At 69.9% G+C, this 230,686-nt stretch carries 176 protein-coding genes, 27 tRNA genes and 5 pseudogenes (2 of these 208 only partly in view); 78 read left to right on the top strand and 130 right to left on the bottom strand.

Annotation, left to right across the window (positions count from 1 at the left end; all coding sequences use genetic code 11):
• From PCA76_RS20855 to PCA76_RS20865, 3 genes are all read left to right on the top strand, one after another.
• A protein-coding gene (locus PCA76_RS20855; protein ID WP_272612161.1) for a sensor histidine kinase crosses the window boundary here: on the top strand, positions 1-1,040 show its 3' portion. The gene continues 100 nt to the left of window position 1, outside the view; the window shows 1,040 of its 1,140 coding nt (coding positions 101-1,140); its start codon lies beyond the left edge, outside the window; it ends in the stop codon at positions 1,038-1,040.
• Positions 1,037-1,699, top strand: coding sequence for a response regulator (locus PCA76_RS20860; protein ID WP_272612162.1), 663 nt, complete (start codon positions 1,037-1,039; stop codon positions 1,697-1,699). The genes PCA76_RS20855 and PCA76_RS20860 overlap by 4 nt, the downstream gene beginning before the upstream one ends.
• A gap of 118 nt (positions 1,700-1,817) precedes the next feature.
• Positions 1,818-2,477, top strand: coding sequence for a DUF2306 domain-containing protein (locus PCA76_RS20865; RefSeq protein WP_272612163.1), 660 nt, complete (start codon positions 1,818-1,820; stop codon positions 2,475-2,477).
• Between the two features lie 33 nt (positions 2,478-2,510).
• Here the strand turns inward: PCA76_RS20865 and PCA76_RS20870 are convergent, their stop codons facing one another.
• Positions 2,511-2,981 (bottom strand): VTT domain-containing protein, encoded by a 471-nt coding sequence (locus PCA76_RS20870; RefSeq protein ID WP_272612164.1) that lies wholly within the window; start codon positions 2,979-2,981, stop codon positions 2,511-2,513.
• Positions 2,978-3,571: a CDP-alcohol phosphatidyltransferase family protein gene (locus PCA76_RS20875; RefSeq protein ID WP_272612165.1), complete on the bottom strand. Its 594-nt coding sequence runs from the start codon at positions 3,569-3,571 to the stop codon at positions 2,978-2,980. Before PCA76_RS20875 ends, PCA76_RS20870 begins: the two co-directional genes overlap by 4 nt.
• Positions 3,572-3,851: 280 nt before the next feature.
• On the opposite strand from PCA76_RS20875, the gene PCA76_RS20880 reads away from it, so the two are divergent.
• Entirely contained in the window at positions 3,852-4,817 is a 966-nt protein-coding gene (locus tag PCA76_RS20880) for a sensor histidine kinase (protein ID WP_272612166.1), read from the top strand.
• Between the two features lie 8 nt (positions 4,818-4,825).
• Positions 4,826-5,458, top strand: a complete 633-nt coding sequence (locus PCA76_RS20885; RefSeq protein WP_336298005.1) for a response regulator transcription factor — start codon at positions 4,826-4,828, stop codon at positions 5,456-5,458.
• Here PCA76_RS20885 and PCA76_RS20890 read toward each other — a convergent pair.
• Positions 5,453-6,304, bottom strand: coding sequence for an NAD(P)H-binding protein (locus PCA76_RS20890; protein ID WP_272612168.1), 852 nt, complete (start codon positions 6,302-6,304; stop codon positions 5,453-5,455). The genes PCA76_RS20885 and PCA76_RS20890 overlap by 6 nt on opposite strands.
• Before the next feature lie 72 nt (positions 6,305-6,376).
• On the opposite strand from PCA76_RS20890, the gene PCA76_RS20895 reads away from it, so the two are divergent.
• Positions 6,377-7,315, top strand: coding sequence for an AraC family transcriptional regulator (locus tag PCA76_RS20895; protein ID WP_272612169.1), 939 nt, complete (start codon positions 6,377-6,379; stop codon positions 7,313-7,315).
• Positions 7,316-7,410: 95 nt separating this feature from the next.
• On the opposite strand, the gene PCA76_RS20900 is transcribed toward PCA76_RS20895, so the two are convergent.
• Positions 7,411-8,136, bottom strand: coding sequence for a TetR/AcrR family transcriptional regulator (locus PCA76_RS20900; RefSeq protein WP_272612170.1), 726 nt, complete (start codon positions 8,134-8,136; stop codon positions 7,411-7,413).
• 28 nt (positions 8,137-8,164) lie between these two features.
• Here PCA76_RS20900 and PCA76_RS20905 point away from each other — a divergent pair, with 28 nt between their 5' ends.
• The 6 genes from PCA76_RS20905 (at position 8,165) to PCA76_RS20930 (ending at position 17,423) form a co-directional block, all read left to right on the top strand.
• Positions 8,165-9,289, top strand: coding sequence for an FAD-dependent oxidoreductase (locus PCA76_RS20905; RefSeq protein ID WP_272619495.1), 1,125 nt, complete (start codon positions 8,165-8,167; stop codon positions 9,287-9,289).
• Between the two features lie 122 nt (positions 9,290-9,411).
• On the top strand, positions 9,412-12,237 hold the full coding sequence (locus PCA76_RS20910) for an AfsR/SARP family transcriptional regulator (RefSeq protein ID WP_272612171.1): 2,826 nt from the start codon (positions 9,412-9,414) through the stop codon (positions 12,235-12,237).
• Positions 12,238-12,306: 69 nt separating this feature from the next.
• The gene (locus PCA76_RS20915) at positions 12,307-13,887 is read left to right on the top strand and encodes an alpha/beta hydrolase (protein WP_272612172.1); all 1,581 of its coding nucleotides are present in this window, start codon (positions 12,307-12,309) and stop codon (positions 13,885-13,887) included.
• A 278-nt stretch (positions 13,888-14,165) separates the two neighbouring features.
• Positions 14,166-15,026, top strand: coding sequence for a fructosamine kinase family protein (locus PCA76_RS20920; protein WP_272612173.1), 861 nt, complete (start codon positions 14,166-14,168; stop codon positions 15,024-15,026).
• Positions 15,027-15,178: 152 nt separating this feature from the next.
• On the top strand, positions 15,179-15,799 hold the full coding sequence (locus PCA76_RS20925) for a TetR/AcrR family transcriptional regulator (RefSeq protein WP_272612174.1): 621 nt from the start codon (positions 15,179-15,181) through the stop codon (positions 15,797-15,799).
• Between the two features lie 124 nt (positions 15,800-15,923).
• The gene (locus tag PCA76_RS20930) at positions 15,924-17,423 is read left to right on the top strand and encodes an FAD-dependent monooxygenase (protein WP_272612175.1); all 1,500 of its coding nucleotides are present in this window, start codon (positions 15,924-15,926) and stop codon (positions 17,421-17,423) included.
• Positions 17,424-17,525: 102 nt separating this feature from the next.
• On the opposite strand, the gene PCA76_RS20935 is transcribed toward PCA76_RS20930, so the two are convergent.
• The gene (locus tag PCA76_RS20935) at positions 17,526-18,200 is read right to left on the bottom strand and encodes a PhzF family phenazine biosynthesis protein (RefSeq protein ID WP_336298006.1); all 675 of its coding nucleotides are present in this window, start codon (positions 18,198-18,200) and stop codon (positions 17,526-17,528) included.
• 219 nt (positions 18,201-18,419) lie between these two features.
• Between PCA76_RS20935 and PCA76_RS20940 the strand changes: the two genes are divergently transcribed.
• Positions 18,420-20,267, top strand: coding sequence for a glycoside hydrolase family 15 protein (locus PCA76_RS20940; protein ID WP_272612177.1), 1,848 nt, complete (start codon positions 18,420-18,422; stop codon positions 20,265-20,267).
• 99 nt (positions 20,268-20,366) lie between these two features.
• Here the strand turns inward: PCA76_RS20940 and PCA76_RS20945 are convergent, their stop codons facing one another.
• The 5 genes from PCA76_RS20945 to PCA76_RS20965 form a co-directional block, all read right to left on the bottom strand.
• On the bottom strand, positions 20,367-22,499 hold the full coding sequence (locus tag PCA76_RS20945; protein ID WP_272612178.1) for a B12-binding domain-containing radical SAM protein: 2,133 nt from the start codon (positions 22,497-22,499) through the stop codon (positions 20,367-20,369).
• A 10-nt stretch (positions 22,500-22,509) separates the two neighbouring features.
• The gene (locus PCA76_RS20950; RefSeq protein WP_272612179.1) at positions 22,510-23,907 is read right to left on the bottom strand and encodes a TfuA-like protein; all 1,398 of its coding nucleotides are present in this window, start codon (positions 23,905-23,907) and stop codon (positions 22,510-22,512) included.
• Positions 23,900-25,066, bottom strand: coding sequence for a YcaO-like family protein (locus tag PCA76_RS20955; protein ID WP_272612180.1), 1,167 nt, complete (start codon positions 25,064-25,066; stop codon positions 23,900-23,902). Before PCA76_RS20955 ends, PCA76_RS20950 begins: the two co-directional genes overlap by 8 nt.
• Before the next feature lie 28 nt (positions 25,067-25,094).
• Positions 25,095-25,469 (bottom strand): hypothetical protein, encoded by a 375-nt coding sequence (locus tag PCA76_RS20960; RefSeq protein ID WP_272612181.1) that lies wholly within the window; start codon positions 25,467-25,469, stop codon positions 25,095-25,097.
• Between the two features lie 148 nt (positions 25,470-25,617).
• Positions 25,618-25,980: a hypothetical protein gene (locus PCA76_RS20965; RefSeq protein WP_272612182.1), complete on the bottom strand. Its 363-nt coding sequence runs from the start codon at positions 25,978-25,980 to the stop codon at positions 25,618-25,620.
• Positions 25,981-26,345: 365 nt separating this feature from the next.
• Between PCA76_RS20965 and PCA76_RS20970 the strand changes: the two genes are divergently transcribed.
• On the top strand, positions 26,346-27,092 hold the full coding sequence (locus tag PCA76_RS20970) for a MerR family transcriptional regulator (protein WP_272612184.1): 747 nt from the start codon (positions 26,346-26,348) through the stop codon (positions 27,090-27,092).
• 8 nt (positions 27,093-27,100) lie between these two features.
• Here PCA76_RS20970 and PCA76_RS20975 read toward each other — a convergent pair whose 3' ends face one another.
• The 8 genes from PCA76_RS20975 to PCA76_RS21010 all read right to left on the bottom strand — a co-directional run bounded on the left by PCA76_RS20975 (position 27,101) and on the right by PCA76_RS21010 (position 42,516).
• Complete coding sequence (locus PCA76_RS20975; protein WP_272612185.1) at positions 27,101-30,133, bottom strand: ATP-binding cassette domain-containing protein; 3,033 nt, start codon at positions 30,131-30,133, stop codon at positions 27,101-27,103.
• Positions 30,134-30,157: 24 nt separating this feature from the next.
• A complete protein-coding gene (locus PCA76_RS20980; protein WP_272612187.1) occupies positions 30,158-32,341 on the bottom strand; it encodes an NHLP family bacteriocin export ABC transporter peptidase/permease/ATPase subunit in 2,184 nt (727 codons plus the stop codon).
• A complete protein-coding gene (locus PCA76_RS20985) occupies positions 32,338-33,147 on the bottom strand; it encodes an HlyD family efflux transporter periplasmic adaptor subunit (RefSeq protein ID WP_272612188.1) in 810 nt (269 codons plus the stop codon). The genes PCA76_RS20980 and PCA76_RS20985 overlap by 4 nt, the downstream gene beginning before the upstream one ends.
• Positions 33,144-34,607, bottom strand: a complete 1,464-nt coding sequence (locus tag PCA76_RS20990; RefSeq protein ID WP_272612189.1) for a SagB family peptide dehydrogenase — start codon at positions 34,605-34,607, stop codon at positions 33,144-33,146. Before PCA76_RS20990 ends, PCA76_RS20985 begins: the two co-directional genes overlap by 4 nt.
• An 81-nt stretch (positions 34,608-34,688) precedes the next feature.
• Complete coding sequence (locus PCA76_RS20995) at positions 34,689-36,965, bottom strand: TOMM precursor leader peptide-binding protein (protein WP_272612190.1); 2,277 nt, start codon at positions 36,963-36,965, stop codon at positions 34,689-34,691.
• A 137-nt stretch (positions 36,966-37,102) separates the two neighbouring features.
• Entirely contained in the window at positions 37,103-38,128 is a 1,026-nt protein-coding gene (locus PCA76_RS21000) for a hypothetical protein (protein WP_272612191.1), read from the bottom strand.
• Between the two features lie 151 nt (positions 38,129-38,279).
• Positions 38,280-41,162 (bottom strand): ATP-binding protein, encoded by a 2,883-nt coding sequence (locus tag PCA76_RS21005; protein WP_272612192.1) that lies wholly within the window; start codon positions 41,160-41,162, stop codon positions 38,280-38,282.
• A gap of 688 nt (positions 41,163-41,850) precedes the next feature.
• Positions 41,851-42,516, bottom strand: coding sequence for a TetR/AcrR family transcriptional regulator (locus PCA76_RS21010; protein ID WP_272612193.1), 666 nt, complete (start codon positions 42,514-42,516; stop codon positions 41,851-41,853).
• 109 nt (positions 42,517-42,625) lie between these two features.
• Between PCA76_RS21010 and PCA76_RS21015 the strand changes: the two genes are divergently transcribed.
• Both PCA76_RS21015 and PCA76_RS21020 read left to right on the top strand, forming a co-directional pair.
• A complete protein-coding gene (locus PCA76_RS21015) occupies positions 42,626-43,573 on the top strand; it encodes an SDR family NAD(P)-dependent oxidoreductase (RefSeq protein ID WP_272612194.1) in 948 nt (315 codons plus the stop codon).
• Positions 43,574-43,790: 217 nt separating this feature from the next.
• Positions 43,791-44,654 carry an LLM class F420-dependent oxidoreductase gene (locus PCA76_RS21020; RefSeq protein ID WP_272612195.1) on the top strand — a complete coding sequence of 288 codons (864 nt, stop codon included), beginning with the start codon at positions 43,791-43,793 and terminating at the stop codon, positions 44,652-44,654.
• 106 nt (positions 44,655-44,760) lie between these two features.
• Here the strand turns inward: PCA76_RS21020 and PCA76_RS21025 are convergent, their stop codons facing one another.
• Together PCA76_RS21025 and PCA76_RS21030 are read right to left on the bottom strand one after the other, a co-directional pair.
• Entirely contained in the window at positions 44,761-45,981 is a 1,221-nt protein-coding gene (locus PCA76_RS21025) for an MFS transporter (RefSeq protein ID WP_272612196.1), read from the bottom strand.
• Positions 45,975-46,658, bottom strand: a complete 684-nt coding sequence (locus tag PCA76_RS21030; protein WP_272612197.1) for an SDR family NAD(P)-dependent oxidoreductase — start codon at positions 46,656-46,658, stop codon at positions 45,975-45,977. Before PCA76_RS21030 ends, PCA76_RS21025 begins: the two co-directional genes overlap by 7 nt.
• A 139-nt stretch (positions 46,659-46,797) precedes the next feature.
• Between PCA76_RS21030 and PCA76_RS21035 the strand changes: the two genes are divergently transcribed.
• Positions 46,798-47,655 carry a helix-turn-helix domain-containing protein gene (locus PCA76_RS21035; RefSeq protein WP_272612199.1) on the top strand — a complete coding sequence of 286 codons (858 nt, stop codon included), beginning with the start codon at positions 46,798-46,800 and terminating at the stop codon, positions 47,653-47,655.
• Positions 47,656-47,763: 108 nt separating this feature from the next.
• Here the strand turns inward: PCA76_RS21035 and PCA76_RS21040 are convergent, their stop codons facing one another.
• Entirely contained in the window at positions 47,764-48,948 is a 1,185-nt protein-coding gene (locus PCA76_RS21040; RefSeq protein ID WP_272612200.1) for a peptidase M23, read from the bottom strand.
• 288 nt (positions 48,949-49,236) lie between these two features.
• Here PCA76_RS21040 and PCA76_RS21045 point away from each other — a divergent pair, with 288 nt between their 5' ends.
• The 3 genes from PCA76_RS21045 to PCA76_RS21055 are packed head-to-tail and all read left to right on the top strand — an operon-like array spanning position 49,237 to position 53,281.
• A complete protein-coding gene (locus PCA76_RS21045; protein WP_272612201.1) occupies positions 49,237-50,136 on the top strand; it encodes an ABC transporter ATP-binding protein in 900 nt (299 codons plus the stop codon).
• On the top strand, positions 50,133-51,194 hold the full coding sequence (locus PCA76_RS21050) for an iron-siderophore ABC transporter substrate-binding protein (protein ID WP_272612202.1): 1,062 nt from the start codon (positions 50,133-50,135) through the stop codon (positions 51,192-51,194). The genes PCA76_RS21045 and PCA76_RS21050 overlap by 4 nt, the downstream gene beginning before the upstream one ends.
• Positions 51,191-53,281, top strand: coding sequence for an iron ABC transporter permease (locus tag PCA76_RS21055; RefSeq protein ID WP_272612203.1), 2,091 nt, complete (start codon positions 51,191-51,193; stop codon positions 53,279-53,281). The genes PCA76_RS21050 and PCA76_RS21055 overlap by 4 nt, the downstream gene beginning before the upstream one ends.
• Here PCA76_RS21055 and PCA76_RS21060 read toward each other — a convergent pair.
• The 3 genes from PCA76_RS21060 to PCA76_RS21070 form a co-directional block, all read right to left on the bottom strand.
• Positions 53,245-54,021, bottom strand: coding sequence for an alpha/beta fold hydrolase (locus PCA76_RS21060; protein ID WP_272612204.1), 777 nt, complete (start codon positions 54,019-54,021; stop codon positions 53,245-53,247). The genes PCA76_RS21055 and PCA76_RS21060 overlap by 37 nt on opposite strands.
• Before the next feature lie 146 nt (positions 54,022-54,167).
• Positions 54,168-55,187, bottom strand: coding sequence for a dioxygenase family protein (locus PCA76_RS21065; RefSeq protein ID WP_272612205.1), 1,020 nt, complete (start codon positions 55,185-55,187; stop codon positions 54,168-54,170).
• 183 nt (positions 55,188-55,370) lie between these two features.
• On the bottom strand, positions 55,371-56,324 hold the full coding sequence (locus PCA76_RS21070) for a GlxA family transcriptional regulator (RefSeq protein WP_272612206.1): 954 nt from the start codon (positions 56,322-56,324) through the stop codon (positions 55,371-55,373).
• A 122-nt stretch (positions 56,325-56,446) separates the two neighbouring features.
• On the opposite strand from PCA76_RS21070, the gene PCA76_RS21075 reads away from it, so the two are divergent.
• Together PCA76_RS21075 and PCA76_RS21080 are read left to right on the top strand one after the other, a co-directional pair.
• Positions 56,447-57,106, top strand: a complete 660-nt coding sequence (locus tag PCA76_RS21075; RefSeq protein WP_272612207.1) for a DJ-1/PfpI family protein — start codon at positions 56,447-56,449, stop codon at positions 57,104-57,106.
• A gap of 44 nt (positions 57,107-57,150) precedes the next feature.
• Positions 57,151-57,468 (top strand): hypothetical protein, encoded by a 318-nt coding sequence (locus PCA76_RS21080; protein ID WP_272612208.1) that lies wholly within the window; start codon positions 57,151-57,153, stop codon positions 57,466-57,468.
• Between the two features lie 82 nt (positions 57,469-57,550).
• On the opposite strand, the pseudogene PCA76_RS21085 reads toward PCA76_RS21080, so the two are convergent.
• Positions 57,551-58,149, bottom strand: a pseudogene (locus tag PCA76_RS21085) (transposase family protein); the annotation flags it as partial.
• A gap of 131 nt (positions 58,150-58,280) precedes the next feature.
• Between PCA76_RS21085 and PCA76_RS21090 the strand changes: the two are divergent.
• The 5 genes and pseudogenes from PCA76_RS21090 (at position 58,281) to PCA76_RS21110 (ending at position 60,975) form a co-directional block, all read left to right on the top strand.
• A complete protein-coding gene (locus tag PCA76_RS21090) occupies positions 58,281-58,457 on the top strand; it encodes a hypothetical protein (protein WP_272619816.1) in 177 nt (58 codons plus the stop codon).
• Between the two features lie 516 nt (positions 58,458-58,973).
• Positions 58,974-59,366 carry a hypothetical protein gene (locus PCA76_RS21095; RefSeq protein WP_272612209.1) on the top strand — a complete coding sequence of 131 codons (393 nt, stop codon included), beginning with the start codon at positions 58,974-58,976 and terminating at the stop codon, positions 59,364-59,366.
• Between the two features lie 7 nt (positions 59,367-59,373).
• Positions 59,374-59,827, top strand: a pseudogene (locus PCA76_RS21100) (hypothetical protein).
• Between the two features lie 39 nt (positions 59,828-59,866).
• Positions 59,867-60,295: a hypothetical protein gene (locus tag PCA76_RS21105; protein WP_272612210.1), complete on the top strand. Its 429-nt coding sequence runs from the start codon at positions 59,867-59,869 to the stop codon at positions 60,293-60,295.
• Positions 60,296-60,450: 155 nt separating this feature from the next.
• Positions 60,451-60,975, top strand: a complete 525-nt coding sequence (locus tag PCA76_RS21110; RefSeq protein ID WP_272612211.1) for a hypothetical protein — start codon at positions 60,451-60,453, stop codon at positions 60,973-60,975.
• 84 nt (positions 60,976-61,059) lie between these two features.
• Here the strand turns inward: PCA76_RS21110 and PCA76_RS21115 are convergent, their stop codons facing one another.
• Positions 61,060-61,977 carry an SDR family NAD(P)-dependent oxidoreductase gene (locus PCA76_RS21115; RefSeq protein WP_272612212.1) on the bottom strand — a complete coding sequence of 306 codons (918 nt, stop codon included), beginning with the start codon at positions 61,975-61,977 and terminating at the stop codon, positions 61,060-61,062.
• 57 nt (positions 61,978-62,034) lie between these two features.
• Here PCA76_RS21115 and PCA76_RS21120 point away from each other — a divergent pair, with 57 nt between their 5' ends.
• Complete coding sequence (locus PCA76_RS21120) at positions 62,035-62,478, top strand: MerR family transcriptional regulator (RefSeq protein WP_272619498.1); 444 nt, start codon at positions 62,035-62,037, stop codon at positions 62,476-62,478.
• Positions 62,479-62,676: 198 nt separating this feature from the next.
• Here PCA76_RS21120 and PCA76_RS32660 read toward each other — a convergent pair.
• From PCA76_RS32660 to PCA76_RS21135, 3 genes and pseudogenes are all read right to left on the bottom strand, one after another.
• Positions 62,677-63,567, bottom strand: a pseudogene (locus PCA76_RS32660) (FAD-dependent oxidoreductase); the annotation flags it as partial.
• Positions 63,450-63,695, bottom strand: a complete 246-nt coding sequence (locus PCA76_RS21130) for an FAD-dependent oxidoreductase (RefSeq protein ID WP_272612213.1) — start codon at positions 63,693-63,695, stop codon at positions 63,450-63,452. The gene PCA76_RS21130 and the pseudogene PCA76_RS32660, both read right to left, overlap by 118 nt.
• 1 nt (position 63,696) lies before the next feature.
• Positions 63,697-64,257 carry a hypothetical protein gene (locus PCA76_RS21135; protein WP_272612215.1) on the bottom strand — a complete coding sequence of 187 codons (561 nt, stop codon included), beginning with the start codon at positions 64,255-64,257 and terminating at the stop codon, positions 63,697-63,699.
• Between the two features lie 405 nt (positions 64,258-64,662).
• Here PCA76_RS21135 and PCA76_RS21140 point away from each other — a divergent pair, with 405 nt between their 5' ends.
• Both PCA76_RS21140 and PCA76_RS21145 read left to right on the top strand, forming a co-directional pair.
• The gene (locus PCA76_RS21140; RefSeq protein ID WP_272612216.1) at positions 64,663-65,271 is read left to right on the top strand and encodes a TetR/AcrR family transcriptional regulator; all 609 of its coding nucleotides are present in this window, start codon (positions 64,663-64,665) and stop codon (positions 65,269-65,271) included.
• Between the two features lie 164 nt (positions 65,272-65,435).
• Positions 65,436-65,588: a hypothetical protein gene (locus PCA76_RS21145; protein ID WP_272619818.1), complete on the top strand. Its 153-nt coding sequence runs from the start codon at positions 65,436-65,438 to the stop codon at positions 65,586-65,588.
• Between the two features lie 43 nt (positions 65,589-65,631).
• On the opposite strand, the gene PCA76_RS21150 is transcribed toward PCA76_RS21145, so the two are convergent.
• From PCA76_RS21150 to PCA76_RS21160, 3 genes are all read right to left on the bottom strand, one after another.
• Positions 65,632-66,036: a DNA polymerase ligase N-terminal domain-containing protein gene (locus tag PCA76_RS21150; RefSeq protein WP_272612217.1), complete on the bottom strand. Its 405-nt coding sequence runs from the start codon at positions 66,034-66,036 to the stop codon at positions 65,632-65,634.
• Between the two features lie 208 nt (positions 66,037-66,244).
• Positions 66,245-69,433 carry a penicillin acylase family protein gene (locus PCA76_RS21155; RefSeq protein WP_272612218.1) on the bottom strand — a complete coding sequence of 1,063 codons (3,189 nt, stop codon included), beginning with the start codon at positions 69,431-69,433 and terminating at the stop codon, positions 66,245-66,247.
• A 358-nt stretch (positions 69,434-69,791) separates the two neighbouring features.
• Positions 69,792-70,247 carry a hypothetical protein gene (locus tag PCA76_RS21160; protein WP_272612219.1) on the bottom strand — a complete coding sequence of 152 codons (456 nt, stop codon included), beginning with the start codon at positions 70,245-70,247 and terminating at the stop codon, positions 69,792-69,794.
• A gap of 199 nt (positions 70,248-70,446) precedes the next feature.
• Between PCA76_RS21160 and PCA76_RS21165 the strand changes: the two genes are divergently transcribed.
• Positions 70,447-70,569 (top strand): hypothetical protein, encoded by a 123-nt coding sequence (locus PCA76_RS21165; RefSeq protein ID WP_272612221.1) that lies wholly within the window; start codon positions 70,447-70,449, stop codon positions 70,567-70,569.
• A 67-nt stretch (positions 70,570-70,636) separates the two neighbouring features.
• On the opposite strand, the gene PCA76_RS21170 is transcribed toward PCA76_RS21165, so the two are convergent.
• Both PCA76_RS21170 and PCA76_RS21175 read right to left on the bottom strand, forming a co-directional pair.
• Positions 70,637-71,764 carry a M23 family metallopeptidase gene (locus tag PCA76_RS21170; RefSeq protein WP_272612222.1) on the bottom strand — a complete coding sequence of 376 codons (1,128 nt, stop codon included), beginning with the start codon at positions 71,762-71,764 and terminating at the stop codon, positions 70,637-70,639.
• Positions 71,765-71,777: 13 nt separating this feature from the next.
• Entirely contained in the window at positions 71,778-72,962 is a 1,185-nt protein-coding gene (locus PCA76_RS21175) for a S8 family peptidase (protein ID WP_272612223.1), read from the bottom strand.
• Between the two features lie 436 nt (positions 72,963-73,398).
• Here PCA76_RS21175 and PCA76_RS21180 point away from each other — a divergent pair, with 436 nt between their 5' ends.
• From PCA76_RS21180 to PCA76_RS21200, 5 genes are read left to right on the top strand one after another with little or no spacing between them, the layout of a single operon-like run.
• Complete coding sequence (locus PCA76_RS21180) at positions 73,399-73,617, top strand: MbtH family protein (protein WP_272612224.1); 219 nt, start codon at positions 73,399-73,401, stop codon at positions 73,615-73,617.
• Between the two features lie 13 nt (positions 73,618-73,630).
• Complete coding sequence (locus PCA76_RS21185; protein WP_272612225.1) at positions 73,631-75,454, top strand: non-ribosomal peptide synthetase; 1,824 nt, start codon at positions 73,631-73,633, stop codon at positions 75,452-75,454.
• Between the two features lie 2 nt (positions 75,455-75,456).
• Entirely contained in the window at positions 75,457-78,618 is a 3,162-nt protein-coding gene (locus PCA76_RS21190; RefSeq protein WP_272612226.1) for a non-ribosomal peptide synthetase, read from the top strand.
• Positions 78,615-79,868: a cytochrome P450 gene (locus tag PCA76_RS21195; RefSeq protein WP_272612227.1), complete on the top strand. Its 1,254-nt coding sequence runs from the start codon at positions 78,615-78,617 to the stop codon at positions 79,866-79,868. The genes PCA76_RS21190 and PCA76_RS21195 overlap by 4 nt, the downstream gene beginning before the upstream one ends.
• On the top strand, positions 79,861-81,264 hold the full coding sequence (locus tag PCA76_RS21200) for a condensation domain-containing protein (protein ID WP_272612228.1): 1,404 nt from the start codon (positions 79,861-79,863) through the stop codon (positions 81,262-81,264). The genes PCA76_RS21195 and PCA76_RS21200 overlap by 8 nt, the downstream gene beginning before the upstream one ends.
• Positions 81,265-81,279: 15 nt before the next feature.
• Here PCA76_RS21200 and PCA76_RS21205 read toward each other — a convergent pair whose 3' ends face one another.
• The 6 genes from PCA76_RS21205 to PCA76_RS21230 form a co-directional block, all read right to left on the bottom strand.
• A complete protein-coding gene (locus PCA76_RS21205; RefSeq protein ID WP_272612229.1) occupies positions 81,280-82,620 on the bottom strand; it encodes an MFS transporter in 1,341 nt (446 codons plus the stop codon).
• On the bottom strand, positions 82,621-84,618 hold the full coding sequence (locus PCA76_RS21210; protein WP_336298007.1) for a condensation domain-containing protein: 1,998 nt from the start codon (positions 84,616-84,618) through the stop codon (positions 82,621-82,623).
• Positions 84,534-90,380 (bottom strand): amino acid adenylation domain-containing protein, encoded by a 5,847-nt coding sequence (locus PCA76_RS21215; protein ID WP_336298008.1) that lies wholly within the window; start codon positions 90,378-90,380, stop codon positions 84,534-84,536. Before PCA76_RS21215 ends, PCA76_RS21210 begins: the two co-directional genes overlap by 85 nt.
• Entirely contained in the window at positions 90,361-93,003 is a 2,643-nt protein-coding gene (locus PCA76_RS21220) for a non-ribosomal peptide synthetase (RefSeq protein ID WP_272619502.1), read from the bottom strand. Before PCA76_RS21220 ends, PCA76_RS21215 begins: the two co-directional genes overlap by 20 nt.
• 28 nt (positions 93,004-93,031) lie before the next feature.
• Positions 93,032-93,751, bottom strand: a complete 720-nt coding sequence (locus PCA76_RS21225; protein WP_272612230.1) for an aspartate/glutamate racemase family protein — start codon at positions 93,749-93,751, stop codon at positions 93,032-93,034.
• Positions 93,752-93,943: 192 nt separating this feature from the next.
• Positions 93,944-94,669, bottom strand: a complete 726-nt coding sequence (locus tag PCA76_RS21230) for a PAS domain-containing protein (protein WP_272612231.1) — start codon at positions 94,667-94,669, stop codon at positions 93,944-93,946.
• A gap of 382 nt (positions 94,670-95,051) precedes the next feature.
• Here PCA76_RS21230 and PCA76_RS21235 point away from each other — a divergent pair, with 382 nt between their 5' ends.
• Positions 95,052-95,891 carry a thioesterase II family protein gene (locus PCA76_RS21235; RefSeq protein ID WP_272612232.1) on the top strand — a complete coding sequence of 280 codons (840 nt, stop codon included), beginning with the start codon at positions 95,052-95,054 and terminating at the stop codon, positions 95,889-95,891.
• A gap of 30 nt (positions 95,892-95,921) precedes the next feature.
• Here the strand turns inward: PCA76_RS21235 and PCA76_RS21240 are convergent, their stop codons facing one another.
• Positions 95,922-96,599, bottom strand: a complete 678-nt coding sequence (locus tag PCA76_RS21240) for a response regulator transcription factor (RefSeq protein WP_272612233.1) — start codon at positions 96,597-96,599, stop codon at positions 95,922-95,924.
• A gap of 1,686 nt (positions 96,600-98,285) precedes the next feature.
• Here PCA76_RS21240 and PCA76_RS21245 point away from each other — a divergent pair.
• Positions 98,286-98,843 (top strand): M23 family metallopeptidase, encoded by a 558-nt coding sequence (locus PCA76_RS21245; protein ID WP_272612234.1) that lies wholly within the window; start codon positions 98,286-98,288, stop codon positions 98,841-98,843.
• 77 nt (positions 98,844-98,920) lie between these two features.
• Here the strand turns inward: PCA76_RS21245 and PCA76_RS21250 are convergent, their stop codons facing one another.
• From PCA76_RS21250 to PCA76_RS21300, 11 genes are read right to left on the bottom strand one after another with little or no spacing between them, the layout of a single operon-like run.
• A complete protein-coding gene (locus tag PCA76_RS21250; protein ID WP_272612235.1) occupies positions 98,921-99,259 on the bottom strand; it encodes a hypothetical protein in 339 nt (112 codons plus the stop codon).
• Between the two features lie 23 nt (positions 99,260-99,282).
• Entirely contained in the window at positions 99,283-101,592 is a 2,310-nt protein-coding gene (locus PCA76_RS21255; protein ID WP_272612236.1) for an MMPL family transporter, read from the bottom strand.
• Between the two features lie 30 nt (positions 101,593-101,622).
• Complete coding sequence (locus PCA76_RS21260; protein ID WP_272612238.1) at positions 101,623-101,832, bottom strand: MbtH family protein; 210 nt, start codon at positions 101,830-101,832, stop codon at positions 101,623-101,625.
• Between the two features lie 33 nt (positions 101,833-101,865).
• On the bottom strand, positions 101,866-102,492 hold the full coding sequence (gene leuD / locus PCA76_RS21265) for a 3-isopropylmalate dehydratase small subunit (RefSeq protein ID WP_272612239.1): 627 nt from the start codon (positions 102,490-102,492) through the stop codon (positions 101,866-101,868).
• Positions 102,493-102,506: 14 nt separating this feature from the next.
• Positions 102,507-103,913, bottom strand: a complete 1,407-nt coding sequence (gene leuC / locus PCA76_RS21270; RefSeq protein ID WP_272612240.1) for a 3-isopropylmalate dehydratase large subunit — start codon at positions 103,911-103,913, stop codon at positions 102,507-102,509.
• Positions 103,914-103,944: 31 nt separating this feature from the next.
• A complete protein-coding gene (locus PCA76_RS21275; RefSeq protein ID WP_272612241.1) occupies positions 103,945-105,306 on the bottom strand; it encodes a hypothetical protein in 1,362 nt (453 codons plus the stop codon).
• Positions 105,307-105,360: 54 nt separating this feature from the next.
• Positions 105,361-106,806, bottom strand: coding sequence for a pyridoxal phosphate-dependent aminotransferase (locus PCA76_RS21280; RefSeq protein ID WP_272612242.1), 1,446 nt, complete (start codon positions 106,804-106,806; stop codon positions 105,361-105,363).
• Positions 106,803-107,933 (bottom strand): 3-isopropylmalate dehydrogenase, encoded by a 1,131-nt coding sequence (gene leuB, locus PCA76_RS21285; protein WP_272612243.1) that lies wholly within the window; start codon positions 107,931-107,933, stop codon positions 106,803-106,805. Before leuB ends, PCA76_RS21280 begins: the two co-directional genes overlap by 4 nt.
• A 26-nt stretch (positions 107,934-107,959) precedes the next feature.
• Positions 107,960-109,201 carry an enterochelin esterase gene (gene fes / locus PCA76_RS21290; protein WP_272612244.1) on the bottom strand — a complete coding sequence of 414 codons (1,242 nt, stop codon included), beginning with the start codon at positions 109,199-109,201 and terminating at the stop codon, positions 107,960-107,962.
• A 48-nt stretch (positions 109,202-109,249) separates the two neighbouring features.
• A complete protein-coding gene (locus PCA76_RS21295) occupies positions 109,250-118,795 on the bottom strand; it encodes a non-ribosomal peptide synthetase (RefSeq protein WP_272612245.1) in 9,546 nt (3,181 codons plus the stop codon).
• Positions 118,788-129,278: a non-ribosomal peptide synthetase gene (locus PCA76_RS21300; RefSeq protein WP_272612246.1), complete on the bottom strand. Its 10,491-nt coding sequence runs from the start codon at positions 129,276-129,278 to the stop codon at positions 118,788-118,790. The genes PCA76_RS21295 and PCA76_RS21300 overlap by 8 nt, the downstream gene beginning before the upstream one ends.
• A 419-nt stretch (positions 129,279-129,697) precedes the next feature.
• On the opposite strand from PCA76_RS21300, the gene PCA76_RS21305 reads away from it, so the two are divergent.
• The gene (locus PCA76_RS21305) at positions 129,698-130,753 is read left to right on the top strand and encodes a Glu/Leu/Phe/Val family dehydrogenase (protein ID WP_272612248.1); all 1,056 of its coding nucleotides are present in this window, start codon (positions 129,698-129,700) and stop codon (positions 130,751-130,753) included.
• A gap of 3 nt (positions 130,754-130,756) precedes the next feature.
• On the opposite strand, the gene PCA76_RS21310 is transcribed toward PCA76_RS21305, so the two are convergent.
• The 3 genes from PCA76_RS21310 to PCA76_RS21320 all read right to left on the bottom strand — a co-directional run bounded on the left by PCA76_RS21310 (position 130,757) and on the right by PCA76_RS21320 (position 132,978).
• Positions 130,757-131,104, bottom strand: a complete 348-nt coding sequence (locus tag PCA76_RS21310) for a MoaD/ThiS family protein (RefSeq protein WP_272612249.1) — start codon at positions 131,102-131,104, stop codon at positions 130,757-130,759.
• A 214-nt stretch (positions 131,105-131,318) separates the two neighbouring features.
• A complete protein-coding gene (locus tag PCA76_RS21315; RefSeq protein WP_272612250.1) occupies positions 131,319-132,056 on the bottom strand; it encodes an ABC transporter permease in 738 nt (245 codons plus the stop codon).
• Complete coding sequence (locus PCA76_RS21320) at positions 132,037-132,978, bottom strand: ABC transporter ATP-binding protein (RefSeq protein WP_272612251.1); 942 nt, start codon at positions 132,976-132,978, stop codon at positions 132,037-132,039. The genes PCA76_RS21315 and PCA76_RS21320 overlap by 20 nt, the downstream gene beginning before the upstream one ends.
• A 96-nt stretch (positions 132,979-133,074) precedes the next feature.
• Here PCA76_RS21320 and PCA76_RS21325 point away from each other — a divergent pair, with 96 nt between their 5' ends.
• The 3 genes from PCA76_RS21325 to PCA76_RS21335 all read left to right on the top strand — a co-directional run bounded on the left by PCA76_RS21325 (position 133,075) and on the right by PCA76_RS21335 (position 136,394).
• Positions 133,075-133,653, top strand: coding sequence for a TetR/AcrR family transcriptional regulator (locus PCA76_RS21325; RefSeq protein ID WP_272612252.1), 579 nt, complete (start codon positions 133,075-133,077; stop codon positions 133,651-133,653).
• 145 nt (positions 133,654-133,798) lie between these two features.
• A complete protein-coding gene (locus tag PCA76_RS21330) occupies positions 133,799-134,278 on the top strand; it encodes a hypothetical protein (RefSeq protein WP_272612253.1) in 480 nt (159 codons plus the stop codon).
• A 124-nt stretch (positions 134,279-134,402) separates the two neighbouring features.
• Positions 134,403-136,394, top strand: coding sequence for an acyl-CoA dehydrogenase family protein (locus tag PCA76_RS21335; protein ID WP_272612254.1), 1,992 nt, complete (start codon positions 134,403-134,405; stop codon positions 136,392-136,394).
• Positions 136,395-136,405: 11 nt separating this feature from the next.
• Here the strand turns inward: PCA76_RS21335 and PCA76_RS21340 are convergent, their stop codons facing one another.
• The 4 genes from PCA76_RS21340 to PCA76_RS21355 are packed head-to-tail and all read right to left on the bottom strand — an operon-like array spanning position 136,406 to position 141,934.
• On the bottom strand, positions 136,406-138,730 hold the full coding sequence (locus tag PCA76_RS21340; protein ID WP_272612255.1) for a beta-glucosidase family protein: 2,325 nt from the start codon (positions 138,728-138,730) through the stop codon (positions 136,406-136,408).
• A gap of 38 nt (positions 138,731-138,768) precedes the next feature.
• Positions 138,769-139,635, bottom strand: a complete 867-nt coding sequence (locus PCA76_RS21345; RefSeq protein WP_272612256.1) for a carbohydrate ABC transporter permease — start codon at positions 139,633-139,635, stop codon at positions 138,769-138,771.
• Entirely contained in the window at positions 139,632-140,630 is a 999-nt protein-coding gene (locus PCA76_RS21350) for a carbohydrate ABC transporter permease (RefSeq protein ID WP_272612257.1), read from the bottom strand. Before PCA76_RS21350 ends, PCA76_RS21345 begins: the two co-directional genes overlap by 4 nt.
• Positions 140,627-141,934: an ABC transporter substrate-binding protein gene (locus PCA76_RS21355; protein ID WP_272612258.1), complete on the bottom strand. Its 1,308-nt coding sequence runs from the start codon at positions 141,932-141,934 to the stop codon at positions 140,627-140,629. The genes PCA76_RS21350 and PCA76_RS21355 overlap by 4 nt, the downstream gene beginning before the upstream one ends.
• Positions 141,935-142,073: 139 nt before the next feature.
• Between PCA76_RS21355 and PCA76_RS21360 the strand changes: the two genes are divergently transcribed.
• A complete protein-coding gene (locus PCA76_RS21360) occupies positions 142,074-143,078 on the top strand; it encodes a LacI family DNA-binding transcriptional regulator (RefSeq protein ID WP_272612260.1) in 1,005 nt (334 codons plus the stop codon).
• A 268-nt stretch (positions 143,079-143,346) separates the two neighbouring features.
• Here the strand turns inward: PCA76_RS21360 and PCA76_RS21365 are convergent, their stop codons facing one another.
• Positions 143,347-143,754, bottom strand: coding sequence for a nitroreductase family deazaflavin-dependent oxidoreductase (locus PCA76_RS21365; RefSeq protein WP_272612261.1), 408 nt, complete (start codon positions 143,752-143,754; stop codon positions 143,347-143,349).
• Between the two features lie 257 nt (positions 143,755-144,011).
• On the opposite strand from PCA76_RS21365, the gene PCA76_RS21370 reads away from it, so the two are divergent.
• From PCA76_RS21370 to PCA76_RS21385, 4 genes are all read left to right on the top strand, one after another.
• Complete coding sequence (locus PCA76_RS21370) at positions 144,012-144,923, top strand: GNAT family N-acetyltransferase (RefSeq protein ID WP_272612262.1); 912 nt, start codon at positions 144,012-144,014, stop codon at positions 144,921-144,923.
• 76 nt (positions 144,924-144,999) lie between these two features.
• Positions 145,000-145,311 (top strand): hypothetical protein, encoded by a 312-nt coding sequence (locus PCA76_RS21375; protein ID WP_272612264.1) that lies wholly within the window; start codon positions 145,000-145,002, stop codon positions 145,309-145,311.
• Positions 145,312-146,111: 800 nt separating this feature from the next.
• On the top strand, positions 146,112-148,205 hold the full coding sequence (locus PCA76_RS21380; RefSeq protein WP_272612266.1) for a hypothetical protein: 2,094 nt from the start codon (positions 146,112-146,114) through the stop codon (positions 148,203-148,205).
• Positions 148,206-148,215: 10 nt separating this feature from the next.
• On the top strand, positions 148,216-150,477 hold the full coding sequence (locus tag PCA76_RS21385) for a hypothetical protein (protein ID WP_272612267.1): 2,262 nt from the start codon (positions 148,216-148,218) through the stop codon (positions 150,475-150,477).
• A 293-nt stretch (positions 150,478-150,770) separates the two neighbouring features.
• On the opposite strand, the gene PCA76_RS21390 is transcribed toward PCA76_RS21385, so the two are convergent.
• The gene (locus tag PCA76_RS21390) at positions 150,771-151,208 is read right to left on the bottom strand and encodes an ATP-binding protein (protein ID WP_272612268.1); all 438 of its coding nucleotides are present in this window, start codon (positions 151,206-151,208) and stop codon (positions 150,771-150,773) included.
• Between the two features lie 194 nt (positions 151,209-151,402).
• Between PCA76_RS21390 and PCA76_RS21395 the strand changes: the two genes are divergently transcribed.
• Both PCA76_RS21395 and PCA76_RS21400 read left to right on the top strand, forming a co-directional pair.
• Positions 151,403-152,623 (top strand): PP2C family protein-serine/threonine phosphatase, encoded by a 1,221-nt coding sequence (locus PCA76_RS21395; protein WP_272612269.1) that lies wholly within the window; start codon positions 151,403-151,405, stop codon positions 152,621-152,623.
• 282 nt (positions 152,624-152,905) lie between these two features.
• Positions 152,906-153,079, top strand: coding sequence for a hypothetical protein (locus tag PCA76_RS21400; RefSeq protein ID WP_272612270.1), 174 nt, complete (start codon positions 152,906-152,908; stop codon positions 153,077-153,079).
• A 111-nt stretch (positions 153,080-153,190) separates the two neighbouring features.
• Here the strand turns inward: PCA76_RS21400 and PCA76_RS21405 are convergent, their stop codons facing one another.
• Positions 153,191-153,337 carry a hypothetical protein gene (locus PCA76_RS21405; RefSeq protein WP_272612271.1) on the bottom strand — a complete coding sequence of 49 codons (147 nt, stop codon included), beginning with the start codon at positions 153,335-153,337 and terminating at the stop codon, positions 153,191-153,193.
• A 240-nt stretch (positions 153,338-153,577) separates the two neighbouring features.
• Between PCA76_RS21405 and PCA76_RS21410 the strand changes: the two genes are divergently transcribed.
• Together PCA76_RS21410 and PCA76_RS21415 are read left to right on the top strand one after the other, a co-directional pair.
• The gene (locus tag PCA76_RS21410) at positions 153,578-153,766 is read left to right on the top strand and encodes a hypothetical protein (protein ID WP_272612272.1); all 189 of its coding nucleotides are present in this window, start codon (positions 153,578-153,580) and stop codon (positions 153,764-153,766) included.
• Between the two features lie 133 nt (positions 153,767-153,899).
• Positions 153,900-154,103 carry a hypothetical protein gene (locus PCA76_RS21415; RefSeq protein ID WP_272612273.1) on the top strand — a complete coding sequence of 68 codons (204 nt, stop codon included), beginning with the start codon at positions 153,900-153,902 and terminating at the stop codon, positions 154,101-154,103.
• A gap of 3 nt (positions 154,104-154,106) precedes the next feature.
• Here PCA76_RS21415 and PCA76_RS21420 read toward each other — a convergent pair whose 3' ends face one another.
• Together PCA76_RS21420 and PCA76_RS21425 are read right to left on the bottom strand one after the other, a co-directional pair.
• Positions 154,107-154,979 carry a hypothetical protein gene (locus tag PCA76_RS21420; RefSeq protein WP_272612274.1) on the bottom strand — a complete coding sequence of 291 codons (873 nt, stop codon included), beginning with the start codon at positions 154,977-154,979 and terminating at the stop codon, positions 154,107-154,109.
• A 79-nt stretch (positions 154,980-155,058) separates the two neighbouring features.
• Positions 155,059-156,525, bottom strand: a complete 1,467-nt coding sequence (locus PCA76_RS21425) for a glycoside hydrolase family 76 protein (RefSeq protein WP_272612276.1) — start codon at positions 156,523-156,525, stop codon at positions 155,059-155,061.
• 1,028 nt (positions 156,526-157,553) lie between these two features.
• Here PCA76_RS21425 and PCA76_RS21430 point away from each other — a divergent pair.
• Entirely contained in the window at positions 157,554-157,967 is a 414-nt protein-coding gene (locus tag PCA76_RS21430; RefSeq protein ID WP_272612278.1) for an SgcJ/EcaC family oxidoreductase, read from the top strand.
• A gap of 180 nt (positions 157,968-158,147) precedes the next feature.
• On the opposite strand, the gene PCA76_RS21435 is transcribed toward PCA76_RS21430, so the two are convergent.
• The 3 genes from PCA76_RS21435 to PCA76_RS21445 form a co-directional block, all read right to left on the bottom strand.
• On the bottom strand, positions 158,148-159,761 hold the full coding sequence (locus tag PCA76_RS21435; protein WP_272612279.1) for a glycoside hydrolase family 27 protein: 1,614 nt from the start codon (positions 159,759-159,761) through the stop codon (positions 158,148-158,150).
• A 198-nt stretch (positions 159,762-159,959) separates the two neighbouring features.
• Positions 159,960-162,200, bottom strand: coding sequence for a glycoside hydrolase family 97 protein (locus tag PCA76_RS21440; protein WP_272612280.1), 2,241 nt, complete (start codon positions 162,198-162,200; stop codon positions 159,960-159,962).
• Positions 162,201-162,712: 512 nt separating this feature from the next.
• Positions 162,713-163,723, bottom strand: a complete 1,011-nt coding sequence (locus tag PCA76_RS21445; RefSeq protein ID WP_272612281.1) for a LacI family DNA-binding transcriptional regulator — start codon at positions 163,721-163,723, stop codon at positions 162,713-162,715.
• Between the two features lie 310 nt (positions 163,724-164,033).
• Here PCA76_RS21445 and PCA76_RS21450 point away from each other — a divergent pair, with 310 nt between their 5' ends.
• Positions 164,034-167,039, top strand: coding sequence for a TIM-barrel domain-containing protein (locus tag PCA76_RS21450; RefSeq protein ID WP_272612282.1), 3,006 nt, complete (start codon positions 164,034-164,036; stop codon positions 167,037-167,039).
• Between the two features lie 314 nt (positions 167,040-167,353).
• On the opposite strand, the gene PCA76_RS21455 is transcribed toward PCA76_RS21450, so the two are convergent.
• The 8 genes from PCA76_RS21455 to PCA76_RS21490 all read right to left on the bottom strand — a co-directional run bounded on the left by PCA76_RS21455 (position 167,354) and on the right by PCA76_RS21490 (position 177,373).
• Positions 167,354-169,453, bottom strand: a complete 2,100-nt coding sequence (locus tag PCA76_RS21455; protein ID WP_272612284.1) for a glycoside hydrolase family 2 protein — start codon at positions 169,451-169,453, stop codon at positions 167,354-167,356.
• Positions 169,454-169,526: 73 nt separating this feature from the next.
• A complete protein-coding gene (locus PCA76_RS21460; protein WP_272612285.1) occupies positions 169,527-170,930 on the bottom strand; it encodes a mannitol dehydrogenase family protein in 1,404 nt (467 codons plus the stop codon).
• 14 nt (positions 170,931-170,944) lie between these two features.
• Positions 170,945-172,153 carry a D-mannonate dehydratase ManD gene (manD, locus tag PCA76_RS21465; RefSeq protein ID WP_272612286.1) on the bottom strand — a complete coding sequence of 403 codons (1,209 nt, stop codon included), beginning with the start codon at positions 172,151-172,153 and terminating at the stop codon, positions 170,945-170,947.
• Positions 172,150-172,980: an ABC transporter permease gene (locus PCA76_RS21470; protein WP_272612287.1), complete on the bottom strand. Its 831-nt coding sequence runs from the start codon at positions 172,978-172,980 to the stop codon at positions 172,150-172,152. Before PCA76_RS21470 ends, manD begins: the two co-directional genes overlap by 4 nt.
• On the bottom strand, positions 172,977-173,870 hold the full coding sequence (locus tag PCA76_RS21475) for an ABC transporter permease (protein ID WP_272612288.1): 894 nt from the start codon (positions 173,868-173,870) through the stop codon (positions 172,977-172,979). The genes PCA76_RS21470 and PCA76_RS21475 overlap by 4 nt, the downstream gene beginning before the upstream one ends.
• Entirely contained in the window at positions 173,870-174,952 is a 1,083-nt protein-coding gene (locus PCA76_RS21480) for an ABC transporter ATP-binding protein (RefSeq protein ID WP_272612290.1), read from the bottom strand. Before PCA76_RS21480 ends, PCA76_RS21475 begins: the two co-directional genes overlap by 1 nt.
• Positions 174,949-176,025: an ABC transporter substrate-binding protein gene (locus tag PCA76_RS21485; protein WP_272612292.1), complete on the bottom strand. Its 1,077-nt coding sequence runs from the start codon at positions 176,023-176,025 to the stop codon at positions 174,949-174,951. Before PCA76_RS21485 ends, PCA76_RS21480 begins: the two co-directional genes overlap by 4 nt.
• 160 nt (positions 176,026-176,185) lie before the next feature.
• On the bottom strand, positions 176,186-177,373 hold the full coding sequence (locus PCA76_RS21490; protein WP_272612293.1) for a LacI family DNA-binding transcriptional regulator: 1,188 nt from the start codon (positions 177,371-177,373) through the stop codon (positions 176,186-176,188).
• Between PCA76_RS21490 and uxaC the strand changes: the two genes are divergently transcribed.
• Entirely contained in the window at positions 177,340-178,743 is a 1,404-nt protein-coding gene (gene uxaC / locus PCA76_RS21495) for a glucuronate isomerase (RefSeq protein ID WP_272612294.1), read from the top strand. The two genes, PCA76_RS21490 and uxaC, sit on opposite strands and share 34 nt — an antisense overlap.
• Positions 178,740-179,000: an ABC transporter permease subunit gene (locus tag PCA76_RS21500; RefSeq protein WP_272619504.1), complete on the top strand. Its 261-nt coding sequence runs from the start codon at positions 178,740-178,742 to the stop codon at positions 178,998-179,000. Before uxaC ends, PCA76_RS21500 begins: the two co-directional genes overlap by 4 nt.
• Positions 179,001-179,060: 60 nt before the next feature.
• Here PCA76_RS21500 and PCA76_RS21505 read toward each other — a convergent pair.
• The 31 genes and pseudogenes from PCA76_RS21505 to PCA76_RS21655 form a co-directional block, all read right to left on the bottom strand.
• Positions 179,061-179,131, bottom strand: a tRNA-Cys gene (locus tag PCA76_RS21505).
• A 9-nt stretch (positions 179,132-179,140) separates the two neighbouring features.
• A tRNA-Arg gene (locus tag PCA76_RS21510) sits at positions 179,141-179,213 on the bottom strand.
• Between the two features lie 5 nt (positions 179,214-179,218).
• Positions 179,219-179,302: transfer RNA gene (locus PCA76_RS21515), tRNA-Tyr, on the bottom strand.
• Between the two features lies 1 nt (position 179,303).
• Positions 179,304-179,378 (bottom strand) — tRNA-His (locus tag PCA76_RS21520).
• A gap of 20 nt (positions 179,379-179,398) precedes the next feature.
• Positions 179,399-179,470 (bottom strand) — tRNA-Val (locus PCA76_RS21525).
• Between the two features lie 5 nt (positions 179,471-179,475).
• A tRNA-Ser gene (locus PCA76_RS21530) sits at positions 179,476-179,562 on the bottom strand.
• A 4-nt stretch (positions 179,563-179,566) separates the two neighbouring features.
• Positions 179,567-179,640 (bottom strand) — tRNA-Asn (locus tag PCA76_RS21535).
• A 1-nt stretch (position 179,641) separates the two neighbouring features.
• Positions 179,642-179,714, bottom strand: a tRNA-Glu gene (locus PCA76_RS21540).
• A 6-nt stretch (positions 179,715-179,720) separates the two neighbouring features.
• Positions 179,721-179,792, bottom strand: a tRNA-Val gene (locus tag PCA76_RS21545).
• Positions 179,793-179,794: 2 nt separating this feature from the next.
• Positions 179,795-179,870, bottom strand: a tRNA-Met gene (locus tag PCA76_RS21550).
• A 2-nt stretch (positions 179,871-179,872) separates the two neighbouring features.
• A tRNA-Lys gene (locus tag PCA76_RS21555) sits at positions 179,873-179,944 on the bottom strand.
• Between the two features lie 9 nt (positions 179,945-179,953).
• Positions 179,954-180,026 (bottom strand) — tRNA-Arg (locus PCA76_RS21560).
• Between the two features lie 4 nt (positions 180,027-180,030).
• Positions 180,031-180,104 (bottom strand) — tRNA-Lys (locus PCA76_RS21565).
• Between the two features lies 1 nt (position 180,105).
• Positions 180,106-180,194: transfer RNA gene (locus PCA76_RS21570), tRNA-Ser, on the bottom strand.
• 5 nt (positions 180,195-180,199) lie between these two features.
• Positions 180,200-180,272 (bottom strand) — tRNA-Pro (locus tag PCA76_RS21575).
• Between the two features lie 5 nt (positions 180,273-180,277).
• Positions 180,278-180,350 (bottom strand) — tRNA-Arg (locus PCA76_RS21580).
• Between the two features lie 4 nt (positions 180,351-180,354).
• A tRNA-Ile gene (locus tag PCA76_RS21585) sits at positions 180,355-180,428 on the bottom strand.
• A gap of 1 nt (position 180,429) precedes the next feature.
• Positions 180,430-180,519: transfer RNA gene (locus PCA76_RS21590), tRNA-Ser, on the bottom strand.
• Position 180,520: 1 nt separating this feature from the next.
• A tRNA-Asp gene (locus PCA76_RS21595) sits at positions 180,521-180,596 on the bottom strand.
• Between the two features lie 25 nt (positions 180,597-180,621).
• Positions 180,622-180,694 (bottom strand) — tRNA-Ala (locus PCA76_RS21600).
• Between the two features lie 77 nt (positions 180,695-180,771).
• Positions 180,772-180,855 (bottom strand) — tRNA-Leu (locus PCA76_RS21605).
• 1 nt (position 180,856) lies between these two features.
• Positions 180,857-180,931: transfer RNA gene (locus PCA76_RS21610), tRNA-Met, on the bottom strand.
• Positions 180,932-181,133: 202 nt separating this feature from the next.
• Positions 181,134-181,212 (bottom strand) — tRNA-Thr (locus PCA76_RS21615).
• Between the two features lies 1 nt (position 181,213).
• Positions 181,214-181,289 (bottom strand) — tRNA-Leu (locus PCA76_RS21620).
• 131 nt (positions 181,290-181,420) lie between these two features.
• Positions 181,421-181,534, bottom strand: a pseudogene (locus PCA76_RS21625) (HNH endonuclease); the annotation flags it as partial.
• A gap of 33 nt (positions 181,535-181,567) precedes the next feature.
• Positions 181,568-181,643 (bottom strand) — tRNA-Gly (locus PCA76_RS21630).
• A gap of 1 nt (position 181,644) precedes the next feature.
• Positions 181,645-181,720 (bottom strand) — tRNA-Pro (locus PCA76_RS21635).
• Positions 181,721-181,830: 110 nt separating this feature from the next.
• A tRNA-Trp gene (locus PCA76_RS21640) sits at positions 181,831-181,903 on the bottom strand.
• Between the two features lie 73 nt (positions 181,904-181,976).
• The gene (locus PCA76_RS21645) at positions 181,977-182,108 is read right to left on the bottom strand and encodes a hypothetical protein (RefSeq protein ID WP_258395627.1); all 132 of its coding nucleotides are present in this window, start codon (positions 182,106-182,108) and stop codon (positions 181,977-181,979) included.
• Positions 182,109-182,229: 121 nt separating this feature from the next.
• Complete coding sequence (locus tag PCA76_RS21650) at positions 182,230-182,457, bottom strand: ferredoxin (protein ID WP_272612295.1); 228 nt, start codon at positions 182,455-182,457, stop codon at positions 182,230-182,232.
• A complete protein-coding gene (locus PCA76_RS21655; RefSeq protein WP_272612297.1) occupies positions 182,454-183,683 on the bottom strand; it encodes a cytochrome P450 in 1,230 nt (409 codons plus the stop codon). The genes PCA76_RS21650 and PCA76_RS21655 overlap by 4 nt, the downstream gene beginning before the upstream one ends.
• A gap of 359 nt (positions 183,684-184,042) precedes the next feature.
• On the opposite strand from PCA76_RS21655, the gene PCA76_RS21660 reads away from it, so the two are divergent.
• On the top strand, positions 184,043-186,319 hold the full coding sequence (locus PCA76_RS21660; RefSeq protein ID WP_272612298.1) for a glycoside hydrolase family 44 protein: 2,277 nt from the start codon (positions 184,043-184,045) through the stop codon (positions 186,317-186,319).
• A gap of 134 nt (positions 186,320-186,453) precedes the next feature.
• Here PCA76_RS21660 and PCA76_RS21665 read toward each other — a convergent pair whose 3' ends face one another.
• Entirely contained in the window at positions 186,454-187,158 is a 705-nt protein-coding gene (locus PCA76_RS21665) for an alpha/beta fold hydrolase (protein ID WP_336298009.1), read from the bottom strand.
• A gap of 175 nt (positions 187,159-187,333) precedes the next feature.
• On the bottom strand, positions 187,334-187,762 hold the full coding sequence (locus tag PCA76_RS21670) for a hypothetical protein (protein ID WP_272612299.1): 429 nt from the start codon (positions 187,760-187,762) through the stop codon (positions 187,334-187,336).
• A 388-nt stretch (positions 187,763-188,150) separates the two neighbouring features.
• Between PCA76_RS21670 and PCA76_RS21675 the strand changes: the two genes are divergently transcribed.
• On the top strand, positions 188,151-188,534 hold the full coding sequence (locus tag PCA76_RS21675; protein WP_272612300.1) for a hypothetical protein: 384 nt from the start codon (positions 188,151-188,153) through the stop codon (positions 188,532-188,534).
• 44 nt (positions 188,535-188,578) lie between these two features.
• Here the strand turns inward: PCA76_RS21675 and PCA76_RS21680 are convergent, their stop codons facing one another.
• Positions 188,579-188,719: a hypothetical protein gene (locus PCA76_RS21680; RefSeq protein WP_272612302.1), complete on the bottom strand. Its 141-nt coding sequence runs from the start codon at positions 188,717-188,719 to the stop codon at positions 188,579-188,581.
• A 32-nt stretch (positions 188,720-188,751) separates the two neighbouring features.
• Here PCA76_RS21680 and PCA76_RS21685 point away from each other — a divergent pair, with 32 nt between their 5' ends.
• Positions 188,752-189,276 (top strand): hypothetical protein, encoded by a 525-nt coding sequence (locus PCA76_RS21685; protein ID WP_272612303.1) that lies wholly within the window; start codon positions 188,752-188,754, stop codon positions 189,274-189,276.
• 71 nt (positions 189,277-189,347) lie between these two features.
• Here the strand turns inward: PCA76_RS21685 and PCA76_RS21690 are convergent, their stop codons facing one another.
• Together PCA76_RS21690 and PCA76_RS21695 are read right to left on the bottom strand one after the other, a co-directional pair.
• The gene (locus PCA76_RS21690) at positions 189,348-190,013 is read right to left on the bottom strand and encodes a Type 1 glutamine amidotransferase-like domain-containing protein (RefSeq protein ID WP_272612304.1); all 666 of its coding nucleotides are present in this window, start codon (positions 190,011-190,013) and stop codon (positions 189,348-189,350) included.
• Positions 190,014-190,394: 381 nt separating this feature from the next.
• Positions 190,395-191,132 (bottom strand): GntR family transcriptional regulator, encoded by a 738-nt coding sequence (locus PCA76_RS21695; protein WP_272612305.1) that lies wholly within the window; start codon positions 191,130-191,132, stop codon positions 190,395-190,397.
• Between the two features lie 156 nt (positions 191,133-191,288).
• On the opposite strand from PCA76_RS21695, the gene PCA76_RS21700 reads away from it, so the two are divergent.
• Genes PCA76_RS21700 through PCA76_RS21720 form a run of 5 tightly spaced genes read left to right on the top strand, consistent with a single transcriptional unit; the run spans position 191,289 to position 197,966 of the window.
• A complete protein-coding gene (locus PCA76_RS21700; protein ID WP_272612307.1) occupies positions 191,289-192,488 on the top strand; it encodes a CaiB/BaiF CoA transferase family protein in 1,200 nt (399 codons plus the stop codon).
• Positions 192,489-192,497: 9 nt separating this feature from the next.
• Entirely contained in the window at positions 192,498-194,573 is a 2,076-nt protein-coding gene (locus tag PCA76_RS21705; RefSeq protein WP_272612308.1) for a hydantoinase/oxoprolinase family protein, read from the top strand.
• Positions 194,574-194,575: 2 nt separating this feature from the next.
• Positions 194,576-196,447: a hydantoinase B/oxoprolinase family protein gene (locus PCA76_RS21710; protein WP_272612309.1), complete on the top strand. Its 1,872-nt coding sequence runs from the start codon at positions 194,576-194,578 to the stop codon at positions 196,445-196,447.
• Entirely contained in the window at positions 196,444-197,070 is a 627-nt protein-coding gene (locus PCA76_RS21715; RefSeq protein ID WP_272612310.1) for an isochorismatase family protein, read from the top strand. Before PCA76_RS21710 ends, PCA76_RS21715 begins: the two co-directional genes overlap by 4 nt.
• Complete coding sequence (locus PCA76_RS21720; protein ID WP_272612311.1) at positions 197,067-197,966, top strand: hydroxymethylglutaryl-CoA lyase; 900 nt, start codon at positions 197,067-197,069, stop codon at positions 197,964-197,966. The genes PCA76_RS21715 and PCA76_RS21720 overlap by 4 nt, the downstream gene beginning before the upstream one ends.
• 81 nt (positions 197,967-198,047) lie before the next feature.
• On the opposite strand, the gene PCA76_RS21725 is transcribed toward PCA76_RS21720, so the two are convergent.
• Positions 198,048-198,227: a hypothetical protein gene (locus PCA76_RS21725; RefSeq protein ID WP_272612312.1), complete on the bottom strand. Its 180-nt coding sequence runs from the start codon at positions 198,225-198,227 to the stop codon at positions 198,048-198,050.
• A gap of 88 nt (positions 198,228-198,315) precedes the next feature.
• A complete protein-coding gene (locus PCA76_RS21730) occupies positions 198,316-198,720 on the bottom strand; it encodes a nuclear transport factor 2 family protein (RefSeq protein ID WP_272612313.1) in 405 nt (134 codons plus the stop codon).
• Between the two features lie 64 nt (positions 198,721-198,784).
• Here PCA76_RS21730 and PCA76_RS21735 point away from each other — a divergent pair, with 64 nt between their 5' ends.
• Positions 198,785-199,321 (top strand): TetR/AcrR family transcriptional regulator, encoded by a 537-nt coding sequence (locus tag PCA76_RS21735; protein ID WP_272612314.1) that lies wholly within the window; start codon positions 198,785-198,787, stop codon positions 199,319-199,321.
• A gap of 269 nt (positions 199,322-199,590) precedes the next feature.
• A complete protein-coding gene (locus PCA76_RS21740; RefSeq protein WP_272612316.1) occupies positions 199,591-200,742 on the top strand; it encodes a glycoside hydrolase domain-containing protein in 1,152 nt (383 codons plus the stop codon).
• Between the two features lie 79 nt (positions 200,743-200,821).
• Here the strand turns inward: PCA76_RS21740 and PCA76_RS21745 are convergent, their stop codons facing one another.
• Positions 200,822-201,715: a LysR family transcriptional regulator gene (locus tag PCA76_RS21745; protein ID WP_272612317.1), complete on the bottom strand. Its 894-nt coding sequence runs from the start codon at positions 201,713-201,715 to the stop codon at positions 200,822-200,824.
• Between the two features lie 92 nt (positions 201,716-201,807).
• On the opposite strand from PCA76_RS21745, the gene PCA76_RS21750 reads away from it, so the two are divergent.
• Both PCA76_RS21750 and PCA76_RS21755 read left to right on the top strand, forming a co-directional pair.
• Positions 201,808-202,749 carry a DMT family transporter gene (locus tag PCA76_RS21750; RefSeq protein WP_272612318.1) on the top strand — a complete coding sequence of 314 codons (942 nt, stop codon included), beginning with the start codon at positions 201,808-201,810 and terminating at the stop codon, positions 202,747-202,749.
• A gap of 133 nt (positions 202,750-202,882) precedes the next feature.
• Positions 202,883-203,026, top strand: a pseudogene (locus tag PCA76_RS21755) (DUF4127 family protein); the annotation flags it as partial.
• 160 nt (positions 203,027-203,186) lie between these two features.
• Here PCA76_RS21755 and PCA76_RS21760 read toward each other — a convergent pair.
• The 13 genes from PCA76_RS21760 to PCA76_RS21820 are packed head-to-tail and all read right to left on the bottom strand — an operon-like array spanning position 203,187 to position 215,357.
• The gene (locus tag PCA76_RS21760; protein ID WP_272612319.1) at positions 203,187-204,344 is read right to left on the bottom strand and encodes an acyl-CoA dehydrogenase family protein; all 1,158 of its coding nucleotides are present in this window, start codon (positions 204,342-204,344) and stop codon (positions 203,187-203,189) included.
• A gap of 12 nt (positions 204,345-204,356) precedes the next feature.
• Complete coding sequence (locus PCA76_RS21765) at positions 204,357-204,734, bottom strand: Zn-ribbon domain-containing OB-fold protein (protein WP_272612321.1); 378 nt, start codon at positions 204,732-204,734, stop codon at positions 204,357-204,359.
• Positions 204,734-205,876 carry an acetyl-CoA acetyltransferase gene (locus tag PCA76_RS21770; protein ID WP_272612322.1) on the bottom strand — a complete coding sequence of 381 codons (1,143 nt, stop codon included), beginning with the start codon at positions 205,874-205,876 and terminating at the stop codon, positions 204,734-204,736. Before PCA76_RS21770 ends, PCA76_RS21765 begins: the two co-directional genes overlap by 1 nt.
• Entirely contained in the window at positions 205,873-206,316 is a 444-nt protein-coding gene (locus PCA76_RS21775; protein ID WP_272612323.1) for a MaoC family dehydratase, read from the bottom strand. Before PCA76_RS21775 ends, PCA76_RS21770 begins: the two co-directional genes overlap by 4 nt.
• Positions 206,313-206,813, bottom strand: coding sequence for an FAS1-like dehydratase domain-containing protein (locus tag PCA76_RS21780; RefSeq protein WP_272612324.1), 501 nt, complete (start codon positions 206,811-206,813; stop codon positions 206,313-206,315). The genes PCA76_RS21775 and PCA76_RS21780 overlap by 4 nt, the downstream gene beginning before the upstream one ends.
• Positions 206,810-208,036 carry a RidA family protein gene (locus PCA76_RS21785; RefSeq protein WP_272612325.1) on the bottom strand — a complete coding sequence of 409 codons (1,227 nt, stop codon included), beginning with the start codon at positions 208,034-208,036 and terminating at the stop codon, positions 206,810-206,812. The genes PCA76_RS21780 and PCA76_RS21785 overlap by 4 nt, the downstream gene beginning before the upstream one ends.
• Positions 208,033-209,403, bottom strand: a complete 1,371-nt coding sequence (locus PCA76_RS21790; RefSeq protein WP_272612326.1) for an MmgE/PrpD family protein — start codon at positions 209,401-209,403, stop codon at positions 208,033-208,035. Before PCA76_RS21790 ends, PCA76_RS21785 begins: the two co-directional genes overlap by 4 nt.
• Positions 209,404-209,422: 19 nt before the next feature.
• Positions 209,423-210,691: a CaiB/BaiF CoA transferase family protein gene (locus tag PCA76_RS21795; protein WP_272612327.1), complete on the bottom strand. Its 1,269-nt coding sequence runs from the start codon at positions 210,689-210,691 to the stop codon at positions 209,423-209,425.
• A complete protein-coding gene (locus PCA76_RS21800; RefSeq protein WP_272612328.1) occupies positions 210,688-211,722 on the bottom strand; it encodes an LLM class flavin-dependent oxidoreductase in 1,035 nt (344 codons plus the stop codon). Before PCA76_RS21800 ends, PCA76_RS21795 begins: the two co-directional genes overlap by 4 nt.
• Entirely contained in the window at positions 211,719-212,258 is a 540-nt protein-coding gene (locus PCA76_RS21805) for a MaoC family dehydratase (protein ID WP_272612329.1), read from the bottom strand. The genes PCA76_RS21800 and PCA76_RS21805 overlap by 4 nt, the downstream gene beginning before the upstream one ends.
• The gene (locus tag PCA76_RS21810; RefSeq protein WP_272612330.1) at positions 212,258-213,799 is read right to left on the bottom strand and encodes a class I adenylate-forming enzyme family protein; all 1,542 of its coding nucleotides are present in this window, start codon (positions 213,797-213,799) and stop codon (positions 212,258-212,260) included. Before PCA76_RS21810 ends, PCA76_RS21805 begins: the two co-directional genes overlap by 1 nt.
• Before the next feature lie 46 nt (positions 213,800-213,845).
• Complete coding sequence (locus tag PCA76_RS21815) at positions 213,846-214,643, bottom strand: SDR family oxidoreductase (RefSeq protein WP_272612331.1); 798 nt, start codon at positions 214,641-214,643, stop codon at positions 213,846-213,848.
• A gap of 39 nt (positions 214,644-214,682) precedes the next feature.
• Positions 214,683-215,357 carry an isochorismatase family protein gene (locus PCA76_RS21820; RefSeq protein ID WP_272612332.1) on the bottom strand — a complete coding sequence of 225 codons (675 nt, stop codon included), beginning with the start codon at positions 215,355-215,357 and terminating at the stop codon, positions 214,683-214,685.
• A 223-nt stretch (positions 215,358-215,580) separates the two neighbouring features.
• Between PCA76_RS21820 and PCA76_RS21825 the strand changes: the two genes are divergently transcribed.
• Complete coding sequence (locus tag PCA76_RS21825) at positions 215,581-216,447, top strand: DUF4437 domain-containing protein (RefSeq protein WP_272612333.1); 867 nt, start codon at positions 215,581-215,583, stop codon at positions 216,445-216,447.
• 63 nt (positions 216,448-216,510) lie between these two features.
• Here PCA76_RS21825 and PCA76_RS21830 read toward each other — a convergent pair whose 3' ends face one another.
• Positions 216,511-217,932 (bottom strand): dihydroorotase, encoded by a 1,422-nt coding sequence (locus PCA76_RS21830; protein ID WP_272612334.1) that lies wholly within the window; start codon positions 217,930-217,932, stop codon positions 216,511-216,513.
• A gap of 110 nt (positions 217,933-218,042) precedes the next feature.
• On the opposite strand from PCA76_RS21830, the gene PCA76_RS21835 reads away from it, so the two are divergent.
• The 3 genes from PCA76_RS21835 to PCA76_RS21845 are packed head-to-tail and all read left to right on the top strand — an operon-like array spanning position 218,043 to position 221,557.
• The gene (locus PCA76_RS21835; RefSeq protein ID WP_272612335.1) at positions 218,043-219,248 is read left to right on the top strand and encodes a CaiB/BaiF CoA transferase family protein; all 1,206 of its coding nucleotides are present in this window, start codon (positions 218,043-218,045) and stop codon (positions 219,246-219,248) included.
• The gene (locus PCA76_RS21840; protein ID WP_272612336.1) at positions 219,249-220,091 is read left to right on the top strand and encodes a cyclase family protein; all 843 of its coding nucleotides are present in this window, start codon (positions 219,249-219,251) and stop codon (positions 220,089-220,091) included.
• Positions 220,088-221,557: an MmgE/PrpD family protein gene (locus PCA76_RS21845; protein ID WP_272612337.1), complete on the top strand. Its 1,470-nt coding sequence runs from the start codon at positions 220,088-220,090 to the stop codon at positions 221,555-221,557. The genes PCA76_RS21840 and PCA76_RS21845 overlap by 4 nt, the downstream gene beginning before the upstream one ends.
• 73 nt (positions 221,558-221,630) lie before the next feature.
• Here PCA76_RS21845 and PCA76_RS21850 read toward each other — a convergent pair whose 3' ends face one another.
• Positions 221,631-222,518, bottom strand: a complete 888-nt coding sequence (locus PCA76_RS21850; RefSeq protein WP_272612338.1) for an HpcH/HpaI aldolase/citrate lyase family protein — start codon at positions 222,516-222,518, stop codon at positions 221,631-221,633.
• A gap of 56 nt (positions 222,519-222,574) precedes the next feature.
• Here PCA76_RS21850 and PCA76_RS21855 point away from each other — a divergent pair, with 56 nt between their 5' ends.
• Positions 222,575-223,282, top strand: coding sequence for a hypothetical protein (locus PCA76_RS21855; protein ID WP_272612339.1), 708 nt, complete (start codon positions 222,575-222,577; stop codon positions 223,280-223,282).
• Between the two features lie 14 nt (positions 223,283-223,296).
• Here PCA76_RS21855 and PCA76_RS21860 read toward each other — a convergent pair whose 3' ends face one another.
• Positions 223,297-224,118 (bottom strand): IclR family transcriptional regulator, encoded by an 822-nt coding sequence (locus tag PCA76_RS21860; protein ID WP_272612340.1) that lies wholly within the window; start codon positions 224,116-224,118, stop codon positions 223,297-223,299.
• Between the two features lie 192 nt (positions 224,119-224,310).
• On the opposite strand from PCA76_RS21860, the gene PCA76_RS21865 reads away from it, so the two are divergent.
• The 6 genes in view from PCA76_RS21865 to PCA76_RS21890 are tightly spaced (at most 5 nt apart) and all read left to right on the top strand, a layout consistent with a single transcriptional unit that may run on beyond the window.
• The gene (locus tag PCA76_RS21865; protein ID WP_272612341.1) at positions 224,311-225,264 is read left to right on the top strand and encodes a flavin reductase; all 954 of its coding nucleotides are present in this window, start codon (positions 224,311-224,313) and stop codon (positions 225,262-225,264) included.
• 5 nt (positions 225,265-225,269) lie between these two features.
• Positions 225,270-226,547 carry an acyl-CoA dehydrogenase family protein gene (locus PCA76_RS21870; protein WP_272612342.1) on the top strand — a complete coding sequence of 426 codons (1,278 nt, stop codon included), beginning with the start codon at positions 225,270-225,272 and terminating at the stop codon, positions 226,545-226,547.
• Positions 226,544-228,037 (top strand): aldehyde dehydrogenase family protein, encoded by a 1,494-nt coding sequence (locus PCA76_RS21875; RefSeq protein WP_272612343.1) that lies wholly within the window; start codon positions 226,544-226,546, stop codon positions 228,035-228,037. The genes PCA76_RS21870 and PCA76_RS21875 overlap by 4 nt, the downstream gene beginning before the upstream one ends.
• Positions 228,034-228,957 (top strand): isocitrate lyase/PEP mutase family protein, encoded by a 924-nt coding sequence (locus PCA76_RS21880; RefSeq protein WP_272612344.1) that lies wholly within the window; start codon positions 228,034-228,036, stop codon positions 228,955-228,957. The genes PCA76_RS21875 and PCA76_RS21880 overlap by 4 nt, the downstream gene beginning before the upstream one ends.
• Entirely contained in the window at positions 228,957-230,162 is a 1,206-nt protein-coding gene (locus tag PCA76_RS21885; protein WP_272612345.1) for an FAD-dependent oxidoreductase, read from the top strand. The genes PCA76_RS21880 and PCA76_RS21885 overlap by 1 nt, the downstream gene beginning before the upstream one ends.
• Positions 230,159-230,686 carry the beginning of an aldehyde dehydrogenase family protein gene (locus PCA76_RS21890; RefSeq protein WP_272612346.1) on the top strand. Its footprint extends 942 nt past the window's final position, so the window shows 528 of its 1,470 coding nt (coding positions 1-528); it begins with the start codon at positions 230,159-230,161; its stop codon lies off the right edge, out of view. Before PCA76_RS21885 ends, PCA76_RS21890 begins: the two co-directional genes overlap by 4 nt.

Raw genomic sequence — 230,686 nt, forward strand, 5'->3', positions numbered from 1 at the left:
CGATCGTGGTGGAAGGGATCCTCCGGCCCGATCTGCCGTGGCGGGTGGGCTGCGTCGTCGTCGCGCTCGCGCTGCTACCCACGCTCCTGTGGCGGCGTACGGCGCCGCTCGCGATGGTGGCGATCGCGTTCGGCTTCACGACGGTCGGCCCGTTCGTGCTGCCCGGGGATGCCTGCCAGATGTTCACGGCGAGCTTCTTGGTCCTACTGGTCAGCGCGCTGTTCCGCTGGGGCTCCGGCCGGGATGCCGTCATCGGTTCGTTCTTCGTGGTGGCCAAGGTCGCCGCCGCCGGCCTGGCCGGTTCGATCAACGGCGGCGAATTGGTCGCTGGCTTCGCGGTGATGTTCGCCGCCGCCACGCTGGGTACCGCGATCCGCTTCCGCGCCGCCGCCCGTCTGCGCGAACTCGATCAGGCGAAGCTGTTGGAACGTGAACGGCTGGCCCGCGACCTGCACGACACGGTGGCCCACCACGTGTCGGCGATGGCGATCCGCGCCCAGGCCGGCATCGCCGCCTCGGTGAGCCAGCCGGGCGCCGCCGTCGAGGCACTCCGCGCAATCGAGGCCGAGGCGTCCCGTGCGCTTGCCGAGATGCGCGCGATTGTCCGCGTCCTGCGCCGCAACCAGCCCGCCGACCTGGGGCCCAGCCCACGGGTCGCCGACATCGAGGGGCTCGCCGGCCGCTTCCGCACCGGGCCGGCCGTCGACGTGGATCTGCGTGGGGACTTCGGCGACCTTCCGCCCACGGTCGGCTCAGCGCTCTACCGCCTGGCTCAGGAATCGGTCACCAATGCCCGTCGCCACGCCCGCCACGCCACCCGCATCGAGGTCAGCGTCGCGGCCGACGACACCTCCGTACGCCTGCGGGTCAGCGACGATGGCGAGGCCGGCGCCGCCCGCCCGACCGGCTCGCCCAGTTTCGGCCTGATGGGGATGATGGAGCGCGCCGACCTGCTCGGCGGCACCTGCGAGGCCGGCCCCAATCCCGACCGTGGGTGGACCGTCACGGCCGTGCTCCCGCGCGAGGGGGTCGGCGCGTGACGATACGAGTGCTGGTGGCGGACGACCAGGAGATCGTCCGTACCGGCCTCACCATCATCTTGAACACTCAGCCCGGCATCGAGGTCGTCGGTGGGGCTGGCGACGGCCGTCAGGCGGTCGAACTCGCCCAGCGGCTCCGCCCTGACGTGTGTCTCTTCGACATTCGCATGCCAGGCATGGACGGCATCGAGGCCACCCGGGCGCTCGCCGGGCCATCGGTCCCGGAGCCACTCGCGGTGGTCGTCATCACGACCTTCGACCTCGACGAGTACGTGTACGCGGCACTGCGTGCCGGCGCCCGCGGCTTCCTGCTCAAGGAGGCTGGTCCCGACCTGCTCAGCCAGGCCGTGCACGCGGCCGCCAACGGGGACGCGCTGATCGCCCCGAGCGTCACCACGCGGCTGCTGAAGGCGTTCGCCGACGCGGGTCCGGCCGCGCCTCGCAAGCAGCCGATCGAGGCGCTCACCAACCGCGAGGAGCAGGTGCTGGTCGCCGTCGCGCGGGGACGCACCAACAAGGAGATCGCCGACGAGCTCTACATCACGTTGAGCACGGTCAAGTCGCACATCACCAGCCTGATGACCAAGCTCGGTGTGCGTAACCGGGTCGAGGTGGCGATGTGGGCGTACGAGACCAACCGCAGACGGGCGCGCTGGTGACGAGTGACGTCGACCGGTGACCGACATAAGTACGACGACGGCGTACGACCATGGTCCGGCCCGATTGCGGCCCATGTGCCGATGAGCAGGGGCGGGTGCGGCGTCCACCATCGATGGCATGACGATGCGCGAGTGGCGGCTACCGGCCGCGTTGATCCTGCTGGGCCTGATCCCGATGGTCGCTGGTGCGGGACGGCTTACCGAGCTGGGCACCGGACCGGAGGTCACCCCAGCGAACGCTCGCTTCGTCGCCGAGCCGCTGCCGGTGGTGCTGCACATCGTCGGCGCGGTGATCTACACGATTCTCGGCGCCTTCCAGTTCGTACCGAGCCTGCGCCGCCGCCGCTGGCACCGCCTCGCCGGCCGGGTGCTGGTTCCCTGCGGACTGACAGTCGCGCTCTCCGGCCTGTGGATGACCTTCGCGTACGACCTGCCGGCCCATGACAACGACGTGCTCGCCGGCATGCGGCTCATCTTCGGCTCGGCCATGGCCGGCTCGATCCTGCTCGGCCTCGCCGGAGCGCTACGCCGGCACTTCGCCGGGCATCGCAGGTGGATGGTGCGCGGCTACGCGATCGGCCTCGGTGCCGGCACCCAGGCGTTCACGCACGCGCCGTACCTCGTCGCGACCGGCGAACAGCCCGACGGGAACGTTCGGGCCGTGCTGGTGCTCGCCGGTTGGTTGATCAACCTCGCCGTGGCCGAGTGGTACCTGCGGCGTCCGGCCCGCACGACGCATCCTCAACCGGCGCGTCGGCCGCGTGCTGCTGCCCAATGACAGCGCTGTTGCGTGGTCGGATGCGGTCGGGCGTCACGCAAGGGCCGAGGGCAGGGCGAGGATGGCGAAACGGACTACGCGTCCGAGCAGGCATGCGATGGCGAACTCCCAGCGTCGCAGGCCGGCGGTTCCGGCGGCGCTGCTGACCAAGGCGAGTGGTGGGACGCCGACGGAGGCGGAGAGGAGCACCGTCGGCAGACCGGTGCGGCGGTGCGAGAGCCAGCGCCGGACGGGCTCGGCCCACCGGGCAGCCCGGGCAGCCATGCGCCCCGATTGGTTGCGGCGTGCGAGCCTCCGGGTCAACCGGCCAGTTCCTCGACGAGCGGCTTCGAACAGCAGCAGCTTCCCCGCGGTTTGCCCGACCGCCAGAGCGACCACGGCGATCACGGCGTACCCGCCCGGCTGCCCGGCGACCACGGCGTAGGCCTCCGCGTTGACGACCGGGACAAGGGCCGAAGCGAAGCCGTATCCGAGCGCGGCGGCGGCCTCCACGACACCGCTCACGCCCGGCCGTCCCGGTTCAGCAGTTTGGCCACCGCCACGGCGGACCACGCCTTAACCGAGAGGACGGCCAATGCCACAGTCACTGCCACCAGGTATTGGCCGAATGCCACGGCACCGATGACCCCAGCGGTGTTGACCGCCTTCGCCAGTGGCGACCAGTTCAGCGCCCACACGCGCCGGTCGACAACATAAAAGTAGTTTGGGCTGATCACCGGCCAGCACAGGAACACCAGCGACAGCATTGTGTCCAGGACCATGAACGATGGCAGAAACACCATGGCGACCAGCGAGACATCGGGCATCAAGGCGACCAGGCCCGTACAGAGCACGGCGGTGCATGCCCGGTCGCTCACGATGTCGAGGACGGCACCGGCCCGGGTCTCCTGGCCGAGCCACCGCGCAGCCAGGCCGTCGAGCATGTCACCGAGCCAGTAGATGCCGTACGCCACTGCGATCAGGGCGACAGAACCGGAGACGAGGGCGACGATGCCGAGTGTGACGGCGGCGAGCGTACGGATGATGGTGATGTAGTTGGGGACAGTGAGGAGCGGGCCGACCCGCAGGGCGGGCCGGGAGTCGACGAGAGTCACCCCTGCAGCGTGCGGTTCCGGGGCCGTTCGGCGGAACGTACCGGGGTGCCGACCTCGGCGCGGCTGCGGTACCGGGGTGCCGGTTGGGCTGGTACCTGGGTACCTGGCTGACCCAGGGCGGATCATCGAGACTGTGCAGGTGGTTACCGCAATCGGGCAATGGGTGCGCAGCTTCGAAGGAGTGCGCCGGCTCGCCTACGGCGCGACGGCTCTGATAGTCACAGCCGTGGTCGCGACGATCGACGAGAACGTACTCGTACCCTCAGGTTGGGTGTGGCTGGTGCTGCCCGCCGCCCTCACGGCCATGGCCCTACCTCCCCGCCGCCGGACATTGATCTTCGCGGCCTGCGCCGGGTTCGTGGCGATAGTGAGCACCGGTGAGTCGGTCCAGCTGGGCCTGGCGGCGGCCGGTCTCGTATTCGTCTCGACCTGCGAGGATCCTGCCCGCCGACCATGGCTCGGATGGGCGGCTGGTGTGGCCGGTGCCGCCGGTGCCCTCGCCATCGCCCTGCTGCACCATCGCGGGCTCTACGCACAGCCCTTCGTCTTCGTGGCGGCCGGCTATCTCCTTGCCGTCCTGATGCGCTCGTGGTCCCGCGGCAACGCCCTCACCCGGGAGACGACCGAGCTACGTGACCAGGCTGCCTGGCTCGAACAGCGCACCAACTTGGCCCGCGAATTGCACGACGTGGTCGGTCACCACGTCACCGCAATGGTGGTCCAGGCCGAGGCCGGCCAGTTCAGCAGCGACCCGGCAGTGGCGCTGCAGGCAATCGCGAACAGTGGTCGCACCGCCCTGCGCGAGCTCGACACGCTCGTCGTGCATCTCCGCAACCCGGACGCGCCGATAGTCGTGAGCGCCCCGCCGCGCCTGTCCGACATCGACGAACTGCTCGCCGAGCCGCTGCGCCAGCAGGGCGTAGCCGTGCACGTCCGTCTCGACGCCGAGCCGGGACTCGACGAGGTGGGGGTATTGGCGGCATACCGCATCGCTCAGGAGGCCATCACCAACATCGCCCGCCACGCGAACGCCACGACTGCCTGGGTTGAGCTGATCCGCGTCGACGGCCATGCCCGGCTGCGGGTGAGCGACAACGGGATCGGTCCGCCCCAGGCCGTAACGCGCGGCTCGGGACTGCTCGGCGTCGAGGAACGCGCGCGGGCGCTCGGCGGCAGCTCCCACGTGAACCGGCGCCCCAGCGGCGGTACGGTGCTGGAGGTCATCCTGCCGGTGGCGACGCCATGATCCGTGTCGTGATCGCGGACGACCAGCATCTGGTCCGCGACGGCTTCAGCCAGATTCTGCGTTCCCAGCCGGACATCCACGTCGCAGCCGAAGCCGCGGACGGACGGCAGCTTCTCGATGCCGTCCGCCTCGATCCCCGCATCGACGTCGCCCTCGTCGACATCCGCATGCCGGTACTGGACGGCCTACAAGCCACCCGGGAGCTGGCCGCGATTCCCCATGCCCCGGCCGTCATCATCGTCACCACCTTTGACGATGATGCGTACGTCCTGGACGCCATCGCCTCCGGGGCGCGGGGATTCCTCCTCAAACGCAGTAGTGCCCACGATCTGATGTCCGCCGTGCGCACAGTCGCGGCCGGCGGCGCAATCCTCTCGGCCGAGATCACCGGCGCCGTTCTCGAACGGGTACGGTCGACCGGCCCGGCCACCCGCGTGGATCTCGCCGCCTACCAGCTGACTGCGCGCGAGATCGACGTGCTCACGTTGATCGGCGCCGGGCTCAACAACGACGAGATCGCGCGAAATCTTCATCTATCAATGAGCACAGTCAAAACCCACGTCGCGAACGTGCTGGCAAAGACCGGCAGCCGCGACCGCGTGCGAGCCGCCATCCTGGCCATCCAGGCTGGCCTTTCATAGTGAATGGGGCGCCCTGTCCCAGACGCCCGTGGCGGCGGCGTCCCTGACGAAGTCGGCGAAATCCCGCGGCGGACGACCCAGGGCACGCTGCACCCCATCGGCCACCTGGGCGTTACGGCCGTCCAGCACGCTCGTGAACAGGTACGTCAGCAACTCGACGACCTCCACGGGCACACCCTCGACGGCCAACACCCCCGTGTACTCCTCAACGGAGACCGGAACGAAATCGATGCGCCGGCCCGCCGCCCGGGCGATCTCGCCGACCGCGTCGGCGAAGGTCAGCAGCCGCGGTCCGGTCAACTCGTAGAGCTGCCCCGCGTGTCCGCCCCCGGTCAGCGCCGCCACGGCGACGTCGGCGATGTCGTCGGCGTCCACGAACGGCTCGGGCACGGTCCCGACCGGGAGCACCACTTCGCCGCTCAATACCGGCTCCCGCAGATAATCCTCGCTGAAGTTCTGGCTGAACCAACTCGCCCGCAGGATCGTCCACTCGACCCCAGCGGACTGGATCAGCTTCTCGGCGGCCTGGGCCTCCTCCTCACCTCGACCCGACAGCAGCACCAGCCGGGCGACCCCGGAGGCCACCGCGAGATCGGCGAACGCGCCGACGGTCTCGGGAGCGCCCGGCACCGCGAGGTCCGGGTAGAAGGACACGTACACGGCGCCGACATCCCGGAGCACCGGCGCCCAGGTCGTCCGGTCCGTCCAGTCGAAGGGCCGCCCGGCGGACCGGGAACCGACCCGGACCGGCACTCCCCTGCCCCGCAGCCGCTCCACAACGCGACGGCCGGTCTTGCCCGTGCCACCCAGGACCAGGATCGTCTTCCGCTCTTGCTCGTTCGTCATAGGAACCATTCAAGGGCGGGCCGGTGAGACTGCACATAGCTAAGACGCGCGCTTTCATGTTCAATCGTCTACGTGGATGCTGTCTCCGGCCTGCTCGACGGACCTCGGGCGCAGGGCGCGTTCCTGCTCCGCTCGATCCTGACGCCGCCCTGGTCGATAGCCATCAAGGACGAGGCGCCGCTCACCCTGGTGGCCATCGTCCGGGGCGACGCCTGGATCGTCCCCGATGAGGGCGTAGCCGTGCGGCTCGGCCTCGGGGATGTAGCGATCATCCGGGGCACCAGCCCGTACAGCGTCGCCGACGACCCGGCCACGCCACCGCAGGTGATCATCCATGCAGGCCAGCGCTGCACCACGCCGGACGGCCAGGAACTGTTCGAGATGACCCAGCTGGGCGTACGGACCTGGGGCAATGGGCTGGACGGTCCGACGATCCTGCTCACCGGCACGTACACGATGCGGGGCGCGGTGGGTCAACGGCTGCTGGGCGCGCTGCCGCCGCTGGTGGTCGTCCCGCGCGAGTCCTGGGACTCCCCACTGGTTCCGCTGCTGGCCACCGAGATCGTGAAGGACGACCCCGGCCAGGAAGCCGTGCTCGACCGCCTACTCGACCTTCTGCTGATCGCCACGCTGCGCGAGTGGTTCGCCCACCCCGGGGCCAAGGCCCCTGCCTGGTACAAGGCACACAGCGACCCCGTGGTCGGCCGGGCCCTGCAGATGCTCCACAACAACCCCGCAGAACCCTGGACCGTGGCGTCACTGGCTGCCCAGACCGGGGTCTCCCGGGCCGCGCTGGCCCGCCGGTTCACCGCGCTGGTCGGCGAACCGCCCATGTCGTACCTCACCGAGTGGCGGCTGGCCCTCGCCGCCGACCTGCTCCGCGAGCGGGACGCCACCGTCAGTGCGGTTGCCCGCCAGGTTGGTTACGGCAGCCCCTTCGCCCTGAGCACCGCCTTCAAACGCCGCCGTGGGGTGAGCCCTCGGCAGCACCGGGTGGCCGCCGGTGAGTAGCCGCGTGACGGTCGCCGCGCCTCGTCAGCGGCAGACCCGGATGTCTGATCAAGGTGCATCGGCGTCCAGCCGGCCGCTGACAGCAGAGCAGTCGGTCACGTGCGGGGTCGGGTGGTGATGCCGTCCAGGACGGTGGTCAGGTTGTGGTTGAAGGTTTCCTCGGCATTGAGGTGGGCGCCGTCGATGACGAGCCGGGCGACGGTGGGATACCTGCCGGTTTCCAACATGCGTGTGAGGTAGGGGCCGAGGCTGGCCTGGAAGGCGGCTTCGTCGGTGCCGGTGGCACGGGCGGTGCGTCGCTCGGTGACCTCTCTGCGGACCGCTCCGATGATGAAGGCGTTGAGGGCGCCCAAAGCCCGCTGGAGATCGTCGATGCCGCGCACGCCGGGGGCCTGGCTCAGCGCCGCCGCGGTCGCTTCGCCCACGGCGAGCGCGTGAGGTCCCAAGTGTGGCCTTCCGCCGAGCAGGTCGGAAAACCACTCATGATCAAGGGCGGCATCGCGGGTCGCGCGGGCGATGGCCAGCACCGTCGAGCGCCACGCGGATTGCCGGCCGACCTCGGCGATCCGGGCATAGACGACGTCGACCATCAGATCGAGCAGTTCGGATCTGTTGATCACATAGTCGTAGAGCCGCATCGGACCGACACCGAGTTCTTTTGCGATCTTGCGCAACGACAGCCCGTCGAGGCCGTACGCGTCGGCAAGCCGGATCGCCGTAGTGGCGATCTTCTCGCGGCTCAACGGCACGGGCGCCGCCCGCGGCTGAGGTTCGGGCCGTTCCCAAACGGGCAAGTTATCGCTACCGTACGGTGTATCCACGAGGACAGCGTACGTTAACGGGGTGGGAATGCGAATTGCGATCGCTGGTGGCGGCCTTGGCGGCCTGACCCTGGCACGGGTCCTGCATCAGCACGGCATTGACGCGGTGGTGTACGAGCGCGAGGCAAGCCGATCCGCGCGGCCGCAGGGCGGCGCGCTCGACCTGCACCCGGAGTCCGGGCAACAGGCCCTGGCCGAGGCGGGTCTCGCCGGCCGGTTCCGGTCGGAGGCGCGGCCCGAGGGCGAGGAACATCGCATTCTCGACCCGACCGGGCGGACCCTGGTACACCACGAGCCGCAACCTGGCTCATTCTCCGGACGTCCCGAGATTGACCGGAGCGTACTGCGTGATCTTCTGCTCGATTCCCTTCCCGGCGACACGGTTGTCTGGCGGCGCCGGCTTGTCGCGGCGACCCCGCGACGTGACGGGGGATGGGAACTCACGTTCCACGGCGGCCACCGAGCCGGCTGCGACATCCTCATCGGCGCGGACGGCGCGCGCTCAGTCGTCCGGTCGTTGCTGACCGACGTCCAGCTGTCCTCTGTGGCCACCCTCGTCGAGCTGAACATCGAAGACGTCGACCGGCGCCATCCCGATCTCGCCGAGTTGGTCGGTCCCGGGAACCTGTGGTGCGTCGGCGTGAACCAGATCCTGGCAGCGCAACGCCTCGGCGACGGCAGCCTGCGTGTCGGGATCTCGCTGCGCGCAGACGATCGTTCCATCGACACATACCGTAGTAAGCACGCTCTGCTGGACATGTTCGGTGGCTGGGATCCACGCCTCACCGCACTCATCGAGGCCAGCGACAGCGCACCGGTGCCGCGCCTGATCGAAGCGATGCCCACCGGTACGCGCTGGGTCAGCCGACCGGGCATCACCCTCATCGGCGACGCCGCGCACCTCATGCCACCGGTCGGCGAGGGCGCCAACCAGGCCATGCTCGACGGGGCCGAACTCGCCGGCCGACTCGCCGCCGACCCCGCCGACCCGGACTCGGCAATCCGGACGTACGAGGAGGCGATGTTCAGCAGGATTCACCCGATCGCCGAAATGTCCGCACGAGTCCAAGCGATGATGCTGTCCCCAACCGCGGCCGAAGACATCGTCCGCTTCTTCACAGCCCAGCCCGCCGAACCGACGTTCGCAGACTGACAACCCCGCCCGCTGCAGTCGGGTGTCGGTAGCGTCGCGGTCAGCGTGGTGATCAGGGCGGCGAGAGGCCACCAGCCGTCCAGCCGATGAAGCAGGATGGGTCAGGCCCGTACGATGCGGTGATGGACCCTGCGGTGGGGCCGCCACCGATACGGTACCGACTGCTCGGGCCGGTCGAGGTGTGGTCTCTCGGCGGGGAACGGCTGGCCCTCGGCACGCCGATGCAGGTGCGCCTGCTGGCCATCCTGATGTCGCAGCCGGGCACCGGGTGGTCCATCGACCAACTCGTCGACGAGCTGTGGCAGGGACGCCCGCCGAAAACGGCGGCCGGCAACGTGAAGACCTATGTCTGGGCGTTGCGCCGGGCGTTGCGGTCCCCGGGCTCCCCCGACCCCGCCATCCTCGCCGGGGCCACCGGCTACCGTCTCGTCCTCGACGCTCAGGCGATCGACACCGTGGCCTTCGACGACCTGGCCCAGCGCGGATATCACGCGTTGCGACAGGGCCGCTGGTCGGATGCACTGCAGGCGTTCGAGGCGGCGCTGGCGCTGTGGCGTGGAGAGCCGTTTGGGGGCCTCCCCGGAAGCGGGGTGCTGCTCTCCGTCCGAACACGGCTCCAGGAGCAGCGGTCGAGTCTGCTGGAGGAAATCGCGGACATCCAACTGCGCGCCGGGCGGCACAACGAGCTGATTGAGCCGCTCCGGAGACAGATCGACGGAAATCCACTACGCGAGCGGCCGTGGGGGCAACTGATGATCGCCCTGGCCGGGGCCGGACGGCGCGCGGACGCCTTGGCGACGTACCGACAGCTACGCCGACTACTCAGCGACGAGGTGGGAGTCGAGCCCGCTCCCGATCTCCAACATTTGCATACACGGATCCTGCGGGCCGACCGGGAGCTGTTGACATCCGGGGCGCGGCCACCGGAGAAACCCGCGCCGCAGGTCCCCCGACAGTTGCCGGCCCCGCCGGCGCTGTTCACCGGCCGTACCCGTGAGCTGGCTCGGCTCACGACGCTGCTGCTCGGCGACGCCGGAGCGGCCGGCACCGTCGCCGTCACCGGTACCGGCGGCGTCGGGAAAACCTGGCTGGCGTTGCGTTGGGCGCACGACAACCTGCACCACTTCCCCGACGGGCAACTCCACGTCGACCTGGCCGGATTCGGTGCCGAGACACAGGAGGCGTCACCCTCAGCCGTCGTCGTACGCTCGCTTCTGCCCGCCCTGGGCGTCAAGCCCTTGGAGATACCCGCCGAACCGGCAGCCCAGTTCGCCCTGTACCGCAGCCTGACCGCGGACCGACGGCTGCTCGTCCTGCTCGACAACGCGCGCGACGCCCAACAGGTGCGGCCGCTGCTTCCCGGGTCGACCCGGTGTGGCGTGATCGTGACGAGTCGCCACACACTGCCCGGCCTGGTCACCGCCGAGGGTGCCCAGCCCGTCGCCCTGGATCTGCTCAGCACCGCCGAAGCGCGCCAGTTGCTCGTACGCCGGCTGGGTGTGCAGCGGGCCACCGCCCAGCCGGCGGCGGTGGACGAGTTGATCAGCCGTACCGCGCGGTTGCCCCTCGCCCTGTCCATCGTGGCCGCACGAGCCGCCGCTCGGCCCACGTTCCCGCTCCAGGCCATCGCGGACGAGCTGGCAGCGAGCCGGGGCGGGCTCGCCGCCCTGGCCACCGACGACGCCGCCACCGACCTGCGTACGGTGCTCTCCTGGTCGTACCGTCTGCTCAGTGCGGACGCGGCCCGGCTGTTCCGGCAGATCAGCCTGCACCCCGGAGCGGACGTCAGCGCGGCGGCGGCGGCCAGCCTCGCCGACGCGCCGCCGCACCTGGTCCGGCCGGCGCTTGACGAGTTGACCCGGGCGAACCTACTGGCCGAGCAGACCCCCAACCGCTTCCGCTGTCACGATCTGCTCCGCGCCTACGGGGAGGAGTTGACGGACCTACACGACTCCCCTGCCGACCGCAGGGCCATCCGGAAGCGCTTGCTCGACCATTATTTGTGTGTCGCCCGTGACGCGGTGAGGCTGGTCGACGCCGGTTGGCAGCCGCTCGATCCGCCGCCCCTGCCCGTCGCCGCGTCCACACCGGCGTTTGCCGACCACCGGTCCGCGCTGGCCTGGTTCGCCGTCGAACAGCGGGTGCTGCTGGCCGCCGTTCAGGAAGCCGTCGCGCACAGCTTCGACGCCCACGCCGGGCAGCTCGCCCAGGCCCTCACTCCCCTCCTCAGCAGGCTGTCACAGTGGCACGACCTGGCCGCCGTACAGGCCATCGCGATCACCGTCGCTCGACGCCGCGGTGATCCCTGTGCGGAGGCGTCGGCGCACCGGGACCTCGCGCTGGCACACATCCAGCTGCGCCGGTTCGGTGCGGCTCACCATCACCTTCGGCGCGCCCTGGCACGGTACGAGCAGGTCGGCGACCGCCCGGGGCTGGCCAGCGCACACCTGCACCTCGCCTGGCTGTCCGACATCGAGGGCCTCCCCGGGGCGGCACTGCCGCATGCCAGGGAGGCGCTGGCGCTGGCCAGCAGCACCGGCGACCGGCTCGGCGAGGCGGCGGCGCTCAACGCGCTCGGCTGGAGCCATGCTCGGCTGGACGAGCACGCCCGCGCCATCACCTACTGCAAGCAGGCGCTCGCGCTCTACGAGGAGGCCGAGGACCGGCTCGGCGCGGCCCACACCTGGGACAGTCTCGGTTTCGCCTATCACGGCCTCGGGACACATCCGACCGCGGCAGACTGCTACCAGCGCGCGCTCACGCTCTATTCCGACGTCCAGGACCAGTGCGGGAGGGCGGACACACTCGTCCGCCTCGGCGACACCCATCAGGCGGTGGGCAACCACGACACCTCGGTCGACATGTGGCGACAAGCGTTGGCGATCTTCGACCGGGTTGGTCATCCGCAGGCCGGAGAGCTGTCCGAGCGGCTGGCCGCCTATCACTGAACGCCCTCCGCCGACCGAGCCGGGAGCGGCATGGATCCGGCGTGGATCGGACGTCGGCAGGCTGGGCGAATGCTGACCACGAAGAGAACCACCCTCTGGCATCGCAGCGGGGTCGACCGTCGACGCCCGCCGCGCCTCCGCCGCCTCCTCCGCCTCCCGGCCATCGTCGCGGTCCTCGTCGCCCTGTCGCTCAACGCCCCACCGGCGTTCGCGGCGCCCGACGGCACCGGACCGGTCACCGGCTCGACGGCCGCCGGCGCCACCGGCGGGTGGAACGGCCGGATCGACTGGCGGGCGTGCCCGGAGCGGCCGGACGATCCAGGTACGCGTTGCGGCATCCTGCGCCTGCCGGTCGACTGGGCCCGACCGGGCGGGGAAACCTTCCAACTGGCCGTGGCGCGGCGCGCCGCCACCGACCCGGCCGCCCGCATCGGCGTCCTGGTCATCAATCCCGGTGGTCCCGGCCTGTCCGGGGTGGACGCCGCGCTGACCGCCGACAGTCAGGTCGGCCCGGAGGTGCTCCGCCGCTTCGACATCGTCGGCTTCGATCCCCGGGGTACGGTCCGCAGCACGCCTGTGCGCTGCTCATCCGCGCTGCTGGCCCGGCACCCCTCCCTGACGCCCGCCAATTCGGCAGAGTACGAGCGACTCCGTACCTACAACCGCCAGTTACGCGACAACTGCCGCGCTCACAGTGGCCCACTGTTCGACCACATCGACAGTGTGAGCGCCGCGCGTGACACGGACGCCGTCCGGGCGGCACTCGGCGAGCGGCAGCTCAGCTTCTACGAGTGGTCCTACGGCACACTGCTCGGGCAGTCCTACGCCGAACTGTTTCCCGACCGCGTCCGCGCACTGGTCATGGACAGCGTGATGGACCACAGCCAGGGGGTCAGGGAGTACTTCCGCAGCGGGGCGGCCAGTAACGAGGCCCTGTTCCACGAGTTCGTGACCTGGTGCGACGGGAACCAGAGCTGCGCCCTGCATGGGCGCGACGTGCCGGCGCTGTTCGACCGACTGATGCGCCGTGCCGACGCCGGCACGCTGGTCGATGCGGCCACCGGCACCCCGCTGAACTGGTTCGAGCTTGGTTTCGCGACGTTCGTCAACTTCTTCGACGCGACCTGGGCAGACCTCGCGAACATGCTGGTCGCGCTGGACCGGGGAGAGCCCGCTGCCCCTCCCATCGCGTCCCCGAAGACGCCCGTCCAGGACGGTGAGGACCTCACCGAGTACGCGCTACTCGCATTCTGCGAGGACTGGTCGCTGCCGGTCAACGGGTTCGCCGAGTGGAACCGGTATCTCACGGAGTCCCGCGCCACGGCACCCCACCTGCGGGCCTCCCCGCTGACCGTCCGCTTCGCCGCGATCTGCCTGGGCTGGACGGCGATCAACCCGCAACATCGGCTGCAGGTACGGACGAGTGTCCCGCTGCTGCTGCTCAACGGTCGATACGACCCGGCCACCCCGTACGACGGGGCGCTGCGGGTGGTGCGCCAGCTCGGAAGACAAGGCCACCTTCTCACCTACGAGGGCTCGGGGCACGGCAGCTACCCACGGACGGAGTGCACCCGGAGTTACGTCGAGCGGTACCTGATCGACAGAGCCACACCGCCGGTCGGCGCGAGCTGTCCGGGTGCCCCGGTCTGACGCACCGAAGCCGTCGCGGCGACGCCCCAGCTCACACGGTAGGTAGCCTGCTCGGTCCGACGGGGGTCGATCAGGTCTCCTACTCGACGGCTGGGGCGTCGACGTGCCCGGCTCGACGTGCCTCGCCGTCGAGCCGGGCACGGGTCTCCAGGGACCAGCCCACCACCTTCGTCAGCGATTCGCCCGCAGACCCACGACAGTCATCTGGCACATAAGCTTGCGCGAACGAGCACCCCGCACATGAGGAGTCCGTCCTGACGCGCTCGACGACGGTCCTGTTGGAACGCCTGCTCCGGGCCGGGATGCGCGAGGTCGTCACCGTGGAGCCGGTGACGGGTGGGGTCGCGGCGATCGCGGGCATCGCCACCCGCCGGGACGCACCGTCGGTGTTCGTCAAAGCCTTCGCCGAAGCCCCGGCCGACGACGTCTTCGTCGCGGAGGCCGCAGGGCTGGCCGCCCTACGCGAACTCGGCGGTGTGGCGACACCCGAGGTGATCCTGGCGGACCGGGAACTGCTCGTGTTGTCGGTGCTGCGGCCGAGGCCGCACAGCGAGATCTTCTGGGAGCAGTTCGCACACGTGCTCGCCCGCATGCACATGAGCACGACCCATCCTCTCTTCGGCTGGCACCACGACAACTGGCTGGGCCGCCGCCGCCAGATCAATACGTGGAATGACGATGGCTTCGCATTTTTCGCAGAGCACCGGCTGCTTCGGTGGCTCGGGCAGCCTCGCGTTGAGGCGGCCCTGGATGCCGGAGACCGGGAGGCGCTGGAGCGGTTGTGTCACCGGCTGCCCGACCTGCTGCCGGACCAGCCGGCATGCCTGACGCACGGCGACCTGTGGGTACAGAACATCCTGGCCACCCCGGACGGGCAACCCGCGCTGATCGATCCGGCCGTGTCGTACATGTGGGCCGAGGTCGACCTGGCCCATGTGTGGTCCACCTCGCCCCCGCCCGAGGCGCGACGACTGTTCGAGGTCTATGCGGACCTGACTTCGCTCGACGGTGACTGGCGGGCTCGCATGCCGATTGTCCAGCTCCGGCAACATCTCGCCGTGCTGGCCCAGTTCGACGACGACTGGGGCGCGGGTGACCAGATCCGTGCCGTCCTTGCCCCGTTCCGGACGCGATCCTGACCAAAGGTGGAAGATCGCGACCCGGCCATAGGACTCGGTCCGCGGTTCCCGGACGAAGGTGACACAGTCGGATAATCGTTCGCAACACGGTAGTCATGTTTTTGCGTAGCACGCATCTTTGCGTGACACGCAACTAGTGCTAGCGTGGTGGCATGACGGGGCTGCGGGAGCGCAAGAAGGCCGAGACGCGGGTGGCGCTCGGCTGGGCCGCGATCCACCTCGCCGCGGAGCGCGGCTACGAAAACGTCCGCGTCGAGGACATCGCCGAGGCGGCCGGTGTCTCCCCGCGCACCTTCAACAACTACTTCTCCAGTAAGGCGGAGGCGATTGCCTCCCGCCACCTCGACCGCAGCCTGCGCACCGCCGCCGCGCTGCGCGAACGCCCCGCCGACGAGCCGCTCTGGGCGGCGCTCACCCAGGCCGCGCTGGAGCAGTTCACGCCCGGCCCCGAGGTCGAGGCCATGCCCTCCCCCGCTCACGCCCAGTGGGTGGCCGGCGTACGCACCATGCTCGCCGAGCCCGCGCTCCAGGGCGAGCGGCTGCGCGCTGTCGCGGTCGCGGAGGCCGAACTCGCCGCCGCAGTCGCCGAGCGCACCGGCACCGACCTCGCCACCAACATGTATCCGAGGCTCGTCGCGGCCGCCGCCAGCGCCGCCGTCGCCGTCGCCATGCAGCACTATCTCGACAGCGCCGACCCGCCCACCCCGATCGAGCGCCTCATCACCGACGCCTTTACCCAGGTCGCCGCCGGCCTCCCGGCGCCGCCCCGCTGAAGCCCCGCCCCTCGCTCAAGGCACAGCCTCACCCACGTCCCCAGCCGTGTCACACCCCCACGGCGGGCCGGCCGCGTGCCGCGCCTGCCGGGGCGATGACGCACACCCCGAAGGGATCACGATCGTGATCGATGTCCTCATCGTCGGAGCCGGCCCCAACGGCCTCATGCTCGCCTGCGAACTGGCCCTCGCCGGCGTCCACCCCGTCGTCCTCGAACGCCACGCCGCGCCCTCCGGCGAGCCCCGCGCCAACGGCCTCGTCGGCCAGGTCGTTCGCCTGCTCGACCGGCGCGGCCTCTACGGGCGGCTCAGCGGCGAGAGCACCCCGCCGATCCCCCAACCAGCCTTCACCTTCGGCGCGTTCCCGCTGGATCTCACGATGCTCGCGGAGAACCCGCACTACGTGCTGGGCGTGCCGCAAGCCCAGCTCGAAGCCGCCCTCGCCGCCCGAGCCGCCGAGCTCGGAGTCGACCTGCGCCGCGGCCACGAGGTCGTCGACCTCCGCCAACTCCCCGACGCGGTCGAGGTCTGCCTTGCCGACGGTACGCAGCTCACCTCCCGTTTCCTCGTCGGCGCCGACGGCGGCCACAGCGCGGTGCGCCGCCTCGCCGGTATCGACTTCCCCGGCGTCACCACCGACCGGTCAATCTCCCGCACCGCCACCCTGACCGTCCCTGTGTCATCCCTCGACCCCGAGACCGGCGGCCTGCGCGCCCCCGGCTACGGCGTCGTCCCGCCGTTCCAGCACACCCGCACCGCGCGCGGCATGATCGTCTGGGCCCCGTTCCCCGGCCGCCCGGCGATCCTGAGCACGACGGAGTGGCCCGACGCGCCAACGAGCGACGAGACCCCGATGAACCTGGCGGAGCTACGTGCCAGCGTCGCCCGAGTGCTCGGCGCCGACATCCCCCTCGGCGCGCCTGACGGCCCTGGCCTGCTGCGGCGGCAGACCGGCCGCAACACCCGCATCGCCGCCCGCTACCGCGCCGGCCGGGTGCTGCTTGTCGGCGACGCCGCGCACGTGCACCCCGCGATCGGCGGCCCCGGCCTCAACCTGGGCCTGCAGGACGCCGTCAACCTGGGTTGGAAGCTCGCCGCCACGGTGCACGGCTGGGCACCGCACGGCCTGCTCGACACGTACGAAACCGAGCGCCGCCCCGTCGCCGAACGGGTCGTCATGTCCACCCAGGCACAGTCGGCGCTCATCGGTCCCGGCGACGAGATCACCGGCCTGCGGGAACTCTTCGCCGAACTGCTGCGCAAGCCGGAGGTGACAGGGCACATCGCGGCGCTGATGTCCGGCGCGGACATCCACTACCCCGCCGACCCCGCCGACCCGTTGGCCGGCCGCTGCGCCCCCGACGTGGTCGTGCACGGCGACCACGGCCCGATACGCCTCGCCGAGCTGACCCGCGCCGCCCGGCCGCTGCTGCTGGACTCCACGGGTGCCTACGCCGGTGTCGCCGCGCCCTGGCGAGACCGGGTCGACGTGGTCACCGGCCCACTGCAGGGCACGACCGCGACCGCGTTACTCGTGCGCCCCGACTGCTTCATCGCCTGGTCCGCCGGGACCGCCGGCACGCTGCGCGCCTCGCTCACCCACCACTTCGGCCTTCCACGATGACCAGGGTCTTGCGCAGGATCGGCCCGCTGGTGCGCTCGTCAACGGCCCGGTCGATGGCTCGGGCCACCGCAGGTGGAAGCGGGACGAGCGCGACCATGGCGACTAGAGGGAGCGGGTTTCCTCAAGGATGACCCGGCCGCCGACCTCGACGGTGTCGTTCGGACCTGGTCGAGTCAGGATCTGCGATCCCTTGCCCTGCATGATGTCCAGCGCCCGGTGCAGCTCGGCGGTGAGCACGATCGCGGACGCTCCGGTGGCTTCATCCTCGACGATGGCGTCGCCCCGGCGGGGAAATCCCCTGGTACGCACACGACCAGCGGCCCGGTCTTGCCACGCCCACGCGTACAGCCACCCGTCACCTGGCGGCGGACACGGCAGCGCGTCGACCTCCTCGGCTGAGGCGTACTGCTGCATGCGCCTGTCGGGCGCCCACTGCGCGCGACCCCTGATCCAGGTGAACTCGCCGTCCTGCCAGGTTGGCACCGAGCCCGCCGGCGGGTGTAGGAGTTCCGGCCGGGCTCGGAGCCGACTCAGCAACCAGGACGTGCCCACCAGGGGATGCCCGGCAAACGGCAGCCGCACGCTCGGCGTGTAGATATCGACGACCCCTGTGCCGGCATCATCGACGAAGACGGTCTCGCTGAAGCCCAGCCGCGCGGCCACGGCTTGGCGGTCCTGCCCAGCGGCCACGGCATGGCCGTCAAGAACAACGCCGAGCTGGTTTCCGTACTTACCGCCGGGACCACAGAACACGCGAAGTACATGGAGATCTGTCACAAGCGATGCTATCCACAGCAGGCTTGCTGAGCGGACACCGGCACCGTCCGCTCAGCGGCAGAAGCGCACGGTCAGCGGCTACCGCAGAACCCGTCGGGCGGGTCGGGGCGAGGCGAGGCGCGCGGGAGGCGCGGAAGGGTGGCTGACCGCAAATCACGTCTAACTCCACAATCCGTCCCTTAGGTTACTGCGGAAAGGCTGTCGAGACCGGGGGGCGACGTGGAGAGCTATCCGCCGATCGAGGATCACGGGCTCATCGGCGACCTACAGACCGCAGCGCTGGTGACCTGCGACGGGACGATCGACTGGTTCTGCGCGCCGCGCTTCGACTCGCCGAGCATTTTCGCCGCCCTGCTGGACCGCGAGCGGGGCGGCTACTTTCGCATCGCTCCGCATGACGTTCGGTACGTCACCAAGCAGCTCTACCTGCCCGGCACTCCGATTTTGATCACTCGGTTCATCAGCGCGGACGGCGTCGCAGAGGTGATGGACTTCATGCCGGTCACCGGCGATCGGGTCACTGACTCGCACCGCCTGGTCCGCGTGGTCAACATGGTCCGGGGGACCATGCGGTTCCGGGTGGAGTGCCGGCCCCGGTTCGACTACGCCCGGGAGAAGCACACGCTGGAGCGCCACCGCAACGGGTACGTCTTCCGCAGCCGGTCGGCGTCACTCACCTTCAACCCGGTCGGCCCGGTTCGACAGTTTACGACGCAAGACGGCGACATCCAGCTGGAGGACGACGACCTGGTCGCCTACGGCACTCTGAATGAGGGCGACACCGGCGGGGTGGTCCTGGAGACGGCCGGCACGGAGCCGCGGATCATCCCGCCGGAAGAGGTCCAGGGCATGTTCGAGTGGACCCGCGACTACTGGCGGCGCTGGCTCGATCGCTCCCGCTACACCGGGCGGTGGCGGGAGATGGTCGAGCGCTCGGCCATCACGCTGAAGCTCATGACGTACGCGCCGACCGGCGCGATGATCGCCGCGCCCACCACCGCTCTGCCCGAGCTGATCGGCGGCTCCCGCAACTGGGACTACCGCTACACCTGGGTACGCGACACGTCGTTCTCGGTGCACGCGCTGCTCGGCCTCGGCTTCACCGAGGAGGTCAGCCGGTACATGAACTGGCTCGACGAACGGATCCGCGAGGCCGGCGACCACCAGAACCCGCTGAAAATCATGTACCGGGTGGACGGCTCTTCCGACCTGCACGAGGAGATCCTCGACCACCTGGAGGGCTACCGCGGCTCCCAACCGGTGCGGATCGGCAACGGCGCCGCCGACCAGCTACAGCTCGACATCCACGGCGAGGCGCTCTTCGCCATGCACCTCGCCGACGAGCAGGGCATCCGCGTCTCGGACCAGGTGTGGAAGAGCACCGTCCGGCTCGTCGACTGGCTCTGCCACAACTGGGACCAGGCCGACGCCGGCATCTGGGAGAGCCGCCACAACCCCCGCAACTACACCTTCGGTCGGGTGATGTCCTGGGTCGCCCTGGACCGGGCCATCCGCCTGGCCACCCGCACCGGGCGCCCCGGAGACGTACCCTCCTGGGCCGATCAGCGTAACCGGATCTACAACCAGGTCATGGCCCGCGGCTACAACCGGGAACGCGGAAGCTTCGTGCAGGCGTACGACGAGAACATGCTCGACGCGGCGCTGCTCTCCATGCCGGCGTTCGGATTCGTAACGCCGAGCGACCCGCTCTGGCGCTCCACCTTGGAAGCGATCGAACGGGACCTGGTCTCCGACAGCCTGGTCCACCGGTACGACCCGGTCCACTCCCCCGACGGTCTTCCCGGGCACGAGGGCACCTTCAACATGTGCACGTTCTGGTACGTCGAGGCGCTGGCCCGCTCGGGTCGCCTGGACGACGCTCGGCTCACCTTCGAGAAGATGTTCACCTTCAGCAACCACCTCGGCCTCTACGCCGAGGAGATCGCCGCCACTGGTGAGCAGATCGGCAACTATCCTCAGGCGTTCAGCCACCTCTCCCTGATCAACTCGGCACTGGCGCTGAACGACCTGCTCGACGCCGAGGCCGACGCCCGGCGCCGCCGGTAGCGCAACGTCAGCCCGAAAGGGTCCAGCGAACTGGGGTTCTGAGAGGTCTCGTCATCCTTCCCGGGTTGGCCGTCCCGCCCGCCGCGCCCAGCAGCCGGGTCACGGTGCTGGCTCGGTCGGGACCGGGAGCCGGTGCCGGCGGATCAGCCGCTGCCCGATGAAGGTCCGCCAGACCCGGTCGGCGACGGTCGGTTCGACGATCCAGAGCCGACGCTGCGCCTCGGCGAGGGTGAGCGGCGCGGTGAAGAGATCCAGGAACAGCCGGCTGCTGCGGTTGAGCGCGAACACCTGACCGTCGACCCGACGGAACAGATGCCGGTCCGCCGGCAGGTCGCCGGGGACGCCGTCCTGCTCATCCGACCGGATCCGCCGGTACGCGTCCCAGACCTGCTCGTCGTCGCGGTCCACGAAGGAGCCGTTGGCGAGGAACTCGGTCTGGTCGTCGGTGTCGTGCCGGACCCGGTCGTGGGCGAGTACGCCGCGCACCGCGGTGCCGTAGCGGTCGTGGTAGAAGAACGTGTGCGGGGTGTCGGTGCTGCCCAGCCACGGACGGTGGTAGTGCCCGGGGTTCAGGCCGGCCTTGGCCTCGGCAACCTCGGCCTGCACCGCCTCGGTCACCGGCTCGTCGTACCGGAGCATCCGGACGATGTCCGAGCCTTCCACCGGCCGCACGTTGGTGATGCCGAACCGCTCCGGCTCCTTGGCGATGATGGCACCCGGGGTCAGCATGAAGTCGCCGAGCCCGCCGAGGGTCCACAGGTCCGGGTTGTCGCGCAGGAAGGTGATGCTGTCCAGCGCCTCCTCGCGGGTCTCGGTGGGGAAACCGGTGAAGCCCATCATCTGCACACCAATGTTGGCCTTGGTCATTGCGGTCATGGTGCGCCGTACCTGCTCCGGCTTGGTGCCCTTGTCGATCAGGTCGAGGATGCGCTGGTTACCGGACTCGAAGCCGACCGAGATGGCCACGCAGCCGCTGCGCCGCAACAGCTCGCAGCGCTCGTCGGACCAGTACTTCTCCAACCGGATCTCGGCTCCCCAGCGGAAGTCCAGCCCTCGCTCGACGACCTGCTCGGCGAAGCGCAGGATGGTCGCGGGAGCGAGCACGTCGACCGAGAAGTAGATGAACTTGGCGAACTTCGACAACTCGGTGACGTCCGCGATCATCGTGTCCACCGTGTCCTGCCGCCACGGGCTGGTGGGGCCGTCGGTGTTCAGGCCGTAGTCGCAGAACGTGCACTTGTTCCAGTAGCAGCCTCGCGTCGGCGAATAGTAGACGAACCGCTCCGGGCTGAGGTAGAGGTCCCAGGGCAGGCCGGAGAAGTCCGGGACCGGCACCTGCGCCAGGCGCTCGTAGCGCAGGGGCAGTTGACGCTGGCGGCCGTACTTCGGGTGCAGTCGGACGTTGGGGTGCCCGGCCGGCAGGGTGCCGGCCGCCACCGCGTCCAGGATCTCCGTGTACGCGCTCTCCCCCTCCCCGACCACGATCGCGTCGAAGTCGGCCAGCACCTGGAAGACGTACTCGGGTTTGCTGGCGCACTTCCAGACGTCGGAGATCTCCGTGCCACCCGCGATGAGGAAGACGTCCGGGCAGGCCCGCCGGACGAGTCGGGCGATCCAGAGCGCGAACGGGAGCTGCCACTGGTAGGTGGCGCTGATCCCGATCACCTGGTTCCCGCCAGCGGCCAGCCGGGGGATCAGCACGTCCTCGTAGTACGGCTGGAAGGGCCGGTTGAGCCGAGCGAGCAGCGCCTCGTCGGTCAGCGCGGCCACCGAGCCGATCGAGATCATCGGCGGTGGGTGGAGCCGGAAGCCGGCGTGGAACTGCCCGGGGAACCCGACCGTGCCGAGCGCGTCCATCCAGGAGATCACGCCCTCGACGGCGTCCTGGTAGTGCCGGTAGTCGTAGAACAGGGTCGGGTCCTGCAGCACCCCGATCGACCGGCGCAGCCGCTCCGGATCGGGGTCGGGGAGGCCGAGCTGATTCGCCCGGGCCATCAGCGCGTCCGGGCCGCTGAGGTCGTCGATCGAGAGCCGGGACAACTCCCGCCGCAGCCACTCGTACGCCGACGGGGTGTACGAGTGGTGGAACGCCTCGATGTTGGCGTCGATGATCTCCGCCGGCCGGTGCCCCTGGGCCCGGGCGTACGAGTCGAGGTAGTTCAGGGAGTGGTATCCCGAGGTGGGATCGGTCAGCGGGGGGTAGATCAGTGCCGCCTTCACCGTGCCGCTCATCGACTCCTCCTCAGCCGACCCGGGCCGCTGAACCGGCCAGGGTGTCCTCCTGCGCGCGCTCGGCCACCGCCGGCAGTCGCGGGGAGCCGAACGCCTTGATGTACGCCACCAACGGTTCGGCGGCGTACCGGAACGCCGCCAGGTCGACGAAGCCCCGGTCCCACGCCGCCGCTTCCAGCCCGTCGGCGGCACAGCCCCACAGCCGCGCGAAGCACTGGTCGACGACCTCGGTGCGGAAGTGCAGCCGACCACCCGGGCGGCGGAGCCCCGTCGTACGCGGGACGAGCGTCTCGTTCAGCGACGCCGCAGTCGCCGCGACCTGCCGCGCCGCGGCGAGCAACGCGGGGGTACGCAGCGGCGCAGCGACCATCCACAGCGCCAGGCTGCGGTACGGCGTGGTGCCGAACGCCCGCACCAACATCCGCAGCACCGCCTCGCGATCGTCGAGGCCCCGTTCCTGGTCGGTCAACCAGTCCCACCCGCTCGGCAGGGCACCGGTCAGCCCTCGCAGGCGGGCCACCTCGCGGGCGCGTTCCTCGACCATCGGGTCGGCGATGTCGACCTCGGCCAGTCCGGCCAGCACCCCCCGCCGGTGCCAGGCCGGCGCCTCGGGGTGCAGCAGCATCAGTACCGCGGCGGCTTCCCGGTCGCTGGCCCAGTGCCCGCCGACCGACTCCCCGGCGAACCGCGATCGCCAGCTGTCGAGGAAGCGGGTGTGCAGGTTGTCGATCGGCTGGTCGCCGGCGTGCGCCGGGCACAGCTCGGGCGCGTTGTCCGCCGCCATCGACAGCAGCAGCCGTGCGTCGGCGCCCTTGGTGTCGCTGGGGTCCCGCCGGTGCCAGGTCAAGAACCGGTCCACCACGGCCGCCGCCTCGGGTGGCGCGGTGCGCTCCAGCGCGCGGTACGACCGCCGGCGGAAGGGCAGTTCCCGGCCGATGTCCAGCAGCAGCACGGCCTCGGCGTCGCTGAGCACGCCGTCCGCGACGGCGCGGAGCAGCGCGACCCGGATGTTCACCAGCGGGTCGCTCAACGCGCGGTGGCCTTCCTCGGCGGGCCCGTGCACGACCGCCACCTCGTCGTCGCCCGTGACGACGCCGTCGCGGTAGAGCTGGAACACCTCGCCCACGCCACGCATGCCGAACGGCCACAACTCGGCGGCGCGCAGTGCGCCCATGCTGGCGGCGCCGGCCACGGTCACTCCACGGTCGAGCAGGTAGAGGATCTCCCGGTGGCGGACCGGCGGGTGTTGCAGAAAGAACCCGTCGATGACGAGGACCCGGTCGCCGGGTGCGACGTCCAGGCGGAGCAGGTCGCCGTGCGCGACGGGCGGCAGCACCACCGCGTCGGGCAGCAGCCGACCGACCTCGTCGGCCGGCAGGCTCGGACCGATGTACACGACGTCAGTCACGGGGCACTCCCGGTCGGACACTCAGGGCCCGCTCGTCGAACATCCGCAGGCCGGGGGCGAACACCTTGCTCACCGGAATGCCAATGTCGTCGTGCGTCAGGTCGACGCTGAACGGCTCGACGCCGGTGATCCGCTGCACCCGCGACGCCAGTTCGCGCAGCACCTGGGTCACGTCCCCCGCGGGCGGGGAATCCCGGCGGACCGGCCTGACGGGCCGGTCGACGGTGGGCGGCGGCACCGGCGGTGCGCCGATGTCGTGGTACGCGGTGGCGTCGATGTCGTCCCGCGCCCCGGAGACCATGACCAGCCGCGACTGCGCCGCCTCCGACATGGCCCGACCGACGGCGATCTCCGGATCCACGTGGCAGCCGAAGCCGCCGAAGGTGACCGGCAGGTCCTGGGACCAGATCGAGGCGGCGTAGCAGGGTATGCCGACCGCATTGGTGATGTCGCAGACCTCCACCCAGCAGCCGGCCCGCACCAGCGCCTCGTGCACGGTGCGGGTCATCGCGTTGGTGGCGGTGCCCGGGTCGGCGTAGATGCGGTCGGCCAACGGGGAGGTGCAGTACGGGGCGATGCAGTCGCGTTCGACGACCTCCAGCAGGGCGTGCAGGCTGGCCTCGGCGAAGGTGTTCCCGGTGGCCAGCCCGTTGCTGCTGGGGGTGAACAGGGCGCGGTCCCAGCCACGCCGGACGGTGAAGTCGAGTTCGATGGTGGCGCGGGGCACCAGGCAACCCGCACCGGTCACCAGCCCACGGCCGGCCACCCAGTCGAGCTCGACGGCAGGGGTCAGGGGCGACCGTTCCGCCAGGTGCAGCCACCGGACGTCGTACGGCAAATCGAGCGCCTCGGCCGGGGACCGGACGACGGTCCCCGGCCGGAGGTTCTCGGCATGCCAGGACTCGATGCTCTCCATTACCGCGCTGACCCGGGCCTGCGTCGCCGTGGCGCCGGTGCCGACGCTCACCGCCATGGTGGCTCCGACCGGCCGGTAGGCGACGTGCACCGGTAGGCCGATCTCGTCGAGCCGGGTGATGTCGGCGACGCGGGTGATCCGGAACCGGTCGAGCATTCCGCCGATCCGTTCCCAGGTCTGCTCCACGGTGGCCGTCCGGTAGGTGCCGGATCGGAACGCGATGGTTTCGGTCGTGTCAGTCATCGAGGCTCCCGGCGGGGGGGTGGGAAACTCAGAGGATGAGGACGGCGATGATGTTGACGTTGTTGTCGGCCACCGGGGCCACGCCACCGGCGACCGTCTCCAACTCGGCCTCGGTCAGCTCGTTGAGGTCGACCAGCGGCACCTCGGGCACGTGCAGCACGTGCAGGCCGGGCGTGCCGGCCCAGTCGGCGACGATCTGGTCCTTGGTGTAGAGCGTGGCGGGCTGGGCGCGGTCGACCTCGACCGTGGCGCCGGCTGCGACCGGCAGGCCGGCCGCCGTCGCGTAGGCGGTCGGGTCGGCGAGGAGGCGCTGCAGTTCCTCGTCGCTGCGCCACACTGCGGTGACCAGTTCCGAATACTTGGTCACGAACCTCGCGCCATATTCCTGTTCGTCGTTGCTCATCGTTCGGTCCTTTCCTCGGGATCGCTGCGAGACGGGCGGCTAATCGCTGTGGCGAGAACGCTAGGAAGATCGAGGTTCGACAATCAAGGATTTCGTCTGACTGCCATCAGAATCTGCCGCGCCGGCCGGCGGGCGGCAGACATCGGTGTCAGGTGCAGCAGCACGGGCAGCAGCAGGCACAGCTGGAGTCCAGGCCGGCCACGACGCTGTCCAGCTCGTCCTCGGCCAGCTCCGCCTGGGCCACGGGCAGCAGCGACGGCACGAAGAGCACGAAGGTGCCGGTGGTCGCCGCCAGCTGCCACGACTCAATCTGCACCTCGAGGTCCGGATCGGCGTCGGCGACGTCCCGGACCACCCGGACCTGCACATCCTCAGACAGTTGAAGCCCGTAGCCGGCAAGGAACCCCCGCGGGTCCCGGTCGAGCGTCTGCTCCTTGACCGGGTCGGCCCAGACGTCGGCGACCAGCCGGCTGTACGCGGCCACGAAGACCGCTCGATCGACAGGTGTCACACCCTGCTCCCTTCGATGGTCGGCCGCCGGCGGTGACACCAGGGCGGCGACAGGCAGCGCGGGAGGTTCCGGGCCGCCGGTTTCGCTTCATCGTGGGCCACCGGCGGATCCGGTCCGCGCAACGAGCGGGAATTTCATCGAATGTGGCCGCGAAAAGGTCGCGCTGCGGCGAAAGCCGGGTAATTGGGAATCAGCGGCTTACGGCGGATTGCGATTCTAATGATTGTCACCACTGTGGACAAGTAGTAATTCCTCGCCTGTCACGCGCCCGGTGCCCGCACATACGCTGCGATCGGCGGACCGCCCACCGTGACAGCGGTTCGACGGGGTGCCGTGTTCGTCACCGAGTGCTGCCGGAGGCCACCGTGACCATCGACGAGGTGACGACGACACCCGGCGGCCCGGCCGGGTACAGCGTGGAGGAACTCGCCCGCAAGGTCGGGATGTCGCCGCGCAACATCCGCGCCCACCAGGCCCGGCGGCTGCTGCCGCCGCCGGTGCGACACGGCCGGGCCGCGCTCTACGACGACTCCCACGTCCGCCGGCTGGACGCGATCCTCGCCCTGCAGCGGCAGGGCTTCAACCTGGTGTCCATCGAGGCGATGCTCGGGGTCCGGGCCAGTGACGAGGCGCCCGACGGACTGACCGCGATGCTGCAACGCCTGACCGCCGACCGTCCCGCGCTGGCCCACGCGCTGACCCGGCACGGCGTGATCGGACGGACCACCGACGGCACCGTCCGCACCGTCCGGCCACGCCCGCTGCGCGCCGCCCTGGACCTGCATCGGGTACGGGTGGGCACGGTGCCGGCACTGCAGACCCTCAGCGAGGTGCTGGACAGCCTCCGGCCGGTGGCCGACGAGCTGGTCGCCGCCGTCACCGCCCGGCTTCTGGCCCTCGCGCCGGAGCTGGTACGCAGCGGCGCCCGGTCGTCCTGGGCCGACCTCGACCGGGAAACCCTGCTGCTGACCCAGGGCGTGGTCAACGTGCTCACCGAGGCGTTCCGGCTCGCCGTGGAGAACCAGTCGGAGGCGCACGTCGCGGAGCTGCTGGAGAACCACCTCGACACGGACGTGTGCCTGGAGGACAGCACGGTCATCGACAACGGCTGACCGAACCGTCAGCTCGTCGCGGGCTGCCCGTCCGGCTGCCGGCTCTCCACCACGGCGTCTGACCGTTCCGGTTCGGCCAGCAGTTGCCGGCGTGCCAACCTGTGGAACAGCCCTTCGGGCTGGTCCATCAACTCGTCGAAGCTGCCCCGCTGGACGATCCGCCCCGCTTCGAGGACCACGATGGTGTCTGCCGCACGGACCGTGGACAACCGGTGGGCGATGACCACCCGGGTTGCGGCGAGGGCCGCGGTGCTCTGGGTGACCACCTCCTGGGTCCGGTTGTCCAGAGCGCTCGTCGCCTCGTCGAGGAAGATGATCCGGGGCCGGGGAGCCAGCGCGCGGGCGATCAGCACTCTCTGACGCTGCCCGACGGAGAGCGTTCCGCCGCCGAACGGCACCATCGTGCTCATCCCCATCGGCAGCGTCTCCAGGTCGTCGGCGAGGCCAGCCATCCGCGCCGCCTCCCAGACCTGGTCCAGTGGAAAGCTGCCGGCGCCACAGATGTTGTCCCGTACCGAGCCGGCGAAGAGCTGGCCGTCCTGCAGGACCACCCCGCACTGCCGGCGGACCGCGTGTACGTCGAGTTCGGAGAGGTCCTGGCCGTCGTAGAGCACTGCGCCCTGCTGCTGGCGTTCGAAACCGAGCAGCAAACGGAGCAGTGTGGATTTTCCGCAGCCACTCGGTCCGACGATGGCGACGAACTCGCCCGGGCGGACGTGCAGGTCGATGTCGACGAGCACCGGAGGCTCGTCCGGCTGGTAGGCGAAGGTGAGCCGGTGCAGCGCGACCTCGCCGCGCAACTCGCCCGGGTCCACCCGGTCCGGCCGCGCCTCGGGGTCGGCGCGCAGGATCTCCCGCAGGCTGCCCAGCCGGGGCACTGCCGCGATCACTTCGACCCCGGCCGACACCAGCACCAGCAGCGCGCCGAGCAGCATCGCGAAGCCGACGTTGAGAAGGAAGAAATCGGCCGGCGCAACCCGGCCGGCGAGCGGCCCCATCAGCACGACGAACAGGACCAGTTGACCGGCGACCGGCAGCACGGTGCCGAGGGCGACCAGGCCCGCCTGACTCTGCCGGACCCGTTGCAGCGCCGCCCGGGACGCCGCGGCCACCTCCGACCAGCGCGCGTGGGCCCGGGATTCGGCGGCCGCCAACTTGATCTTGACGATGCCGCCGAGCAACTGGTTGGTCATCGCCGCCGCCCGGTGCTCGGCCGGCAGCGCGGACCGTTGCTGACGGACGATCAGTACGGCGAACGCGCCGAAGGTCAGCATGGTGACGGCGACGATCCCCGCCCCCCACAGCCCCAGCACGGGCTCGACCACCAGGAGCATGCCGAGGGTCACCGCGACGGTCGCGGCCGCCGAGACGAGCTGCGGCAGCAGCGCGCTCAGCGCCTCACCGACAAACGAGATCCCCAACATCGAGTTGGCGATCTCACCGCTGCTGCGACCGGCGAAGAACCGGGCCGGCAGCCGCATGAGCCGGTCCCAGATCGCCAGCTGCGCACCGGACTGCATCCGGCCGTCCAACCGCAGCAGACGCAGGTTCTGCACCACACCGACCAGCCCCGCGACCACCGCGGCGCTGAGCATCAGCGCGAGGAAGCCGAACAGGCCGTTCACCTCGCCCTGCCGGGCCAGCTGGCCGAGCACCTCACCGGTGGCCAGCGGCACGCCCAGGCCCAGCAGCGCCACGCAGGCGGCGGCGAACAGCAGGCCCCGCACGTCGCCGGCCGCACCGACCAGCCCGGCTCGCAGCAGGTGGCGCATCCGAGCGGTCGGCGGCAGCGGCGCCTGCACCTCGGTCGCCTCGGCGGCGAACGTCGCGGCCACCGTCGCGTCGATCCGACCGTACGCCCGGGTGTCCGGGTCGACGTGGTGGTAGCGGCCTCGGCGGAACACCAGCGGCACCGCGACGGCGCGCTCCGGGTCACCGCCGGCCCGCCACCCCACCAGCGGCCCCAGGTCCCGCCGCCACCATCGGTCCGGCAGCTGCACCTCACGCAGGAACAGGCTGGACGCTCGGGACACCGCGTGCACCGCCGCCCGGTCGTCCAGTGGCGCGCGGCTGCGGTCGGCCGGCTCGTTGATCGGGCTGCCCATCCGCTCGGTGACCACCCGGACCACCGAGACCGCCCGCCCGTACCGGTCGAAGCCGGCCTCACCGTCCGGAATCGGCACCGCACCGCCCGCGCCGATCACCCCGATCGACCGGCGGGCCGCCGCAGCCAGCACCGCGGCGTCGGTCTGTCGGCGCCGCTCCACGGCGCTCAGCAAGGCCGCGTCGGCCTCCTCGATCCGGGTCTCCACCATCCGCAGCAGCCGGGCCACGTGCTGGTCCACCGCCGACCGGAGCTGACCGCTGACCAGCAGGTCCCAGCTGCCGTGGCTCTCCACCGCGCACGGCGACTCGGCCACCACCCAGTCCCGCTCGGCGACCAGCAGTAGCTCCCGCTCCCCCGACATCTCCGCCGGGCCACCGTCGTTGCGTCGCAGCTGTCCACCGGCGCTGCGCAGCCACCAGGCGCCGCCGGTGGAGGTGAGGGCGCTCCCCTGCGCCAGCGAAACGATCTCGCGTCCACGCAGGGTCGACGCCTCCCGGGGCGCCTGCCCGCGGCGCAGCGTGTCGGCGATGGTGACCAGCACCAGGTCCACCGCCGCGACCAGCTCCATCGCGGCGGTCCGCGCCCGCAGCGACGCCCCCTCGTCCGCCACCCGGCCGAGCCGGACGTGCCGCTCCAGCAGAGACAGGTGACGCCGGGACAGCCCGCACAACTCCGTGCCGGGCAGTGGCACGAGGATCAACTGCCACGCGCCTATCGCGGTGGACGTCGGCACCAGGCCACCCGCAGGCAGCCGAGCCACGTGATGACGACGCGAGGGGCTCATCCCGGCCCGGCGCACCGCGAACAGGTCGGCCTCGCCTCCGTTCACCAGCCAGCCAGCCACCGGGCCGTCCAGGCGGCAGACCTGGCGTACGCCCTCCGCGCAGAAGCCGATCAGGCCGCCGACCGGGGAATCCTCCACCGCGTCACTCATCAGCGTCTCCTCGGATCGTCGTGGTCAGTGGTCCCGGACCAGGCGCGCGTACGCCCCGTCCCGGGCGACCAGTTGCTCGTGGGTGCCACGCTCCACCTCTCGACCGCCGTCCAGCACGACGATCAGGTCGCAGTCGCGGACCGTGGACAGGCGGTGGGCCACGATCAGGCAGGTCGCCCCCCGCCGGCGCAGGTGCAGGTCGATCCGGCGTTCCGTCTCGGCGTCCAGCGCGCTGGTGGCTTCGTCCAGCACCAGCACCCGGGGGTTGCGGACGAGTGCGCGGGCGATCTCGAGCCGCTGCCGCTGTCCACCCGAGAAGTTGCGGGCGTTCTCCCGCACCGGGCTGCCCAGGCCGCCCGGACGAGCCGCGACCTCGTCGTAGAGGCACGCGTCGGTCAGCGCGGTGACGACGTCCTCGTCCACGACCGTGAGGTCCCACATGGTGACGTTGTCCCGGACCGTCCCCTCGAACAGCCGCTGGTCCTGGTCCACCATGGCGACGGTGGCCGCCCAGAGGCCGTCGTCGGCCGCCGGCCGCTCGTGGCCGTCCACGGTGACCCGGCCGGTCCACGGACGGTAGAGCCCGGCGACCAGTCGGCCCACCGTCGACTTGCCACTGCCCGACCGCCCGACGAGCGCCACCCGGGCACCCGGCGGCAGGTCCAGGCTGAAGTTCTCCAGCAATGGACGGCCCAGCGGGTTGTAGCCGAAGGTGACCTCCTCGATGCGCAGGTGCCCCTCCATCGGTGTCAACGGGCGGGCGGGTCGGTCCTCGGCCGACGGCAGTGGGTACCGCTCCACGTCGCGCAGCCGGTTGAGGTCGGCGCTCATGTCCTGCAGCCGCGAGCCCAGCGCGGTCAAATTGCCCAACGGCCGGTTCATCGCGGCGGCCAGGCTCTGCATGCCGACCAGCACGCCGACACTCATCGCCTCCGCCACGACCTGCCGGCTGCCCAACCCCAGCAGCACCGCGGTGGTCCCCGAGGCGAGGAACGCCGGCAGGACGGAGAGCACCGCGGTGGGCACTCCCAGCCGCTGCTGACGGGTGGCGACGGTCGCGTGGCGTGCCGCGAACCGGGCCACGGCGCGTTCCTCCTCGCCGCCGGCCTTCACCGTCTCGATCATCTGGACCGTGGTGTACACGGTGGTCACCAGCTTGCTGCGGTCCGCCTGGAGGCCGGCGACGGCGGTCGACCGGGTCGAGGCGACGTAGCGGAGCACGCTGACGTTCAACCCGGCGAGGACCACCGCGCACAGTCCGAGCAGCAGGTCGTACTGGCAGAGCAGTGCCCCGTACGCCAGCACCAGGCCGGTGTCCACCACGGTGGTGGCCGCCCGGCGGGTGAGCACCTCGGCGACCACCTCGTTGCCGCGGACCCGCTGGCTGAGGTCGGCGGCCTGCCGCTGGTCGAAGAAGGTCGGCGGCAGCCGCAGCAGATGTCGGAAGAACCGGGCGGCGCTGCCGAGGGCGAGCGCCGTCTCCGCGCGTACGGTCAGGCGTTGCTGGAGCAGGCTGGCCAGGAAGGTCAGCACGGTGGCCACCGCCACCGCCGCCACCAGGCCGGCGAACGCGGCCCGATCCTCCTGCAGCAGCACCCGGTCGACGAAGACCTGGGCCATCACCGGGATCGTCAGGCCGACCACGGCGATCAGCAGGCCGAGCAGCAGCATCTGCGCGATCGCCGAGCCCGGGCCGCGCCACCGCTCGGCCAGCGCCCGGACCAGCCGGTAGCGGGTGCCGCCCGGCCGGAACTCCGGGCCGGGCTCCATGGTGAGCACGATGCCGGTGAAGGCGCCGTCGAACTCCTCCCAGCTCACCGCGCGGGGACCGGTGGCTGGATCGTTGATGAAGACCTTGCGGCCGAGCCCTTCCAGCACCACGAAGTGCTCGAACCGCCAGAACAGCACCGCCGGCAGCGCCACGGTGGCCAGGCCGGCCAGGTCCATCTGGAAACCCTTTGCCACCATTCCGTACCGGCGGGCGCCCTTGAGCACGGTGGCCGCGGTGGAGCCGTCCCGGCTCACACCACACACCCGGCGCAACTCCTCCAGGGGCACGTGCCGACCGTGGTGCGCGAGCAGGATCCCCAGCGCGGCGGCACCGCACTCCACCGCCTCCATCTGGATCAGGGTGGGCGTGCGGACTCGTCGACGCCGGATCCTGGGGAGCTCCGGCACACCGCTGGCGGCCGTCGTCGGCGCGCTCATCGCCGCAGCAACCAGTCGATCGGGTGTTCCCGGTCCACGGTGAACCAGGCGGTGACCTCGCTGGCCGAGTTGAGCTGGAACGGCGGCGGGGACTTGGTCCAGCGCAGGCCCCCCGGGGCGGCCGGGTCGGGCTCCAGTGCGACCGTCACCCGGACCACGCTGCCGCGGGCGAGCAGCCGCCGGACGTCCGGCCCGGTGCCCAGGAAGGCGCGCAGCGAGGCCTCGGTCTCCGGGAAGGCGCCGACCGTGGTCACCTGGCCGGCCAGGGTGCCGAACACGTTGCGCGGCGCGGCCGCGGCGGCCACCTCGACGGACACGCCGGGTTGCAGCAGCGGCGCGGCGACGGCAGGGGCGTAGACGACGGCCTGCAACGCGTCCCCGGCGGTGTCGAGCCGTTCCAGGTCGGCCAGGTGCGTGCCCGGGGTGACGATCTCGCCCTCCGAGACCAGCCAGGCAACGACGTACGCGTCACCCGGCGCAGTCTCCACCCGTACCTTGCCGTCCGACGTGCGCAGGCTGTAGAGGGGGGTGCCCTTCGGCACCCGCTGGTGCGGTGACGCCCACACCTTGGTGACCTGACCGCCATCGAGCGCGTCGAGGGCCGAGATCCCGTTGGAGTGGATCAGCACCCCGGCCGCCTCGACGGTCCGGGGCACCACCGTGCGCACCGACCAGACACCTGCGGCGACCACGACGATGACCAGGGCGGTAGTGGCCAGCCAGTTCGGCACCGTGGTCAGCCGGACCGCCCGGTCCAGTTGCTCGGGCGCCTCCAACTGGCGCAGCGCCTGCCGCCGGAACTTCATGGCCGGCCCCCCGCTCCGGCCGGGCCGGCGGCGCACCGCGAGCCGAGCAGGAAGTCGGCCACGCTCGGCTCGACCAGCGGGTCGAGCCCGGACAACTCGGCGAAGGCCTGGGAGTCACCGGCGCCGAGGGCGCACGGCGCCAGCCCCATGGCGGTGGCGACGAGATACATCTGCTGGGTCAGCACACCCGCGTCCTTGAGAATCATGGCGTAGCTCATCCCTTCGTACTTCCACATCAGCCGCTGGACCCGGGCGGTGACCACCAGGACCGTCTGCGGCGGCCGAGGCATGGCGCCGGCCGCCCGGGCGTACGCCAGCAGCCGGTCGGCGGCCGGTCCCCAGCCGGCGACCGGCTCCAACCGGTGCCCGACCGCGTCGTAGTGGTAGAGCCCGGGGTCAAGCCCGGCGCAGCGCGCGACCAGTGGATAGATCTCCAGCTCGTAGACCCCGCCGCCGCCCGGGTAGGGCCGGTGGCCGACCTCCTGCCCGCCGGCCTCGCCGACGGCGATGGTGTGCTGCGACCGATGCAGGAATTCCGCCAGCCGCTCCAGGGGCAGCGGCGCCGCGTCGTCGTGTTCGCGCACGCTGCGCCGGTCCGCGACGACCTGACTGAACGCGGGATCCGCCTTGGCGATCGTCGCCAGGTCCGGCAGCGGCAACTCGACCGCCCGACCCCCGTCGTACTGGCGGCGCAGCGGTTGCGGGGCGAAGCGCTCCCGCATCCGGTAGGTGCCGCCCACCGGCAGCGCGTGTCGGCCGGCCCGGGAGCGGTGGTGCAGCCGCAGCTCCTCCGGTGACCAGTAGGCCAGCGGCGCGTCGTCGCACTCCGCCTCGAACTCGGCGTCGGTGACCAGGATCCGGGCGGTGGCCAACTCGTCGAGCACCCTTCCGGCGGCCTCCGGCGACACGCCGAGCGTGCGGGCCACCGTGTCGGGTCCGACGCCCGGCACGGCGGCGGCCAGCACCGCACCGAGGGCGGCGTCGGCGCAGCCGACGGCGAGGGTGCTCAGCGGCGATGCGGCCACCAGCATGCCCCGTTCGTGCGCAAGGGTGGCGAAACGGGAGAGCCGGTAGCGGACCCCGGGCGTGTGCAGGCGACTCTCCGGCAGACTGCCCCGACCCAGGCCGGTGGGCACCAGGTCCAGCAGCGCCCGGTCGTCGACCTGGACGCGTCGCTCCAGCCAGGAGTGGGCGAGCAACCGGCGCAGCAGCAACTGCGCGGGCAGCACCCGGCTCTCCCCCTCCAGGCCGCTGATCAGCCGGCCGACCTCGACGTCGCTGACCCAGTCGGCGGCGAGCCTCAGCAGCAGCGCCCGCCGGCCCATCCCCGGTTGCTCCAGGGTGAGCTGGAAGCGGGTCTGCCGCAGGGTCAGCGAGCCGTCCTCACCAAGTCGCAGTTCCGCGTCACGGCGCAGCCGGTACGACTCCTGAATCGGCGGACCGCCGACGGAGCCGCTCACGACGACCGCCGACCGACCGGGTCCACCACGGTGGTCATCCCCACATCCCTCCCACGTTCCCGGTAGGCCCGGGAGCGCCGGCTAGAAGAAGACGTTCAGCGGATTGGCCGACGTCTCGTCGACGGCCAGCGGGCCCCGGCCGAGGCGGGCCGGCACGTCCCACAGCCGACCGGGACCAAGCCGGCGCCAGAAGTGCCGCAGACCCGGCACGACGACTTTCACCACCGCCAGGTCGACATCCGGACGGGACTGGTCGACGACGATCACCTCCAGGCCGGCCCGCTCCGCCCGGCGTACGCAACGACGCACGTCATCCCCGACATCGCCGGTGGTCAGCGCCGGATGGTCCGCTGCGGTGCGCGGCGGCCGGGTGGGGTCCGGGGACAGCCAGGGCTGGTCGGCCACCCGCACGGTGCCGAACCAGCGCGCGGTGTCCGGATCGTCGACGCCGTACCGGTTGCGTGCGGAGGTGGGTCCGGGAACAGCGGGCAGGAACTGGTTCACCTCGGTGAGCGCCCGGGTCAGCGCGACCCGCGCGTCCAGGTGCGCGCCGAAGCCGACCAGGACGTCCTCCGGCCCTCGGTCGACCCGCCGGGACACCGCGGCGAACGCGGGTACGCCGAGGTCCGCGGTCAGGTCGAGGGCCCACAGCTCACGGCCCAGGGCGGTGGCGTGGTGGTCGACGCAGGCGGCGGTCCACGGGTCGGCGAACGAGGCGAGGTCCACCCCGGGCATCCGGGAGCGGTGGTACCACCACAGGGCCACGCTGTCCCGCTCCACGAGTTCGCAGAACCCCTGCAGGATCGCCTCGGACAGGTTGCCGCCCGCCGCGCAGCCGTTCGAGTCGGCCGAGCACACCCCCAGCCCGGTCAGCTCCGGATGCCCGTACCAACAGTGCGCGGCGGGCAGCTCACGCGGTGCCTGCCGGGTCAGCGACCAACCCGTGGTCCAGTCCAGCTCCACCTCGTCGGCCAGCGGGCGGGGAATGCGGTGCAGGTGGCCCAGGTCGCGGTTGAGCCGGTCCCGGTCGGCGTACTGGCGTTCCGAGAACAGCAACAACTCCCGCAGGTGTACCGCGCGGTCCGAACCGAGCTGCCGGTAGGTCGCCCGGTGCACCGGGCGGTCGCCGCGCCACACCCCGCAGTAGCGCTCCACCGCCTCCCCGATCGCGCTCATCCGGGCCTGTAGGTCGGTCCGGCCCTTGCCGCCGCTCTGCCCGCGCAGGTTGCGGCGCAACGCGGCGAGCTGGCGGGGCTGGGCAAAGTTGTGCCCGGCCGAGTAGGTGTGGGTGACGCCGTTGTCGGTCGCCTCCAGCGGGGTCAGCCGGCTCACCACGCCCAGATATCGGCTGACGTGGTGGACGAGCGCGGCGTACGCCTCGGCCGGTTCCCTGGTGCGGGAGTCCACGGCCCGACTGGGCTGGGCGCCACTCGGTGGCAGGTCGATCCGTGGCTCGGCCTTGCGGACGAGGTCCGGGTCGCCGCAGGCGGGGCACTGCGGCTGGCGTACCAGATGGTGGCTCTCCGTGCTCAGGTCCCGGGTGTCCAGCGCGACCATCCGGCCGGTGAGGCGGGGCGACGTGCCTCGTACGGCGAGCACGGCGAGCTCGGCGGCGAGCAGCCCGGCGGCCATGGTGGCCAGTCCGGGTAGGACCGCGCGGCCGGGCTGCGGCAGCGGACCGGCCAGGTCCTGCCCGTCGAGAAAGGCGTTCACCTGTTCGTTCTCCTGCCAGCGTTGCCGCAGGCAGGCCCAGCAGCCGGTCAGGCCCGGCACCAGGTGCGGGCCGAGGAAGACGACGTTGCCGTGTGGCCGGGCCAGGGTCCACGCGCGGCCGGCGGCCAGGTGGCGGTCGTTGATCAGCGCCAGCCGTGGGTCGAGCATCGACGACGGCAGCACCAGCACCTGGGCGGTGCCCGGATCGGGGTCCGTGGCGTCCGGCCCGACCACTGTCGCGGCGAGCCCGAGGGCGCGCAGCGCGTCGGCGGTCTCGGCCACCCGGGGTGCCCCGAGGTCCACGATGGTGACCGTTCCCCCGGCCATCCACCGCCGCCCGGCCTCGGGCGGGACACCCCGGGCGTCCCAGCCGGCGGCCTCGGCCGGCGAGGTGTGCGCCGGACCGGACACCAGCAGGCCGTGGTCGCGCAACCGGGCGAGGGCGGCGCCGACGGCGGCGACCGGGTGCCGGGTGGCCAGCCGGGCCACCACGTCGGCCAGCGGCGCCGCGCCGTCGAGCTGGTCGGCCAGGTCCGCGGCGACCGGGTCGTCGATGAGCAGGCTGCGGGTCTCCCCCAGCACCACGAGCGGACCGTCGGGCAGCCGCACCGGCACGTAGTCCGATCGGAAGCGCGGACGCCACATGGTTCCTCCCGAGCCTGGTGGCCGGACCGCGGCACCGCCGGCCCCGCCGGTGATCACGGCTACTGCAATCGTCGCGGTCCGGGGGTCCGATCCCGAGTGATGCCACCGGTTTCTGCCGTCGGCCGTCTCCGGCCCGGTCAGCCGGCGGTGACGGTCAGCGCGGTGTCGTTGAGCCCCAGCACCGATGTGCCGGTGGTCTGCGCCGGTACGAGCAGCAGGAAGGTCTCCACCCGGGTGACCCGGATCGACTTTCCGCTGATCGCCGTGCGATGACCGGTGGCGATCAGGTCGGGGCTCTGCGGCACCATCTGGACGGTGGCCGGACCGCCGGGAGCCGGACGCAGCGTGTCGGTGGCGTGGATCGTCAGAAAGGTCAGCGTGCCCGTCGGCACCGCGACCGCGCAGTCGGACCACTCCGCGCGGTCCATCGTCCGCTGCACCGCCGCGCCGACACCGGCGAGCTGCTGCCCGTAGACCTCCCAGCCGCCGGCGAACTGGCCGTCGAGCAGCGGGCTCGACACGACGAGGGAACGGTTGCTCGTCGTGGACCCGATGCTGCGGGCGAACACCTCGGCGGCGAGGGCCCGACGGCTGGTCTCGTCCAGGGCGGTGCCGCCCTCCGTGGCCGGCCGACCGTCGATGCTCCGGGCGACCACCAGCGAAGGTTGGGTGACCTGAACATTGTGGCTGAGCTTCCACTGGCCGTCGGCGCCGAGCACGAACTGGCTGACATCGGTGGGGGCCAACTCCGAGCCGGCCAGCCTGAGGGTGGCCGTGGCGAGGAGGCAGGCCGGGTCGCCGGGAGGCACCGCGAAGACCGGGTTGATGTGCTGGAACGACGGTTGCGGACGCTGGTTGTAGGCGGCCCGGCGGGCTGCGGCGATGCTGAGGTCCAGCGAGGGCGATACCTCCTGGGCCCGCAGCGCCTCGACGTCACCGGCCACCGAGGCTGCCGAGTCGGCCTGGTCGAAGGCGGTGAGCACCAGCGCGGCCCGGTCCCGACCGAAAGTGGCCGAACCGTGGGGCGCCGGGGTGGCCGCGTCCACCGGCTCGCCACCACAACCGGTCAGCGCGAGCAGCGCCACCGCGGCGGCGGCGAACGGCATCGCCGGCACCGGCGCGGCGAGGCTACGCGGGCTCCTGACGGATCTTTTGCCCAGCATCTCGTCCTCCATCCACCACCGGTCCACGGGAATCGCGCCCGATGCAGTCGAGTATGTGAGCGGCTGGCGGGCCAGGCCGGTGGCGGAGCGGCCTCGTGCTGCCCGGCCTGTCGGCGTTGCACCGAACGACGTCATCCGGCCTGGATGACGGTCACCGATCGGTGTCATCGAGCCGAGCGACCCAGGCGACCAGACCCGACCGGGAAGCGACGCCCGCCTTTCGGTAGATGCGGGTCAGGTGCGCCTCCACGGTGCGGGGGCTGATGTTCAGCTGCCGCCCGATCAGTCGACTGGTGGCCCCGGTAGCCGCCAGCCGCGCGATGTGCCATTCCCGGTCGGTCAGGGCGGCGACCTCGCGCGGGCCGATTGGACGGGCCAATCGCAGGCCGACCCGTTCCGTCCCGCACCACCCGGCCAGTTCCAGCGCCCGGCGGCGGGCCCGCGCCGCCGGGCCGGCCTGCTCCGCGGCTTCGGCCGCCCGGGCCAGGGAGGCCAGCGCAAGGCTGCGCCGTAGCACCATCCCGCCGGCGCGGAACAGGTCAGCCGCGTTCTCCAGGTGCAGCAGCGCCGCCGGGACGTCGCCGCGGGCGAGCAGCACCTCGCCGTACGCCGACTCGGCGAAGCCCCGCTGCCCGGGTAGACCGATCCGATCCGCCGCGGCCAGTGCCAACCGCGCCTGCCGCTCGGCGTCGGCCACCTCACCCGCGGCGAGCGCGGCGGCGCAGAGCAGCTCGTACCACATCGGACGAAAGGTGCTCTGGAAGCGGCTCAGGCCGCTGTCGCCCCCGGCTGAGCGCACCAGTTCGGTACAGGTCGCCGGATCACCGGACAGCAGCGCTGCGGTCGCCAGCGCGGTCGCGGCGGTGCGACCGCACCACGTGGCGAGGTCGGTGGCGATTCCGACGGCGCTGCGGGCCAGCGCCACCGCCCGGTCGTCGTCCCGGGGGCCGCCACGCCACGCCGTCGCCTCCGCCTCGAACGCCAGGGCGAAGCTCAGCAGGTGGCGACTGCCGATGCGCCGGGCGATGATGCCCGCCTCGGTGGCCAACCCGATGGCTGTGGTCAGCTGGCCGCCGTGGTAGGCCACCTGACCGCGTGCGAGCAGCAGCTGGCACAACCCGTCGTCGCGGTGCGCGGCGCGGACGAGCGTCAGCCCTCGGTCGAGGTGCCGCACCGCGTCGGCCTGCCGTTCGAGGTACAACTCGCTCAGGCCGAGCGCGGTGAGACAGTCGGGGTGGTCCCGCACATCCCGGTCCGGCAACGAGTCGACGATCCGGGCGCCGGCATCGAGCAGGCCCCGGGCGTCGTCGAGCGCGCCGTCGTGCGCGGCGGCCAGGCTTCGGACGGCCAGCAGGCCGGCCCGGTCCGCGCCGGAGCCGTCGAGATCTCCGGTCGGAGCGTCGGGCAGGGCGGCCACGGGGCGGCCGGCCAGGATGCCGGCGACGCCGATCTCGGTGGCGAGCTGGTAGCCGCTGGTGGGTCCGGCGCCGGCCGGCAGGGCGGCCAACTCGCGGCGGCTGATCTCGGCCGCCTCCGCGTAGTTGCCGAGCAGGCGTTCCACGCGCGCCCAGAGAGCCACCGCCTGGGCCCGTTGTCCCTTCGGGTCAGCGGGGAACAGCGGCACGATCTCCTGGAGCAGGGCCCTGCTTTCGGCCAGGTCGCCCGCCTCCCCGATGATCCGGGCCAGCGCGAGCGACACGTCTCGGCGACGCTGCGTCGAACCGGCCGTCGGCCGCAGCGCCCGCAGCGCCAGCCGCAGCCAGCGGATGGCCAGGTCCGGTGTCTCACGCCGGCTCTCCTGAGCGGCCCGGCAGAGCACGTCGACGCAGCGGTCGACCCAGCCGCCGTTCGGCAGGGCGAGCAGGCGCTCCGCGTAACGGGCCCGGTCGGCGGGTGGCGCGCCCAGATCGACCAGCGCGGTGAGCGCTCGCGCACACGCCTCCACCTGCCACGCCGGGTCGGTGTCCTGGGCGACCGCCATCCGCAGCAGCGGGTGCCGGAAGGCGAACCGTCCAGTGCCGGGGACGCGGCGGATCAGGTCGAGCCGGGCCAACCGCCAGCTGGCCTCGACCGCCAGTGTCGTCGGGACCTGCACGACGTCGGCGAGCAGGTCCGCGGCGAAGGGCGCATCGACGATCGCCCCGGCCCGCAGGCAGGCCAGCTCGACCGACGGCAGGTCCGTCCACTCGCGGCGCAGCACGGCCACCGCCGCATCAGACAGCCGGGTGCTCTGTGCTGCACGGATCTCCTCGGCGCTGTTCGAGGTGGGGTCGCCCGGCAGTGCCGCCAGGTAACCGGGGTTGCCGCCGGTCAGGTCGTACCGGGCGCGCAACTCCACCTGGTCGACGTGGGGGTGCAGAAGCGCGACCTCAGCGATGCTGAGAGGGCTGAGGTCGATCCGATCGTGTGAAGTCGGTTCTGCATCGGCGTGTTGTTCGTCGGGATCTGGTGGACCGAACGGCATCGGGGTCGCCATCTGCCGCGGGCGGTAGACGAGCACGAGCAGCAGCGGGGCGGGCACCGGATACCGCAGGAGGTGGGCGATCAGACCGGTGGAGGAGGCATCCGCCCAGTGCAGGTCGTCGAGGACCAGCACCAGACCGTCCCGGGCCGCCAGGCCGATCAGCCGGCGGGCCAACTGGTAGGTCCGGAACCGCCGGGCGTCCGACGCCCGCGCCGGCGCCGGTGGCACCGCGGCGGCGGATTCCGCCCAGGTCTCCCCGGTCGACCGCCCGGCACGCAGCCCACGTCGGAGTGGCTGCCCCTCCGTGAAGGCGTGTCGAAACACATGGAAGGGGACTCCTCGCTCATCCGGGGCGCAGGTCCCGACGGCCCAGGGGACGGTGGGGGCGCACCGCTCCAGGGCCTCGCGGACGAACCGGGTCTTGCCGATGCCCGGCTCCCCGACCACCTCGCAAACCATTTGCCGGCCACGGCCCAGCACGGTGGCCTGGGCTCTCCCGATACGCGCCAACTGTGGTCGCCGCCCGACGAAGCGCGGGCTCGTTGACGCACTTTCCAGCCCAGGTGTCATCACGCAGACCAGACGCCTTCCGACACACTCCAAGGGGAATTGATCGCACTATACCGGAGCACTGCCGAATGTCGAAGATACCGACGCGACCAGCTCTTATTCACCAGGCGGCGTCGGGACGCAGGTTCTTTCCGACATCGCGCCACAACCCGCAGAAATGGACGGGTCACCAGAAGGTTGGAACGATATCCCTGAAACCCAATAAATCACCCATCACCTACCGCACCAACGCATCCGACTACCAGGTCGAGGCCACCGCAGGACTTCTGAACCGTTCCAGCTGGACACCCGGAAAAACATTGGGGGCCGCGCCCGATCTGACATCGCCACGATCATGACCGCCTATACCGAACCACCCGAAGCGGTCATATTTCTACCTCGCCTTCGACCTTGACGCTCAGAGCTCGTGCCGCCCGCGAGGGTGTCGACAGCGACAAATGACTGGGACCTGGCCCACCACAATTGGCAATCGCGACAAAAAGCAGTGCCAGGCGGTGGATTGCACGAAGAGTCGGACCCGCCTATTCTTCGACGGCGACTTTACGCCGTGCGTCATTCACCAGAGCCCTGGCAGCAAGAGTCTTCTCACCCTGTTCGGGGCGGAACACCCACTCGGAGGAATAGCGGCTACCCTCCACCGTCCGAGCGCGAGAAACACAGAGGTTTGGCCTGTCCAGTGCAACGCAGGTCAGCGGCGGGGTAGGACGCCCAGGAGGGTTGCGGTCAGGGCCAGCTTCAAGTAGTCCTTCAGCTCCAAGTGGAAGCGGGCCAGGTCGGGCTCGGCCTGGTAGGCCGCCTGCAGACTGGGTGGGGGTGTGCTGTACGCCGACAGCGCGCCGGCCATGACCATGGTTTGCAGGCTGAACAGTGTTGCGTTCTCGCCCAGCTCCGGCAGGTACTTCTGGATCAGGGCGGTCATGGTTGTCAGGCGGTCCAGGGAGGCGCGCTTGTAGCGTGTCACGACCTCGACGGAGACGTTGTGTTCCAGGACGCTGCCCTGCGCGCCGAAGAGGTCGCACAGCACCACCCGGTCGGAGAGTGAGCGGCTGAGGATCTCGGCCACCGCCGCCGCCCGCTCGGCCATGGGCAGATTTTCGTCGACGCCGGCGGCCAACTCGCCTGCCAGTTCCGTCAACCACTCCTGCAGGAAGTGGTCCAGCAGTTCCAGCAGCACCGCCTCGCGAGACTCGAAGTAGCGCAGCACGTTCGGCTTCGCCAGGCCTACCCGGCGGCTGAGCTCGTTCAGGGTGACCGCGGCCACAGGCATCTCGTCGAGCATCGCCGACGCGACGTCGAGGATCGCCCGTCGGCGGATCTCCCGCTGCTCTTCGGTTCGCGCCCGCTGGAAAGTCACGTTCGCCAGCCTAACTTAGGTACCTGCGGTACGTTGACAACGTACCGAAAGTACTTTAACGTCGTCGGCACAAGATACCTTCGGTACGTTAGCTAGTAGGGAGCCTGACATGAGCGAGAAGTGGACGACGGCGAACATTCCGGACCAGCACGGGCGGGTGGCCGTGGTGACCGGGGCCAACACCGGCCTGGGGTACGAGACCGCCAAGGCGCTCGCCGAGCGCGGGGCGTCCGTGGTGCTCGCCGTACGCAACGTCGAAAAGGGCGAGCGGGCCGCGGCCCGCATGACCGGCGACGTGACCGTCCAGGCGCTGGACCTGACCTCGCTCGACTCCGTCCGGACCGCGGCGGCGGCGCTGCGGTCCCGGCTCGACCGGATCGACCTGCTGATCAACAACGCCGGCGTGATGTACACCCCGAAGCAGACCACCCGGGACGGCTTCGAGATGCAGTTCGGCACCAACCACCTCGGCCACTTCGCGCTCACCGGGCTGCTGCTGGACCTGATGCTGCCGGTGCCCGGCTCACGCGTGGTGACGGTCAGCAGCACCGGCCACCGCATCCGGGCCGCGATCCACTTCGACGACCTGCAGTGGGAGCGGTCGTACAGCCGGGCCGCCGCCTATGGCCAGTCCAAGCTGGCCAACCTGATGTTCACGTACGAGCTGCAGCGCCGGCTCGCCACGCACGGCACCACCGTAGCGTTGGCCGCGCATCCCGGCATGTCCAGTACCGAGCTCGCCCGCAACACCCCCGCGGCCCTCCGGCTTCCGCTCACCTGGCTCGCGCCGCTGATCACCCAGACGCCGGCGATGGGCGCGCTGCCGACCCTGCGCGCCGCCACCGACCCCGCCGCGCTCGGCGGCCAGTACTACGGTCCCGGCGGACGCAACGAGGTCAAGGGCCACCCCCGGCTGGTCACCTCCAGCCCGGATTCCTACGAGGTAGCCGTCCAGCAGCGGCTGTGGGCCGTCTCCGAGGACCTCACCGGCGTGAAGTTCCCCGTCGTTCGGTCCAAGCAGAACTCGTTTCCCTCCGGATCGGGCATCACGTTGTAGCCCGCGCTGGTAGGAGGCGCCGGCTCGTCGCGGCGCAAGCGGGTGGCGGTGTTGTGCGTCCCGCAAGAACTGCGAGAGCGCCTTCGGATCGTGGGCGTCGAAGGTAGACCCAGGGCAGGTGCTCGCCGACTCCCGCTACCCTCGCCCCGCCCATCGCGGGACCGGGCTGCGCCTCGGGCCGCCATGTCAAGACGGCTTTGACGCGTAGTGTTTCGGTATGGCACAACGACTCGTCAGCGTATGGCAACCGTTCTTCCTTGGTAGCGAGAGTCAGAGCGCGGCCATCGATGCGGCGACCGAGTTGGAGGAGCTCGGCTATGCACGGCTCTGGTTCTCGGGCGGTTTCGAGGAGAACGTCGCCCCACGCTTCCGGGAGATCCTGGACGGGACCAAGCGCATCGGGGTTGCGTCGGGGATTGTGAGCATCTGGCACTCGTCGCCCCCCGAGGTGGCGGCGTTCGCCCAGGACGCGGAGCGGGCCCATCCCGGCCGGTTCCTGCTCGGTCTCGGCGCCAGCCACGCGGTGCTGTTGGAAGGCAGCGGCACGACCTACCGCAAGCCGTATTCGAAGATGGTGGAGTACCTCGACGGTCTCGACGCGGCCGGGCTCCCGCCCGAGCGGCGGATCCTGGCCGCACTCGGCCCGCGGATGCTCGAGCTCTCCCGCGACCGTTCAGCCGGGGCGCACCCGTACTTCGTCCCTGCCGAGCACACCGCCGAGGCCCGGGCGGCACTTGGGCCTGACCGGCTGCTCGCTCCCGAGGTCGCGGTGGTCCTCGAAGCAGACGCCACCACCGCCCGCGTCACGGCCCGGCAGTACACGAGCGGATACCTCGCACTACCGAACTACACCAACAACCTGCGGCGATTCGGCTGGACCGACGAGGACTTCGCTGGAGGCGGCAGCGACCGCCTCGTCGACGCCCTGATCCCCTGGGGCACGGCCGAAGAGGTCGCGGCCGGGCTGGAGAAGCACTACCAGGCCGGCGCGGACGAGGTAGCGGTCCAGGTACTCAACGGCGGCGACGCCACGACATTCCCCGCCGACGCGTTCCGCGCTCTCGCCGCGGTCTTGACCTGACCTTTCTTGAAGGCCCGCGTCCGCGGCGGCGCGGGCCGTCGGCCTTACCAGCCTGCCCTGCGTCGCGGCGTGCCGCCTCAGCCACCCTGGCCTGATGGCGCGAACGTCAGCGCTGACGCCGCAGGGTCACAAGCACCGCGGCGCCAGCGACGGCCGCGACGCCACCGGCCGCCAACGGTGTCCTGGCCGAGACTCCGTCGACCAGTACGCCGCCGCCGGCCGCGCCGGCTGTTATCCCGATGTTGCACACCATCACGATGAGCCCACCCATCTGCTCCAGTCGTGTCGGTTCGCTCCGGGCACCCCAGCTCAGGACCGTGGTCGGCACACCGCCGAACCCGAAGCCCCACACCGCGATGGCGATGAGCAGGCCGACGAACGAGCCGCCGGTCAGGTACATGACGAGCATCCCTGTCCCCAGCACGGCAGGGAACAAGAACACGCCGACCCGCGGAGCGCGGTCGGCCAGAGGGCCGCTCAGGACCGTGCCCAGGAGGCTGGCGACGCCGAACACGAGTAGCAGCACGGCGAAGCCGCCGCTGTCGATGACGGAGAGGCCCTGCGCGGCGATCCGGACGTAGGTGAATCCGGTGAAGTGGCCGCTGAAGATCAGCAGGACTGCGAACAGGCCGGTCAGGACGACACCGGAGCGCAGGACCGATCCGAGTGCCCGAAGCCCGCTCGCCGCTCCGGGAGCGACGCTCGGCAGCGTCGTCGCCTGCACGATCAGGGCGAGCACCGCAACGCCGGCAGCGAGCAGGAAGACGCCCCGCCATCCCCACACCCCGCCCAGCCAGGCGCCGAGCGGAACGGCTGCGACGGTGGCGGCCGCGACGCCGGAGTTGATGATGGTCAGCGCTCGACCGACGTGGTCGGCGGGCACCAGTTGTGCGGCCATCGCGGTGGCCATGGCCCAGAACCCCCCGAGAGCGACACCCAGCAGAAGCCGCGCGGCCAGCAGAACGGAGAAGTTCGGGGCGAGCGCCACGATCAGGTTGGAGACGGCAGCGAGAAGGGTGAGGCCGATCATGACGTGGCGCCGGTCGGCGCGCGGTAGCACCACCGAGATGAGCAGAGCAGACAACGCCGCGGCGAACGCAGTGATGCTGACGGACTGTCCCGCCGTCCCCTCCGACACCCGCAGGTCGTCGGCGATGACCGGCAGCAGGCTCGCCGGCAGGAACTCCGACATGACGATCGCGAAGATCCCCAGACTCAGTGAGACGACGCCGGCCCAGGACGGAGCTGCCGTGGACTCGCCGCCCGCGCCCGTCGCCGGGCGCAGGCGTGCGTCCGCAGGCTTGAGCTGTTCGCGCAGGCTCACCACGGCAGGTGTCCTGCCTCGTCCTGGAAGGTGCCGGTCGGGCCGGTCGCGTCGAGGGTGGCCAGACGTACGACGACTCGGGCGCTCTCCTCGACTGGTCGTCCGATGCCGAAGGCGGCGGTCATGTCGGTGGCGGTGGCGCCCGGCTCAAGGGCGTTGAACTTGATGCCCGGATGGGACTTGGCGTACTGCACCGTCAGCATGGTGGCTGCGGCCTTGGACGCCGAGTACAGCGCGAGCGGCAGACCGAACTCCGGCCGCTCGGGGTTGTTCACCGCCCAGAACGATCCGGCGCTGCTGGAGATGGTGACGACGTTGGCGTTCGATGACTTGCGGAGCAGGGGCAGTGCCGCCTGCGTGACACGCACGATGCCGACCGCGTTCGTGTCGAAGGAACGCAGCGCCGAGGGGCCGTCGAGCGCGGTCTCCAGGACGCCGGCGTTGTGCACCAGGACGTCGAGACGGCCCTCGGCCGCGTCGATCGTCGCCAGTGCGCTGCTGACCGACGCGTCGTCGGTCACGTCGAGCTGGACGAACCGCGCACCGAGCTCGGCGGCGGCTTTTTTACCGCGTTCGGTGTCACGCGCGCCGATGTAGACCTCGTGCCCCAGCTCCCGCAGTTGCCTGGCGGTCTCGTAACCGATGCCCTTGTTGGCTCCGGTGATCAGTGTGACGGTCATGACTCCCCCTCGAGTTACGTGGCCCGAACGGGCCGTCGTGAACGCTAGGAGCGGCACGCCGAGTCACCCAGAGCCCTCTGCAGCCTGGGGTGCGACAGGACCCCCTCCGATCGCTGCGCACAGAGCTAGGGTCGCCCTCATGAGCGAGTCGACGAACGCCCTCGGGGCCTACCTGCGAGCCCGGCGCGAGCTGGTGACGACGCAGCAGGCAGGCATCCCCGACATCGGTGGGCGGCGTGTGCCAGGGCTGCGGCGGGAGGAGGTCGCCATGCTCGCCGGCATCAGCGCTGACTACTACCTGCGGCTCGAACGCGGCCGTGACCGCAACCCCTCCGTCCAGGTGCTCGAGTCGATCGCCCGCGTGCTGCAACTCGACGACGACCACTTCGCCCACCTGCTCACCCTGGTCGCGGAGGTTCCCCGGCGGCGCAGACGTCGACCGCGCAAGCAGACACCGCCGGCAGGAGCCTTGAAGCTCCTGGAGAGCCTCGTGCAGCCTGCCTTCATCGAAGACCGGTACTTCGACATCCTGGCCGTGAACCGCATGGCCACAGCGCTCTCACCCGGGCTTGCCGTCGGCGGCAACCAGTTGCGTGACCTGTTCCTGGACCCGGCCGAGCAGGCGCTGCATCCGGAGTGGGAGAACGTGACGGAATGCTTCACCGCGAACCTGCGGCAGGCCGTGGGAACCCAGGTCGACGATCCCCGCTTCATCGAACTCACCGGTGAGCTGTCGCTGGCGAGTCCGCGGTTCCGGCAGCTCTGGGCCCGGCACGAAGTGCGTGGACAGCGTGGGACGCCGCTTCGGCTCGACCACCCGCAGGTCGGCGAGATGACCCTCAACCGGGAGCGACTGACGATCAACGGCACCGAGGACCTGATGTTGGTCGTCTACCACCCGGACGCCGGCTCCAGCGATGCGGACAAGCTGGCTCTGCTTGCCTCTGCCGTCCTGCCCACCTCAGGTGCGAAGGACAAGGTCGTGAAGCACGCATGACGACTTTCGGGATCATCGGCGCCGGCGAGGTCGGTAGCCAGATCGCCCGTGCAGCAGACCGCGCCACGTCCTCACGGAGCGGTGACCGACGTGGGGCGGGGTGGCGCGTCAGCACCAGCCGTTGACCTGGCTGGCTGCCCCGGTGTAGTGGTATGCGTCGGGGATCCAGGTGCCGTCGGTGAGCCGGTTCCACAGTGCGGTGGTGCCCCAGCGGCCGGTGTGGGTGGTGCCGTTCGCCGAGCAGGCCACGGCCGCCGTGGCGCCGTCCGCGATCGAGCCGACGACACCGTACCCGGTGCCCGGCCCGGACCGCCGGCTGACCGACGTGCCGCCGTTGCTGTCGATGATGCCCTCGGTGAAGCCGAGCGCGCCGTAGTTGTAGAGTGCCCCGCCGACGTTGACGCGTTTCGAGCCGTGCAACGCGGAGCCCTCGTAGGCCGTGCTGCCCTCTCTCGGCACCCACTTGCCCAGGTTGTGGGTCGCGATCGCCACGTACGCGCTGTTCTGCCGGAACCCCAGGTGTACGTGCCGACTGCTGGCGGAGCCGCCGCAGGTGATGTCGGTGCCGGTGTTGCCGAGGTAGGCGCCCGCCCCGACGGACGTGCCGTCGACGTTGATGTTGTTCCAGAGGTGGTAGTAGTCCGTGGCGTAGCCCCGGTCGTGGATCACCCGGATCCAGCCCTTGCACATCGTGTACGCGGTGCCGGCGCGTGTGGTCAGCACCCGCTCGTCACCGCCGAACAGGTCGATCGAGCTGAACGGCCGCGGGGAGCCGGACCAGCCGTGTGGGCCACCTCTGAGAGTCCAGGACTGGCCGAGGGCGAACGGCAGGCGCATGCCGGTGCGGAAGTCCCCGTTGGCGGCCGTTGTGATGGGGGCGGTGAAGGCGTCCCTTTCCCGTTGAGCGACGACTGAGGCGGGCGCGGCCGCGGCCAGTTCGGCGAAGTTGGCCTCGCCCTCGAAGGCGACCTGCCAGCCGCCGCGCTGCTGGCGGGCGACGAAGATCCAACCGGACGGGTAGAGCCCTTCCTCCTGCGGGGCGACGAGCACGGCGGTGCCGAAGGCCCAGGCCCGGCTGTCCCGGCGGGTGACCGTCACCCGGGTGTCCGCCAAACCAGCGGTGCGGATTCCCTGGTCCGCCGCGACCGCGGCCTCCTCGAGCAGCTTGTGTCGTACGGCGGTGGTGACGTCGCTGGCCGGGGCGGCGTGGGCGCCGCTCGATACGGTGCTGGCCAGGGTGGCAACGAGCAGGATCGTCGTGGCTCTACCGAGCCAGCGTCGAGTACTGATCATGTCCTCTCCAGAGGGGTTGAGAGGCTGACATATATCCGAAGGACGATATACCGGGGATTGATACATGTCTATGGGAGCCTTCCGGCGAGTGACGAAGACGACTCCCGGGCTGCTCGCTAATGCCCTCGCAACGCGCTTGATGTCCGGAATCCCGTATCGCCTGTCCTGAGCTCAGGATTGCCCACAGCCTGATCATCACCTAGCCTCCGTTAGGCAAGGCAAACCTTACTTGGCGCCTCGACCCCGGGCGTGCCGCGCCTGCCACCCCCCGTGATTCGGAGCCGATCGATGTCCGTGACCATTGAGCCCCTCGCCGATCGGCGAGAGGCCGCCGGCTCGGCAGCGGCGGCCGTCTTGCGTGGTGAACAGCTGGTGCTGCGCTACGGAAAGACGGCGGTGGTCCACGGCGTCTCGGTGGTGCTGGCACCCGGTCGCGTGACGGCACTGGTCGGGCCGAACGGCAGCGGGAAGTCGACGCTGCTGCGAGCCCTCGCCCGGTTGCATCGCGTGGATGGCGGCGAGGTGATGCTCGGCCACCGTGACGGGCAACCGGAGCGCGCGGTGTCGCTGCTCAGCGTGCGTCAGTTCGCGCAGGAGGTCACGCTCTTCGCGCAGTCGCGTCAGGCCCCCCAGGGGCTCACGGTGCACGAGGTCGTCTCGTTCGGGCGCCATCCGCACCGGCGCCGCTTCGCCGGCCCGTCCGCGGCGGACCGGAAGGCGGTCGGCCGCGCCCTGGAGGTCACCGGCGTGCAGGACATGGCCGAGCGGCCGGTCGGCGAGCTCTCCGGCGGCGAGATGCAGCGCGTCTGGCTGGCCGCCTGCCTGGCGCAGGAGACCGGCGTCGTGCTCCTCGACGAGCCGACGAACCATCTGGACCTGCGCTACCAGATCGAGACCCTCGACCTGGTCCGGGACCTCGTCGAGGAGCACGGCATCGCCGTCGGCGTCGTGCTGCACGACCTCGACCACGCCGCGCGCGTCGCGGACACGGTGCTCCTCATGCACGCCGGGCGCATCCACGCCGCGGGCGACCCGCTCGAGGTACTCACCGCCGAGCACATCAGTGAGGTCTACGACCTGCGCGTGGAGGTCGAGGTCGACCCACGCACCGGCCGCCTTCGTATCGACCCGGTCGGGCGGCATCCCGCACGGAACCGGAACATCACATCAGGAGAAGAACTCGCATGATCCATGTCACCCGGCTCGCGGCCACCGCCGCGACGCTCGCCGCGATCGCCGTGACGGTCACGGCCTGCGGCACCACGAAGGTCGAGGAACCCGCCGCCGGCGGCCCGAGCGCCCCCTCGTCGCAGACCTGCGCCGACGACAAGACGACGACATCGACCGGCCCGGTGTCGCTGACCGACGGCGTCGGCCGCAAGATCGAGCTCGCCAAGCCCGCCCAGCGGATCGCGGTGCTGGAATGGCAGCAGACCGAGGACGTGCTCACGCTCTGCCTCACTCCCGTCGCGGTCGCCGACACGAAGGGATACGGCACCTACGTGAAGGCGGAGTCGCTTCCGGCGGGTGTCGTCGACACCGGCGAGCGCGGTGAGCCCGACCTCGACGCGCTGTACGCCACGAAGCCCGATCTGATCATCGTGGAGGCGTTCAAGGCCGACGATGAGCAGATCGCCAAGCTCGAGAAGCGCGGTGTCCCCGTGCTCGCCACGGTCGGGGCCAACGCCTCCGGCCAGATCGAGAACATGAAGAAGGTGTTCTCGATGATCGGTCAGGCCACCGGCCGCACCGAGCGCGCCGACCTGGTGCTGCGGCAGTTCGACGAACACCTCGCCACTGCCCGGAAGACGGCCGAGGCCGCGAACGTCAAGTCCAAGGACTTCCTGTTCTTCGACGGCTGGATCGAAGGCGGCAACGTCGTCATCCGCCCGTACGGCAAGGGTGCCCTCTTCACTGAACTCGGCGAGCAGCTCGGCCTTACTGGAGCCTGGACCGACAAGATCAACGCGGCCTACGGCAGCGGCGGCGTCGACCCCTCGTACGGTCTCGCGCAGACCGACATCGAGGGACTCACCGCCGTCGGGAGCGCGAGCCTGTTCTACTCCGACGACGAGACCCCGGACAGCTACGTCAAGGAACTGCGCAAGAGCTCGATCTGGACCGCGCTGCCGGCAGTGAAGGAGGGGCGGGCGTACGCCTTCCCCGCCGGCGTCTGGGGAGCCGGCGGCCCGAAGTCGACCGAGCAGGCAATCGACGCCTACGTGAAGATCCTGACCGGTAAGTGAGCGGCACCCTCGCGCCGCGGCCGCTGCCCCGTGTCGGGTTCGGCCGCGGCGCGAGCGGGGCGGCCGTCCTGGCCGTCCTGCTCGCCGTGGTCGTCGTGCTCGGGCTGTGGCACGTGACGCAGGGCACCTCCGGGGTCGGCTTCCGGGACCTGCTGCGCTATCTCCTCGGGGCGCGCGAGGACGTCGGCGGCGTACCGGTCACCGACGTGCTGACCGGGTCCCGCCTGCCCCGCATGCTCGCCGGGATCGCGGTCGGCGTGGCGCTCGGCGCGGCCGGGGCGCTGCTCCAGTCGGTCACCCGCAACGCGCTGGCCGCACCGGACACGCTCGCCGTCACCGCCGGGTCCTACTTCGCGCTCTGCGCGGTCGCCGCGTTCGGTCTCGCGGTGCCGCTGTGGGCCTCGGGCGCCGTGGCCTTCGGCGGTGGTCTGCTCGCTGCGGGAGTCGTGCTCGGCCTCGTCGGCACCACGTCGGGCAGCGGGTCGACGCGGCTGATCCTGGCCGGCTCGGCAGTCGCGATGGCCCTCGACGCGGCGACCGCCATGCTGCTGATCCTGTTCAAGGAGAGCACCACCGGGCTGTACGCCTGGGGCAGCGGCTCGCTCGCACAGCTGAACATCGACGCCGCCATGCGCGCCGTCCCGGTCATCGTCGTCGTACTTGCCGTCGCCGTGTTGCTGGCCCGGCGACTCGACGTGCTCGGCCTCGGCGACGACACGGCCGCCTCGCTCGGCGTGCCGATCCGCTCGACCCGGGTCATCGCGGTGCTCTGCGCCGTCCTGCTGACGAGCATCTCGGTGACGCTGGCTGGTCCCATCGCCTTCGTCGGCCTCGCCGCGCCGGTCGTGGTGCGCCTCGCGGCCAACCGCATCGGTGTGCTGAGCCGGCACGGCTTCCTGATCCCGGCCTGCGGGCTGGTCGGGGCACTTCTGGTGCTCCTCGCCGACGACGTGCTCCGGGCGGTTCTCGGCGCCCAGGCGGCCGCCTCGATTCCCACCGGAATCCCGACCTCGTTGCTCGGTGCCGTAGTCATCGTGATCCTCGCGCTCCGGCTTCGCGATGCGGGATCGGCGCGCTATGCGCCCCGGGCCCTCGTCGCCCTCCGCTCGCGCCGCCGCTTCCTCACCGTGGCGGTCGTCGCGGCCGGTCTGCTCGTCGCGGCGGTGCTGGTCGGCCTGCTCGCCGGCAGCCTGTGGCTACGCGTCGGCGACATCGTGCTCTGGCTCCAGGGCTCCGCGCCGGACCTGATCGGCCGGGCACTCGACGACCGCGCCCCACGGGTCGCGGCGGCCGTCGTCGCCGGTGCCGCACTCGCCCTGGCCGGAACCGTCGTGCAGGGCACGGTACGCAATCCGCTGGCCGAGCCGGGCGTACTCGGTATCACCGCCGGTGGCGGCCTCGGCGCGGTGATCGTGGTGACCTCGGGCGTATCCGGCGGGCGTCCCGTGCTCATCGTCACGGCCGTCGCGATGGGACTCGGCACCTTCGCGCTCATCGCCCTGCTGGCGTGGCGCGGAGGGCTCCTCCCCGACCGTTTCCTGCTCATCGGCATCGGCTGCGGCTACGCGCTCAGCGCCATCAGCACCTTCCTGCTCCTGCGTGCCGATCCGTGGGACACACCGCGGATCCTCACCTGGCTCTCGGGCACGACCTACGGCCGGTCCTTCGCCGACGTGCTGCCGGTCGCGCTCGTGCTCCTCCTCGCGACCCCCGCGGTGCTGGGAATGCGCCGCCAGCTCGACCTCCTGGCGATCGACGAGGACACCCCACGGATCTTCGGCGTCCGCCGAGACGGCGCGCGACTCCTACTGCTGACGATCGCGGCGGTCGTGGCGGCGGTGAGCGTGATCGCGGTCGGCGTGGTCGGCTTCGTCGGGCTCGTCGCTCCCCACATTGCCCGCGGCCTCGTCGGCGTTCGGCACGGGCGCATCATCCCGGTCGCCATGCTGCTCGGCGGCCTGCTCGTCTGCGTTGCCGACACCCTCGGCCGTACGCTCATCGCCCCCTCGCAGATCCCCGCCGGACTCATGATGGCCCTTGTCGGCGCACCCTATTTCGTCTGGCTGCTGCGTCGTTCACGTCCCTGATCGGCGGACTGCTCCACGAAGGTACGGATGAGCGCGCCGACCAACTCAGGACGCTCGGCGATGAGGTTATGCGTGGTACCCGGCACGATGCACAACTGCGCGCCGGGGATCGACGCGGCGATGAGAAGGCTGTGGCCGGGCGGGATCGTGTCACGATCGCCCGACATGACGAGCACCGGCGCCGCGATCCGGACGAGTTCGTCCGGCTCGATGTGCGGTTCGCTCCGCCAGAGGCGGAACAGCTTGGCGAGTACGACGTCCGCATGCCCCGGCCCGTCCGGCGACAGGCGTTCATAGTGCATCCGCTCGACGTCCGGCTTCTGCTCCTTTTCGAGCGCCTCGAGCACGGGGGCGGCTGAATCCGTGAACGCCGACGGATGAAGGTTGGCGCTGATGGCGGTCAGCGAGCGCACCCGCGCCGGGTGGTCGAGGGCGAGCAGCAGCCCGATGATCGCGCCGTCGCTGTAGCCGACGATGTGCGCCGATTCGAGGTCGACGGCATCGAGGTAGGCCAGCGTGTCGGCAACCCCGCGCGCGTACCCGTACTCCCCGTCGATGTCGGCCGACCGGCCGTGCCCGGGACGCTCGAAGGCGAACACCCGGTGATCCGGCAGGAGCGCGTCGGCCTGCGAACGCATCGACTCAAGGGAGCAGAAGCCGCCGTGCAGCAGAAGGACGGGATCGCCCTCGCCGGCGACTTCCGAATACAGGTCGACATCGCCGATCCGAAGGTAGCCCATCTGCTCCCGTCACCATTTCCCGAGTTCTGAATTCGGCACAGCTCAGCGCCTGCGCGGCGCCGCCCGCAGCGGCGTGGGCCAGGTGGAGTGGCGACCAGGCGCGGTGAACGCCGTGGTCAGAGTACGCCCGTCGTTGGTCCGATCCGTCAGGCTGTGCCGCTCGAGCGAGGCTGCACCGGCGGGCGCCCGCCGGGTTCTCCGGCTCCCCCGGGTCCTCCGGGTCCGCCGGGCTGCGGAGGCGTGCCGGACGGGCCGCCACCGCCGGGGCCGCCGCCACCGGTCGGGATGGTGGCCGTATCGACCCGCACGGCCAGGGAGACGGCGTAGCCGCGAGTGACGTCACCGGTCACGGTGCCAAGCTGCAGCGCTCCGCCGTCGTCACCGAAGACGTTGTCGTTCTGCAGGGAGACCTGTGCGAGGTTCCGGACCGACGCTTCGTAGCCCTTCTCGGCGTACACCTTGTCGCTGACATCCTTGGGCAGGGCAACCTGGGAGGTGGCGATGGCTTTCGTGGAATCGCTGATGCCGGCCTGGTCGGTGTAGACCTCGAAATGGATGTGCGGCCAGCGACCGGTGTAACAGGCCGGGAAGATGCTGGTGAACCGTACCTTCCCCTGGGCGTCGGCGATCTGCACGCCGCGGAGGTAGTTCTGGTCCTCGACACCCTCGGAATACAGCGAGTAGCGACCTTCACGGTCACAGTGCCAGACATAGACGGCCGCTCCAGCGAAGGCTCCGCCGCCATTCGCCAGGTCCTGGATCGTCAATTCGAGCGTCATGGGGACACCCTCGGCGGTGCCGTTCGTCTCGCCGAAGCTCGACCGGATGTCGCTGCGGACGACACCGCTCTGCTCCAGAACGTCGGGGCCGTTCGAGCCGTCACCCGGGTAGGGGCCGGCCGTCTCGTCGGGAATCTCACCGGTCGTGCCGCCTGCGGAAGCCGACGAGGACGCCGTCGACGAGGACGAACTACCGCCCGACCCGTTCCCGCACGCCGCGAGGCCGACAGTAACGGTGCCCAGGCCGAAGGCCCGCAGCAACTGCCGGCGGCCCATCAGGGTGCCGAGGTCGAAGCCGAGGCCCTGATCGACGACATCCTCCTCGGGCCGGTCCAGCGGGCGGCCCTCGTACATCGGTCCCGGCTTGCGCTCCTGGTCGTGCCGCATTCAGACCCCTCCGATCGCGGTTGGCGGTGTCCATCCGCGAGTTCGACGATGGCCCTGGATCCGGGGAGCCAGCTATGCCGAAGCTAGGAACGGGCTGTGAAGCCGCCACCAGGCGGGCATGGACAACAGTTGACGCCCGTTCAAGGCCATCGAGCACTGCTCATCAAACAGGACGCCGCTCGCTCACACCCCCAAAGGCTGCGGACGGAAAACCTTCCGGTACGCGCCCGGTGTGACGCCGAGGAGTTGTCCGAACTGGGAACGGAAGTTGCTCGTCGTAGGGAAGCCGGTCTGGGCAGCGATCCGATCGACGGTGTGGTCGGTAGTTTCAAGCAGGTCCTGCGCGTGACGGATGCGTACCCCCGAAACCCACTGCATAGGGCTTTGCCCTGTCTCGTCCTTGAATCGACGTGTCAGCGTGCGCACACTCAGGCCGGCTGCGGCGGCGATGTCCGCGAGGGTGAGGTCACGGTGCGCGTTTGCCTCAATCCAGGAGAGCGCTCGTTCCAGAGTCGATGTCCGGTAGGTGGCGCGGTTCCGAACGATGTACTGAGCCTGCCCTCCCGGCCGGTGCAGCGGCGCGACGGCAAGGCGGGCGGCGTCTGCCGCGACGGCCGTCCCGTAATCGCGCTGGACGATGTGCAGGCACAGGTCGAGACCGGAAGCGGCTCCGGCGGACGTCAGGATGCTCCCGTTGTCCGTGTAGAGCACGTCGGGGTTCATCCGGACAGCGGGATGCCTTCGCGCGAGCTCGTCCGCGGCGAGCCAGTGGGTCGTCGCGTCGCGGCCGTCGAGCAGGCCTGCCTCGGCCAGCGTGAACGCGCCGACGCAGATCGACGCGATTCGCGTGCCGCGCGCCGCTCCGGCCCGCAGTGCTTCGAGAACAGCGGGTGGCGACGGCTGCAACGGGTCGTTTCTGCCTGGCACGACGACGAGGTCCGCGCGCGCGACCGCGTCCAACTTCTCATCAACAGCCAAGCGCAGCGGACCGGCCTGGACGGACGGCTCGTGGCCGGCGACGACGAGCCGGTAGCCCGGACGGCCGTCCGGTAGGCGCACACGCCCGAAGGTTTCAATCGGAGTGGCCATATCGAAGGCAATCGCATCTGGGAGCGCAAGCACGACGACGGTGTGCATCCCCTGAGGATAGGGCACTCTGCGGGTGGCCAGATTCAGGCACTTTCTGTCTTGATAGTCATGGCCAGCCCCTGCAACGGAGCGCGAACATAGGAGGAAACCTCCATCGGAAGAGATCCTCCATGACTCAATCCCGCGTCCAGTTCGTGCTCTTCGACGGGTTCGATCCCCTGGACGTCATCGCCCCGTTCGAGGTGCTCACCGCCGGAAGCGACCTCCTCGGTGGCGCGTTCGCGGTTGAGCTCGTCAGCGCGAGTGGTCCCGGCGTGGTGCGATCCGGCAACCCACAGATCACCCTGACAGCCACCGCCACGCTCGACCCGGAGACACCCGGCTACGTGGTTGTCCCAGGGGCAGTCGGCCCCGTCCATGGAGACCCAGACGCCGGAGACGAGACCATCCCCGTACTCCTGGGCCGGTTCGCTTCGAGCGCCGCGATGCCCCTCATCCGCCGCGCGCTCGACAACCCGGACATCACCGTCGCGGCCTTCTGCGGGGGATCACTCGCACTCGCGATGGCCGGTCTCCTCGAAGGCCGCACCGCGACCACGCACCTGCTCGGCATCGACCTGCTCGATGCCACGGGAGTGAACGTCGTCCGCGCTCGCGTGGTGGACGACGGCAACCTCATCAGTGGCGGCGGTGTTACTTCGGGCCTCGACGTGGCCCTCTACCTGCTCGAGCGTGACTTCGGCTCCCAAACCGCGCACGCGGTCGAGGAGCTATTCGAGTACGAGCGTCGCGGAACCACCTGGAAGACCACGGGTCAGCCTGCGGTCTGATCCACCTACCCCGCCCCTCTGAAAGTGCAGGTCACTAAGCGCAGATGAACACCATCGTCGGAACCTGGCTGCTACGCATGAAGACGCCCGTCGGCACTATCGAGGCCGACTACCACTTCGAGGAACACGATGGCGTGATCCGCGCTAGCGCGACCGGCGCTGGCGAGACCACGACCCTCACTGACATCGTGGTCTACGACGACCCAACCGGGCAGCGGGTCACCTGGCGGCAGAGCATCACCAAGCCGCTGCGCCTCAACCTCGCCTATGACGTCATTGTCGACGGCGATGCGCTCTCCGGCGAGTCCCGCGCCGGGCGGCTGCCGCAGACGCGCGTGACCGGCGAGCGGAGCAGCACGTGAGTGCATTCCTGCTCTCGGTCCATGTGCTCGCGGCGATTCGCACATTGGGCCTTTCCGAGTAACGGTTGGTGGCGTTGTGTGATCACGTCGTGCGGCGGTGGTCGATGTGGAGCAGGACCAAGGCGGCAGCGGTGATCCGGCCAATGCTCCAGGGACACAGGGCTGACGTTGCGCAGCGCTTTAAAGGTCGTCTTGAGCAGGGAGTTCCCGCGTTCGCTGATGGCGCGGACCGCGTTGTGGGCCTTGTTGAACTGCTGCTGTACGTCGGTGCAGGCATGGTTGCGTGGCTTCTTGAACGCCACCGTGATGGTGTCGGCCTCGCCTTCGTAGCCGAGGTCACCGAGGACCCGTAGGCCGGCGTCGGTCCAGGTTCTCAGCAGTGGCAGGATGCCGTGCTCGCGCAGCGCGGTGGTGTCGTGTTCACCGCCGGGACGTGCTGTCGATGTTGCTGTGGGCGTAGCCGGCCATCTTCGCGGCCAGCAACACCGAGTGCAGGCCGGGCGCTTGGGCGGCGAGCACGGTAAGGCCCTCATGCAGGTACGCGTACCCCGTCGACCTGCTGATCGTGTTGTCGCTGGCGAGTTGCGAGATGCGGGTGCCGTCGATCAGCCAGCGGATCACCAGGACAGCCTGTTTGAAGCAGCCCAACGACCTGGTCCCGGCGCGGGTGCCGAGCCGTTGCCCCCGCCTCGGCGGCGCCCGACCAAGTCTCGATCCCGTACTTCCCGCCCGGGAACTGCCCGCAGGGCACGCTCTGCATCTGGCCCACCTGGGAGAACCTGGAGAACGGCCCCACGTCGCCGCCGTCCCTGGTGACCAGAACCGAGTGGACCGGCAACGTCGCCGCGTACGCCGTCTACAACTACACATCCCGCAACGCCGAGATCACCTGGGGCTACACGTATCTCGGGAAGCCGCTCACCGGCAAGCCCTGCGCCACCCCCGGGTGGGGGGAGACACGTACGTGCCGATGCGCGCGACGAAGGTGAGTTGGCAGACGACCACCTGCTGACCTCCAGCCGTCACCCGACCGGACGACCTGCTGGCCGTCGAGTGCGGCGGCGATCGTCCGCCGGGTCGGGGCTGCGTCCGTGCTGAGGATTACACCCATAAGCCCGATCGAAGAAGGTGAACCGTGCTGCTGAAAGCCATCGCCATCGCCGCCTCTGTCGCAGGGATCACGCAGGTCGTGCCCACGACCTCGACCCGTGCGTCTGCTCCGAGGTCGCCGGCCGGCCCGGACGGTGTCGGCCGTCGTTTCCACAGTGGCGCCGTCGGGTGAGAGCACGGTCGGCTCCACTGTGGGCGGTGATCAGATGCTGGCGGGCCGTGGTGCCATCCGACAGATACCACCCTGAAACTACCTCAATCGTCACCAGACTCAGGTGGACGCCAGCTTCCGAGTGACCCGCCGGACTACGTCGTTTCAGGTGCTTGACCTGTCAATTTTCCGCCGGTAGTTTAAATTCGTAACTACAAGCATCTATCTATAAAGCAGGTGAACCGTGCTGTTGAAATCCATCGCCATCGCCATCGCCGCGTCCGTCGCAGGCGTGCTGGCCACCGCCCCCGCCGCCTCAGCGGCAGCACCCGGAGTGTCGATACAAGGCTGGGGGTCCGGGAACTGCCCGCAGGGAATGCTCTGCATCTGGCCCAACTGGAATCACCCGCCGCAGGGTCCCGTGGAGACGCCGTCTCTGACGACCAACAGCGAGTGGACCGGCAGCATCCAGGGATTCAACTTCTACAACGGCACAGGCCGCGACGCCGTAATATCCGGGTTCACTTTCGGCTCGTCGATTCCCTTCAAGAACTGCGCTCCTGCCGGCGGGACCGGGGGCGACCTGTATATACCGGTCAACGTGACGAAGGTGACTTGGCAGCTGACCCCCTGCTGATCCTCCACTGGGCCTTTCCGGCCTCCTGCACGCCGACCGGCAACGGCTCGGCACCCGCGCCGGGACCCGGTCGTTGGGCTGCTTCAAACAGGCTGTCCTGGTGATCCGCTGGCTGATCGACGGCACCCGCATCTCGCAACTCGCCAGCGACAACACGATCAGCAGGTCGACGGGGTACGCGTACCTGCATGAGGGCCTTACCATGCTCGCCGCCCAAGCGCCCGGCCTGCACTCGGTGTTGCTGGCCGCGAAGATGGCCGGCTACGCCCACATCAACATCGACAGCACGCCCCCGGCCGTGAACACGACACCACCGCGCTGCGCGAGCACGGCATCCTGCCACTGCGCTCAAGACGACCTTTAAAGCGCTGCGCAACGTCAGCCTGTGTCCCTGGAGCATTGGCCGGATCACCGCTGCCGCCTTGGTCCTGCTCCACATCGACCACCGCCGCACGACGTGATCACACAACGCCACCAACCGTTACTCGGAAAGGCCCAATGTGAGAATCGCCGCGAGCATGTTCCCGCGCTCCGCGCGTCTCGCCCTCGCCGCGCCCGACGACCCGAGGAGGGCTGTCGCGGTGCACATCCTGCACCGAATCACACGCGTCTACACAGTAATCGGCGTGCTCGTTCCAGTGTTCGGCCTCGCTAAGGGCGCGAGCATCGGCGTGCTCGGCGACACCTGGCTGATCGTCTCGATGATCCTGACTGCGGCTGCGGTCGCGATGCCGATCGCGTTCATTCTGCCCGCTCAGAAACGCGTCGTCCGCGCCCTCGACACGGGCGCGAACGACGCCGGCGTCTCGGTGCCTGACGGGACCGCACGCCGACTCGGGATGCTGACGGGCGTGTTCAACCTGCTGTGGGCAATCGTCGTCGTCCTGATGATCTACCGTCCTGGCTCGACCGCGGGAGTCGGGCTGTGAGCCCGCGCCGTACGCCACCGGGTATGGCTGCCACAGGGCACCTCATCACGCGCTCCACGCCACATCGGCGGTGACTCCGGCCAAGCGGGGCATGCGTTGGACCGGATAGGTCGCGGGGGTTTCGCCGGCTGCCGCTTCCGGGTAGCGGATGGCTCATGAACCGCAATCTCGTGAAGGGTCTGCAGGTTGCGTGGGGGCTGCCGGAGTTCCGCAACGGGGTGCGACACCTCATCGATCTCGAGGAAGTGTCAGTGCTGCTCGCGACGCTGTCCGTCCCGGATCATGACCGCGAGGTTGAGCGCAGCCTGTTGAGCCTGCTGCGGTCCGGCCTGGACACGATCGAGATCCGAGAGGCGGTGTTGCTGCTACTGGAGGAGGACGAGGTGCGCCGGCCGCTCGTCGCGGCGGCGGTGGAACCGCTTGCGGACCGACCGGGTCAGGTTGCCGCCATCGCTTCGGCGGCCGAGGATCCTGCGGTGCGGCGTGAGGTACGGGCGGTGCTGGGCAACGCCACGGTGCGGGAGCTGATCTGGCAGGCGATTGAGAACCAGGTGAGCGACAACCGGTTCGGCTTGATCCGCCGGGCGGCGGTGCTGTTCGTGCGGCACCCGAGCGTCCGGCGCCTCGCGTGGGCCGTGCGCCGGCACGGCGTGTTGCGCGAACTACGCCGGAAGCGGTGAAGTCCGCATCGATGGGCGCGAGCCCAGCGCGCTCGGCGGCATGGTTGGGCGTTGCGCCAGTACGGGTGGCGGGACGTGTGGGGATCAGTCGATGAGATTGAGGCCCGTCAGGTCGGCCGATAGCGCCCAGAGGCGAGCTGCCTCCCTGCTGTCGGTGGGGCTGCCGTCGGTGAGGTGGCAGTCCACGCAGTAGCCGCCGCCGTTCGCGTCGAGGTGGGGCGACGTGGCGGCCCAGACTTGGGTCGCCGCGCCTTGCTCGACGGTCTTGAACAGGCCCGGCGTAGGAGTCCCGTCCGCGTCGATCCAGCCGGCGGCGGCCATCTCCTCGACTCCAAGGTGCCGTTGCAGGGGAGTGAGGATCCAGCCGGGGCTGACGGAGAAGGCGCGGACGCGGTGCGGTCTGCCGAGCAGGTCGAGGTGGCGGGCGAACAGGACGTTCGCGAGCTTGGACTGGGTGTAGGCCTCCCACTTGTCGTAGCCGCGCCCAAACTGCACGTCGTCCCACCGGATACGCCACGACGGGTTGCGGCCGGAGGCGACCGAGACGACCCGAGCCGTGCCGGGCGCGGTGAGCGCGGGCCACAGCAGGTTCGCCAGCGCGTAGTGACCGAGGTGGTTGATCGCGAACTGCGCTTCCCAGCCGGGTCCTACCCGTGTCTCCGGGCAGGCCATGATTCCGGCACTCGCGATCAGGATGTCGAGGGCGGAGTGGATGCGTAGGAACCGTTCGGTGAACGCGCGGACGGAGGCGAGGTCGGCGAGATCGAGCTGGTCGACCTCGACCCCGGCTACGCCGGCGAGCGCCTGCTTCGCTGCGTCCGGCCTGAGCGCTGGGACGACGACCCGAGCCCCGGCTTGGGTGAGCGCGAGGGTCGTGGCGAGACCGAGGCCGGAGTAGCCGCCCGTGACGACAGCGGTCTTGCCGGTGAGGTCGATTCCGGCGAGGACGTCTCCGGTCGTGCTGTGGGCGCCGAACGTGGTGTGGGTCGTGTCGCTGGTCATGCCGCGGACGCTAGGTGCTAGACCGAGGTCTAGGTCAACGGGGCTACGGTCGACGCTATGACGGACAGGGGCCTGAGCATCGGCCAGGTGGCGCAGCGCACCGGGTTGAGCGTGCACGCCCTGCGGCTCTACGAGCGTGAGGGTTTGTTAGCCAGCGAGGTGCAGCGCGACGGGTCCGGCAGGCGCGTCTACAGTGCCTGGGACGTCGAGTGGCTGGCGAACTGCGTGAAGTTCCGGGCCTCCGGGATGCCGCTCACGACGATCAGCCGCCTGGCCCAGCTCGTCCGCGAGGGCAGCGGCAACGAGGCCGAACGGCTCGAGCTGCTCCGCGAACACCAGCGCTACATCACCGAGCAGCTCGCGCAGCTGAGCGACTGCCTCGAACTCGTCAACGTCAAAGTGGCCAGCTACGAACAACACCTTGCCACCGGCGCCTCCGGAGATCCCTGGCAACAGCAACCCCGGCCCGCACCGAAAGAGCACAGACACCAGATGGGCTGAGCAGTGAGCCGTCGACCCCCGGCCCGGGGCGTTTGCCGACGGGCAGATGGCGCGATGGAGCCCAGGTAAGGTACCCGCGGTCACCATCAGCGGCCGTATGTCTCCAGCAGCCGCAGCCAAACCTCGCTGACGGTCGGGTACGATCACCTTCCGGTCCTCGTCGACGACCATGCGGGCGTGTCCCGTGTAGCCATCAGCGTGCAGAGAAGATCCGGCAACTGCGCCCAGGGCGTAGTCCACGACCCGGATCCGCAGTCCGGCTGCCGCAGCCGCGGCTGCGGTCAGCCCCACCGACGCGATCTCCGGGTCGGTGAAGACCACCTGCGGCACCGCACGGTCATCAGCGGTAGCCGCGTGCCGGCCCCACCGGCCGTCCTCGACCTTCTCGCCCTTCGCCCGGGCCACGATCACGTCGCCGACCGCGCGTGCCTGATACTTGCCCTGATGGGTCAGCAGAACCCGCCGATTCACATCACCAGCGGCATACAGCCACTCCCCGCCCCCGACGACGCGCAACGTGTCGTCGACCGCCAGCCAGGCACCCGGCGCCAGTCCGACGCTGTCCAGGCCGATGTCCTGGGTTTTCGGCGTACGGCCAATCGCCACCATTACCTCGTCGGCCTCGACCCGGTCACCGTCGGCGATCCCAATGTGGACGGTCCCGCTGTCGTCGCGGTTGACGGAAACGGCCCTCGCGCCGAGGCGTACCGACACACCGGCCTCGCGCAACGACTCCGTGACCAACTCAGCGGCGAAGGGCTCCACCGACGGCAGCACACCGTCGCGGGCCAGCACCGTCACCGACCCGGCCGAGGCGGCCTCCCGGCTGGACCACGGCGCCGCCTCCCGCAGACCCGGGATATCCGGCAGCAGAGCGCTGCTACCGGTCGCGACGACCACCGCGTGCCGCGCGGTCAACCTCGTCGTGACACCGTCGACGCCGGTCACCTCGACGACCCGGGCGGAACTGATCAGTCCCTGGCCGCTCCCGTCACCGCCTCCCGCGCACCCGGCAGTTGGCGGGCCGACCGCAACGCGGACGCGCTGCGCAGCAACGCTTTCGTCGGCATGCAGGCCCAGTACGAGCACTCCCCGCCGACCAGCTCCCGCTCGACAATGGCGGCGGTCAGGCCGCCCTGCACGACCCGGTCGGCGACGGTCTCCCCGACCGGACCCGCACCAATCACGATGACGTCGTACTCGATGGTGGGGGTCATGTCAGTTGCCCTTCGCGCTGCGGCCGAGGCGGATGGCGGCGATGAGGAAGAAGATGGCACCGGGGATGGCGTAGCCAGCCGCGTTGGTCAGCGACGGGTTGTCCGCGGAAGCAGCAGCGATGAAGGATCCACCGGCCAGAACCGAGATGCCTCCACTGATGATCATCGGCCACTGCCCGCCCATCCTGCGACGAGTGACACCCACGATCAGCTGCACCAGACCGGCCACGATCGCCCAGGCACCCCACACCCGCAGAACAGCGGGGATGCCAGACGCGCAGGCGACACCTATGCCGACGGCGGTGATCAGGCTGACCGCGATGTTCACGTACAGCAGAGCCGGCGAGCCGGTGGTCCGCGAGGAACGAAGGTCGTAAATGGCGGCGCCGACGTCGAACAACGGGTAGAGCACGAAGAGCACCACCGTGAGCGGGCCGATCTCCTTGGCGGTCGCGATCGTCACGAGTGCCCAGACGATGGCGAACGCGAAGCGGGTGAAGTACAGCCGCCGTAGTGCGGCAGCGGTCTGGGAGATACCGGGCGAAGCAGCAATGCTGGTCACGGTGTCCCTTTCAAGGGAGGCGCAGAGAGACCGAACGTTCTGTCACGACCCAGCATGGCAACCCCCGACTTGAGCTGTCAAGACCGAACGTTCTATCCGCAGGAGTGAGCAGTGGCACAGCAGGCGGCCGCTCAATGCGGGGGTCGCGGCTGCTCAAACGGCCGCCCCGGCCCGGCCCGGCAAAAGGACATCCAGCCGGTCGGCATCGACTGGCGCTTGAGTGCGGGCGCGGCTTGCCCGGCCGGCGTCGGGCGCCGCGCCACCTGCGCCTCGGCAACGATGGGGTACGCCCCGAGCTGATCATGACCGGCGCGGCCCGCTTGTGGCGGAGGCGGCCAGGCTCGGCTGCCGGACCCGAGGGCCGCTCGCATATCAGACCGAACGTTCTATCGCTAAGATGGTTGTATGGCGCGCATCGCAACCGACACCCGGCCCTCCGAGGCGCGACTCCGGCTCCTCACCACGGCAACCAGGATCTTCTACGCGGAGGGCATCCACTCCGTCGGCGTTGACCGGATCATCGCCGAGGCAAAAGTGACGCGGGCTACCTTTTACCGGCACTTCCCCAGCAAGGAAGACCTCATTCTGGCCTACCTGCGTGAAGTCCATCAGATGGATCGCGGCGCCGTCGACGCGGCCATCGCCAACAACCCGTCGCCGGTCGACCCCCTCCTGGCCATCGCTGGCTCCATCGCGCAGAACATCCAGTCCCCCGGGTTCCGCGGATGCGCCTTCCTGAACGCCGCGGCAGAGTATCCCGACACCGACCACCCCGTGCACCAGGAGATCATCTCCCACCGGCGATGGTTCCTGGACACCCTCACCATGCTGATGGCGCAGGTCCACGAAGAAACCGCAGATCCCGCCGCGCGCCACTTCGTCATGCTCCGCGACGGCGCCATGGCAGCCGGATGCCTTTTCGACCCCGCGTTGGTGTCGGAGACCTTCCTCCGCGGGATCGAAGGCCTCCTCCGGATCAATAGCGAGCGCCAGTCGACCGAGTCCGCACGCTAGTACTACAACAGCGTTCTCGGAACTCGCCTGGTCCGAAAGCGACCAGATCGTTTGCCATTCCGCTAACGCGGCTCCTGCCCAGGACCAGGGTCGACGAGCAGCTCGGGGTGCAGTCGGAATCTGACACGCCGGCTGGTGGGGTGACGGTGTCGGAAGGACCGCCGTTGGGGTACCTGCGGTACAACCTGTCCGATCGCGACGTTGAAGAGTTGCTGGTCGAACGCGGCGCGAAGATCGACCACGTCACCGTCTACCGCTGGGTGCAGCGGTTCACCCCACAGCGGGCCGACTACGAACGGACAGGACAGCGCAGGTGATCGTCGCCGGACACGCGTTCATGCAGAACCTCCGACACGGACACTACGAACTCGGCGTTGACGCCCCGCCCGCTCTGCGGGTCACCGCGCGCTCGTCCGGAGGCTGCTCTCTCGTCAGGTGGAGCAGCCACCCCTCGCCGGTGCGGATGAGCGCGTATCGCCGGCGGCCGGTGCGGCCGTGCAACGTGAACAGCATCCGACGCTCGGTGCGGTCGTGCTCCTCCCAGGTGCCGATGTCGGCGATCGACTTGTCGGCGTCCTCGTAGGTGAGGTGATCGAGGTGGTGGTCGGGCACGGCGATCGCGAGCCGGTTGTCGTTGGGACTGTCCGGCAGGCCGCGAGGAACCGCCCAGGAGCGCAGCACACCGCTCTCTTCGAGCCGCAGGTCGAAGTGCGGTCGTGGTTTGCGGTGCTGGTGCAAGACGAATGCAGGTGCCACTCTCACCATTGTCCGCGCCCGCCAGCCCCACCGCCTGCCTATGGACGCGCTACTTTCTGACCTCGTCCCGGATCTTGTCGCCACTGACATCGACGGAAATTGCCTCAGCCCGAGATGGCGGCGACGTGGATCGTCGTCACCGCCCGGCCTGCCGGCACGGCGCTGTGCACGCCCCGAAGGGGCCGGCGGGTGGTTCCCGCCGGCCCTCCGGCCGAGCTCACCGTCCGTAGAGCTCGAATTCGTAGAGCGAGAACCCGTACGAGGTGGCCCGGCTGACCCCGTACACCCGCACGTAGCGAGCGCTGACCGGGGCGAAGGTGGCGTTGTCGACGCCGCCGTTGCCAGTGGTGGTGCTGAACACCGGTTGCCAGGAGGTGCCGTCACCGGAGACCTCGATTCGGTACCCGCTGCCGTACGCGGACTCCCAGCGCAGTACCGCCCGGCTGACCGTCCGGGCCGCGCCGAGGTCAACCCGAAGCCACTGGTTGTCCTTGTAGCTGCTGGACCACCGGCTGCCGAGACTGCCGTCGACCGCCTTGTCCGGGGTGTTGCTGGTCAGGAACTGGGTGCTCGACGCGGTGGCCGGACGGCCCTGCGCCAGGTTGGTGACGTTGTCGCCGCGGCGCGCCGGAAACGAGACGACCTGCTGGTAGGTGGGACGGTTCTGCCAGGCGATCAGCGGGTGGGTGATGCCGCCGAGCCCGGACTGGGCGATGGAGTCGGCGCACCACTGGTCGCCGGCCCCGCAGGAGGTGTCACCCGGGTAGACCGTGGTGGCCGGCACCGCGGCGGCGCCGCCGAGCGTGTCGAGCAACGCCTGCCGGCACGCGCTGAGGTTGCCGTTGCCGCAGTACGCGCGCCCCGGCCCGCCGGCGACGGGGTCGTCGCCGAGCACGGTGCGCAGGTCCTTGTCGACGTAGCCCCACCAGCCGTACTGGAACGACGAACCCTTGTGCGCCTGCCCTTGCGCCGCCCAGCTCACGGTGCCGTCACGCCCGCCGTTCTGGCCGCCTGACGGCGCCTCGTTCACCTCGATGGCATCGACCAGGGCGCCATACAGGTCGGGCCCGAGACCGGGTCGGAACTGGGCTGCGGCCAGCAGCGGCCACCAGGCGTCGAAGATCCGGATAGCCTCGGCGTGCTGGTAGACCTTGGAGCCGGGTGACGTCTCCACCCGGCGGGAGCCGGCCTGCTGCCACGCCCGCAGTTTGCTCACGGCGGCGGCCAGCGCCGGGTCGGTGACCGGCGTGCTGTCGAGCACCCGCAGCAGTTCGCCGAGAACCTGCTGGCCACGCAGGTCGGTCACCGCCGCCTCGGCGGTGATCTTCACAATGTCGGCGCGGCCGAGCTTGCGCTGGGCGATGGCTGCGCGCACCGGACCGTCGAGCAGTTGACCCCGGTGCACCGCGCCGTAGCTGAAGTTGCCGTCGGCCGCGGCGAAGTCCTGCGCCTGCTTGTTGTTCCAGCTGACGTAGTAGTCCTGGTTGACTGACTGCGGGTGGGCCGACGCCGGGGTGTAGGTGGCGTCGTTGGTGTCCGGGTTCCAGCCCACCCACTCGTAGGCCGGCTCAGCCTTCGTCGGCAGGTTGGGGTCGGCGGTGGCGGGCCGGACCGGGTTCGAGCCGGAGTTGAAGTACGCCGCCTCGGTCGAGTTGACGTAGAACCAGTTGAACGCATACCCGACGTTGGCCGCGGACGCCTGGAACGCCGCCGCGCTGCCCATGGCCGACGGGTCGTTGTACGCCTGGAAGCCGATCGCCGATTCGGCCTCGTGCCGGTAGGTGGAGCGCAGCTTGGTGAACGCGGTCGGCTGCCCGTTTACCAGGCCCCGGTAGGACACCAGCCCGTACTTCGTGCGCAGTGCGCGCAGCGTGTACGAGCCGGCCGGGGTGGAGTCGGCGAGCGTCGGCGACCAGGAGTTGCGCCGCTCCAGCACCTCCATCGCCAGGCACTGCCCCCGGTGGAGGTAGCGGTTGGAGCGTAGCGTCGGGGCACTGCCGTCGGTGGTGCACAGCGGCACCGCGTACGTGTCGGTCAGATCCTGGGAGGCGGAGGTGGCGCTCCAGGCGTAGTCCTGACCGCGACCGAGCAGCACGTAGAGGTTCAGCCCGGCGAACGCGGCACCGCGCGCGCTGATCCCCGGCCCTTGAAGTTCCTGGAGCATGAGCAGCTGCGGGGCGAAGTAGCCGGTCTGCGGGCCGAACACGGCGACCGGGTTGCCGGTAGTGGTGTGCCTGCCGGAGACCACCACCGCGTTGGACATGCCGTGTGCGCGCAGGTTGGACAGCCCGCCGAGGAGTTCGTGGGTGGCTGTGCTGGCACCGGCGCGGGCGGCGGCCCCGCCGCTCTGTTCGTAGGCGAGGGGCTCAGCGATCACCGTGCCGGCGTCGGGGAGTACCGCGCTGGTCGCGCCCGGCGGTGTCGCGCCGTACGGAAAACTCTGCCCGTCGTGCAGCGTGAGCACGGTTTCCGGGTCGTTCTGCGAGCGGAACGCCTGCCAGACCCGGTCGCCCTCGGTGGTGCCGTACTTGGCCCGGGCGGCCACCCGGACCAGCGCGGACTGGATCTCGCTGCCACCGCCCCCGCCGAAGAGCCCGCCAACCACACCGGCGGTGGCGATCAAATCGGTCATGGTGAAGTGCGTCGGCTTGCCAGCGCCGGTCAGCACGTACTCGCCGGGGTAGTTGTCGTCGGCGATCGACTTGTCGATGTAGGCGTTGATGCCAGTGATGTAGTCGACCACGTCGGTGTAGAGCTGCTGGCCCCGCGTGCCCTTGAGGCGCAGCGCGTCGACCTGCGCCTGGAGGTCCGCCTCCGCGTAGGGCGAGTTGGCCCAGATGCTCTGCTCCAGCTCACGGTTGCCCGGCGCGCCACCGGCGAACGAGGTGAGCGTGCCGCGACCGGCGTGCCGCAGCAGGTCCATCACCCAGAGCCGGTCCTGGGCCCCGGCGTAGCCGGCGCCGAACATGGTGCCGGCGCGGGTGGTGCCGGTGACGTGCGGGACACCGGTGGCCTTGTCCCGCACGATGGTGACGTCCGCCCGCGGTGAAACGGTGCTCTCGACCTGCGCGGCGGGGACGCCGAACGAGGCGTCGTTGTAGAAGTGGGCGATCTGCTCGTCGGTCAGCCCGGCGTAGTTGTAGACCAGGTTCGCGTACTCGTCGAGTTGGTCGCTGGAGTGTGCCGGGCGGGTGCCGAGCGCCTGGTGGGCCAGGATGGCGACCAGCGTGGCGTTGCCGTTCTGCCCGGGAGGCAGGATGTCGGCGCACTGGCCGAGGCAGTAGTCGTCGGGGGTGAAGGTGGTGGCGGCGAGCGCCGGTGACGGCGGGGTGACCGTCAGGACGCTCGCGGTCAGGGCGGCGGCGGTGAGCGCCGCGAGCCGGGCACGAAGGGCGGGTCTAAGCATGGCGATCCTCCGGGGACGCGGAGTCGGGCCGTTCGGGTACGCCCGGCTGCTGGTGCCGACCTCTCGCCCTCCGTGCCCGGGCGTTCCGCCTGGAGGTGAGAATGACTCATGTCAATCTGTGGGCAATGATCGGCGCAGGACCGCCGTCCGGGATAGCCGTCGTTCACCACGCGCGAATGCCGACGTTTCGCCGTCTTTCGCCACCCGGAACGGGCACGGTGAGAGTGACGCCGTTGCCGCCCCGTACTGCTGTGCGGCGCGGACGTCACATCGGTGACGATCGCCTCTTGGCAGGTAGGAGTGCACTTCCGGGCGCGCGACGAGACTGGACCGGGTCGCGGCTGCCAGGTGCTAGTCGCTATCCAGCCGACCCAGTTCGGTAGTACGTGTCGAGGAAAGCTGCGTAGCGCCCGGCGTCGTAAGACTCCTCCACCCACGCGATCTCGTTGAGGAGCTCTCGGGCTTCGTCGGTGCACAAAGCCGCGAGGTACTCCTTGGTCCTGACCACGCCTGCCCCCAGCATCAATTCCGCGTCGACGGCACCGGTCGCGTCCATACTGGTGCCACGGGCACGGTGAACCAACAGTGCGTCCTCGACGGTGCCGGCGTGCCAGAGCTGGACGGCGCAGATCCGCATCAGCTGCGTGTTGCCGGGGACAGTGCCCATTCCAGCGTAGGTGTCCGCCTCGCGCTGGGTTTCGCGCACGAGGACCTCCCGAACGGTTGGGACCTGGTCAGCGCCGACACGCAAGCCGTAGGCCGCCAAGTGCTCTTCGGCGTCCCGCTCGTACTGGTCATAGATGTCCATCGCCACGCGCCCTGTGTAGCAGGAGCAGAGCACACCTTGATAGTTCAAACCAGGCCGCGCCTCCGCGCGGCACCGGCACGGTCATGTTCGCGGAGCATGGTCAGCAGCCCGGGAAAGCGTCGTTCCACGTCGTCGTAGCGCAGCTGGCCCGCAGGCGCGCGCCGCAGCCGTCGAGGACGTCGCCGCCGCGATCCGTGACGGCGCCTTGCCGGTCGGCGAGGAGCACGGCCTGCCCCTGCTCCGCTTCCCACTGCACCGCACCGCCGACGCTCACCGGGCGGTGGAGACCGGCGCGGTCGGCAAGGTGCTGGTGGACGTCACGCCCTGAAGTTCAGCCAGCTACCACCTCTCCGACTCGATCGGGTGCGGGTCCACTCACCGGCCATGAGAGCTCGTCACCCACCGGTGAGGGGAGGTAGCGGCTCTACCACCGCTTCCTCCTCGGGGACGGCGAGCTCCCGGACACGACCGCTGCCCGGGCCGGCGGGCCACTCACGGAAACGCCGGAACAGCATCGGCACCCCGCGAGCGACGGAGAGGTCTGCGCTGTCCATGGCCTGCATGTGCAGGTGTGGCTGAGTCGAGTTGCCGGAGTTGCCGCAGTCGGCGATGTGCTGGCCCTCGACCACCTGCTGCCCGACGGAGACGCGGATGGAGCCGGTCCTGAAGTGCGCCAAGGCCACAAAACCGCCGCCGCCGGGCAGCGCGATGACCAGGTGGTTGCCGGCGACGGCAGCCACTCCCCTGCGCAGCCGTCCGGACTGGCCCAGCATGTACGGCACCAGGGCGGTCTGCGACCGTCGTGCCTCGTGATCCGGCTCGCCGTCGTGCGCCGCGACGACCGTGCCGCCGACGGGTGCCAGGATCGGCCGGCCGAAGGCGTGGAAGATCTCCGGCGGCTCGGTGGTGAGAAGGCTTCGCCAGTCGCGGCTGTCCGACGTCCGCCAGTCGTCGTCCACCGCGACGAAGTCGATCGCGTAACGCCCGCCGAGCAGGTCGGTACCGTGGCTCGGCACCTGGCGGGCCGGGCTGTTCCTCGTCAGCCACAGTCCCGTGAACGGCAGTGAGATCTCCACCCCGCGGGCCCCGGGCCCCTGTACGGCCGGCCGGCTGAGCCGGCCGGCGGCGGTGCCACCAGCGGCGACGACGGTGGCGCCGATCGCGACGGTGCGTGCCACGAAGAGCCGACGGGAAGTGTCCACGTCCCCGGATCGACGCGGCGACCGGACGGCACGGCGCAGCAGGGGGCGGACCAACTCGCCCACCAGAAGCGCGAGGGTGAGGTAGAGCAGCATCGGCAGCCAGACGGCGGCCGACCAGTATGCGAGGCGGCGGACCTCGAAGGGCGGTTCCAAGGGTCCGGCCGCCAGCAGCAGGGCGGTGTTCGCCGCGAGCAGCCAGATGAGCACCGTGCCGATGCGCCGCCACGGGCCGCCCTCGCGGGAGACGTCCTTGACCAGACGCCGGTACAGATACCAGTGGGCGGCCGCGAGGACGGCCAGGATGATAGCGGCGATCAGCAACGAGAGTCCCGCCTCAGCGCACTGTCTGGAGCAGCTTGTTGGGCGTGGGGCCGGCCGGCACGCCGGACAGCGCGCCGGTCACGGCGGCCAGGTCCAGGGCGCGGCCCACCTGGTTCGGGGCGGCCTTGGGCCGCCCGCCGAGGTAGAGCGCCGCCGCGCCGGAGACGTGCGCGGCCGAGACGGAGGTGCCGGAGTCGGTGTTCGTGCCGCCGCCCGGCCAGTCGGAGGTGATCTCGACCCCGGGGGCGTACATGTCCAGGCCCTGGCCGTAGTTGCTGAACGACGCGACCTGGTCGGCGCAGTCGGAGGAGCCCACGGTGATCGCCTCGCGCACCCGGGCCGGCGAGGAGTTGTCGACGTCGTCGGAGCTCGCGCCCGCCGACAACACCCAGGTGACGCCCGACGCGATGGAGGCGCGCACCGCTTCGTCGAGCACCTCGCTGACCGGGGCGCCGATGATGAAGTTGGCCACCGATGGGCCTGCGGCGTGCTCGGTGATCCAGTCGATCCCGGCCACCACCCCGTCGAGGGTGCCGCCGCCCTGCGCGTCGAGCACCTTCACCGAGATCAGCCGTGCCTTCTTGGCGACGCCGTACCGGGTGCCGCCGACGATCCCGGCCATGAGGGTTCCGTTGCCCTGCTCGTCGCTGCCGTCACCGCCGAACGCGTCGAAGCCGGGCCGAACGCGCGGCGCGAGGTCGGGGTGCCCGTAGTCGATGCCGGTGTCGACCAGGTAGACGTCCACGCCGGCTCCCGCACCGGCCGGGTAGGTGTACCTGCCGTTCAGCGGCAGCGCGCGCTGGTCGATCCGGTCCAGGCCACAGGACGGGTTCCGCTGCGTGCGGGTGCGCGACCCCGGCCGCTGCACCCTGGTGTTCTGCTCCACCAACCGCACGGACGGATCCGCCGCCAGCCGCCGTGCCTGTTCCTCGGTGGCCTCGACCAGCACGCCGTCCAGCGCGCTCTCGTAGCTCTTACGCACCCGTACGCCGTACTTGCCGGCGACGTCGGGCCGGTCGCCGTCGGCGAAGAGCACCAGATAACTGCCGTTCACCGCCTGGGCGCTGCCCGAGTTGACGATGGACCCGACGGCCTCGGCCGGCCCGGGGACGGCCATGATGCCCATGCCGAGCGCGGTGCCGGCGGCCACCACGATGGCGCCGACTCTGCGGCGGACGGTCAGCGACGCTGCGGGCACGGTTCCTCCTGGAGGATGGGTCATCGTCTCGTCCACGCTAGTCGGCCCCGAGGCGGAGCCTTGACCGGCAGCGCACGCGCCCTGCCGAATGTGCGCACCCTGCGCGGATCGCACATGTTCCGTGCGCTGCCGATGCATAGCCACCCGCATTCCGCTCCTCATGTAAGGGACACCCGCAGGTGGCCCAACTGCTTGCGCACCACGGTCCCGCACAGCTCGTCATCGGCGCCGGTCATCACCTGCACGGATCCCCGGATCACGAGGGCCTTCGGTGTGCGGCCTCGAGTCGCAGTTTTCGCGACGGGGGTGGCTGTTGTCGATGTCCAGCCGCATGTTCCAGGTGTTGTTCTAGTACCTCCTCGAGCAGGCAGCCCGAGGTGTCGCTCCCACGGTCGAATAGGCCCGGAACACCCGCGGGCAACCCGACGGAGGAGAGATGCGCGACAACCAGGAGAGCCGCCCCTACAAGGTCGTGCTCAACCACGAGGAGCAGTACTCGATCTGGCCGGCCGGCCGCGAGAACGCCCCGGGCTGGCGCGACGAGGGCACCACGGGCACCCGCGAGGAGTGCCTGGCACACATCGAGGAGGTCTGGACCGACATGCGTCCGCTCAGCCTGCGCACCCGGATGGCGGAGCAGGCGGCGTCCCGCTGAGGGAGGAAAGCTGATGGAGAGCACATTGGCACATGAGGTGTTCGCGCGGTGGGCGCGCGAGCAACCGGACGCAGTCGCGGTCAAGACCAACGAACAAACCATGACGTACGCCGAAGTCGACGCCCAAGCCAACCGCCTCGCCGCCGCACTACGCTCCCACGCCGTCGGCCCAGAAATACGCGTCGCCATCTGCCTGCCACGAACCACCGAATGGATCGTCGCACTCCTCGCCGTCTTCAAATCAGGCGGCGCCTACGTACCCCTGGACCCCGAATACCCACCCGCACGCCTGGAATACATGCTCACCGACTCCGGCGCCGCCGCACTCATCGGCACCGGCCCCCTCAGCGAACACCTCGCACACACCTGCAACCTGCCACTGGTGCCCCCCGACGCCCACGACGACACCCCAACCACCAGCAACAACCCCCACCCACAAAACCTGGCCTACGTCATCTACACCTCCGGCTCCACCGGCCGCCCCAAAGGCGTCCAGATCAACCACGCCTCACTCGCCAACATGCTGGCGGGGCTGGCGCCCTCGCTGGAGGTCGGTCCGGGGCGGCGCACCCTGCAGTGCGTGTCGTTCAGCTTCGACATCTCCGTCTTCGACACCCTGGCGACCCTCACTAACGGCGGCACGCTCGTCATCGCCGCCAAGGAGGAGGTCTCCTCGCCGGACCGGCTGGCCGCCCGGCTGCGCGCCGATCGCATCCACATGGTGGCGCTGCCGCCCTCCGTGCTCGCGACCCTGGCCGGCCAGGAGTTCCCCGACCTGGCGGTGGTGGGTTCGGGCGGAGAGGCGTGCCCGCCCAAGCTCGCGGCCTCGTTCGCCGCCCGGCACCGCTTCGTCAACGGCTACGGCCCGACCGAGACGACGGTCGCGGCCTCCCTGTTCGAGGTCACACCGGATCACGGTGAGCTCGCCTCGGTGCCGATCGGGGTGCCCTTCGCGGGTGTGTCGCTGTACGTCGTGGACGACCCGGCGGGGACGATGACGCCGCCGGGCGAGACGGGCGAGATCTGCATCGGCGGCGCGGGTGTCGGCCGCGGCTACCTCGGCCGGCCGGCGCTGACCGCGGCGGCGTTCGTCCCGGACCCGTTCTCCGGCGTGCCGGGCGCCCGCATGTACCGCACGGGAGACCTGGGCAGATTCCTGCCGGGCGGCCCTCTGGAGTTTCAGGGACGCGCCGACGGCCAGGTCAAGATCCGCGGCCACCGGATCGAGCTCAACGAGATCAAGCAGGCACTGGAACGCCACCCTCAGGTGAGCCAGGCGGCCGTGGTGGTCGGTGAGACCGGTCTGCTGGGCCGGCAGATCCTCGCGTTCGTCCTGCCCGCTCGGGGGGAACACGCCGTCACCGGGGGCATGCTGCGCCGCCATCTCGCCGACGAACTGCCCGACTACATGATCCCCAACTCCATCGCGCTGCTGCGGGAGTTCCCGCTGACGCCGAACCACAAGGTTGACCACGAGGCCCTGCTGTCCCAGCGCGCCGCCCCGCGGCGACGCGATGTGGCGCCCGTCCCGCCGCGCACCGCCGTCGAGAAGGACCTGCTGCGGATCTGGCAGGAGGTGCTGGGGCAGCCGGAGATTGGGATCCGCGACGACTTCTTCGAGCTGGGCGGCCACTCCCTGCTCGCCGCCCAGGTGGTCGCCAAGGTCGAGAAGTTTCACGGCGTGCACCTGCGGCTCGAGACGCTGCTGGCGCACGGCCGGACGGTCGAGGGCCTGGCCGGGGCGGTGTCCCGGGCGGCGGCCGGCGGCGGGACGGCACGCCCGCCCATCACCCGTGTCTCGCGCCCTACCCGACGCCGACCTGATGTGAAGGAGTAGGCATGGAGCTCACCGAGGAGAAGTTCGTCGTACCGACGTCGTACTCCCAGCGGCGACTGTGGTTCCTCGAGCAGATGGAGGGCGGCGGGCACGCCTGGAACATCCAGGCGGTGCTGCGTCTGCGCGGCGCCCTCGACCCGGAGCTGCTGCAGGCCGCGGTGAACGCGGTCGTTCGCCGCCACGAGGCGCTGCGCACGACGTTCGCCGCGGAGGACGGCGATCCGGTCCAGGTGGTGTGGCCCTGGTCCGGAATCGAGCTGGAGACCGTGGCGTGCGACGGCGGCGGCGATCCGGCGGACGCCGCAGACGAGTGGCTGTCGCGGTCCTGGCAGCGGCCGTTCGACATCGAGTCCGGCCCGTTGTTCCGCGCCGCGCTGCTGCGGCTCGGCGAGGACGAGCACCGCCTGGCCCTGGGCCTGCACCATCTCATCGCCGACGGCTGGTCGCTCCAGGTCCTCTACCAGGAGGTGATCGAGAACTACCGGCGCCTGTGCGGCGGGGAGGATCCGCTCGGCGACGACCTGCCGATCCAATACCCGGACTTCGCCGTCTGGGAACGGGAGAACCTCACGCCGGAGACGCTCAGGCTGTCCCTGGACGTGTGGCGTCAGCGACTGAAGGGCGCCGGGGAGGCCACCGAGCTGCCCGCGGACCGGCCCCGCACCGCCGGCACGGCCGGCCAGGGTGCCCTGCTCCTCGCCACGCTGCCCGGAGACCTGGTCGACGACGTCCGCGCCTTCGCCGCCGAGCGCGGCGCCACGGTCTTCATGGTGCTGCTCGCGGCCTTCGACACGCTGCTGCACCGCCACTCCGGCCAGACCGACGTGATGGTCGGCGTTCCCGTGGCGGGCCGCGGCCAGCCCGGCCTCGACGAGCTGATCGGCTGCTTCGTCAACACCGTCGTCGTCCGCGGTGACCTTGACGGCGATCCCACGTTCGAGCAGCTGCTCGTGCAGGTCCGTGAGGTGTCGCTGGAGGCGATCCAGCACCAGGAGGTGCCGCTGGAGTGGCTCGTCAAGGAGCTGCGCCCGGACCGTGACGGAGGCCGGCAGACCTTTTTCCAGACGGTGCTGCACGTGGCGGAGGTGTCGCTGAACAGCATCCGCCTCGACGGGCTCACCGTCGACGTGGTGCGGATGGACACGCAGGCCCCGGGGGTCGATCTGGCGCTGACGCTCGTGCCCACCGACTCGGGCCTCGCCGCAGCCTGGGAGTACGACGCCACCCTCTTCGACGCCGAGGGCATCGAGCACCTGCACGCGCGTCTTCGGACGCTGCTGGAAGCGGCGGTGACGGAGCCCGGCCTGCGCGTGTCCCAACTGCCGATGCTCGGCGAGGCGGAGCGCGACGCGTTGGTCGCTCCCGGTCCGGCGGCCGATCCTGATCCGCCGCTGCTACATGAGGTGTTCGCGCGGTGGGCGCGCGAGCAACCGGACGCAGTCGCGGTCAAGACCAACGAACAAACCTTGACGTACGCCGAAGTCGACGCCCAAGCCAACCGCCTCGCCGCCGCACTACGCTCCCACGCCGTCGGCCCAGAAATACGCGTCGCCATCTGCCTGCCACGAACCACCGAATGGATCGTCGCACTCCTCGCCGTCTTCAAATCAGGCGGCGCCTACGTACCCCTGGACCCCGAATACCCACCCGCACGCCTGGAATACATGCTCACCGACTCCGGCGCCGCCGCACTCATCGGCACCGGCCCCCTCAGCGAACACCTCGCACACACCTGCAACCTGCCACTGGTGCCCCCCGACGCCCACGACAACGACACCCCAACCACCAGCAACAACCCCCACCCCCAAAACCTGGCCTACGTCATCTACACCTCCGGCTCCACCGGCCGCCCCAAAGGCGTCCAGATCAACCACGCCTCACTCGCCAACATGCTGGCGGCGCAACGCGCCCGCCTTCCGCACGGCGCCGACGACACCGTGCTGCAGTTCTGCTCGCCCAGCTTCGACGCCTCGATGTTCGAGATCGGGCTGGCCGTCGGGGCCGGCGCCAGCCTCGTACTCGGCACCCGGGACGACCTGGTCCCCGGTGAGCCGCTGGCGGCGCTGATGCGCCGGCACGAGGTCACATCCTGGACGGCGCCGCCGTCCGCCATCGCCGCGATGGGCGCCGCGCACGTTCCGAGCCTGCGGGTCGTGATCGGCGCCGGCGAGGTGCTCACGGCCGGCACCATCCGGCACTGGACGGGTCAGGCCCGATGCTTCAACCTGTACGGCCCCACCGAGGCGACCATCTGGGCCACCGGCCACGAGGTGCGGGCGTCTGACGGGGTCGGGGCGCTGCCGATCGGCGGCGCGATCCCCGGATACAGCGCGCTGGTGCTCGACGAGCATCTGTGCCCGGTGCCGGTCAACGTGGTGGGCGAGCTCCACGTGGGCGGCGTTGGGACGGCCCGCGGCTACCTCGGCCGGCCCGGCCTGACGGCGGAGCGCTTCCTACCCGATCCGTACTCGAAGGAACCCGGCAGACGCCTCTACCGGACCGGTGACCTGGCGCGCCGGCGGCCGGACGGAACGCTGGTGTTCGTCGGCCGGGCGGACGACCAGATCAAGGTCCGTGGCTTCCGGGTCGAGCCGGGCGAGATCGAGGCCGCGCTCACCGCGCATCCCGGCGTGCGCGAGTGCGCGATCGTGGCCCGCGCGGACGCGCACAGCGTGGTCGGGCTGACTGCCTGCGTCGTACGGGAATCGGACCAGCCTGCGGTGGACGACGCGGAGCTGCGGGATCACCTGGAGGGGCGGCTCCCCGCCCACTTCTGGCCGACGCGCTACCACTTCCTGGAGAGCCTGCCGTTCACCAGCAACGGCAAGGCGGACCGGGCCGCGCTGACCGCGCTGATCGACGACGCCGTCGAGCGGGCCCCGATTGAGGAGGCCGGCTATGTCGCGCCGCGCACCCCGCTGGAGGAGATCCTCGCGGAGATCTGGCAGGAGGTGCTGGACGTCCCGCGGATCGGCGTCCACGACCAGTTCTTCGAGAAGGGCGGGCACTCCCTGCTCGCGGCCCAGGTCATCGCCCGTGTCAAGGCCGCGACCGGCCTGGAGGTCTCGGTGCGGCTGCTCTTCGAGCACCGGGTGCTCGCCGACCTCGCCGAGGCGATCATGGAGCTTGCCCTCGCTGAGGAGCAGAGGGCTGGTGAGCGATGAGCACGGCGCCGGACCTCGCGGACCCCGTGGCCGTGGACGTCGCGGACCCGGTGCTGCACCGGGATGGCGTGCTGCCTCCGGTGTGGCGCTGGATGCGCCACCACGACCCGGTGAGGTGGACCGAGCGCTCCAACAAGGACGCTTTCTGGTCGGTCACCGCCCACGCCGAGGCCGTGCAGGTGCTGCGCGACAGCAAGAGGTTCTCCTCGGAGCGCGGCATCCGGCTGGGGGGTGACCCTCTGGCGGCCGCCGCCGCGTCCCGCAAGATGCTCATCGTCACCGACCCGCCCCGGCACGGCGACATTCGGCGCATCATCGGCGCCGCCTTCACCGCGCGCACCGTGCAGCGCCTGGAGCAGAACATGCGGGAGACGGTCACCGCCTGCCTGGACGAGGCCTTCGAACAGGGCGCCGGCGATTTCGTCCAGACCATCGCCCGGCTGCCCGTCTCCGTCATCTGCGACCTGCTCGGAGTTCCCCGGGAGGACTGGGGCTTCATGCTGGACCGCACCACCGTGGCCTTCGGCGCCGTCGACGAGCACGGCGGCCCCACGGCCGACGCCGCCGAGGCGCATACGGACATCCTTCTGTACTACCTGGAGCTGGTGAAACAGCGTCGGCGCAGTCCGCGCGAGGACGTCGTCACCGCCCTGACCCAGGGCGAGGTCGACGGCAGGCCGCTCACCGACGAGGAGATCCTCCTCAACTGCGACGGCCTGATCTCGGGCGGCAACGAGACGACGCGCCACGCCGCGGTGGGCGGTCTGCTCGCCCTCGCCGCGCATCCCGACCAGTGGCAGGCGCTGCGCGACGACCCCGGCCTCCTGCCCACCGCGGTCGAGGAGATCCTGCGGTGGACCACGCCGGGCGCGCACACCCTGCGCACTGCGGTCCGTGACACCGAGCTCGCCGGCAGGGCGATCGGGGCGGGACAGTTTGTCGTGGTGTGGGGGGCGGCGGTGAACAGGGACGAGTCGGTCTTCGACGAGCCGGACACGTTCCGCCTCGACCGCAAGCCCAACCGCCACCTCACCTTCGGCCACGGCGCCCACTACTGCCTCGGGGGCGCCCTGGCGACCAGTGAGCTGCGCGTGCTGTTCGGCGAGGTGGCGCGCCGCGTGGCCGCCATCGGGGTGCCCGGGCCGGTCCGCCGGGTGCGCTCCAACCACATCGCGGGGTTCGAGGAGGCCGTCCTCGCCCTGGAACCCGCGGCGGCGGCCGGGACGAACGGAGGTGGCCAGCATGGGTGACAGCCGTACGCCCGCAGTCTCCGCCGCGCGCATCGACTTCGAGCGAAAGCTGCTGGCTCGCGCCGCGAGGGGCAGGCAGGCCGTCGCGAAACGGCCCGACGTCATCCCGGCCAGCTTCGGGCAGGAGCGCATGTGGCTGTCCGACTGGCTGGATCCCGAGGCGTCCACGGAGAGCACCGTGTTCGTCATCGGTCTGCGGGGTGACCTCGACGTGACGGCGCTGCGGGGCGCCGTCACCGACCTGGCCCGCCGCCACGAGGTCCTGCGCACGGTGGTCGAACCAGGAAAGGGTGGTCTCGTCCAGCGGGTCCTGCCCTCGGCGGACGTCCCGCTGCCCGCCGTCGAGATGCCGGCCGACGCCGAGGCGGTAGAGACTTTCGCCCGCGAGCAGCTGGTGCGCAAGCTGGACCTGGCCAAGGAACCGCCGGTGTCGTGGTCGCTGCTGCGCCACGCCGAGGACGAGCACCACCTGGTGCTGCGGATGCATCACATTGCCGCCGACGGCTGGTCGGAAGGCGTACTCAATCGGGATCTTTCCCTGCTGTACCGGGCCCGGGCGACCGGGGAACCAGCCGGGTTGCCCGAGCTGCCTATCCAGTACGCGGACTTCGCGATCGGCCAGCGGGAGCGGCAGTCCGGCGCCGGGCTGGAGCGCGGCCTGTCCTACTGGCGGCGGCGGCTCGCGGGAGCGCCCACGACGGTTCCGCTGCCCTTCGACCGGATGCCCGGCGAGGACGACGCGCTGGACTCGGGCACCGCCTTCGCCAGGATCCCGGGAACCGTCGTGGACGACCTGGAGAAGGTGAGCGCCGTCGAGGGCGCGTCCGGATACATGGCGCTGCTCGCGGCCTTCGCGGTCACGCTGTGGCGCGGTTGCGGCCAGCAGGACCTGGTCATCGGATCACCGGTGGCCGGCCGCGAGCTGCCCGAGACCGAGCAGCTCATCGGCGTGTTCACCAACACCCTGCCGATGCGGGTCCTGGTGCGCCCCGAGGAGTCCTTCCAGCAGATGCTGCGCCGCGTCCGGGAAAACGCGCTGGACGACCTCGCCCACGGCGAGGTGCCCTTCCAGCGCCTGATCGACGCGACCAGGCCGGCCCGGGTGCCCGGCCGCCTGCCGCTGGTGCAGGTGATCCTCCAGTTGGACAACACCGGCTTCGCGGAGCCCGAGTTCTCTGGCGTCGAGGTCTCCTACCGGCAGCTGTTCGCGGAGAAGTCTGCGCTGGACCTGACCGTGAGCCTCGGGCGGCGCGGGCCGGACTACATCACGGTCTGGAAGTACCGCTCCGGTCTGCTGGAGGAATCCACCGTACGGCTGCTGCACGACCGCTTCGTCGCCGTCATGCGGCAGCTCGCGGCGCGGCCAGACGCACCACTCCTGGGAGCGGAAGGATAAGCGGGGCGGGAGGAATCAGGATGGCGTCGCCGCGACCGCGAGTCCCGGCGCCTCCTTTTCGTCGGCGTCCTTTTCGTCGGCGTCCGGCAGTTCCTGCTCCATCCGCCGCACCGCCCGGGGCACACACGTGATCGCGACCACGGCCAGCAGCAGCACCCCGGACAGCAGGAACACCATGCTGATCCCGCCGCCGGTGCCCGTTCCGGTGATCCGCCCGGCGCTGTCCGCCAGCGGCCCGTCCGCCAGAGGTGTGCCGACGTACTCGGTGAGCGGGCCGGCGACCGCGAACGCGATCGGGCCGGACGACCAGGCGAGCAGGCGGCGGATGGAGAAGACCCGGCCCTGCAACTCCACCGGGGTTTTCCGCTGCCAGAGAGTCGGCGTGACGGCGTTGGTCACGGCGTAGCCGCCCAGGATGCCGAACATGCAGATGGCCAACAGCCAGGGGGTGCCGTGGCTGGATCCGATGCCCAGCAGCAGGAAGCTGTGCAGGACGGCGACCGCGAGGATGGTACGGACCAGGTGCTTCGGCTGCCGGGTGAAACTCATGATGCCGCTGACGGCGATCATGCCGACCGCGCCGACGGCGTTGATGACGCCGAGGGCCGACGGCGGGTGCGAGCTGAGCACCAGCGGCGCGAGAAGGACGAGCGCCATCTCCATCATCAGGTTGTAGCCGGCGAAGAAGAGCAGCAGGCCGAGCAGGCCCCTGCGCTGCCTGATGAACTGCCAGCCCTGGGCCATCTCGGACAGCATCGGGCGGCGCTGCGCGTCCGCGGAACGGACCGGCGGGATCGCGGCCCGGAGGCGGTAGGACAGCAGCATGGTGCACGTCGCGACGAGGAACGTGGACAGGTCGACCAACAGCAGGCCGTTCAGGCCGAGCACGCCGTACAGCGCTCCGCCGAGGAGGTCACCGAAGACCATGCCGACGGCCTCGGCCATACCGACCCGGCCGTTGGCCTTGCTGAGCTGGTCCTTGGACACCAACTGCGACACGAGGCTGGCGAAGGCCGGCCACTGGAACGCTTTGAAGACCGAGCTGACCGCGACCATCACGTAGAGGTGCCACAGCTCCAGCCCGCCCGCGAGGCTGAGCGTCAGCAGTACCAGCGGCCCGAGAGCGGTGCCCAGGTCGCTGAGCAGCATCACCCGGCGCCGGTCGAAGCGGTCGATGATCACCCCGGCGAACGGCAACGTGAGCAGGCCGGGCAGCGAGCCCGCCAGGATGAGTGTGGCGAACGCCGTCGGCGACCCGGTATGGGCGAAGATCCACACACCGATGCCGAACGTCGTCATTGCCGAACCGATGAGCGAGATCGCCTGCCCCGACCAGATCAGGTTGAAGACGCGCACTCAGCGACCTCCGGGCGCATCGGGGGCACTGACCGCCTCGGCCAGCAGGGACAGGAAGCCGTTCAGCCGTTCCCGCACCGCCTCCCGCTCGAAGAGCTCGGTGCTGTATTCCAGCCAGCCGGCGAGCCCGCCAGCGGTCTCGTGGCAGCGCATGTGCAGCTCGTAGCGGCAGGTGCCGCGATCCAGCCGAAGCGGCGTGGCGGACAGCCCTGCCAGCCCTTCCCCGGCCGGCGGCAGGTTCTGCACGGCGAACATCGCCTGGCACAGCGGCGGACGGCTGCCGTCAGCCGCGGCGTGCGCGGCGACCACCTTCTCGTACGGCAGGCCGCGGTGCTCCCACACCTGCAGGAAGGTTTCCCGCACCCGCGCGACCAGTTCACGGAACGTCGGCTCCCCGGCGAGGTCGGCGGGCACCGGCACGATGTTCGCGAACGGACCGGCGACCTGCTCGGAGTCCGGGTCGGGCCGGTTGGCCACCGGGACGGCGACGAGGAAGCGCTCCGCGCCGCTGAGCCGGTGGAGCCAGCGCTCGAAGGCGGCCAGCAGCACCACGAAGGGGGTCGCGCCGGCCTCGTCCGCGAGCCGACGCACCCCGGCGGCCACGTCGGGATCGACGTCGAACGGCTCCACGGCGCCGGCCAGGGACCAGCGCTTCGGCCGCGGCCGGTCGGTGGCCAGCGGCAACAGCGCCGGCATGCCGTGCAGTCGGCTCCGCCAGAAGGCGGCGTCGGCCTCGCATGCCGGCGTGTCCAGCCGGGCGAGCTGCGCCGCGGCGTAGCCGTCGAAGCCGGGCACGGGCGGCAGCTGCGGCAGCCGGCCGGCGGCCAACTCGCCGTAGAGCGCGGCCAGGTCGCGCTGGAGCACCGAGAGCGTCCAGCCGTCGGCGACGATGTGGTGCACCGTCAAACCCAGCACGTGCTCCCGCTCGCCACAGCGGACGAGGACGGCGCGCGCGAGCGGCCCGCGCTCCAGGTCGAAGGGCGCTCGAAGCTCGGCGGTGGCACGCCGCGCCGCCTCCTGCCGCGGGTCGGCGGCGCCCGAGACGTCGTGCCGGACCAGCGGCAGCAGCACCCGAGGCTCCACGACGACGCCCGGCCCCTCCGCCACGCCGGGGAAACGGGTGCGCAACGCCGGGTGCCGGTCGGCCAGCGCATCCAGGGCGCGGGCGAGGGAGACCTCGTCGACGTGTCCCTCGACCCGCGCGTTGAAGCCGACGTTGTACGCGGCGGTGTCCGGTTGCTGCCGCCAGTGCCGCCAGATGGACTCCTGGCCGGGAGTAGGGCCGGCGCGGCCGGGCGCGGCCGGAACCACCGGGCCGGCCCCGCCCGCCACCGGTGCAGCGGCCTCGATCCAGTCGGCGAGCGCGGCCACCGTGCGCAGGTCGAGGATCTGCCGCAGTGGCACCTCACACCCCGTGGCCACGCGCAGCCGGGCCGCGAGCCGGGCCGCGAGCAGCGAGTGCCCGCCGCGGGCGAAGAAGTCGTCGTCCCGGCCCATCGCCCCGCCGCCAACGCGCTCGTCGCCGAGCACCTCCGCGAACACGTCGGCCACCACGGCCTCGGTGGGCGTGCGCGGTGGCGCTGAACGCACCGCCGGCTCGTCGAGCGCGGTCAGCGCCCGACGGTCCACTTTGTTGTTGGCGGTGCGCGGCAGCGCGGGCAGCACCCGGATGACGGCGGGCACCTGGTAGTCGGGCAGCAGGCCACGCAGCGCCGAGCGCACCGCATCGGCGTCCAGGGTGGCGGGTGCGACGCAGCCGACGAGCCGGACGGTGCCTGCCAGGCCCACGGGCCGCACGGGTACGACTGCCGCCTCCTCGACACCCGGCAGGGTGCGCAGCACGCTCTCGATCCCGGCCGGTTCCACACGGTGGCCGCGGATCTTGACCTGGTCGTCGCCGCGGCCGAGGAAGGTCAGCGTGCCGTCGGCCTCGCGGCGGGCGAGGTCGCCGGTGCGGTACACGCGGGCGCCCGGAACGCCGGAGAAGGGGTCGGGCACAAAGCTTCCCGCGGTGAGCGCCGGCTGGCCGTGATAGCCCTCGGCGAGCCGTCCACCCCCGATCCACAGCTCGCCGGGCACGCCCACGGGGGCGAGGTCGCCGTGCCGGTCGACGATCCACATCCGGGCACCGGCGACCGGGACGCCGAGCGGGGCGGGCCGCGGTCGCCCGGTGCCGCGGTGACGAGCGCGCTGGTGGTGGTCATGGTGGCCTCCGTCGGCCCGTACTGGTTGACAACCGTCGGCCGGCCGGCGAACGCCGCGCCGACGCGCGCGCAGTCGGCTAGGTCCAGGGCCTCCCCCGCGGTCAACAGCAGACGCAGCCGGCCGCCCGGCGACGGGTGGCGCTCCTCGGCCACGGTCAGCAGCGCGCGCAGTAGCGTCGGCACGACGCTCAGTATGCAGGTGACCTCGTGCCGGTCGATGGCGGTGACGAGTGCCCCCGGGTCGGCGGCGCGCTCGTCGTTCAGCAGGACCACCCGGGCCCCGGTCGTCAGCGGCCCGAGCAGGTCGCGCACGCAGGCGTCGAAGGCCAGCCCGGCGAGTTGCAGGACGGTGTCCTCGATACCGAGGCCGAAGCCACCCAGATAGTCGCGGAGATAGGCGGTCGCTGCGGCGTGCGGGGTGCGCACTCCTTTCGGCCGGCCGGTGGAGCCGGAGGTGTAGACGAGGTAGGCGAGGGCGGCCGGGTCGACCGCCGCGGCGGTGTCGGGAACGGCGGAGTCGTGCGCGGCGACTGCCGCCTCGTCGTCGGCGAGCACCACGGTGGGCAGACCGCTGCCCTCGCACGCCGCGGCCCAGGGGCGGTCGGTGACGACCAAGGCGGTGCCGCTGTCGGCCAGGACGCGGCGCAGCCGGGCCGGTGGGTTGCCGGGGTCGAGCGCGACGTACGCGGCGCCCGCCAGCAGCACGGCCAGCACCGCGACCGGCTGCTGCGCTCCCCGGCCGAGGCAGAGGCCCACCAGCGTGCCCGGCCGCACACCACACCCGGCCAGGTGCCGGGCGAGGCGGGCGGCCCGCTCGCCGAGTTCCCGGTACGTCCACTCCCCCTCGTCGGTGACCAGGGCCACGGCCTCCGGTGTGCGGGCGATCTGGTCGAGGACCAGGGTGTGCAGGCAGGCCGGGGCGGTGGCAGCGCCGGGCCGCAGCCCGCCCGGGGCGAGCTCCGCGCGCTCGGCGGGAGTGAGCATGCCGAGTTCGGCCAGCGGGGTGTCCGGGGCGCGCGTCGCCGCGCCGAGCAGGGCCAGCAGGTGGCCCGTCAGCCGCCGGACGCGGTCCGCGCCCAGCAGCGGCGTGCGATGCACGACCCCTCCGCCGAGGCCCTGCTCGCCGTCCTCGAACAGCACGTTCAGGTCGGCCTTGGAGTGCCGCAGGCCGAACGGCTCCGGCTCGAGGGTGACTCCACCGGCGAACGGGGCGGCGCCGGCCCGGAGCGGGTCCATCGACACGGCGTACCGGGTGAGCGCGCGGCCGTCGAGCCCGAGCGCGTCGACCACCTGGTCGAAGGGCAGCAGCCGGTGCTCCTGGGCGTCCAGGACGGCCGTCCGCGCCGCGCGCAGCAGCGTCCGGAAGCCGTCCTCGGACCGGACCGGGATCCGCAGGACGGCGGTGTCGAGGAGCAGGCCGACGATGCCGTCGAGGTCGGGACGGCCGCGGTCGGCGACGGGCATGGTCAGCACCACCTCGTCGGCGGCGCAGTGGCGGGCGAGCACGGCGGCGTACGCGGACAGCATCACCGTGAACGGCGTGCAGCCCTCGACCCGGGCCAGCTCCCGCACCCGGTCCGCCGTCGCGGGCGGCACCGCGAACGGCAGGGCGGCGCCCGCCGAGCCGTCGCGGGCATCGCGTGGGGCGTCGGTGGGCAGTTCGGGCGCCCCGTGCGCCCCCGCCAGGCGCTCGCGCCAGTGCGCCAGCTCCGCCGCCCGCACCTCGTCGGCGACCGGTCGGTTCCGCCAGCTCGCGTAGTCACCGGCACCGAGCCGGCCGGGCAGCTCGGCGGGCCGGCCGGCGAGGGCCGCGCGGTACGCCGTACTCAGGTCCTCGATCAGCAGCTGGATCGACCATCCGTCGGCGACGATGTGGTGCGGGGTCAGCGCCAGCACGAGCTCGTTGTCGCCGAGCGGCACCACGGCCGCGCGCACCAGCGGCCCGCTGGCCAGGTCGAAGCGGGCTTCGGACTCCTCCGCGAGCACCGCCTCGAGCGCACGGCGGCGCTCCTGTTCGCCGAGGTGACCGAGGTCGACGACGCGCTGCGGGAGCTCGACCGCATCGGCCACGACGCGCACGGGCTGCCCGTCGACCGAGGGGAAGCAGGTGCGCAGCGCCTCGTGCGCAGCGGGCAGCGCGCGCAGCGCCGTCTGCAGCGCGGCCACGTCGACGCCGCCGCGTAACCGGCAGACGACGGGCATGTTGTACGCGGGGTCGCCCGGCTCCAGTTGGTCGGCGAACCAGATCCGCGCCTCGGCCGCGGAGACGTCCGCGACACCCTCGCCGCGGGCGCGCACCGGCTCCGTCGGGGCGCTGTCCGGCGACGCGGGCAGCTCGGCGACGCGGGCGACGAACGCGGCGAGGGTGGGCGCCTCGAAGAACAGCCGCAGGGGCACCTGCCTGTTCACCCGCTCCCGCACGGCGAGCAGCGCCTCCATGGCGAGCAGGGAGTGGCCGCCGCGGGCGAAGAACCCGGCGTTCCGACCGATCTGGTCGGCACCGAGGACACGGGCCCAGATCTCCGCGACGGTTCGTTCGAGTTCACCCTCCGGCGGCTCGTACGCCTCGGCCGGGGTGGCCTCGGGCTCCGGGTCCGGCAGGCTCTTGCGATCCACTTTGCCGCTGGGCAGCAGCGGGAAGGCGGGAAGCACGGCGAAGGCGGCCGGGACCATGTAATCGGGCAGCCGGTCGGACAGCCACTCGCGCAGCGCTGCGGCCTCAGGTGTGCCGGCGGCACTCGGCAGCAGGTAGGCGACGAGGCGCACGCCGCCGGACCGGTCGTCCCGGGCCGCGACCACCGCCTGGCCGACCGCGGGGTGCTCGGCCAGGGTGGACTCGATCTCGCCGAGCTCGATCCGCATGCCGCGGATCTTGACCTGCCGGTCGGCGCGGCCGAGGTAGTCGAGCCGGCCATCGGGCAACCGGCGCACGAGGTCACCGGTGCGGTACAGCCGCCCGCCGGGCGGCCCGAAGGGGTCCGGCACGAACTGCTCGGCGGTCAAGCCGCGGCGCCCGAGGTAGCCACGGGCGAGCTGCACGCCGCCAACATACAGCGTTCCGGGCACACCGACGGGCTGCGGTGCGAACGCGTCGTCGAGCACGTGGCAGCGAACATTGTCGACAGGCGTGCCGATCGTCACCAGTGGCTCGTCCGGAAAGCATCGCGCGGCAGTGACGTTCACGGCTGTCTCGGTAGGACCGTAGGCGTTGTACAACTCGGCGTCGAACGCCGCGAGGCAGCGGGCGGCCAGCTCGGGTGGCAGCGGCTCCCCTGCGCTTTTGAGCACCCGCAGGGAGGGCACGGGCACGTCGCCGCCGTGTTCCAGCAACGCGGCCAGCATGGTCGGTACGAACCGCACGTAGGTGACCCGCTCGCCGGCCATCAGGGCGCGCAGGTACTCCGGGTCGCGGTGGCCGCCGGGCTCCGCGATCACCAGCCGGGCGCCGCCGGCGAGCGCGGCGAAGACCTCGACCACGGAGTCGTCGAAGGTGACGTTCGTCTTCAGCAGGACCGTCTCGCCGGGACCGATACCGAAACGGTCGGCCTGCCAGCGGATCTGGTTGTGCGCCGCCCGGTGCGTGACCATCACGCCCTTGGGGCGGCCGGTGGACCCGGAGGTGTAGAAGACGTACGCCAGTTGGTCCGGCCAGGCCGCGGGCAGCGTCCAGTCGCCAGGCCGGGCGGCGATGTCGGCGGCCTCGGGTGTGGCGTCGAGACACACCGGTGCGCAGCCGGCCGCCTCCGCCACGCCGGCCAGGGCGGTGTGTGTGACGACGAGCCGCACCGCCGCGTCCCGTAGCACGGCGGCCGTGCGCCCGGCCGGATGATCGGGGTCGAGCGGCAGGTAGGCGGCGCCGGACCGGACGATCCCCAGGATCGCCACCACCAGGTCGAAGGAGCGCTCCAGCAGCACCGCCACCGGCTCGTCGGGGACAGCGCCCAGCGCCCGCAGGTAGTGGGCCAGACGGTTCGCCCGCCGGTCGAGTTCCCGGTACGTCAGCTCCTTGCCGCCGTACACCAGGGCCACCGCGTCGCCGTCCCGCGCCGCCTGCTCGGCCACCATGGCCGCCAGGTCGACCGGCCCGGGGTGCTCGCGCACGGGTCCCTCGGCGTGCCGGGCGGCCAGCTCGCGCTCCTCGGCGCCGAGCAGCGGCAACCGCCCGATCTCCTGGCCGGGGTCGGCTACCGCGGCCCGGGCGAGGGTGACGAGATGCTCCAGGATCCGGGCGGCGCTCGCCTCGTCCCACAGCTCGCGGTCGTACTCCAGAGTCAGCTCGTACGAGTCGCCCTCCTCGGTGACCTCCAGGCTCAGGTCGAACTTCGCCGCGCCCGTCTCCGCGCACGGCACGTACACGGCCTTGGCGTCGCCGAGCGCCGATGCGCTCTGGTCGGCCACGTTCCAGACCAGCATCACCTGGAACAGCGGCGTGGCCGCGAGGTCCCGCGTCATCGGCAGCGACTGCACCACGTGCTCGAACGGCACGTCCTGGTGCGCGAACGCGGCGGCGGCGTCGCCCCGAGCCCGGTCGAGCAACTCGCGGAAGGACAGTCCGGGGCGGCAGTCGGCGCGCAGCACGACGGTGTTGACGAACAGGCCGATCAGCGGTTTCGTGCTCGGCTGCGTCCGGCCCGCCACGGGGACGCCGAGGAGGAAGTCGGACTGGCCGGAGTAGCGGTGCAGCAGGGTCTGTAAGCAGGCCAGCAGCACCATGAACGGCGTTGCCGCCGCGTCTCGGGCGAGCGCGCGGACGGACCCGGCCAGGTCGGCGTCGACGAAGCTGTGCACCAGGCCGCCCGGCCGGGTGCGACGCTGCGGCGGCCGCCGGTCGGCGGGCAGCTCCAGCGCGGGCGGCAGGTCGGCCAGCCGCTGCCGCCAGTACGCGAGTTGCTCGTCGTGGCCGCCGGCGGCCACGACCCGGCGTTCCCAGGCCGCGTAGTCGGCGTAGCGGACGGCGGGTGCGGCGGGCCGGGAAGCCCGGCCGAGCTCGGCGGCGTACCCCTGCGCCAGCTCCTGCCGCAGGATGTCCATCGACCAACCGTCGATGGCGATGTGGTGCGCCGTGAGCACCAGGTGGTGCAGGGTGTCGTCGGTGCGTGCCAGCAGCCCGCGCCACACCGGGCCGGTGCGCAGATCGAAGGTGCGCCTGAGCTCCGCCGCCTGCAGCGCCTCGACGGCGTCCGGGTCGTCGGAAAGTTCGGCGCGGCGCAGCACGAACGACGGCTCGTGCGGCACCATCGTCTCCGTGCCGTCCCGCCGCTCGTACACGCTGCGCAGCACCTCGTGGCGCTCCTCGATGCCGCGCAGCGCCCGTTGCAGCTCCTCGGCGTCGATCGGGCCCTCGAGCCGGAAGGTCATGATGAGGTGGTACGCGGAGGTCCCGGGCTCGAGTTCCTCGAGGAAGAGCATCCGCTCCTGGGCGGGGGCGCTGGGGCCGGGGCCGCTGGAGCGCTCGATGGCGGTGCGGGGGCCGCGGTCGCTGCGGGCCGCGGACAGGCGCTGGGTGATCAGGTCGCGAAGTTTGTCCGCGCGGTTGTCAGCCCCGCTGGCCGGCACTGTGACCCTCCTTCTCGCTCTCCTCGAGCGCCTCGATCTGCTCCAGGAGCGCCCGCTCGACCACGGCGGCGAAGCCGGCGAGGGTCGGGTGGTTCAGCATGGTCAACGGCGGCACGTCGATCTGCAGATCGCTCTTCAGACGCGCCAGCACCTGAGGAATGAGCATCGAGTGCCCGCCCAGGTCGAAGAAGGCGTCCTCGGCGCCGACCCGCTCGACCGCGAGCACCTCCGCCCAGAGCGCGGCGACGACCTCCTCGACCGGGGTACGCGGCGCGACGTACTCCGCGCGGCCGGCGTCCACGAAGTCCGGCGCCGGCAGAGCGGCCCGGTCCAGCTTCCCGTTGGCGGTGGCGGGCAGCGCGTCCAGCACGACGATCTGCGCGGGCACCATGTAGGGCGGCAGCCGGTCCGTCAGGCCGGCCCGCAGCTCGACGGGATCGAGCGCGCTTCCGGGGCGCGGCACGGCGTACGCGATCAGGTGCAGGTTCGGTGCGGCGCCGTGCACCGCGGCGACGGCGGAGGCCACCCCGGGCAGGGCTGCGAGGCTCACTTCGATCTCGCCGAGCTCGACCCGGAAGCCGCGGATCTTGACCTGGTGGTCCTGCCGGCCGAGGAACTCGATGGTGCCGTCCGGCCAGAAGCGGGCCCGGTCGCCGGTGCGGTACAGCCGCCCGCCGGGCTCCCGGCCGTACGGGTCGGGGACGAACTTGGCGGCGGTCAGCCGCGGATCGGCGTGGTAGCCGGTGGCCAGGCAGCGACCGCCGATGTAGAGGTCGCCCGGGGCACCCACCGGCGCCGGGCGCAGTCCGGCGTCGAGCACGTAGTAGCGGGCGTTGGCGATCGGACGGCCGTACGGGATGCTCGGCCAGGCCGGGTCGACCTTCGCCACCGGGAAGTGGTTGGACCAGATCGCCGCCTCGGTGGCACCGCCGAGCGCCACCACCTCCGGGTCGGCGAAGGCCGTGCGGGCGGCGTCCGGCAGGGTCAGGGGCACCCAGTCGCCGCTCAGGAAGACCAGCCGCAGCGAGTGCCCGGCGGGCGGCTCGCGCAGCGCGAAGAACGGCTCGAGCTGTTGCAGCGCAGCCGGTGCCGAATCCCAGAACGTCACCCGCTCGCGGTCGAGGATCGCCAGCAGCCGCTGCGGGTCGCGCAGCTCCTCGGTGGCGGCCACGCGAATGCTGCCGCCGGCGGCGAGCAGCCCGAAGATGTCGTAGACCGACAGGTCGAAGCTGAGCGAGGCGGTGAACAGGACCTGGTCGGTCGGGCCCATCCGGTATGTCTCGTTCACCCAGCGGACGAGGTTCACGGCGGGCGCGTGCGCCATCATGACGCCCTTGGGCCGGCCGGTGGACCCCGAGGTGAAGATGACGTACGCGGGATCGCCGGGGCATGCGCGCGCGGGCGCGGGCGCGCCGGGCGGTGGCTCGGCAAGCGCGTAGTCCACCGTGACGTCCGCCGGCCCCGTGCCAGCCTCCGGCCCCCGGCCATCGCCGCCCAGCCAGAGCACCGACCGCAGCGCGGGCAGCCCCTCGCAGCGCCGCAGCACCTCGGGCACAGCTCCGGGGTCGGTGAGGACGACCGGAGCGGCGAGCGTCGCCACCAGGTCGCGTACCCGTTCGGCGGGCAGGTCCGGGTCGATCGGCGCGTACGCGGCGCCTGCCTTCAGGACGCCGAGCACGGCGACCACGGTGCCCACGGTACGAGGCAGGCAGAGCGCCACCGTGTCGCCGCGGCCGACGCCCGCCGCGGCGAGCCGGGCGGCCAGCCGCCCGGCGGCGGCGGCGAGCTCCGCGTAGCTGAGGCTGTCCTGGCCCTGGACGACGGCGAGGGCGTCCGGGGTGCGGGCGGCCCGCAGCTCGAACAGCTCGTGCAGGCAGCGCGGCTCGCCGAGGTCGCGCTCGGTCGCGTTCCACTCCTCGACGACCTGTGCGAGCTCGGAGTTCGGCAGCGGGCTGAGGTCGCCCACCGGGTCGCTGGCGGAGGCGCCGGCGAGCGCGGAGAGCATCTGGTCGAGATGGGTGAGCAGGCGCCTGGCGTCGGCGTCGGCGAGGAGCCCGCCGGCGTGGTCGAGAAACAGCCCGGGCTCCGGGCCCAGCGCGGCGGTGACCTCGATGTCGAACACCGGCGTGCTGGCGGCGGGCGCCGAGCGCGTGCAGCGGACGATGGTGCCGAAGAGGGCGGTGCCGTCCGCAAGGTCGGCGCAGGCGGCCAACTCGGCGAGGGTCAGCCCGGCGTACGCGTCGCCGCGCTCGCAGTCCCTGCGGACGGCGTCGAGATACGAGCCGAGGCGCTGCAGCGGGTCCAGCCGCACGCGCAGCGGCCACAGCTCACCGCCGGGCTCGTCCGCGAACGCGCCGCAGACCACGTCCTGTTCGCCGGCGTGCGCGGTGAACACCAGCCCCCAGGCGGCGAGCACGAGGTGATCGGGCGGCAGGCCCGCCGCTGCGGCGGCACACTCGAGATCGGACACCCGCTGGGCCGTCCACCGCAGCCGGGCCCTGCCGCGCTCGCCTCCGTCCGGGGCGGCGACCCGCTCGACACCCAGCCGCGTCGGCTGGGTGACACCGGCGAGCTGCTCCCGCCAGTACCGCAGCGCCTCCTCCACATTTACCGAGGATTTCACCGAGCACTCCTCCGTTCCGTCGTCTCTGTCATTCGGCGAGCAGAGACTTCAGTTGTGTGGCGATGGTGAGCAGGGGGTCGATGATCCGGTGCTCGCCGCCGCGCAGCCTGCGCGTCAGCAGGTGGGCCTCGGTGCAACCCGCGATCAGCCCTCGGCAGCCGTGCTCGGCCGCGATCCGCAGGAAGCGGGTGGAGATCTCATCGGTGGCCGGCTCCGACTTGAGGCGATAGAGCAGCTGGTGCAGTGTTTCTTGAACCTCCGGCCCGGGGAGCACGACCCGGTGCGCCACGGTGGGCCAGCGGGTCGTCCGCTCGAAGACGCGGGCGTCGCGCGTGCCGTGGCTGGCGACCAGCAGAAGGCGCTCCCCCGCGCCGACGGCTTCGAGTTCGTCGAGGATCACGTCCACGAGCGAGATCAGCCGGGTGCGCCGGGCGGGCTCGAGCCGGTCCAGGAAGTGGTGGGCGGTCACGCAGGCGACCACGATCCGGGTGGCCCCTAGTTCCTCAAGACCGGCCAGGCGGCGCGCGAGCCGCGCCGTGAACTCCACCTCCCCGCCAGTGCGGATCACCTCGGTGCGGTCGGGAAAGGCCGGGTCCGAGTCGAGCAGGCAGCGAGGCAGGGTCTGTTCGGCGAACGAGCCCGACTGCTCGGCCGCTGCCTCGTACACGGTCTGGAGGAATCCGGCCGACGCGGACGGGCCCATCCCGCCGAGGACACCCAGGGCGCCGCTGTAGCCGTCAGCCGTCATGCGATCAGTAAAGCTGCGGAGAGCTAGGGACATTTCTAGTCGACCGTTTCACTAAGGGATCTTCCAGTGGACGGCTGTCGGGGTCGCGGCGGCGGCGTCACGTGCCGATACTGGGCCTACGCGATTGGCGTCGGTCATTCGAGGGCGTGGAGCGGAACAAGGGGCGGAGGGGCGGGCATTCGGGCGGGGCAGTCAGGATCGTATGCACTCAGGGAGCACTTTGGGCGGCCAGCAGCCCACGGTGAAAATCCCCATCGAGTAGGCCTTCGCGGCGAGCGCGGTGCGATTCGGCACCTTGAATTGCCGCAGAAGAGCGCTCACGTGATATTCGATCCCCTGGCGGCTCAGGAAGAGCTTGGCCGCGAGCCGCACGGTGGGATCGCCCGCCGCCACGCCTTCCAAAATCTTGGCGGTGAGGGCGGTCAGCTTTAGCTGCTCGCTGACCTCGGGTTGTGATTCCTCGATCCGCTCGGGCACGAACTGCACCACGATCATGCGGACCTTGCCGTTGTTGTCGTCCACCGGAAAGGCGGCCAGTTGCCCGGCGATGTCAGTCCTCGCGAAACGCACGGCGAGAGAGTGGCAGACGACGTGACTGCGCCGTCCCTGGACGAGTCGCTCGAACTGGCGCAGCAGGCCCTGCCGCACGCTGAGGTGGAGAAACGCCACGAAGCTGTGGTCCTTGATGGTCTCGCGTGGACGGCCACACTGCTCGCCGAACACGTCGTTCGACGCGCGCACCCGCAGCGCCGGGTCGAGGACCGCCAAGCCGATGCCCGACCTCTCGAACAAGGAGAGCACGACGTCGCCGTACTCCTCGCTGCTGATCTCCGAGGCCGGCAGCAACGGCGCGGTAGTGCGTGAATTACCCGGATAAGTGGAACAAGGCATTTCCATGACTGAATTGACCGCATACATGCAGTAAAAGCTCCCCCGTGTCGGTCTTGCATAGCGTCAGCAGACTGTTAACAACAGGTGCGAGTATCAATGTTCGGTTGACCAGGGCAACGCAGAACCGAACCGCCTTTATGGATAATGGACGAATTCGCGGCCGAGGATGACAATGCCCTTTGGTGCAGGTCATCGACACCGAGCCGTTCCTGCGATACGGGCCGAAGCTACAACCGGTTCGATGACGCCGTCAAGGCGTTCGATCGCCGATGAACACGACAGCCGACCGTAGCCGGATGGCGCGCGCCGTATGGCCCGGTTGAGGTGAACCACAGCCCTGTGCAACGGTCTTATGTCGAGGCTGTGCTCAATCCGAACTCGGCCATCCACGGCACGAAAGGTGCGAGCCTTGCGGGAGTCTGGCGATGATTCACCGGCCGTCGGGGAACCGGGAGCCGCCGGCTCCGCCGTGGTCGCGGCCGAGCCGGCACGCAGCGCGCTGCCGTGGCTCGGCACATCCGGCTGGACCCCCGCCCTGCGGCTGTTCTGCTTCCCGCACGCCGGTGGCGGCGCCGCCGTCTTCCGGCCCTGGGTTTCCGGCGATGGCCGGGCGCGGATCCAGATCTGCCCGGTACGGCCGCCCGGCCGCGAGACCCGGTGGGGCGAACCCGTACTCGGCCGCGTCGCCGATCTCGCCGAGGACTTCCTCCGTGCGGCAGCCCCGCTGCTGACGACGCCGTTCGCGTTGCTCGGCAACAGTCTCGGCTCGCTGGTCGCCTCCGAGGTCGCCCGGCAGGTGCACGAGCGCGGCCTGCCCGCACCCGTGCACCTGCTGGTCGCCGCCTCGGCGGCACCCGGCACGGACGCCCGCCGCGTCCAGCTGTCCGGCCTTTCCGACGCGAAGTTCGCCGGTGAGCTCCAGCGCCGTTACGGCGGCATCCCCGACACGATCCTGAACGATCCCGAGCACCTGGAGGCGTACCTGCCGACCCTGCACGGCGACGTGGTGGCGGGCGAGACTTATCGCCCCGACCCGGAGCCACGGCTCACCTGCCCGGTGACGGCCCTGGTCGGCGTCGCCGACTCCAGTGTGCCCGTGGGCAGTGTGGACGGCTGGCGGACGAGGACCACCGGCCCCTTCGCCCGTCACGTCCTGCCCGGCGGGCACTTCGCCGTCCTGGACCACCGCGAGTTCGTTCTCCGCATTCTCGAAGCCGACGCCCCGATCCGCCAGAACGCTCACCTCTGACCCGGCGCTACGCCCGTGCCGGCGGGCACGTTACGGCAGCAGACCCTCCTTGATCGCTACCGCGGCGGCGAGCGTCCGATTCGAGCAGTTGAGCTTGGACAAGATGTTCGCCACCAGGCGCTTGACGCCGTGCTGGCTGATCAGCATGCGGCGGGCGATCTGTTTGTTGCTGAGCCCGGCGGCGACCAGCACCAGAGTCTCACGTTCCCGCGGCGTCAGCTTCTGTGAGACTGGGCGCTCCGGTGGCGTCTCCCCACGCACACGCTCCAGCAGGCGGTTGGCGAGCATCGCAGGCATGGGCACCTCGCCGCAGGTGATCTGGCTCAGCGCCGCGGCGAGCGCATCCTCGGTCACGTCGTCCTTGATCAGAAACCCGTTGCTGGGGAACTCTGTGACGGTGTCGAGGCAGTCCACCTTGCGCTCGATCAGCACCAAGATCTTCGTGCCGCACCTGACCGCCGTGTCAGCGACCAGATTCACCCCCCTGCCTTTCAGGTCATGGCAAGCGATGACCAGGATGTCAACCGGACCATGTTCGCAGAACGGAACGTAGTCAGGATGGACGCTGACAAAGGTTTCGACGTCAGTGACTTCCGCCAGACTTCCCAACATGTCGCTGAGACCTCGGCGTGTCAACTCGTTGTCAGTGAGCACCAGAACCCTGTAACCGTCGCGATCCTGCTTATGTAGATCGACTAGCAGGTCCACGGTGACCGTTTCCTCCGAACATCGAAGAATGTCTTACTCGGCTTCACAATACGACACTGACACGCGGCCGATCAAGATGATCCGGTTGACTTGGGATGTCGTTTACATGTGTGAAGCAGAAAGTACGGGTGAGTTACGAAGAGCGAGTTTCAGCCCGATTTTGCAGGAATCGGAGCTCCTAAAAAAGTGCTTGACCGCAAAGACCGCCGTCGCAGTCCGAGCCCCGCGGCACGGCCGGCACCCCGGACCGACAAGATCAATATCTGCGGCACTTTGGGCGCCTACAACAACCGCCGCTCCGCGAACCGCCCGCAGCCGGATCATCCGAACCGTCGATGTCACCGCCGGAGGCCAGTTAACAAAAACCATCCAAATACCAGCGAGGCCGGAACTTCTCGGCCTTGGCCTTCGCCTTCGCGGCGCAGCCACGAAGGCGAAGAGGCGGTGGGAAGCGGCCTCTTCCACTCGCACCGCGCGCTGCCCGCACTGCGGACGATGTCGTGCCTGCTCGTGACCGGTGGACAGGTCCACCACCGGATGCAGTCGACCCCGACCCGGCCGCGGAACCGGCCGGTCCCTGGTCGGCCGGTAGAGCCGCGCTGGCGCAAACGCCGCCGGCACTCCGGCCTGTGCGCGGAAGTCGCTTACCCAGCAGGCCGCCCAGATCCCAGCTCGCGCCCGGGCTGACCACGGCTTCGTGAGGCGGCCGGGGCAGCAGTCGGCTCGGGACCACGGCGTGACGTGGCTGGTCGCCGCTTCGATACCGCCGCGGAGGTGCTGCCGCAGGCGCTGCTGGCCGCCGGCTCGCGCGGCTGTCCGACCGGGCCAACGCAGAGGTCCGCCGCCGAGTGGCGCTGACTCAGCGTGGGCCCGTGGTCGTGGTGGCCGCACCGCTTCTACGCTCGTTGCGCCGCCTCTGAACTGCCCGAACTGCATCGTCGCCATCCCCGATCGAGACCGGGTGGGCGCAGGTCCGTGCATTTCCGGCAACCAGAGTCACCATCGCTGACGCCCAAGGCACCAACCGTGTCATCAAGACCGTCGCCCGCGACGGCTACGGCTACCGCAACCCCGAGAGCCAACGGCTACACGCCCGCACCCATCACCCGACGCAACCGCGGACGCCTCAACCCCGCTCAACTTCGAAGCTCCTGAAAAATTGTTCCGGTATGGCGCGCGAGCCTGCCGCTTCTTGCCGGCAGCGGCGGCGAACGGAGCGGAGTTGGGACGAGACGGCGAGACCGGCAACGCCTTGACTTGTGCGCCGGACTGCCGGGAACACCCACCGCGAGCCTGCCCGGAGATGCTCCGAGGGCCGCCGCCACCGCCTGACGCACGGCTCCGACCAGCGGCATATCCACCCTGGCCGGAGCAGCCGGCAGAGCGGTGGCCCGCCCCTGCGACAGGGACCGCACGGCCCCGGGCACGCGTGGCACGGCACGTCGATCTGAATTCGCAGGTGAGTTTGCACGGACACACGAATCGGCGACAGCGCCTTCCGGTGCCAAAATGAGCACCGTTGCTTATACTTGCTCGATGAATGAGAGTCTTTCCGCGCCGCATGGGGCCAACGAGCTCGTCATTTCATTGCCATTTACCGGATTGTGGCTTGCCCGAAACAGTCCGGCACGACGCGTCCCGAGCCATGGGACAGATCTGCTGGGAGAACGGTATGCCATTGATTTTGTGGGCGTCGACGAGCGGCGCCGCACCTCCGCCATCCGTGATTGGCGAACGATACTGGCCACCGAGCCCCCGGACCGCTATTACGCGTTCGGACGGCCGATTCTGGCCCCGGCCGACGGCGTCGTCGTCGACGTGCACGACGGGGAGGCCGACCATGTCGGGCGCCGATCCCAGTTCGCGCTGGTGCCCTACGTGCTGGGCCAGGCGCAGCGCCTGCGGCAGGGTGTGGGCGCGGTCGCCGGCAACTACGTGACCATCGCGCTGCCCGGCAACAGGGCGTACGTCGCGCTGGCGCATCTGCGGGCCGGGTCCGTCCGCCCCGCGCTGGGCGACCCGGTACGCGCCGGGCAGCAGATCGCGGAGTGCGGCAACTCCGGCAACTCGACCCAGCCGCACGTGCACGTGCAGATCATGGACAACGCCGACATATCTGCGGCCCGTGGGGTGCCGATGGCCTTCCGGGAGTTCCGCGAACGACGCCGCGGCTCGGCTCGCTTCGAGGACCGGGCGACCGGGATCCCGGGCGAGGAGTCGATCGTGCAGCCGCTGGCTGGCTGACCCCTGACCGGCCGGTGCCGCGCCACGGACCCACCGTGAACGGTGAGTCGTGACGCGGCAGGGCGGGCCGCGCTCGGTCAGGCGACGTGCGCCTCCTCCAGCACGACGAGGCGGCCGGTGCCGCTGAGCGTCGCCACGTCGAGGTCGGCGATGCAGCGCACCGGCACGTAGTCGAGCGTGAGGGTTCCCTCGACGTGCACCCGGCCGGTCTCGGCGGCGAAGTCAGCGCCGCTCAGATCGGTGGCGTCCCGGTCCACCCGCACGCCGAGATCCGTGCCGCCGACGGTACCGGGGAACTTCACGAAGACGTGCCCGATGTCGGTGAGGCGCTGCTTGAGCTCCGCCGCCGAAGGGTCCGGGCCGCCGACCACGACGGGCAGCTCACCAGCGGAGAGCCGGCGAATGAGGTCGTTCACGACATGTACTCCATTCAGATTCGTCAGTGATTGGCAGGAATTGGTTCGCGGGACTCGTCCGCGTCCGGCATCTCCGTGACGACGTCCTGCCGCCGGCCGGGCCACCAGTTGCGGTCGCCGACCTTGACGGCGATCGCCGGGACGAGCAACGTGCGGATCACGAAGGTGTCCAGCAGGAGGCCGACCACGATCGCGAAGCCCATCTCGAGGTACGACTTGATCCCCGAGAAGAGCAGCGGCGTGAACGTGCCGGCCAGGATGATGCCGCACGAGGTGATCACGGAACCGGTGCGGGCGAGGGCGTTGCGGACCGCCTCGGTGTTCGACCGCCCGTGCGTGTGGTATTCCTCCTTCACCCGCGTCATCAGGAAGATGCTGTAGTCGATGCCCAGCGCCACCAGGATCACGAAGGCGGCGATCGGGGCGTCGATCCACAGTCCGTCGTAGCCGAGGACGTACTGGAAGAACGCCACCGTCAGGCTCATCGTCGCCGCGTAGGCCAGGACGATGGTCGCCACCATGTAGATCGGTGCCACGAGGCTGCGCAGCAGCACCGCGAGGACGAGGAAGATGCCGACGAGCACGATCAGGGCAATCACGACGGAGTCCCGCTTCTGCGTCGCCAGGTTGTCGCGGACCTCCGCGGTCACGCCACCGACGTACGTCCTCGCGTCCGCCAGGTTCGTGCCCTGCAGCGAGTCCCGCATAGTGCCACGGATGTCGGTGATGGTGTCGAGCGCCTGCTCCGAGTACGGGTCGTGGCTCAGCTCGGCGCTCATGTTGACGGTCGTGCCGTCGGCGGACACGTACTGGGCCACATTTTCCTGCGTCGGCACCGTCACCCGGCTCACCCCGGGCAGAGCCTGCAGGTCGCTGCCCAGCTTCGCGACCGTGGCGAGTTGGTCCTGGCCCCAGCCGCCCTGTCGCGACTCGACGACGATCGTGATCGCGTTCTCCGCCCCGGCCGCCTCGCCGAAGTTCTCCCGCAGCACGGTCAGACCCTGGTAGGAGTCGGTCGACGCGGGCAGCAGCGCCCGTAGCTCGTTGTTGTCGAAGCGGAACCCGGTCAGCAGGCCGAGGAAGGGCAGCAGCACCAGGACGGTGGCCACGATGAACCGGGTCGGCCGGCGGGTGACCGACGACGCGACCCGATCCCAGATGCCGTGCTTCGGGGTGCCGCCGCCGGTTCCCACGCCCAGGCGCCGCGCCCGCACCTTCGACGGAACGAACGGCCAGAACACCTTCTCCCCGAAGATCGCCATCGCCGCGGGGATGAGCGTCATGATGACCAGGAACTCGATGAACACCGCGATCGCCAGCGCCGGACCGATGCCCTTGAAGTTGACGTCCTGAGCGAACGCCATGCCGCCGAAGGCCACGATGACGGCGCAGACGCTGGCAAAGATGGCCTCGCCGCCGTACCCGATCGCGCCGCGCAGCGCCTCCCGTCTCGCCACACCGTTCAGCAGGCTGTCCCGGAAGCGGGAGAACATGAGCAACGAGTGGTCGGTGCCCAGCCCGAACAGGACGATGATGAGGAATACCAGCGCGTTCGGCGAGACGCTGAGCCCCGCGTCCGCCGCGAAGCCCAGCACCCCCTGCGAGATCGTCAGAGCCAGCCCCACCGAGAGCAGCGGGAGGATCGCGGCGATCGGCGACCGGTAGATGATCAGCAGCACGATCAGGACGAACGCGAGCGTCATCACCAGCGTGCGGTTGAGGCTCTCCTCCTGCAGCGTGATGGCGTCGCCCCAGATGGCGTTCCCACCAGTGAGATGCACGTCGAGACCGGACGGTGCCGCCGGGGCGCCACCACGCTCGGCGGCGTCGCCGGACAGATAGCCGCGGATCCGCGGCATGATCTCCTTGGTCTGCTCCAGCCAGGCGTTGTTGTCCTCGGTCGCGTACGCCATGTCGAGGTTCAGCGTTATCAGCGTGGCCTTGCGATCCTGGCTGATCAGCGTGCCGGCGTTCTGCGGATCCGAGTACGGCGACGCGGTCGACCGCAGCCGGATGTCGTCCTTGCGGCCAGCCAGGAACTGCTCCAGGGACCGCACGTAGGTCTCGTCGGCGGCGGTCAGGCCACTGTCTCGGAAGACAGTGACCGTGACCTGGTTGTTCGCCACTTCCTGCACCTGCGGGAACTTTTCCGCGATCAGTTCGCCAGCCTGGAACGCCTCCAGGCTCGACCGGGACCGGGCCTCCTGCTGGCTGGTGTTGGCCTCCTCCTGCAGATTGGGAGCCGCCTGCACCAGGACCGCCGCGAGGATGATCCAGAACGCCACGGACAGCCAGCGACCGGCGACGATGGCTCGGCTAGCCTTGAGAAACAACGTCTGCTCTTCTCTGTCGACTGCTGCGGGTCAGGCGTGGGTGGCCGTCGACTCGGCCATCCGCTGGCGCAGGCTCAGCGGACGCATGTCGGTCCACACCTCCTTGACATACGACATGCACTCCTCCTTGGTCCCGGAGACGCCGGTGTCCGTCCAGCCCGCGGGCACGTCGAGGAAGGCGGGCCAGAGCGAGTACTGCTCCTCGTGGTTGACGAGGACTTTCACGTTGCTGTCATCCATGGCGGTCGGCTCCTTGTCGGGTGAGAGGGATGGTCATGCCGGGGCGGGCAGGTCGAGGAACAGCCAGCTCGCCTCGCGGCGGCGCCGTTCCTCGTACGCGGCGATCTCGGCGCTGCGCGACAGCGTCCAGTCGATGCTGTCGAGGCCCTCCAGCAGCGCGGTCTTCCTGAACGGATCGACCTCGAACGGCAGGAGCTGCCCGTCTGGCGTCGTGACCGTCTGCGCGGACAGGTCGATGTGCACCTCCTGCCGCTGGTCGGTGAGCGCGGCCACGAGGTCGTCGACCGCCGCCGAGGGGAGCACGACGGGCAGGATGCTGCTGTTGAAGCAGTTGTTGTAGAAGATGTCGGCGAAGCTGGGCGCGATGATGCAGCGGAAGCCGAACTCGCGCAGCGACCACGGGGCGTGCTCACGGGAGGAGCCGCAGCCGAAGTTCAGCCCGGCCACGAGCACCGTCGCACCGGCGTACCGGGGCTGGTTCAGCACGAAGTCGGGGTTCGGGTCGCGGTCGTCGATGTAGCGCCAGTTGGCGAACAGGGCGTCGGCGAATCCGGAACGGCGAACCGTCTTGAGGAACCGGGCGGGCACGATGTCGTCGGTGTTGACGTTCGAGCGGGGCAGCGGTGCGGCCACACCGGTGTGGGTGATGAAGTTCTCCATGACGGACCTGCTCCCTATGCGTTACGGACGTCGACGAAGTGGCCCGCGATCGCCGCGCCGGCGGCCATCAGCGGACTGACCAGGTGGGTCCGGCCGCCCTTACCCTGGCGGCCCTCGAAGTTGCGGTTGCTGGTCGACGCGCAGCGTTCCCCCGCGGAGAGCCGGTCTCCGTTCATGGCGATGCACATGCTGCAGCCGGCCTCACGCCACTGGAAGCCCGCGTCCCGGAAGATCCCGGCCAGGCCCTCCTCCTCGGCCTGCCGGCTCACCTGCATCGAACCTGGCACGACGATCGCGCGGACGCCCGGCGCCACCTGGCGTCCCGCGACGTAGCCGGCCGCCGCGCGCAGGTCCTCGATGCGGGAGTTCGTGCATGAGCCGATGAACACCGTCTGAACCTCGATGTCCTCGACCTTCTGGCCGGGCGTGAGGCCCATGTACTCCAGGGCCCGCTCGTACGCCTTGCGGGTCGCGCTGTCGGCCTCCACCGCCGGGTCGGGCACCGTGCCCGTGACGTCCACGACCATGCCCGGGTCCGTGCCCCAGGTGATCTGCGGCGCGAGGTCGTCGACGTCGATGTCGAGCACGGCGTCGAAGTCTGCTCCCGGGTCACTGGCAAGTTCCCGCCAGTGCGCCGCAGCCTGCTCGAAGAGCTCGCCCTGCGGGGCGTGCCGGCGGCCCCGGACGTACTCGATGGTGACCTCGTCGGGAGCCACCATGCCGGCCCGCGCGCCCGCCTCGATCGCCATGTTGCACAGGGTCATGCGGCCCTCGACGGTCAGGGAGCGTACGGCCGGACCGCTGAACTCGATGACGTGGTTGGCCCCGACGTTCGTGCCGAACTTGCCGATGATCGCCAGCGCCAGGTCCTTGGCCGTGACCCCGGCTGCGAGCGTCCCCTCGACCCGGATGTTCATGGTGCGCGGCTTCTGCTGGAGCAGGCACTGGGTGGCCAGCACGTGCTCCACCTCGCTGGTGCCGATGCCCATGGCGAAGATGCCGAGCGCGCCGTGGGTGGAGGTGTGGGAGTCCCCGCAGACGACCGTCATGCCGGGCAGGGAGATCCCCAGCTCCGGGCCGATGACGTGGACGATGCCCTGGAACTCGTCGGTCATGTCGAACAACGTGACCCCGAACTCGCGGGCGTTGTCCTGCATCGTCTCGATGCACGTCACGCTCGCGGCGTCGATGACGTCCACCATGCGGCGGCCGGGCACGGTCGGCACGTTGTGGTCGAGCACGGCAACGGTGGCGCCGGTACGGCGTACGCCGATCCCGCGGTCGCGCAGACCCGAGAAGGCCTGCGGCGAGGTCGCCTCGTGGGTGAGGTGCCGGTCGATGTACAGGATCGGCACCTCGCCGGGCTCGTCCCGGACCACGTGGGCATCCCAGATCTTGTCGAACATGGTTCGTGGGCTCATGTGTCTTCTCCCCTATCAGGAGGCGGAGGGGTCAGGACTGCGCGAACATCTCTTCGAGTTCTTCGCCCTCGAGCTCGCGGCCGAGGTTCTTCGCGTGTTGGAGGATCTCGTCGATGCGCTCGGCGGTGAGCTTCCCCGGGTCGCGGCCGCTCTGCAGGCAGGCCAGTTTCACCGAACTCTGGCCGCTCCACTGGCTGACGCCGACCGAGTACGTGCCGCCGATGCTGGCCGGGTCGACCGCGGAGTACACGGTGCGGGCCATGGTGCGCAGCTGCTTCTCCCGCCGGAAGTCCTGTGCCTCGCGCGCACTTTCGGCCAACGCGTTGGCCTTGAGGATCGCGTCGGTGTGGATGCCGGAGCTGGTGTGGCTGTAACGCTTGCCGAGCACCCCGTGGTCAGGGGTGATCACGTCGACCATCTCCTGGTAGAAGGAGATCAGGCCGAGCAGCTCGGCCATGTTCCAGGACACCGGCAGCCCGCCTTCCTCGCGGATGGCCGCCAGGTTGAGGACGACCTCCTCCAGCGAGGCGTTGCCCGATCGCTCGCCGACGCCGCGCGACACGACGTGGATCCGGTTGGCGCCGGCCGCGACGGCCATCATGGCGTTGCTCAGGGCGTTGCCGGTGTCGCGGTGCCCGTGCCAGTCCAGCTTCATGCCGGAGGTGCCCATCTCGTCGAGCACCTCCCGGACCAGCCGGCAGAGCCGGTAGGCGCCGATCGGCCGGGCGACGCCGATGGTGTCGGCCACGGCCACGCGGTAGGCGCCGTTCTCGACCTGGACCCGGGTGATCGCGCGTACGTCCTCCGGCGACGTCTGGGTGGTGTGCTCCGTCCCGGCGATCACCGGGATGCCCAGGTCGGCGGTCCGCTTGATGTACGTCGCGAGCTTGCCGAGCACGAAGTCGAGGTCCCAGCCCTGCACCAGGCGGCGCGACGGCGCGCTGCCCATGAAGACCACGGACTCGAGTGCGGGGTGAATCTCCCGGCACTCGGCGGTCCACTTCAGGGACCCTTCCGTGCAGACTGACAGCACCGACGGCACGATGCGCGGGAACTGGTCTCGCATACCGGCGAGGAGTTCCTTCATCGTCGAGTCGAGCACGCCCGATCCGGTGTGGATGCCGACCGTGGCGGACCGGACGCCGAACGCGTCGAGCAGTTCGACATACTTCAGCATCGAGTCCACGTCCGGATACCGGCTGACGCCCTGCAGCCCGTCGCGCAGGCACTCGGACAGGATCTCGGCCTCGGCGGCCTGCTGCGCGGTCGGCTCGGTAGGCAGCGACTCAGGGAGCGGGGACAGCGGGCTCGGCTCACTGTTCCAGTTGAAGTCGACCGGCAGGTCATCGGCGGACAGCGCGGCGGCCGCCGGTCGGCTGATGGTGTGTGTCACGAGAACCTCCTGGGTGCGGGCTTCGGATTGGGAGATGCGGAAAGCGCCGGGTGATCAGTCGGTCGTTACCGGCAGGATTCCAACCGAGAAGCGGACGTACCGGTCTGAGTAGTTGAAGGTGGAGCCGGGGATGCCGGCGATGCCGGTCTTCTGGAAGACGGAGAAGCAGTCCTCTCCCGCGCGGAGCTCGCTCCAGTTGTAGATCGTCGCGTCGTCGTCGGCGAAGATCCGCTCGAAGAGGCCGAACTGCTGGTCGAGCTGGGCGAGCTGGGACCGCAGCCGGCTCCGGCGCAGGGCGTACAGGCTGCGGATCTTCGTGATCAGGTGTGGGTTCTCGCGGAAGAGCCGGTGATAGGCCATGAAGCGCAGCTGCCACTCGCCGGGCATCGAGGCGACGCTGTTGATCCAGCTGCCGGTCAGCCGGGCGGCGAGACCGGCGTCGCCGAACGTGACCCATCCGAACCGTTCGCCGGTGAGCGTGTGGGTCTTGGAGAGGCTGCTGACGTAGATCATCTGCCCGGTGATGTCGGTGGCCGAGGTGAGTGCTCGCATCCGGGCCTCGTCGTCGGCGGGAACGCCGGTGCCGATGTAGGCCAGATCGGCCATGAGATACACGGTTCGCCCGTGCTCACGCCACCGTCGCAGCACCGCCACCAGGTCGCGCAGTTCCTCCGGCTGGTATGCGAACGTCGACGGGTTGCTGGTGACGGTCAGGTAGACAAGGGTGACGTCGGCGTGCTCCCGCAGCGCCTGATCGAGCTGCTCGGCGGTGAGCTTGAAGTGGTCCTCGGCGCGGGTGCGGACGGGATGGACGCGGTAGCCGTTGGCCTCGGCCTGCGACTCCAAGACGTTGAACCCGGGAGCCGGCAGGAGCACGGCGCCGACGGCCCGCGAGCTCTTGCGGGCGACGGCGGCCAGGCCACGCAGCACCTTGTCCATGCAGTCGGTGGCGCCGAGGCCGAGGGCGACGTGGCCGGCATCGGCTTCGAGCCCCCACTGCCGCATGTCGTCGGCCAGCCATTCCCGCAGCACCGGGTTACCGACGCTGGCCAGGTCGTAGACGCGCGCGTCGAAACCGGCCCGCAGCACGACCCGCTCCATGGCCATCATCTGTTCGCGCAGCCACTGGTACACCCGGCCGGTGGCGACGTGGCCCTGGATGTCCTCGCCGGGAAGCGCGATGCCGAGTTCGTCGGCGAGCATTCGGTAGTCGCCCGGGCCGCCGTCCTCCCCCTCGCGCTCGGTGATGAGCCGGGTGTCGACGTCGCCGATGGTCCGGTTGACGATCTCCAGCCGGGTCGCGGCCGGGTCCAGGCCGCGCCGGGCGCACTCCTGCTCCAGGGACCGCACGAGCGACGCCATCATGCGGATCGGTGGCTCGTCGTTGTTCTGCAGTCGGGCCCGGTACCGGTGTACCAGTTCGGCGCGGACCTCCCGGACGAGCAGCCGTTGCTCCTGCAGGTGGATCGCGACGCCGGCCACGTCGGTTCGCAGAGTCATCGCCGGTGTCCCTCCGCCAGCGCGGCGACGATGTGTTTGCCCATTTCACGAGTGCCGACAGCCTTCGTGCCCGGCTCCTGGACGTCGACCGTGCGATAGCCCTCGGCGATGGCCTCCTCCACTGCCCGCTCCACCGCTTCGGCCTCCCGTGTCAGGCCGAGCGAGTGGCGCAGCAGGAGGGCGGCGGAGAGGACGGCGCCGACCGGGTTCGCGACGTCCTGTCCCGCGATGTCCGGGGCGGAGCCGTGGATCGGCTCGTACAGGCCGAAAATGCCGGCGGAGGTCCGTCGGACGCCGAGGCTCGCCGACGGGATCATGCCGATGGAGCTGGTCAGCATGGCGGCCTCGTCGGTGAGGATGTCGCCGAAGAGGTTCTCCGTCACGATGACGTCGAAGCGGGCAGGGTCCCGCAGCAGGTACATCGCGCAGGCGTCGACGAGCATGTGCTCCCAGGTCACCCCGGGGTGGTCCGCCGCGACGCGTTCGACCACCCGCCGCCAGAGGATCGACGAGCTCAGCACGTTGGCCTTGTCGACCGACGTGAGCGTTCCGCGACGGGTCGCGGCGATGTCGAAGGCGGCGCGCACCACCCGCTCGATCTCCTGCTCGGTGTAGCGGAGTGTGTCGATCGCGACCAAACCGTGCTCGGTGGTGCGGATTTCGCTCGGCTTGTCCGGAGTGGAGTCCAGGTGTCCGTAGTACAGTCCGGCCGAGAGTTCCCGGACGAAGATCAGGTCGGCGCCCGCGACGTACTCGGGCTTCACCGGTGACGCGTGGTGCAGACCCGGGACGGGCCGGATCGGCCGCAGGTTCGCGAAGAACTGGAAGTCCTTGCGCAGCCGGAACAACGCCTGTTCCGGCAGCACCCGGGCGTCCCGGCGCTCGCTCGGCGGCAGGCTGCCGATCGCGCCGAACAGGACGGCGTCGCTCTTCCCGCACAAGCTCATCGTCTCCTCGGAGATCGCCACCCCCTCGGCGGCGATGGCGGTGAGGCCGGCGAGCCGGCTGTGCAGCGTGAAGTCGTGCCCGAAGAGATCAGCGACGGTGAGCAGCACGTCGAGGGCCTGCTCGGTGACCTCCGGTCCCACGCCGTCGCCCGGAAGTACGGTGATTGTGTGCTGTGCCATTACTACTCATCCCCTTGTTCGAGAGGTCATCCGGCGGAGGTCAGTGCGAGCAGGCGCTGGACCAGGGTGCCGCGCCACGTGATCATGTCGTGGCCGCCCGAGTACTCGGAGTAGTCGACCTCGTAGCCCTTGCCGAGCAGCACGTCCCGCAGCCTGCGGTTGGTCTCGAGCTGGTCGAAATCGACGAGGGCCGCCTCCAGTGAGCCGACCTCGATGGAGAACCGGATGGGCAGCGGCGGCGAGTCGGCGAACTGCCGGGTCAACCACTCCATCTCGGTGTCCGGCGTCGCGCGCTCCGGCCACCAGAACGAGCCCGACTGCGAGATCACGTTGCCGAAGAGGTGCGGCAGCTTGTACGCCACGTACGCCGCGGCCAACCCGCCGAAGCACGACCCGGCCACGTACGTCTTCGCCGGGTCCGCCGTGACGTTGTAGTTGTCGTGCAGGAAGGGCATCAGTTCACGGTCGAGGAACTCGGCGAACGGCTCGTGGCAGGGCAACTCCCGGGCCCGGACCGCCTGGTCGGTGTTGCTGTGCATGACCAGGACGAACGGCGGGGTCCGCTTGGCGTAGAGCAGGTTGTCCAGGACGGTGGGCGTGGCGGCGAAGTTGAAGTACGCCCAGCCGTCGAAGAGCAGCAGCATGTGGTACGGCTCGCCGTCGGGGCGGTAGCCGGGCGGCGTGTGCACCGTGACGTGGTGCTTGGTCCCGAGGATCTCGCTGTCGAGGAGGTGCATGTGGTTGCTGCCCTTGGGCACGCCCCGTCGTGCGATGTTCCAGGGCTGCTTCGGCGCGTCGGGCAGTTCCAGCACCGAGACCCGCAGATCGTCCAGGATGGTGACTTCCTGGGGGTTCAGCGGATCGGCCCGGTACCCGGGAATGCGCGCCAGCACGTCCGCGTAGGTGTCGTAGGGCACCAGCGAGTCGTTGACCGACAGCAGGTACGTGGTGCGTAGGTCCGACGGCAGGATGTACGACGCGTACCAGAGGTCCGTCGACGGCACCCGCCGCATCAGGTAGTCGTCGAAGCCCGCCTGAGTCGGCGCGCTGTAGAACAGCACCAGCACGTTGCGGGTGTCGCCCGGATCGCGCCAGAGGAACGTGACGAGCGTCCGTGCCGGGTCGTCCTCGATCGGCTCCATGAGCGGGGAGGCGTCGGTGGCGACGGTCTTCCAGAACTCGTCGAGCGCCGTGTCGTCGCCGGCCGCGAGGCCCTGTTCGAGACGGGTGATGCGGTGATCGGTGTGTGTCCGGGTGGGAACGATCATTGGGACTCCTAGCGCCGGTCGGAGACGAGGGGTGGCGGAACGGCCGGGTCAGGGCAGCAGGAACAGCTCATCCGCATCCAGTTCCTCGCCCTCCGGGTCGGCCAGGCTCTCGTCGATGACCCGGGCGAGGGCGCCGAGGGTCCGGTTCTGGAAGACCATCGGGAGCATCAGCGACACGTCCCAGACGGCCTGGACCTCGGTGGCCAGGGACGCCACCAGCAACGAGTGGCCGCCCAGGGAGAAGAAGTCGTCATCGACGCCGACCCGGTCGACGTTCAGCAGCCTCGTCCAGATCGCCGCCAGGTCCTGCTCGGTGCCGGTGCGCGGCGCCACGAAGATCTCCCGCTGCTGCGCCTCGCGGACGATGTCGGCGAGTGACGGCAGGGCCTTGCGGTCGACCTTGCCATTGGCGGACAGCGGGAACTCCTCCAGCGCCACGAAGTGCGCCGGGATCATGTACTCGGGGAGTTGCTCGCTCAGGTGGTCACGCAGCTCCTCGACGGCGACCGTCCGGCCATCCACGGTGGTGTGGAAGGCCACGAGTCGTTTGTCGGTCGCGCTCGCCTCGTAGACCGTGATCAGGCAGGCCTGCAGTGCGGGATGCTGCGCCAGGACGGCTTCGATCTCGCCGACCTCGATCCGGTGCCCCCGGATCTTGATCTGGTTGTCCTTACGCCCGGCGTACTCGATGGCACCGTCCTCGCGGTAACGGGCGAGGTCACCGGTGGCATAGAGCCGGCCCGGCCCGAACGGGTTGGCCACGAAGCGTTCCGCGGTCAGGTCCGGGCGGCCGAGGTAGCCGCGGGCGAGCTGCACACCGCCGATGAAGAGCTCCCCGATCACACCGCCGGGCACCGGAACCATCGCCGAGTTGAGGACGTAGAGCTGGGTGTTGGCGACCGGCCGGCCGATCGGCACCGTGGTGGCACCCTCGACCCGGTGGCACTCCCAGTAGCTCACGTCTACCGACGCCTCGGTCGGCCCGTACAGATTGTGCAGGCGGACGCCGGGCACCAGGCCCAGGAAGCGGTCCTGCAGTTCCAGCGGAAGAGCCTCACCGCTGCAGACCACGTGCTCGAGGGTGCGGCAGCTGCCGGCCGCCGACGGGTGGTCGAGGAACGCCTGGAGCATCGACGGGACGAAGTGCAGCACCGTGATGCCCTGCCGCTCGATCGTCTCGGCCAGGTAGCCCGGGTCACGGTGCCCGCCGGGCAGTGCGACGTGCAGCTGGGCGCCGACGACGAGAGGCCAGAAGAACTCCCACACCGAGACGTCGAAGCTGTACGGCGTCTTCTGCAGAACCCGGTCGTGGTCGCCCAACCGGTAGGCGTCCTGCATCCACAGCAGGCGGTTGCTGATGCCGCGGTGCGACAGCATGGCGCCCTTCGGCTTCCCGGTCGAGCCCGAGGTGAAGATGACGTACGCCAGGTGGTCCGGGTGCACGTGGACGGCCGGCGGTTCGGTGCTCTCCCGCATCCAGGTGGCGCCGTTGCCGGAGAGGTCGAGGATCGGCACCCCGGACAGGTCGGCGGCCTCGACGACCTCGCGGGTGCGCGGCTGCACCAGGACGGCCTGCACCTCGGCGTCCCGTGTCATGAACGCGAGCCGCTCGGCCGGGTGGTCCGGGTCGAGCGGGACGTACGCCCCACCGGCCTTGAGGATGCCGTACAGGCCGATGACCATCTCAAGGGAGCGCTCGGCGCAGATGCCGACCCGCGACTCGGGGCCAACCCCGGCGCGGCGCAGCGCGTTGGCGAGCTGGTTGGCGCGCCGGTCCAGCTCGGCGTAGCTGAGCTGGCCGTCCTCGTACGTCAGGGCGATGCGGTCCGGGGTCCGTCGGACCTGCTCCTGGAAGAGTTCGGTCAGCGTCGCCGGGCGCAGCAGGTCGTCGCGCCCGGTGTCGTTCCACAGCTCCAGCCGCTGGTGGCGTTCCTCCGCACCGAGCAGCGCCAGGCCGGACACGGGAGCGTCCGGTGCCGTCAGCGCCTGACCGATCAGGTTCTCGAAGTGCTGGGCCATGGCGGCGATCGTGCGAGCCTCGAACAGGTCGGTGCTGTACTCGAAGGTGTACCGCAGTTCCCCGGCCGTCTCCTGCAGGCTCAGCCCCACGTCGAACTTGGCGACGCCCACGCCCTCGTTGGTGATTTCCCGAAGCCAGGCGGGCTCCGCCGGTTCGTCGGACAACTCCTTGAAGATCTTGTCCAGGCCGGTGAACATCACCTGGAAGACAGGGTTGTGGCTGGCGCTGCGCTCGGGCTTGAGTTCCTCGACGATCTTCTCGAACGGGATCTCCTGATGGCTCTGCGCATCCAGCAGCTTCCACCGGATCTGGTCCAGGACCTCGGCGAACGTCGGCTCACTGGTGAAGTCCACGCACAGGGCCACCGTGTTGACCAGGAAGCCGATCAGCGGCTCGGTTTCGATCCGGTTCCGGCTTGCGACGGGCACACCGATGACGACCTTGTCCTGCCCGCTGTACCGGGACAACAGCACCGCGAAAGCGCTGAGCACCGTGATGAACTCGGTCGTCTGGTTGTCGACGCTGACCTGCCGTACCTGGTGGCTCACCACGTCGGACAACGACCCGGAGTGGGTGGCGCCACGGAACTGCTGCACCGCCGGCCGCGGTCGGTCGAGCGGCAGGTTGATCAGCGTCGGGGCGTCGGCCAGCTGCTCCTTCCAGTAGTCCAGGTGCGGACGCAGCCGCTCCTCCTGGAGCCACTGCTGCTGCCAGGCCGCGTAGTCCGCGTACTGGACGGGCAGCTCCGGCAGCTGCGCCGGCTCGCCGGTCGCGGCGGCCTGGTAGAGCTGCCGCAACTCACGGTTGAACAGCCGGATCGAGTACCCGTCGACCACGGTGTGGTGGGCGCTGAACACCAGGACCGATTCGGTCGCGGTGAGGCGGACGGCCAGGACGCGCAGCAGCGGACCCTCGGCCAGGTCGAGCGGCTGGCCCCACCAGTCGAGGCCGAGCCGCTGCACCGCCTCCCGGGGACCTTCCTCGCCCGATGCCTCGGCCTCGGCCAGCTCGACTGCCGCCTCGTCGCCGATCACCTGCCAGACCCGACTGTCGTGCAGCCGGAACGTCGTACGCAGCGTCTCGTGCCGCATGATCAGCTCACGCAGAGCCGAGCGGAGGGTCTCCGTGTCCAGGGACTGCGGCCAGTGGAGCAGCCAGCCCACTGTGTAGAAGGCGCTGCCCGGGTTGAGCCGGTCCATGAACCAGAGCCTCTGCTGGTCGAAGGTGGTCGGCATCCACTCGTCACGCGGCACCGGCACCAGCGGTGCGGCCGGGTTCGCCTGCCGGCTCTCCCGCAGCCGTTCCAGTTCGGCCGCCACCCGGGCGATCGTCGGCTGGGCGAAGACCACCCGAACCGGCATCTCGATCCCGAAGGTGTGGCGGATGCGGGCGATCACCTGCACCGCGAGCAACGAGTGGCCGCCCAGGGCGAAGAAGTTGTCGAAGATGCCCACGGGTGTACGCCCCAGGACCTGCTCGAAGATCTGCACCAGCAGGGCCTCGGTCTTTGTCCGGGGCAGCGCGCCCTCCGCCACCGGCCCCGCCGACACCTCCTCCGGCATCGGCAGTGCGGCGCGGTTCAGCTTCCCGTTGCGGTTGAGCGGCAACTCGTCCAGGAAGACGAACGCCGACGGGATCATGTGCGCGGGCAGCTTGTCCGCGAGGTAGGCCCGTACCTCGTCAGCCTTGAGGAGCGCGCCCGCCACCGGGCTCGCATAGGCGACGAGTCGTTGGCTGGCGCCGTCGGGTAGGACCAGCACGGCGCAGGTGGTGACGTCACGGTGTTGCAACAGGGTGTTCTCGATCTCGCCGAGTTCGATCCGGAACCCACGGATCTTCACCTGATGATCAGCACGACCGATGAACTCGATACTGCCGTCGGGCAGATAACGGACCAGGTCACCACTGCGGTAGAGCCGCCCACCCGGCGTCCCGAACGGATCAGCGATGAACACCTCAGCGGTCAGATCAGGCCGGTTCAGATAACCACGAGTCAGACCCGCACCACCAATGTAGAGCTGCCCCGGAACACCAGTAGGCACAGGCTGCAGATTGGTATCCAGAACGTAAAGCTCAACATTGGTGATCGGCCGCCCCATATGCAACGTCGTCAGCCGCTCAGTGACCTGAGTACCAGTAGCGAAAACCGTCGTCTCGGTCGGCCCGTACACGTTGTAGAACGTTCGCCCCGGCGCCCACGCCCGCACCAGATCAGGACTGTAAGCCTCACCACCGACGAGCAGCGTCTTCAAATGAGGCAACGGCGGCTCCACCGGCAGCGTCGCCAACGCACCCGGAGTGAAATTCAAATTCTCGATCGCATGAGTCAACAACGCCTCATGCAGATCCGGGCCAATCATGTGCACACCTGGAGCAGGAATATGCACAGTCCCACCAGCCAACAACGGAGTAATGATCTCCCACACCGAAAAGTCGAAGCTGTAGGAAGCCACCTGCAAAACCCGCTGAGCACGAGCAACACCAGCCTGCTGCTGCTGCCACGGCATGACGTGATGCAAATTCCGGTGCGCAACCATCACACCCTTGGGCCGACCCGTCGAACCCGAGGTGTAAATAATGTAAGCCAAATTATCCGGACTCAAACCACTAACCGGAGCATCACAAGGCCCCTCACCCACCACGGTGTCCACCACCACCGTCTCCACCCCAAAACCAGCACCACTCACATCATCAGTCAGGACCAGACGCAACCCCGCATCCTCCACCAACAACGCAAGCCGATCAGCCGGATGACTCGGATCCAACGGAACATAAGCACCACCAGCCTTATTCACCGCCAGGATCGCAACAATCACCTCCAACGACCGCCGCACATGCAAACCCACCAGAACATCCGGACCCACACCCCGCGACTGCAAAAACACCGCAAGCTGATTCGCACGCCGATCCAACTCGCCATAACTCAGCTGCCGATCCCCCTGCACCACCGCGACCGCATCCGCAACCCGCCGGGCCCGCACCCCCACCAACTCATGCCAAAAACCAGAAAACCCCGGCACTGAAACCGACCGGCTCCACTCCCCCACCAACCGATCCCGCTCCACCCCCGGCAACATGGAGAGGACAGCGATCTGCTCCTGCGGCGCGTTGACCACCGAGTGGCAGAGCCGCCGGATGTGCGCGAGCATGCCCTCCACGACCGCGCGGTCGAAGCGCTGCGAGTCGTACAGGATGCTGATGCCGAGTTGCTTCCCCGGGTTGATCACCACGTTGAGCGGGAAGTGGGTGCGCTCCTCCGCGTCCACCACGTTGAAGCTCAGCGCGCTGTCCGGACGCGACTCGATCGGATAGTTCTCGAAGACGAAGAGCGTCTCGAAGAGCTGGCCGTCGGCCGCGATCTCGCTCCACTTCTGCACCTGCAGCAGCGGGCTGTACTCGTACTGCCGGGTCTGGGTGTTCTGCTCCTGCAGTTCCCGGCACCAGTCGAGCCAGCGGGCCCCGCCGGGCACCCGTACGCGGACCGGCAGCGTGTTGATGAACAGGCCCACCATCCGTTCGGCGCCCTCGAACTCCGGCGGGCGACCGGACACGACGGTGCCGAACACCACGTCGTCGTTGCGGCTGTACCGGCTGAGCAGCAGCGCCCAGCAGCTCTGCAGGACGGTGTTCAGGGTCAGATGATGTTGCTGCGCCATCACCTGCAACGCGGCGGACTCGTCCTCGTCCAGCGACACGGTGACCATCTCGGTGACGATCTCCGCGGGGGCGCCCTCCGGCCGGGGTTCCGGCTTCCTCTCGACGCTGAGCGCGGTGGCCTGCTCGACGCCCTCCAGGACGTCGCTCCAGTACCGTTCGGCCTCGGCCATGTCCTGTTCCTTCAGCCAGGAGACATAGTCGCGGTAGGGACGAACCGGGTGCAGGTCCGGCCGGCGGTCGTGGACGAGCGCGTCGTAGCACTCCACGACCTCGGCGAGCAGCAGGCTGTTGCTCCAGCCGTCGAGGATCGTGTGATGCGCGCTCAGCACGAGTTGGTGGCGGTGTTCGCCGGTGCGGGCGAGCAGGATGCGCCACTGCGGGTTCTCGTGCGGGTCGAAGCCGCGGATGCGGTCGCGCTGGAGGTGGTCGGCGAGGCGTTGCTGCTGGTCCTCGGCGGTTCCGGTGCGCCAGTCCTGTTCGGTGAGGGGTACGGGCACGTGCTGCCAGACGAGTTGCAGGGGGTCGTGGTCGGGAATGGACCAGAAGCTGGTGCGCAGGATGGGGTGGCGGCGCATGACCTCGGCCCAGCTCTGCCGGAACAGCTCGCCGTCGAGATCCTGATCGATCCCCAGGACGACCTGCACGTGGTAGAGGCCCTGCCCCTGGGCGTACTGGCTCTGAAACCGGAGGCCCTGTTGCAGGGGGGTCTGGGGATAGACGTCCTCGAGCGGGCGGGCCAGGCCGCTGTCGCGCCAGGCCGGGTGTTCGCGTAGCCCGTCGATCTCGCTCTGCGAGAGGCCACTGGCCGGCAGGTCGGACGGGCTGTAGTTGCTGACGTCGTCGCGGCGGGCGTCCTCGACGAGGCCGCGCAGGGCCTCCATCATGTCCCGCGCGATTCGCTCGATCGTCTCCGGCCGGTGCAGACCCTCGTGGTACGTCCACTGCAGCCGCAGCTCGCCGTCCTGGATCCGGCTCACGACGTCGATCAGATAGCGCCGCTCGTTTTCCGGCCCCACGTCGGCGCCGGTGGCCTCCGCTCCGGCCAGCGTCTCGTGCACCTCGCCCAGGTGGTTGAAGCTGATCTGGGCGGGGTTGGCGGTGAGGGCGGGGTGCGCGCGGGCGAGCAGTCCGTAGCCGATGCCGTTGCGGGGCCGCTGACGCAGGTGCTCCTTGGTGGTTCTCACATCGCCGGCGGGTAGCCGTAGTGGGCTGATCGTGGTGAACCAGCCGATGGTGCGGGTGAGGTCGATGTCGGGGTGCAGGTCCTCGCGGCCGTGGCCCTCGAGGTCGATACGGACGTGACTGCCGCCGGTCCACGCGGTGAGCGCGGTCGTGAGGGCGGCCAGCAGAGCGTCGTTGATGCGGGTCTGGAAGATGGCCGGTAGGTCATGCAGCAACGCGCGGGTGTCCTCGCCGCCGAGGGTGCTGTGGTGGGTGCGGCTACCGCCGACGGTGTTCGACGCGCCGTCGAGATCGACGGGCAACGGCGCGGTGGGCGCGACCTGCTCCACCCAGTAGGGCAACTCACTACGGGTGGTCTCCGAGTCGGCTTCCGCCCGCAGGTGCCGGGCCCAGTGCTGCCAGGACGTCGTCTTGGCCGCAAGAGAAGCCCCGGTGGCCAGAGCGGTCAGATCCTCCAGAAGGATCCGCCAGGACACGACGTCGATGACAAGGTGATGGGCCACGAGCAACAACCGGTCGGGACCGTCGTCGAGACCGGTGATCAGAACGGCTTTGAACAGCGGCGCCCGAGTGAGATCGAAACTGGTCTGGACCTCCTCGGCGATGCCAGCGAGGTCCGATCCACCCGCGGCAAGGTCGTAGACGTCCACCACAGTCGGCACGGCAGCGGCGATCTCCGCGTGCTCCCCGTCGGGGAAGAAGGCACGCAAACCATCGTGGTGCTCCACCAACTGCTCAAACACCCGCTGCCACCGCACCACCGGCAGACGAGCCGGGGCCGGCACCAACAACGCCTGGTTGAAGTGGTGCGGCTGGGCCAGATCCTGCGCGAAGAACCAACGCTGAATCGGAGTCAACTCGGTAGGCCCAGTCACCAGGCCCTGCTCAGCGATGACCCTCGTACTGTCATGACGAGTCACGACCGGCGCCAACTCGGCGATGCTCTGATGCTGGAACAACTGCTTCACCGTCAGATGCAACCCCACCTGCTTGGCCCGGAAAATCACCTGCAGACTGAGGATCGAATCACCACCGAGAGCGAAGAAATTGTCGTGCACACTCACCGGCCCACTCGCGCCGAGAACCGACTCCCAAATCTCCGCAAGCAACCGCTCAACATCGCTACGACCCGCGACATACTCAGCCTTCGCGGCACTCACACCCACATCCAGCGGCAACCCCGCCAACGCCCGCCGATCCACCTTCCCGTTCACGTCCAGCGGCAGGAGGTCGATGGGCACGAAGACGCTCGGCACCATGTAGCCGGGCAGCCCTTCACCCAGGAACAGCTGCAACGCCTCCGGGTCCACCGGCTCGCCGGCGACAACGTACGCGACCAGTCGTTTGACGCCCTCCTCCTCGTGCAGCAGCACAGCGGCGGCGCGTACATCGGGGTGTCGGGTCAGAGCATTCTCGATCTCGCCCAACTCCACCCGGAACCCGCGGATCTTCACCTGCGCGTCGATCCGCCCCAGGAACTCGATCGTGCCGTCGTTCAGGCGCCGGACACGGTCACCGGTGCGGTAGAGACGCCCGCCCGGCTGCCCGAACGGATCCGCGACGAACGCCTCGGCGGTCAGGTCGGACCGGCCCAGATAGCCGCGGGTCACCCCCTGCCCGCCCACGCACAGCTCACCGGGGACACCGACCGGCACCGGCTGCAGCCGGGAGTCGAGGACATAGAGCTGGGCGCCGGGGATGGCCCGGCCGATGTGGACTAGTTCCTGGTCCGCCGTGCACCGGGCGAGGGAGACGGCAACCGTCGTCTCCGTGGGGCCGTAACCGTTGAAGAATCCGCGGTCACCTGCCCAGACCCGCACCAGGTCCAGGGGGCAGGCCTCGCCGCCGACGCCAATGTTGCGCAGCGCGGGCAGATGCGCCGGCGGGAGCGTGGCCAGCGCCGAGGGCGTGATGCCGATGTTCTGGACGGCCTGCGCCACCAGGAAATCGGCGAGATCCGTTCCGATCATGCGCAGGTCGGCCGGCGGCAGGACGAGAGTGCCGCCGGACAACAACGCGGTGGAGATCTCCCAGACGGAGATGTCGAAGCTCAGCGACGTGCTCTGCAGGACCCGCTGCGGGTCGTCCCGGCCGTAGTTCTCCCGCTGCCACTCGACGAGGTAGCGGATGCCCCGGTGCGGGACCTGCACACCCTTGGGCTGCCCGGTGGAGCCGGAGGTGTAGATGACATAGGCCAGGTTGTCCGGGCTCACGCCGGCCCCGGGCGAGTCGTCGGGGAACTCGGCGAGCTTCGGCCACAGGGTTTCCAGGTCGAGCACCATGGCGTCGCAGTCGGGCAGCAGGCCCATCACGGACTGCTCGGTCAGCAGCACCCGCAGGCGGGCATCCGCGGCCATGTAGGCCAAGCGTTCACGCGGGTAGGTCGAATCGAGTGGAACATAGGCGCCGCCCGCCTTGAGGATCGCGAGGAGACCGACGACCATCTCCACCGACCGCGGCACGCACAGTCCAACCAGCGTCTCGGGGCCGACACCGTTCGCCCGCAGCAGGTGCGCCAGGCGGTTCGACCAGCGGTCGAGATCGGCGTAGCTCATCTGCGCGTCCCCGGCGACCAGCGCGACCCGGTCCGGGACTGCGCGCGCCTGTTCCTCGAAGAGTTCGTGGAAGCAGGCGGGTCGCTCCGCTTCCTGCTTGCGCTGCTGCAGGCGCAGGAGCAGCAGTTTCCGTTGCTCCGGAGAGAGCTGCGACAGTTGCTCAGGAAGGCGATCAGCCATCGGTCTCACTCTTCTCTGCGGCCGGCGTGGAGGCCTTGATCTGTGCCAGGAGCTCGCCCGCGGGCAACTCCTGGATCTCGGCGACTAGCTGTGCGAGCAGTTCCTGGTCGTCGGACTGGTCCCAGTGCAGAACCTGGCGCTGCTCCTGCTCGGTGAGCAGGGAGAACTGGGCCAGCGGCGCCTCCGGCGAGGCGGCCACCTGGGCGTACAGATGCTCCAGGTGGGAGAGCAGGCGCTCGACCGTCTCGCGGTCGAAGCGCCGCGGGTCGTACTGCGCGGTGATGTGCACCTGCCCGTCCTCAAGCGTGGCCACGACACCCAGTGGGTAGTGGATGCGCTCCTCGGAACGGGGCTTGCTGAGCCGCAGCGCCACATCGGGCACCTGTTCCACCGGGTAGTTCTCGAACACGCACAGGGTGTTGAACAGCGGGGCCACGGACGGGAGGCCGCTCCAGCGCTGCACCCGTTCCAGCGGGCTGTACTCGTACTGACGCATCTGGAGGTTCTGCTCCTGCAGACCACGCATCCACTCGCTCCACGGCATCGCACCGGGCAGGCGCACCCGCAGCGGCAGCGTGTTGATGAACAGGCCGGTCATGTGCTCGGCGCCGGCAAGCTCGGTGGGGCGGCCGGAGACCACCACACCGAAGACCACGTCGTCGGTGTCCTCGTACCGGCTGAGCATCAGCGCCCAGCAACCCTGAAAGATGGTGTTGAGGGTGATCCGGTGGTGGTGGGCGAGCTCCTGAAGGCGGTCGCTCTCCGCTCTGCCGAGCAGCCGGTCCACCTCTGCGTGGCTCGACCCCGGCACCCCGGCCGCCGCGACAGCCCCGCGACGTTCGATGCCCAGCGGGGCGGCCTCCTCGACACCGTCCAGCACCTCGCGCCAGTACCGCTCCGCCTGTGCCATGTCCTGGTCGGCGAACCAGGTGACGTAGTCGCGGTAGGGGCGAACCGGGTGCAGGTCCGGACGGCGATGGTGGACGAGCGCGTCGTAGACCTTCACCACCTCGGCGAGCAGCAGGGCGTAACTCCAGCCGTCGAGGATGGCGTGGTGCATGCTCAGCACGAGTTGGTGGCGGTGTTCGCCGGTGCGGGCGAGCAGGATGCGCCACTGCGGGTTCTCGTGCGGGTCGAAGCCGCGGATGCGGTCGCGCTGGAGGTGGTCGGCGAGGAGTTGCTGCTGGTCCTCGGCGGTTCCGGTGCGCCAGTCCTGTTCGGTGAGGGGTACGGGCACGTGCTGCCAGACGAGTTGCAGGGGGTCGTGGTCGGGAATGGACCAGAAGCTGGTGCGCAGGATGGGGTGGCGGCGCATGACCTCGGCCCAGCTCTGCCGGAACAGCTCCTTGTCGAGATCCTGATCGATCTCGTGCATCAGCTGTACGTGGTAGAGGCCCTGTCCCTGGGCGTACTGGCTCTGGAACCAGAGGCCCTGTTGCAGCGGGGTCTGCGGGTAGCAGTCCTCCAGGGGTCGGGCAAGGTCGCTGTCGTGCCAGGCCGGGTGTTCGCGTAGCGCGTCGATCTCGCTCTGGGAAAGGCCACTGGCCGGCAGGTCGGACGGGCTGTAGTTGCTGACGTCGTCGCGGCGGGCGTCCTCGACGAGGCCGCGCAGGGCGTCCATCATGTCCCGCGCGACCCGCTCGATCGTCTCCGGCCTGAACATCGCGGCGTCGTAGGTCCACTCCGTCCGCAGCTCGCCGTCCTGGATCCGGCTGACCACATCGATTCGGTACGCCCGGCGGTTGTCCGCGCCGATGTCCGCACCGACCGCCTCGTACGCCGCGGCGAAACTGCTCTGCCCGTCGAACGTCCCCAGGTGGTTGAAGCTGATCTGCGCGGCGTCGCCGGCGAGGGCGAGCAGTCCGTAGCCAATGCCGTTGCGGGGGCGACGATGCAGATGTTCCTTGACGCTCTTCAGGTGGTCGGCAGGCGTCCCGGCGGGCGCGGGTAGCCGTAGTGGGCTGATCGTGGTGAACCAGCCGATGGTGCGGGTGAGGTCGATGTCGGGGTGCAGGTCCTCGCGGCCGTGGCCCTCGAGGTCGATACGGACGTGACTGCCGCCGGTCCACGCGGTGAGCGCGGTCGTGAGGGCGGCCAGCAGAGCGTCGTTGATGCGGGTCTGGAAGATGGCCGGTAGGTCATGCAGCAACGCGCGGGTGTCCTCGCCGCCGAGGGTGCTGTGGTGGGTGCGGCTACCGCCGACGGTGTTCGACGCGCCGTCGAGATCGACGGGCAACGGCGCGGTGGGCGCGACCTGCTCCACCCAGTAGGGCAACTCACTACGGGTGGTCTCCGAGTCGGCTTCCGCCCGCAGGTGCCGGGCCCAGTGCTGCCAGGACGTCGTCTTGGCCGCAAGAGAAGCCCCGGTGGCCAGAGCGGTGAGATCCTCCAGAAGGATCCGCCAGGACACGACGTCGATGACAAGGTGATGGGCCACGAGCAACAACCGGTCGGGACCGTCGTCGAGACCGGTGATCAGAACGGCTTTGAACAGCGGCGCCCGAGTGAGATCGAAACTGGTCTGGACCTCCTCGGCGATGCCAGCCAGGTCCGATCCACCCGCGCCAAGGTCGTAGACGTCCACCACAGTCGGCACGGCAGCGGCGATCTCCGCGTGCTCCCCGTCGGGGAAGAAGGCACGCAAACCATCGTGGTGCTCCACCAACTGCTCAAACACCCGCTGCCACCGCACCACCGGCAGACCGGCCGGGACCGGCACCAACAACGCCTGGTTGAAGTGGTGCGGCTGAGCCAGATCCTGCGCGAAGAACCAACGCTGAATCGGAGTCAACTCGGTAGGCCCAGTCACCAGGCCCTGCTCAGCGATGACCCTCGTACTGTCATGACGAGTCACCACCGGCGCCAACTCGGCGATGCTCTGATACTGGAACAACTGCTTCACCGTCAGATGCAACCCCACCTGCTTGGCCCGGAAAATCACCTGCAGACTGAGGATCGAATCACCACCGAGAGCGAAGAAATTGTCGTGAACACTCACCGGCCCACTCGCGCCGAGCACCGACTCCCAAATCTCCGCAAGCAACCGCTCAACATCGCTACGACCCGCGACATACTCAGCCTTCGCGGCACCCACACCCACATCCAGCGGCAACCCCGCCAACGCCCGCCGATCCACCTTCCCGTTCACGTTCAACGGCAGGCTGTCCAGCACCGCGAACACGCCGGGCACCATGTAGCCGGGCAGCCGCTCGCCCAGGAATTTCTGCAGGTCGGCGATCGTCGAGGACCCCGTCAGCTCCAGATAGGCGACGAGTCGTTGGCTGGCGCCGTCGGGTAGGACCAGCACGGCGCAGGTGGTGACGTCGCGGTGTTGCAACAGGGTGTTCTCGATCTCGCCGAGTTCGATCCGGAACCCACGGATCTTCACCTGATGATCAGCACGACCAATGAACTCGATACTGCCGTCGGGCAGATAACGGACCAGGTCACCACTGCGGTAGAGCCGCCCACCCGGCGTCCCGAACGGATCAGCGATGAACACCTCAGCGGTCAGATCAGGCCGGTTCAGATAACCACGAGTCAGACCCGCACCACCAATGTAGAGCTGCCCCGGAACACCAGTAGGCACAGGCTGCAGATTGGTATCCAGAACGTAAAGCTCAACATTGGTGATCGGCCGCCCCATATGCAACGTCGTCAGCCGCTCAGTGACCTGAGTACCAGTAGCGAAAATCGTCGTCTCGGTCGGCCCGTACACGTTGTAGAACGTTCGCCCCGGCGCCCACGCCCGCACCAGATCAGGACTGTAAGCCTCACCACCGACAAGCAGCGTCTTCAAATGAGGCAACGGCGGCTCCACCGGCAGCGTCGCCAACGCACCCGGAGTGAAATTCAAATTCTCGATCGCATGAGTCAACAACGCCTCATGCAGATCCGGACCAATCATGTGCACACCTGGAGCAGGAATATGCACAGTCCCACCAGCCAACAACGGAGTAATGATCTCCCACACCGAAAAGTCGAAGCTGTAGGAAGCCACCTGCAAAACCCGCTGAGCACGAGCAACACCAGCCTGCTGCTGCTGCCACGGCATGACGTGATGCAAATTCCGGTGCGCAACCATCACACCCTTGGGCCGACCCGTCGAACCCGAGGTGTAAATAATGTAAGCCAAATTATCCGGACTCAAACCACTAACCGGAGCATCACAAGGCCCCTCACCCACCACGGTGTCCACCACCACCGTCTCCACCCCAAAACCAGCACCACTCACATCATCAGTCAGGACCAGACGCAACCCCGCATCCTCCACCAACAACGCAAGCCGATCAGCCGGATGACTCGGATCCAACGGAACATAAGCACCACCAGCCTTATTCACCGCCAGGATCGCAACAATCACCTCCAACGACCGCCGCACATGCAAACCCACCAGAACATCCGGACCCACACCCCGCGACTGCAAAAACACCGCAAGCTGATTCGCACGCCGATCCAACTCGCCATAACTCAGCTGCCGATCCCCCTGCACCACCGCGACCGCATCCGCAACCCGCTCGGCCCGCACCCCCACCAACTCATGCCAAAAACCAGAAAACCCCGGCACTGAAACCGACCGGCTCCACTCCCCCACCAACCGATCCCGCTCCACCCCCGGCAACATCGAGAGGCTCTTGACCCGCTCCTGCGGCCTGGCCGTCGCCGACTCCAGCAGCACCTGGAAGTGGTCGGCCATGCGCTCGACGGTGTGCTCCGCGAACAGGTCGGTGCTGTACTCGAAGCCCAGCCGGAGCCCCGCGTCGTCCTCCTGGATCATCAGCACCAGATCGAAGCGGGCCACCCGCAGGCTCATGCCCTCCTCGACCATCTGACGCATCCACGGCTTCACCTGGACCGCTTCGGGGAGGTGCTCCAGCAGCGGCAGGCTCTCGTCGGCCACCATCACCTGGAAGATCGGGTTGTGGCTGAGGGCGCGCTCCGGGCGCAGCGCCTCGACCACCCGGTCGAACGGCACCTCCTGATGGCTCTGCGCGCCGAACAGCTGCCGGCGGATCTGCAGCATCACCTCGGTGAAGGTGGGGTTGTCCCGCAGATCGACACGCAGCGCCACGGTGTTGACCAGGAAGCCGATCATCGGCTCCAGCTCCACCCGATGGCGGTTCGCGATCGGGGCGCCGATCACCACCACGTCCTGCCCGGAGTAGCGGGACAGCAGCACGGCGACGCCGGCCAGCATGGTGATGTAGTTGGTCACCTGGGTGTCACCGCTGATCCGCCGGACCTCACCGGTCAGGTCGGCGGATAGCTGACGCCGCAGGAAAGCCCCCTGGTAGCGCTGCACCTCCGGCCGTGGGAAGTCGGTGGGCAGGCTGAGCTGTTCGGGTGCGTCGGACAGTTGCTCGCGCCAGTAGTCGAGGTGGAAGGTCAGCCAGTCCTCGTCCAGCCAGTGCCGCTGCCAGGCGGCGTAGTCCGCGTACTGGACCGGCAGTTCGGGCAGGCCCGCGGGGACGTCGTCGGCCAGCGCCTGGCAGATCTGGAGGAAGTCCCGGCCGAACAGCCCGATTGAGTACCCGTCGAAGACGGCGTGGTGTGCACCGAAGGCCAGGATCTGCTCGGTCTCCGAGAGGACCACCAGCATCGTCCGCAGGAGCGGGCCGGACTCCAGGTCGAACGGCTCCGCCCACCACTGCCGGATCACCTCCTGGGCCTGCCGTTCCCGCTCGTCGGCATCCACTACGGACAGGTCGACGACCGGCAGGTCGAGGTCCCACTGCTCGGCGACGACCTGCAACACCTGTCCGTCGTGTTCCCGGAAGGTCGTCCGCAGGGTCTGGTGACGGCGCAGCATCTCGTGCAGACCGGACCTGATGACATCGCCGGGTATGGTCGCCGGCCACGGGATCAGCCAGTTGACGGTGTAGAAGTTGCTGTCCGGGTGCAGCCGATCCAGGAAGAACAGCCGCTGCTGCTCGAAGCTGGCCGGCGACGGTGCGCCGCCCGCTGCAGGGGTCAGCGGTGGCAACCGCAGGGGCTGCCGCTCGTCCTGCAGTCGCTGCAACTCGGGGGCGAGGCGCGCGATGGTGGTCAGGTCGAAGAAGCTGTGCACCGGGAGTTCGATGTCGAACACCTGCCGGACACGTGCCGCCAGTTGCACGGCCAGCAGCGAGTGACCGCCCAGGGCGAAGAAGTCGTCGTGGACCCCGATCGGGGCGCGCGCCATGACCTGCTCGTAGATCGACACCAGCAGGGCCTCGGTGGTGTTACGGGCGGGCAGGTGACCGGCGGACCCGGCCGCCCGTGCGGTACCCGCCAGCGGAAGTGCCTTGCGGTCGAGCTTCCCGCTCGCGGTGACCGGCAGGGCGTCCAGGACGGCCAACTCGGACGGCACCATGTAGTGCGGCAGCCGTTCCTGCAGGTACGCCGTGAGCCGCGGGATCAACCGGGCCTCGACCTCGGCCCGCAGCGGCTGCCCGGCGTAGCGCTGCCAGTCGTCGTCACCGCCGGCCTCGGCCCGGTCGACGAACTCCTCCTCGTTGACCTGACCGACGGCCGCGTCCGCGTCGGTGAGCAGCACGGTGTAGGCGCCGTCCACGCCGTGACCGGTCCAGTCGATCGTCGCGTGATAGCCGAGCTGGCCGGCTAGCTCCGCCAGATCCTCCGGGTCGACGCCGTCGGCGTCCGGCGCTCCGGCGCGCCACTCTCCGACGGTGTCCGGGCCGGTGTCCCCCTTGATCCATCGCAGGGCCGCCGTGGCCTCCGCGACACGGAGGTTGGGAATGTCGCGCAGGCGCAACCGGGCCGGGCGTTCGGCGGTGAGCATCTCGCGTAGCGCGGAGAGCGTGAGGCCGTTGGCCGGCCAGTCCCGCTCCGGTGCCGGCGGTGCCGGTGCCGCGGGTTCGCCGACGTGCAGCACGACCTGGTACCGGAACATCGTCAGCTCGTTGTGGTGGCGTCCGCGCTTCGGCCGGATTTCCACCCGGTTGACGCGGCCGGTGCGGGCTGCCCAGGCCCGAAAGAACGCTGGATCGAGCGTCAGCTCCTTCTCCTGCTGAACACGCTGGCGCACCATCTGCCGGACGGCGTGCCGATGCTGGGCCGGCTCTCCGGCACGGCTCAGCTCCACGCTGGCGTGGAACGCCTCCAGCAGCGGCAGGCTCCGCACGTCGCCGACGATGATGCGGCCGCCCTCGGCGACCCGGTCCAGTGCCCCGTCCAGGACGCGCAGCAGGTAGTGGACGTCGGGGAAGTACTGGATGACGGAGTTGATGAGGACGGTGTCGACCTCGCCGATCGGCAGGTCGCCGAGCGCGTGTGCCGGGCGCTGGAGCAGCGTGACGGTCTGCCGGTTGTGCGGCACCTCGTCCAGGCGGCGCTGTAGCGACTGGAGCACCGTCGACGAGAAGTCCGTGCCGCAGTAGCTGCGGCACTCCCGGGCGAGCGGGACCAGGAGAAGACCCGTGCCGCAGCCCACCTCGAGAATCGACTGCGGCCGGTACGCGCGTACCAGGTCGAGCGTGTCCTGCCGCCACGCCTCCATCTCGGCCAGCGGGATGGGCCGGCCGGTGTAGCTGCTGGTCCAGCCCGAGTAGTCGGCGCCGTCCTCGGTGGGCGTCGTGTCCAGCTCGTCGAAGCTGTCGTAGACCTGCTGCCAGTGGTCGAGCCGGTCGTCGTGCAGCGAGAGGTCGTCGTCCTGGACGGCGGCCTGCGCCTCCAGTGGATCCAGCACGAGGTAGGACGCGAGGGAGGCGCCGCCCGGCTGGTCGTCGCGGACCAGCGTGGCCGCGGTCCGTACCGCCGGGTGGCGGCTCAGCACGGCGTCGATCTCACCGAGCTCGATGCGGTAGCCCCGGATCTTGACCTGCGAGTCGGTCCGGCCCAGGAATTCCATGTTGCCGTCGGGCCGCCAGCGGGCCCGGTCACCGGTCTTGTAGATCCGTGCGCCCGGCTCGCCGTCGCACGGGGACGCGATGTACTTGCCGGCGGTGAGCTGCGGGTCCCCGGCGTAGCCGAGGCTCAGGCACGGGCCGCCGATGTAGAGGTCACCGGGCACGTCGACCGGGCAGGGTTGCAGGCTGCCGTCGAGAATGTAGTACCTGGCGTTCTGGATCGGCTTGCCGTACGGGATGCTCGTCCACGCCGGGTCGACCTGGCCGATCGGGAAGAAGTTCGACCACACGGTGGCCTCGGTGGCGCCGCCCAGGCCGACGACCTGCACCCGAGGGAACGCGGCCCGCAGGAGGTCCGGCGAGTTGACCGGGATCCAGTCGCCGCTCATGAAGATCAGGCGCAGCGCGGTCGACACGACGCTGTCCGCCGGGCCTCCGGCCGCAGGCAGGAACGGCACGAGCTGCATCAGGGCGGCGGGCGCCGAGTCCCAGAAGGTGATCCGCTCGGTCGACAGGATCTCCAGCAGCCGGGTCGGCTCCTGGATGTCGGCGCGGGAGGCCAGGCGGATCGAGCCGCCGGCCGCGAGGATGCCGAAGATGTCGTACACCGACAGGTCGAAGCTGAGCGACGTGATGAACAGGATGCGGTCGTCGGCGTTGACCTCGAAGGTCCTGTTGACCCACTCGATCAGGTTGATCACCGGCCGGTGCTCGACCATGACGCCCTTCGGCGTGCCGGTCGAGCCGGAGGTGAAGATGACGTACGCCAGGTCCTGCGAGGTTCCCCGCACGGGAAGGTCTTCCTGCGGCCGGAGTTCCAGGTCGGCCCGCGTGTGCAGCTGGTAGGGCGCGGCGTCCAACGTGTCCGGGCTCTCGGTGTCGGCCTCGTCCAGGCACACCAGGTGCGCGAGCCGGGGCAACGGGTCGGCGGTGCCGATCGCGGGGAGCAGCGCGTGCTGGGTCAGCACACAGGTGATGCCAAGCGAGTCGATGATCCAGTGCCACCGTCTGACCGGGGCGTTCGACTCGATCGGCACGTAGGTCCCACCGGCTTTGAGGATGCCGAGCAGGGCGGGAATCATCTCCGCGGAGCGCTCCATCAGCACCGCGACGAAGGAACCCGGCCCGATGCCGAGGCTCACGAGGTGGTGCGCGAGCCGGTTGGCCTGCCGGTTGATCTCCGCGTACGTCCATTCGTGGTCCTGAAAGAGCAGCGCCGTGGCGTCCGGCGTACGGCGTACCTGCTGCTCGAAAAGTTCGTGGATGCACGACTGCCCGGAGTACGGCGCCGCAGTGTCGTTCCACTCGCGCACGAGCCGGTGGTGTTCGTCCTCGGAGAGCGGGGACAACCGTCCCACCGGAGCGTCCGGCACGGACACCAACTCGCCGCAGATCCGACGCAGGTGCCCCACCATCGCTGCGGCGGCGCCACGGTCGTAGCGCCCAGTGTCGACGTGCAGGGTGACCGTGGTCTCGGCGCCCAGGGTGACGACGAGATGCAGCGGGTACGGAGCGCGGATCTCCTCCTGCCGCCCGGTCATCGTCAGCGCCGACCCAGAGGGCTCCCGGGGCTCCTCGTTCACGGAGACGACGCTGTCGAACAGGGCCTTGCCAGGGCCGATCCCGCTCCACTGCTGGATCATCAGCAGCGGGCTGTGGCCGTACTGCTCTATCTCGGCGTACCGCTGCTGCACGCCGCGCATCCACTCGCCCCATGGCGTGGACTCCGGAACCCGTACGCGCAGTGGCAGGGTGTTGATGAACAGGCCCGTCATGCCGTCGGCGCCGGGTACCTCGGCCGGACGCCCGGCGACGGTCGCGCCGGCGACGACGTCGGCGGACCCGGTGTACCGGCTCAGCAGCAGTGCCCAGCCACCCCGGAGCAGCGTGGCGAGCGAGACCCCGTGCCGCTCGCCGACGGCTGTCAGACGTGCCGTCTCGTCCTCGCTGAGCACCAGGCTCACCTGGTCGTACATGTCGAGCATGGCCGAGGGGGCCGGTTCCTCACCGGCGCGGGCCCTGCGTTCGAACGGCAGGGGCGCGGCCGGCTCCACCGCCGCCAGATCGGTACGCCAGAAGCGCTCAGCCTCGGCGAGGTCCCGATCACCCAGCCACCGCACGTAGTCCTCGTACGGCGTGACCGGCCGAAGGTCCGGGGTGGTGCCCGCGGTCAGATGCCCATAGTGTTCCGCGACCTCGCGGAGCACGATCGACTGGCTGATTCCGTCCAGGACGATGTAGTGCAGGCTCCAGATCAGGCGAGAACGCTCGTCGGCCAGGCGCGCGACATGCAGGCGCCACAGCGTCGGATCGGTGAGTGGGAAACCCTGGTCCAGGTCCTTCTGCCGGTACGACGCCGACCGGTTCCGCTGCTCGTCAGCGCTCAGCTCACGCCAGTCCTCGACGACGAGCGGCACGTCCACCCGCCGGTCGACCACCTGCTCCGGGGTCTGCCCCTGCAGGTTCCGGAAGCTCGTCCGCAGAGCGGAGTGCCGTTCCACGACCTGCTGCCAGCTCCGGCGGAACGCGTCGACGTCGAGGTCCTGCTCGATCAGCAGTTCGATCTGCACGTGGAACAGCCCGCGAGTCGTCCCGAAGGCGCTCTGGAACATCACCCCCCGTTGCGTGGGAGTCATCGGGTGACGTGCTGCAACAGTTTCCTGAGTCATTGCGGATCGGACACCTTTGCTGCCGTTTCACCTGCATCCACAGGCGCTCTGGGTGTGGTGCCGACGAATCGCTAATTAATTCTTCGGCAGCTCGGATCGTATGTGCAGGCGTTTTCCGCACGCCGTCTGTCCACACGGCACACAGCATTTCTCCTGCATTCCATCGCACGGCCGGCCGACGATGGATCGGAATTTCGCCAGAGAAATCGCGTCCCACTATATGGCGGAAGGGCTGACGTTTGGCACGGCCTCTGTGGCCATACCCGATCGGCGCGGTCTGGCCAGGGCCGGACGGCTACCAGTATCCGATTGGCTAGCTTGACGCTGGCTCCATGACATCGGGAACAGTGAGAAACTCACGCCGCACTAGACACGGGAAGTGAGTCATGGGCGTATTCGCCGACATGTCCGGACCGGACACGGGCCACGAGCAGCTGGTGTTCTGCCAGGACAAGCGCACCGGCCTGCGGGCCGTCATCGGGATCTACTCCACGGTGCTGGGCCCGGCACTGGGCGGCACCCGCTTCTACCCGTACGCCAGCGAGGACGACGCTGTCCGCGACGTGCTCGAACTCTCGCGCGCGATGGCCTACAAGAACGCGGTCGCCGGCCTGAACCTGGGCGGCGGCAAGGCGGTCATCTGGGGTGATCCTCAGGAGGTCAAGACCGAGGCCCTGATGCGGGCATACGGGCGGTTCGTCGACTCGCTGAACGGCCGCTACTACACCGCCTGCGACGTCGGCACGTACGTCGCCGACATGGACGTCGTCGCCCGCGAGACCCGCTTCGTCGCCGGCCGCAGTGTCGACCACGGCGGCGCTGGTGACTCCTCGATCCTCACCGCCTGGGGCGTGTTCCAGGGCATGCGGGCCGCAGCCGAGCACGTCTGGGGCACCACCTCGCTCGCCGGCCGCCGGATCGGCGTGGCGGGCCTCGGCAAGGTCGGCAAGCACCTGACGGCGCACCTGCTCGACGACGGCGCCGCCGTGGTCGCCACCGACGTCGACGAGCGTGCGCTGTCCTGGGCCCGCGCCACGTATCCGCAGGTCGATCTCGTCGACGACTCCACAACCCTGAGCAGATCCGACATCGACGTGTACGCCCCGTGCGCGCTCGGCGGTGCGCTGGACGACGAGACAGTGCCGGCGATGCGGGCCAAGGTGGTCGCCGGCGCGGCCAACAACCAGCTCGCCCACCCCGGTGTCGACAAACTGCTCGTCGACCACGGCATCCTCTACGCGCCCGACTACGTGGTCAACGCCGGCGGAGTCGTCCAGGTCGCCGACGAGATCGACGGGTTCGACTTCGAGCGGGCCAAGCGGCGGGTGACCCGGATCTTCGACACGACACAGCAGGTCATCCGGTTGGCTGAGACCGAGGGGGTCCCGCCCGGAGCGGCCGCTGCCTGGCTGGCCGAGCGCCGCATGGCCGCCGGCGCGTAGCGCTCAGTCCTTTTCGTGCGCCATCGTCTCCATGGCCCACAGGCCGTTGAGGGCCGCGGCGGCGGCGAGGCCCATCGCCCCGCCGGCCAGGGCCGGGCTGATCGTCACGGTGTCGCCGTCACGGATGGTGGCCTGCAGCCCGCCGAGGCCTCGGACGTCGTGGTCGTTGACGTACACGAGCACCAGGCGGCGGAGCGCGCCCGTCTCGGTGACCATGCGATCCCGGACGCCGGCGTAGCGGGCCTCCAGATCGCCCAGCAGATCGGCGAGGGTGCCCCCCGATCCCTCCACGGTCCTGGCGCCGCCGGTGCAGCCCCGCAGCATCGTGGGAATGTGAACCTCGACAGGCATGACAACGCTCCCCTGGAATTCTTTCGAAGGTTCCGCTGCTTTTTGCGCGCGGTTCGCACGGTATTTCCATTGCCATTACATCGTCCCATTGGTTCGGCCGGCGGAAACGCTAGCCATTCGGCTAGCCCGACCGGCGCTCCCTATTCAGCAAATTGCTGCGGACGGCCTCCTTCTCGGAGACCGCCCGCAGACATGTGGCAATTCCTTCAGTCGGTCACGGCCGACGGGTCATGATGCGCAGCGTGAGGGCAAGGCCTACAACACACCACACGGCGAGAACGAGGAACGGCGTGGCGCTGATCCCGTCTGCCGGCACCGTCAGCGTGCTGCGCACGGCTTCCGCCATGTACTGAAACGGCAGCGCCTGATGCACAGCCTGCAGCCAGCCGGGCAGCCGCTCGGCCGGGAAATTGATGGGCGAGAACATCAGCGCGATGAAGACGATCAACTGGGCCAACAGGCTGGCGAGCGCGGCCGGGGCGGCATAGGCGATCGCGTAGCCGATGGCTGTCGCGGTGAGGGCGACGAGCAGGATCGCCGGCACGACCGCCGGGCTGATGTTGAGATCGAGGTCGAAGCGCAGCGTCGCGGTCAGCAGCGCCAGCGCCAGGCCAGGCAGGGAGGTGGCCAGCCAGATGCTGACGTCAGCCGCCAGGATCGCCGATCGGGGCACGGGGAGTGTGCGGTTGTACTCGAAGGTCCCCTCGGTCTTCGCCGTGGCGATCATCTGCGGGGCGAGGACCATGCCGACGGTGATCAGGCCGAGCGTGGGAGCACCGGTCGACAGGTAGAGGGCGGTGGTCTTGTCCACCTCCGGCATGAGGAACGAGAAGCCGATCACGATCCCGACCGCGAGCATGGTCTGGATGATCAGCATCAGCGGGAGCATGAATTTGAGCCGGAGCATGCTCCAGCGCAGCAGCAGCAGGTAACTACGTAGCCATCGAAACATCGTCGGCCTCCTTTGCAGTGGTCGTCAGGCCGACGTAGATGTCTTCCAGGCTGATCGGATTGAGGGCGAACTGCACGACCTCCTCGGAGGCGAGCAGGTGCTGTGCCCACTCGATCGCCTGCTGCGCGGACACGGTGGCGACCGGTACGACCATGCGGTTCCCGGCCACAGTGGGAGGACCGGCCCAGCCGGGAAGGGCAGGCGGCTGGCCCTTGCTCAGCGTGAGGTCCAGCAGGAGGTCTCCGGAAGCGCGGACCCGCAGCTCGGCGGGGGTGCCAGTGGCCGCGATCCGTCCGTGGTTGAGGACTGTGATGCGGTCCACGCTGCGCTCCGCCTCGGCAACGTTGTGGGTGACCAGAATGATCGCGCAGCCGTCCGTCGCGAGCCGCCGGATCTCCCGCCACATCAGCCGTCGCCGCACCGGGTCGACGTCGTTGGTCGGCTCGTCCAGCATGACCAGGCGGCCCGGCTCGACGACGGCCATGGCGAACGCGGTCAGCCGCCGGACCCCACCGGACAGGCGCTCACCCGGCACGTCGGCCCACTCGCCGATGTTCAGGGCGGTGACGAGATGTTCCAGCCGTCGACGGACCTGCTGCCGGGAGCCGCCGCGGATCCGGCCCAGCGTGTCGATGGCCTGGCGCGGCGTGACCCCGTTCAACGGGGCATGAGCCTGAGGCTGCAGGGAGCACGACCGCCGGGCGAACGCCGGATCCTTGACGACGTCATGGCCGTCCAAAAGGATCTGCCCCTCGGTGGGCTTAACCAAGCCGGCGACCTGATTGACCAGAGTGGTCTTGCCGGATCCGTTGTGGCCCAGCAGGGCCAGTATCTCGCCCTCGGCGACCTGCAGCGACAGCCGGTCGTTGGCTTTAACCCCCCGTCTGTACACCTTGGTCAGACCGTCGATCTGCAGCAGCATCCCGTCTCCCTCAGATACTATCCGGTATTCGGATTCCTCCGAGTATCCTGATACTCGCCAAGATGTCAAGCTAACGAATATGCGAGGATCAAGGTCATGGCGCCACGACTGACCCGTACGCAGCAACAGCAGCGAACACGCCAACTCCTGATCAACGCGGCGGAGCGGCTGTTCGCCGAACGTGGAATCCACCAGACCTCACTCGACGACGTGGCCGCCGAGGCAGGGCTGACCAAGGGTGCGATCTATGCGAACTTCGACGGCAAGAGCGGGCTCGTGGACGCGATCCTGGCCGGTCGCAACGCCGACGGCCACGAGCCCGCCGCCGGGTCCGCGAGCGACGTGCTGCACCGGCTAGGCGAGAGCTTCGGGTCCAACATCCTGCTGCCCGAGCATCGCCGGTTCGCCATGGCCTTCCTCGAGTTCTGGCTGTACAGCATGCGGAACCCGACCTCCGGCGACACCGTTGCCCAATGGCTGCGCAGCGCGCGCGAGGCCAACCTCAAGCAGATAGCCGAGCAGACCGACGGCGAACCAGCAATGCCCCCCGAACAGCTGGCCGCCCTGCTCGTGGCCCTGGAGATCGGCGTGGGCCTGCAGCACCTCATCGACCCCGAGAACGTGCCGGCCGACCTGTACGCCGCCGGCCTGGCGGCGATCGCAAAGCCGAAATGAAAGATGATCCCGTCGGCGACGGACCGCTTGTAGCGGCACCCTGGGGCTTCTTGCCATCGTCTACGGCCTCACCGTCGCTGGCGAGCAGTCGTGGCAGAAACCGACCGCCCTGCTCTGCCTGCTGGCTGGTGCCGTACTCCTGGTCGTGTTCTGGGCCGTGGAGAAGCGCGTAAAGGAGCCGTTGGTTCCGTTCAGTGTCCTGACACGTCGCTCCGTCGGGTGGGGCAACTTCGCCGGCCTGATCGCCTTCGTCACCGAGACGTCGCTGGCGTTCCTCCTGGTTGCCACCCTTATCGCCGGCGTGGCCAACCTGGTCGCCATCGTCGGCTTCATGGTCACCGTGACCCCTGGCGTGCCGGACCAGGAACAAGGGCTCGCGACTGGACTGGCGACGATGAGCCAGCAGGTCGGCATCACCATGGATATCCCCATCATGTCGGCGATCGTCACCGCCACGGTCCACGCCGATGCAGGTCAGCCTTCGACCGGCATCCTGACCGGGCTCACCGCAGCGACCGGTGTGAACGCGGTCCTCTGCCACCTCACCGCGTTCCTCGCGCACACCTTCCTGCGCAAGCCGGGTACCTCCAACTACACGATCGAGCTTGCCGAGGTCGTCGCGTGAGGTGGGAGAGTTCGTCGATGGTGTCCCGTCTCACCATGATCTCGCTCGCCAGGTCACCGCAGCCCCCCGGTACCCTTGATCGGGTACAGACTGTACCCATATGTCCGCTAGCCGAGGGGTGACCATGCACGATCACGCGTCCGGCCACATCGACCTCGCTCGCCTGCGGGAAGTGCTCGACGGACCGTGGGCCGAGGTCCGCAACGCGCACCGGGAGCACCTCGACGCGCGCTTCCTCCCGGTGTACGGCGAGACCGGTGACCAGGCACGTGCGCGGATCTCCCGGCTGCTCACGGAACTCCCCGTCGAACTGGGGATCGCGTCGGCCTTCCCCACCGAGTACGGCGGCAGCTCCGACATCGGCGGGTCGATCATCGCCAGCGAGATGCTGGCGCAGGTCGACCTGTCGCTGATGGTCAAGGCGGGCGTGCAGTGGGGCCTGTTCGGCGGCGCCGTCCAAGCCCTCGGCACCCGGCGACACCACGACGCCTATCTGCGGGACATCATCTCGGGCTCGATCTTCGGCTGCTTCGCGATGACCGAGACCGGCCACGGCTCCGACGTCCAGCAACTGCGCACCACCTGCACGTACGACCCGCAGACGCAGACCTTCGACCTGCACACCCCGCACGAGGCGGCACGCAAGGACTACATCGGCAACGCCGCCCGGGACGGACGCATGGCGGTCGTCTTCGCGCAGCTGATCACCGACGGGCGACGACACGGCGTACACGCGTGGCTGGTCCCGATCCGCGACGCGCAGGGCAACCCGCTGCCCGGCGTGACCATCGGCGACGCCGGACCCAAGGCTGGCCTGCTCGGCGTGGACAACGGACGGCTCAGCTTCGACCACGTGCAGGTGCCCCGCGACATGCTGCTGGACCGTTACGGTCAGGTCGCCGAGGACGGCACGTACTCCAGTCCGATCGAGAACGACTCGAAGCGCTTCTTCACCATGCTCGGCACCCTGGTCCGCGGTCGGGTGAGCGTGGGCGGCGCCGCGTCTGCGGCCACCAAGTCGGCACTGACCATCGCGGTGCGCTACGGCGACATCCGCCGCCAGTTCGACACACCCGATGCGGACCGGGAGGTGCTGATCAACGACTACCTGGCCCACCAGCGCAAGCTGCTTCCAGCGCTGGCCACCACGTACGCGCTGCACTTCGCCCAGACCGAGCTGGTCACCGCGCTGAATGAGGTGCAGGGCGGCGACGGGCCGGTCGACGAGCACCGGCAGCGGGAGCTGGAGTCCCGGGCCGCCGGTCTCAAGGCCGCGCAGACCTGGCACGCGACCCGCACCATCCAGATGTGCCGCGAGGCGTGCGGCGGCGCCGGCTACCTGGCGGAAAACCGGCTACCCAGTCTCAAGGCCGACACCGACGTCTTCACCACGTTCGAGGGCGACAACACGGTGCTGCTGCAGCTGGTGGCCAAGGGGCTGCTCACCGGCTACCGCGACGAGTTCGGCTCGTTGGACGGCTGGGGGCGCGCCTCTTTCGTCGCCGAGCAGGTCCGCGAAATGATGCTTGAGCGCACTGCCGCGCGGTCGGTCATCGAACGGCTGATCGGCGCCGTGCCCGGCCGCGACGAGGAGGTCGCCGTCACCGACCGCGGCTGGCAGCTGAAGGTGTTCGAGGACCGCGAGCGGCATCTCCTCGACGGCGCGGTCCGTCGCCTTCGCAACGGCGCGGCCACCAAGAAGGACCATCCCTTCGACATCTTCAACGACGTTCAGGACCACGTCCTGGCCGTCGCCGCCGCGCACATCGACCGGGTCACCCTGGAGGCGTTCGTCGCTGGCATCGAGGGCACCGCAGACCCGGCGGTCCAGGCGCTTTTCTCCCGCGTCTGTGACCTGTACGCGCTCAGCGTCATCGAGGCGAACAAGGGGTGGTTCCTGGAGCACGGTCGGCTCACGCCGGCCCGCTCGAAGGCGATCACCGGCGTGGTGAACGGATTGCTCAAAGAGCTGCGCCCGCACATGCGAACGCTCGTGGACGGTTTCGCCATCCCGGACACGTGGCTGCACTGCGCCATCCTGCGCGAGGAACCCGGCAGGCAGGAAACCATGTCCGCCCATGACGCCGCCAATGGTCCGCAGGCAGTCCCGGCGTAGGCAGGCCGGTTTCAGCGGATGTCGGCGGTGGTCCAGCGTGGGGAAGCGTTGGTGACCGGGACGGTGTCACCGACCAGCGTGGTCGCCGCCTGCGTGTCCCGCTGCACGCTGGTGCCGACCCAGAGTTCGACGTCGCCGGGCTCCACGACGCGGGTGAACGTGCGGTCGGAGAAGGCCAGGCGGGTGGTGGGGACCGTCAGCTCGACCGTGACGGACCGGCCCGGTTCCAGGTGGACTCGCCGGTAGCCGAGCAGCTGCGCGACCGGCCGGGTCACCGAGGCCACCAGGTCGCGACCATAGAGCTGGACCACGTCGTCGCCAGCGACCGCGCCGGTGTTCGTCACCCGCACCGTCACGACTACCGCACCGTCGGTGGGCACAGTGGTGGGCACGATGAGGTCGCTGTGCGCGAATGTCGTGTAGGACAGTCCGTGGCCGAACGGCGCCACGGGCGTCGCCGGCAGGTTGGTCACCTCGTTGCCCTCACCAAGGGTGGGGTGCAGGTAGGAGTACGGCTGTGCGCCGGCCGGCCCGGGCAAGGTGACCGGCAGCTTGCCCGACGGGTTGACCCGCCCGGAGAGCACCCCCGCGATCGCCCCGGCGCCCTCCTCGCCTGGGAAAAACGCCTGCACCACCGCCGCGCAGCGCGAAAGTGCCCAGCCGACCGCGTACGGCCGGCCGGTGACCAGCACGAGGACAACCGGTGTGCCGGTTGCCATCACCGCCTCGACCAGCTCGCGCTGGACGCCGGGCAGCTCCAGGTCGTCCCGGTCGCAGCCTTCGCCGACCGTGCCGCGTCCGAAGAGGCCGGCGTGGTCACCAACGACCAGGACGGCGACATCCGCGGCGGCGGCCGTGTCGACAGCCTCGTCGAAGCCGGATCGGTCGTCGGTGTCCACGTCGCAGCCGCGTGCCCAGGTGACGAGATCGCCGCCGAACTCGACCCGCATGGCGTCGAGCACGGTCGGCACCTCGATACCGGTCTCCACGCCGGGATGCTGGACGAGGACGTGGTTGAGGAACGAGTAGCACCCGAAGAGCGCGCCCTGCCGGTCGGCGTTCGGACCGATGAGGGCGACCCGTCGCCCCGCCGGCAGCGGCAGCGCGTCCCGGTTGGCGACCAGTACGATCGATTCCTCGGCGAGCCGACGGGCGATCGACCGGTGCTCGGGCGAGTCGAGGTCGATCGCCTGGGGCGGCTCCTCGGTGAAGGTCGCGTCGAGCAGACCCAGGTCCTGCTTCTGGCGCAGCACCCGCAGCACCGCGCGGTCGATGAGCGCCTCGTCGAGCTTGCCCGCCCGCACGGACTCCCGCAGGGTCAGATAGGCGTCGCCGGTCGGCAGTTCGACGTCGACACCGGCGGTCAGCGCCTGTCCGGCCGCCTCCGCGTGATCACTCGCCACGTGGTGCAGCAGGTTCAGGAACGCGACCCCGTAGTAGTCGGCCACGACCGTGCCGTCGAAGCCCCACTGGTCGCGCAGGACGCCGGTCAGCATCGTCGGGTCGGCGGCGACGGGCACCCCATCGATCTCGGCGTACGAATGCATGACACTGCGTGCGTCGCCGTCGATGATCGCCATCTCGAACGGGAGGAGCAGCACGTCGGCCAGTTCCCGGCGGCCGACGTGCACCGGGCCGAAGTTGCGCCCGGCGCGCGAGGCGGAGTAGCCGGCGAAGTGCTTGAGGGTGGCGTGCACCCCCTGCGACTGCAGGCCGCGCACATACGACGTGCCGATGGTGCCGACCAGGTACGGGTCTTCGGAGATGCACTCGTCCACCCGACCCCACCGTGGGTCACGGATCACGTCGAGCACCGGGGAGAGCCCCTGGTGGATGCCTAGGGCCCGCATCGAGGCGCCGATCGCCGCGGCCATCTCGGTGACCAGTTCGGGGTCGAACGCGGCACCCCAGGCCAGCGGGGTGGGGAAGGTGGCCGCCTTCCACGCCGACAGCCCGGTGAGGCACTCCTCGTGGACGATCGCCGGGATGCCGAGCCGGGTCCCCGTGACCAGGTCTCGCTGGAACTTCCACAACCAGGACGCGCGGGCCGCCGCGTCCAGGGGACGGGTGCCATAGGCGCGGGTGAGGTGACCGAGCCCGTGCCGGGAGAAGTCTTCGAGCTTGACGGCGTCGCCAAACTCCCCCTGCAGCGGTGCGACCGCCTCGCCGTCCTCCTTTTCCCAGAAGCCGACGAGCTGGGCGATCTTCTCCTCGATCGTCATCCGGCCGAGCAGATCGCACAGGCGTGCCGCGCGGTCGTGCCCATCCGGTCGGCCGTGGTCCGGACCTGCCTGAGCCGGCGCCGGTCCGTCCACCACCGCGTGGACCTCAGTCATGCTGTGCCTTCCTCTGGTTGTACCCGTACCGCTGCCGCTCAGCCCTTGACCGCACCCTGCAGGCCACCGACGATCTGCTTCTCCGCGAGCGTGAAGAAGAGCAGTGCCGGCAGCATCGCCAGCGAGGTGAAGGCGAGGACGCCTGCCGTGTCGGTGGTGTACTGGCTGGAGAAGTTCTGCACCCCCAGCGGCAGGGTGTGCAGGTTGACGTCGCTGAGGACGAGCAGCGGCAGCAGGAACGAGTTCCAACTCGCCACGAACGCCAGGACGCCAACGGTGACGAGCGCGGGCCGCGACAGCGGCATCGCGATGCGCCAAAGGAAACCGAGCCGACTCGCACCGTCGATGGCGGCAGCGTCCTCCAACTCTTTCGGGATGGCCGACAGGAAGGGACGCAGGATCACGATCGTCAGTGGCAGTGAGAAGGCGACCTGCGGGAGGATCACCGCGTAGTAGGAGTTGATCAGGTTCAGGTCACGCAGCATGAGGTAGAGCGGCAGGATCGCCGCCCCGGCCGGAAACAGCAGGCCGAGCGTGAAGAAGGTGTAGAGCCCTTCCCGCCCCCGGAAGGTGTAGCGAGCGAGCACGAACGCGGCGGCCATCCCGAGCACGACGACGGCGAGCGTGGTGCCGAGGGCGATGATCGCGCTGTTGAACGCCTGCTGCCAGAAGTTGCTCTGGGTCAGCACCCTGGCGTAGTTGTCCCAGACCAACGGGTCGGGCAGGCCGGCCGGGTCCGCGACGATCTGCGGGGTGGTGCGGAAACCGCCGACGACCACGTAGATGACCGGGGCGATCGACACGGCTGCGACCGCGAGCGCGATCGCGTAGGTGAGCGGCGTGCCCCAGGAGACCGGACGGCGCCCAGTGGACGGGGAGAGAACGGAATTCGCGACCATCGTCACTTCGCCCTTCCGGTGATGGCGCCCTCGATGTCGCGTCGGAGCAGGAACCGCTGGAACAGCAGCGCCGCCACGAAGGAGATGACGAACAGGATCACTGCCACAGCGTTGCCGTAGCCCCACAACCGGGCGAAGAACCCGTTGTCCACCATGTAGGTCGCCATGGTGGCCGATGCGCCGAGCGACCGCACCGCGGGCACCGAGGTCACCCAGATCATGTCGAAGACCTGCAGTGAGCCGATCACGGACAGGAACATCCAGATTCGGATCGTCGGGCCGAGCAGCGGGATCGTGATGTGCCGTTGGATCTGCCACCAGCTCGCGCCGTCGATGGCGGCCGCCTCTGTCAGCTCGTCGGGCACGTTGGACAGCCCGGCGAGTAGCAGGATGATGGCAAAGCCGACGTACTTCCAGGTGAGGACGGCCAGCAGGGTCCAGATGACCACATCCAGGTCCGCGAGCCAGGGTTGCACCAGACCGCCCAGTCCCAGTGACCGCAGCAGCGCGTCGACCGTGCCGTCGCCGGTCAGGAGCAGCTTCCACATGATGCCGACGGTGACCTCGGCGAGCACGTACGGCACGAACACCAGCAGGCGGAACACGGCGCGACCACGGAAGCGACGGTTGAGCAGCAGGGCGATGCCCAGGGCGATCGGGCCCTGGATCAGCAGCGACCCGAACACGATGATGGCGTTGTTGCGCAACGCGTCGAGGAAGATCGGATCCTGGAAGGCGAGGGTGTAGTTCCTCAGACCGACGAACTCGGTGGGAGGTCCGACACCGCGCCACCGGAACAGGCTGTAGTAGACCGCGAAGCCCATCGGCACCAGCACGAACATCACGTAGATGGCGACGGCCGGCGTGGTGAGCCCGACAATCTCGTACCACTTGCGGCGGGTCTCGGCTCGACGGGCGGACGCGCGCTCGGCCGTTTGGGAGCCCGCCGGCGACGCGGAAGCGCCGCCGGCGGGCATACGGATCTGGTTGGCGGAGGTCACTTGCTTGCGGCCGCCTTCATCGCCGAGACGACCTTCTCAGGCGTCCCGTTGCCGGCGAAGATGGCAACGATCGCGTCGTTCATCGCGTTGCCGACGGTGCTGCCGTAAGCCGTGTCCAGCCAGAGCTGGACGTAGCTCGCCCCGGAGGTGGCCTCCAGGATGGACTTCAGTGCGGGGTCTTTCACACCGGCGTCCGCGCCCTTGGCGACAGGCAGGCCGGTGCCGGTCTCGGCGTAGCCCTTCTGCACCTCGGGACTCACGATGTACTTGAGGAACTCGACGCACTCGGCCGGGGCATTCTTGGAACAGGAGAACCCGTCGCCACCGCCGAGGGCCGCCTTGGGGTCACCCGGGGAACCGGAGATTGCCGGCACCGGGAACCAGCCGAGGAACGTCGCGAGCTTCGCCGTGTCCGTGGCGACGGTGTCCAGCGTGCCGCGGTTCCAGTCACCCATGAGTTCCATCGCGGCCTTGCCGTTGGCGAGCATGCCGTTGGCGCTGGTCGGGTCGTTCTGGCCCGGCGTGGCGATGAAGTTGGGCTGGAACGGCTTGGTGTCGATGAAAGCCTTCAGGTCCTGGCCAGCCTTCACAAAGCACGGATCGTCGAAGACCCTGTCCGTGGACGCCTTCTTCAGGGTGTCGACCGAGCAGGCGCGCAGCGCGAGGTTGTACCACCAGTGCGCGGCCGGCCACTTGTCACCGGCGCCCACGGCGATCGGGACGACGTTGATCGCCTTGAGCTTGGTGACCGCGGCGTTGAGCTCCTCGAAGGTGGCCGGCGGAGCCGCGATGCCCGCCCTGGCGAACATTTCCTTGTTGTACCAGATGCCCTCGATGCCCATCCGGAACGGCAGACCGTACTGCTTGCCGTTCACCTGCCAGATCTCCGCGGCGCTGCCGATGTTGGCGACCTCGGTCTTGACCTGGCCGGTGATCTCCTTGAGGTAGTCGGCCTCCACCTGCTCGCGCATCTCGCCGCCGCCCCAGGCCTGGAAGATGTCCGGCGGGTCGTTGCTCAGCAGCGCGGCGGGGAGCCGGGTGCGCTGGAGCTGGTTGGTCTCGATCGCCTCGATCTCGATCTTGACGGTGGGGTGGAGCGCGGAGAAGTCCTTGGCGACCTTCTCCCAGTAGGTCTTGCCGGGCCCGTCCTGTGATCCGTTGTGCCACCAGGTCAGGGTCACCGGGTTCTTGTACAGCTCGCTCTGAGGGGACGCCTCGTCGCCGCCGCTGTTGCACCCGGCGACAACGAGAACACTTGTCATTAGCAGTGCCAGCACGGCACACGCACGGCGCTTCGTCGCCATCGATGTCTCCTCGACTAGTCAGTCGCGGTACTCGGCCTGCGGCGAAGTTTTACAGTCACGTAACTTGATGTCAATCGGTATCGATAACGTTTTCGAACCGCTCGTGACGCGGCCCGGCCGCGGCCCTATCATCATCGGCGTGGTGTTCCAGCAGCGCGTCAAGATGTCGGATGTCGCACGTGCGGCCGGCGTCTCGGTCGCGACCGTGTCGAAGGTCGTCAATGGCCGGTACGGCGTGGCCCAGGCAACCGTGGAGCGCGTCCAGCAGGTCATCCGCGAGCTCGGCTACGAGGCGAGCCTGGGAGCGCAGAGCCTGCGCAGCCACCGCACCAACGTGCTCGGAATCCTGGTCGCCGAGTTCGAGCCGTTCTCGACCGAGCTGCTCAAGGGGGCGTCCCAGGAGGTCGCGGGCAGCGGATACCAGCTGCTGGCCTACTGCAGCGGCGACGGCGAGGGCGCCGCCGTGGGGTGGGAGCGGCGCTCGCTCGCCCGCCTCTCCGGCACTCTCATCGACGGGGCCGTGATCGTCACGCCAACCGTGGTCGAGACCGAGCACAGCTTCCACGTCGTGGCCGTCGACCCACACACCGGGCCGTCCGACCTGCCCACCGTCGATTCGGACAACTTCGCCGGCGCCGTGCTGGCGACCAACTATCTGCTGTCCCTCGGCCACCGGCGGATCGGGCACATCAGTGGACGCGCCGACCTGAAGTCGGCGCGGCTGCGCGAGGCCGGCTTCCGCAAGGCGATGGCCGACGCCGCCGTACCGGTGGACGAGCAGCTCGTCCGCGTCGGCGGGTTCCGGATCGAGAGCGCCGCCAGCACGGCCGCGGAGCTTCTCGCCCTCCCCGAGCGGCCGAGCGCGATCTTCGCGGGTAACGACCTCTCGGCGATATCCACGATGGATGTGGCCCGCGACATGGGCCTCTCGGTGCCCGACGACCTGTCGGTGATCGGCTTCGACAACGTACCGGAGTCGGCGCTGGTGGATCCGCCGCTGACGACCATCATGCAGCCGCTGCAGCAGATGGGCGCCGAGGCATTGCGCCTGCTCATCGACCTGATCGACGGCGTCGAACGCGACACCCACATCCGGTTGCCCACCGAGCTTGTCATCCGTTCTTCCTGCCGCCCACACCACTGATGCCCCCACCCGGACAACCGCACGATCCGCGACGCCTCCCCGCTGCCGCGCAGCCCGCGGGCTGCGCGCTGTCAGGCACGACGAGCAGATTCCGGCCAGGGCGGCGGGCGGGATGAGTCCGCCCGTTACGGTTCCTGGCAGTCGATTTAGATCGTTTGCGCAGGTGGGTGTTGGACGGCACGTTCGAGCGGATGCTTGCCGACGTCCAGGCTGACGCCGCCGAGGCGGCCGACCACCAACGTTCGACAAGCAGCTCTACCGTCTCTGCCTACGGCGCAGGTTCCAGCACGACGACGGGGATCTGGCGGGTGGTCTTTCGCTCGTAGTCGGCGAAGCCCGGATACGCGGCCTTCTGCGCGCTCCAGATCCGTTCCCGCTCGTCCCCGGCGGCAACCCTGGCGACCAACTCGACCTTGTCCGTACCGATCTCCGCATCGGCCTGCGGGTGAGCGAGCAGGTTGTAGTACCAGTCGGGATTGGTGGGCGCACCGCCCTTGGACGCGAACACTGCGTAGCCGCCGTCCACCTTCTGGTACATCATCGGGTTCACGCGAGGCTGGCCGCTCCTGGCGCCGATCGTGTGCAACAGCAGCAGCGGCGCGCCAGCGAACTGACCGCCGACCTGCCCACCGTTGGCGCGAAACTCAACGATGATCTTGTCGTTCCAGTCGCTCATGCCCTCTCCCCGCCTCCGCGAACCGACTCCTCAAACACGATTCTGACAGTCCCGGCCGGGGCGTGACACAGCGACCACGCACCAACGAGTCCGGCGGCGACAATGCGTAGCGCTCGGTTCGCGGCAGGTGCGGAGGTCGAAGGCTGCGGCGTTTGGCTTCCGTACGGCCGAAGATGCCGGCTGGATCAGCGCCTGCAGGTCCTCGGCCGTGCAGAATTCCCGTGTGGATATGGCACGGCGATGGCTAGCGTACGGAGATGAGCACTATCCCGATGGCCGGACTGCGGCTGCGGTTCTTCACCGATCCGGGTGAGTTCCTGGCCGCCGCGGGTGACTACCTGGGCGCCGATCCGGTCGTCTGCACGGTCGTGACCACCGTCGCGCACCGGCTGTTGTCGCAGCGGGCCGAGGGGATCTCGCAGCCCGACCGCAACTGGTGGCTGGTGGTCAGCGACGACTCCGGCGCCGTGGTCGGTGCCGGAATGCGCACCGCGCCGTATGCCCCCTACCCGCCATTCCTGCTGCCCATGCCCGACGAGGCGGCCGTTGCACTGGCCCACGCATTGCACGAGCGCGAGGAGGAGGTACTCGCGGTCAACGGGGCCCTGCCTGCCGTTGAACTGTCCGCCGCCGAGCTGACCCGGCTCGGCGGGGGTCGAGTCCAGGTCACCCAGCACACGCGGCTGCACGAGCTTGGTGAGCTGGCGTGGCCGCCACCTGTGTCTGGCGGCTTGGTGGTCGCGACCCAGGACGACGTGGGACTGGTCATGGAGTGGTTCGCCGCCTTCATGGGCGATGCCGACGAACAGGCGGGTCGCCCGCGCGGTACCAGTGCGCACGAATTGCCCGACCGCGCCGAGATGCTGCGCCGGCTCCAAGCCGGACGGCTGTGGCTCTGGGTCGACGAGACTGGGCAGCCGGTGCATTTCACCGGTGCCAACCCGCCGTCGTTCGGGGTGGCCCGCGTGGGCCCGGTGTACACGCCGCCGGCCCAGCGCGGGCGTGGTTGGGCCAGCAACGCGGTCGCCGAGGTTTCCCGGCGGATCCAGGCCGAGGGCGCGCGGGTCTGCCTGTTCACCGACCAAGCCAACCCGACCTCGAACAAGATCTACGCCGCCCTCGGCTACCGGCCGGTCGTCGACATGGCCAACCTTGTCATCGTCCGCTGACGCCGAATGCATCGCGGCAGAAGAGCGCACGCCGCCAGGAGCACGGAGAGCCTTGGTTGCGCACCGCTGATTAGATGTGCTGATGGATCCGTGGGAAGCAACCTTGCTCGTCATCGCCACGATCGGGTCGGTCGGGGTTGCGGTCGGAGCCTGGTTCCAGGAGAAGCGCAGCTCGGCGACCCAACTCGCGGCCGTCCAGCGGAAGCTCGATCTGGTGATGGATCACCTCGGCATCGCCGAGCCCGTGGAACCAGAAGTAGTCCGGCACCTGGAGAGCGGACGGACGATTGAGGCTGTTCGCGCCTACCGCAAGCAGACTGGCACGAGCCTGGTCGAGGCGAAGCAGGCGGTGGACCGTATCGCCGGCGGGCTCCCTCTCAAGCGGTAACGCCGCGTTCGTTCGCCAGAGTTCAACGAGGACCTTGTCGATCTACCCGGAAAGAGTTGCCTCGAGGTGGGGCGGGCGCCGGTAGCGTCGCGGCCTGACTGGCCGATCAGCGCGGCGCCCGGCGACGGACCGACCACCCCGATGGACGCAACGTACACCCGCGTACGGGCGACAGACGGGTAAACCCGAGATCGCCGTGATCGAACGCGTTCAATTCGGCAGGAGCGGACGTGACGTGGCCCGACTGGACAACCGGGAGCACATGGCTGACATCTTCGGGTTCGCCGAAGAGGCCACCACAGCGGACGCGCTGGTCGTGGAGTCGCGAGTGGGATTGGGGTCTCAGCTGAAGGACCATCTACCGGTCCGGCACGCCGGGCTACGCGACCGGCGCCAACCACGCCGGCGAGGGCGATGACGGCGGTGCTTCGACGGCGTACGGCAGAAGGGTCCGGCGTGGGCGTCGGCGGCGGATCGCCGGCCAGGTGGGACCGCAGGCGGTCGTGCCGGAAGCGATAGGCCGGACCGTCCGGGCGGTTGGTGAGTGGGCGGGGTAGAGCGGTTGCCATGTCCTACGCCGACCGCGACCTGCTCAACGTGCGGGACATTGGCTTACCCTTCAGTCCGGCCCGCACCCGACGGCCGTTCACGGGTCAACGATCCCACCCGGGTGATGATGACCGATATCGATCCACTTACGAACACCCGACAGTGCACTCCGAAGTGAATGGATGTCGGGTTCTCGACCCGGCGCTACCGCCCGAATCCCCTTGCCCGCACAGTGCACAGGGCCGGAGGAGGTGGGGAAGTTGGGGCAGCCGACGGGTGAGTCCGTCATGATCCGGGACTGGTTCAGTGTCCCGCGGGTGTCCGCCGAGAACCGGGCGGCGGTCTTCGGCGTACGTACCCAGGACCCGCGGGTGGAGTTCGTCGCGCTGACCGTACGGTACTGGATAGACGCGCACGCCACCCGCTCGATGACCCGCGACCGGGTGCTGCAGGCGATGACCGGCCGGATCTCCGCCGACAACGTCTGGGACCTGGTCGCGATGCTGGCGAGGCTTGGGCTGGCCGAGGCGTTCTTCGACCTGGCGGCCTCCGACGTCGACGCGGACGGGGCGTTCCGCCGATTCCTGCTCGGCCTCGACCCCGCGCTGCTCGACGCGATGCGCCACTACGCGGCCTGGAACGGAATCAATCCGAAGCTCTTCCTCGACGGCTTCCTGGTGGGCGTCGGGGAGTCGTTCGCGACGGTGGTGGTCGACCTCGGCAAGCTCGTGCAGCTGGTCGGTCGCCTCCAGCAGGAGCAGCTGACCACTCTGATCGTGCTCACCGTGGACCCCCGCGCCGGTCTGCAACGTCTCGCCGAGCAGGCCACCGTCGTCCGCGAGGCGCTGGCCGGCGTCGTGGCCGCGCTGGACCCGAGCACCGTGCCCGAGCGGCTGCTGGCGCTCTGGCGCGGCTGGGCGGCGGAATTCGGGCGGCACCTGGAGGAACTTGACCCGTTCGCCGCCGGCCGGCTGCTCGGCCGGATCGCCGGCGACCTGTTCCAGCTGCTGACCGGCCTGGTCCAACTGGTCCGGCTACTCGGTGGCGTGGCGGTGCGCGCCGCGATCCGGTACGTGCCGCTGCTGATCGTGGGTGCCCGGGAGGCTGCCGCCGAGGTCCGTCTGCTGACCACCCAGATCGCCGCGCTGCTCGTCGCGATCGGCCGGGCGGCACTGCTGGCCACGCCGCAGGTGGGCCTGGCCGTGCTGCGTACCCTGTTCACCCCGAAGGTGCTCGACGCGTTGTTCCGGCAGGGCCGGGCGCTGCTGGTCGACGCCGAGCTGACCCTGACCGTGTTCAACCAGGCCGCGCACGCCGAGGCGTTCGCTGGGGCGGGTGCGGGAGCCCGGCTCAGCGCGCTGATCAGCGCCGACGGCAAGCCGGTCCTGATGGCGTGCATGTCGGAGACGGTGTCGTCGACCGGTCGCTCGGCCAGCCGAGCGGAGCTGAACCAGGCGCTCGACGAGATCATCAAGCGAGTCGAGGATCTGCGTGAGCTCAAACCGCCCAAGACCCCCCGCGACATCCGGGCCGCCGCAGTGCGGGCCGCCATCGCCCGCCAGCTCGAGCAGCGCCTGACCACCGTGTTCAACCGGGCGTTGCAGACCGCCGCGTACGAGGAGTTCCGGGCGCTGCGCAAGGTTGGGCAGGCGCAACCCTGGCGGCTCGGCCAACAGGTACACCGGCGGATGGCGGCCGAAACCGCTCAGTTGGTCGCTCGCTCACCGGGGTTGCAGCCGTTCGCGGAGAAGTCGCTCGCCACGGTCGTCGAGGCGGTCCGCGCGGCCAACCCGGAGCTGGCTGCGGCCCTGCGCGGCTCCGACGCGGTACTACGGCAGACGGTCGCCCAGCTGCTGCTCGGACACCCGGACCGGGACCTGCTGCTGCGCCTCGTCGGGTTCACCCGGAGCCCGTCCGCAGCCGGCGCGGAAAAGGCGTTGGCCGCCCACCTCGCCGAGCGGTTCGGGTGGAAGGCGTCCACGACCGTCGGTGAGCTTCGCAGCGACCTGCTGTTGGTCGACTCGGAAGCGGCCCGGGTCACCAACGTGGACTGGACCGCGTCGACGAAGCTGGAGCGCTTCGAGAAGACGTGGGGCACGGTCGCCGACGACCTCGGCGAGGCGTTCGACGGTCGCTGGGAGGCGATCGCGGACGCTTACCAGCGAGCCAAGAAGGGCGGGGTGCCAGCCCAGGTCGTCACCGGCCTGGAGGAGCTGACAGCGCACGCCGTGCGGGAGACCGTCGTCCGACAGGCCGCCCTCAGCCAGTTGTTCCCCGGGTTCTTCGTCACCTCGCACGAGATGACCTACCAGGGCCTGCAAACCCTGTTCAAACTGCCACTTTAGAGGAGCACCGATGGGTACAGTCGTCGTCGCCGACGCGGACCTGGCGACGCTAGGGTTCAGCACCGCGCACTCCGACCGCTACGTCTACTCCAACTACTTCGTGCCGGTCCAGCTCACCTTCGACGACGGTGAGACTCCCCTGCTGCCGTTCTACGTCAAGCAGGCGTTGATCGAGGCGACGCGGTATGGCGGAATCTCCAATGACCGGCTGCCGCATCTGCTCAAGGAACTCGGCCTGTCGGGGCTGTGGAAGGCCAACGACATGGACGCCGCCGAGGCGGCGTTGCCGGGGCAAGACTCGGGCATGACCAACCGCGAGCCGTCGGCACGGCGCCAGACCCTCCTCGGTGACCAGGAGGCGGAGTTCATCGCCGGCCTGCTCCAGTCCGACGTGGGCATCGCGTTCCTCGACCGGACCCGGATCCGGCCGGTGGGCTTCGCGCTGGGCGAGCACGTCTACGCGCTGGCGCTGGCACCCGGCGAGGAGGCAGTGCTGGAGCAGCGCACCTACACCAAGCGTGAGCTGACCCTGGAGGAGCAGAACGAAACCGAGCAGCAGACCGACGTCGAGCTGACCAGCGCGCTCACCACGGAACTGCAGGAGGGCTTCGAGCGGCAGAAGTCGCTCACCGACACGTGGGGGCTCAACGCCAGCCACACTGGCCAGTACACCAGCCCGACCGGCGTCTGGGGCACCTTCAACGCCAGCCACACGATCGGCTACACGCGCAGCGTAACGGCGGCCAGCCAGGAGACCAGCCGCCGTGCGGTCAAGGACAGCCAGACCGCCACCTCCAAGGTCGCCGCCCGCTACCGCACCCAGCACAAGACCGACTTCAAGTTGGTCAGCGAGACCGGCATGGAGTCGACCTCGAAGCGGACCGTACGCAACCCCAACCGGGTAACGCCGATCACGCTGCACTACTTCAAGGTGCTGCAACGGCTGGAGCTGGCCCACGAACGGTACGGCGCCCGGGTGTGCTGGGCGCCGACAGTGAAGGACCCGGCGCTGGCGTTCGCCAAGAAGATCACCGACGGGCGCCAGCGGATCAGAGACAACGCTCTCGCCGCGCTGCCCACCATGCCGGTCAAGCCGGTGCGCCCGGCACCCGGCGTGCCGGCCGCCGTGGAGACTCGCACCATCTACTCCCCGGTGGTCACACTCGACAAGTGGGGCTTCACCGGCGACATGAGCGCCGACTACGACATCGACGTCGCCTTCGACAGCGGTTGGGAGTGGGACGGCGACCTTGAGACCATTCGGCAGAACCTCACCCTGATCACCCGCCGGCCGCCGTCGGGCATCGCGGCTCGGGTGGTCGGCGTTCCGGTGGTCACCGACGCCAACGGTCAGCCGGCACTGCGGGTACGCATCCACGTCGGCGCGGCCAGCTGGCTCGCCGGTCCCGGGGCCGACGTGCAACTCGCCGCCGGGTTCCGGCGTACCCCGACGATGGTCGACCAGAATGCCGACGACGCCGCGTACAACGCGCTGGTCGCGGGCTATCTGACGGACCTGCAGGCTTGGCAGGACGATCGCGACGCGGAGCTGGCGGCGGCGGCGGAGGCCGGGGACGAGTTCGAAGCGCGGTTGCGCGCGGGGTTCTCACCGGTCAACGAGATGGTCTCGCAGATCGTCGAGGCACACTTCCCGGCCAGCGTCCGGGACGAGGCATGGGAGATCGATTTCTGGCACCGTGTCTTCGACTGGGAGCGCGCCTCGTTCGTGTCGTACCCCGGCTGGTGGTCAGCCGGTGACGCCCGTGCCCCCGAGCGCGACCCGGGTGACTTCCTCAATGCCAGCTGGGCCAAGCTCTACCTCCCGGTGCGGGCCGGTATGGAGCTCGCGGCGCTGCGGTGGATCTTCGGCAAGGCCGTGGCGACCCGGCTCGCTCCGGCGGTGGAGCAGCAGTTGGCCGCCTTCGTCGACGAACTGGCCGCGTTCCGAACCAACCACCTCGGCACTGGCGACGAGATGCCCGACCTGACCAGCGAGTGCCAGGAGGTGCCGGAGCGGGTCTACTGCTTGGCCAAGTGGGCCGAGCTGATGCCCACCGACGGCACTCACCTGGAGGTCGTGCAGGGCGCGACGACGGCGGCCGATGCGGTGACCAGCAAGGAGATCACGGACGCAGAGGCTCTGCGGGCGGCGCTGCTCGACGGCGAGCTGCAGACCAACCGGCTCAAGACCAAGGCGTACGACCAGATGACCGAGGCCGCCGACGTCGACATCCACCTCGGCACGCCGGGTAACAGCAGCCCGACGGCGTGACGCAGCGGCGGTTTCCCTCTGCAGGGCACACGCCTCCTGATGGGTCGCGGCACGGTCCCGAGCCGTGCCGCGACCCGACCTGCACCGTGCGTGGCGGCAGCCGTTGAGGAGTAGCCGAGATTCACCGGGGTAGCTGAAGGGCTGATCGTTGCGCTAGTGCAACGGCGCATCAGTGGGCGTGACGACTCCACGGTCCTGGGCATGTTCGCCGAGACGGGCGGAGAACACCGGCGTGATGGGCTGCGACCGTTGCCTGCCGCCCTCCTCGGGAACCGGGGCCGCGCCGGTGACCGCTATGCGAGAGTGTCGCGGCTGCGTGCCGCGATGCGGATGGTGGTACCTGCGGGTCCGCTGACAACGAGGAGGTAGTCGGCCATTTGCCCGACCACCCACAGGCCCATTCCTCCAGTACCGGACAGGGGCGGTCGCTCGGTGCACGGAAAGTAGTGAGCAGTGTTGAAGCCTCTCCCCTGGTCGGTGACTTCACAGGTGAGCTGGCCGTCCATGAGCAGGCGTAGGGCACCTCTGCCGCCCCCGTGCCGGATCACGTTGATCATCAGTTCGTTGACCGCGGTGACCCAGTCCTCAATCTCGTCGTGCTCAAGGCCGCACCGGCGACTGACGGCTTCAACGTCGTGTCGGATGCGGGTGAGGTCTGCGAGGGTGAACGACGTCGAGAACAGGGGCTTCCCGGCGGTGGGGGCATGCTGGCCGAGCGGCGGGTTCGCCACTGCTCCCCTCCCTCTCGGACGTGCAGGCTGGTGACCTTACCGGTGGCGCGAGGGAGGATAGCTCTCCTGAACGGGTTCACCGGACGATCCAGGAATCGATGTGACATGGGAAAGTACCCCACGTCGGAGGCGCAACACTGTTGATCTCGCTGCTGGCATGCTAGCGGCGGCGTGCCGGCGTCTAGGCTGCCTGCGTGGCCGATGCCGAGTTGGTGACGACTGAGGAGCGGCTGCGCCGTATCGAGGCGATCACCGACGCTGCCCTGTCGGGGCTGAACATCGCCGAGTTGCTCGACGAGTTGCTTGAACGGGTCCGGGACCTGCTCAAGGTCGATACCGCCACCATCTTGCTACTGGACGGCCACACCGGCGAGCTGGTCGCGACGGCAGCCAAGGGCCTGGAGGAGGAGGTGCGCCGCGGTTTCCGCATCCGGGTCGGACGCGGCTTCGCCGGCCGGGTCGCGGCGACACGTATGCCGGTCACGATCTATAACGTTACGCCGGCCGACGTGGTCAATCCCATCCTGCTCGCCACGGGCGTCCGTGCCCTGTTGGGCGTGCCCATGCTGGCCAACGGCAACCTCGTCGGCGTGCTGCACGTCGGCTCCCTGACCCTGCGTCGGTTCGGTCCCGACGACGTGCAGCTGTTGCAGCTCGTTGCCGATCGTGCCAGCCTCGCAGGTCAGGCCCGAGGGCAGGTCCTCGACCGGCAGGCAGCGCTGGCCCTGCAACGTAGCCTGCTGCCCGGCCGGCTACCCGACATTCCCGGCTTGGACTTGGCCGCCCGGTACGTGCCGGGCCACGACTTGGGCATCGGCGGCGACTGGTACGACGTGTTCACGTTGCCTTCGGGCTGGCTGGGCGCCGTCATCGGTGACGTCTCCGGCCACGGGCTGCCATCCGCCGTCGTCATGGGACGCATACGCAGCGCGCTACGCGCCTACGCACTCGACTGCGACGATCCCGCCGAGGCGCTGACCTCCCTCGACCGCAAGATCCACCACTTCGAAGCGGGCACCCTCACCACCGCCATCTACGCCCTCATCGCACCCGACCGCGCGAGCGTGCACCTCTCCTCCGCGGGCCATCTGCCACCGTTGTTGGCTGCACCCGGCCATCCCACCCAGCTCGTCAACCTGACGGTGGACCGGCCACTCGGCGTGGGCCGACCACCAACCAATCGCCGCACCACCGTTCTGGACCTGCCGCCGGGCGCGGCGCTCGTCTTTTACACCGACGGACTGGTCGAACGCCGCAGCGAACTGATCGACACCGGCATCGAGCGCCTCGTCGGCGCAGTGCAGTCCGGGCCGGCCGAGGCGTTGTGCGACCACATCATGGCCACCACCGCCGAGGAGCATCCCAACGACGACATTGCTCTGCTGGTCATCCGCCGCCAACCACCATCGGATTGAGCCGCTCGGGCAGCTGATTCGGGATCTACTGCAAGTACGAATGGCAGTCGCTCCGTTGTCGGATAGGTCATCGCCTGCCGCAGGCAACGACACCTTCAAGTGCGGGACTACCAGTACCAGGCCGCCCTGGACCGGCGCCGGCCTCGACGAAGGGACGGTCGGATTCCTCGCCGCGCTCGACGGCAACATGGGTGCCGCAATCATGGCGTACGCAGGCGAGGAGCTCACCCGCCTCATCGGACGCCCCATCATGTCCCTGGTTGAAGGCGCCGTTACGCCTACGTGCGCAACGTCGGTAAGGTCTCGCCGACCTGGCCTGAGGACCTGCGCCTGATCGTCAGTGAGATCACCGACGCCGCCGCGATCGACCACGCCGTGACCGGCGCGGACCCGGTTATCTCCGCGCTCGGTCCCGTGGACCGCAAGCCCACCGGCCTGCCGCTCGTCCTCGGGTAGGTGGCCACCGGCGCACCAGGACGGACACGCGGTGTCCTGCCAGAACGGGTCGTCCGAGGCGAATACGGTTGGATCGACGCTTCTGCGAGTTCAGCGGCGCGGACGAGCAGGTCAGCGAGCCGTACTGTCTATCTGCGCCGCCAAAGCCGCGACCCCGACGACCACCGCGCCCAGCCGAACTTGATCGAGCTGACCGTCAACGAGATCCGCCGTCTCGTCAACGCGTTCCTCGATGATGCTGCTGGCCGTGTGGATCACATCCCGGACGGTGTCCTCGTCGGCTTGGACGACCCGAGCGGCACCCCGCGATCTACCGCCGCAAGAAGGGCTCCGGCAAGACTCTGGCCGCGCTCGAGTCGATCCGCGCCCACGACCCGGAACAGGTGGTCGCGTTCCAGGTCGTTCAAGCGCAACGCCCGGGCCAGCGAGGCGTCTTGATCGGTTTCCCGGCCGGTCGTTCGGGTACCGCCGCTGGTCAGGACCAAGGAAGGGACACGCATGACCGAGCGCGACGAGCGACGTGACGGGGAGCAGACCGGGGTGCCGCAGGACGAGGTGGCCCGCAGCACCCGGGCAGCGCAGGACGCCCACGGCGGCAGCATGGCGCCGGGGCTGGTCGACGACACGGGCCACCCGGTGGCGCAGGCCCCGGCCGACCGGTTGGCCGAGACCGAAAACGCGGACTGAGGCACGGGCGGCGGGCTGGTCGGGAGCAGTCCCGGTCAGCCCGCCGCCCGGCCCACGAGACGGGTGCCGACCGGGGTTCCTGGACGCCCGGCTGGCCGATGTCGAGGTGGTGCCGGCGGGCTGGCGACGGCAGGTGGTCACCGAAGGCCGGCAGCCGGGCACGGTTGAGCGGGCCGGGTACACGTTCTGCGTGCTCTCCCAGTTCCACACCCGGCTGAAGCGGCGCGACATCCTTGCCGCAACGTCGTCGCGGTGGGCCGATCCTCGGGCCAAGTTGCTGGACGGCGCCGAGTGGCAGGCGAAACGGGAGATCCTGCTGGACCACTTCAGCCCGTGAGCGTCAGTCCTCCGGCGCGGGCAATGGGCCGCCGCCGGCGGTCAGGCGCGGGTACGGGTCGCGGGGCGGCACTTGGCGGAAGGCCGTCCCGGGGTCGGCGATCATGCGCAGCGGGTATCCGGAGTAGCCGATGTAGCGGCGCGGGATCAGCACCGGCGTGAGTGCCTCCTTGACCGCCGAAAGCCGGTCGTCGGCGAACGCGGTGATCGGCCCCGGGAAGCGCAGCACAGTCGCCGGGCCGGCAGGCAGCACGGCGAGACCCAGTGCCGCGGCCCGCGCGCCGAGGGCCCTCGGGCCGCCGAGCCGAGCCAGGTGGCCGCCAGTCAGCAGATTCCACCAGTAGTAGCCGCGCACCCGGTGCCGGGTCAGCGTCGCCGAGATCCGATGGTCCATCGTGTACCAGGCGTCCCACGGCGACAGGTGCGGCCCGGTGCGGTCGTAGGTGACCCCGCCGGTGCACAGATCCAGAGGCTGCTGCCAGGCCAGAAGCAGTCCGGCTACCCGTTCGGCGGCGTCGTCGGTCTCGTCCGGCTCCCACAACGCTCCGGTCGGCGACAGCGACAGGCTCAGGGCCGCCGCCGGCTGGAACGGGTCGCGCCACGCCTCGAAATGCCAGTGCTTCTCGTCGTCCGGGGTGCCGAGGTTCAGGCTGAAGACGTCCGGCCGGCCGGAATGCAGCGCGGCGAGCAGCGCGTCCCGGGCCGCCGGGCTCCAGTCGCGCTGCTCCGCCGATCCGGCTTCGGACCAGGCGATCTGCCGGATCGTCACCGGTCGCGCGGTGGTGTCGGCGAGCGCCGCCGCCATCCCGGCGGTCACCTCGTCGATCCGGTCGGCGAAGGCGGCGAGGGTCAGCAGCGAGTCGAAGTAGGCGAGCACGGACGGGCGGGGCGCCGGCGAGCGGCGTGGCTCGCCGACGTGCGGAGGCCCGGCCGGCGGCCTCCTCGTGCCCGTCCTGCTACGGGGCGGCGTTGAGCAGGTCTACCGCGATGTGCTGGCGGGCCGCGTCGGTGGCGTCGACCGGTCCGGCCCAGCGCAGGCCGTAGGTGTCCAGCGGAGTGCGGTTGTTGGCGAATGCGGTGTCGGCCTGTATCCGCAGATAGCCGGTGTACGGATGGTCGCTGAGGGCGGCGTTGAGCTGGCCGAGCCCACGGACGTGCGGGCCCTTGAAGGACGCGCCATCGGCCCCGCAGTTGTTGTTCGGCTCGCACGGATCGCGCAGGATGCCGCCGGAGTTGAGCTGGCTGCTCGTGGTGGCGGCGTTCGCGATCTGCCGGGCCCGAGTCAGCAGTGCCGCGTCGCCGGTGGCGCGGTGCAGCTCGGTCAACCCTGCCAACAGCACACCCTGGTTATACGACCACACGGTGCGGCCGTTGTTGCGGCAGGTCGACAGGCTGATCCCGTCATTCACCAGGTTCGAGCTGTTGAGCATGCCAGTGCCCTGGAACCAGGCCCACTCCTGCTGCGCCCGCTGGAGATAGGCGGTGTCACCCGGGATGCGATTGTGCAGCGCTGCGGTCACCTGTAGGTAGAGGCTGTTGGCGATGGCTGCCTTGTAGGCCCGGGCGGTGCTCCACCAGATGCCGCCACCGCACCGGGTGTCCCAGTAGGCGCTCATATGATCGGCGGCGGCGCGGGCGGTGGCCAGGTAACGCGCCTCGCCGGTCAGGTCGTAGGCGGCGATCCAGGCCATGGCCCACCAGCCGGTATCGTCGAGGTACTCGTTGCGGAACTGACCGAGCCACTTGTTGACGTTTCGGTCGTAGGTATTGGCGATCGCGTACCGGTAGCTGCCCATCCCGCTCACCCGGATGTTCTCGATCACGGCGCTGATCGCGTTCGCGGAGTTCCACCAGCCGGTCGTGTCGAACAGGCCGGTGTCGAGGTTGTAGCTCATCATCAGCCCGGTGGCGGCGGCGGTCCGGCGGTCGCTGGCGTTCCAGGTCGAGCGGGCCCACGCGGTGCAGGCTGTCTCGGGCCGGTCACCGGCCTTGCCGCAGGCGCGCAGCGCCCCGACGCGGCTGGTGACCCAGTTGTCCACGTTGTACATAGCGGTGCGGCCGGTCCGTACGCCGGCGGGGATCGGGGCTAGGCCGAGCCGGCCGTCGGCGGCGAAGGTGCGACCGCCGTCGAAGGACCGCTCAAGCCAGGTCTGGTCGCCGGGGTTGCCATTGCCGATGACGGCCCAGGACATGGCCTCGGTGTCGTCGAAGTGCAGCGAGATCTGCCGGCCGTAGATGGTCGCGGTGACCGGGACCCGGTCGGACGACGCCAGCGCGGCGTCACGACCGTCACAGTGCCGGTTGCAAATCACGGCCAGGGCGGCGGGAGCCGCAATCGCCGCGGGGGGCTTCGCCGTGACACCGAACCCGGCGAGCATGCCGGCTGCCAGCAGCGCGGCGAGCCGGGAGGTGGGGACGGACATCATGACTCTCCTTGGGGGTAGGGAGTTGAGCCTGATGTTGCGGGGGACGGGTCCGCCGACTCGCCGGGCGTGCGCCACCGCATGCTTAAGGTCCGCCGCACGCTTAGGTCCGCCGCTTGCCCTGACGGCGCGAGACGCAGCCGCATGTTCAATCCGCGGATGTCTGCCTGGACGTCAGCGCTGTCGCATGTTCGCTCCGGCGAATCCCGCCAATTTATGGTTTCGGGGAGGATCCGCGCGTAACTAGCGGGCGGAAGGAACAGCGCCGCCACGCTCCTCCACACGACCGTGACTCGGGCGTTCTCCGTCTTGGTTCCGGAGGCGTTGAACTGGAATAGGTGCGAGCACTCTTCCTCCAGTGGAAGCGGGACACCGACGCTCGATCGCCGACACGGCATCCGCTCAACGACGTGTCTGGTCAACCAAAGACACCTTGGGGTAGTTGGCCTGGCACGCCGCTGCCTGGCGAGGCCAATCTATGATTGTTTCATCGAGATGTCTAGATGCTTTCCTGAATCGAGCCATCTTTTGCTCGACAGAGCGAAAGATGGTCTGCGGCAGGCCTGGACCGCTGATTCGGTTGGGGGCAACGGGCGGCGAAACGTCCGGCACGGGGTCCCCTCGGCGGAGAGGAGCAGGCCGACGACGTCTTCTCGACTCGCTGGACGTCACGCTCACCCCTGCCGACCTGGCCGACCTCGACGCGATGAGCGCCCCGCCGGTCGCGTACCGTCTGGCTTCGGCCAAGGTGGCATCCGGCCGCCTCTCACAGCAGCCCGTGAACCGCACACCCCGCGGTGACTGCCGCAACGGCGTATGTCAATGCGTTTTCGGTCGACCGAGGAGGCTCGCCCAGCGTTGGCGGCCGAGTACTGCTACCTACCCGAATCTTGTTGGGATCACGTCAGTGGCTGCTGCGGCCGGCAACCGCCTCCGCTCGCGTGTGCACCTGCAGTTGCGCCGAAGTGAACCTGATCACACGGTGAACGCATAGACCTAAACCTTGCCTGAGGTATTAGCGTGAGGAAATGACCACGGTGCAGATCAACGAACAGACACGCAAAGCCGAAATTGAAGCGATCAGGCAGGTAGTATCCACCGTCGAACGCGCCCAGAACAACGAGCGCCCTGATGAGTTCGTCAGCCTGTTTCGCGCCGACGCGATCTGGACAACTGGTCACGGCAAGCGGCTGTTCGGCCGCGAGGCGATCTCGGCATTCACCCGTCAGGTGCTTCCTGGCGGGATGCGGGACACCAGCGTGACGTTCGACATCGAACACGTGCTGTTCATCCGCCCCGACGTCGTCGCTGTCAAGGTTCGCCAGGTATATCAGACGCCCGACGGCCAAGATGTCGGCACCCCGATGTTCGTCATGGCCAAAGAGGATGGGCAATGGCGTCTCACCGCATGCCAGAACACCAGCGTGCTCAACGACGAGTAACCCCAGGCCAAACGACGAGCTACAACCATCGCCCTTGGTGCTGATGTCGCATCGCTGTCCTCTTTCTGCGGGGCGGAGGAGTCATGCGCGGCAGACCGGCTCGTCCGGTCTTCCCCAGGCTGGAGCTGGGTTCGTCCGGAACGGTGGGCACCCAAGGTCGGGTGCCCACCGCCACCGAGGTCACTGAATCCGCAGGAAGTTGCCCTTGTACTGGGATCCGTTCCAGGTTCCGCCGTTCGCGTTGAGCTGGTAATTCGTGGTGCCGGACAACGGTGCAAGTTCTTCGAAGTCGGTGTACTGCTCTCCGTTGATCTTGAAGGTGACGTGCACCCGGGCTCCATAGATGAATCGCGGATCGGTCCGGTTGATGGTCACCACGGCGGGGCCTGCCGAGCTACTCGCGGTCTTGAGCAGGTTTCCGACCCACTTGTTGCCGTCCCGGGTCGCACCGTTGCCGTTCAGGTTGAGCGCGGTGGAGTCGTTGAAGGTGCCGACGTCCTCGTGGTCGTCGTGCCACTCGTCGTTGATCAGGAATTCCGTCCGCACCTGCAGGTCGGTGATCGTGCGGGTGTCGGTCTTGGTGATCTTGACGACGTCCGGGGTCTCGGCGCCCGTGACCCGCAGCAGTGCGACGCCGTGTCCCGGGACGCTCACGGAGTAGCCGCCGGTGTGCGTTCCCCGGTCGGCCCTGTCATGCAGGTCCCGCACGGTGGCCGACCCGGTGCCGAGGCCAATGTCGCGCCAGTCGACCCGAATCGACTTCGCGGAGGTGGACCGATTCCACAGCGCGACAGCGCGGACGCCATTGCCCTGCAACTTCTTCGACCAGACCTCCGTGTCGCCGATGTCGCGGATCTTACGGCCCTGCACCCCCAGCGGGTCCTGGTCGACCGCGATCACCTCGGGGTTCAGCAGGATCTTCCTCGTCGCGGCGTTCATCGACGTCAGGTCGTTGCCGGCGATCAGGGGTGCGGCCATCAGCGCCCACATGCTGAAGTGCGTCTGGTACTCGGTGTCGGTCATCCCGAGGCCACCGCCGTCACCGTTGCCGTAGTTGCCGACCTGCAGCATGTCCGGGTCGTTGAAGAACCCGGGGTGGGCGTACATCGCGAAGGCGTTGTTCTTGTCGATGGCCTCGTCGACAGGCGTGAACTCAGTCTGCGAGTTGCGCGTGTAGTCGTCCATGACGTCGCCGGTGCTACGGGACATGTTGCCGGTCTTCGGAGCCCACGACTTGAAGCCCCAGGCGCAGATACTGAGGATGATGTCACGGCCGCTGGCGTCGAGCGCGTCGCGCATCGTCTCGTACTGCGTCTTCTGGTCCAGCGTCGCGTGGCAGTTGTCGTACTTGAGCAGGTCGACGCCCCACGACGCGTACGACCGGGCGTCCTGGTATTCGTAGCCTTGCGAGCCGGGCCTCTCGGCACAGGTCTGCGTCCCGCGGTCGGAGTAGACGCCGAATTTCAGCCCCCGGGCGTGCAGGTAGTCGCCGAGCGCCTTCATGCCACTCGGAAACCTCTCCGGGTCCGCGACGATGTTGCCGGAACTGTCCCGACTGGTCTGCCAGCAGTCGTCCAGGTTGACGAACTTGTAGCCGGCGTCGCGCATTCCGGTGCTGACCAGCGCATCGGCCTGCTTCTTGACGACGTTCTCATCGATGTTGCATTGGTAGTAGTTCCAGCTGTTCCAGCCCATCACGGGCGTGCGCCCCAACCCGTTCTCGATGGCAGCGGCGGGCTGGGTGCCGGCGTCGACCACCGCCGCGAGGGTGCTCACCAGGGCGGTCAGTGTCAACAACGCTGCCAAGCGCGGTTTCCGGTGTCCGTGGCGACTTTTCACAAGGGCTCCTTTGTCGGGCAGGAAGGGGCAGGGGACGGCAGAGGGGGGCATGCGGCTCGACCGCCGGAGTCGATGAGCGTTTCGACGGCTCCGAGTGTTTTGATCAGACAGATGTGTCTCTGGTCCGTGGCGGCATCGGTCACATCGCGGGCGTCAAGCGCGCGACCACTTCTGGTTGCCGCCGCCGTTGCAGGGCCAGAGTTGCAGCAGGGTGCCGTTGGCCGTTGCCGCGCCGGTCGCGTCCAGGCACTTGCCGGAGGCGACGCCGACGATGGTGCCGTCGGCGTTGATGTTCCACTGCTGGTGGGCGCCGCCGTTGCAGTCGAAGATGGTGACTCCCGCGCCGTCGGCGGTACTCGCGCTGTCGACCTCCAGGCATTTGGTGCCGTACACCCTCAGCTCCCGTGATGCCGTCGCCGCCCAGGCCTGGTTGGCGCCGCCGTTGCAGTCGAAGAGCTCGACGCGGGTCCGGTTGGTCTGGCTGTTGAAGGGCACGTCGACGCATCGCCCGGACGCCTGGCCCCGCAGGACGCTGCCCGTGTCGGACCCGCAGGTGGTCAAGCCGGTGGTGTAGGGGCAGACGACCGAGGCGAAACCGCCACGCTCCAGCATCGCCACGGACAGGCTGGCCGTGTTGGTGACGACCCTGGTCTCGCGTACCAGCGCCGAGTTGGACCCGTCCCGGACGGTCTCCAGAAGCCACTGACCACCGCCGAGGAAGTTCAGTGGCGCCGAGTAGGTCCTGGCGGATTGGGCGTTGATCCCGCCGACGTACCACCTTCCGCCGTTGCGGCGGGCGAGGTACGCGTCCTGACCGGGTCGGCCGCCGAGCACTCGGGTTTCGTCCCAGGCGGTGGGGATCTGGTTGAGGATGCGCAGTGCCTCGGGTCGGGCCTCGTAGCTTTCGGGGTTGTCACCGAGGTGCTGCCAGCCGGACTCGAAGACGATCGACGTGGCGAGCTCGTGTGCGGGGGTGGTGTCGCGGTTGTACGGGCTGAACACGACCGGGGTGTAGTCCATGCTCGAGATGACGTTGCGAGTGAACGGCAGGATGGTGTTCTTCGTCGCTCGCAGGTACTGCTCGGCGCCGTGTACCGCTTCGGCGGTCAGCACATGCGGCCAGGTGCGTTGCATGCCGCGCGGGGTGGCCGAGCCGTGGAAGTTGACCATGAGCTGCAGTTCGGCGGTACGGGCGAGGATCGCGTCGTACCACTGCAGGGTCGGTTGGGTGAACTCGTAGCTGAAGTCGACCTTGATGCCGGCCACTCCCCAGCTCTGGATCCGTGGCAGCCATGTCTCACGCTGCGCCGCGGTCCAGAGGCTGGACGAGTTGAACCACAGGATCACCTGCACGCCCTTGGACCGGGCGTAAGCGGTCACGGCGGGCGCCCAGCTCTCCTGCCAGCCTTCATCGATGAGCACGTAGCCCCAGCCGTTACGCGCGGCGAAGTCGATGTACTGACGCTGCCGGCTCTCGCTGGACGGGCTGGAGTGTTCGGTCAGCCAGGACCAGGCCACGGTGTCGGGCCGGACCCAGGATGGGTTGTTCACCCGTGACGGCGCCGAGAGGTCGTCGACGATCGTCGACTGCGTGACCGTGGCCAGACTACCGACGGCCGCGGTGCGCCACGGCGTCGACAGCGGCAGGCTCGTGGTCACGGTCGAGCTGTCCAGCGAGGTGCCGTAGGTCCCCGACCCGACGGAGTGCGTCAGGCTCGCCCCCGCGTACCGACCGTCGAGGTTGGTCTCGGCGAGCAGCGCGAAGCTCCCGCCGGCTTCGAACAGCGCCGGCACCCGGAAGGTGCCGGCGGCCGCTGCACCCGCGGTCGTCTGAACCGGATACCCCTGGTCCTCGCGGTGGGCGGGCAACAGCCAGGCATTCGAGGACGTCGGCACGGTCCAGGACGAAGCCTCCCGGCGCACGGTGACCGAGCCGCTGCCGGGCAACACGTACCGGTAGGCGGCACCGGAGTTCGAAGCGCGAACCACAACGTCCAGCCGCGCTCCCCCGGTGCCGCTGAACGACAGTGTCGCCTCGTTGTAGACAGTCGACCGGCTGCGCTGCTTCCCGGTCGTCATCGTGTAGGCCTCGGTGACCGTGCGGTCGGCACGGCCCAGGAACGTGAGGTTGCGGGTCAGGTCGGCGGTGCTGGTCTCGACGCCGATGGCGGACGGGGACAGCACGGTACGGCCCTGACTGGCGACGGCGAACGACAGTGTGCCGTTGTCGTTCAGGACGACCTGGGCCGCGATGGGCGACGTGGTGGACGGGCCGTTGACCGTCCAGGTGGTGGCGGCAGAGGCGGGTGCGGGGGTGGCAGCGAGGGTCGCCGCTGACAGCACGAGCGCCAGGGCGCAGCGCAGCGCCGCGGGTCGACGCTTTCCTTCACGCATAGGGATGCCTTTCGAGACTGGGGGGCGCCGTCGAGGGGGGTGCACAGAGCCGACATCGCGGACGGAAGGCGGGGCCTCCACCGAGAAACCGAAGCCCCGGTGATGTTGAAACACGTGCGTTGATGCTTGATTGTGTTCACATAGAACAACGTCAGTCTGATGATGTCAAGGGAAGGGGATCACCTGGTGGTATTGCCGACTAACTAAATAGCGAGAAAAACGACGCACCCACGGCTGCGCATATCGGACTCACAAGTCTGCAGCTCGGTGAAATGTCGCGATGACCGATGTGAGAATTTGTTGGAAGTGGCAGCCGGATTTCGTTTCCATCATTCGCGCGCCCGGCGCCGACGGCTTGGTGCGCCGCTCGGGCGGCCGAGATGAAGCCACACATGCCTGTGCCGCGCACGGCCTGGGCGGTCGGACGGTAAGCCACTCGGCAGGTTCACATCGTCGCGCCTGGTCCCCGCCCTCAGATACCGCCACCGCGCCACCGACCGGACAGGCGTGGCCTACTGGCCGGGTCCGGCCGGCGGCTCCGGTCGCGCGGGGCCGGTGGTAGCGCGCACGATCAGACGGGTCGGCAGGGACGTACGTGAACCGCCCGATCTCTCGCGCTCATTGAGTCGGTCGACGAGCAGGTCGATGCCCACCCGGCCGCACTGGTCCTTCGGCTGGCTGACGGTCGTCAGCGCGGGGGTGACGAGGGCCGAGGCCGGAATGTCGTCGAAACCGATGATGCTGATGTCGTCGGGCACCTTGACCCCGCGGGCGGCGAATCGGCTGATGAGGCCCAGTCCGATCATGTCGTTGTAGGCGATGACCGAGGTGACGGAGGCGGCCAGGACCAGGTCCGCGCTGGCGACGCCGCCCTCGAAGTCGGGCGACACGTTGCCCGTCTCGACTGCCTCGAGGCCCATGCTGGCCGCGACGAACCGGACGGCGCGAAGCCGTTCTCGGTTGACCCACGAGGTACGAGGGCCGGCAACGTAGGCGACGCGGCGGTGGCCGAGCGCGGCGAGATGGGCGAGCGCCTGACGGATGCCGTCGGCGTTGTCGAAGATGATGGACGGCAACTGGCCGACCCGGCGGTTGAGCAGGACCACCGGGACGTCGTCGCACACGGAGCGCAGTTCGTCGTCACTGGCGCGGGGTGCGCAGAGCACAAAGCCGTCGACCTGTTTGGTCAGCGTCCGGATGAGGTCTATCTCGGTGGCGGGATCCTCGTCGGAGTCGGCCAGAAGCACCGACAGCCCGAGCTCGCGGGATCGGCGCTGGGCGGCCTTGACCACGCCCGGAAAGAACGGGTTGGCGATGTCCGGCACCACGAACCCGATGGTGCCGGTACGTCCGGTGCTAAGGCCTCGGGCGATGCGGTTCGGGTGATACCCGAGCTGTGCGACGACCCGCTCCACCCGCTCCCGGGTCTCGGGCCGCACCTGGTCCGGCGCGGCGAGCGTGCGGGACACAGACGACTGGGAGACCCCGGCCAGCCGGGCGACGTCCTTGATCGTCGCCGCCATGCACCACTCCTCCCGTAGATCCTTTCTGGAACCGGTTCCAGATATTGTCAGTCTTGATCCGGCAGGCAGACGTTAACACAGGCGTGCGTCGATGTTAAAGCGCCAGAAAAACCATGTGTTGACAAAGCCGAAGCGGCGGGATCAGTCTGGAACCGGTTCCGGTGCGCTCCGTCCACAACCCTCGCCTGGGACCAACCCACCCCCAACTGTTGCGCGCCTCTCCGAGGCGGCCACCGGCGGACGAGCCGGCGGTCCTCAGCACGTCGCTCCGCGCAACGGGTTCGCCCGCACCTCGAGGAGAGTCGATGCGATGAAGAGAAGAAGCGTGCTCGGGATGGCCGCCGGTCTGTCGATTGGCACCGTCGCCGCAGCGCCGGGACGGGCTGAAGCGGCACCCGGAGAACAGCTGGGCAACTACGCCTCTCACCTGACGGATGCCCGCAGCGTCACCGTCACCAGCGTCACGGGTCAGCGGTTGAGGATCACCGCGTACGGCAACCAGATCGTCCGGGTCCGCGCGGTCCGCAGCGGGGAGACGTTCTTCGCCGACACGCGGTACGAGATGGTGGTGCCCGCCAACCACGCGGGCATGGGCGGCAGCCTGAGCGTTAGCGACTCCGGCGCCACCCTGACGGTCCTCACCGGCGCGGCGGACGGCATCCGGATCGTGCTGCAGAAGAACCCGCTGCGGCTGGAGTTCTACCACCGCGCTACCGGTGCCCTGCTGGCGAAGGAGGACGCGACCCAGAGCATCGCCTGGGGCGGAACCAACAACAGCGTCGTCACCGAGGCCTTCGTCCCGCCGCCCGTCGACGAGCACTTCGTCAAGGCGGGGCACGGAATGTACGGCCGCTCGCCTCGGATCGACCGGACCGGCGACGTCGTCTCACACAACTACGGTGCCGGAAACGATGACCAGGCGCCCGCCATCGTGCCGCTCTACCTGTCGACCAAGGGATACGGCGTCTTCTTCAACACGACCTTCGACACCACCTTCTCCTTCGCCAGCGGCACCGGCAAGAACTACGCGTTCTCAGCGGACGACCATGGCACCGCCGGCGTACGGCCGCAGATGGACTACTTCCTCATCAACGGCCCGCAGTTCGCGAAGCTTCTCGACCGGTACACCCAGCTGACCGGGCGCCCGCGCCTGCCGCAGTTGTCCATCTTCGGCCTGCACATGTCCGACAAGACGTTTCCCGGCGTCAGCGACCAGAGCTGGTGGCGGACGAAGATCACCCAGCATCGCAGCGCCGGATTCCCCTTTGACCACCAGGTCAACGACAACCGCTGGCGGGCCGGCTCCGGCGGGTGGAGCGGCTCGTGGTTCGAGTTCGACCCCGGACGATGGCCCGACCCCGCCGGCTACGAGGCGTGGGCCGCGGCCAACGGCGTGACGGTCACCTTGGACTACAACCGCAACAACTCGAGCCGCATGGCCGGCTGGGTCGGCGGCCCACCGCCCGGCTACAGCTTCAAGGCCTCCGACCTCACCCGGGTGTCGGACAACGGATCGGTGCCCGACTGGAGCAATCCCGCCACCCGTGCCTGGGTCTGGAACGTCTTCTGGTCCAAGGCCCTGGACCCCGCCTTGGGCTATCCCTGCGACGGGCTGTGGCTCGACGAGACCGACCAGATGGGCCCCATCCCGTTCAACGCCGACACCGCAAACGGCAGGAAGTGGTCGGAGCTGCGCAACGCGTACTTCTTCTACCTGCTGAAGGGCGTCGGCGAGGAAGGATGGGACCCGCAGACGGCCGGTCACATCGGCGCCGCCAAGCGCCCGTGGACCTGGAGCCGCAGCGCGTCGGCCGGACAACAGCGCTACGGTCACTACTGGACCGGCGACATCGCCTCCACCTACGACGAGATGCGGCAACAGATCAGGGGCATGCTGACCGGCGGGCTGGGCGGCTTCCCGTACTCCAACGTCGACGGCGGAGGATTCCACGGCGGCGCCGGCGGGCTGATCTCCGAGCCGTTCTATCGGAACTGGCCGGCCGCCTGGTCGAGCCTGTCACCAATCTGGCGGCCACACGGCCAATCCAACACCGCCACCCAGGGGCCGGTAGCCTCCCGCTGGCCGCTCGACCAGAGCCCGATCATCCAGGCGGACTTCCGCAAGTACGGCGAGCTGCGCTACACCCTCCTGCCGTACATCTACAGCCTCGCCCACGAGGCCGCCGCCACGGGGATGCCGATGGCCCGGGCGATGGTCATCGACTACCAGAGCCGGCCCAACGCCTACGCGCACGATCTGCAGTACATGTGGGGGCCGTCGCTGCTCGTCGCGCCGGTGACATCGGACGGCGGGGCCACCCAGAACGTCTGGCTGCCCGCCGGCGCCACCTGGTACAACTTCTGGGCCGACATCAAGCACGTCGGCACGGACTCGGCCGACCTGCCCTACGTCACCCGCACCGGCGAGATCATCCTGTTCGTGAAGGCCGGCGCGATCCTGCCGAAGTACCCCTACGCGCAGAGCACGGCGTTCCTGAGCAAGCGGCAGCTGGAGCTGGAGATCTACGCCGGCGCCGACGGCAGCTTCAACCTCGTGGAGGACGACGGCACCACCGAGTCCTACCGGGTCACCGGTGCCAGGAGCACCACCGCGCTGACCTACACCGACGCCGCTACCAGAACCACCATCGCGCACCCGCAGGGAACGTACGCCGGCGCGCCTGCCGCACGCCGCTACGTCGTGCGCATCCACGGGCTGACCAGCCCGGTCGGCATGCGGGTCAACGGCGGCGGCACCCTACCTTCCTACAACAGCGAGGCCACCGCCATCACCAGCGGCGGCGGCACCGTCTGGGATGGGACGAGGAAGATCCTGTCCGTCGTCACCCCGTCCATCCCCAGCGTCGTCGGCGGCGGCGTGGCCGCCACGGTCGAGCCGAGCGGATCAGCCTTCCCCGCCGCCACCGGCGGCACCGTCTACCAGGCGGAACTGGCCCTTGTCAGCCGGGGCGTCATCGACACCCGCCATCCGGACTACACCGGGACGGGCTTCGTCGACTTACCCGACTCCTCGGCCACCGGTGCCTACATCCAGTGGACGGTCGCCGTCCCCGCCGCGGGCACCAGGACACTGACGATCCGATACGCCAACGGCTCCGGCGCCAACCGTCCGCTCGCGATATCGGTCAACGGCGCCACCGTCAACAGCGCCCTGCCGTTCAACCCGACCGGCTCCTGGAGCACCTGGAGCACCACCTCGTTCACCGCGTCCCTGCCGGCCGGCAGCCAGATAGCGGTCCGGGCAACCATCACCGGCTCCAGCGGGGCGAACATCGACAGTCTGACCATCACCTGAGCGGCATGATCGGCTGATTCGGGTCGCTCCAGGTCCAAACACCGGCACAGTAAGACGACCCGGTCACCGGGGCGATGGCGGACTCAGGAGCCGCCTCGCCACGGTGGCCGGGTCGTTGCCGGCCAGGCACTTCTGCCGGCTTACCGGCAGGTAGCGGTGGTCGCAGCAAGCCAGGGCGCCACACCACCGATCTCAGCACGGTCGTCCAACAGGGACATCGGCAACCGGTCGGGCTACCGAGGACAGCGCTGCGGCCCGATCGACACCATGGCCGGTCGGGCCGCACGCACTGCTTGTTACGTAGGTCGCCTCGCCTAGCCCAGCGTCCAGGTCACCGTGTCGATGACGGTCGCACCGTCGATGGTCGCGGTCACCTGGACCGTGTTGGCCCCGGGTCGCAGCGTCACTCCGGTCCACTTGAAGATGTGGTCGGTGCTACTCCGCGAGCCCAGTGACGTGCCGTTGAGGGTGGCAGAGACGCTTGAGGCGTTGGAATAGACCTTCAGTTCCGTCGCGGCGGTGCTGCGCTGAGTCCAGCGCCGGCTGGTGATGTAGAGCGTGGGACTTGCCGACCAGCTGGCCTTGTAGAAGTGGAACGCGTCCTTGCGGGTCAACCGGTCCCGGGTCACCAGGCCCTTGTCGTTGATGCCGGGCTGGCCGCCCTCGTTGCGGGCGTCGGAGGCGAAGTCGAACATGTTCCACACGTAGCTGCCCCAGATGTACTCGCGGGCGTCGAGCTGCTTCCACGACGCCTCGTGCAGCAGCGCCTGGTATTCCTCCGGGTGGTTCGGACCGCCGGCGTTCGGCCGGCCCGGGTTGAGGGCGTGCTGGGTGGTGCTGGCGCCGGCGCCGTATTCAGACAGGGCGATCGTCCGGGTCGGGTTGGCCGCGTGCAGGCTGTCGAGGTAGCCACCGAGGTCGTTGTACGAGCCCTGGTACCAGCCGTAGTACTTGTTGTAGGCGCTGGCCTCGGCATGGCTGTTCACGGCACCGGTGTCACTGACGCAGCAGCTGGCGTAGACCGAGACACGGTCCGGGTCCTCGCTGTCGACCAGACCCGCCAGCTGATCCAGCAGCGCGTTGGTGGTGGCGTTGTCGGAGCGTTGTTCGTTGCCGATGCCCCAGAAGACGATCGAGGGGTGGTTGTAGTTCTGCCGGATCAGCTCGGTCAACTGCTGGCGGGTGTTGGCCCTGAAGGCGGCCGAGTCGGTGATGTTGTCGACGAGCGGGATCTCCGCCCAGACGACCAGCCCGCGTTCGTCGGCGAGTTGGTAGGCCTTCTGATCGTGCTGGTAGTGCGCCAGGCGTACCGTGGTCGCGCCGATCTCCCGGACCAGGTCGAAATCCTGGGTGTGCTGGGCGTCATTGACGGCCCAGCCGGCGCCGGCGCGGTCCTGGTGCAGGTTGACACCGTGCAGGTCCAGCTCGCGGCCGTTGAGGGTGAAGCCGGTGTCGGCGTCGACGGCGAACGTCCGCAGCCCGAGTGGTTCGGTGACGACGTCGGTGACCCGGTTCGCGGCGACGTCAAGGATCTCGACGTTCGCCTTGTACAGGTACGGGTCCGTGAGCCCGTCCCATCGCCTCGGGTTGGCGATGGTGACGGTCTGGGTGACGTTGACGCCGGTGGACCCGCCCACCGTGCGCGCCGGCAGGGACTGGTCGGCCACGACGGTCCCGTTGGCGTCGGTGATCACGGTGCGGACCACGACGGAGCGGCTGGAGGCGTTGTTGTTGAACAGCTTCGTCGTCACGTCGACCGTGGCCGAGGTCGCGGTGACCGACCGCTGGCGCAGGTACACGCCGGGGCCGGCGGAATCCAGCATCTGCACGGTGAGGGGGTCGACGACGTGCAGGCTGACATTGCGGTAGATGCCGCCGGAAAAGGTGTAGTCGGCTGACAGCGGTGCGACGGAGGAGTTGTGGGCGTTGCTGACCCGCACCGCGATCACGTTGTCCTGCCCCACTCTGAGTGCCGAGGTGGCACCGAAGCGGAATCGGGCGTAGCCACCGTTGTGCTGGCCGAGGTGAGTGCCGTTGACCCAGACGTCGGCGACCTGGTTGGCCCCGGCGAACTGCAGGAAGAGCATCTTTCCGGCAAAGCTGGCCGGGATGGCGTAGTGCCTGCGGTACCAGCCGACGCCGCGGTAGTAGTTGTTGCCGCCGTCGGCGCCGTCGGCAGCGTTCCAGGTGTGCGGAACGTTGAGCTGCTGCCAGGCGCTGTCGTTGAACGTGGTGGCTTCGGCGCCGGCCGCATCGCCCTTGAGGAACCGCCAGCCGGTGTTGAGGTCGACCCGCTGACGCAGGGACGGCGGCGTGTAGGTGGCGGCGGACGCGGGCGGGGGCACGAGCACGATGCCGGCGACGATCACGAGGATCGCTGTGAGCAGTGCGACGAAACGGTTGTTGTTCGGCATGTTCACTCCCTGCCTTCCTTAGACGGTGGTGGCGGTACGCGTCGCACCGGTGAGACCGCGGCGAGACGGCGCGTTACAGGAGCTTGGCGGCGTGTTCGATGAGCATTTCCCGCCAGACGGGGTCGGGCGCTTCCGGGAACACCTCCCTGACCGCGAGGAGGGCGTCGACGAGGGCGCTGGGGGTGTCGCGCCCAGCGGCGGCCATCGCGAGCCGGGCGGCGAGCGGGTCCTGGACGGTGTCGCGGGTCGCGACGTACACCATCCAGGCAGCGACGGCGAGGGCGACCCAGTAGGGCGTCCCGCCCGCAGCGAGGCGGTCTCTGGCCGTGTCGAGCAGCCGGATCGGCAGCTTCAGCGAGCCGTCGGCGGCGACCTGGTTGGTGCGGTGGCCGAGCGCCGGATCGGCGAACCGGAGCAGGATGGTGCGTTGGTAGTCCTCGACATCGAACCCGTCCGGCAGGGTCAGGGTCGGCACCGCGTCTTCGGCCATCAACCGCCGGGCGGCGTCGGCGAGCACCGGATCCGTCATGGCGCGGGCGATGGTGTCGTGCCCGGAGAGGGCACCGGTGTAGGCGAGCAACGAGTGGGCCGCGTTGAGCAGCCGCAGCTTCGCGGCCTCGTACGGGGCGACGTCGGTGGTGAACACCGCCCCGGCGCGTTCCCAGGCCGGCCGGCCAGCGGCGAAGACGTCCTCGACGGTCCACTGGCTGAACGGCTCGGACACGACCGCACCGGCGTCGTCGAAGCCGAGCAGCCGGGACACCTCGTCGAGGTCCACGATGGCGGTCGACGGCACGATCCGGTCCACGACACAGGACGGGAAGGCGACCTCGGTGTCGATCCAGGCGGCGAGCGGATCACCGACGGCGGTGGGCAGCGCGGCGCAGAAGTCCCGCACGAGGCGGCGGACCGTGGCGCCGTTGGCGGGCAGGTTGTCGCACGGCAGGATGCTCAGTGGGCCGGCGTCACCGCGGCGTCGGAGCTCCAGACCGGCGGCCAACTGCCCGACGACGGTGCGGGGCCGGTCGCGTCCGAACCGGGCCAGGTCGGCCTGGATCAGAGGGTCCCGCAGGTCGAGGCCGCCGCCGCGGAACCGGTAGCCCTTCTCGGTCACGGTCAGCGTCACCAGCCGGATCGTCGGGTCCGCGATCCGCTCCGCGGCCCCGGGTCCGTCACTGGGCGCGCGGGCCTCCAGGATCGAGCCGACGACGCGCAGCGGCCCGGCCCGGTTGCCGCGCTCCAGGACGGTGAACAGCCCGTGCTGTGGTCCGATCTGGTCGCGGACCCTGGCGGAGCGCTGGGTGTAGGCGCTGATCCCCCAGGTCGGGTCGGACCCGAGCACGTCGTCGGTGTAGACGGCCTGATGGGCCCGGTGGAACGCGCCGAGGCCCAGGTGCACGATCCCGACCCGGACGTCGGCGGGATCGTAGGCCGGCAATCGGATGTCGGTTCTGGCACCCAGGATTGGCAGTGTCACGCGACTCAGCCTGGCTACCAACTGTGCATCGTCCCGTCTTCGAGGCGGTTCACCGGCAATGACGCCGGCCGGTACGGGTACCGCGCGGCGAGGTCCTCATCTATGTCGACGCCGAGCCCGGGTGTCTCGGACGGGTGCAGGTAGCCGCCGTCGAAGTGGTAACCGTGTGGGAAGACGGCGTCGGTCGCCTCGGTATGCCGCATGTATTCCTGCAGTCCGAAGTTCGGGATGGCGACGTCGACGTGCAGCGCGGCCGCCATGCAGACCGGGGACAGGTCGGTCGCGCCGTGCGAGCCGGACCGCACGTGGTGCAGCGCGGCCAGGTCGAAGATCCGGCGCAGGTGGGTAATGCCGCCGGCATGCACGACCGTGGCGCGGATGTAGTCGATGAGCTGCTCGCGGATGAGCTGCTCGCAGTCCCAGATGGCGTTGAACACCTCGCCGACGGCGATCGGGGTGGTGGTGTGCTGACGGATGAGCCGGAAGCCTTCCTGCAGCTCGGCCGGGACGGGGTCCTCCATCCAGGTCAGCGCGTGCGGCTCCAGGGACTTGCCGAGCCGAGCCGCCTCGATCGGGGTGAGCCGGTGATGCACGTCGTGCAGCAGCTTGAGGTCCGGGCCGAACTCGGCGCGGACCCGGGCGAACACCGACGGGATATGGTGCAGATAGCGGGCGGTGGACCACACGTTTTCGGTCGGCAGGGCGGCGTCGGCGGGCTCGTAGTACATCTTGTCGCCGGAGACACCGTAGGTGCTGGCGAGGCCGGGCACGCCGGTCTGCACCCGCACCGCGCGGTAGCCGAGCTCCACGTACGTGGCGACCTCACGCAGCACGTCATCCACTGTGGAGCCGTTGGCGTGGCCGTACACGGTGACGCCCTCGCGGGAACGACCACCGATGAGCTGGTAAACCGGCAACCCGGCGAGCTTGCCGAGGATGTCCCACAGGGCCGTGTCCACTGCGGCGATCGCGGTCATCGTGACCGGGCCGCGCCGCCAGTACGCGCCCTTGTACAGGTACTGCCAGGTGTCCTCGATCCTCGTCGGGTCCCGGCCGATGAGTTGCGGCACGACGTGGTCCGTGAGGTAGCTGGCGACGGCGAGCTCGCGCCCGTTGAGGGTGGCATCGCCGACGCCGGTGACCCCGTCGTCGGTGACGATCTTCAGGGTGACGAAGTTGCGGTCCGGGCAGGTGACGATCACCCGGGCCTCGGCGATTCTCACGTGGGATCCTCCTCCTTGACCCGGGCGACGAGCTGGGTCGGGTTGACGATCCGCAGCGCCACGACGAGCAGCACGAGCATGGTGCCGGTGTAGATGACGGCCATGGCGTCGACGGACTGCTGTGCGCGGATCCCGGCGGCGGACATGGAGTTGTAGAGGGCGACGACGAGGGTCTGCGATTCGGGGCCGGCGGTCAGGAACGTCAGCTCGAACATGCCGACGGTGCGCACCAGCACGAGGACCGACGCGGCGAGTATGCCGGGGACGAGCATCGGCGCGAGGATGCGGACGAAGACCTGGCGGGTGCCGGCGCCGCACATCCGGGCGGCGCGCTCGATGGCGGGGTCGATCTGCTCGATGAACGGGGTCAGGGTGAGAATGACGAACGGCACCGACGGCACCAGGTTCGCCAGGACCACCCCGGAGAGGTGCCCGGCGAACCCGTACTTGTAGAGCACGGTCGCCAGCGGGATGCCGTAGGTGATCGGCGGCATGAGGATCGGCAGCAGGAACAGCAGGTAGAGCACTCCACGGCCGGGGAACGCGCGGCGGGCCAGCACGTAGGAGGCGGGCACCCCGACGAGAACGGAGAGCCCGACGACGAGCGCGGACACCTGCAGGGTCGTGAGCAGCACCGGCAGCAGCCCGAAATCGCGCCATGCCTCGCCGTACCACTGGGTGGTGGCGCCCTGCGGCAGCCACGTGTCGAACCAGCTCTTGCCGAACGAACTCACGACGACGGACAGCACCAGCCCGGCGAGATTGACGAAGAAGAACCCGACGATGCCCCAGACGATCCAGGCGGCGGGCCGCGCGGCCACTTTCATCCTTTACCTCCCGTGGACCCGGTGTACAGCAGCGACCGCCAGCCCAAGACGACGGCAATGACGACCAGTTCGACGAGCCCCATGACCACAGCGATCGCGGACGCCTTGGAGTAGTCGTACTGCTCGTAGCCGGCGTGCCAGGCCGCGATCGAGATGACCCGGGTCTCCCCCGCCGGGTCGCCGACGAGGACGGCGGACGGGAACACGCTGAACGCGAGCACGAACGTCAGGCAGAACGTCGTGGCGAGGCCGGGCGCGAGCAGCGGCAGGGTGATCCGCCGGAAGCGCTGCGCCCAGCCTGCGCCGAGGGTGGCGGCGGCCTTCTCCAGGGTCGGGTCGATCCCCGACAGGTAGGAGAGCACCAGCAGGAACGCGAACGGGAAACCGGTGATGACCAGGGAGAAGAACACGCCCCAGTAGTTGTGGGTGAGCCGCAGCGGCTCCTCGATCACGCCCGAGGTCATCAGGGCCCGGTTGAACCAGCCCGTCGGGCCGAGGAAGTTCAGCAGCCCCTGCGCGGTGAGCACGGTGCCGAGCGTGATCGGCACGACCAGCACCGTGGTCAGCAGCCGTTTGCCGCGGAACCGGCCCCGCATCCGGTAGGCGATCGGCACGGACGCTCCGACGTTGAGCAACGCCACCGGCAGCGCCAGCCACAGCGTGGTCGCGATCGTGTCGCGCTCGTACGCGTCGGTGAAGAACGACCGGTATGCCGCGAACGCACCGCCTTCGGCCGGCTGGAACGACAACCCGATCCCGTAGAAGAACGGATAGATGAACAGCACCACTACGAACAGCAGTGCCGGTCCGAGCAAGAGCAACTGCCGGTCAATCCCACGCTCGGCGAGCCGATGTCGAAGCGCCACCCGCGTCCCGGTCGCGGCGGCCATCAGCCCGCTCCCCCCGCCGGGAACACCAGCAGGTCGGTCGGGTCCACCGCGAGGCGGACCTTGTCACCCGGTGCCGGTCGTTCGACGGTACGCAGGTGAAGCCGCTGCCCGGCCTCGGTAAGCACCTCGACCGCGACCTCACGACCCTGATACTCCACCACCTCGACCGTCGCGGCGAAGCCGTCGCCAACGCTTCCGTCAACCTCCGAGGCGACGAGCCGGAGCTGTTCGGGGCGGACCCCGACCGCGACCGCGTCTCCGGGCCGCACGGTGCCGACAGGGGTGCCGTGCAGTATCAGCCCACCGCCCTCGACCTGCGCCCGGTCGGCGGACACTGACCGGACCCGCATGTCGAGGAGGTTGCGGAAGCCCATGAAGTCCGCGACATGCCGGTTCACGGGCTTCGTGTGCAGCTCCTCGGGGGTCCCGACCTGCTGGACCCGCCCGGCGCGCAGCACGACCAGGCGGTCGGCCATCGACAGCGCCTCCTCCTGGTCGTGTGTGACATAGACGGTGGTGAGGCCGAGCGCCTGATGCAGCCGCCGAATCTCGGTGCGCATCTCCAATCGCAGCTTGGCATCCAGATTGGACAGCGGCTCGTCCATGAGCACCAGCGACGGTTCGAGCACGACCGCTCGGGCGATCGCCACCCGCTGCTGCTGTCCGCCGGAGAGCTGACCCGGCAGCTTGCGGGCCTGGTTCTCGAGGTGGACCAGCGCGATCGCCTCGTCGGTACGGCGGCGGATCTCCGCGCCCGGCAGCCGGCGCATCTGCAGCCCGAACGCGATGTTCTTCGCCACCGTCAGGTGCGGGAACAGTGCGTAGCTCTGGAAGACCATGCCGAAGCCGCGCTTCTCCGGCAGCAGCGTGTCCAGGCGGGCGCCGTCCTGCCAGATGCTGCCCGCAGTGAGCGGCAGCAGCCCGGCGAGGCAGTTGAGCGCGGTCGACTTGCCGCAGCCGGATGGGCCGAGCAGGGCGATGAACTCGCCGCGCTCGATCGTCAGATTAAGGTCGACAAGCGCGTCCTGCCCGCCGAAGCGGCGGGTGACGCCCTCCAGGCGCAGCTGCTGGAAGCCGGTCACTTCTTCACCTTGGCGCCGCCCACCTCGCGGTCCCACTTGTCGAACGCGGCCACGAGGGCCTTCGCGTCGAGCGGGACCTCGATCGGGTTGCCGCCGATGAGCTGGTCGTACTCGGCGCGGCCGAATTCGGTGATCGCCTTCTGACTCTCGGCCGGCGCCATCGACAGCGGGACGTCCTTGACCGCGGGACCCGGGTAGAAGTAACCCTTGTCGTACGCCTTCGCCTGCTGCTGAGGGGTCAGCATGTGCTGCAGCAGTACCAGGATCGCGGCCTGCTTGTCGGCGGAGATTCCCTTCGGCACGGCTGCGTAGTGGGCGTCGGTGACCCAGTGGAAGCCGTTGAGCGATCCGATCCGTGCCTCCTTCGGCACCTGGCCGAGCACTCGGGGGTTGATGTCCCAACCGGTCGTCGTCACGATGATCTTCGCCGAGCCGTTGGCGAGTGACTTCATCGTCTCGCTGGTGGAGGACGGGTACAGCGTCACGTACTTGTTGAGTTCGGTGAGGTACGCCCAGCTCTTCTCCCAGCCGTTGATCGGGTCCCGCGGGTCCTTGTCACCGAGCAGGTACGGCAGCCCCATGAGGAACGTTCGGCCAGGGCCGGAGTTGGCGGGCCGGGCGTACTGCACGGTGCCGGGGTTGGCCTTCGCGAACGCGAGCAGTTCCTCGGCGCTCCTCGGCGGGTTCGGCACCTTGTCAGGTAGGTACTCGATCAGGGGACCCGACGGGTAGTAGGTGACGGTGACACCTGAGTCACCGGCGAGCTTCTGCATCGCGGCGGCGCCGGGCAGGTAGTCGTTCATACCGGGCAGGCGCGACGCGTACGCCGGGAGCAACGGCTGCCAGAGTCCCTGGTCGACGCCGGCGGCGAGGCCGTCCACGCCGGTGAGCACGAGATCGATGTCGACCCGTCCGGCGTTCTGCTGCGCCTTGATCTTCGGCGCGAGCTCTGGCGCGGTCGCCTTCGAGTAGGTCACCTTGGACACGATGTCGCTGTGCGAGGACACGAAGTCGTCGATCATGCCCTGGGTGAGCTGCAGGTTTCCGGCGACGTCGAGGACGTTGAGCGTCACCGCCGACGCGGGCTTCAGCGGGAGCTCTCTAGTGGACGCCGGAGCGGGCGTGGACTTTGTCGGCGCGCCGCACCCTGCGGTCAGAGACAGGGTCAACACGGCCGCAGCTGCGATGAGCTGCCTTCGGTTGAGGGACATCATGGTTCCTCTCAAATGCACGCTATGACGAGGTGGCGGCCGGGCCCGTCGAGTGACGGACCATGAGCTGTGGAAGAAGTTCTCGCCGTGCGACAGCCGCACGGTCGGGGTCCTCGAGCAGTTGCAGCAGCAGCTCGACGCTCGAGCGGCCGAGCTGCCCATGTGGTTGAGCGACGGTGGTGAGTGCGGGGCTGACCATCTGGGACAGCACGATGTCGTCGAAGCCCACGACGCTGATCGCCTCGGGCACCTTGACGCCCCGGGTGGCGAACCAGTTGAGCAGGCCGAGCGCGACGAGGTCGTTGTAGGCGACGACTGCGGTGACGCCTGCGGCAAGGACCAGATCGGCGGCGGCGACACCTCCGGCGAACTGGGGCGCGACGTTGCCGATCTCGACCAGGTCTAGGCCTGCGGTGGCGGTCGACACGCGCAGCGCCCGGGCTCTTTCGCGGTTTGACCATGAGAGCTTGGGCCCGGCGACGTAGGCGATCCGCCGGTGACCGAGCGCGGCCAGGTGGGCGACCGCCTGGCGAATGCCTTCGGCGTTGTCGACGGTGATGGACGGGATCCGTCCGACCTTGCGGCTGAGCATGACCATCGGCACCATCGGCGTCCCGCCGACGACGGAGCGCAGATCCTCCTCGGTCATCCGCGGCGCGCAGAGCACGATGCCGTCTACCTGCTTGCTCAGGGCTTGGACCAGGCCGACCTCGACGGCCGGATCTTCGTCCGTGTCGGCGAGGAACACCGAGAAGTCCGCCTCGCGGGCCCGGCTCTGGACGCCCTTGACGACGCCCGGGAAGAACGGGTTGGTGAGGTCAGGGACGATCAGACCGATGTTGCCGGTCCGTCCGGTGATCAGCCCCCGTGCCGCACGGTTGGGCCGGTAGCCCAGGTCGGCGGCGGCCCGTTCGACCCGGACGCGAGTCTCCGGTTGCACAAGGTCCGGCGCAGTCAGGGCGCGGCTCACGGTCGAGGCCGATACGCCCGCCGCACGGGCGACGTCCTTGATCGTCACCGACATCGACGATGCTCCTTCGATCGGGTTGCAGCTCGAAGTCTGAAATCGTTTGCGCAACCTTGTCAAGGCTTTCCCGCACCAGCTCTTGACGGACGTGTGTCCTTGGCAGACAGTGATGAGAACGTTTGTGGCACGAAGCGCGAGGAGTCTTAACATTGCAACAGCTTCACCTCGATGCCGACCGCGCACTGCCGCCGGATCCCACGATCCGCACACTGGCCCGTACTGTCTACGAGACCACCCGGTCGCTGCCGCTGGTCTGCATGCACGGCCACGTCGACGCGGCGCTGCTCGCCGACGACCCGCCGTTCGGCGACCCGGCCCGCCTGCTCATCACGCCCGACCACTACGTCACCCGGCTGATCCACGCCGCCGGGGTGCCGTTGGAGGCCCTCGGTGTCGGCCCGGGTGCGGAGACGGACCCGCGCGCGATCTGGCGCACGTTCTGCTCACACTGGCACCTGTTCCGCGGCACCCCGTCACGCTTCTGGCTCATCCACGAGCTGGTTGAGGTGTTCGGCGTCAAGACCGTGCCGTCCGCCGAGACCGCCGACCAGCTCTACGAGGAGTTGTCGGAGCGGCTCGCCGCACCCGAGTTCCGCCCCCGAGCCCTGTTCGACCGCTTCGGCATCGAGGTGCTCGCCACCACCGACTCGCCGCTGGACGACCTCGACGCCCACGCTCGTCTCGCCGCCGACGGGTGGGGCACACGGGTGATCCCGACGTTCCGCCCCGACGCCCTGGTACACCTCGACCGACCCGGCTGGACCGCCGACGTGACCACGCTGGGCCGCCGATCCGGCATCGACACCAGCGACTACGACGGCTACCTGGAGGCGCTGCGCAGCCGTCGCCGGGCGTTCGTCGCCGCTGGCGGGCTCGCCACCGACCACGGCCATCAGACCGCCGACACCACCCCTGTCTCCGACGCCACCGCCCGCCGGATCTACGCCGACGCACTGGCCGGACGCTGCACGGCGGCCGATGCGGCCGCCTTCGCCGCACACATGCTGTTCCAGATGGCCGCGATGTCCTGCGACGACGGTCTCGTCATGCAACTACACCCCGGTGTGCTGCGCAACCACCACGACGAGGCCTTACGGCGCTACGGACCGGACCGCGGCTTCGACATCCCGATCGCGGTCGAGTTCACTCAGGCGCTGCGGCCCCTGCTGCAGGCATTCGGCCGGCACCCCGCCCTGCGCCTGGTCCTCTTCACCGTTGACGAGAGCGTCTACAGCCGCGAGTTGGCGCCGCTGGCGGGTGTCTATCCGTCCGTCCTGCTCGGCGCGCCATGGTGGTTCCTGGACAGCCCCGACGGTCTACGCCGGTTCCGCTCCACGGTGACCGAGACCGCCGGCTTCTACAACACCGCCGGCTTCGTCGACGACACCCGAGCGTTCGCGTCGATCCCGGCCCGACACGACCTCGCCCGCCGCATCGACGCCGGCTACCTCGCAGGCCTGGTCGCCGAACATCACCTGGACCTGGACGAAGCGATCGAGACGGCCGCCGACCTCGCCTACAACATCCCGAAGCGGGTCTACAGCCGCTCCTGACCTCTCCTACCAGCGTCGCGTTCCAACTCGGCTTCTGCGTCTTCGTGCTCAGCAACTACATGAGGGTCCTGCCGAAGGAACTCGACGAGGCCGCGGTCGTCGACGGCGCGGGCGTGTGGACCAGGTTCTGGCGACTCACCCCGCCGCTGTGCCGCCCCGCTCTCGCGAACCTGCAGGGGCAGTTCGTGGCCAACCAGAACATGATCGCCGCGGCCGCCCTGATCGCCGCGATCCCGACCCTCATCGTCTACCAGTGATGAGTGCGGAAACCAGGTGCCGTCCTCAGGGGTGCCGTCATCCGCAGTGGATGGCAGTCGAGGCCGTGACCGGGATCGAACCGGCGTACGCGGTTTTGCAGACCGTTCCCTCACCACTCGGGCACACGACCAGGCAGAAGCGCCCGCGGAGGGAATCGAACCCCCGACACCCAGCTCCGGAAGCTGGTGCTCTGTCCCCTGAGCTACACGGGCATGCGTGGGAGTGGAGAGATTCGAACTCCCTGAGCGCGAACGCACCGGGGTTACAACCCGGCCCACCTCACCATCGGTGGCGCACTCCCTTGGGGTGACTGGAGGGTGCTGACCCCTCGTCCTCCGGTGCCACAAACCGGCGCTCTACCGCTGAGCTACAGCCACAACTTCGGCCTGAAGGCCAGTGCCCGCGGAAGGTGTCGAACCTCCGACCCCCTGGGTGTGGACCAGGTGCTCTCCCGTTGAGCTACGCGGGCATGCGCGGAAGGGGTGGGATTCGAACCCACGAGGAGGCTTCCGCCCCCTACACCGTTTCCAACGGTGTCCCCGAGACCGCCGGGACCCCTCCATTGCTCCGACGACTGGACTCGAACCAGTACCTGTACGGATTAACAGTCCGCTGCCCTACCGATTGGGCGACGCCGGAATGGTCGCGCGTGCGGGACTCGCACCCGCTTCACCAGCTTGAAAGGCTAGGGCCGACCCACAACCGAACGCGCGTCTGCGTACCCCGAGCTGGTGTCGAACCAACGGCCTTCGGCTTGTCGAGCCGACGCTCTCCCGCTGAGCTACCGGGGCGGGAGCGGGGGCGGGATTCGAACCCGCGATGTCCGGCTTATGAGGCCGGCGAGGACGACCGAACTCCTCTACCCCGCAAGTGCCGCCGAAGGGAATCGAACCCCCGCAGTCCGGATTAAAAGTCCGGAGCCCGGCCATCAGGCGCCGGCGGCATCGTGCTGCGCCCCGCGCTGGACTCGAACCAGTGACACCCGCTTTAGGAGAGCGGTGCTCTGTCCGCTGAGCTGGCGGGGCAAGTTGGTACGCCGCCGGAGGATCGAACTCCGGTCCCCGGATTAAGAGTCCGGTGCTAAGCCACTCAGCTAGCGGCGCTTGGCGGTGAGGGAGGGAGTCGAACCCCCAAGGCCTTGCGACCCTGTCCGCTTTCGAGGCGGCGCCCGTCACCTATCGGGTGGCCTCACCATGAGTCGGGATGGCCGGGCTCGAACCGACGGCCTCCGGTCCCCCAGACCGGCGCGCTACCGACTGCGCTACATCCCGATGCGTGCCCCCGGCGCGATTCGAACGCGCGACCCCCAGATCCGTAATCTGGTGCTCTATCCGCTGAGCCACGGGGGCATCGTGTCGTCGGAGGGAGTTGAACCCACGATCTCTGCGTTATCAGCGCAGTGCCTTAACCAGCTTGGCCACGACGACATGGCGGAGAGGGAGGGATTCGAACCCTCGGCGGTGTTACCCGCTCCGCGTTAGCAACGCGGTGCCATCGGCCGGACTAGGCGACCTCTCCATGGCGCTGACGGCGGGACTCGAACCCGCGACCGCCTCGCTGACAACGAGGTGCTCAAGCCGCTGAGCTACGCCAGCATGGGACCGGCCAGCAGCCGGTGAGTGGAATCGGGCGGAATCGAACCGCCGGCCTCTGCATTGCAAAAGCAGCGCTCTACCAACTGAGCTACGACCCCATCGCGCGGCCGTCCGGAGTCGAACCAGTTCTCCCTGGGTCCCCAGGGCGGCGGCTCCACTCCCCTTCGGCCTTGCGTGCGCTCGGGGGGAGTCGAACCCCCACGCCTTTCGGCACACGGGTCTGAGCCGTGCGTGTCTACCTGAGTTCCACCACGAGCGCGTGGTGCCGACGCCCGGTGTCGATCCGGGGGCCCTCCGGTTATGAGCCGGATGCTCTGCCGTTGAGCTACGTCGGCATGGAGAGCCAGCGGGGCGGCTCGAACGCCCTACCTCGCCCTTACGAGGGGCGCGCACCGCCAGTCGTGCTGCGCTGGCACGGCCCGGCGGGTCCTCGCGAGCCGGGACGGTGCCGCCGGTTCGCCGACGGATCACCGGCAGGGGCGCGACAAATCTGCCTTCTCCCTGGCGTCCTCGCCTGCGAGGGGACGCGCCCGAGTGTGGAGCCGGCGGCCGGACTCGAACCGGCTGCCTCCGAGTTACAAGGTCGGTGCTCTGGCCCGGTGTGAGCTACGCCGGCTTGGTGCCCTCGACACGAGTCGAACGTGCAACTACGGCCGCCTCACGACCGCGCCTCTTCCTTTGGGCTACGAGGGCATGTTCGCGGCAGGGTTCCCTTCCGGTTCACCGCCGCCGATGGGTGCACCCAACCCTGTACCGACCCGCTTACGCGCCCTGCGGTGGCTCCCAGGCCAGGATTCAAACCCAGTTCCCCGCATCGCCGGTCGGGGTTCGGCTTCGTGGATCTCGGCGACCTGGCGCATGAGCATCCGGGTCGCGTGTTTGATCGGGACCCGGTGCAGCGGTCCCAGATCGGCGTTGAGGACGAGAACGGCGTCCAGCGGGCCCTCCTTTATCTCGTGGCCGGCGGTGCTTGGAGCGGCTGACCCGGATCGAACGGGCGACCTCGACGTTGGCAACGTCGCGCTCTACCAACTGAGCTACAACCCCATGGTCCGGGACCGGGGTGTCGAACCCCGTGTCTCTCGCTCCCAAAGCGAGCGGGTCAGCCGTCTCCCTCGTCCCGGAGGTAGTGCCCCCGGCCGGCCCATGCCAAGCGCCGGCCGGGGTATTGCTTATGCCATCCACTGTGGAGTTGAGAATCTGCAATGCCGCCGACCGCAGCCGGGACGAAAAGCAGGGGCGGCAGGACTCGAACCTGCAACCTTCGGTTTTGGAGACCGGTGCTCTACCAGTTGAGCTACACCTCTTTGAAGTTGTTCCAGTAACGAGAAAGCCGCCCTATCCCTGTCGGGGTGGGCGGCTTCGCAGCTTGCGCTGGCGCTATTCGCGCCGCCACCCCGGCTTCCAGTTCTGCTCACTCGCGCACAGATCGTGGGCTCGCCCAATCGATGGCAGCACGACACCGCCGCGCGGCATGAACCGCGTGGTTTCGGCATAGGCGTACTGCAACACGGGGAACTCCTTGGGTTGGTCGGGACTGCCTTGCTCATTCAAAGTAGGCGCTGCGCCGCTCGGATGGCAATGGATATTCCGAGAGCTGCCGTCATGTGACTCGGGCCGGGCTCGTTCCGGGTCACTCCTGCGGCGCGATCAGCCGGTCATCGGTGGCGTCGCGGACCGTGATCGCCTCCACCGGGCACGAGTCGGCGGCGTCGAGGATGACCTCGGCAGGGGCGACGGAGTCGGCCAGCGGCGCGGACAGGCCGCCGACCAGGCGGAAGTGCTCGGGCGCGGTACCGGCGCAGATGCTCGTGCCGATGCAGCGGCGCGAGTCCACTCCGATCCGCCACGCGGTACTCACCAGGCCACCGGCATGCCGAGCAGGCCCCGCACCAGCATGCCGCGCTTCCACTCCAGCTCGGCTTCCGGTACGGCGAGCCGCAGTCCGGGCAGGCGAGTCACGAGGGTGGCGACGGCGACCTGCAACTCCATGCGGGCCAGCTGCGCGCCGACGCAGTGGTGTACGCCGTGCCCAAAGCCCAGGTGCGGGTTCTGCTCACGCTCGAGATCCAGCCGGTCCGGGTCGGCGAAGACGGTACCGTCCCGGTTCGCCGATGACAGTGAGCCGAGAACCGGCTCACCTGCCCGGACCAGCACCCCGCCGACCTCGACGTCCTCCTTGGCGTACCGGGCGAAGGAGGAACCAACACCGAGCGGTACGTACCGCAACAGTTCCTCGACCGCAGCCGGCACCAGCGACGGGTCGGCCCGCAGCCGAGCGAGCTGGTCCGGATTGTGCAGCAGGACATAGATGAAGTTGGGGATCTGGGTCACCGTGGTCTCGTGGCCGGCCGCGAGCAGCCCTCCGGCCAGCTCCACCAGCTCGGTCTCGCTGAGCCGATCCTCATTCTCATCGCGGGCCCGCACCAACGCGCCGAGCAGGTCGTCGATCCCTGGCTCGCGGCGGCGCTCGGCAACCAGATCACCGATGTAGCCCCAGAGATTGTTCAGGTACTCCTGGATCATTTCCAGGGGCAGCGAGGTGGTCGAGACGATTGCCTCGGACCAGGTGTGGAAGCGGTCGCGGTCGGCGTACGGGACCCCGAGCAGCTCGCAGATCACCTGGATCGGCAGCGGCGTGGCGACGTGCTCCACCAGGTCGGCCGGAGGGCCGAGCCGGACCATGTCGTCGACCAGTGCGTCGGCGATCTCCTGGGTTCGGGGGCGCAGCGCCTCCACCCGACGTGCCGTGAACGCCTTAGCCACCAGCCGGCGCAGCCGAGTGTGATCGGGCGGGTCCATGGTCAGCATGCCGGTGTACTGCTGGCGCGGGGTGAGCCTAGGCTCGTCGCGCTGGACGGCCGGGGCGCGGCCGAACCGCACGTCGCCGAGGACCGTACGCACGTCCTCATACCGGGTGGCGAGCCACGCCTCCTCACCGTAGGGGAGCTTTACCCGGGTCATCGGCTCGTTCTCGCGCAGCTCGCCGTAGGTCGGATCGACGACGAGGCGGTCGGGCACACTGAACGGGTACGGCCGCGCGGGCGGAACGGTTCGGCTCTCGGTGGTCTGCGCGCTCTCCGTCATCCGGATTCCCTTCGTCGAGACGGCGTGATCCTCGGGCCGGCACCACATTCGTAGCGGCGCCGGATTGCCGGTGTTCAGCGCTCACGAACAGCCGACATTGACGCTCAGTGATCTGTCGATATCGGATCGTAGCGAGAGATGTCGATGATCGCTATGGAGGCTGACTTGCGTCCGTACGCGACAAGCGTCTTTGGGCGGACCGCTTGCGGGGCCTCGTCCTCGACAACCAGCCACTCCCCCGCGTCAGACGTGCGCTCGCGGATAGGGGCCAGGACGGCGAGGAGTCTTCCGGCGTTGACTCGTAGCCAGGAAAGCGCAATCCTGTGGAAGCGCTCCCATCGAGCTCCTATTCGAAAGGAATGCTCGTGCGTCCCACCACAGCTCTCCTCCCGGTCGTGCTCGCCACGGCCCTCGGCGGTCTGGCCCTGCCGGAGCCCGCCCTGGCCGCAGCCGGCCCGGCGCTGGCGGTCGACACCACCGCCGCCCGGCACCAGATCAGCCCGTACGTCTACGGCATGAACTTCGCCGACCAGGCCCTCGCCCGCGACCTGCGGCTGCCGGTGCACCGCTACGGCGGCAACGCCACCACCCGCTACAACTTCCGTGCCGACACCACCAACCGCGCGTCGGACTGGTACTTCGAGAACATCCCCAACGACAACCCGAGTCCGGCCGACCTCCCCGAGGGCTCGGAGACCGACCGGTTCGTGCAGCAGAACAGGGCCACTGGCGCCGCCACGGTCATGACAGTGCCGATGCTCGGCTGGATCGCCAAGGACCGGTCGCGGGCGTGTGGCTTCAGCGTCGCCAAGTACGGCCCGCAGGAGTCCACCGACCCCTGGGCACCGGACTGCGGCAACGGCAAGAAGCCGGACGGGTCTCCGGTCACCGGCAACGATCCGGAGGACACCAGCGTCGCCGTCGGTCCCGGGTACGCAGCCGACTTCGTCACCCACCTCAAGGGGCAGTTTGGCGCCGCCGCCGACGGTGGGGTCCAGTTCTACAACCTGGACAACGAGCCGGACCTGTGGCACTCCACCCACCGCGACGTCCGCCCGACCGGGCTGGGCTACGACGAGCTACGCGACCGCACCTACGAGTACGCCGCCGCGATCAAGGCTGTCGACCCCGGCGCGAAGATGCTCGGTCCCGTCGGCTGGGGCCTGAACTCGATCTTCTATTCGGGCCTCGACCAGGACACCTGCTCGCGCACCGGTTGCTGGTCGAACCCGCCGGACAAGGCCGCGCACGGTGGCCAGGACCTCGGCCCGTGGTACCTCGACCGGATGCGCGAGTACGAGCAGCAGCACGGCACCCGCATCCTCGACTACTTCGACGTTCACCTCTACCCGCAGCAGTCCGGCGTGTTCGGCGACGCGGCCGGCGACGCCGACACCCAGGCGCTGCGACTGCGCTCGACCCGCCAGCTCTGGGACCCGACCTACGTGGACGAGAGCTGGATCAACAGCCCGGTCCGGTTCATCCCGCGCCTGCGCGAGCTGGTCGACCAGCACTACCCGGGCACGAAGATCGCGATGACCGAGTACAACTGGGGCGGCCACGGGTCGCTCAACGGCGCGCTCGCCCAGGCCGACGTACTCGGCATCTTCGGCCGCGAAGGGCTCGACCTGGCCACCCTCTGGACCGCACCCGAGGCCGATCAGCCGGTGGCCAACGCCTTCCGCATCTACCGCAACTACGACGGCAAGGGCGGCGCGTTCGGCGAGACCTCCGTCAAGGCGACCAGCGCCGACCAGGGCAGGCTGGCGGTGTACGCCGCCGAGCGCAGCGCCGACAAGGCACTCACCCTGGTCGTGGTCAACAAAACCGGCGACGACCTGACCAGCCCGGTCGCCCTCACCGGCGCCGCCGCCAGCACCGCCCAGGTCTACCGTTACAGCGGGGCGGACCTCTCCGGCGTCGTCCGGGAGGCCGACCAGCCGGTGACCGCCAGCGGCCTCACGGCCACCTTCCCGGCCAACTCGATCACCCACCTGGTGCTGCCGCGCGGCACCACGCCCGGCGACACCCAGGCGCCGACCGCCCCGGGCAAGCCGACCGCCGCCACGATCACCGGCGGCAGCGTCGCGCTGGCCTGGACGCCGTCCACCGACGACACCGCGGTCACCGGATACGACGTGCACCGGGTCGCTACCACCGGCACCGTGAAGGTGGGCAGCGCCACCGGCACCACGTACACCGTGACCGGGCTGACACCGGACACCCCGTACACCTTCGTGGTAACCGCCCGCGACGCGGCGGGCAACGTCTCGGCGGCCTCGCCCGGCCTGACCGTGCGGACCGCGCCCACCGCCCCGACCGGCGGCTGCACGGTCGCTTACACAGCGAACAGTTGGCCGGGCGGCTTCACCGCGACCGTGACGATCAAGAACACCGGCACCACCGCGATCGACGGCTGGAAGCTCGCCTTCGACTTCCCTACCGCCGGCCAGAAGGTCGGCCAGGGCTGGTCGGCCACCTGGAAACAGAACGGAACGAGCGTCACCGCGGACAGCATGAGCTGGAACGGCAAACTCAGCCCCGGCGCGTCCACCAGCACTGGCTTCAACGGCACGTGGACCGGCACCAATCCGGCGCCAACCGCCTTCAACCTCAACGGTCAACGCTGCGGGTGACCTGAGAGACCGCTACTCCGTCGCACACCGGCGGAGCCGGCCCGAGTGGTCCGGGGCGCCGCTGCGCCCCGGACCACTCACTCACGTGGCGGTCCGGGACAGTCCCGCGACAGGCTGCGGACCTACCGCAGCAACTAGTGACCTCGGTCCCGGCGGAGGAAGCACGACAGCAGCTGCCTGAACTCGTGCGGGTGCTCGATCGCCGGCACGTGCCCGCATCGGCCGAGCACGTGCAGACGGACATCGGCCAGGTGTTCGAGCAGGGGCTGGGCTGCCGTCCCGAGCGGGGTGACTCGGTCCTCGGCGCCGTGAACGAGCAGCACGGGCGCGCGGATCGCTGCCAGCGTTTGCGCCGAGAGGGTGAGGTCGTCGACCCATCGTGCCCTGGGTGGAGGGAACAGCGACGCGAATGCGGCCGCCCCCGTTCGCATCGCAGCTGCACGGGCATCGACGGCCGAATCGGTCACGAGCGCTTGGTCGAGGACGAGGCGACTCAGCATGTCTCGTGCCCCGAGCGGGCCGGCGGGGGCGGCCCAGACCGCGTCGAGCTCGGCGGACAGCGGCGCCCCGGGGGTGCCCATCGTCGAGACCGCCACGACACGGGTGACCTGCTGGGGGCGCGCGGCCGCCAACGCCAGCGCCACGGCACCGCCCATGGAGTGACCCACCACGGCGTAGTACTCGATACCGAGAGCATCCATCAGGCCCGCGGCCTGCTCCGCTGAGCAACGTGGAGCCGCAGGCAGGGGCGGGTGCAGTTGAGCGACGTTCGACGCCGTTGGGCGCAGTTCAAGGCCGTTCAGGGCACCCTGTTGCTCCCAATCTGCTCCCCGATCCACGGTTCGCACCGGCCGCTCAGAGCCGCGATGGTCTCGGCCTACGGGACCCTGATGGTGGCGCGAACGGGGTGGCACAATCCGCACCCTGCCCTCGTCCGTGAAATCGCAGGCGCACTGGGCATACCGGAGGCGGACCTGGCCGCGATTCGCCGGCGTCGATGCATCAACCGGCGTCTCACGGAACACCAGCACTCAGCCTGGCGGGCCACAGTAGTGACGCACCCACATCGGCTAAAGCCGTGAGCTGCTGATCATGTTCCGGAGGGGCAGCAGCAGCCGGACCGAACGCGGCCAGCACCCGCATCGGCAGAGCCGGCGAGCACGAATCCGGCGCCGCTGCCAAAATTTGCCGGGCGGCAGCCACCGACGCCTGCGGATCAGCGCTCGCCTGGGCAACCGCCTTGAACGCCTCAGCCAGGCGCGGCTCGTCGCTGTCGAAAAGCATCAGCTGTACCAGATGCGGCACCACTCGGTGGTCGCCGACGCTACCCAGCGCGGTAGGGGCCACCGCACCGAGCTCAGGATCATCCAGCACCGCCGCGAGTTCGTCGGCGGCCAGACGGGACGCGGTCAATGAAGCCGCCAACGTGTGCAGCGCCGGCATCGTCGTCACAACGTGTGCAGCAGCACATGGTGATGCTTCTTCGGCATCCGAATCCCTGCGGCTTGGGCCAGGTACTTGAGCCGGCGGTGGCGGCGTCCCGGTCAATTCGCCCGCCGGCCACGACCGACAGACGCCGCGACACCGTCGAGGGCTGGTAGCGACATACGTCTGCAGCCAGCGCACACGGTAGCGGCCCAAGAAGGGCGGACATCGCGTCCTGCAGAACGGGCTGATGGTCGGTACAACGCTGGAAGCGGAAGCAGGAGTAGTTGCCACATCGTCACGCGTCACCAGCAGTGATCTACGCCAATCCACCCGGAGCGGCAGATCAGCGCATCAGGCCGTCGCTTACAGTAGCCGTGAGTCGATACATGGCGGGAGTGTGCGGATGAGCCTCGATATCTCAGTGTGGATACCGGACGGCGACGCCTACGCCGGTCGGGACGTCGTCGTGGATCCGCCGGGCACCAGCACCGGAGTAGGAGCTGAAGGTCTTCGTTATGAGCTGTGGGGTTCCGCAGCCACTCGGCGTCTCGGCGCGACGTTCCTGCCGCAACTTGCTGACATCACGAAGGACAACCATGGGAATCTCCAGGTCCCGCCCGACCAACTCGACGCCTTCGAGCAGGAGTGCGTACTCCTGGCAGAGAACGTCGAGCAACTATCCGCCGCGACTGGATACGACGCGGATCGCATCCTCCATTACCTGACCAACGTGCGGCACGCGGTGGAGCGCGCCAAGGCGGTACACGGCGGCATCATCATCTGGTAGCGGCATCAGGGACGGACGGCAACGTACGCCTCGGTCGTCTGGTGTTAGCCCGCGGTCATCCTGTCCAGGATCTGCTGCATCTGATCGTCCGTCAGGGTCGGGTCGGCCGCGGCGGCCTCGGCCAGTTCAGGATCGTTGAGAAGCGCGACGATCCGCAGTGCCGGGAGGAGTGGGCTGCTTGCCATCGCCTGTCGCACGGTGACGCACGGGTCGGTACTTGATCGGTCGACGAGTTCGGGGCTGGCGTGGGGTCGAGGGCGACGAGCCGTCGTACCTTCGGGCAGCCAGGTGGGCGGACGCGGAGGCGACCGAGGACGTCTTTGACGGAGACACCTGGGACCGGGCCGATGACACCTGGCGCATCGCTGTGGAGCGTCACTGCATCGTGGTGGGAACGGCCCGCTACGACTACGTACCGGTGACGGTGACGCTCTTGAACACGCCTCCTGAGGTTGAATCTCTCGACGCCTTCGACCACGTCGTCGAAGCAGATGTTCTGTTGCCCTCAGGGAAGATGGCAGTGACCGGTGCTACGGAGCTTCCGAACGAGTTTGAACCTGTGCCGCTGCCGGCAGGTCGATACCGGGTTCGGGTGGTCTACGCGCAGACGGACCGCCGGCCGGTCAGGTGCGATCTGGAAGGTGTCGGGGATCATCTGGAGTACCAACTCACGATGTGGCCGACCGACGCAGAGCTCGGCGTGCACGTCTTGAAGCAAGGCCCATCGCCTTGGGCGTACTGACGAGCGTGTACGAAAGGTGCGGCATCCGGTAGCGATCGGATCGCGGATCCGGATGGCCGCCGAGGCGACGATCATCCGAACTTCGTCCACTGCCCTTCAGAAACCACTTCGGCGGAGCCGTCGACGACCTTGATAGCGGTTTGTTCGTCGATGGCGTAGGCCGGGACGCCGATGTCGGCCGCCCACCGCTCGGCGTCGGCCAGGGTGTTTGAGGGGAAAAGGTTCAAGTGCGGGAAGATCGAGAAGTCGACGACTCCCAAGGCTCGGTCGTCCGGCGCCGACGGCCATTCGACGAAGTACGCCCCGATCCGGGGCGTCATCACCATGCTTCCCGCGCTCACTCCCACCCAGACGGTGTCGGACAGCGAGGGCAGCAGATCGGCCAGTCCGGACTCTCGCATCCAGTGACACAGGTACGTCGCGTCGCCACCGTCGACCAGCAGCACATCGGTCTCTCGGACCCAGGGAATCCATCGCTCTGCGCCGATGCTGGGCAGCGCCGTGAGCTCGAGGACACCGAGCGAAGCCCAGCCCAGGCCGGACAGGTACTGCCAATCGCGCGCGGGTTCGGCGGCCACGAAGCCCCGCACCGATGCCGGTCCGCACATCGGGTGACCCCACTGTGCTGTCGGAACGCAAAGGGCGCGACACTCGGAGACCGGCTTACCGAGAAGCTGCAGGAGCGCCGAGTGGATGCTTGGGTTCGTTATTCCGCCGGACGTAAGCAAGAGCTTCAAGCTACCTCCAAGATCGTGAGCGCGAGGTGATGCGCCCAATAGTCAGGGATGAGCCCGGACCCATCGTAAGCCGGCCGTCTGCCTCCGGAAGTCCCTGTGACTGCTGCGGCGAATGCCGCATCCGGCACTATCTCGCGCAGCACATGCACCTGAGCCAGACGCGCCGGATGCTCCTGTCGCGACGAGCGCTCATCGTCACGGCCCATTTCCCCTCCTCCCCGAGGTTGCACCTTGAAGATCGTCCGGTTGAAGACCGGTTCGACGTGTGTGACCCTGCCCGATGAGCAGGTTGTTTTCGTCGACCCAGCCCTGACCCGTGGCCCTGGACCACGTCACGTGTGTCGAGGCCCATTCGCGCGATCGCTGAACCCGACCACATGATCAGAGTGGCGGGTGACCTGCGGTTGTGCTGACCTGGTTCGGCAGTTCCGGGCCGGGCGCCCGGTCGCCGCCCTCTCGCAGCCGGATGGAATGCCATGCCGCGCGTACGTGGCTGCGCATAACGGACTCCGCCCAGTCGGGGTCGGGCGCGGCCAGGGCCGCCACCAGCTCGTGGTGGTGAGCGAGGCTACGGCGCAGCGCGTCCGGGCTGTAGCGGGAGAAGGTACGCCAGACGAGCGGCATCTGGATCACCGAGGAGACGACACCGGCCAGTCGGCTGTTGTCGGACGCCTCGAGGATCATCCGGTGGAACCGGTTGTTCAGCTCGGTGAGCTCGTCCACATCGGTCGGTCGTCCGTCCGGCGCCACCTCGTCCATCCGGTGGGCCAGCGCGTCGAGCGCGTCCACGTCGATGGTGCCCGTGGTCGCCGCCAGTCGGCAGCCCCACGGCTCGAGCACGGACCGCAGGCTGAAGATTTCGTCGAGATCGTGGATGCTCCACGCCTGGACCTGCACGCCACGGTTGCGTTCGTGGCGGACCAAACCCTCCGCGGTCAGCCGTCTGAGCGCCTCCCGGACGGGCGTCCGACTCACCCCGATCGACTCGGCCAACTCGCCCTCACGGAGCCACGCGCCGGCCGACCGTTGCCCGGACAGGATCTGTTCCCGGATCAGCCGATAGGCATCGTCGGCGGCGTGGCCGTTGTCGGCCTCCCGCAGCGGCGTGTGGTCACTCATGATGCTCGGCACCGTAGCAACACGGTGGGTTGTATGCAATCTCTCTACAGGGCATTGACACCCGGGTAGCAGGGGCCTACTTTCCCAGCACAACCTGCTGTAGCGACAGTCACAGACCTGTGAATTGCATGCAAAGAGACGTTGATTGAGGGGTTCATGAGCACTCCACTGCCGCTTGACGACATCCGGGTGATCGAGCTCGGGCAGCTGCTGGCGGGGCCGTTCTGCGGTCAACTCCTGGGTGACTTCGGCGCCGAGGTGATCAAGGTCGAGGACCCGGGTCAGGGCGACCCCATGCGGCAGTGGGGGCGCGAGAAGCCGTACGGCAAGTCGCTCTGGTGGCCCGTGGTGGCGCGGAACAAGAAGTCCGTGACCGCGAATCTGCGGACCGAGCAGGGTCAGGATCTGGTACGTCAGCTCGTCGCGAGGGCGGACGTGTTGATCGAGAACTTCCGGCCCGGCACGTTGGAGCGCTGGGGGTTGGCCCCGGAGCGGCTGTGGGAGATCAACCCCGGCCTGATCGTCACCCGCGTGACTGGCTTCGGGCAGACGGGCCCGTACTCGTCACGTGCCGGATATGGATCGATCGGTGAGGCGATGGGCGGAATTCGGTACGTGACCGGCGACCCCGATCGCCCTCCGGCCCGGGCCGGCGTCTCTCTCGGCGATTCGCTGGCGGCGACGTTCGCCTGCCTGGGCACCCTGGTGGCGCTGCACCAGCGCGGACGTACCGGCCGAGGCCAGGTGGTGGACTCAGCCATCTACGAGGCCGTGCTGGCGATGATGGAGTCGCTCATCCCCGAGTACCAGATCGCCGGCTACCAGCGGGAGCGGACCGGAACGACCCTTCCGAACGTGTCCCCGAGCAACGTCTACCCGACGGCCGACGGCGAGATGGTGCTGATCGCGGCGAACCAGGACACGGTCTTCCGCCGGCTCGCCGAGGCGATGGGGCGGGTGGAGCTGGCCACCGACGAGAAGTACGCCACCCACGGCGCCCGAGGCCGGTGGATGGAGCAGCTGGACGGCCTGGTCGCCGAATGGAGCTCGACGCTCGCGGCCGACGATCTGCTCGAACGGCTGCACGCCCGTGGCGTTCCGGCAGGCCGCATCTTCAGGGCCCGGGACATGCTCGAGGACCCACACTTCGCCTCGCGGGAGGCGATCGTCCGGCTGACCCACCCCGGTCTCGGGGAGTTCGCCATGCACAACGTCGTACCCAAGCTCTCTGACAGCCCGGGCCGGGTCCGGCACGTCGGCCCCGAGCTCGGTGAGCACAACGAGGACATCTATCGCGACCTGCTGGGGCTCGGCGACGACGCGATGGCGTCGCTGCGTTCTGCCGGCGTCATCTGAGGAGGAACCATGACCTACCGACTCGGCGTGGACGTGGGGGGAACGTTCACCGACATCCTGCTGATCGACGAGGCGACCGGAGAGACATACCGGGCCAAGACCTCCTCCACGCCCGAGGACCAGTCCATCGGGGTGCTGCGTGGCATCGAGCGGGCCTGCGAGGCCGCCGGCGTGCCCATGTCGGAGATCACTGAGGTGTTCCACGGCACCACGGTCGCCACGAACGCGATCCTCGAGGGCAAGGGCGCCCGGGTTGGGCTGGTCACCACCGACGGCTTCCGGCAGGTGCTCCAGATCGCCCGTTCCTTCGTGCCAGGTGGCCTGGCCGGCTGGATCATCTGGCCGAAGCCGGAGCCGCTGGCGGCGCTGGAGGACACCGTGGAGGTCGTCGGCAGGATCGGCGCCGACGGTGCGGTGGTGACCGAACTCGACGAGGCTGACGTCCGTACGAAGCTGCGCAAGCTCCGCGCGCAGGGCATCGAGGCGTTGAGCGTCAGCCTGATCAACTCCTACGCCAACCCGCAGCACGAGCGCCGGGTGGCCGAATTGTCCGCCGAGGAGCTTCCGGGCGTACCGGTGTCGCTGTCGTCTTCGGTGTTGCCGGAGCTTCGCGAGTACGAGCGGACCATCACCACCGTCGCGAACGCGGCCGTGCAGCCTCAGGTGGCGCGCTACGTGGCCAACCTTGAGGCGCAGCTGCGCGAGTCCGGGGTGGACGGCCGGCTGTGCATCCTGCGCAGCGACGGTGGTCTGGTCTCCGCAGCCGTCGCCGCGGACAACCCGGTGAACCTGCTGCTGTCCGGCCCTGCCGGCGGGGTTACCGGCGCGACCTGGGTGGCGGAGCAGGCCGGCTACCCGGACTTCCTGACCTTCGACATGGGCGGCACCTCCACCGACGTCGCCCTGGTTCAGGGGCTCACGCCGCGGGTGGGTCGGGAGACCACGGTCGGGGACCTCAAGGTCCGCGCCACCTCAGTCGACGTACGAACCGTGGGTGCCGGCGGCGGATCCATCGCCCACGTACCGCCGCTGACCCAGGCGCTCCGGGTAGGGCCGCAGTCGGCCGGTGCCGCACCCGGTCCGGCCGCGTACGCGGCGGGCGGTGAGCAGCCGACGGTGACCGACGCAAACGTGGTGCTCGGCTACCTGCCCACCGATCTGGCCGGTGGCGAGATCACGCTGGACCGTGCGGCGGCACGAGCGGCGGTGAAGTCGATCGCCGACGCCACCGGGCTGGAGTCGGTCGAGGCCGCCGCCGCGGGCATCATCGACATCGTCAACGAGAACATGTTCGGGGCGTTGCGGCTGGTGTCGGTGCAGCAGGGCTTCGACCCGCGCGACTACGCGCTGGTGGCCTTCGGTGGCGCCGGCCCGTTGCACGCCAACGCTCTCGGCAGACTGACCGGGGCCTGGCCGGTGATCATTCCGCCGTCGCCGGGAGTGCTGTGCGCCTACGGCGACGCGACGACCAATCTGCGCGACGAGTCAGTGCGGACGTTGGTGCGCCGCTTCAACGAAATGACCGACGAAAGCCTTCGCGCGGTGCTCACCGAACTCGCGAGCAAGGCGTGCTCCACGCTCAGTGAGCAGGGCGTCCCCGAGGATGAGCAGCACGTCGTCTACTCCGCCGACCTGCGCTACCACGGACAGGGTTTCGAGATCCCGGTGGCAGTCGACATCGACGCCTTCGACGGGACCGGCGGTGGGCTCGCGGCCCTGCGGTCGGCGTTCGACGCCGATCACCAACGACTGTTCTCCTTCGTTCTCGATGCCGAACACGAGCTGGTGACCGTCCGGGCCACCGCTCACGGTCCCCGGCCCCAGGTCGCCGCGCTCGCGCTGGAGCATGGTGACGCGGACCCGAGCCGCGCAATGCGGGCCCACCACCGCATCTGGGTCGAGGGCGCCGAAGTGGAAGCCGGCATCTACGACCGGGCCCTGCTGCGAGCGGGCAACGTCGTGCCCGGTCCGGCGATCATCACCGAGATGGACTCCACCACGCTCGTGCTGCCCGGGCACACGGCTGCGGTGCACCCGAGCGGCAGCCTCCTCATCCGCCCCGCCGACACCCACCGGGAGAACTGACCATGGCACGCCTCATCGAGACCGCTACCGGACCGCTTCGCTCCGTGGATGTCGACCTGGTCACCATCGACCTGATCGAGAACGGGCTGCGCAACGCCCGCTACGAGATGGACGAGGTGCTCTTCCGGACCGCGCTGTCGCCGGGGATCCGTGAACAGCACGACGAGTTTCCGCTGATCGCCAACCCTGACGGCAAAATGATGGTGGGACAGTTCGGGCTGTCCATCCCCGACTTCTTGGAGAACTTCGACGGCGACATCGAGGAGGGCGACGTCCTGCTGACGTCGGACCCCTACTCCTGCGGTGCGGCGATCAGCCACGCGAACGACTGGCTCGTGGTGCTGCCCATCTTCTTCGAGGGCCGCATCGTGGGCTGGGCGGCGATGTTCGGGCACATGTCCGACGTCGGCGGCAGGACACCGGCGTCGATGCCGACCGATGCCCGCACCATCTTCGAGGAGGGCGTGGTGATCCCGCCCTTCAAGCTGTACAGGAAGGGCGTGCTCGCCGAGGACGCCCTGCGGATCATCCTCAACCAGGTGCGGAAGCCCGACTGGAACCGCGCCGACCTCAACGGCATCGTCGCGGCGTGCCGAACCGCTTCCCGTCGGGTCCAGGAGATGTGCGCCCGGTTCGGGGTGGACACCTACAACTCCGCGCTCGACCAGCTCCTGGACCGCAACTACCGGGCGATGAAGGTCCTGCTCGGAGCGGTCTTCAAGGAGGGCGAGACGCTGTCGTTCACCGACTACATCTGCGACGACGGCCTCGGCTACGGCCCCTACGAGCTCAAGCTCAGCCTGACCCGTACCGGTGACAAGGTGCTGCTGGACTTCACCGGCAGCAGCCCGCAGGCGCAGGGTCCGATCAACTACTACATCAACGAGAACCTCGTCCGGATGTTCTTCGGCATCTACATGATCACCGTCGCCGACCCGCAGATCCTCTGGAACGACGGCTTCTACCCGCTGGTCGACGTCACGATCCCCGACGATTCGTTCTGGAAGCCCAAGTACCCCGCCGCCCTCAACGCGCGTAACCACGGCATCGGTCGCGTCTTCGACCTGTTCGGCGGCCTGCTCGGTCAGACGAACCCCGGGCTGCTCAACGCCGCCGGCTTCTCGTCATCACCGCACTTCATGTATTCGGGCACCTACGGGCCGGGTGAGCGCAAGGGCGAGTGGTTCCAGCTGTACTCGATCGGATTCGGCGGGATTCCCGGCCGGCCGGTGGGCGACGGCCCGGACGGCCACTCGCTGTGGCCGTCGTTCGTCAACATCCCGTGCGAGTACCTGGAGTCCTACTACCCGCTGCGGATCGAACGCTGGGAGACCATCGCGGACACCGGTGGCGCCGGGCTCCATCGCGGCGGGAACGGCGTCGACGTGGCCTACCGGTTCCTGGAGGCCGGCACGATCGCGATCCACGACGACCGCTGGCTCACCTATCCGTGGGGGGTCAACGGTGGCGAGCCCGGTGCGCGCGGCCGCAAGTGGCTCGAACGCGCCGACGGCGGCACCGAGATCCTGGGCAGCAAGGTGCACGACGTGCCCGTAGCTCCCGGGGACGTGCTGCACTTCGTCACCTGGGGTGGCGGCGGGTGGGGTGACCCGCTCGCCCGCGACCCGGAACTCGTCGGCCTCGAGGTCCGCCGGGGCCTGGTCAGCCCCACGGGGGCCCGCCGCTTCGGCGTGATCTGCGACGAGGCCGGCACCGTCGACGTCGCGGCCACCGAGGAGGTACGGGCCGAGCTGCGCCACGGACGTCCGGACCCACTGCCCACGTTCGACATGGGACCGCCGATGGAGACCATCCTGGACCGGTGCCTGGAGGAGACCGGTCTTCCTGCTCCTCGGCCGCCTGTCGCCCGATGAGCCCTCTGCCCGACAGCAGCGACGACGGATTCGGGGGCGCACTCCTGCCCGGCGCCCGTCCCGCGGTGCTCGTCATCGATATGATGCGGGCCTACTTCGACCCGGCCAGCCCACTGTGCCTGCCGTCCGCGGACTGCCTGCGGTCGGCTGGCCGGGTCATCGCCGCAGCCCGCGACCACCGGCTTCCCGTGCTGCACACCCGCGTCGCGTACGGGCCCGGCGGTGTCGACGGAGGCCTGTTCGTCCGGAAGGTCACCGCCCTTCGGCAGCTCTTCTCCGGCGGTGGCGCGATGGGTGAGCTGATGCCGCAGGTCTCCCCCGCCGAGGATGAACTGGTGCTGGTCAAGCAGTACGCCAGCGCCTTCTTCGGCACGTCGCTGGCCTCAACCCTGCGGGCGGAGCGCATCGACACCGTCGTGCTGGTCGGCGTGAGCACGAGCGGTTGTGTCCGTGCCACGGCGGTGGACGCGATCCAGCACGGTCTCGTCCCGCTGGTGGTTTCCGAAGCGGTGGCGGACCGCGCCACCGGCCCGCACGAGGCGAGCCTGTATGACTTGCAAGCCAAGTACGCCGAGGTGATCAGCGAGGCCAGGGCCGTCGCGTACCTGTCGGAGGAGCGATGACAGTCATGGTCGACATCGTCGAGGTCTCGCCCCGCGACGGCCTGCAGAACGAGGCGACGCTACTCACCACCGCCGACAAGGTAGAGCTCGTCGAGCGGGCGGTACGCGCGGGAGCCCGGCGAGTGGAGGTGACCAGCTTCGTCAACCCCGCCCGTGTTCCGCAGATGGCGGACGCGGACGAGCTGATGGCCGCGCTCCCCCGCCACGACGGCGTCCGATACGCGGGCCTGGTGATGAACCGCCGCGGCGTGGATCGAGCTCTGGCCGCGGGCGTCGACGAGATCAACGTCGTCGTCGTGGCCACGGACACCTTCTGCGGCCGCAACCAGGGCATGACCACCGCCCAAGCCTGTGACGCGGCCGCAGTACTGGTGCAGGCGGCTCGCGAGGCAGGGGTGTTCACGACGGTGACGGTGGGTGCCTCGTTCGGATGCCCGTTCGAAGGCGAGGTCCCGCCGAACCGGCTGCGGGAGGTACTCACCCGGGTGCGGGATGCAGGTCCGGACGAACTGGCCCTCGCCGACACCATCGGAGTGGCCGTACCCTCCGACGTCACCGAACGGCTGACGCTCGCCCGGGAGATCACGCAATCCCGGACACCGCTACGGCTGCACCTGCACGACACCCGACACACCGGCGTGGCCAACGCGGTCGCGGCAGTCCAAGCGGGTGTCACCACCCTCGACGCCAGCATCGGCGGAACAGGCGGTTGCCCGTTCGCACCGGCGGCGACCGGAAACGTCGCCACCGAGGATCTCGTCTACCTCTTCGACCGCTTGGGGCGGCCCACCGGCCTGAATTTGGAGGAACTCACCTCGGCCGTCTCCTGGCTGGAACGGAGACTCGGCAAGCAACTCCCCGGCGCTCTGCTCCGGGCCGGCGGTTTTCCCGCCTGAGCCCGACCCGGACGCTGGACCAGCTGTTGCACGCACGGCAGTGTGCCCCACCAGGTGGTAGGGCGCACTGCCGGCGACGATCTACCGGTTGCCGCCCTGGTCGTGTGGGACGGTGACGGTGACGGTGCAGCCGACCGGCCGTCCGACCTCGTCGTGGCCGGTGTACGTGAGGTGGTACACCCGGTCCCCCGCGTTGCCGGCTCGTTCGCGGAGGTCGTACGTCGTCTTGCCGAAGGCGAACGTCCGGATGCCGCCTACCACCCGAGCCCAGGGGTGGCAGCAGAGGGCGCGCCCGATGGCTCCGCGTCCGGATCGTCTCGGTGCCCCGCAGCCTGATCCTGATCCGGGCCTATGCCTGACCGACGGCCTGAGCGATGGCGAGGGTGTGCTGGTACTCGCGCCAGTGGGCCAGTTTGCCGTCCCGGGTCCGCAGCACCCCGATGAACGGCGCCGAGGCGGTTGCCCCGGTCGCTGTGTGAGTGCCGACGAGTTCGTACTCGACCACCATTACCTCGGGGTCAGTGGTCTCGTGTACGACCACGTTGCGGCAGTCGTCGAATCGGACCGGGAACACCGCCCGACTCCCCTGCGTGTACTCGAGCACCCGCTGCTTCCCCTCGATACGCGTAGGGCGGTCGGGCGCGGCGAACGGTGTCTCGATCACCACGTCGTCGGCGAGCAGATCGGCCTCGTAGGTGGGCTGGTTCGCGAGCCACTGGGCCCGCATGCTGTCGAAGATCGCTCTTGGTGTCACGGTCGCCCCCCTGATAATGAGTCAGCACTCGACTTGTCCCGAGAATAGTGAGTGGAGACTCATTTTGGTAGAGGGCCCGCCGCTGCGCGCCGACGCGCAGCGCAACCGAGCACGCATCCTGGACGCTGCCGAGGCCGTCTTCGCCGAGTTCGGCCCCCGAGCCTCCACCGAGGAGGTGGCCCGGCGGGCCGGCGTCGCCATCGGCACGGTCTTCCGCCACTTCCCCACCAAGGACGACTTGCTCGCCGCGATCATGAAGCGACTGCTGACACAGCTCGTCGAGGAGGCCGGACAGCGAGACCTGTTCGCCTTCTTCACCCACATGGTGGCGCAGGCCGCGGCGAAGAAGACCGTCGCCGACCTGCTTGCCGGGTCCGGGGTGAACATCAGGCTGCCCGACGCGGTCGGCCACCTGGAGGAGGCGGTGGGTCGGCTGCTGGATCAGGCCCGAGCCGCCGGAGCCGTCGCGGCCCCGGTACGGCTAGCCGAAGTGATGGCGCTCCTTGCCAGCGTTTGCCAAGGGGCCTTGCACGGTGGATGGGACGAGCAACTGCAGGCCCGTACGCTCGCGGTCATCTTCGCTGGCCTGAAACGCAACTGACCGCCAGCCTGATGGATCTGACCGCAGCGGCCCGTGGGCCTGCCCCTCAGCTGACCTCGGCGCCGGGTCGGCGGCGGCCCTCTATTGCTACTCATCGATTCGTGGTAGAAATCTTTCGCACTGCCCGTTCCCAGGCAATAATTTCTTCAGACGGAGGCAACGTGAGAGTCACTGCCGGGTGGCTGGCGAGTCTCACCGCTGCCGCAGTAATCGTGGCGCCCGCCGAGTCGATTGCTGTGGCCGCGACACCCACACAAGCATCGACTGCAGTGACGCCGCTGGCCACCGGCCCGCAACCCGGCACCTTCACCGGCCGGGGATTCGACACCTGCGCCGCTCCGTCACAGACCACGATGAACGCGTGGCGGGCCAGTTCGCCCTACGGCGCGGTCGGCATCTACATCAGCGGGGCGAGCCGCTCCTGTTCCCAGCCCAACCTCACCGCAAGCTGGGTGGCCAACCAGACCAGCAACGGATGGCGGCTGCTCCCCATCGAACTGGGTTACCAGGCACCGTGCGGCACCCGCACGCCGAAGATGTCCGCCGATCCCACCACCGCCCGGTCGCAAGGCGTCTCCGCGGCCAACAGCGCCGCGAATGCCGCCCAGGCACTGGGCATCGGCACTACGAGCACCATCTACAACGACATCGAGCAGTACCCGTCGAACGCGTCGTGCCGGGCCGCCGTGCTGTCGTTCCTGTCCGCTTGGACCGAGCAGTTGCACGTACGGGGCTACCTCGCCGGCATGTACTCCAGCGGTTCGTCCGGCATCAAGGACGCCTGCGAGGCATACGACAACCCGAGCTACACGCGACTCGACCAGATCTGGATCGCCTGGTGGAACGGGGTGGCTGACACGGACGCCGGAAGTTACTGCGCCGATGCCTACTACGCGAACCAGCAGCGCGTGCACCAGTACGCCGGGGAGGTCACCGAGACGTGGGGTGGCGTCACGATGAAGATCGACCGCAACTACCTCGACGTGAGGGTTACGCAGACCCCGCCGCAGCAGTGGACCACGACCATCGACAACAGCGCCTCGGGCGGGTTCACCGCGAGCACTGCATGGGGCACGTCGGCCTACTCCGGCCAACGGTTCGGCACCGACTACCGGTTTACCAGTCCGGTGTCGTCCAGCGACGTCGCCTGGTTCCGGTCGACCATCCCGGCGACCGGAAGCTATGAGATCTCAGTTTGGTACCCGGCCGACGCGGGCTACAACAACCAGACGCCATACCTTGTGGAGACCACCACAGGCAGCAGGTCCGTCTCCGTCAATCAGCGGGTCAACGGCGGTAGGTGGGTCTCGATCGGCGTGTTCACCCTGGCTGCGGGCACGGGCAACAAGGTCGGCGTGAGTCGCTGGACCAGCGGCACCGGACTCGTGGTCGCCGACGCGGTGCGGATCACCCGGGTCTGAACCCCCTCGCTGCAGCGAGAATTGGCCACTTCGGACGGCACCGGGAGGTCAAGCGCTCGCTACTTGGCCCCCTAGGATTTCACTCCTTCGTGGCGTCCATGAGGGCGTCGATCAGCGCGCCCAGTGCGGGCTGCGACGGCGAGATCTCCCGGACCGCAGCGCAGATCGTCCTGATCGGCTCCGGGCGACGGACCCGGCGGATGGTAACGCCAGGATGGCGGGTACCCAGTCCCAGTCGAGGGATGAGGCTGACGCCGAGGCCAGCCGCGACGAATCCCTGAGCCGTGGCGTAGTCCTCCGACTTCGCCACGATGTCCGGGCTGAAGCCCGCTGCGGCGCAGGCGTCGATGATGGGCTCCAGGCAGGGGCCGGGGGGTTCACTACCGACCCAGGGTTCGCTGGCGAGGTCGGCCAGGTCGATCACCCGTTGCGCGGCGAGCGGGTGTCCGGTGGGCAGCACGGCCTGGTACGCGTCGTCGAGCAGGTGCACCACCTGGATGCCCTGGTGGCTTTCGTCGCTTGGCCGGCGGACGACAATGGCCAGGTCGGCGCTGCCCTGCTCCACGTTTCGCAGCAGATCATCAGGATCGGTCACCTTGGCATCGATCGTCACGCCGGGGTGCTCGCGCCGGACTCGGGCGAGGGCGGGTGCCAGCAGGGTTGGGCCGACCGAGGCGAAGTAGTGGATCGTCAGCCGGCCCGTACGCCCCGCGCGCAGGTCGGCCAACGCGGTCTCGGCCTCGGCGACATGCTGACTGATGATCGCCGCGTGCCTGCTGAGCAGTCGGCCCGCCGCCGTGGGCTGGACACCTCGGCCGACCCTTTCGAGCAGCGCGATCCCGGCCTCCTTTTCCAGCACTGCCACCTGCTGGCTGACGGCGGAGGGGGTGTAGCCGAGGTGCGCCGCCGCCGCGGTCACCGACCCGCTGGTGACCACCGCCCGCAGCACCTGCATACGCCTCACATCAATCATGTAGCAGAGCTTAATGCTCATGCAGAATTTTTTGCTTTTCCTTTCGAGTGGGCCGCGGCACTGTTCATTGGGGGCGGATCAAGGAGGCCAGGGTGAGCGGTGCTGTGGGCAGGACAAGGGCGTGGATGCGGGTGGGTGTGCTCGCACTGCTGTGGGGATCGACCTTCCTCTGGATCGAGCTGGCCCTGGACGCCCTGACTCCGGTCCAGGTCACCCTGAGCCGGTGCGTACTCGGATCGGCCGCTCTGCTGGTCGCGTGCCTCGGCTCAGGTGGACGGCTGCCTCGGGGTGGGGTGGTCTGGGGTCACATCGTCGTGGCGGCCTTCTTCTGCAACGCCCTGCCGTTCGCCATGTTCAGCATCGGCCAGCAGACCATCGACTCCGGGGTGGCCGGTGCGCTGAACGCGACGACCCCGCTGTGGTCCCTGCTGATCGGCATTGTGATCGGCTCGGAGCGCGGGCTCCGGCCGGCCCGGCTGGGCGGACTCCTGCTCGGGTTCGCCGGAGTTGTGCTCATCTTCGCGCCGTGGCAGGCGACCGGGCCGGTCGGTTGGGGCGCTCTTGCCATCCTCGTCGCGGCGGCGAGCTATGCCGTCGGCTTCGCGTACATGGGCCGCAAGCTGGTCGGCAACGGCGTCCCCACCATCTCACTCTCCGCGGCGCAGCTCATCGCGGCGACCGGCCTGACCGCGTTGACTCTGCCAGCCGGCGGCCTGACCACGATCGAGATCGGTCCGAAGACCCTGATCGCGGTCGTGATCCTGGGCGTCGTCGCCACCGGGATCACCTTCCACCTGACTTACCGGATCATCGCCGCCGAGGGCGCCACCAACGCCGCGACGGTCGGCTATCTGCTGCCGGTGGTCTCGGTGGCGCTCGGGGCCATCGTGCTCGACGAGGGTCTCAGCCTCCGAATCACCACCGGCATGGTGGTCGTGCTCGTCGGGGTCGGCCTGACCCGGAGCAGAAAGCCGAGGCCGTCGACGCTGGCTCCAGAAGCGACCCCGGCGGCGCTGACCGCGCCACGAACCTGACCCGGCCAAGCTTCCCGGCATCGAGGCCCGACCGGTCCTCACGGTCGGCCTTGGCGACGCCGCCAACAACAACGAGGGGTACGACGCCGAGGGCCCAGCCGAGCCGCCCGGGTGGCCACACGCGAAGCAGGACATGAACGGACTGGCGGCGTTCGCCGCGGCCAGGGCTGTCGTTGCCCGGATGGAGATCCGCCTGGATCTCGCGGCGCTGCTGTCGTACTCGGGGTGGAACACCGGCGGCAACGCACTCGGCCTGGCGCTCGGCCACGGCACCGCCCGGTGGGCGTACCTGCGCTCCTCCGGAAGCGGGTTCGGCGTGCCCGACCTGCGCGGGCCCGGCCAGGCGCACGCCGAGTACCGGCGATCGCCGAGGAGCGCGGACCACTGCTCCTCGGCGGTCGCCGGCCGGGCACGACGAACCCGCCCTCGTGGGAGTGTCAGACCGTCACGTCGCCGCGTACGAGCGCCTTCGCGACGACGGTCCGCAGGATGTCGTTCGTGCCCTCGCCGATGCTCATCAGGATCGAGTCCCGGTAGAGGCGCTCGACCTCGAACTCGGTGGAGTAGCCGTAGCCGCCGTGCACCTTCATCGCGTCGATCGCGGCCTCGAGGGCCACCTCCGAGCAGAACACCTTGGCCATCCCGGTCTGCCCGTCGGCGCGACCGCGCCGGACCGCGTCGGCCGCCCAGTACGCCATCAGGCGAGCGGCCTGGAGCTGGATCGCGATGGTGGCGAGCTTGAGCTGGATCGCCTGGAACTCGGCGATGTGCTTGCCGAACGCCTTGCGCTGCTGGGCGTAGGCCAGCGCCTCGTCGTGGGCGCGCTGCGCGATGCCGACCGACCGCGCGGCGATGTTGACCCGGCCCCACTCCAGGGCGGACAACGCCTGCTTGAGGCCGACGCCCTCGACGCCACCGAGCAACCGGTCCTTCGGTACCCGCACGTTGTCGAGAAGGATCTCGCAGGACTCGGTGCCCTTGTAGCCGAGCTTCGGGATGTCCCGCAGGACCTGGAAGCCGTCCAGCGTCGCGTCGACGAGCAGCACGCTCATGCCGGTGTGCGCGGGCGTGGCGTGCGGGTCGGTCTTGACCAGCACCGGCAGCGGGTCGGCGTACCGCGCGTTGGTGATCCACATTTTGGTGCCGTTGACGACGTAGTGGTCGCCGTCGAGGCGGGCGGTGGTGCGGATGCCCTGCAGGTCGGTGCCGGCGTCCGGCTCGGTGAGGCCGATGCCGGTCCGCCGGGCGCCGGTGGCGAAGTCGGGCAGGTAGGCCTGCTTCTGCTCCTCGGTGCCGTGTATGGCGATCATCCGGCAGGCCAGGGAGTGGCTGCCGAGGATGCCGGCGATGCCCATCCAGCCGCGGGCGAGTTCCTCGAACACCAGCGCGAACGAGACCGGGTCGAGGTCGAGGCCGCCGTACTGTTCCGGCACGGTGATGCCGAACAGCCCCATCTCGGCCATCCCCCGCACGATCTCCGTCGGGTACCGCCCGGTTTGCTCCCACTCCCGCGCGACCGGGATGATCTCCCGGTCGACGAACGTGCGGAGCAGGGCGCGGAAGTCCTGCTGCTCCTCGGTGAGCGTGAAGTCCATGGGTAGCCTCCGTCAGCGGTGGAAGACCGGCAGCGCCCGGCCGTCGTCGAGATCGAGCCAACCGACCCGGACCGGGTCGCCGATCCGCCAGCCCTCGCCATCCAGCGTGGACAGCACGATCGGACCCTCGCTGAGCCGGATCCGGGCGATCGTGTACGGCACGGCAGCCCCCGGCACGGGTGCCCGGTGCACCACGGTGAACGTGTCCACGACGCCGTGGCCGGACGCCTCGACGAACCCGAGGTCCACCATCGACGAGCAGGCGGTGCACAGCGCACGTGGCGGATGCTGGACGTGCCCGCAGGACCCGCAGGTCTGCAGCGTGTAGCGGTGCTCCCGGGTGGCGTCCCACCAGCCGGCCGTCACGTCGTCGGGTGGCGGCACGTGCATCACCGCACCCCCAGCACGACCGTCGCGTGCGTGGACAGGATCCCGCCGGTGCCGTGCGCCACGGCCACCCGGGCGTCGGGCACCTGCCGGGCTCCCGCCTCACCGCGCAGTTGGCGGACCGCCTCCACCAGCAGCAGCACCCCGTACTGACCGGGATGGCAGTACGACAGGCCACCGCCGGAGGTGTCCAGCGCCAGCTCACCGCCGGGACGGATCCGGCCGTCCTGGATGAAGTCGAGCACCTCCCCCGGTCCGCAGAAGCCCAGCGCCTCGATGCTGAGCGCGGCGGTGATGGTGAACGAGTCGTACACCTCCAGCACGTCCACGTCAGCCGGTGTGATGCCGGCCCGGGCGAACGCCTCCCGGCCGGACTCGCGCGCGCCGGTGACCGTCAGGTCCTCGACCGCGGTCATCGACGTGTTCGTCGACCGTTCGCCGTAGCCGAGGACCCGTACCGGCGGGTGCCGCAGGTCGCGGGCCCGGTCCAGCGCGGTGAGCACGACCGCGCCGCCGCCGTCGGTCACCAGGCAGCAGTCGGCGGCGCCCAGCGGGCTGGAGACCATTGGCGCGGCGAGCACGTCGTCGACGGTCAGCGGCCCAGCGCCGTAGCGGAACGCGGCCGGGTTGAGCAGCGCCCACTCCCTGGCGGCGACCGCGATCTCGGCCAGCTTCTCCCGCGTGCCGCCGTACCGGTGGAAGTACTGCTGCGCCGCCATCGCGTAGTACGACAGCGGGTACAACGGGCCGTACGGCGCCTCGAACTGGGCCTCCGGGGTGTGCTCCTCGACGATCCCGCCGAGGCTGCGCGAGCGCGCGGAGCGCTGGTTCGACGCGAAGCTGATGACCACGGTGGACGCCTGGCCGGCGTCGATCGCCTGCGTGGCGCGGGCGACCATCATCTCGGCGGCCGACCCGCCGACGAACGTCGAGTCGACCCAGCGGGGCTGCTGCCCGAGATACTCGGCGAGCTGTGTGGTGGAGAAGCGGGACACTCCGGTGGTGGCCAGTCCGTCGACGTCGGCGAGGGTCAGCCCGGCGTCGGCGAGCGCCCGGGTGACGGCCTGAGTCTGAAGCGTGAGCGTGGACTTCCCGGTGCTGCCGAGGTCGCACTCGGCCGCACCGACGATCGCGACGTCGGTCACCGCACGCCCGGCCCGTCGGCCGTGCCCAGCAGGACCGTCGCGTGGGCAGGGCGGGCCGCGGGCCGTTGCGGGCCGTACTCGCTGGCCAGGATCGTGGCGGAGAGGTCGACCCGGACGCGGTCGGCGCCGACCTCGACCACGGTCGCCTCGCACCGCACGGTTTCGCCGGCGAACATCAGGTTCCGGAACGTGAACGACAGCTCGTGCACGAAGCAGCGCGGACCGAGCGCGTCCTGCAGCAGCTCGACGAAGAGCGCCCCGAACACCTGCCCGTCCACGACCGGGCCCGGGACCCGAGCGGCGGCCACGAACTCGGGGTCGAAGTGCAGGCGGTACCAGTCCCAGGTGGCGCCGGCGTAGGCGACCATGTCGGTGAGCGTGATGGTGCGCTCCAGCGTGGGCAGCGCATCCCCGACGTTCGGCGGCACCCGAGGTGTCATGCGGCACCCTCCAGGCTGACCAGGATGATCGTCTCCTCGTTGACGGCGAGCAGCTCGCCGTCCTGGTTGGTGTACGTCGCGCGCGAGGAGACCACGAGCATGTCCGCGCCGGTGCGGGTCTGCTTCTCGGTCAGGTCGTGGATCTCCCAGGTCGCGGTGATGACGTCGTCGGGGCGTACCCGGCGGTGGAACGTGTAGCTGTTGCCGCCGCGGACCTGGCGGGTACCGGGGACGTCGAGGTGCCAGGAGTGCCCGGCATAGCCGTCGCTGTCCATCGGGAGGTTCGCGTACTGGTTGGTCTCGCAGATGAGCGTTGGTGGGGCGGTCACACCCGGCAGGCCCTGCGCGCGGGCGAACTCAGGGTCGGAGTAGAGCGGGTTGTCGTCGCCGACGGCCATGCCGAAGTACCGGCCGGCCGCGGCGCCGAGCGGTTCCGGCGCGGTGTAGACCTTCCTCGTGCCCAGCAGTGCACGCAGGTCGTCGGTCAGCAGGCTCACGCCGTCTCCTCCGCTCCGCTGATGTTCGGATACACCGCCGTCGGGAACACCTCGAGCAGGAACTCGGGGCGCAGCAGGGCCTTGCAGATCGCTCCGGTCGACGCCGGCCAGGGCGGGCTGAGCAGCCGTTCCCGCACGCCGGCCACGCCCCGGTACGCCGACAGCGCGGACTCGACGCAGTATTCGGTCGTCTCCAGCAGGTGCTCCGGTCCGAGGCCGGCGTGGCGCAGCAGGTGCAGGATCGCGCCGTACGTCGCCTCGGCCTGCGCCACGATGTCGTCGGGGTGCAGGGCCTGCTGCGTCTGCATGTCCAGCGCCGCGAACCCGGACATGTACAGGGTCCGGCCGGCCCTGACCCCGGGGGCGTAGGTGAGCGTGTCGTAGCGGGACCAGCCGGGGTTGACCAGTTCCAGGGGGTGCCGGGAGGCTGTGACGTCGATCGCGACGAGCGCGTCCGGGTGGTGCAGCCGGCTCATCAGGATGCCGCCCGCGCCCGGGTAGACGCCGGCGCCGCCGAGGCGTTCCCGCCGCACGCGGTGCGTCCGGCGGTACACGTCGCGGGTCTCCGGCGTCGAGTAGTCGTAGGTCGTGACGACCGCGTCGAGGGACAGCCCGACCGCCGTGAGCAGGTCGCCCGCCCGGTCCAGGCAGTAGGCGTACTGCGCGGCGAAGTCCCCCGGGTGGACCACGGCGCCGGTGGCGTCGACCGGGAGCATCGTCGGTAGGTACACCGCGCCGTCGTGGCCGGTCCGCACGGTGGAGGCCTGCCAGGTGCCGGCCGGCCGGGGCTCGCTGGCGGCCAGCACCTCGCCGCCGCCGCGGACCGCATGCAGCTCGACCTCCAACAGCGCGGTACGCCGCACGAGCCGCTCGACGACGACCGTCCGCAGCACGGGCTCGTGGTCGCCGAAGACCTCCCGCCGGACCGCCGCGGCCGCCTCGTACTCGACGAGCCCGGCGACCGTCACGTTCTCGGTGACCCGGGTGACGTCCTGCGGCCCGAACCCGGCGGCCGCCAGGATCGTCAGCACCTTCTCGTACGCGGTGCGCGCCTGCGCCGCCATGTGCCCGGTGACCGTCATCCTGCCGACGGCCTCGTCGAACGCGGCGGAGGTGTGGCCGGAGGTCCAGGCCGCGTCGCCCTCGGCGAGGCCGAGGCAGAACGTGAAGCCGTCGTACGGGAACCAGCGGAAGGAGGGCGGTTTGATGGCGTGTGGGGTCACGGGCGGTCCCTGCCTGTACCGGCGGCGGCCAGCGCCGCCATGAGCGGTTCGATGGTGTCCAGCTCGTCGAGACGGGACAGCAGGTCGACGACGTCTGTGGTGTCGCCACCGGCGTTGCCGTGGAACTTCGCGACGAGCTGCTCGTCGGTCAGCGGGTTGTCCGGGCCGCCCGCGCTGCGTGGCACGCTGCCGGGAACGGCCGAGCCGTCGACGAGCGTGATGCGGGCGGTGCCGGGCGCGTCGGCTGCGGGGCCGCCAGTGGGGGCAACGTGCCAACGCACCAGCCGGGCAACGCGTTCCACCTCGGGTCGGCCGAGCGAGTCCGGCTCGTACGTTGCGGTGGTCAGGTCACCGTCGACGACGGCGGCGGCGATGCTCCACGGCAGCGAGAACTTCGCCGCGTACGGCGACGCCGGTCGCGCCAGGTCCCGCCGGGTGTCGCAGACCGTGGGCGCCGAGTCGGGGTGCACGTCGACGTCGATCGCGGCGACGTCGCCGGAACGGACACCGCCGCGGCGCACCGCGTCGCGGACCGCGTCGATCGCGGCGTGGGAGAGTTGGCACGCCGGGTACGGCTTGATGCCGATCCGGGTGGTCTCCCAGCGGGTGCCGAGCTCGGCGGTGATGGACGCGAGATCGACCGCGCCGGCGGCCAGTGCGTCGTAGACACCGTGCGGGCCGTCGAGGACGTTCGCCGGGCCGCTGGCCCCGGCCGCGGCCAGCCGGGCGGCGAGGATGCCGGCGTGCGCGGCGAATCCCGGGTGCAGCTGCTTCGTCGAGGCTCCACTGTGCAGGAACGCGAGGAGCCCGCCGGCCTGGCTGCCGGCGATGCCGAGCGCGTCGGTCGTCCGCGCGGCGTCGAGGCCGAGCAGCCGGGACGCGACGATCGCCGAGGAGAACACGCCGGCCACCATCGTGGCGTGCAGCCCGCGGGCGTGGAAGCCGTGCGACGCGGCGGCGGCGACCCGGCACACGGTTTCGTAGCCGACGACGGCGGCCTCGAGAACGGCCCGGCCGGGCGCGTCGACCTGCTCGCCGACGGCGAACGCGGCCGGCAGCACCACGGCTGTGGCGTGCACGAGGCCGCCGGCGTGGGTGTCGTCGAAGTCCAGTGCGTGCACGAGGGTGCCGTTGGCGAGCGCGGCGGCCGGCGCACCGACCCGGCCCCGCGACCCGATGATCGTCGCCTCCGGCGGCCCGCCGAGTTCCCGGGCGACGACGACGGCCGGTATCGGCGACGGCCCACCGGGCTCCCCGTGATCGGGCTGGCGCGCAGCCCACCCAGCGCCGTTCCGACCCCGTCGAGCAGGTGCCGCAGCGCTGCGGCCCGGACCGCGGCCGGCACGTCGACGTGGCCCGTGCCCCACTCGGCGAGCTCCTCGGCGATCATCGTGACGTGGCTGTGGTGTCGAGGCTGTCAGGGGTGTCGGGGGTGTTCGCGCCGTGTGCCGGCTCGGCATCGCCGAACGCGCCGGCCGCCCGCAGCGCCACCACCTGCTGCGCGTCCAGGCCCAGGATCTCCTCGGTGACGAGTGCGAGGTCCTCGTTGCGCTGCGGTGCCCGGCGGTAGGTGGGCGTCTCGTCGCCGACCCGCACCGGGGACGCGAGCTGCCGTACCTCGCCGTAGCGGGGGTGGTCGGTGGTGACCACGAGGTTCCGGGCGGCGGTGTGCTCGTCCACCAGGGCCGCGCCGACGTCGTTGATCGGGCCGCACGGAATCGACCCGGCGTAGAGCTGCGTGAGCCAGTCGTCGACGGTCTTCTGCCGGAAGATCGCCTCCAACCGGGGCACCAGGTCGGCGCTGTGCTCCCGCCGGCTGGCGAAGGTCGCGTACGGCGAGCCGGCCTCGGCCCACTCCGGGTGGCCGACGATCTGGCACAGCCGGGCCCAGAACTTCTCCTTCGCGCAGCCGACGACCATCCAGCCGTCCTTGGCCTCGAACGCCTGGAACGGCACGAGCGACGGGTGGGCCGAGTGGTGTGTGCGGACCGGCTGGAACCCGGCGTTCAGGTGCCACGTCGCGGGATAGGTCAGCATCGACACCGCGGTGTCGTAGAGGCTGACGTCGCAGTCCATCCCGACGCCGTCGCGGCGGGCGGCGTGCACCCCGGCCAGCAGCGAGATCGCGGCCACGAAGCCGCCCGAGTAGTCCACCAGTGACAGTCCGGACTTGGTGGGCGGTCCGTCCGGCTCACCGGTCAGCTCCATCCAGCCGGCGAGACCCTGCAACACGTAGTCGTAGCCGGGTTCCTGCTTGCGCGGCCCGGTCATCCCGAACCCGGTCAGCGACACGCACACGATGCGCGGGTTGAGGTGCTTGAGGTCGTCGTACCGGATGCGCAGCTTCTCCGGCACGTCCCCGCGCAGGTTGGAATAGACGACGTCGGAGACCGCGACGAGTTGTTCGAAGACGCCGCGCCCGGCGGCGGTACCCAGATCGAGAGAGATGCTGCGCTTGTTGCGGTTGAACGTCTCGAAGAAGAGCGAGTCCTCGTCCTCGGCGTACGGCGGCACGTATCGGCCGACGTCGCCGCCGGCCCGCGGGTCCTCGATCTTGATGACCTGGGCGCCGAGGTCGGCCAGGTGCACGCTGCCGAACGGCCCGGCGCCGTACTGCTCGACCGCGATGATGCGCAGGTCCTCCAGCGGTCTCACGTGGTCGCTCCCGTCAGCTCACCGATCAGCGCGATGATCTCGTCCTGGGCCGCGCGGATCTCGACGGCCGGCAGCCCGTGGGTCGGCGGGCTCAGCTTCACGGTGTCGGCGATGCCGTCATAGGCCGCGATCCGGGCGGCGACGTCGTCGCGGGTGCCGGCCATGGTGAGCGCGTCGACCATCCGGTCGCTGACGCTGCCCGCGAGGTGGTCCGCGCCGGCACCGGCCCGGAACGCCTCGATGACGGCCTGCTGGTCCTCGGCGAGGCCGTGGAACGCGAAGAAGTCGGCGTAGGTGCGGACCGTGGCGTAGAAGCCGACCACACCGGCGGCGCGGCGGCGGGCGAGTGCGGGGTCGGCGGCCACCGAGCAGCACGCGGAGACGACGACGTCGACGTCGTGGCGCGTCTTGCCGTCCGCGCGGTCGATGCCGAGCGTGAGGTCGGGCAGGATGTGCTCCCGCAGGTACCCCGGTGAGCACAGCTCGTGGCTGATCCAGCCGTCGCCGATCTCGCCGGCCAGCCGGGTCATCAGCGGGCCCATCGCGGCCAGGTACACCGGGATCGGCCGCTCCGGAACGGCGTACGGCCGCTCGTAACCGCGGATGTGCATCGGCTCGAACTCGCCGTCGGCACGGATCTCGGCGCCGGTGGTGCAGGCGTCCCAGAACAGCCGGATGTTGTGGACCGTCTCGCGCAGGTGACCGACCGGCTTGCCGAACGGCACGTTGTGCCATTGCTCGTTGAGCCGGCGCACCCCGGAGCCGAGGCCGATCACGAACCGGCCACCGGACAGCTCGTCCAGGTCGAGCGCCTCCAGCGCGGTGATCATCGGGCTGCGGGTGAACGCCAGGATGATCGAGGTGCCGATCCGTGCGGTCGACGTCGCCCCGGCCAGGGCCGCGGCGGTGCCGGTCGCGCTCCGGTGCAGCTCCGAGGCCCACAGCACCTCGGCGCCCGCGCGTTCCGCCCGGCGCCCGGCGTCGGCCAGCTCCGCGAGCGTCTCCCCCCACGGCTGGTACGTGAGCCTCATGCCGTTTCCTTGCTGTCGCCGTCGAGGGAGAATGGGGACTTCCCCTCCGGGAAGAGGTTTTCCAGCTGTTCGGCGCCCCGGCGGTACACGTAGAACGTGCGCTTGAAGGAGCAGACCTCGTCGCCGTGCTGGTTCAGCGTGCGAGTGCGCACCGTGACGATGCCGGCATGCGGGCGGGACGCAGACTCCCGCTTCTCCAGCACGAGTGACTCGCTGTAGAGCGTGTCACCGGCGAACACCGGGTGGGTCATCCGGATCTCGTCCCAGCCGAGGTTCGCGAACGCGTTCTGGGTCAGGTCGGTGACGCTCTGCCCGACCGCGATGGCCACCGTGAGCGTCGACACCACGAGCGGCTTGCCGAACTCCGACCGTGCGGCGTACTCGGCGTTGAAGTGCATCTCGTTGGTGTTCATGGTCAGCAGCGTGAACCAGGTGTTGTCGGTCTCCGTGACGGTGCGTCCCAGCGGATGCTGGTAGACGTCTCCGATCTCGAAGTCCTCGAAGAACCGCCCGGTCCAGCCTTGCTTGAGCCCCATCAGCCAGTCTCCTTCTGACCACGCGCGAGGTACCCGTCGCGGATCGTCCGCTTGAGGATCTTGCCGCTCGGGTTGCGCGGCAACGCGTCGACGACGTGCCACTCGCGGGGCACCTTGTAGCGCGCCACGTGCTGCCGGACGTGGCCCTCCAGTGCTCCGACGTCGATCCGCGTCCCCGGTCGGCCCACCACGAACGCGGCGATGCGCTCGCCGTACACCTCGTCGGGCACGCCGATGACGGCGACCTCGTCGACCGGCTGGTGGCGGGCGATGACCTCCTCGATCTCGCGCGGGAAGATGTTGACCCCGCCCGCGATGATCATGTCGTTCTTCCGGTCGAAGATGGTGATGAAGCCCTCCTCATCGCGCACGGCCACGTCGCCGACGGAGAAGAACCCGTCCGCGTCGTATCCGGCCCGGGTGGCCTCCTCGTCGTCGAGGTACCCGGCCAGCAGCAGCGGCGAGCGGGCGAACAGCTCGCCGGGCTCACCCGGCCCGACCTCGTTGCCGTCGTCGTCCTTGAGTCGGATCTCGTTCCAGAACCAGGGATGCCCGACACTGCCGGCCCGTTCCAGGGCGAACTCGGGGCGCAGGTTGGTGACGATGGAGCACTCGGTCGAGCCGTACAGCTCATGCACGTCGACGCCGGGGAACGCGGCGATCACCCACTCCTTCAGCGCGACCGGCAACGCGGCGGCGTTGAAGTAGAGCGTCCGCAGCGCCGACAGGTCGTACCGGGCGGCCGGCTCCTCGCAGAACCGGCGGAGGTGCTGGGCGTGCGTGGGCACCAGGAACACCGTGGAGGCGCGACTGGAGGCCATCAGGTCCAACAGCCGCTCCGGATCCCAGGTCGGCAGCACGCTGCACGAGCCGCCGAGCATCGGGGCGGTGTAGGCGAACGCGAACCCCGCGCCGTGGTACATCGGTGCGACGGCGATCGTGCTGCGGTTGGGGCCGAGCCCGTAGTCCAGCCCGACTCCGAACGCGGTGAGGACTCGTCCCCGATGGGTCAGCAGGACGCCCTTGGGCCGCCCGGTCGTGCCGGAGGTGTAGGTGATGCAGAACGGGTCGAGTTCGTCGACGGGGACCTGCGGATCGACCGCGCGGCCCTGTCCCAGGAACGTCTCGTACCGCTGGCCGACCTCGCCGGCGAAGCTGAGCACGAGCGGCAGGCCGTCGAGCAGGCCGTCGACGTTGCCGGCCAGCTCGTCGGCCAGGATGATCCCCCTCGCCCGGGAGTGGGCGAGGATGTAGGCGTTGTCCGAGCTGTTGTTCTTCGTGTTCAGCGGCACGGTCGGGATGCCGGCCTTGGCCATCGCCGCCGATATCTCGAAGTACTCGTAGCGGTTGTTGCTCAGCACCGCGATCCGCTCACCGGGGGCGATGCCGTGCGCGAGCGTCGCGGACGCGAGCCGGTTGGAGCGCTCGTCGAGCGCGCCGAACGTCACGGCGTGGTCGCCGTCGACGACCGCGACCCGGCCCGGCGTGGACCGGCCGAACTCGCGGATCCCGGCGGCCATGTTGAGCTGCACACCCTTCACCCGGTGCCATCCTTCCCTGAGTCATTGATGTGCATGACGGCCCCGGTCAGAGTCCGTAGCGGGCGAGCACGTCCCGCTTGCCGGGGATGAGGACCTTGCGGGTCATCCGGCCGGTGGTGAGCCACGCGATCGCGTCGCCGTTCCTGGTGCTGGTCAGCATCCGTTCGACCAGGTACGGCGCGACGTCGTCGACGTGGTCGCACAGGATGTTCAGCCACCTGCGCTGCCGCGCCACCTGCTCCGGCGCGGCGGCGGCTTCGCGCAGCCACCCCTCGGTGATGAGGATGCCGGGGCGGATCTGGCCGATCCGCACGTCGGTACCGGTGACCTCCTTGGTCAGTGCCCGGGTGAAGGAGTCCAGACCACGCTTGGTGGCCGCGTAGACCCCCATGCCGGGGCGGATCCGGCCGTCGCTGCCCCCGCCGAGCACGTTGAAGACCTGGCCGCCGCCGGCGGTGAGCATGCCGCGGACGGCGACCTGCGACCCGTACACGGTGCCGAGCATGTTCGTGGTGACCATCGTCCGGACGTCCTCCGGCGCGGTGTCGACGATCGGCCGGGTGGTGTTGGCGACACCGGCGTTGTTGATCCACAGGTCGACGCCGCCCAGCGCGTCGACTGCGGCGCTCCACATCCGCTCGACCTGCTCGGCGTCGGTGACGTCCACGGCGAACCCGTGGACCGTCGCTGCCGCGACGGCCCGGGGGCGCAGCCGTGCGACCGCGTCGTCCACGGCCGTCCGCGAGCGCCCCGAGACGACGACGGAGTGGCCCCGCGAGAGCAGCTCGCGGGCGAGCGCGAAGCCGATCCCCCTGGTGCTGCCGGTGATGACTGCCTTACGCATGACTGCTCCTGCCCACTCAAGTCGGGAGAACGGGTCCGATCAGTGGCCGGCCAACCGGGCGACCGCGTCGGCCAGCGGCACCACGTCGGCATACTTGGCGTCGAGGTCGAAGAGGTTGGCCTCGTGCGGGCCGGGATCGCGGTCGGCGCACGCCTCGCGCACCACCATCGGGCGGAACCCGTGTTGCAGGGCGTCCACCGCCGACGCGCGGACGCAGCCGCTGGTGGAGAAGCCGCCGAGCACCACCGTGTCGACGCCGGCCGCGGTGAGCCAGGCGGCCAGGGCGGTTCCGGCGAAGGCGCTGGCGTAGTGCTTGTACACGATGTGATCGCCCGGGGCAGGCGTGACCTGGGTCGGGAAGTCGCCGAGTGGGTTGCCGGCGGCGAACGCGGCCAGCGCCGGGACCTTCGCGGCGAACAGGGGCGCTTCGGCGCAGGACTCGTCGGCGTACCGCACCGCGGTGAAAGCCACCGGAACCCGGGCCGCGCGGGCCGCCGCCAGCAGCGCGGCCATCGCGGCCATCGCGGCCTCCGCGGTGGCCAGGAACAGCGGCGACGAGGGTACGGCGTACGCGGCGACGGGGTCGACCAGCACGAGCGCGGGCCGGGTGCCCCAGCCGAGGCGGCGGGCGAACCCGGCACCGGCGTAGTCGGCATCGAGCCTGCCGCCACGCACGGTACCGCCGGGGGTGGCGGACAGCTCGGCACCATTCATTCGACGCATCGTATGCGCTGGATACACCGTTTCGCTAGGGGGAACATTGCGCGACGACGGGCTTGCCGTGCCCGTGGAAACAGTGTTTCCATTGCAGCCATGCTGGTCCCGGACGGCGCCGATCTCACCATCGCCGGCTGCCGAGCGCCCTGCACCTCCGGCTGGGGGCGCCGCCCGCAAACGCCGCCGGGAAGACCCTGAAACGCGAAGTGAGGAGCAGCGGGTGCGAGCGCACGTCGAACTGATTCACGAGAATGACTACATCTGGCACGTCGGGGAGCTGCCGCACGGCGAGGGCGGGGTCCACGAACGCCGGCTCTCCACGGACGAGGAGGACGGATCGTCCTCGCTGGCGTTGCGGTTCGACAGCGACTGGGGGCGCGGGCCGGGCGTGCCGCACGCCGACACCGAGTTCTTCGTGCGGTCCGGCTCGCTGATCTACGGCGGTCAGGAGATCGGCCCGGGCGGCTATCTTCAGGTGCCCCGGGGCGTGCCGATGGATTGGATCAAGATCCGCGAGGGCTCGTCGGTGCTGCACTGGCGCGAGTACGGCGACTGCGGTTTCGACGTCGGGAAGGCACAGTGGAGTCCGGCCTCAGCGCGGTGGGAGACCGCCGTCGGCGAGGTGACGGTGGTGGATTCCAACGACATGGAGTGGACCGCCGCCCCGACGGTTGGGCCGATCACCCCGCTCTACATCAAGCTGCTGCACCGCGACCCGGTGACCAACTTCTACACCCGCCTGATCCGGGCCCACAAGGGCTGGAGCGACCACCGGCTGGCCCACCACCCCTGCTACGAGGAGTTCTACACGCTCGGCGGGAAGATGGCGTACAACTTCGGCGACATCGACGAGGGCACCTACTGCTTCCGGCCGGCCGGGGTGAAGCACGGCCACTTCGTCGCCGAGACCGACATCGACTGGATCATCCGGTCGGACGGCGAGCTGATCAACTGGTACACCACCGATGAGTGGGTCAAGTGGGGCGGCACGGCGACCAACTACCACGAGCACGACGAGGCGCCGGTCATCTCCACCCTGCCGGTGCGGTCCCGTTCGCGCGGCCCCTGGTCCGGCGACGGGATGTGATGGCGACGGGGTGTGACGCGGCCACGACCACCGCCGCGTCACACCCCGGTCACCCGCTAGGGCCTAGCGGGTGACGTACACCCCCTGCGGCACTCCGGCGACCGCGCCGTCGCGGTATGCGACGTGCCCGCGGACCACCGTCACGACCGGCCAGCCGCGGACCTTGCGCCCCTCGAACGGACAGTGGTCCTGCCCGGACAGCAGCAGGTCGGTCGTCACCTCCCGTTCCAGGTCAGGGTCGACGATCGCGAGGTCGGCGTCCGCGCCCACCACGAGGTTGCCCTTGCGCCCCCACAGGCCGTACGCCCGCGCAGGGTTCGCCGAGGCCAGCTCCGCGATCCGGGCCGGCGACAGCCCACGCTTGTGCATCCCCTCGCTGATCAGCAGCGGGTAGAGCAGCGCGGTGCCGCCGAAGCCGGGCAGGGCCGGCCAGAGCGCGTCGCCCTTGTGCTCCTCGGTGCAGCACGCGTGGTCGGAGGCCACCCAGTCGACCGAACCGTCGAGCACCCCGGCCCACAGCGCCTCGGTGTCGGCCACCGTGCGGATCGGGGGGTTCACCTTGCCGCCCAGTCCGGTCAGCGCGTCGTAGGACAGGCAGAGGTGGTGCAGGGTGACCTCGGCCCGGATGTCGGCGCCGGGCAGCGCGGCGCGGGCCGCCCGGGCCGCGTCCAGCGCGTCGGCCGAGGACAGGTGCAGCAGGTTGACCGGGCAGCCGGTGGCGCCGGCCAGGGTGGTGGCCTCGCCGATGGCGACCCGCTCGGTGAGCGGCGGGCGGGCGTCGGAGTATGCCTTGAGGGTCTGCGGATCACCGGCCGCCCGGACCCGGTCGATGAACAGCCGCATCAGCTCGGACTGCTCGCAGTGCAGCGACAGCGACACGCGCCGGTCCGGGCCGTTGGCCGCCGCGACCGCCTCCATGATCTGGTAGAGGTGCCCCAGGTCGTATTCGTCGCTCATCGTGAAGGACTTGGCGTCGCGGGAGTCCGCGCTGAGGTTGAAGCCCTTGTAGAACATGTAGTACTTGAACGACGACACCCCATGCTCGTCGACCAGTGCGGGCACCTCGCCGACCTGCGCGGTGTCCATCGGCGCGAGGTGGAACCCGTAGTCGGTGTAGGCACGCCCACTCACGGCCGCGAGCACCTCCGGGAAGATGTCGGCGTACGCGCCGGTGCGGTTGAGGTAGTGCTGCCCGGTCCGGAAGTAGGACAGCACCGTGGTCGCCCCGCCGACCAGGGAGGACCGGGTCTCCTCGGCGGCGTCCTCGGCGAGCGACCGGTAGATGCCCAGGTGGTAGTGCGCGTCCACCGCGCCGGGGAAGACCAGCCTGGCGTTGGCGTCGAGCACCTCGGCGGCGTCGGCCGGGTCGAGGTCGGCCCCGATGGCGGCGATCCGGCCGTCACGGGTGGCGAGATCAGCCCGGACCGTTCCCACGTACGGCAGCACCAGCGTGCCGCCCTTGACCAGCAGGTCGTAACGCGCCACCGCGTACCCCCTTCATCGCCTGCGTTTCGGACAATGTAACGGGGTTTCCATTGCTGAGAAAGGGCGGTTAGATTGACGTCCCAACCTCGGTCGGTCCCAGTGGAGGTCCCGTGCCCGGTGCACTGAACGGCATTACGGTGGTGGACGCCTCGACGCTCTTCGCCGGTCCCCTGGCCGCCACCATCCTGGGCGACTACGGCGCCGAGGTCATCAAGATCGAGCATCCGGTCAAGGGTGACCCCGCGCGGGGGCACGGCCCGGCCAAGGACGGCGTGCCGCTGTGGTGGACCATGCTCGGCCGCAACAAGCAGACGGTCACGCTCGACCTCGGCCGGCCCGCGGGCGCCGCGCTGGCCCGCCGGTTGCTCGCCGAGGCCGACGTGCTGATCGAGAACTTCCGGCCCGGCACGTTGGAGCGCTGGGGCCTGGCCCCGGATTCGCTGCAGGAGCACAACCCCGGGCTGGTCATCGCCCGGGTCACCGCGTTCGGCCAGCACGGGCCGTACCGTGACCGGCCCGGCTTCGGCACCCTGGCCGAGGCGATGAGTGGCTTCGCGGCCATCACCGGTCAACCGGACGCTCCACCCACACTGCCGCCGTTCGGGCTCGCCGACGGCATCGCCGCGCTCACCTGCGCCCAGGCCGTCATGACCGCGCTCTACCACCGCGACGCCGGCCGACCCGCCGGTACCGGCCCCGGACAGGTCATCGACCTGGCGATCATCGAGCCGCTGGTCACCGTGCTCGGCATGCAGGCGATGGCGTACGACCAGCTCGGCACGGTGCAGCAGCGCAGCGGCAACCGGTCGGTCAACAACGCCCCGCGCAACACCTACCGCACCCGCGACGGCCGCTGGGTGGCGATCTCCACGAGCGCCCAGGCGATCGCCGAACGGGTGCTGCGGCTCGTCGGGCACCCCGAGGTGATCGACGAACCGTGGTTCGCCAACGGCGTCACCCGGGCACAGCACGCCGACGAGCTCGACGGCTACGTCGGGGGCTGGATCGCCGAGCGTGATCTCGCCGAGGTGGTCGCCGAGTTCGAGGCGGCCCAGGCTGCGGTGGCCCCGATCTACGACATCGCCGACGTCTTCGCCGACCCGCAGTACCAGGCCCTGGACACCGTGACCACGGTGGAGGATCCGGTGCTCGGTCCGCTGCGGATGCCCAATGTGCTGTACCGAATGTCCGCGACACCCGGTGCCATCGCGTGGACCGGGCGTCCGCGCGGCGCCGACAACCAGTCCGTGTACGGCGACCGGCTCGGCCTCAGCGCCGACGAGCTCGCCGACCTGCAGTCGAGAGGCGTGATCTGAGTGGGCCCACGCACCGGTGCACCGCAACCCGACCTCGATCCCGGCGTCACCGCGCTGTGGCCGGCGCTGGTCGGGGCCCGGGTCATCGACCTGGCCCAGCCAATGCGCCAGGGAATGCCCCAGTCACCGAACCACCCGCCGTTCCGGATGGTGATCGAGCGCCGCCACGGCGACCTGGTGCGCGCCGACGGCGGCAGCGCCGCCAACGAGGTCATCATCACCGGCGGGCACGTCGGTACCCACGTCGACGCGCTGGCCCACGTCTCGCAGGACGGACTCGTGCACTCCGGCCGGCCGGCCGCGGCAGCGCAGTCCCACGAAGGCTTCGCGGAGCTGGGCATCGAGACGTTCGACCCGTACGTCGGACGGGCCGTGCTGCTCGACGTCGCCGCCGTGCACTCCACCGCCGTGCTGCCGGCGGGTTACGAGATCACTCCGGACGACCTGGAGCAGGCCGCCGGGAACACCCGGATCACAGCAGGCGACGCGGTCCTGATCGGCACCGGCTGGTCGCGGCGGTGGGGCGACGGAGCGGCGTTCGTCGGGCTCGCCGACGGCGTACCCGGCCCCGGGGTGGCCGCCGCGCGCTGGCTCGCCGAGCGCGCGCCCAGGGTGGTCGGTGGCGAGACGATCGCCTTCGAGCACCTCGCGCCCGGACGCGGGCACGCCACCCTGCCGGTGCACCGGATCCTGCTGGTGGAGCACGGGATCAACATCGTGGAGACGATGAACCTGGCCGCGCTGCTGGACACCGGGGTCCGGGAGTTCCTGTTCGTGCTCAACCCGCTGCCCATCGTCGGGGCCACCGGCGCCCCGGTCCGCCCGCTGGCGGTGCTGCCGTGACGCCGGGCGGAGGTACGGCCGGGACCACGGCCGCGCCGGGCGACGAGCCCACGCTCAGCGCCCGACTGGCGCGCTTCGCGGTCGACTGTCGTGACCACGGCGTACCGGACGCCGTCCGCGCCGACATCCCCGGCCGGGTGCTGGACATCCTGGGGCTGGCCCTGGCCGCGCACGCCGACCCGGGGGCCGACGCCGCGGCGGCCGCGCTGCGCTCCGTACGGCGCTGGGGCGGTGTCGGCGAGGCCACCGTCATCGGCTCCGGCGACCGGCTGCCCGCCCCGGCCGCCGCACTGGTCAACGGGGTGCTGGCCCACTCGCTGGACTTCGACGACACGCACCTGCCCTCGGTGCTGCACCCGAGCGCCAGCGTCGTGCCGGCCGCGCTCGCCGCCGCGGAGGCGGTCGAGACCGGTGCGGCCGCCGGCGGCGCGGCCCTGGTCGCGGCGGTGGCCGCCGGGATCGAGATCACCAACCGGCTCGGTATGGCCGGCTACCTGCCAGACACCGGGGTCAACGTCTTCTTCGAGCGGGGCCAGCACGCCACCTCGATCTGCGGCACGATCGGCGCGGCCGTCGCGGCCGGCCTGCTCTACGGCCTGGACGAAGAGGGCATCGGCCATGCCATCGGGATCGCCGCGAGCATGGGCGCCGGCATCCTGGAGGCCAACCGCACCGGCGGCTCGGTCAAACAGGCCCACTGCGGCTGGGCCGCCCACGCCGGGGTGAGCGCGGCGGTGCTGGCGGCCGACGGGCTGACCGGCCCGCCGACCGTGCTGGAGGGGCGGTTCGGCTTCTTCACCGCGCACACCGGCGACTTCACCGCCGACGCGCTGCTGCGCGGGCTGGGCACCGACTGGGAGGTGCTGCGCACGGTCTACAAGCCGTACCCGTCGAACCACTTCACCCACCCCGGCGTCGACTGCGCCCTGGCGCTGCGGGCCGGCGGGCTCGACCCGGCCGACGTCGCCGAAATCGAGCTGGGGGTGGCCGCCCCGGTGCTGCGTACCATCGCCGAACCCACCGCCGAGAAGACCCGCCCGCGCAGCGCGTACCACGCGAAGTTCTCCGGCCCGTACACGATCGCGGCGGCGCTGCTCGGCGGTGGTGGCCTGGGGTTGTCGCTCGACGACTTCGCCGGCGAGCTGCCGGCCGACCGGCTGGCGCTGGCGGCCCGGGTCCGGTGCGTGGCCGACCCCCGGGCGTCGGAGCTGTTCCCGCGTGCGTTCGCGGCGGTGCTGCGGGTGCGGACCCGCGGCGGTGCCCTCCTGGAGCACCGGGTCGACTCGTCGCGCGGCGGGCCGCAGCATCCGTTGAGCGCGGCCGATCTGGCGACGAAGTTCCAGCTCAACGCCGAGCGGGCGGTTCCTCCGGCGCAGATCGCCGCGCTGCGCGACGCCGTGCTCGGCGCCACCGGTGCCGGGGTGACGCCATCGGCGCTACTCGCGCTGACCGCCTCGGCTCGCTGAGGGCGGTCCCGGGCAGCCGTGCCCACCGCAGCAGCCGCGCGTGCCGGGAAATGCCTGGGTCCTGGGCGGGCGTCTACACGGCCAGGGCGAGCAGGCGCCGGGCGGAGCGGACCACCGCCTCGTCCACCAGCCGGCCCTGTGCGTCGAGGCAGACCCCCACGCCGTCGCGGACCGCCGCGTCGAAGCGGGCCACCAGGTCCGCCGCCGTCGCCACCTCGTCCGGTGCGGGGGTGAACACCTCGTTCACCACCGCGACCTGCGCCGGGTGGATACAGGCCCGGCCGACGAAGCCGAGCCGCCGCAGCGCCATCGTCGACTCGCGCAGCGCGACCAGGTCCCGGAAATCGGTGCTGACCGGCCCCACCGGAGGCTCGATGCCGACCGCCGCGCTGGCCAGCACCACCTGCGAGCGGACGAAGAGCAGTTCCCGCTCGTCCGGCCCGAGCGTGACACCGAGGTCGGCGCGCAGGTCCGCCTCGCCGAGTTGCAGCCGCCGTACCCGGGGTGCGCGGGCGATGTCGAGGACCGCGACCACGGCCGCCGCCGACTCCAGCAGCGGCACCACGGGGGTCGTGCCCACCAGCGACCCGGCCGCCGACTCGGCCACGCCGAGCACCTCGTCCAGGGCGACCAGTTCGGCGGCGGACTCGGCCTTCGCCACACAGAGCCCGGCGAGCCCCGGCCCCACGACGGTCGCCGCGTCGACGTGGCCCAACCGGCCCGGGTTGATCCGCACCCACCAGGCGACCCCGGGTGGTGCGGAGCGCAGGAAGGCGGCGACCGCCGAGCGGGCGGCGTCCTTGCCGGCCTGCGGCACCGCGTCCTCCAGGTCGACGATCACCGCGTCCGCGCCGCGCCCCGCCGCCTTGGCCAGCTTGTCGGGCGCGTCCCCGGGCACGTACAGGTACGACCTCAACGGCTTCGGGCCCTTCCGCTCGACAACGTCCGGCGATGCGGCCATTGTTTCGACTGCGAATACAGTGTTTCCATTGGTGGTCGAGACGTCAAGGAGGCTTCATGGGACCGCACCCGTACGGCTGGTGGATTCTGCTGCACATCGTGCTCTTCGTCTTCTGGCTGGGCGGAGATCTCGGGGTCTTCTGGTCGAGCCGGTTCGTCCTCAAGCCTGATCTCACGCCAGCCGCCCGGGCCACCGCACTGAAGATCATGAGCGGGCTCGACCTGGGGCCCAAGATCTGCCTGGTGCTCTTCCTGCCCAGCGGCGTCACGCTGATGGCGCTGGACCCGCACGGCGCGCGGGTCTTCGGGATCAACCCGTTCGGCTGGCCGATCGTCGCGCTGGTCTGGGTGTTCGCGACGGCGTGGCTGGCCGCCACGATCTCCGACCACCACCGCCCCGGCCACCTCCGGTGGGTACGCCGGGCGGACTGGACGGTCCGGATCGTGCTGATCGCCGGGCTGGCCGGGACCGCGCTCTACACGCTCTTCGCCCCTGCACCGTTCGGCGTGGACACCAACCCGAGGTGGCTGGGCGGCAAGATCCTGCTCTACAGCGTCGCGATCGCCTGCGGACTGGGCATCCGGCTCACCCTGCGCCCGTTCGGACCGGCCTTCGGCACCCTGATGACGACCGGCTCCACGCCGGAGGTGGAGCGCACGATGCGGCGGGCGATCGACGGCTGCCTACCCTACGTATGGGGCATCTGGGGCAGCGTGCTCGCGGCCGCGGCGCTCGGCGTGCTGAAGCCGCTCGCGGCGCTGTGACCCGGGCAGGTCGGTCAGGCGCCGCTGTAGCCGAGCTGAGCGGAGATCCGGCCGGTCGCCTCCAGTAGCGACTTCGCCAGCTCGGGCGAGTCCGGCTTGAACCGCCCCACCGGCCCGGCCACGCTGACGACCGCCACCACGTGCCCGTCGTGGTCGTAGACCGGTGCCGCAATCGACGTCGCGCCGGGCTGGCGTTCGCCGCGCGAGGTGGCATAGCCGCGTTTGCGGATGGCCGCCAACTCCTTGCGCAGCTTCGCAGGGTCGGTGATGGTGCGGTCGGTGACCTCGACGAGCCGGTGCCGCTCCAGGTAGGCGTCGAACTCGTCCTCGGCGACGAAGGCCAGGAACGCCTTGGACGAACTGCCGGCGTGCAGCGGGTACGGGATGCCGATGTTGACGTCCAGCCGCAACTCGTGCTCGGGCACCACCTGGTCGACATACAGCCGGGTGTCGCCCCGGCGCAGCGACAGCGTGGCGGTCTCGCCCGTCTCGGCCGCCAGCGCGCGCAGCTCCGGTCCGGCCATCGCGCGCAGGTCGGTGCGGGCCAGGTAGGCCCGGCCGAGCGTGACGGCCGCGTGGCCCAGTGCGTAGCGACGGGTGCTCGGGTCGACAATGATCAGATCCCGGCTGCGCAGCGCCGTGAGGATGCGGTGCACGGCGGCCTTGGTCAGGCCCAGCGCGGTCGCGATCTCGGTGACGCCCAGGTCCGGTCGTCCGCTGCGCCCGAAGTAGAGCAGCACGTCCATCGCCCGCTCGACCGCCGCGATCGAGCGGGACTGGCCGTCGCCGTCCTCCGCAACGGCCGGTGCCGTCGCCGCGGATGTCCGACTGGTCATGGGTGGGCCTCCACAGCACTGTTCGTTTTTGTCCGGTCTCCAGAGCAGTGTAGGTCGCGCGATTCCACCTAGCGAAACGGCGTGTCCGGAGTGTCGCCGGCCGCCCGGACCAAACGACGGTTGACACGGGACACCACCCCTCGTTACGTTTCTGGTAACGGCGTTTCCTGATGCGAAACGGAGAGCCTGTCAGTGTCGGTCGAAAGCATCACGTTCCGCTCGGCCCTCGCCCAATGGCCCAGCGGCGTCGGTGTCGTGACCACGGTCGTCGACGGCCGGCCGCACGGCATGACCGCGAGCTCGTTCTCCTCGGTCAGCCTCAACCCGCCGCTGGTCTCCGTCTGCCTGGGCGTCCACCTTCCCAGCCACGCCCTGGTGGAGCGGGCCGGCGTCTTCGCGATCAGCTTTCTCGGCAAGGGTCAGGCCGGCATCGGCCAGCGCTTCGCCGGCATGCGTCCCGAGGTCACCGACCGCTTCGCCGGGCTGGACTGGGCGCACGCCGAGACCGGCTGCCCGGTCCTGGCCAACGCGACCGCCTGGCTGGACTGCCGGGTCGTGCACGCCTATCCCGGCGGCGACCACACGATCTTCGTCGGCGAGGTGCTCGCGGCCAGCACCCCCCGGGTCGGCGCCCCGCTGCTGTTCCACTCCAGCGCGTGGAGTCAACTCGCCGACCCGCTGCCGGAGAAGATCGACATCGCGATCGGGGGCCGACTCTCCCGCCTGCGCGCGAACACCCTGGTGACGGCCGGCTTCACGGTGCGGGCAACCCCCGGCCCGCTGATCGCCGACGCCTTCCGGCCCGGCGGCGAGGATGCCACCCTCGCCGAGCTGGACCAGTTGCTGCGTGCCGGGCACACCGCCGTCACCCTGGTCGAGGAGGCCGACGCCAGCCCGGTGCAGGTGCGAGCCGTGCTCGCCGACGCCACGGTACGCGCCCGCCGCGCCTCACTCCGGGTGCGGCTGCGGCCCCAGCGCGGGCTCGGCCTGGTCAACGCCATGGTCGCGATGAAGAGCGGCGTCACCGGCTTCGACACCACCCTCAGCGGTCGAGCGAGCGCCCTGCGCACCCGCGACCTGGTCTTTCTCGCCCGGCAACTCGGGGTGTCCTGTCCCCGGCTCCCCGCCAACAAACCAGAGGAGTGACCCACATGTCCACCGGCGGACGGCTCATCGACGACCTCACCCCGGCCGAGCAGGATCGCGCGGCCCGAGTGGAGAAGGTGCTGCCCGCGCTGCGGGCCGCCGCCGCGCAGGCCGACGCCGACGGGGTGTTCCCCGCCGCGCACGTCGCGCTGCTGCGCGATGCCGGGCTGCTCGGCCTGGTGGTTCCGCAGGAGTACGGCGGTCTCGGCGGCGGCCTGCGTGACCTCGCCGCCGCCACCTTCGCCATGGGCAGCGCGTGCCCGTCGACGGCGTTGGCCTTCTTCTTCCACAACACCAGCGCCTCCCGGGGCCTGCTGCCGCTGGAGGCGATCGAGCGCGGCCTCTTCGACGACGCCGACGTCCCCGCCGTGCAGGCCTTCGCCGAGAAGGTGCTGACCCGGATGGCTGGTGGGGTGTGGCTGGCCAACTTCGCCAGCGAGGCGGTGAAGAGTTCATCGGCCAACATCGCCATCTCCACCACCGCCACGCCGGCGAGCCGCGACGGCGTCGACGGCTGGTCGCTCACCGGCGAGAAGTCGTTCGGCTGCGCCACCGGCGTCGCCGACACCTACCTGGTCACCGCCCGGCTCGCCGGGCACGAGACGGCGGACGGGCTGGCCCTGTTCCTGGTCCCCCGCGATGCCGCCGGGGTCGCCTCACGGCCGGCCTGGGACGGCATCGGCATGCGCGGCTCGGCCAACCACGGCATCCGGCTCGACGACGTCTTCATACCGGCCGACGAGGCGCTCACCGTGCCCGGCGCGTTCGTGAAGATGTTGCAGTGCAGTCGGGGCAGCTTCGTCGGCAACCAGCTGGCCATCACGGCGGTCTACGTCGGTGCGGCGCAGAGTGTCTACGACGACACGCTGACCAGTCTCACCCAGAAGACCTTCGCCGACACCGGTCGGCCGATTGCGGAGAGCCCCATGCACCAGGTGATCATCGGCACCATGACGGAACGGTTGGAGACGGCGTACCTCTGGCTGCGCCGCCAGTTGCTGCTGGAGACCAGTGAGCCGCCGCTGCGCCCGCACGCCGAGGTCTACCGGCAGTGGCGGTTGGCCAAGGGCTCGATCTGCGAGGCGTGCTTCGACGTGGCGGTCGGCGCGCTCAAGGCGTCCGGCACGTCCGGTGCCACCATGAACGGGTCCGTCGGCCGGGCGCTGCGCGATCTGGCGATGGGACTGGTGATGACGTTCCCGCCGGAGCGCGGCCGGTTGGAGGCGGCCAGTTCGGTGACCAGCGACCGGTCCAACGACCTGTTCGCGGCGGTGGCCGGGTGACCCAGCCGGACCTGCCCGATCTCGCCGACCTGGTCGACGGGGTCTGGACGCCCAGCGACACACCGCTCGGATTCGACCTGGAGGATCCGGCGACCGGGGCGGTGCGGCGACCCGCTGCCGGCACGCCGCCGCACCGGATCGAGGCCGCCGTCGCCGCCGCGTCGGCGGCGCACGAGGCCGGGAGCTGGGCCGCGCTACCGGCCCCTGATCGCGCCGACGTACTGGACTCCGTCGCCGAGGCGGTCGAGGGCGTCGCGGCCGAGATCTGCGTGCTGGAGTCGGCGACCACCGGCGTGCCGATCCGGCAGACCACACCGCTGGGCGTGATCCTCGGCGGCTCGTTCCGGCTGGCCGCCGCCCAGCTACGGCAGGGCCCGCAGAGCCAGGAGTTCCAGCGCGAGGACGGCCGGATCGCGTACGCCGAACGACTGCCCTGGGGTCCGGCCGCCTGTGTGGTGCCGTGGAACGCGCCCGCGCCGATGGCCGCGCACAAGGTCGCGAACGCGCTCGCCGCGGGCTGCCCCACGATCCTCAAGCCCAGCGAGTACGCCCCGCACGGCAGCCAACGGCTCGCCGCCGTCGTCGGGGCCACGCTCGCCGCCGCCGGCGTGCCGGCCGGGGTGTTCCAGCTCGTGCACGGCGGGGCCGAGGCCGGTGCGGCCCTGGTCGGCGATCCCCGGATCCGGGCGGTCTCCTTCACCGGCGGGCTCGCCGCCGGGCGGGCGGTCGCGGCGGCCTGCGCCTACGACATCAAGCCGGTGCAGCTCGAGCTCGGCGGCAACAACCCGCTGGTCGTGCTCCCCGACGCCGACGTCGCCGATGTCGCCCGGGCCGCGGTCGACCTGCTCAGCACCCTCAACGGGCAGTGGTGCCGGGCGCTGGGTCGGCTGATCGTGCCCGCCGACCGGCACGACGAGATCGTCGCCGCGATCGCTGACCGGCTCGCCGGCCTGGTCGCCGGCGCGCCGTTGGACCCCGCGACCGACCTCGGTCCGCTGGTGCACTCCCGGCACCTGGCCCGGGTGGTGGCCGCCCGCGACGACCTGCTGGCCCACGGCGGAACCGCGGTCACCGGCACCACGCTGCCGGCGGCCGGGCCGCTGGCCGGCGGGAACTTCCTCGCCCCGACGCTGGTCACCGGCGTCGCCGCCGCGCACACCGGCGACGAGATCTTCGGGCCCGTGGCGGCGGTGCACCCGTACGCCACCGTCGACGAGGCGGTGGCGCTGGCCAACGGCACGTCGTACGGGCTGGAGGCGTACGTGCTCGGCGCGGACGAGGAGGCCGCGCTGGCCGTGGCCCGCCGGATCCGGGCCGGTGAGGTCAAGGTCAACGGCTCCTCGGTGCTCAGCCTGCACCTGTTCAGCCCGCGCCCGGCGTTCGGGCTGTCCGGGTACGGCGAGGAGGGCACCGCCGAGACCCTGCGGTTCTTCACCAACCCGCGGGTCGTCGGCGTCGAGGGCGGCTTCGCGCTGCACGGCCGGTCATGACCCCAGGCGAGACCGCCCCGGCGCAGGCTTCGCCCCCGATCACGGCCGGCGGCGCGGCGACCGCACGCCCGGCCGACGTGCTGCGGGCGCTGCTGGGCGGCGCCTCGCCGGTGCACGCCCCCGGCGTACACGACCCGCTCACCGCCGCGCTGGCCGCCGAGGCCGGGCACCGCGTCGCGCACCTGTCCGGTGCGGTCTGCGCCGCGGTCGAGCTGGGCCTTCCCGACCTGGGATACCTGCACGGCACACACGTCGCGGAGCGGGCCGCGCGGCTGGTCCCGGCGCTGGCCGGCGTGCCGCTGATCGCCGACGCGGACACCGGCTACGGCAATCCGCTGCACGCGGTCTGGACCGCCCAGCGGTACGCGGCGGCCGGCGTCGCCGGGCTGCACCTGGAGGACCAGGTCAGCCCGAAGCGCTGCGGCCACCTGGCCGGCAAGGAGCTGTTGGACATCGCGGGTGCGACGGCGAAGATCCGGGCGATCGCCGAGGCGGGCACCGGCCTGGTGCTGATCGCCCGCACCGACGCCTACTCGGTGGCCGGCCTCGACGAGGCGATCGAGCGGGCCGGCCGGTTCGCCGACGCCGGCGCCGACGCGGTCTTCCTGGAGGGTGTGGACACCGCCGAGGAGTTGGCGGCGGTGCGTACCGCGCTGCCCGGCGTACCCCTGGTGGTTAATCGCTCGGAGGCGGCTGGTGTGCGCGCCTTCCCGCCCGACGACTCGCTCGGCGCGCTCGGGGTCCGGGTCGTGCTGCACCCGGTCGCGCCGATGCTGGCCGCGCTGCGCGCGGCTGCCGCCGCCTACGCCGCGATCGGCCGGGACGGTCACGCCGACGCGGTGCCCCGGCTCGCCTGGTCGTCGTTCACCGCGCTGGTCGGCCAGGACGATGCGCTGACTCTCGATCGGAGGTACGCCTGATGCACGTGCTGATCGCCGGAGCGGGGCCGGTCGGGCTGACCGCGGCGCTCGCGCTGGCCCGCCGGGGCTGCGAGGTGACCGTGCTGGAGGCCGGTGACGACCTCGCCGCCGAGTCCCGTGCCTCCACGTTCCACCCGCCGACGCTGGAGATGCTCGACGCGTTGGGGGTCGGCGCGGACCTGTTGGCGCGCGGGCTGGTGGCGCCGACGTTCGCCTACCGGGATCGCCGGGAGGGACTGATCGCGGAGCTGGACCTCTCGGTGCTCGCCGAGGACACCCCGTACCCGTACCGGGTGCAGTGCGAGCAGTCCAAGCTGTGCGTGATCCTGCTGGCGCACCTGGCCGGGCAACCGACGGCCCGGGTCCGCTTCGGTTGGCCGGTCGACTCGGTACGACAGGCCGCGGATCAGGCCGACAGCGGTGTGGTCGCGGTCGCCGAGGACGGCCGGGAGGTGGCCGGCGACTGGCTGATCGCGGCCGACGGCGCCAGTTCGGCGGTACGGCGGGCGCTGGAGTTGCCGTTCGACGGGATCACCTACCCCGAACGGTTCCTGGTGGCCTCCACCGACGAGGACCTGCCAGTGCTGCTCGGCCCGCTGGCGTACGTCAACTACGTCTTCGACCCGGTCGAGTGGTCGGTGCTGCTGCGCACGCCGGACCACTGGCGGGTGCTGCTGCCCACCCCCGAGGACACCCCTGACGCGCACGAGCTGGGCCGGCTCGACGGGCGGCTGCGGGCGATCGCCGATCCGGGCCGGCCGTGGCGGGTGGCGCACGCGAGTTTGTACCGGGTGCACCAGCGGGTCGCCGCGACGTTCCGGCAGGGGCGGGTGCTGCTGGCCGGCGACGCCGCGCACGTCAACAACCCGCTCGGTGGGCTGGGCATGAACTCGGGCATCCACGACGCGGTCGCCTACGCGCAGGTGCTGGCCTCGGGCCGCCCAGCACCGGACGGCGGGGAGTTGGACCGGGCGGTGACGGCGGTGGCCGACGAGCGGCGCCGGATCGCCCTGACCTACGTGCAGGAGGTCTCCGACCAGAACTACCGCCGGATGCGGGCCACCGATCCGCAGTTACGGTCCGCGCATCTGGCCAGTCTGCGCGCGCTGGCCGAGGATCCGAAGGCGGCCCGCGCGTATCTGCTGCGCAGCTCCATGATCGCAGCACTGCGGCCCGACGCCGGACAGTCGGTGGCACGGGCATGACGACACCTGGCGTGGGCCCGCACGGCACGGTGATCGAGCGGGAGAACCCGTCCAGGACCAGCGAGCTGGTCGGCACGGTCGGTGTCGGCGGGCCTGAGCGGGTGGACGCCCTGGTCCGCCGGGCCGACGCCGCGCAGCGGAGCTGGGCGGCCACCGGCATCGCGCAGCGGCTCGCGGCGCTGGCCGCTGGCGCCGACGCGATCGCCGGGCGGCTCGAACCGTTGGCCGAGCTGCTGGCCCGGGAGTCGGGCAAGGTGCTCGCCGACTGCCGCGGCGAGGTCGGGTTCGCCGGCACGTACCTGCGCTGGGTCGTCGAGCACGCCCCGGCGGCGTACGCGGATCGGGAGATCGACGACGCGGCCGGTCGGCTGCTGCGGCTGCCCCGGCCGTACGGTGTGGTCGCCGCGATCACGCCGTGGAACGCGCCGATCATCCTCACCCTGCTCAAGGTGGCCCCGGCCCTCGCCGCTGGCAACGCGGTGGTGGTCAAGCCCTCGCCGCTGGCCCCGCTGGCGGTCTCGGAG

It is taken from the genome of Micromonospora sp. LH3U1, from assembly GCF_028475105.1.
In the GTDB taxonomy this organism is placed as follows: Bacteria; Actinomycetota; Actinomycetes; order Mycobacteriales; family Micromonosporaceae; genus Micromonospora.

Bases quoted from the DNA above. Each gene is read 5' to 3' on its own strand.
- PCA76_RS20865 (WP_272612163.1), top strand. From the start codon at position 1,818: ATGACGATGCGCGAGTGGCGGCTACCGGCCGCGTTGATCCTGCTGGGC.
- PCA76_RS20890 (WP_272612168.1), bottom strand. From the start codon at position 6,304: ATGACGAACGAGCAAGAGCGGAAGACGATCCTGGTCCTGGGTGGCACG.
- PCA76_RS20905 (WP_272619495.1), top strand. From the start codon at position 8,165: ATGCGAATTGCGATCGCTGGTGGCGGCCTTGGCGGCCTGACCCTGGCA.
- PCA76_RS20910 (WP_272612171.1), top strand. From the start codon at position 9,412: ATGGACCCTGCGGTGGGGCCGCCACCGATACGGTACCGACTGCTCGGG.
- PCA76_RS20915 (WP_272612172.1), top strand. From the start codon at position 12,307: ATGCTGACCACGAAGAGAACCACCCTCTGGCATCGCAGCGGGGTCGAC.
- PCA76_RS20925 (WP_272612174.1), top strand. From the start codon at position 15,179: ATGACGGGGCTGCGGGAGCGCAAGAAGGCCGAGACGCGGGTGGCGCTC.
- PCA76_RS20945 (WP_272612178.1), bottom strand. From the start codon at position 22,499: ATGAGCGGCACGGTGAAGGCGGCACTGATCTACCCCCCGCTGACCGAT.
- PCA76_RS20955 (WP_272612180.1), bottom strand. From the start codon at position 25,066: ATGACTGACACGACCGAAACCATCGCGTTCCGATCCGGCACCTACCGG.
- PCA76_RS20960 (WP_272612181.1), bottom strand. From the start codon at position 25,469: ATGAGCAACGACGAACAGGAATATGGCGCGAGGTTCGTGACCAAGTAT.
- PCA76_RS20975 (WP_272612185.1), bottom strand. From the start codon at position 30,133: ATGAGTGACGCGGTGGAGGATTCCCCGGTCGGCGGCCTGATCGGCTTC.
- PCA76_RS20980 (WP_272612187.1), bottom strand. From the start codon at position 32,341: ATGAGCGCGCCGACGACGGCCGCCAGCGGTGTGCCGGAGCTCCCCAGG.
- PCA76_RS20985 (WP_272612188.1), bottom strand. From the start codon at position 33,147: ATGAAGTTCCGGCGGCAGGCGCTGCGCCAGTTGGAGGCGCCCGAGCAA.
- PCA76_RS20995 (WP_272612190.1), bottom strand. From the start codon at position 36,965: ATGTGGCGTCCGCGCTTCCGATCGGACTACGTGCCGGTGCGGCTGCCC.
- PCA76_RS21000 (WP_272612191.1), bottom strand. From the start codon at position 38,128: ATGCTGGGCAAAAGATCCGTCAGGAGCCCGCGTAGCCTCGCCGCGCCG.
- PCA76_RS21005 (WP_272612192.1), bottom strand. From the start codon at position 41,162: ATGACACCTGGGCTGGAAAGTGCGTCAACGAGCCCGCGCTTCGTCGGG.
- PCA76_RS21015 (WP_272612194.1), top strand. From the start codon at position 42,626: ATGAGCGAGAAGTGGACGACGGCGAACATTCCGGACCAGCACGGGCGG.
- PCA76_RS21020 (WP_272612195.1), top strand. From the start codon at position 43,791: ATGGCACAACGACTCGTCAGCGTATGGCAACCGTTCTTCCTTGGTAGC.
- PCA76_RS21030 (WP_272612197.1), bottom strand. From the start codon at position 46,658: ATGACCGTCACACTGATCACCGGAGCCAACAAGGGCATCGGTTACGAG.
- PCA76_RS21035 (WP_272612199.1), top strand. From the start codon at position 46,798: ATGAGCGAGTCGACGAACGCCCTCGGGGCCTACCTGCGAGCCCGGCGC.
- PCA76_RS21040 (WP_272612200.1), bottom strand. From the start codon at position 48,948: ATGATCAGTACTCGACGCTGGCTCGGTAGAGCCACGACGATCCTGCTC.
- PCA76_RS21045 (WP_272612201.1), top strand. From the start codon at position 49,237: ATGTCCGTGACCATTGAGCCCCTCGCCGATCGGCGAGAGGCCGCCGGC.
- PCA76_RS21050 (WP_272612202.1), top strand. From the start codon at position 50,133: ATGATCCATGTCACCCGGCTCGCGGCCACCGCCGCGACGCTCGCCGCG.
- PCA76_RS21060 (WP_272612204.1), bottom strand. From the start codon at position 54,021: ATGGGCTACCTTCGGATCGGCGATGTCGACCTGTATTCGGAAGTCGCC.
- PCA76_RS21065 (WP_272612205.1), bottom strand. From the start codon at position 55,187: ATGCGGCACGACCAGGAGCGCAAGCCGGGACCGATGTACGAGGGCCGC.
- PCA76_RS21070 (WP_272612206.1), bottom strand. From the start codon at position 56,324: ATGCACACCGTCGTCGTGCTTGCGCTCCCAGATGCGATTGCCTTCGAT.
- PCA76_RS21075 (WP_272612207.1), top strand. From the start codon at position 56,447: ATGACTCAATCCCGCGTCCAGTTCGTGCTCTTCGACGGGTTCGATCCC.
- PCA76_RS21080 (WP_272612208.1), top strand. From the start codon at position 57,151: ATGAACACCATCGTCGGAACCTGGCTGCTACGCATGAAGACGCCCGTC.
- PCA76_RS21110 (WP_272612211.1), top strand. From the start codon at position 60,451: ATGAACCGCAATCTCGTGAAGGGTCTGCAGGTTGCGTGGGGGCTGCCG.
- PCA76_RS21115 (WP_272612212.1), bottom strand. From the start codon at position 61,977: ATGACCAGCGACACGACCCACACCACGTTCGGCGCCCACAGCACGACC.
- PCA76_RS21120 (WP_272619498.1), top strand. From the start codon at position 62,035: ATGACGGACAGGGGCCTGAGCATCGGCCAGGTGGCGCAGCGCACCGGG.
- PCA76_RS21130 (WP_272612213.1), bottom strand. From the start codon at position 63,695: ATGACCCCCACCATCGAGTACGACGTCATCGTGATTGGTGCGGGTCCG.
- PCA76_RS21140 (WP_272612216.1), top strand. From the start codon at position 64,663: ATGGCGCGCATCGCAACCGACACCCGGCCCTCCGAGGCGCGACTCCGG.
- PCA76_RS21150 (WP_272612217.1), bottom strand. From the start codon at position 66,036: ATGGTGAGAGTGGCACCTGCATTCGTCTTGCACCAGCACCGCAAACCA.
- PCA76_RS21155 (WP_272612218.1), bottom strand. From the start codon at position 69,433: ATGCTTAGACCCGCCCTTCGTGCCCGGCTCGCGGCGCTCACCGCCGCC.
- PCA76_RS21180 (WP_272612224.1), top strand. From the start codon at position 73,399: ATGCGCGACAACCAGGAGAGCCGCCCCTACAAGGTCGTGCTCAACCAC.
- PCA76_RS21185 (WP_272612225.1), top strand. From the start codon at position 73,631: ATGGAGAGCACATTGGCACATGAGGTGTTCGCGCGGTGGGCGCGCGAG.
- PCA76_RS21190 (WP_272612226.1), top strand. From the start codon at position 75,457: ATGGAGCTCACCGAGGAGAAGTTCGTCGTACCGACGTCGTACTCCCAG.
- PCA76_RS21195 (WP_272612227.1), top strand. From the start codon at position 78,615: ATGAGCACGGCGCCGGACCTCGCGGACCCCGTGGCCGTGGACGTCGCG.
- PCA76_RS21200 (WP_272612228.1), top strand. From the start codon at position 79,861: ATGGGTGACAGCCGTACGCCCGCAGTCTCCGCCGCGCGCATCGACTTC.
- PCA76_RS21225 (WP_272612230.1), bottom strand. From the start codon at position 93,751: ATGACGGCTGACGGCTACAGCGGCGCCCTGGGTGTCCTCGGCGGGATG.
- PCA76_RS21230 (WP_272612231.1), bottom strand. From the start codon at position 94,669: ATGTATGCGGTCAATTCAGTCATGGAAATGCCTTGTTCCACTTATCCG.
- PCA76_RS21260 (WP_272612238.1), bottom strand. From the start codon at position 101,832: ATGGATGACAGCAACGTGAAAGTCCTCGTCAACCACGAGGAGCAGTAC.
- leuD (WP_272612239.1), bottom strand. From the start codon at position 102,492: ATGGAGAACTTCATCACCCACACCGGTGTGGCCGCACCGCTGCCCCGC.
- leuC (WP_272612240.1), bottom strand. From the start codon at position 103,913: ATGAGCCCACGAACCATGTTCGACAAGATCTGGGATGCCCACGTGGTC.
- PCA76_RS21280 (WP_272612242.1), bottom strand. From the start codon at position 106,806: ATGACTCTGCGAACCGACGTGGCCGGCGTCGCGATCCACCTGCAGGAG.
- leuB (WP_272612243.1), bottom strand. From the start codon at position 107,933: ATGGCACAGCACACAATCACCGTACTTCCGGGCGACGGCGTGGGACCG.
- fes (WP_272612244.1), bottom strand. From the start codon at position 109,201: ATGATCGTTCCCACCCGGACACACACCGATCACCGCATCACCCGTCTC.
- PCA76_RS21295 (WP_272612245.1), bottom strand. From the start codon at position 118,795: ATGGCTGATCGCCTTCCTGAGCAACTGTCGCAGCTCTCTCCGGAGCAA.
- PCA76_RS21300 (WP_272612246.1), bottom strand. From the start codon at position 129,278: ATGACTCCCACGCAACGGGGGGTGATGTTCCAGAGCGCCTTCGGGACG.
- PCA76_RS21305 (WP_272612248.1), top strand. From the start codon at position 129,698: ATGGGCGTATTCGCCGACATGTCCGGACCGGACACGGGCCACGAGCAG.
- PCA76_RS21310 (WP_272612249.1), bottom strand. From the start codon at position 131,104: ATGCCTGTCGAGGTTCACATTCCCACGATGCTGCGGGGCTGCACCGGC.
- PCA76_RS21315 (WP_272612250.1), bottom strand. From the start codon at position 132,056: ATGTTTCGATGGCTACGTAGTTACCTGCTGCTGCTGCGCTGGAGCATG.
- PCA76_RS21320 (WP_272612251.1), bottom strand. From the start codon at position 132,978: ATGCTGCTGCAGATCGACGGTCTGACCAAGGTGTACAGACGGGGGGTT.
- PCA76_RS21325 (WP_272612252.1), top strand. From the start codon at position 133,075: ATGGCGCCACGACTGACCCGTACGCAGCAACAGCAGCGAACACGCCAA.
- PCA76_RS21335 (WP_272612254.1), top strand. From the start codon at position 134,403: ATGCACGATCACGCGTCCGGCCACATCGACCTCGCTCGCCTGCGGGAA.
- PCA76_RS21340 (WP_272612255.1), bottom strand. From the start codon at position 138,730: ATGACTGAGGTCCACGCGGTGGTGGACGGACCGGCGCCGGCTCAGGCA.
- PCA76_RS21355 (WP_272612258.1), bottom strand. From the start codon at position 141,934: ATGGCGACGAAGCGCCGTGCGTGTGCCGTGCTGGCACTGCTAATGACA.
- PCA76_RS21365 (WP_272612261.1), bottom strand. From the start codon at position 143,754: ATGAGCGACTGGAACGACAAGATCATCGTTGAGTTTCGCGCCAACGGT.
- PCA76_RS21370 (WP_272612262.1), top strand. From the start codon at position 144,012: ATGAGCACTATCCCGATGGCCGGACTGCGGCTGCGGTTCTTCACCGAT.
- PCA76_RS21385 (WP_272612267.1), top strand. From the start codon at position 148,216: ATGGGTACAGTCGTCGTCGCCGACGCGGACCTGGCGACGCTAGGGTTC.
- PCA76_RS21410 (WP_272612272.1), top strand. From the start codon at position 153,578: ATGACCGAGCGCGACGAGCGACGTGACGGGGAGCAGACCGGGGTGCCG.
- PCA76_RS21425 (WP_272612276.1), bottom strand. From the start codon at position 156,525: ATGTCCGTCCCCACCTCCCGGCTCGCCGCGCTGCTGGCAGCCGGCATG.
- PCA76_RS21430 (WP_272612278.1), top strand. From the start codon at position 157,554: ATGACCACGGTGCAGATCAACGAACAGACACGCAAAGCCGAAATTGAA.
- PCA76_RS21440 (WP_272612280.1), bottom strand. From the start codon at position 162,200: ATGCGTGAAGGAAAGCGTCGACCCGCGGCGCTGCGCTGCGCCCTGGCG.
- PCA76_RS21445 (WP_272612281.1), bottom strand. From the start codon at position 163,723: ATGGCGGCGACGATCAAGGACGTCGCCCGGCTGGCCGGGGTCTCCCAG.
- PCA76_RS21450 (WP_272612282.1), top strand. From the start codon at position 164,034: ATGAAGAGAAGAAGCGTGCTCGGGATGGCCGCCGGTCTGTCGATTGGC.
- PCA76_RS21455 (WP_272612284.1), bottom strand. From the start codon at position 169,453: ATGCCGAACAACAACCGTTTCGTCGCACTGCTCACAGCGATCCTCGTG.
- PCA76_RS21470 (WP_272612287.1), bottom strand. From the start codon at position 172,980: ATGAAAGTGGCCGCGCGGCCCGCCGCCTGGATCGTCTGGGGCATCGTC.
- PCA76_RS21475 (WP_272612288.1), bottom strand. From the start codon at position 173,870: ATGGCCGCCGCGACCGGGACGCGGGTGGCGCTTCGACATCGGCTCGCC.
- PCA76_RS21655 (WP_272612297.1), bottom strand. From the start codon at position 183,683: ATGACGGAGAGCGCGCAGACCACCGAGAGCCGAACCGTTCCGCCCGCG.
- PCA76_RS21660 (WP_272612298.1), top strand. From the start codon at position 184,043: ATGCTCGTGCGTCCCACCACAGCTCTCCTCCCGGTCGTGCTCGCCACG.
- PCA76_RS21670 (WP_272612299.1), bottom strand. From the start codon at position 187,762: ATGCCGGCGCTGCACACGTTGGCGGCTTCATTGACCGCGTCCCGTCTG.
- PCA76_RS21675 (WP_272612300.1), top strand. From the start codon at position 188,151: ATGAGCCTCGATATCTCAGTGTGGATACCGGACGGCGACGCCTACGCC.
- PCA76_RS21680 (WP_272612302.1), bottom strand. From the start codon at position 188,719: ATGGCAAGCAGCCCACTCCTCCCGGCACTGCGGATCGTCGCGCTTCTC.
- PCA76_RS21695 (WP_272612305.1), bottom strand. From the start codon at position 191,132: ATGAGTGACCACACGCCGCTGCGGGAGGCCGACAACGGCCACGCCGCC.
- PCA76_RS21700 (WP_272612307.1), top strand. From the start codon at position 191,289: ATGAGCACTCCACTGCCGCTTGACGACATCCGGGTGATCGAGCTCGGG.
- PCA76_RS21705 (WP_272612308.1), top strand. From the start codon at position 192,498: ATGACCTACCGACTCGGCGTGGACGTGGGGGGAACGTTCACCGACATC.
- PCA76_RS21710 (WP_272612309.1), top strand. From the start codon at position 194,576: ATGGCACGCCTCATCGAGACCGCTACCGGACCGCTTCGCTCCGTGGAT.
- PCA76_RS21715 (WP_272612310.1), top strand. From the start codon at position 196,444: ATGAGCCCTCTGCCCGACAGCAGCGACGACGGATTCGGGGGCGCACTC.
- PCA76_RS21720 (WP_272612311.1), top strand. From the start codon at position 197,067: ATGACAGTCATGGTCGACATCGTCGAGGTCTCGCCCCGCGACGGCCTG.
- PCA76_RS21745 (WP_272612317.1), bottom strand. From the start codon at position 201,715: ATGATTGATGTGAGGCGTATGCAGGTGCTGCGGGCGGTGGTCACCAGC.
- PCA76_RS21760 (WP_272612319.1), bottom strand. From the start codon at position 204,344: ATGGACTTCACGCTCACCGAGGAGCAGCAGGACTTCCGCGCCCTGCTC.
- PCA76_RS21765 (WP_272612321.1), bottom strand. From the start codon at position 204,734: ATGCACGTGCCGCCACCCGACGACGTGACGGCCGGCTGGTGGGACGCC.
- PCA76_RS21775 (WP_272612323.1), bottom strand. From the start codon at position 206,316: ATGACACCTCGGGTGCCGCCGAACGTCGGGGATGCGCTGCCCACGCTG.
- PCA76_RS21800 (WP_272612328.1), bottom strand. From the start codon at position 211,722: ATGAGGCTCACGTACCAGCCGTGGGGGGAGACGCTCGCGGAGCTGGCC.
- PCA76_RS21805 (WP_272612329.1), bottom strand. From the start codon at position 212,258: ATGGGGCTCAAGCAAGGCTGGACCGGGCGGTTCTTCGAGGACTTCGAG.
- PCA76_RS21815 (WP_272612331.1), bottom strand. From the start codon at position 214,643: ATGCGTAAGGCAGTCATCACCGGCAGCACCAGGGGGATCGGCTTCGCG.
- PCA76_RS21820 (WP_272612332.1), bottom strand. From the start codon at position 215,357: ATGAATGGTGCCGAGCTGTCCGCCACCCCCGGCGGTACCGTGCGTGGC.
- PCA76_RS21850 (WP_272612338.1), bottom strand. From the start codon at position 222,518: ATGGCCGCATCGCCGGACGTTGTCGAGCGGAAGGGCCCGAAGCCGTTG.
- PCA76_RS21855 (WP_272612339.1), top strand. From the start codon at position 222,575: ATGGGACCGCACCCGTACGGCTGGTGGATTCTGCTGCACATCGTGCTC.
- PCA76_RS21860 (WP_272612340.1), bottom strand. From the start codon at position 224,118: ATGACCAGTCGGACATCCGCGGCGACGGCACCGGCCGTTGCGGAGGAC.
- PCA76_RS21870 (WP_272612342.1), top strand. From the start codon at position 225,270: ATGTCCACCGGCGGACGGCTCATCGACGACCTCACCCCGGCCGAGCAG.
- PCA76_RS21880 (WP_272612344.1), top strand. From the start codon at position 228,034: ATGACCCCAGGCGAGACCGCCCCGGCGCAGGCTTCGCCCCCGATCACG.
- PCA76_RS21885 (WP_272612345.1), top strand. From the start codon at position 228,957: ATGCACGTGCTGATCGCCGGAGCGGGGCCGGTCGGGCTGACCGCGGCG.